This window comes from Brevibacterium picturae (genome assembly GCF_900105045.1).
In the GTDB taxonomy this organism is placed as follows: Bacteria; Actinomycetota; Actinomycetes; order Actinomycetales; family Brevibacteriaceae; genus Brevibacterium; species Brevibacterium picturae.
In genome coordinates, this window is record NZ_LT629739.1 from 3,206,265 (window position 1) to 3,435,635 (window position 229,371).

The window sequence follows — 229,371 nt, forward strand, 5'->3', positions numbered from 1 at the left end:
GCGAGGAACACGAGCGTGGGCACGAACGTCAGGGCCTCCGGCATGGTCGCTCCCACGCGTAGGGTCATTGCCAGCGACGAAGTCAGAAGAAGGGCCGTGGCACCCGCGGTGATCCGCATGAACTCCATCAAGCATTCGAAGAGATAGTCACGCTCGCCACGTTCCAACCAGTAGTCCTTGTGCGGAATGTTGACGAGACTCATCGGAAGCTTCTCCCATATCCAGCGGATTGAGAGCAACAGTGGTACGACGACGCCAACCGGGAGAAGCACAGCCAGAGCCGCCGCCTTCCGAGGTCCAGCTGTCGGGCTGCCCTCGTGCATTGAAATGACCCGGCACCTGGTCGGGAGCCTGAATCCAGAGCCACGTCGCGCTGGAGATGAACACGAGGATCGAAGAGCAGGGCTGTCGATCCTGGCCGTCGGTTCGGGCGCGGTGAAGAAGGAGAGGAAGGCACCCTGGCAGCATAGCGGCCGGATCAGCCCAGCTGCGAGGTCGGTCGCACGAGGGCAGGCGGCGCGTGTTCAGGCGTGGTGGCCCTTGGGCGGGTCGTTATCGATGCCTGTCATCGGACCGAGCGAACCCAGGGCATGGCAACCGCGACGTAGCGTGGTCCACAGGAGTACGTGGTCTACCTCGATCAGGGGAACTCGGTCATGTCGTGGGCAGGCAAATCGTCCCACGAAGAAGACGATCGTTGTGAAACACACACCAATGATGAAAAGTATCAGCAGATCCATGACGGCCCCCTCACACCCGACTCGAATGCTTGATTCCATCTTCTCGCTAAATCGCTGAGAAAGATAGGGGCCACCTCGCAACAAGTGGCCTGCACGGGCGCGCCGCCCTGTGCCGCATATACGTTTGTCAGCGAAATTGTGGCCCGTTGCAAGGAAGCGCGATCAGAATGCTTCGCCGGCACCGCTGGTGAAATCGTCAACCGTGGAGGGTTGATATCTGTGGCGGCGTGACGAATGGGCGGTGTTGAGGATACCTACCGAATTTCGATGAGCAATTAATACGAGAATGAAAGAGTGAGCGAACAAAAATCGAAACTAAGGGTGCAAACGGGCGAAATGCGTGTACAATTAAGGGAAGAGCAACAACGATGTTGGCGAATGGACTTCAGTACCATGACTCTCACCCCCGACCGCACACCACAGAACCCGGAAGAGCGTGACCCACGCCCCGGTTCCCGTGATGCCGCTGCGGCCGGACCGCCCTCCTTGTTCGATCAGCTCAAAGATGCCAACCTCGATCTGACCGGCCACCCGCTCGCGGAGAAATTCGAATCTCTCGCGGCCGTACCGACAGGCGAACCTGATGAACCGAACGAACTCGGTGAGTCGGAGGCCGGCGAGTTCGCGGATGACGATGGCAACGAGGCCAGCGATGGCGACGCGGTCGCCAGTGACGCTCCGGCTGTCGATACTTCAGATGACGACCCACAACCTGCTGGCTCCGCTGACAGCAGTCCTAGCCCCCACCCCTTGCTATCGAATGAAGAGTGGACAGATCTGTCCCGATTCGCTCCCGAAGTCACGAACAGCCTCACAGCGTTGAGTGGACTCAAAGATGGGCTGCGAACCTTCGATCGTCGCATGGGCCCTGATGATGCCATCACACTCATCGACGGACTCGAAGCACTCGGTCGAGTCAACGAGGCCCTATCCACCCTGGCATTGGCAGTATGTGAACGAGTGGGAACACCAACCGACTATGGTGCCAAGACGACGAAGGCACTCATCCAAGACCGGCTCAACATCACCAGTCGCGAAGCGAATCGGCGTACCGATATGGCCAAGGACCTGGGTGGCAGGGTGACCCTGACCGGTCAGCCACAAGCACCCCTGTTCCCGAAGGTCGCCGATGCCTTCAACGACGGCAGACTGTCAGCCGACCAGGCCAGGGTCATCAAAGACTGCTTGAAGAAGTTGCCGACGTGGGTCAGCCCAGACGATCGTGATTATGCCGAAACGACACTCGTCGACAAAGCCCCGAGCGTGAGGGTCCATGACCTGCGCGCCATCTTCGCACGCATCCTCGCCCACATCGACCCGGATGGTACAGAGCCGACTGATTCCATGGATCGGTCCATGTACACAGTCAGTATGCATGCACGAGACAACGGTGACTGGGACATAGTCGGTCTCCTCGATCCTATTACGGGTGGCCAGCTCAATGGGCTGCTGACAGCCAGAACCAAGATCGCGAACAACGCTGACAATGCCACCGAGCCCAACGGTGGGCAGAACTCTGCAGGTTCTGATGACCAGGTCGCGGATGGAACTGACTTCGACACGGACTCTGGTGTCCTCGAAGACGGGACTCTCGTCGACATGACAGGGCAGAGGCTGTCGGCTCAGGAGTGGATCTATGAACGCTTCGCGACTCTCATCGCCAGGATCGATATGACACGGACCGGGCAGGGTGCACAATACGCTTTGGTCGTGACAGCCAAGGCCGAAGACCTTGCCAACGGCACCGGTACCGGCACGACGGGTACTGAGAATCCCGTCCCCATCAGCGAACTTGCCCGTAACGGTCTCAACGGGGCCGTGTTCTTCGAACTCATCTCCGAGAAGGCGAAAACGATGCAGGTGGTCACGGAGAATCGGTTCGCGAATGCGAAACAGATCGCGGTTCTGACCGCCCGTGACAAGGGATGTACTTTTCCTGGCTGTGATGCCCCGCCGGGGTGGTGCGATGCCCACCATATTGTCGAGTGGGCACAGCAAGGTAAGACCGATATCAACAATATGATGCTCAGCTGCTCGGCACATCACCACCTTTTGGACAGGTCGGACTGGGAGACAGTGATGCTGGGAGATGGACGTCCTGCGTGGGTTCCTCCTGCATCGATCGATCCGGCAAGACGACCGATACTGCACGCGAGATTCGTGGCTCAAGAAGTCATCGACACACTCTTCGACGACTGACGAACCCTTCGACCAGTACGGTCGCCACCCGCGTCAGTTACAAATGAAGCACGGGTGCACATTCGCCGGGACCTCGTTCACTGTCTGGAGGATGTTTCTTCGGCAGTCCATTCCTATTCCTTCTGCATCCGATCATTGTCCTGAGGGAAGTCCTCGGGACCGTTGATCCGACGGACCTCTATCTGGGATCCGGAATCCAAGGGAGCGCGTTTGGCCCACTGGACTGCCTCTTCCTGCGAGGAGACATCGACGATCCAGAACCCGTTGAACAGCTCTCTCAGCTCGCCATAGGGTCCATAGGTGGCGACAGGGTCGTCGTCGCTGAAGTCGACGACGGTGCCTTCGGACGGGTCGGACAATCCCGCCGCGTCGGAGAAGACTCCAGCGTTGACTATCGATTCGTTGTAGGCACCCATCGCGGCGATTATCTCGTTGAAATCGGTGTTCTCGGCGGCATCGACTGCGGCCCGGTCGATATCGCGCATAATGAGTATGAACTTAATGATGACTCCTTCATCATCGAGATGTCGGAAGGTCTCGGACAAGCCCCTCTCACTCACCGCGTCGAACCAGCTCAGGTCGGATCGACACCTCGGGGAAGAATTTTCTGCTGATGCCAAATACCGGACCGAGCCGAACCTGCAGCGGCACTCAGGTCAGTCCGGGAAGGATCTCAGGAGTAGCTCAGCACCAGACTGTCGACAGCAGCGGACACGGCCTGCGCCGCTCGGAGTCCATCGTCGGCAGAGATGCCTGACGGAAAAGTGAACCGGACGCTCGTTTTCGCCACGTCGCCATCGATGCCCAAAGCTGTCAGCACATGCGAGGGCTCATCTGATCCGACGGCGCAGGCCGATCCGCTCGAAGCGGTGATGCCCAGGCGCTCGAGCTCGAGCAGCACAGCCTCACCGCTGGTGCCGGAGAAGCAGAACGACGCATGGTTCGGAGTCCGCGACCGTGGACTGCCGGTGAGGAAAGCGCCGGGAACCGATCGCAGCACCTCGGCGATGAACTCATCGCGAATGACCTGCACACGAGCAGCGGCATCAGCCCGCTCCGCCTCGGCGAGTTCCACAGCGGTGGCGAAGGCCACGGCAAGGGCTACGTTCTCCGTGCCGGACCGGCGCCCGGACTCCTGGCCTCCGCCGTGGATCAGCGGTTCGAGGGGTATCCGCGCCCGGATTGCGGCGACTCCGATTCCCTTGGGCGCGCCGACTTTGTGCCCGGCCAGGCTCATGGCGTCGACGCCGAGCCCACTCAGCGGCAGCCAGCCCGCCGCCTGCACCGCATCGGTGTGGAAGAGCGCACCGACATTGTGGGCGGCCTCGGCCAGCGCCGCGATGTCGCTGACCGTTCCGATCTCGTTGTTGGCATATCCCAGGCTGACCAGGCACGTGTCCTCGCGCAGGACCGAGTTGAGCGCATCGACGGTGATCGTGCCGTCGGATTCGACCGCCACCTCAGCGACTTCGAACCCGTGCCTGCGCCGCAGGAAATCCGCCGAGGCGAGAACTGCCTCGTGCTCGAGAGCAGAGATCACGATATGCCGCCGAGGCGCATGTCCAGCAGATCCGCCTCCAGCAGATCCGCCACCAGCGCGACCAGCCGCAGGGGCATCAGCGCCGAGCGCCATCCCGATGATCGCGAGATTGTCGGCTTCGGTGCCGCCGCTGGTGAAGATGATGTCCGTGCTGCGCATGCCGAGCACCTTTGCGACACGGCGCCGAGCGTGTGTCAGAGCTTCGGCCGAGGTGCGACCGACCTCGTGATGGCTCGAGGGGTTGCCGAATGCGCCGGTCAGGTACGGCCACGCTGCTTCGAGGGCCTCCCTGCGGACAGGAGCGGCCGAAGCGGTGTCCAGGTAGAGCGGTGAGCTTGACTCCGGCTGCTGATCGAGCGCCATCTCAGTTCGACTCCAGATTGGGGCCGGAATCCGGATCGAGAGCAGACCCCAGATCGATGTCAGGCTCCGGATCGAGGGCAAATTCCAGATCAAGGTCGGGCTTCAGATCGGTGTCGAGTCCCAGGCCGATGTCGAGTCCCAGATCGACCGCGCGAACACTGTGGGTCAGCGCCCCAGACGAGATGACGTCAACCCCGGTCGCCGCGATGTCCGCGACGGTGTCGAGGCTGACATTGCCGCTGGCCTCGATGACCGCTTGTCCGGCAATGAGTTCGACTCCGGCACGCAGATCAGCCAGGGAGAAGTTGTCGAGCATGATGATATCGGCACCGCCGTCGAGCACCGCTTGGATCTGCTCGAGACGGTCGACTTCGACCTCGATCGTCGTCGTGTGGGACAGCCGAGCCCGAGCCGAGCGGATCGACGCGGCCACATCAGCGTTCTGACCAGCCAAGACAGCAAGATGGTTGTCCTTGACCATCACCGCATCGGAGAGCCCGAACCGGTGATTGTGCCCACCGCCGCAGCCCACCGCATGCTTCTCGAACGCGCGCAGACCCGGGGTCGTCTTGCGGGTGTCGGCAATGCGCACACTCCGACCGGCAGTGTTCGATGCTGCGGCGTCGACGAAGGCTCTGGTCTGCGTCGCGATCCCACTCATCCGTTGGCAGAAGTTGAGCGCGATCCTCTCCGCCCGCAGCACCGCTTGCGCCGAACCCGAGACCATGGCCAGCGTGTCACCGGGGGAGAAGGTATCGCCCTCGGCGGCAGCGAGTTCCACCTGAACACCGGAGTCAATGAGCGTGAAAGCCCTGGCGAAGACCTCACCTCCAGAGAAGACGCCGGCCTCGCGTGCATTGAGCACGGCCCTCGCCGAGGCAGCCCCCGGAACGAATGTGTCACCCGTGATGTCACCCCAGGGAGCGTCCTCGTCGAGTGCGAATCGAAGCGCGGATTCGATCGTCGCGGCAGTCAGCATGAAGCAGCCTCCTGAAACAGGGGAGTGGTGGGAGCAGGGAAGTCCGAGCGCGTGTGCGCCCCACGACTTTCCCTCCTCGTGAGTGCATGAGACGCGATGGACCGGGCAATGAGCGCGAGGTTGGCGGTCTCGACCCGTTCGGAAAGCGTTTGCGGGGTGAGGCCAATGGAGTCATTCGGAAGGGTTCGTGTGCCCGGAACTGTTGGTTGTCTCTCGCCGAGGTGGTGAAGCAGGGATCGCAGTCCCTGATCGTTTCGTTCGACGCCGAGGTGGGCCCAGGCCAGTGCCCGGAGTTCGTCACGCGAGACCGCGCTCCCTGCCCGAGAGTCTGTCCCGACGAGTGCTTCACCCACAGGACTCGCTTCCAGCCTCTCCGCGGAGGCAAGATCCTCGTCGGTTTTGTCTATTCCTGTGTCGATGGCTGCGGCGGCTCGGGCTCCGAAGACGACTCCTTCGAGCAGAGAGTTCGAGGCGAGTCGGTTGGCTCCGTGCACGCCGGTGCAGGCGACCTCGCCGACGGCGAAGAGTCGAGCGATGCTGGTTCGGCCGTCCAAGTCAGTGGAGATGCCGCCCATGAAGTAGTGGGCGGCTGGGGTGACCGGAATGAGGTCGGTGGCCAGGTCGAAACCGTGTGTGGCCAGACCGTGGGCGATGCTGGGGAAATGGGAGGCAACCTCGGGCATGGATCGGGCATCGAGGTAGCAGGGCTGGCCATCCTGTGCAGCCATTCTCCGGTGGATCGCCAGGGCCACGACATCACGGGGTGCCAGTTCACCTCGGCGATCGACCTCGGGCATGAACCGATGACCGCGATCGTCGAGGAGGAGCGCTCCGGCGCCGCGGACGGCCTCGGAGATGAGGAACCCGGACCCGGCCAGGGCAGTGGGATGGAACTGGTAGAACTCCATGTCGGATACGGCGGCACCCGCGCGGATGGCGGCGGCGAGTCCATCTCCGGTGGCGCCATCCGGATTCGTCGTATGTGCATAGAGCTGGCCTGCCCCACCTGTGGCCAGCACGACGGCGTCGGCGGGGAGGAAGTCGTGAGTTCGCTCGCGCAGCAGATTCACGCCGGTGACCTCGCCCGCATCCCCATCCTCACTCGTGGCGAGATCGAGAAGCATCGTGCGCTCGAGCAACGTCACTCGACCAGCGGCGACTTGAGCTCTCAGGGCATTCGTCAGCGCCTCGACGATCGCCCGGCCGGTGGCGTCACCGCCGGCATGGAGGATGCGCGGAATCGAGTGCGCACCCTCGAGGCCACGTGCCCAGTCACCGCTCTCGTCGCGGTCGAAGGCAACACCTGCGGCCGCGAGCTCGAGGATCCTCTCCGGCCCCTCGGTGCACAGGGTCCGCACCGCGGCAGCATCACCGAGCCCGGCGCCGGCTTCCAGGGTGTCGGCGATATGCGATTCGACGGTGTCATCGGCGCCGAGCACTCCGGCGATCCCGCCCTGCGCCAGAGCAGTGTTCGACTCACCGAGGCGCCCTTTCGTCACCACTGCGACCTCGTGCCTGCCGGCTAGCCGCAGGGCCGCGGTCAGTCCTGCGATTCCGGAGCCGATGACGACGATACGGTTCAGGCGACGATCGGAACTCATGAGTCGCTCAGACCCGTGGCTTCGCGGCGAGCATGCGCTCCAGTGACACGCGAGCCGGATCGGCCACCTCGGCGTCGACCGTGATCTGGTTGATCACCGTGGATTCGAGCAGGGACTCGAGGACCCAGGCGATGTAGCCGGGGTGGATGCGATACATCGTCGAGCACGGGCATACGACGGGGTCGAGGCAGAAGATGGTGTGCTCGGGATGTTCGGCCGCCAGCCGCTGGACGAGGTTGATCTCGGTGCCGATCGCGAAGGTAGTCGGTTCGGTCGCCTCGGCGATGGCTTTTGTGATGTACGCGGTGGATCCGGACTCGTCGGCGGCGGCCACGGTCTCCTGCGGGCACTCGGGGTGGACGATGACGCGCACATCGGGGTGATCGATGCGTGCCTTGTCGATCTGAGCGGGAGTGAAGCGTTTGTGCACCGAGCAGAATCCCTGCCACAGGATGACCTTCGAATCCTCGACCGTGTCGGGAGAGTTGTTGCCCAGGGGGCGGGCTGGATTCCACAGCGGCATCGCCTCGAGGTCGATGCCCATGTTCAGTGCGGTGTTGCGGCCCAGATGCTGGTCGGGGAAGAAGAGCACCCGCTGACCGCGCTCGAACGCCCACTCGAGGACCACCTCGGCGTTGGAGGAGGTGCACACGATGCCGCCGTTGCGGCCGCAGAATCCCTTGATCGCGGCCGAGGAATTCATGTAAGTGACCGGGATGACGGGCACCTTTCCCTCAGCATCGGGCTCGCTGCCCAACAGATCGGTCAGCTGTTCCCAGCAGTCCTCGACCTGGTCGATGTCGGCCATGTCCGCCATCGAGCAGCCAGCGGCGAGGTTGGGCAGGATCACCGACTGATCTGGAGTCGAGAGCAGATCGGCGGTCTCGGCCATGAAGTGGACGCCGCAGAAGACGATCGCCTCGGCCTCCGGGTGGTTCTGCGCCGCCTTGGCGAGCATGAAGGAGTCGCCGATGTAGTCGGCATGCTCGACGACCTCGACCCGTTGATAATGATGGCCGAGAATGACGACCCGATCGCCGAGTTCGGCCTTGGCGCGAATGATTCGCTCGTTGAGCTCCTCCGCCGAGGAGTCCCTGTATTCGGCCGGGATCTCACCTTGGCGTGGGGCGGCCTGGGGGATTGGATCGTCCATCGAGGCGCCGGGGCCGTAGCCGGGCCTGATGTCGACATCCCAGGGGGCATCGATGAGGTCTGTCGAGCACATTTCATCGTCCGAGCCGGTCGCGGAGATGTCTTTGAGGGTGAGCTCGATCGAAGCTGTTGTGGTCATCATCGTCCTTCGCAGAGTGGGAGTGCATGCCCCCTGAAAAAGTTTTGCGCAGAGTTGAGCTTAATCACCTTCGTTCGTAATGTAAAACAGCATCGCGCGCTGGGACTCGGGGTGTGAAGTGCCCGAACTCGCGCGGGGAAGTGCCCGAACTCGCGCGGGGAAGTGCTGGAACTCGTGTGGTGAGGTGTCATAGGCAGGGGTGGGCGAGGCCCTGCTCGGGTCGATGATCTAGTCTGGAAACTGGCTCGCAATCCGAGTCGACCCGAACGTGAACCCGCGCGATTCGGCCGGGACCACCGCCTGCCGCCGACTCACGCTCAAGCAGCGCCGACGATGCGCCGCCACCTAGACGAAGGCCGACCGAAGAGGATTCCCATGCCCCACAACCCGACACCCGATAATCTGGCACCTGACCGTCCCGAGAGCTCCGCGCCTGACCAGCCCGAAATGACTCCGCCCTACGGGAGCGGCCCCAGCCGGCCTGCTTCTGCCGACGCGAATGCAACTGCGGCCCCGCCTCGGCGAGTGCGAACCCTGGACCTCATCAAAGCCAAGGCAGAGGGTCGCCGCTGGGCGATGCTGACCAGCTATGACCAGTACACGGCCGCCCTGTTCGAGCAGGCCGGGGTCGAGGCGCTGCTGGTCGGAGACTCCGCTGCGAACAATGTCTACGGCCACGAGACCACTCTGCCCGTCACTGTCGATGAGCTCATTCCCCTGGCACGTGCCGTCTCCAGCGCGACCTCGCGGGCACTTATCGTTGCAGACCTGCCCTTCGGCAGCTACGAGATCTCCGATGAGCAGGCGGTTGCGACGGCCGTGCGCTTCATGAAGGAGGCCGGTGTCCACGCGGTCAAGCTCGAAGGTGGAGTGGCCGTGGCCCCCCGGATCAAGGCGATCACGACCGCCGGCATACCTGTGATGGCTCATATCGGCTTCACGCCCCAGGCCGAGCACAACCTCGGCGGATACAAGGTCCAGGGTCGCGGGGGAGCCGGTGATGCGCTGTTGGCTGATGCCCGTGCCGTCGCCGAGGCGGGGGCGTTCTCCGTGGTCATGGAGATGGTCCCAGCCCGGCTGGCCGCGCAGGTCACGGCCGAGATGGCGATTCCGACTGTCGGCATCGGCGCCGGAGCCGACTGCGATGCCCAGGTGCTCGTGTGGCAGGACATGGCGGGCCTGCGGACCGGCAAGGCCCCGCGGTTCGTCAAACGCTATGCCGATCTGCACTCGGTGCTCTCCGATGCCGTGGGCCGCTATGTCGATGAGGTCAAGAGCGGCGAATTCCCTGAACCGGAGCGGAGCTTCGAGTGATGGAGGTCGGAGGAATCCAGGCTCTGCGTGCCTGGCGGGAACGGCGGTCGGGCTCCGTGTCGCTGGTGCCCACGATGGGTGCTCTGCACTCGGGGCACCAGGCACTGATGGACAGGGCCAGAGCGGCTGGGGATTCGGTCGTGACCAGCATCTTCGTCAATCCTCTGCAGTTCGGTACGGACGAGGACTTCTTCCAATACCCGCGTCCCTTCGAGGCCGACCTGGAAGTCTGCGAGGCCGCCGGCGTGGACTTCGTCTTCGCACCCGCCCTGGGGGAGATGTACCCGGGCGCACCCGAAGTCACCGTATCCTCGGGGCGGATGGGTGCGGTGTACGAAGGGGCTGCACGGCCGGGCCACTTCGACGGCGTCCTGACCGTGGTGGCCAAGCTCTTCACCCTGACGGCTCCGGACTCGGCGGTCTTCGGCCTCAAGGACATCCAACAGTTCTGCCTGGTCAAACGCATGATCACCGATCTCAACTTCGACATCGAGCTGATCGGACTGCCGGTGGTTCGCGACGAAGACGGCCTGGCCATGTCGAGTCGAAACGAATATCTCGCGCCCGCCGATCGAAGCGCTGCGTTGGCGATACCGCGTGCCCTGGACGCCGCAGCCCAGGCTGCGGAAGATGGGGCTCCGATTGGAGTTGAGGCTGCTGCTGAAGCAGTGCTCAGCGTCGCTGCCGGGCGGGGAGACCTCGACCTCGGCTATCTCGGTCTCGTTGATGCGGCGACGTTTCAGCCGTGCTCACTGGACTTCGACGGGCAGGCGCTTCTTCTTGTCTCGGCGAGCGTCGGGGGAACTCATCTCATCGATAACGTGCCTCTCGAATTCCACCGCTCTTCGTGACGTCCACCGTTCTTCATGAATTCCGAAATGACTCATTCGTCGAGGACGGCGTCTATTTGGGCGAGGACGACGCTCATTCATCGGCGCCGGGAATGTCGAATGACCATTATATTACCTGTTTGATGCGCAATTGTGACCTGAATATATAAGAATTGTTAAGGCGCTGAAATACGCGTATGAACGGGTTTGAAAAGACAGCTCCGATTGTTCCATCATTCGATGTCAGACCGCTGTGATCTCTTGTCCTGAGTATCTGTTGTGAATAGACTCAACATCAGTAACTGAGGAATATAGCGAGTTTATTCGCCGTAGTCGAAGGAGATGATGGAAATGCAAATGTCAGACCTGTGGTCAGTTCTCGCGAAAGTGGGACTGGCAATTCTCATACTTCTCGTCACTTGGATAATTGCGTCGATCGTCAAATGGGCGATCGGCAAATTGGTGATGAAGGTGCCGGCATTGCAGCGCGACGGCAATGACGGTCAGCAGATCGGAAAGTCGATCGGACAGATCGGCAGCCTGCTCGTCTGGCTGCTCGGCCTCATCGCTGTTCTGCAGCTGTTCAACCTCGACCAGGTGCTGAGCCCGCTGCAGGGTCTGCTCGACGGAATCTTCGGCTTCCTGCCCAATATCATCGGCGCCGGAGTCATCTTCTTCATCGGCTTCGTCTTCGCGAAGATCGCCAAGCAGCTTGTCCAGACAGCGCTCAACGCTGTGGACCTGACGAAGCTGACATCGAAGTTTCAGTCGCTTGGAGATCGCGCCACCGGCGTCGTCGACTCATCGACGGGAACCGCTCCGCAGCAGAACAACATCAATGCCCAGCAGGCCTCCTATGGCCAGCCCCAGCAGGGCCAGCCCCAGCAGGGCCAGCCAGGCCAGCCCCAGCAGGGCCAGCCAGGTCAGGGCCAGCCGGGGCAGCCGGGGCAGCCGCAGAACCCGAACGCCGAGGCGAATGCCAAGATCTCATCGCTTGCCGGCAACCTCGTCTTCGGAATCATCATCATCGTCGTGGCGATCTCGGCGCTGCAGGTGCTGGGCATCGCGGCTATCTCGCAGCCCGCACAGCAGATGCTGCAGCTCTTCCTCAACGCCATTCCGGCTATCATCGCCGCAGGCATCCTGCTGGCCATCGGCGGGGTCATCGCCAAGTTCCTCGGCAACCTGCTCGAAGAGGTCCTGCGCGGAGTCGGCACGGATCGTGCAGTCGATTCGATCGGAATCGTTCCCGAAGGCACGAGCGCCTCCAGCGTGATCACGAAGATCGTGCAGGTTGCGATCATGATCTTCTTCGCGATCATGGCGACTCGCATGCTCGGGTTCCCTGAGATCACGAACATCCTCAACGAGATCCTCGACCTCGGCGGCAGCGTCCTCTTCGGCGCTGCGATCATCGCCGCAGGCTTCCTCATTGCGGCTCTCATCGGCAAGTTCATCACGAACTCCCTGGCGAGCAAGGTGCTGCGCTACTCGGCCATTGCACTCTTCATTGCGATGGGCCTGCGCTACATGGGGCTGGCCGATTCGATCATCAACCTGGCGTTCGGAGCTGTGGTCATCGGTGGCGCAGCAGCCGCCGCACTGGCCTTCGGCCTGGGCGGCCGCGATGCCGCAGCCAAGATGCTGGGCAAGGTCGACATCGAAGCCGCTGCCAGCAGCGACGTTGAGGGGCGGCACGCGAACACCGCCACCGCCGGAAACAGCAGTGCTGATAACAGCGGTGCCGCAGACAGCGGTCCCCGCGGGCCCGAAGGGCGCGGCCCGGTTCCACCACCGGCCAGCTGACAAGCAGGCAGTTCGCAACGAACAGTCTCCAGCACTGAATGTGCGGGCCGGGCAGCAGCCCGGCCCGCACGTTTGGTGTTGGGGAACCGCGACTATACGGGGAGCGCGATGACGGCGATGCCCATGATCACGAGAACCGTGGCGGAGACGGCTTCGATGTAGAAGTCCGTGCTCCTTCTCTGCAGAGCCTTCGCGGCCATACCGGCGATCAGCGCGAGAACGATTTGGTAGGCCAGCATCAGACCGACCACGACCGAGACCAGCACAACATAGTCGATGCCGGCCGCCGAGGCGGGCACCAATGTCGGCATCACTGCCAGGAAGAACAGTCCGGCCTTCGGGTTGCTCAACGACGAGATCAGACCCCGACGGTAGGAGATGACCGACCGCAGCTGCCCCCATGATCTTTTCGCCCCGGCACCAGCCCCGCCTGGGTCGGCACCAGCCCCGCCTGGGTCGGCACCAGCACCGGCACCGACTGGGCCGGCAGCGGAACCGGCAGCCACCTCGGCGGCGGTGTCCGTCTTCTCACCGTCGATGAGGTCATCGGTGGCCGCCACGATCTCGCTGACCTGCCCGCGAGGAGGCTCACCGCGCAGCTCGGATCGGATGCGCAGTGCCTGGCGGGCGGCCAGGACTCCGAGCAGGCACAGGTAGAGTCCGCCGATGATCTTGAGGATCAGCAGCGCCGACGGGAAGGTTCTCAGCAGTGCCGAGATGCCTGTCAGCGCCGCGATCATCCAGATCGTCATGCCGGTGGCGGAGCCGAGCGAATAGATCAGTCCGGCCTTGCGGCGCAGGGCCGAGAGGCGAACGGTGAGGATCGTCTCGGGGCCGGGCGTGACCGCGAGGACGGTTGCGGCTCCGGCGATGGTGATGAGCTCGGGTCCGGTCATGGTGCTCCTTCGGGGACAGCGATCAGGCGTTGGACCTGGTCGAAGCGGGAAATGCGACGCTGCACGATGACGGCCCGGCAGAAGAACACGAGTCGCAGCGACTCGCACCTGCCGAGCTCTCCCTCAAGTCTGAGGCACGCCGGCGCCACATGACACATCGGGAAAGGCAATCATTTGCTAACAACCATTCGGGGTTGCCGAATCATCATGGGCTACGCTGAGGCCATGTGGGATCTCAACCGACTGCGCATCTGGCGGGCCGTCGTGGCCACCGGTTCCGTAGTCGACGCGGCCAGGAGCCTCAACTACACATCCGCCACGGTCAGCCAGCACATCACGACCCTGCAGAAGGCCGTCGGCGTCCCTCTCTACCGCAGATCCGGGCGCGGCATCGAGATCACGGACTTGGGCAAGCGCCTGGCCGAGGAATCCTCTGACGTCTTCACGGGACTGGGACGACTCGATGATCTCGTCGAGAGCGTGCGCACCGTGAATCGCCCCCGCATGCGCATCGCGGCGTTCACCTCCTTCAACGCGGGCCTGCTGCCGGGGATCATCGAACCGATCGCGGCCGAACACCCGGATATGCGCTTCGACATTCAGCTCAACGAGCCCGCGAAGGTTCGCCGCAGCCATTGCACGATCGAGATCCGCAGCGAGGTCCCGCAGGAGGACGAAGTTCACCTGCCAGGGATGACGCGCACGGTCCTTTTCGATGACGACTACCGAGTCGTGGTCTCGGACAGGCACCGGTTTGCGAGTCTGAAGTCCGTGCCGTTCAAGGACCTCGAGGACCAGCGCTGGGTCGACTACGACCTGTGGGCGGGACCGACGAGCAAGGTCGTCGACCTCGCCTGTGCTGCCGCCGGATTCGAACCGCGAACCTTCGCGGCCTCGGAGGACGAATTCGCCGCGCTGGCCCTGGTCGCCTCGAATCTCGCGATCACGGTCCTGCCGCGCCTGTCATCGGCGCAGCTTCGTCAGGGACTGACCGCCGTCGGCCTCAGCGACCCCACGCCCGTGCGCCGAATCGTCATGCATGTGCGTGAGCGCGAGGCCCACCTGCCGCACGTGCGTTCCTTCGTCACCGCCGCCGAGGCGGTCGTGGCCGATTATCTGGCCCGTTGAGTGATCGTCGGCTTCGACCGATCCGGAGCGACTTTCAGCCGGTTCTGCCAGGGGAGACGCACAGTTCCTCATAGTGGGCTGAGTCCCCGGCATCAGGGCGGTGGGATAGGCTGTTCGGGTGAGTTCTGAAATCGAAATCGGCAAAGGCAAGCGCGGTCGTCGCGGCTATTCCCTCGACGACATCGCCGTCATCCCTGCTCGGCGCACCAGAGATCCCGAAGACGTCTCGCTGGACTGGCAGATCGACGCCTACCAGTTCGGCCTTCCCTTCATCGGCGCCCCCATGGACTCGGCCATGTCCCCGGAGACCGTGATCGCCCTGGGCAAGCACGGCGGCTTGGGTGTGCTCGACCTCGAGGGGCTGTGGACCCGTTACGACGATCCCGCCCCGCTGCTGGCAGAGATCGCCCAGCTGCCTGCGGAGATGGCGACGGCACGGATGCAGGAGCTCTACTCCGCACCGATCCAGGCCGAACTCATCACGGCCAGGCTCGAACAGATCCGCGAAGCAGGAGTCACCGTTGCCGGTGCCCTGACCCCGCAGCGGACCCAGCAGTTCTACAAGACCGTCGTCGATGCCGGAGTCGACATCTTCGTCATCCGCGGCACCACGGTCTCCGCCGAGCATGTGTCCTCGCATGCAGAGCCGCTCAACCTCAAACAGTTCATCTACGAACTCGACGTTCCCGTCATCGTCGGCGGTGCCGCGACCTACACCGCGGCCCTGCACCTCATGCGCACCGGTGCCGCCGGTGTCCTCGTCGGCTTCGGCGGGGGAGCCGCGGCAACGACTCGCCGGACCTTGGGCCTCCATGCTCCGATGGCAACCGCGCTCGCCGACGTCCACGCCGCCCGGCGCGACTACATGGACGAATCCGGCGGCCGCTACGTCCACGTCATCGCCGATGGCGGACTGGGCACCAGCGGCGACATCGTCAAGGCCTTCGGCGTCGGTGCCGATGCCGTCATGCTCGGCACCGCTCTGGCCCGCTCGACCGAGGCTCCCGGCCGCGGAATGCATTGGGGCGCCGAGGCGCACCACCCCGAGCTTCCCCGCGGGCATCGTGTGGAGCTGGGAACCGTGGGCAGCCTCGAGCAGGTTCTGTTCGGTCCCGGACGGACCGCGATCGGCGAACTCAACCTGGCCGGTGCCCTGCGCCGTGCACTCGCGACCACCGGCTATGTGGATCTGAAGGAATTCCAGCGCGTCGACGTCACAGTCTCGCCCTATCAGCCCGGATCGGTGGTTTGATCTGTTCCGCCTGGCGCTGACCCCCAAATGGTTGGGGTCCCTGCTTCTCGTTCTCGTCCTCGTCACGTGCTTCGTCGGTCTGTCCGCATGGCAGGTCGACCGCGCTCAGCACAAGAATGATGCTGTCGACGCGGCCGACGTCGAGGAGATCGAACCGTTCAACGAAGTCATGGAAGCCCAAGCCCCGATGCCCGGCATTCTCGCCGACCAGCGGGTGAGCCTGTCCGGGCACTGGCTTCCGGACAATCAGGTCGTCGTCCCCGGACGCGTTCTGGACGGGGACAAAGGCTACTGGGTCGTGACGATGTTCGCGCCTGACGGCGCCCGCCTCGGCGCTCCGGCCGGTGCCGATGCCGATGACAAGACCATCGCGATTCCGGTTCTGCGCGGCTTCACCACCGATGAGCAGACCGCCATGGAATCCCGCGCGGCTCAGGGCCCGGTCGAGATGAAGGCGCAGATCGGACCCGTTGAGGGCCCGAAGCCCGGCAACTCACTTCCCGAGGGCCAGGTGCGCACCGTCTCGACCTCGCAGCTGATCAACCTGTTCCCCGATCTGCTGACCTATTCGGGCTTCCTCATCCCCGAATCGGCAAGCGGTGAGGCCGCCTCGATCGCGACGGACGGACTGGAATATGTGCCCCCGACGACGACGCGGGAGGAGGGCGGATTCGATCTGCAGTCCGCGGGCTACGCGATCGAATGGCTGATCTTCGCCGTCATGGCCCTGTACATGTGGTGGCAGCTGCTGCGCGATGACTTCGTGCGCCGCCGCCTCGGCAGCGACTCCGATACTCAGGATCCCGCAAGCCCGGTCGAGTATGTTGTCGTCAAGTCTGCGGGCCGGTCCTCGATCGACCCCGAGGTGATGTCGGGGCTGACCGGACTTCCTGCCCACAGGCATGGAGCGAAGAAGCCTCGCAGCCGTCGTGGCCGGTCCGCCGACGGCGCCGATTCGACCAATGCCACCCCGACCGAAGGAAACTGAGCGTGAGCGAAGAACCCGAGTCCCTGGATTCCCGCCCCGACTTCGATGACAGCAATGTGTGGAGCGTCAAACGCTTCACCTCGGCTGGCAACGCCATGAAGTTCTATCGCGTGATGGCCATCATCACCGGAACGATGCTCCTCATCCTCACCGTCGAGATGATCTACAAATACCTCATCGCCGCCGACCCCTCCACGGCCCTGAACTTCGGGGGCTTCAACCTGGCTGCCGCGATCGCGATCTGCCACGGCTGGTGCTACGTCGTCTACCTCATCGGCTGCTTCTGGCTCAACCAGCAGATGCGCTGGACGCTGGGCCGCTATATCGTGTTGGCCCTGGCCGGTGTGGTCCCGGTGATGTCGTTCATCCTCGAGCGTAAGATCCACCGCCAGGTCGAAGCGGAGCTGGAGGCTGCCGTCGTGGTCGCCCCCAAGAGTTGATCCCCACCTGAAGAGCTGCTCCGTGACCTGAAGAGCTGAGCACCACCTGAGGTTGGGGGCTGGGTCCCCGGTGTTTAGACTTGGACCATGACGCAAACCCAGAGCACACAGGTGCCTCCTGTCCTCGTGGTCGATTTCGGTGCGCAGTACGCGCAGCTCATCGCCCGCCGGATCCGCGAGGCCGGACTGTATTCCGAGATCATCGCCCATGACGCACCGGCCGCGGAGTTCGCGGCCAAGAATCCGATCGCCATCGTGCTCTCCGGTGGTCCTTCGAGCGTCAACGACGAGGCAGCCCCCGGATTCGACACCGCCGTCTTCGACCTGGGCGTGCCCACCATGGGCATCTGCTACGGCTTCCAGCTGATGTCGACGACCCTCGGCGGCCGTGTGGCCAAAACCGACAAGCGCGAGTACGGCTCGACCCCGCTCACCGTGGCAAGCACCGGTGCTCTGCTGGAGCAGACCCCGAACAGCTACAAGGTGTGGATGTCCCACGGGGACTCCGTCGCCGAGGCGCCCGCTGACTTCGATGTGCTCGCATCGACCCCGGACACCCCCGTCGCCGCCTTCGAATGCGCGGCACGCAGGTTCGCCGGAGTGCAGTGGCACCCCGAGGTCCTCCACTCCGAGCACGGGCAGCAGATCCTCGAGAACTTCCTCTTCAACGTCGCAGGGCTCGAGGCCGACTGGACGAACGCCTCGGTCATCGACGAACAGATCGACCTCATCCGGCAGCGCGTCGGATCGAAGAATGTCATCTGCGCCCTGTCCGGCGGAGTCGACTCCTCGGTCGCCGCAGCCCTGGTCCACAAGGCCATCGGTGACCAGCTCACCTGCGTGTTCGTCGATCACGGTCTCCTGCGTGAGAACGAGCGCGAACAGGTCGAGACCGACTACGTCAACTCGATCGGCGTTCGTCTGGTCACCATCGACGCGCGAGAGCGCTTCCTGTCCGAACTCTCCGGCGTCGTCGACCCTGAGCTCAAGCGCAAGATCATCGGCCGCGAATTCATCCGGACCTTCGAAGCCGCCGCAGCCGACCTCGTGCTCGAGGCCAAAGACGAAGGCGCCGAAATCGGATTCCTCGTCCAGGGCACCCTCTACCCCGACGTCGTCGAATCCGGCGGCGGATCCGGAACCGCGAACATCAAGAGCCACCACAATGTGGGCGGTCTGCCCGATGACATCACCTTCGAGCTCATCGAGCCCCTGCGCACCCTGTTCAAGGACGAGGTCCGCGCCATCGGCCGTGAGCTCGGTGTTCCGGACGCCATCGTCTCCCGCCAGCCGTTCCCCGGCCCCGGGCTGGGAATCCGCATCATCGGCGAAGTCACGGAGGACCGCCTGTCGATCCTGCGCAGGGCCGACGCCATCGCCCGCGAAGAGCTGACCAAGGCCGGCCTCGACGGTGAGATCTGGCAGTGCCCGGTCGTCCTCCTGGCCGACGTCCGCTCGGTCGGCGTCCAGGGCGACGGACGCACCTACGGCCACCCGGTCGTCCTGCGCCCGGTCTCCAGCGAGGACGCGATGACCGCCGACTGGACTCGCGTTCCCTACGACGTCCTCTCGGTCATCTCGAACCGCATCACGAACGAGGTCGACGACATCAACAGGGTCGTCCTCGACGTCACCTCCAAGCCTCCGGGCACCATCGAATGGGAATGATTCTGGTCCCCGACCACAACTCCTGAACAGTGTTCAGTTAGGGTGGGTGGTGCCCGAGTCAGTCTCGGGTGCCACTCAACCATCGGAGAACCCATGTCACACGCGCACACCGCCAGCCCCGCCTCGGCGACGGTCGGTCGGAGAAACTCAGCTGGCAGAGCCGGCGATATCGCACTGATCGCGGTCTTCGCCGCTCTGCTGGCGGCATTCGCGATCATGCCGCCGATCCCCGTCGGTCCGGCCGGTGTGCCGATCACGCTGCAGACCTTCGCCGTTGCACTCTGCGGCCTGGTGCTGGGCCCGTGGCGCGGCGGGGCCGCCGTCCTGCTCTACGTCGTCCTGGGGCTGCTGGGCCTGCCGATCTTCTCAGGCATGAGCGGCGGCATCGGCGTGCTCGCCGGGCCCAGCGCCGGCTACATCACGTCGTTCACGCTCTACGCGCTGGCCACCGGTTTCGTCGCTCGCTGGGCGATTCGCCGCTTCCGCGGTTCGAAGCTGTGGATCGCCCTGTTCGTCGGTGCTCTGGGCTCGAGTCTGCTGCTCAACCACCCCCTCGGCATCCTCGGGATGTCGATCAACGCCGACCTGCCCCTGGGCGTGGCCGCCGTCGCCGACCTCGTCTACTGGCCCGGCGACATCATCAAGAATATCCTTGCCGTGTCCGTCGCCCTGCTCATCCACCGGGCCTTCCCCGATGTCCTCCGTCGCCGAGGTATGCCGGCGGTGGCACCGAGCGCACAATCCGGGACCGCACAGCCCGGGACCGCGCAGTGATCTTCGGACGACAGGCGGATGCTGGGGCCGGGCCGACGCGACCGGTCGAGCCTGCGGGGGAGCGGGATGCCGCGAGCCCTGCCGAGACCGGCGATATCGGCGAGGCTGCCGACACCGGCACAGCTGCGCAGGAGATCAGCTTCACCGACGTCTCGGTCGGCGTCCTCGATGACACCCCGACAGGCGATGTCTACCGTCCGATCCTCACCGATGTGAACCTCACCCTGACCGAGCCGAGGATCGCGATCGTCGGCGCCAACGGTTCCGGGAAGTCGACGCTGCTGCAGCTGTTCAACGGGCTGGTGACCGCCAACGCCGGACGGGTGCTCATCGACGGTCTCGACCCGCTCGAGCAGGCGAAGCAGGTGCGATCGCGAGTGGGCTTCGTCTTCACCGATCCCGCGGCACAGCTGGTGATGCCGACCCCGCTCGAAGACATCGAACTCTCGCTGCGCAAACGCGTGCCCAAGGCCGAGCGCCGCGCGGCAGCCTTCGCCGTGCTCGAGGAATTGGGCATCGCTGATCTGGCCGAGCGCAGCGTCTACGAACTCTCGGGCGGCCAGCGTCAGCTTGTGGCCCTGGCCGCTGTCCTGGCTGTTGACCCGCAGATCCTCGTCCTCGACGAACCGACGACACTGCTGGACCTGCGCAACAGGGAGAAGCTGAGGAGGCTTCTCGACGACTTGGTCGCCCGTCGTGGGGTGCGTGTGATCTTCTCCACCCACGACCTCGACTTCGCCGGCTTAGCCGACCGTGCTCTCGTTGTCGATTCCGGACGCATCGTTGCCGACTCGGCCCCCGTCGAGGCGACTCGGATGTATCGTGAGCTGATCATGAGCGACTCATCATGAGTCGTCAGACCAGAACCGGAATCAGACCTCGACCGCAGCTGTTCGGGAAGGTCGCACACACCCCCGGCTGGCTGCACCGCACAGCCCCAGGGGTGAAGCTGTCGGTCATCGCTCTGATCGGAATCGTGGCGCTGATCTTCCGCGACCCGATCATCAACTGGTCGATGTTCGTCGTCCTCGTCATCCTCGGCTTCACCGGCCGACTGCGACTGCGCCACTTCCTCAAAACGTGGCTCTACGCGGCGGTGCTGATCCTCATCGTCGTGGCCATGCAGTACTTCTTCGGTTCGCTGCGCGCCGGCCTCACCGTCGGCGGCACGGTCTTCGCCTGTGTGCAGGCAGCGATGCTGCTGACACTGACGACGACCGTGGCGCAGCTGCTCGACACCTTCACCGTCATCGTCTCCCCGCTGCGCTTCCTCGGCGCCAGTCCTGACACCATTGCCCTGGCCGCAAGCCTCATGGTCCGCGCCATCTCCCACATCTCCGGGCTGCTCGGCGAGGCCGATCGTGCTGCGCGTGCTCGCGGCCTCGACTCGAGCATCAAGGCCAGAGTCGTCCCGGCGATCCTCCGTTCGGTCAAATACGCCCAAGACACAGGTCGGGCACTCGACGCCCGCGGGATCGTGGACTGAGCGGCACCGAAGGGCTGAGCCGGACCGCGGAATAAACGGCTCCGACGTTCGCCAGCCGAACGTCTCCGGCGGGCCGACCTGACGAGGAGTATCCTCGGCGGAAGAACGACAGCCGGTCTGCACCTCGACTGTCTCGCAGAACTGCGAAGGAGCCACACCATGTCTGCACCCCACCGTCCCGTCCTGCTCGCCATGGACTTCCAGAACGGCATCGCCGGTGATGAGGCCTTCACCGCAACCGGCGTCCTCGAGCGGGCCCGCGATGCAGTCGCGGCCGCACGGGAGAAGGGCGTCCCCGTGGTCTGGGTGCGCGTTGCTCTGCGTGACGGTCACCCTGAACTTGCCGCGACCGCATCGTTCAAGCAGATTGCGGACCATGGCGATCTCGACGAAGCTCATGCGTCGACGAGCATCCACGACACCCTTGGCCGCCACGAGCATGAGCCGATCGTGACGAAACGGCGCATCAGTGCTTTCGCCGGCAGCGACCTCGATGTCCTCCTGCGCGGCTACGGTGCCGACACGCTCATCCTTGCCGGTGTCGCCACCAGCGGAGTGGTTCTCTCGACCATCCGACAGGCCGCCGACCTCGACTTCCGCGTGACGGTGCTTTCCGACGCCTGCGCCGACCGTGACGAGGAAGTCCACCGGGTGCTGACCCAGAAGATCTTCCCCAAACAGGCCTCCGTACTTACCGTCGCCGACTGGGTCGCGCAGTCCTGAGGCGACGCAGCCTCACCCCGTCTGGACGGTGAAGCCGCGGCCAAGCACCTGCGGGTGCGGATTCTCGATCGCCCGCGAATAATGGCCGATGAGCTGTGAGCACACGCTCTTCCAGCTGCGACGCAGCACCTGCTGGCGACCGGCGACGCCGAAGGCCCGACGCTTCGCCTCATCGCCGAGGAGGTCGGTGACGTGTTCGCGCATCGCCAGCAGATCCTTGGGAGTGTAGAGCCACCCGGTGTGGGAGGAGTCGACGAGGTCGAGCGGGCCACCTCGGGCGGGGGCGATGACAGGAACCTCGGAGGCCATGGCCTCCTGAATCGTCTGGCAGAAGGTCTCGAGCTCGCCCGGGGCGACCATGAGATCGAAGCTCGCAACCGCCTGCGCCAGGGCGTCGCCGCCCAGGAACCCCGCGAAATGTGCGTTCGGCAGGGACCGTTCGAGCTTGGCCCGCCAGGGGCCGTCGCCGACGATGACGAGCTTCGAACCGGGCAGATCGTCCACGACGGCCAGATCTTCCACCTGCTTCTCGGCGGCAAGGCGACCGACGTAGCCGATGATCTTCTCACCGTCGGGAGCCACGGACCGGCGCCAGGCCTCGGACCGGTGACTCGGGTCGAAACGGGAAGAATCGACCCCGCGGGCCCACAGGTCCACCTCGGCGACTCCGAGTCCGGACAGCTGGTCGAGGGTGTAGGACGAGGGGACCAGAGTCAGGGAAGCATGCTGGTGGATGTTGCGCACATGCGACCACAGCATCGCCTCGAGTCCGTGCATCCCATAGCGGGCGGCATAGGCGGGAACCTCAGTCTGATAGATCGCCACGGTCGGCAGGTCGAGGCTCTGCGCAGCCAGGACTCCGCGCCAGCCGAGCACGAAGGGGCTGGCAAGGTGGACGATATCGGGGGCGAAGGACTCCAGCAGTCGCTTGATGCGGCTGACCCCGCCGGGCGCGACCCGAACCCGCCGATACTTCGGCAAGGCGATCGAGGGAACACGGACGATTCGGGCTCCGGCGACTTCTTTGGGACCGTCGCGTCGCGTGCCCGGGGCGATGATGAGCACCTCGTCGCCGCGATCGGCCAGATGGTCGAGGACGCGGAGGAGTGAGTGGGTGACCCCATTCATATTGGGGAGGAAGGACTCTGCAATGATCGCTACTCTCACAGAACTCAGTTCACTCCCTCAGAGTGACACACAGGCAACACTCAGGCGACGTTCCGGCAACGAACGGTGGAAATCACCGCGCCAGCGACCCAGCGAATCATTAGGTCGGCCCGTTCGTGACAGAGCGGCCTTTTTCCAGCAGGGCAGCCTTCCCGCGGGAGGTCGCCCGTTTCTGAGAAGGTGGCCTGTTCGCGACGAGTCTGAACCCCGCGTAAACTTAGGTTTCGGACAAGCGAGCGAGGAGAGGAGGCGACAGTGGTCTGGTTCATCGTCGGAGCGTGCGTGCTCGCCCTCGTCGTCCTCGCTCTGGCCCTGACGTTGCTGCGATTCAATCAGCTGTCGATGGCTCGTTCGCTCTGCGATGAGGCCAAACGGCAGCTGCTCGTCGAACTCCGCGGCCGGCACGCCCTCGTGCCCGCCTACATCGGAACCCTGCAGCAGGTCACCACACACGATCTCAGCTCTGTCGAGCTCGCGCTCGCCTCGGCCGAACGCGCACCGTTCGGTCGTCGCGGTGCCGCCGCGGAGAGGGCGCTGACGCGCGCGATCGACGCAGCTGCGCAGATTCCCGGCCAGATCAGCGGCAGGACCGCCGCCACGGATTCGACCCCGGTGATGCAGACGGATCCCCGTGAAGAACTCGACACCACCATCGCGCTGCTGCATGGTCAGCTGAACGTGCTGACCGAGCGCATCCGGTCCGGGGCCCGCATCTACAACACGAACGTCGATCTCTACCACCGCCAGCGTGAGCGTGCCCTGTCGCGGCTGTTTCAGAACGTGTTCAGAGCCCGCGAGCCCTTCACCGAAGCCTCCGCCGAGGAGTCTCAGGAGCAGCCCGCACCTCAGGAGCAGCCCGCCCCTCAAGAGCAGCCCGGCAGCCCGGAACAGTCCGCAGCCCAGGGGCAGTCAGGAGCCCCGGAACGATCAGGACCGGACAGGTCGTGACGCGGTTCCGCATCGACCTCGGCTATCGCGGCACCGACTTCCACGGTTGGGCGAAGCAGCCCGGTCTGCGCACAGTGCAGTCCTCGCTCGAGGCCGGGCTGACCCGGATCACCCGCGCCGAGGTGGCCACGGTCGTCGCCGGACGCACCGACGCCGGGGTCCACGCCAGACGCCAGGTCGTCCACATCGACCTGCCCACAGCAGGCATCGAAAAGCTCATCGGCAAATCCTCCCGATCCGCCGAGGCAGCACTGCTGTCACGTCTGCGCGGAGTCCTCACCGTCGACGGCACCGACGACATCGTCATCCACGCCGTATCCGAAGTCCCCGAGGACTTCGACGCCCGATTCTCCGCACTGTGGCGGACCTACCAGTACAGACTCGCCGACCGCCGGTCATTCATCGACCCGCTGCTGACTCCCGTCACGCCCCGGCACAAGGGCGAACTCGACGTCGAGGCGATGACCGAAGCCGCACACGAGGCCCAGGGACTCCACGATTTCCTTCCCTTCTGCAAACCGCGAGAGGGTGCGACGACGATCCGCACCCTCCACGAGCTCGACGTCGACCGGGACCAGGAAGCCGTGATCACGATCGATCTGCGCGCCGACGCGTTCTGCCACCACATGGTCCGCGCCCTGGTGGGCGGGCTGATCAAGGTCGGATCTGGCACCTGGCCGGTGACCCGACCTGCGGAGCTCCTCGCCGAGGCGGACGCCGGCATCGACTCCGATGTTCCGATGTTCGTCACGCCCGCACACGGGCTCGTGCTCACCGAGGTGGGCTACCCGGAGGCTGAGTTCTACGCCTCCCGCGCGGCTCAGACAATGGCCCGCCGCACTCAGTACTAGCTCCCGGCTGGCCAGAACTGTTCGCCCGCTCGGCGGTGCACTTGCCGTTTTTGAGAGAATCCCCCTTTTCAGATGTGAGAATCCTGTGTACATTCACATATAGGTAACTCATCGTTCGCTTCGGCACTGCAGAATGAGTGTGCTTGATCCTCTCGGGGGCGCAGGTGCCGGGCAGTGGGTGAAATGACCAAAGGAAATCACATATATGTCGAAACTTGTGACCAAGATGCTGGCAACGGGAGCGGCAGTGTCAATGTTGACGCTGCCGGGTATCGCCCCTGCTGTTGCCGCACCCCTGGGCGGCGACTCCCTGCGGAATGCACCATCTGAGGCACCTGCGGCAGCAGACTCCTCAGGAGTAGCAGACCCCGCTGAGGGACCTGCGGCAGCAGACACGTCCGACCCGGCTGACTCCGCCGCGACCGATGAGGATTCCGCTGCTCAGGACGCATCCGGGCAGGCGGCCGAGGGCACGAAGGTCCAGCTGCTCAACATCACCGACTTCCACGGACGCATCTCCGAAGCCGGAGCCGAGGTCGCCTCCGTGGTCGAGGCGCAGCGCGCTGCCTACGCAGAACAGGACGGCGCAGCCGGGACCGGAGTGCTGTCGGCCGGCGACAACATCGGCGCCTCAACCTACGTCTCCTCCTCACAGGACGACACCCCCACCCTCAATGTGCTCAACGCCTTGGGGCTGCAGGCTTCGGCGGTCGGCAACCATGAATTCGACAAGGGCATCGACGATCTCACCGGCCGAGTCTCCGCGGAGACCGACTTCCCCTACCTCGGGGCCAATGTCTACGACAAGAACACCAGCGACGTCGTCGACGGGCTCGACGAATACACCATGATCGACGTCGGCGACGTCGAAGTCGCCGTCATCGGCGTCGTCACCAAGGACACCTCGTCGCTGGTCTCACCCGAAGGCATCGCCGATCTCGACTTCGGTGACCCCACAGAGGCCGTCAACCGGGTCGTCGGCGAGATCGAGGAACTCCCCGCAGACGAACAGCCGGACATGACGGTCGTCGAGGCCCACCTCGGCGCGTCTGCCACTGACAGTCTGGAGGCGGCCGAAGCATCCAACGCCGAGTTCGAGAAGCTGGTCACCAAGGCCGACGCCTCCGTCGATGTCCTCTTCACCGGTCACACGCACCTGCCCTACTCCTTCGATGCTCCGGTGCCGGGCGAACCCGACCGGACGCGTCCTGTCCTCGAAGCCGGCAGCTACGGCTCGGTCGTCGGACAGGTCCAGCTCGAAGCCGATGCGAACGGCAACTGGACGACGGAGAAGACCGAGCTGCTGCCGACGAAGGACAAGAGCTTCGACTCACCCGTCGTCGACGAGGTCACGTCCATCATCGAGACCGCGGAGGAGAAGGCCAAAGTTCCCGGTTCGGTCGTCGCCGGTGAGATCTCCGAAGACATCAATCGGGCGTTCGTGCTCGACGAGAACGGCAATCCCAAGACGGACGAGAACGGCGATCTCATCGATGATCGCGGCGCCGAAAGCACCCTGGGCAACCTCGTCGCCGACGCTCTCAAGGACGGGGTCGAGGACACGCAGCTCGAGTCCGCGGACTTCGGCATCACCAACCCCGGCGGAGTGCGCACCGACCTCAAGTGCGATGACTTCTACAACAACGAAGACACGTGCGAGGTCACGGCCGCCGAGCTCAGCAACGTGCTGCCCTTCGCCAACGATCATGGGGTCGTGACGATGAAGGGCTCCGATGTTATCGGTCTGTTCGAAGAGCAGTGGCAGCCGGCAGAGGCGTCGCGTCCCTTCCTGCATCTGGGCATCTCCGATGAGCTTGAGGTCGTCTACGACTCCGAGGCGGCCAAAGGAGAGCGTGTGAAGTCGATCGAGGTCGAGGGCAAGACCATCGACCCGAGCAAGGAGTACAGGGTCGCGACCCTGAGCTTCCTCGCCGCCGGGGGAGACAACTTCTCCTCCTTCACCAAGGGGGAGTTCGAGCTCTCCGGGGCCACGGACTTCGAAACCTGGGTGGACTACTTCGAGAAGAACACCCCCGTTTCTCCGGACAAGGACGAACGCCAGGCGGACCTGACCAAGGACGTCATCGACAACGGTGATCTCACGGTCGACCTCAACGCCCCCGACGGTGGCATCGCGCCCGGTGAGAGCAAGGACTTCGTCCTCAGCACCACCGCCGAGGCGGAGATCGCCGGGCCCGTGGATGTGACCGTCGATCTGCCCGCCGGTTACACCGTCAGCCTCCCTGACTCCGCGTCGGCGGGAACGAAGAAGTCCGCGGAGTCGGCCACCGCGAAGGCTCCTGAGGTCACGGTGAGTGCTGCGGCGAAGACGATGACCTTGGATTCGATCCCTGCCGGTGTCAGCGATGTCGCCATCAACGTCACTGCACCCGACGATGCCGCCGGTGAGGTCACCGTCGAGGTGGGTCTGAAAGCCGGGGACGCCGAATGGTGGGATGACAATCCGCTGCCGCTCAGCCACGAGTTCCGGGCCACGGCACGGGTCGCCGACGAGGCGAACGCGGCAGCCGGCGATGACGGCGGCGTCGATGCCTCCGGAACCGATGCGAATGCCGACGGCGGTGACGAGGCAAGCGCCGACGCCTCCGGACCGGATGCCAATGCCGACGGCGCGAACGCGGACGACTCCGGGGCCACCTCGGCGAATGCGGATGGCAGCGAAGCGAACGCCGACGGTTCGAAGGACGGCGGGGATCTGCCCCGCACCGGCTTCGAAGCCTTGAACCTGGTGGCGGCGGCACTCGCGCTCATCGTCGCAGGCAGCATGGCCGTGACCATGGTGCGACGGCGCAGAACCACGGTGTGAGGTCAGGCGGAAGTGGTCAGTTTCGTCTGATCGCCGCTGTCTGCTGATTGCTTCGTCTCGAAGGTTTCGAGGTGGACCAGCACCGGAACGAGGAAGAGGATGCCCACGGCGGGGACGACGATTCCCGAATCGTTGATGACCGTGCCCACGCCCAGCAGGATGGCCAGGCTGATCATGCCCGCCCGCAGAAGCGGAATCCGTTCGTAGGCGGCGGACATGCCGTGCAGCGAGAATCGCTGCGGTGCCAGCGCCAGCCAGAACACGCCGATGATGATGAGCGGCAGGACCAGCGTCATCCACGATTGGGTCAGGATGTCGATGTTCATGCCGATCTTGCGTGCGAACACGCTCAGGGCGTCGCCGCTGATGACGGAGTCGAAGAAGCGGCCGAAGTGCGTGCGCTGATCGGCGGGACGCAGCCAGTCGATGAACAGCACCGCCAGCATGACGATGCCGGCGATCCCGACAGTCACTCCCATGCGTTTGAGGGAGAATCTGACGCTCGCGGCGGCGAGGACGAGATAGGCAACGCCGATGATCAGCGTCGGCACGGAACCGAACTTCGTGCCCAACCCCGGGGCCGCCAGGATCACAGCCGAGACGAGGACCGGGATCGTGACGATGAGGATTCGCATGATTCGGCGGTCTGTCATCGACGCGAATCCGGCGACCGCCAGCAGCAAGGCGCAGCAGTAGAGCGCGAGCGCGGAGTTGCCGATGCCGTAGAATCTCGAGGCGATGAGCAGCGGTTCGCCCAGCAACGTCGACATCTGCAGCCGCGAGCCGGTCATCACGTCGTAGGCGAGGACGAGAACCGTGACGACGCAGACGAAGAGCACCGGCCCGAACTTGTGCCCGCGCCACGGGCCCAGCAGGGCGATGGCACCCAAGACCAGCGACCAGCCGGCCAGGGTTCCCAGCATCGCGATATCCGGGTTGGTGGCCCGTTCCCAGGGCACGGTGTTGACCAGATATGTCGATACCGGCATCGCAGCGAAGACGATGCCCAGGCGGTAGGCGCCCGAATGCACGAGGGCACGGTGGTTCTTGCGCAGGAACCAGGCGAGGGCCAGGAGGCCGACCATGAGCGAGGCGATGACGGGGAAGAACCATGTGGACAGCTCGTGCTGGGTTTTGACCGCCACCTGTCGATCGAGAACCGCCTGGAAGCGTGACTCCCAACTGCTGCCGGTGCTGTCGTGGGTCATCGGGGCTCCGGCCGCATTGTCCATGGGCTCGCCGCCGCTGAGTTCGACGAGCGTCGGCGCGATGTCGGGCACCTGGACCAGGCCCGGCTGCCGCGTTGACGAGGAGGTCAGCAGCCCGGCCTCGCCGGCGGGGTCGAGGGCCATCGCCGCCTGCATCGACGAACCCTTGTTGGCTCCATCCGCGATCGAGGAGAAGATCACCGGGGTCTGGCCTGTTGACAGCCCCTGGGACGGGTCGCCGTCGCTCCACGCCGTGGCTTCGAGGATCGTGCCGACACGTTTGTCGAGGGTTTTGAGGGAGTATCCGTCCAAGGTGGTGTTGCCGAGGTCGATCAGCGACAACTCACCGTCTTCCGAGGCTTGGGTGGCCTTCTGGGCGAGATCCTCGCCGACGGGAGACCACCCGTGAACGTGTCCGTTCGGGGTGGCTGCGGCGATGGCGGCGCCGGGGCCGAAGGCCTGGATCTTCGGCACCGACTCGGAGAGTCCGCCGAGCCCGGCGTCGTAGTTGTCTCCACGCGCCACCTGGGAGTAGACGTCCCAGTCCGCGACCCATCCGTCCAGCGGCGGGGCAGGCTGACGACACTCTTCGCGCGGCTCATCGGCAGCGCGTCGTCCCGACCCCACAGCCAGCCATCCGTCGACCGGACAGCTGGTGGCTCGCACGCTGCGCGGAGTGATGGTGCCGATCTGTGCGGACTTCATCATCTTCCACAGATTCGGAGTGGTACGCGGATCGAGGTCTTCGAAGCTGAAGCCGGAGACCCCGATGAAGATCGGTGCATTCTCCACCGAGGCGGCCGATCCTTCCGTGGTCTCCGCAGCGGAGTAGTCGGTTCCGTTCCCGCTCGTGCTCGCGTTCGTGCTCGCATCCGGGCTGGTGCTTGCGTTCGCGCCCGCCTGGGACGCCGGAGGGAGCCCGAGGATGAGCAGTGCGATGACGAAGATGCCCAGCAGCACCCGCAGCGGAATGGCCGTATTTCTCATGCCCGATCAGTCCTGGTCTCAGCCGAATCCTCGGGGGTCTCAGGCGAATCGTCAGGGGTGTCAGCACCCATCTCGGGGGCCTCAGCCCTCATGAGGATGGTCCGTGTGCTGCCTCGGCGTGATCTGCTGTCCGAGCCTGTCGTGCCGCCCGAGCGTGCGACCTTCTCATGGGCGTGCTCGGCGCTCAGCGCCAGCAGATAGGGCAGCAGCACCATGGCTCCGGTTGAGGGCACGGCGATGCCGGAATCCGTGAGCACCAGCCCCACAGCCATGCCCGTGGCTGCGGCGAGGAAACCGAAGTGGATGTCCTGGTCCTCGAACACCTGCGGCAGACGTCCCCGCCATTTGTTCGTCAAGCGACCGGTGCGAGTCGTGGACGAGATGCTGGGGAAGTGGAGTAGATAGCGGAGGAAGAACAGGATCGCGATGACCGCGAGGGGAGTCACGATCGCCAGCGCAGGGTTGATCTGAATGATGTGGAGATTGGCGCCGAGCTTCCGGCCGATCACCTGCAGGGCCTCACCGGTGACGATCTGGTCGAAGAAGTTCCCGAAGTGCGAGCGTGCCCCCGGTTCGCGCAGCCAGTCGAGGAACGCGATGCCCAGCAGTACTGTCAGTGAGGCGAGGCCTATGAGCACAAGACGGACGATGGTGAGGCGGATGCGGCTGACCAAGGCCAGCAGCACCAGGAGTCCGGCCAGGGTGGCGATCGTGCCGCCGAACTTTGCACCCCAGGACGGGTTTCCGGACACGAACACCGCGAACAGTCCGAGGACGAGGGGAAGGATGACGACCATCCTGCGATGTCCCTTCGACCGCAGCCAGGAGATCGCAAGGCCCAGGAAGATGAACAGGCTGACGATGAAGATCGCCGCTCCCTGATTGCCCAGGCCGTAGTACCTTCCACCGACGATCGGGTTGTAGCCCAGCAGGGAGTTGCCCTGCAGATGCGAACCGGTGATGAGGTCTGCGGAGAGGATGAGGAAGCTGGCCAGCGAGAGTGCGGCCACGCGACCGCGCCAGGTTCGACCCCAGGGCGGGAGCAGCGAGACGACGAAGAGAGCTGCGGCCGAGACTGCGATCGACAGTCCCAAACCGAAGCCGGGCTGGGGCAGCCGGGCCCAGGGGAAGAGTCCGGCCAGGAACGCACTCATCGGCAAGGTTGCCGCGGCGAGTGAGATCCAGGCCAGGAATCGGTGCACGGTGGGGGCGATCGTCGCACCGCCTCGGCGGCCGATGACGGTCCGGGAGAGCAGAAGTCCGCACAGGATGAACAGGACGTAGAAGGTGATGTCGAGGAGCAGGGAGAACGTCGACAGATGCTGGTAGATCGTTGTCGACTTCTGCGATTCGGACACAAGATCATCGATGCGCTTGTCCGGAGCGTCATCGGTGGGCGTGATGTCGAAGGAGATGCCGCTGGGGGAGGAGATGCCGAACTGGTCGAGGATCCCCGGGGCCAGGTCCGTGATCTGCAGGAGGCCGGGGGTGCGTGTGCTGGACGAGGACACACTCCCCGGTTCATAGCCGGGGCCGGAGGCGATGAATGCGCGCAGCTGCGGCAGACTCGAGCTGTCGCCGAGGCCGGCCACAATGATCGTGGGTTCGGCGCTTCCCGGCTTCGCAGAGTCACGGACTTCGTCCAGCTTGGCGCCCAAGCGCTTATCGGCCTCGGCGACGCGCTTCTCGCGGTCGAAGGAGACAGGGACGGTGTAGGAGTATTCGGGGATCGGATCGTAGAGCCACGCCGATGACCCGATCGAACCCAGGTCGACGAGACCGAGCCGGCAGTCGGTGGCGGCCGCATCGTCGGTGTAGTCGGCCACGATGCCGTTCTCGTCGGCGACGGCATAGGCCGCGCCGGGACCCTCGGCGGCGACGCAGGCTTCGAGCTGCGATTCGTCTCCGGCGGAGTCATTGCCTGTTGGGTTAGTCGTCCCCTGTTCGCGGACGAGGCGGGCGAGCATCCCGTAGTCCACCGAGTAGCCGGAGTCGACGTTCGGTTCCTTGATGGACTCGAAGTCACCGATCGCGGCGGTAGTCGTGCCCCGAGCGGAATCCTCGGCGAGATATTCATCACTCGATGCTCCAGCGCCGCTGCCTGATGCCGAGTCCTCCTCCGCATTGTCCACGGCCTTCGCGACGGCTTCGTCGCTGGTCGACGGGGCACTCAACGGGGGGCAGGTGGCCGTGCTGTCGGCTTCGTCCGGATCGGCCGGAGGGCCAGCCTCGGCGCGGGCCCCGGCACCCAGGGACAGCCACCCGGATCCGGGGCAGGTGGCCGACCCGATGGTGCGCACATTGAGGTTGGCGGCCGCACCGTCGGAGAAGAGCGCGTAGAGGTTGGGCGTGCGCACGGGGTCGATATCGTTGATGGTCAGACCCGGTATGCCGTAGACGATGGTCTTCCCATCGGCGGCTTGTGAGGCCTCGGAATCCTGGCCCGATGCTCCGGTGTTCGCCGAATCTGTGGTGCTTGCCGATGCTGCGGTGTCGGCCGCGGATGTCGCGGGCGATTCGGTGCTCGGTGACTCGTCTGCGGCAGTCGCCGGTGACTGTGCGGGGCCGAGCACAAGCACCAAGAGCCCGAGAACTAATCCCAGCACCAGGAGTCTGTATGCGGGAAGGCACTTGGGCAGCAGGGATGTGGGCGGCACATGACAATGGTATCGGCTCAGGTTTCCGCCCGCTCTGGCACTGGCCTGAGCGTTTGCTACGCGGGTGAGAGTGCATGTATATTTGATTGTCGTTGTGTGTGTCCGTCGTGCTCCCTTACATAGCCTCATGCGTTGCAGGCCCGTAGGTGAGGGGACGTCTTCGACGGACAGACCCGATTCAAGACAACGAGTGCCTTGACTCATCAGACTCACGACCCGATGAGCCAACGGCACTACACCAAGAGATACGAAAAGAAGGCTACTTTTGCGTACGTTCACACCCAAGCCCGGCGATATTGAGCGCCAGTGGCACGTCATTGACGCCACTGACCAGGTGCTCGGTCGTCTTGCCTCCCAGGTTGCACGCCTGCTGCGCGGCAAGCACAAGACCACCTATGCTCCTCATATCGACACCGGTGACTTCGTCATCATCATCAATGCCGACAAGGTCGCATTGACCGGTGCGAAGCTCGACCAGAAGCGCGCTTACCACCACTCGGGTTACCCGGGCGGTCTCAAGAGCGTCAACTACGCCGAGCTTCTCGCCACCAATCCCGAGCGCGCAGTCGAAAAGGCTGTCGGCGGTATGGTTCCGAAGACTCGTCTCGGACGTGCCCAGATGCAGAAGCTGAAGGTGTACACGGGTGGAGAGCACCCACACGCCGCTCAGAATCCGCAGTCGTACGAACTCAGCCAGGTCGCGCAGTAAGCGCGCTTGAGCTCTAGACATACCGAGGAGAACCGTGGCTGAAGAAACCACCACTGCGACAGAGACTGTCGAAGAACCAATCGCAACCGAATACACGTCGGAGACCCCCGAATCCGCAGGCCTGGGCGAACAGACCGCCGGCGGACGCGGCCAGTCCCTGACCGCTCCCGGCAACGGAGTCGGCCGCCGCAAGCAGGCAATCGCTCGCGTGCGCCTGATCCCCGGATCCGGTGAATGGACCATCAACGGACGCTCTCTCGAAGAGTACTTCCCGAACAAGCTGCACCAGCAGCTCGTGAACGAGCCCTTCCGCCTCCTGGACCTCGAAGGACGTTTCGACGTCGTCGTGCGCATCTCCGGTGGCGGACCGTCCGGTCAGGCCGGAGCCGTTCGTCTGGGCATCGCCCGTTCGCTCAACCAGATCGACGAAGAGTCGAACCGTGCCGAGCTGAAGAAGGCAGGCTACCTGCGCCGCGACGCACGCGTCCCCGAGCGCAAGAAGGCCGGTCTCAAGAAGGCACGTAAGGCACCTCAGTTCTCGAAGCGCTGATTCTGCTGTCAGGACTGCGCCTGGTCTGCCGCTGAGGCGCAGTCACCGACAGTTCAGCTCGATGAACACCGCAATGCGGCCCCGAACCGGATTCGGGGCCGCATTTCGTGCATTCACTCGCTTCTCGCCCCTCCCTCGCCGCGTCACCGGCGACTCATCTCGCACCGATTTCGGGCGTCGTGCGGTCCGGCACCACCGCCTCGGCGGCGCTATGGACTAATATCGACGAGAAATTGAGGAAAGGACTTTCCATGACACGACTCTTCGGCACCGACGGTGTCCGCGGGCTGGCCAACAGCGATATCTCCGCACGGCTGGCCCTCCAACTCTCCGTTGCAGGTTCGCGAGTACTCACCCGTGGTTGGCCGGAAGGCAAGCGTCCCTTCGCAGTCGTGGGCCGAGACACCCGAGTCTCCGGCGAATTCCTCTCGGCCGCGATCAGCGCGGGCATCGCCTCGGCCGGAGTCGACGTCCTCGACGCGGGAATGCTGCCCACGCCCGGCATCGCCAGCGTCGTCGCGGACACGGGCGCCGCCTTCGGAGTCGTCATCTCCGCTTCCCACAACCCGATGCCGGACAACGGCATCAAATTCTTCGCAGCCGGCGGGACGAAACTCGACGATGCCGTCGAAGATTCGATCCTGGCAGTCCTCGATGAGGATTGGACCCGTCCCACCGGCGCCGAGGTGGGTCGCATCTCCCGGTATCCCGCCGCCGCCGACGAGTACACGGAGAATCTCGTGCGGTCCCTCGACGCGGAGGGCACACGCCCCCTGTCCGGCCTCAAGGTCGTCGTCGACTGCGCTCACGGCGCGGCATCGGTCGTCGGGCCCGCCGCATTGCGCCAGGCCGGGGCCGAAGTGATCGTCTCCGCCGCCGAGCCCGACGGCTTCAACATCAATGACGGTGTCGGTTCCACCCACCTCGAACCGCTCCAGCGTCTCGTCGTCGAGACCCAGTCCGATCTGGGTGTGGCCTTCGACGGCGACGCCGACCGCTGCCTGGCCGTGGATTCACTGGGGCGCGTCATCAACGGTGACCAGCTCATGGGCATCCTGGCGATCGGCCTCAAAGAACTCGGCGAACTCACCGGAAACACCCTCGTCACGACCGTGATGTCGAACCTCGGCCTGCGGCACGCGATGGACAAGTACTCGATCGAGACCGTCCAGACCGCTGTCGGCGACAGGTACGTCCTCGAGCGCATGCTGGCAGACGGCTACGTCCTCGGCGGGGAGCAGTCCGGGCATGTGCTCATGCTCGACCACGGCACCACCGGCGACGGGGTGCAGACGGCTCTGCATCTGATGAAGCGCATGGCCGATTCGAAGCGCACACTGGCTGATCTGGCTGCCGAGATTCCTCAGCTGCCGCAAGCTCTCGTCAACGTCAAGGGCGTGGACAAGTACGGTGTCGACCATCCCCAGGTGGCGGCCGAAGTCAACGCAGTCGAAACCGAGCTCGAGGGGTCGGGCCGCGTTCTGCTGCGGGCCTCGGGCACCGAAGCGCTGATCCGTGTGATGGTCGAAGCCGAGACCGAGGATATCGCCCAGGCGCAGGCCGAGCGTCTGGCCGCCAACGTCAAGGAGCACCTGGCGCTGTAGGCGTCCTTGTACTCAGTCTCCCGGTTCTGAGTGTTCTTCTCGGCAGCAGGTTGTGCGGCGCGGGGCGTGCGTGGCGTGCCGCTGCGCAACGGTGTTCGCTCGATCCACGGTTGGCCCGTTCCACGCTGTTCGCTCGATCCACGGTGGTAGCGAATATGTCGTCGCCGGCGACGACATATTCGGGCCCCGCGTTGATCGAGGGCGGAATTTTCCGCTGGAGCGTAGTTTTTCTGCGCTTGCGTTGATTGGAGTCGGGTATCGCCTCCATGAGACCGCCAGCGTATGGTTCCCGCCGGTGAGAGTTCCAGCAGATCCGATGCGACCTAGCCAGTTGGTGTTACGGCGCGGCAGCTCAACGACCGTGGGTTCAAGGCCTGGTGCCCTCGAGGTCCTGTGCACTCGAGTCACAGTTCGTCCACAGCCTGAATCCTGACTGTTGTCATGACCGCACCGATCGACGATGCTTGCCTCATGTTCGCGTGCCTGACTGCTTCAGAGCTCAAGAACGGTGGAATGACCATTTACCAGATCGCTCTTGCCGAGCGATGCTGCCTACGTCGAGTTCGCCGCGGGGTCTACGTTGTGACACAGATCTGCGCCGAGCCTGCCCACCTCTTCGTAGCGACCATCGCCGAAGCTGGGAGCACCGATCTGCCACGGGAGTCGAAAGGAATGCTCAAGCGCGGAGAAGACCTGCGCATTATGGTGAGGTCGTATGTCGATGACCTTCCGCCAGGTGCCGTCTTTTCGCATCGAAGCGCTCTGATCATTCACGGACTGCCAGTTCCGTACTTCTCCCGGAACGATGCTGCCTACGTGGAAGCAGCGCATCCCAAGTTCGGAGTTCGGCGAACCTCCATTCTCATCCGGAAGAGGGATATCAGCGATGACGACTTGGTGATCGCCAACGGCATTCGCACGACTTCGATAATGCGCACCCTCTTCGACATCTCACGTGACTTACCATTGGCATTCGCCGTGGCCGTCGTCGATGAGGCTGTTCGACAGTCGCTCATAACAGTGCGTGAGTTCGAAAGCTATTGCGCCAGCCACCGGCCGCGAACCAATCAGTCACGGATCGCCTTGGTGCTAGGGAACATCGACCCGCGCCGAGAATCGGTGGCAGAGTCGATCAGCTCCGTGCGCTTCATCGAATACTCCATACCCGGATTTGAACCGCAGGTAGTGATCCGTGATGAGCACGGAAATTTCGTCGCGAGGACGGACTTCGCGAACGAACATGCCGGAGTCATCGCCGAGTTCGACGGTGCCGGAAAGTACTATCTGAATGATGCAGACCCGAAGCGGGCATTCGAACTCGAGAGGCGCAGAGAATATCGCCTCCGCAATCTTGGGTACGTCGTCTTTCGCCTGACGTGGCCGCAGCTCTTCTCCGCCGAGCTGTTCATGCGCCTGAAAGCTGCTGTGGAAGAGGGAATGCGACGACGCGCAATAGGCGAAGCGACGTCAAGGCAACGAAGCGGCCGACGTCCATGATGCACACTGGTTGCTGGCGGTACCTTCAAACGCCTGCTCTCGAAGTCGCGATGCTGCTCGATCAACGCTGGGTCCGAATATGTCGTCGCCGGTGACGACATATTCCGGCTAGGCGTGCATCTCAGCCAGCGTAGCGCATTGATGGTGATCCGGGCGCGACCGAGGGCGTGGGTCGACCTTCGGTCGGGCTCTGACTTGCGGGTGGCGTTAACGGCCTCGGACGGGCTCGGGCGGAGCTGCGATGTGCAGCGTCGGGCATCGCCACACCGTCCCTCAGCTCGCGGCGAACTGTGTTGCGTAGAGTTCCGCGTAGCGACCGCTGTGCGCCAACAGTTCATCATGCGAACCCGATTCGACGATGCGGCCGGCTTCGACCACGAGGATCGTATCCGCCTGGCGGATCGTGGAGAGCCTGTGGGCGATGACCATCGCGGTGCGACCGCTCATGGCCTGTGTCAGCGCCTGCTGGACGGCGGCCTCGTTCGTCGAGTCCAGGGCAGAGGTCGCCTCATCGAGGACGACGACTTCCGGCGCTGCCAGGAGCATGCGAGCGATCGTCAGCCGCTGGCGTTCACCGCCGGAGAGGCGGTAGCCGCGCTCTCCGATGACCGTGTCCAAGCCGTCGGGCAGGGCCGCGATGACGTTGTGGAGCTGAGCCCCGTCGATGGCCTGGTACAGCTCGGCATCGGTGGCCTGCGGTTTGGCGAGGGTCAGGTTCGAGCGGATGGACTCGTGGAAGACATGGCCATCTTGGGTCACCACCCCGACGGACTTCCGCAGTGACTCATACGTCAGTTCGCGGACGTCGACGCCGCCGATGGTGATCGCACCGTTCGTCACGTCATAGAGGCGGGGTAGGAGCGAGGCGATCGTGGATTTGCCGGCGCCTGAGGACCCGACGAGGGCGACGGTGTGGCCGGCAGGAATCGTGAAGTCGAGAGAGTGCAGGACTTCGTCCCCACCGCGAGCATCGAGCACGGAGACGTCTTCGAGGCTGGCGAGGCTGACCTGGTCCGCGCTGGGATAGGCGAAGTCGACGTTCGAAAACTTCACGTCGAGGCCGCCCTTGGGCAGTGCCTTCGGCGTCTCGGGCTCTTTGATCAGAGGCACGAGGTCGAGGACCTCGAACACCCGCTGGAAGCTGACGACGGCGCTCATGATGTCCAGGCGGGCGTTGGCGAGCATGGTCAGGGGAGTGTAGAGCCTGGTCAGAAGCAGCGCCAAGGTGACGACCTGGCCGGCGTTGAGGTTGCCGAGGACGGCCTGGGCGCCGCCGATGCCGTAGACGAGGGCCAGTGCCAGGGCCGACACGAGCGTCAGCGAGGACACGAACGTCGACTGCAGCATGGCGACCTTGACGCCGATGTCACGGACCTGGCCGGCACGATCGGAGAACTCATCGGTCTCGGTCTTCGGGTTGCCGAAGAGCTTGACCAGCGTGGCACCGCCGGCGGAGAACCTCTCGGTCATCCGGGTCGACATGTCCGCACTGTTCTCCGCGGCCTGGAACTGCAGGTCAGCAAGCTTTCCGCTGAGCAGCTTCGTGGGAATGATGAACAGCGGCAGGAGCAGGATCGAGAGGGCAGTGACCTGCCAGGAGATCGTGACCATCACGCCCACGGTCAGCGCCAGCGAGACGAAGTTCGATACGATCCCCGACAAAGTGTTGGAAAAGGCCCGCTGAGCCCCGATGACATCGGTGTTCAGACGCGAGACCAGTGCGCCCGTGCGGGTGCGGTTGAAGAATGCGATCGGCATCTTCTGCACATGGTCATAGACCGCCGTGCGCAGGTCGAAGATGAGACCCTCGCCGATCTGTGAGGACAGGTACCGGTTGAAGATCGTGATCGCGGCGTCGGCGATCGCCAGGGCGCCGATCCCCACGGCCAGCCAGACGACGGTCTCGATGGGTCCGCCGCTGGTGATCGCGTTGACGACGTCACCGGCGAGCACCGGGTTGAGGACGCCGATGACGGCGGTGCCGACGGAGAGTGTGAGGAAGACGACGAGCTTCTTCTTGTGACGGGTCGCGAACGACGCGATCCGGCGGTAGGTGCCCGGCTTGATCGAGGTCTTCGGGGTCTTCTTGCTCGACACGGAGCTGTACATCACCCTGTGTGCTGACTGCAGACTCATATCGGCCTCATTTCCTTGTGGCGTTCCGGCGCGTCTGGGTCGAACGGACGCAATCGGACACAGCTGTTCTCGGGTTCGTAACCTGCTCAGGGCGGAGCTGGGCGAAACAGCGCTTCGCTGGCTCCACCCACGCGCATCACCCACAGGCTGCAAACTATGCACTGAGTGCAACTATCGCAGGCTCGAATCTATTTCCTCATCAGTTCGAAACCGAGTCTCACGTGAGAGGCCTCACGAGTCAAAGCACGTGCCATGGCCTCATCGCACACTCGCCCCAGCATTGCCGGCCACACTCGCCCCAGCATTGCCGACCACACTCGCCCCAGCATTGCCGGCCACAGTTGCTCAGAACTTGCACATCAGAGTTTGCGCATCAGAGCTTGCGCAGCTGGACCTTGCGGATCGTGTGATCGGCCGACTTGTGCAGCACGAGGTCGGCGCGGCCGCGGCTGGGCTGGACATTCTCCCGCAGGTTGGGGAAGTTGATCGAGTCCCAGATCTCCGTCGCCAGGGTGACCGCTTCATCGTCATCGAGCTTCGAATAGCGGTGGAAGTACGAGTCCGTGTCCTGGAAGGCGCCGTGCTTGAGTTTGAGGAACCGGGAGATGTACCACTGTCGGATGTCTTTGGACCGGGCGTCGACGTAGACGGAGAAGTCGAAGTAGTCGCTGATCGACAGGCCCAGGGTCCCGTCGTTGCGGGGCCGGGCGGGTTGGAGGACGTTGAGGCCCTCGACGATGAGGACATCGGGGGAGCGGACAACCACCTCGGCGCCGGGGACGATGTCGTAGGTGTGGTGTGAGTACACGGGCGCACGGACTTCGGGGGAGCCGGACTTCACGGCGGAGATGAACCGCAGCAGCTTGCGCCGGTCGTAGGATTCGGGGAATCCCTTGCGTCCCGACAGGCGCCTGCGCTCGAGCTCGGCGTTGGGGTAGAGGAATCCGTCGGTGGTGATGAGTTCGACGCGGGGAGTGTCGGGCCACCGAGCCAGGAGATCGCGCAGGACACGGGCGGTGGTGGACTTGCCGACGGCAACGGAGCCGGCCACGCCGATGACGAAGGGGGTCCGCTTCGACTCCTGTGGCTCCAGGCCCAACTCATGCAGCGGGGAGAAGAACTCACGTGTCATCTCGTGCTTGGCCCGGCGGGCGGAGACGTAGAGGTTGAGCAGGCGCGACAGGGGCAGGTAGACCTGCGACACCTCGTCGAGGTTGATCCGGTCGCCCAGGCCGCGCATCCGTTCGACGTCGCGCTGCTTCAACGGCAGGGGAGTGGCCTGGGCCAGCGTGCCCCACACCTCACGATCGAACTCCCAGAAGGGTGAAGTCGGTTCGACATCGGGCTTGCGTCCGGTGCTGAGGCCGGCCAGGCGCCGCGCGCGGTCAAGGATGGGATCGACGTGAGACATGGACACAATTGTGTCATGCGTCATGTCCGTGCATATCGCCGAGGTGGGTCTCGAGTACCGCCGAGGTGGGTCTGAGGTACCGCCGAGGTGGCCTGGGCAGCTCGCCGAGGTGGGGCTCGGCTGGGTCGATTCCGCGATTCTTGACTCGACTGCGTAAAATTCCACTCATGTGTGGAATCGTTGGTTATGTATCCAAAGCAGACGTTGACAATGCTGATCACTCGGCGCTCGATGTAGTGCTCAGCGGCCTGAAGAGGCTCGAATATCGGGGATATGACTCTGCCGGAGTCGCCCTTGTCACCCCTGCCCGAGATCTGGAGACCGCGAAGAAGGCCGGCAAGCTCTCGGCGCTGACCGATGAGCTCGAGGCGAACCCGCTTCCCGCTGCGCAGACCGGCATCGGACACACCCGGTGGGCCACCCACGGCGGACCCACCGACCTCAACGCCCACCCGCATGTGGCCGGCGGCGGAAAGCTGGCGCTGATCCACAACGGCATCATCGAGAACTTCGCTCAGCTGAAGAAGGACCTCACCGCCGAAGGCGTGGAGTTCGAGTCCGAGACCGATACCGAGGTCGCGGCCGCTCAGCTGGCCAAAAACTTCCAGGACACCGGCGACTTGACCCAGGCCATGCGCGTGACCGCCACGCAGCTCGAAGGCGCCTTCACCCTCCTGGCCGTCCACGCCGACGCCCCCGGACAGGTCGTCGCCGCCCGCCGCAACTCGCCCCTGGTCATCGGACTGGGTGAGGGAGAGAACTTCCTCGGCTCCGACGTCGCCGCCTTCATCGACTACACCCGCACCGCGGTGGAGATCGGCCAGGACCAGGTCGTGACCATCACTCCAGACTCAGTGCTCATCACGGACAACGACGGCAACGAAGTCGACGGTGTTCAGTACGAGGTCGACTGGGACGCCGCTGCTGCGGAAAAGGGTGGATTCCCCTCGTTCATGGACAAGGAGATCCACGACCAGCCACAGGCCGTTGCGGACACCCTGCTGGGCCGCCTCGACATCGACGGCAAACTCACCCTCGATGAGATGCGCATCGACGAGACGGTGCTCAAGACCATCGACAAGATCATCGTCATCGCCTGCGGCACCGCGGCCTACGCCGGCCAGGTCGCCAAATACGCCATCGAACACTGGTGCCGCGTGCCCGTCGAGGTCGAACTCGCCCATGAGTTCCGCTACCGCGATCCAGTCGTCACCGAGAAGACCCTCGTCGTCGCGATCTCCCAGTCGGGAGAGACCATGGACACGACCATGGCCGTGCGCCACGCACGTCAGCAGGGCGCGAAGGTCATCGCCATCTGCAACACCTTCGGCTCGACCATTCCCCGCGAATCCGATGCTGCCCTGTACACCCATGCGGGACCGGAGATCGCCGTCGCCTCGACGAAGGCCTTCCTCTCACAGGTCGTCGCCTGCTACCTGCTGGGCCTCTACCTGGCCCAGCTGCGCGGCAACAAGTTCCGCGACGAGATCACCACCATCCTCGAAGAGCTCCAGACCATCCCTGAGAAGGTTCAGAGCGTCCTCGACAACGACAAGCAGCAGGTGCTCGACCTCGCTCGTCGCAACCAGGACGTCGGTTCTGTGCTGTTCCTGGGCCGCCACGTGGGCTACCCCGTGGCGATGGAGGGTGCGCTCAAACTCAAGGAGCTCGCCTACATCCACGCCGAGGGCTTCGCTGCCGGTGAACTCAAGCACGGACCGATCGCACTCATCGACGACGGCCAGCTGGTCATCATCGTCGTGCCCAGCAAGCGCGGTCGCGATTCCCTGCATGCCAAGGTCATCTCGAACATCCAGGAAGTCCGGGCCCGCGGCGCCAACACCGTGGTCATCGCCGAAGAAGGCGACGAAGAGGTCCAGGAATTCGCGTCCGAGGTCATCTACGTCCCCCAGACGACGACGCTCATGGCGCCGCTGCTGACGACGGTTCCACTGCAGATCTTCGCGATGGAACTGGCCACGGCCAAGGGCCTCGACGTGGATCAGCCACGCAACCTCGCCAAGTCCGTGACCGTGGAATAAGGGGAGCGAGATGGCGATTCTGGGAATCGGAACCGACATTGCCGATGTGCCGCGCTTCGCCGAGCACATCGAGCGGGTTCCCGAACTCCTCGATCGCCTGCTCACCCCTGCCGAACAGCGGGGGCGCACCGGCAAGCGCCGGACGGATGCCTCCTTGGCGGCGAGATTCTCCGCCAAGGAGGCACTGAAGAAGGCCATCGGCTTCCCCGGATGGCTGCCCTGGCAATCCGCCGAGGTGGTCCCCGCCAGGTCCGGTGCGCCCTCGTTCCGCCTGCGGGGTCTCGTGCTCGAACACTTCCACCGCATCGGCGCCACGAATATCCACCTGTCGATCACCCATGATGCGAACCTCACCATGACCTTCGTCATCGTCGAAGGCGAAGGTCCATCGCTGAGCCCCAGCGTGGAGTGGGACGCGGAGCACTTCGGCTGAATTCCCAGCGGGGGCGTTCAGGCATTTCGGCCCTCGTGTGGCCACCCCGCCATTGTGAGTTCGACCTTCGCAGATCCTTCACCACTGTGTTGTCAGGAGAGTCTCGATCGCGATCGCGGACGCCACCTGTGTGACAAGCAGGGGCCGTTGCCACCGCAGCGGCAACAGTGATGGCAACACCAGGACCCAGATTGTGAATGGCAGCCAGATTCGTTCGACCTCCGCTTTGCTCATCCCCGACAGTGTCGCCACCAGGATCGAAACGAAACCGGCGCAGCCCAGTACAGCGACCACGCGCCGACCCTTGTCGGCCCCCCGCCACGCTTCGACGATGCTGCGAGGAAAAGCCGCCCATACTGCCAGTCCGCTGGTGAACGTCCAGGCTCCCAGGTTCGCCCACACCCAGTAGCCGTATTGCCGTTTGCTCTGGATCCCGTCGTAATAGCGGGTGACCAAGACGGGGAAACCCTCCCACCACCGGAACCCAGCCAGGGTGAATGCCACGGCGACGGATAGCGCACCCCCGAGCGCCCAGAGCAGTGTCGACCATCTGCCGCCGAGAAAGATCACAGCGACGGCGAGGATCCCCAACAGCAAGAGTCCATAGGAAAGATAGACGCACAGGCCGAGCAGCAGTCCTGCTGGAAGCCCGAAGCCGATCAGGCGTGAGCGGCGCTCTGCGGTCGAGGACAGAGCCAGAAGCGCCAATCCCCAGGCGCCTACTGCCGTAAACAGCGCATCAGCCGACACGCCCATCCAGATCGCCGAGGGTGCGGCTATGAGCCAGGGCGCTGCGCGGCGGGCAACTTTCTCCGACGCCAGGGTCTTGACGGTCAGCAGGACTGCGACGACCCCGGTGCAGCCGAGAGTCATGACGATGACGCCGGCCGTGTACGGGTCGGAGATGCCGATCCGGTCGAGCAGTATGAAAAATATTGTGGCGCCTGGGGGATGCCCTGCAATGTGAATGGGCCAGTGGCCTGGCGCGTCCAGCGGCACTCGTTCGATGAAGCCGGACAAGAAGGCGGGAATCGAAGACATTTCTTTGGCATCGACGAAGTATTCGCTGGGGCGGGCAAATACCTTGCTGATGCTTTCCGTGCCGCCGACATGGGCCAATGCGGCCGTCCACAACCAAGAGCCGGCGAACACTGCGGCCAGATAGGGGGCCCATTTCAACGCGGCGCTGATCAGCCGCCAGGTGAGAAATCCCGCCAGTGCGACGAGCACCGGCAGCACCAAGGTGGGGGCCAGGTCAGGTGTCCACCTTGCCTTCATCGGCGGCCAGTAGATGAAGACGTCCGTCCCTGTCGCACGCGGCCAGACGATGGCGGCGGCGACCAATACCGCACCGATCAATGTGCTGACCATCGCTGCGGTCCAGGCCCGGCGGGAAAGTAAGGAAGCTTGCGTGGGCACGATCACATTTTAACACTGATAGTGTCACTCTATGGATGATCGCCTCGTACCTGAGCAGCTTGCCTGCACCGTGGTGATTCCCTGCCGCGACGAGGCGCTGGCGTTGCCCACGGTCTTCAGAACCATCCCCGATGGCATGAACGTGATCGTCGTGGACAACGGTTCGACCGATGGCACGGCCGACGTCGCCCGGAGCCTGGGCGCCGAGGTGGTGTACGAAGATGTCGCCGGTTACGGCGCTGCGGTGCACGCCGGGATCCTCGCGGCCACCGCACCCTTGGTGGCCGTCCTTGATGGCGATGGTTCGATGGACCCTGCCGACCTGCCCGAGCTGGTTTCGGTCGTCAGCAGGAGGACCGCCACGATGGCGATCGGACGCCGACGACCAGAGGGAAAGGGCGTCTGGCCCTGGCATGCACGAGCCGGAACGGCCGTCCTGGCCTGGTGGATCCGACGCAGCAGCGGCTTTGGTGTGCATGATCTGGCTCCGATGCGGGTCTGCCGTCGAGATGATCTTCTTGCCTTGGACATCACCGACCGACGGTTCGGCTATCCGCTTGAGCTGATGATCAAGGCGTCGCGGGCGGGCTGGACTGTGCACGAAAGGGACATCGTGTATCGAAGCCGCGCGCGAGGTACGAAGTCCAAGGTCTCCGGAACACTGCTGGGGACGTGGCGGACCATCGTCGATTTCGCTGGGGTGCTGACATGAGGGGGTGCTGACATGAGCGCATCGCCGACGATATTGGTGGTCGCCAAAGCCCCGGTTGCCGGCCAAGCCAAAACCCGATTGGCGGCAACGGTCGGGGATGAGGCGGCAGCGCGGATCGCCGCCGCTTCGCTGTTGGACACGTTAGAGGTCGTCGAGAGTCTGGGATGGCCTGTGGTCATTGCGCTGACCGGTGACCTCGATGAGGCGGCAAGGGCGGATGAGCTTGCTGCGGCGTGTGGCAGGCACCGGGTCATCGCCCAACGCGGAGAATCTTTCGCGTCCCGACTGACTGCCGCTCACCACGATGCCGATGCCGGTCACGGTGTCGTCCAGATCGGGATGGACACACCCCAAATCACCGTGGAAATCCTGCAGACAGCGGCGGCGGCTCTGGAGTCCCATGACGCCGCGCTGGGCCTGGCTGAGGACGGAGGTTGGTGGGTCCTGGCAGTGCGGAGTCCCGACTGGTCATCCTGCCTGGCCACGGTGACGATGTCGAGGCACGACACCGGCTGTCGGACGAAGGAGGCACTCGTCCGTGGCGGTGCCCGGGTCGCCTCCGTGCCGGTCATGGCCGATGTCGACGTCTGGAAGGACTCACACTCGGTCGCTTCCCTCATTCCGCACAGCCGTTTCGCCGCCGAGGTCGCTCGGGCAGCCGACCATGAAGAGATTGGGTCCCAACCATGACAGAAACTATTGACTTCGCACCCCTGGACGCTTTGAACGCGGCCATGGCAGGTCATGCATGCGACGTGGTCAGGGCCGATGGCACAGCGACCCGATTGAACGTCCAGCAATGGACGAGTGCGCCCGATGCGACCGACCATGCGCTGTTCTTGGACCGCTGCACGGGCCCGACCCTTGATGTCGGCTGCGGTGCAGGACGCCTCGTGGGGGCCCTGACTGCGCGCGGCAAGAAGGCTCTGGGGATCGACATCTCCCTCGTCGCCGTGAAATTGGCCCAGGAACGCGGGGCGGTCGCGGTTCACCGGAGTGTCTTTGGCGATGTGCCCGACGAAGGCTGCTGGCAGGACGCTCTGCTGGCAGACGGAAATGTCGGGATCGGCGGCGATCCCGTCCGGCTGCTGCGGCGGATTCGTCAGCTGGTGCGTCCGGATGGGTCCGTCTTGGTCGAGGTCGATGCCCCCGGGCCGGGCCTGGTGCATGAAAGTGTTCGATTGCGCGTTAAGGGGCAGCTGACCGGCGCGTTCAACTGGTCGCTGGTCGATGCCGAGGCCATTGTCGACGTTGCAGCTGCAGCAGGCTTCCATGGTTGCCGACTGCACCAGCATGAAGGCCGGTACATGGCCGCATTGACGCGTGACGGGCAACCATAGCCGATGCGCTGGCGCAGTCCGATCCGCGGCCCGTGGCTGACCTCCGTGTTCGGTGCGGTGCTGTTGGCCGCGCTGCCGGTGGTCACGTTGACCGGTCTGCTCTCCTACGTGGCATACGCTCCGCAGCTGGGCCAGGCTATCCCGGGGGACGTGGGCTGGCTGAAGCTGCCGACTTTCCAGTGGCTCACCAGTCCTGCCTGGCTCTATCAACTCAATCAGGGGATCCACGTCGTCCTCGGTATGGTCGTCATTCCAGTGGTGCTCGCCAAGCTGTGGTCGGTGACACCGAAGCTGTTCACCTGGCCGCCGGTACGCTCTCCGGCGCATGCCCTGGAACGACTGTCCCTGCTCATCCTCGTCGGCAGCATCCTGTTCGAGCTGGCCACAGGCGTGTTGAACATTCAGTACGACTACATCTTCGGGTTCAGCTTCTACGCAGCGCACTATTTCGGGGCGTGGGTCTTCATCGCGGCCTTCATCGCTCACGTATGCCTCAAGCTGCCGAAGATGATCTCGTCCCTGCGCTCGCGGTCGCTTCTCACCGAGTTGCGCACTCCGCTGGCCGAAACTCGCCCGGAGCCCTCCGACGCCGACGGGCTGGTGTCATCTGACCCGGATCCGCCGACCATGAGCCGCCGCGGTGCCCTGGCCCTGGTCGGTGGAGGTTCCGCACTGGTGCTGCTGCTCAGCGTCGGCCAGACGATAGGCGGAGCACTCCGACCTTTGTCCGTGCTGCTGCCTCGCGGGCGTGTACTGGGCGACGGGCCCAATGACTTTCAGGTCAACCGGACGGCCGCGGCCGCGCGCATCAGTCCCGATGACACGGGCGAGGCCTGGCGACTGACCCTCAGCGGCGGCGACGGCAGCGCTTCCTTGAGCCGGGCACAGCTGCTGGAGATGCCCCAACACACCGCTGACCTGCCGATCGCGTGTGTTGAGGGATGGTCGACAACACAGACGTGGAGCGGCGTCCGGCTGTCCGAACTGGCTGATCTGGCCGGAGTCGGCGAACCAGCCTCGGCGCAGGTCGAATCACTTCAGAGATCCGGCGCATTCAACGATGCCGCTCTGCAGCGCAACCAGGTGCTCGACCCGGACTCGCTGCTGGCTCTGCGCGTCAACGGGGCAGACCTGTCGGCCGATCATGGGTTTCCCGCGCGGATCATCGTCCCGGCCCTGCCCGGTGTGCACAACACCAAATGGGTGCGCTCCATCGAGTTCAGGACCTGATATGCCGACACTCCTCGGATGGTCACAAAGATGGTTCCACACCATCTACGGAGCTCGGCTCCGGCACCTGCTGGTACTGACCGGGTGCTTCCTTCTGGCCGGATACGCTGTGCTGGCGCTGGGCCCGGATCAGGTGTTCGACTCGGACGTGTGGTGGCAATCCCCTGCCGTCTGGTTCCTGGGTGGGGCCATCGTCGTCGACCTCGTGCTGCTTCCGCTCTGTGCCGCGGCGGACCGTGCGCTCAACGGCGTCCTGCGCGCCGCGCGGACAACCCGGAGACGTGTCCCGCGGGTGCCTATCGTGAACTACATTCGGGTTCCGGTGCTGGCCAGCGGACTGCTGTTCCTGCTGTTCTTCCCCGGCATCATCGAGCAGGGCAAGGGCAGCCACCTGGCCGCCACGGGCCACACCCAGGAGCCGTTCCTCGGACGCTGGCTGTGGCTGACGGTCCTGTTGTGCTGCCTCAGTGTCCTGGCATACGCACTCCGTTACGGCGCAAGCCGTCTGAGAACACAACGATCAATCGAAAGAGAGCATGATGACTGAATCGCCCGACATCGCCATCATCGGCGGCTCCGGCTTCTACACCTTCCTCGATGACCCACAGGACATCGACGTCGAAACGCCCTTCGGCTCGCCGTCGGCACCCATCGCGACCGGCACGTTCACTCACGGGGACACCAGCCGCACCGTGGCGTTCCTGCCCCGGCACGGACGGGGGCACGAATTCCCTGCCCACCGTGTGAACTACCGCGCCAATATGTGGGCGCTGCGCAGCCTCGGCGTGCGGCAGATACTGGCACCGTGCGCAGTCGGCGGACTCACAGCGAACCTCGGTCCCGGCTCACTGGTGGTTCCGGACCAGTTGGTCGACCGGACGTACGGCCGGGCGCAGACGTACTTCGACAGGGGTGCCTGCCACGTCTCATTCGCCGACCCGTACTGTCCCAGGCTGCGCACGGCCCTGCTGGACGGGCTTGCCGATGACCACGAGCCGCCGGTCGACGGCGGAACCATGGCGGTGATCGAAGGTCCGAGGTTTTCTACCCGCGCTGAGTCCCAGTGGTACGCGGCACAGGGCTGGGACCTCGTGAACATGACCGGCCAGCCGGAAGCGATCCTGGCGCGTGAACTTGAGCTGTGCTACGCGACTGCAGCTTTGGTCACCGACCTCGACGCGGGCATCGACTCGACGCGCGCCGTCGACCAGTCGGAAGTGTTCCGGGTCTTCGCCGAGCACACCGACAAACTGAAATCGAGCCTGCGAACGGTGATCGCTTCCCTGTCGTCGGAGCGGTCCTGCAGCTGCTCCCAGGCGCTGGCAGAAATGACACTGCCGCTGGAGCTGCCATGAAGGTGCTGCTGACCGGTGCGGCCGGTTTCATCGGGCGACACATCGCCGAGGCGGCAACGGCTGTCGGACACGAAGTCATCGGCGTCGACATGCTGCTGCAACAGGCCCATGGGACGACCGCGGAGTTGCCCACGGGCGTGGTCCACGGCGACATCCGTGATCCGAACCTGCTCGATGACCTGCTGGCCGGTGTCGACGTCGTGTGCCATCAGGCCGCCACGGTGGGCAATGGCGTCGACGCCCAGGATCTGCCCGGTTACGCCGCCCACAATGACCTCGGCACCGCCACCCTGCTGGCAGCGATGGCCCGCACCGGAACGAAGCGACTGGTGCTGGCCTCCTCCATGGTCGTCTACGGTGAGGGACGATACACCTGCCCCGACGACGGGGATGTGCCGCCGGCCCCGCGGCAGGACAATGATCTGCAGCAGGGCCTGTTCGACCCGCGCTGCCCGCGCTGCGGCGGAGAAATCGAACCACGCCTGATCGACGAGGAGGCGGCCTTCGCACCGCGCACGGCCTACGCCGCGTCGAAAATCGCGCAGGAGCACTACGCCGCTGCCTGGTGCACGTTGGAATCGGGCCGCGCAATCGCCTTGCGCTACCACAATGCCTATGGGCCCGGGATGCCGGCGGACACTCCGTACTCCGGTGTCGCAGCCATTTTCCGCTCGGCACTTGAGCGCGGCCAAGCACCCCAGGTGTTCGAGGACGGCAAGCAGCTGCGCGACTTCGTCCACGTGTCCGACCTCGCCCGCGCGAACGTCGCCGCCATCGAAGCGGTCGGGGCGCATCGGCCTGGGCTGAGCGCCTACAACATCAGTTCGGGCAGGGCCTACACGATCGGCGACATGGCCCGAAGGTTGGCAGAGGTGATGGGTGGGCCGGAGCCGGTGGTCAATGGCCAGTACCGAGCCTTCGACGTCCGACACGTTGTGGCCTCGCCACGGGCAGCCCTCGAAGGCTTGGGGTTCGAGGCGGGCATCGGGCCGGATGAGGGCATCGCCGAACTCGCGACGGCGCCGTTGCGCCACAGGTAGAGTGCTCCCACTGGCCAGCGGGGAAGCTCTCTTCCGGATCTCCCTCTGCCGGTGAAGCGCACAGGAATGGCACCACCTCGGCGTGGTCGGGAATAGACTCGGGCCATGAGCACTTCGACCCACACAAACTCCCCGTCGACGCCCGATCCGACGATTCCTGAGCCAGCAGCGACTCTCGACATCCACCTGCCCACCAGCGCCGATGCCGCGGACATCGCGCCCGGTCTCGTGACTCTGCGTCGTGCCCTGCATGAGCACGCCGAGGTCGGACTTGATCTGCCCGTCACACAGAAGCTCGTCCTCGATGCCATCGAGGGTCTCGACGTCGAAGTGACGAAGGGCAACGGGCTCTCTTCCATCGTCGTCGTCCTCCGCGGCGGTCAGCGCGCCGAGGATGCGACCGGTGTCGTGCCTGCCGTGCTCCTGCGCGGAGACATGGACGGCCTGCCCGTGCAGGAGGCGACAGGCTTCGACTTCGCAGCCACGACGGGCCGGATGCATGCCTGCGGCCACGACCTGCACACGACCGGCCTGGTGGGCGCGCTCAAACTCCTTCACCGCGATCGGGACTCGCTGCCCGGCGACGTCGTCTTCATGTTCCAGCCCGGAGAGGAAGGCTATGACGGGGCCGGGAAGATGATCGACGAGGGCGTCCTCGACGCGGCTGGCCCACGGGTGAAGGCGGCCTTCGGCATCCACGTCTCCGCCGACCAGGACCTCGGCGTCGCCTACTGCCGTCGCGGGTCGTACATGGCCGCGTTTTCGAAGATGTCCATCACCGTTCGCGGCAAGGGCACCCATGCGTCCCGCCCGGCGACGGGCCGGGACCCCATCCAGGTCGGTGCGATGCTGGTCGGGCAGCTCCAGGAGTATGTGAGCAGACGCTTCGACATCTTCGACCCCCTCGTCGTCACCGTCGGCCAGTTCAACGGCGGGACCGCCCCGAACGTCATCCCCGACTTCGCCCAACTCGTCGTCAGCGTCCGCTCGTTCTCCGACGAGGCCACCACCCGCGCCGAGGCGGAGCTTCCACAGCTGGTCACCGAACTGGTGGCCGCCCACGGCCTCGAGGCCGATGTCGACTACGAGCGTGTGCTGCCGCCGACGATCAACAATGATGGGGAAGCCGACTTCTTCCTCGAGACCTTCGCCGACCTCTTCGGCGCCGACCGGGCCGTGGAGCGAGCGAACCCGATTCCCGGTTCAGAGGACTTCTCCCGCGTCCTCGAACGGGTCCCCGGCGCGTATGGCCACTTCGGTGCGGCGCTGCCGAATCTGCCCGTCGACGAACGCGAAGCCAACCATTCGCCCCGAGCCCGTCACAGCGACGACGGCCTAGCCGATCAGGCGCTGTTCCTGGCTCATCTGGCCGGGCGGAAGCTCGCCCAGCTGGCACAGAACTGAGGAGACGACGATGTCAGTCTTCGCCTACCCCAGCACGGTCATCCGCGAGGCCGAACGCCCCCTCCTCGAAGCAGGCGTCGACCTCATGGCGCGAGCCGCACGGGCTTTGGCCCAGTTCTCCACCGACGTGCTGCGGGAAAGGCGAGGGCAGATCGTCGGCTCCCGGGTGTGTGTGCTCGCAGGCCCGGGCAACAACGCCGGAGACGCGCTCTTCGCCGCCGCAGCACTGGCCCGGCGCGGGGCTCACATCACCGTCGTGACACTGTTCGAGAGCACCCACGACGAGGGCCTGGCCGCAGTGCGTCGGGCCGGGGCCACCGTCATCGGCTTCCCGAGTCCACACGAGACCGCCGACTCGAGCGCCGAGGCGGCTGCAGGCGGGACGCCCGACGAGGTCAGAGCATGTCTGCGCGCCGATATCCTGCGGGAACTCTCCCGGTCCGATCTCGTCCTCGACGGCATCCTCGGCATCGGAGGCCGTCCCGGTCTGCCCGAGCACATCGCCTCGCTCATCCGCGACTGGCGACACTCAGCCAGTACCAACCGCACCACCAACACCAGCCGCACCACGAGAACGGCGAGCACGCCGACGGTCATCGCCGTCGACGTCCCCTCGGACCTGTCCTCGGACGCAGCAGGTGCCGAGGACAGGATCCACGCCGATCACACCGTGACCTTCGGCGGGCTCAAAACCGAGCTGATCGATCCCCGCGTCACCGCGTTCACCGGCACGGTCCAGCTCGTCGACATCGGACTCGAACTCGACGAGAACCAAGCCACCGCCGAGGTGGTCGACACCGATGACCTCAACGCGGACTTCCCCCGCCCGCAACCGGAGGGACACAAATACTCCCGCGGGGTCGTCGGCATCCTCGCCGGGTCCGAGGAGTACCCGGGTGCGGGTGTGCTGACGACCACCTCGGCGGTCAACTGCGGTGTCGGCATGGTCAGGTCCCTGGGATCCCAGCTGGTCTCCGAATACGTCCTCGGCCTCCACGCCGAGGTGGTCACCGCCTCTGGCCGGATGAATGCCGTGGTCATGGGGCCGGGCAACCCGGAGGACGAATACGTCCACGCCCGCGTCGACGAACTGGCGGACACGAACGTTCCCGTCGTCCTCGACGCCGGGGCACTGGACATGGTCGGTCGCGCAGAGTCGGTCAAGGGCACCTGGCTGGCGGAGAGGCCCGTCGTCCTGACCCCGCACGCCGGTGAGCTGGCGCGGCTGCTCAGCCGCCTCCTCGGCGAGATCATCACCTCGAGTCGGATCAACGCCGACCCCATCGGCTGGGCGCAGCGAGCCGCGCATTCCAGCGGCTGCATCGTCCTGCTCAAGGGCCACCAGACCGTCATCGCCGCCCCTGACGGGTTCTGCGTGCTGCCGGAGGCCGGACCGGCCAGCCTGGCCACGGCAGGGTCCGGGGACGTGCTGGCCGGGATCATCGGTGCCCTGGTCGCGACCGTCCACGCCGGGACCCAGCACGAGGCACCGCTGCCGGAGCGCGAACTGGCCCACACCGTCGGACTCGGTGTGCTGGTGCACAACGCCGCGGGTCGGCGGGCGGTGAACGCCGGAGCGCTGGTCGATGCCGTCGCCGAGGTGGCAGGGGAGCTCATCCTCGGCGGATCACTGATCGAGTGAGCCGATCCCTGATCGAGTCAGCGGGTCCCAGTCGGAATGAACGATGACGGTCCACGGTATTCTTATCCAGTGACATCAACCGATTCCTCAGGGGCACTGGTCAGAGCCGAGATCGACGTGGCCGCTCTGCAGGCCAATGCCGCGGTCCTCGCCGAACGCCTCGGCCCCGCCCGCCTCAAATGCGTCGTCAAGGCCAACGCCTACGGCCACGGCATCGACATCGTCGCCCGCGGGCTCTACGCCGCCGGCTGGCGTGATTTCTGCGTGGCCACGATCGGCGAGGCGCTGCGACTGCGTCAGATCCTGGGGGAGGACGCCGCCATCATGGCGTGGCTCTACGGGCCGGAGACCGACCTCGACGCTGCTGTCGCCGCCGGGATCGAGCTGGGGGTGTCCACCGTCGACAGCCTCGACCGACTGCGAGACGCGGCCCGTCGGGTGAACACCACGGCCCGCATCCATCTCAAGGTCGACACCGGACTCGGCCGCAACGGTCTGGCGCCCGCTGACTGGGCGCGCGCACTGGAGCATCTGCAGGAGCTCGACGCCGAGGCGGGCCCGGTCGCGGCCGATTCGAGCGAGACGGGCCCGGGCCTCGAAATCGTGGGCCTCATGAGCCACTACGCCGTCGCGGACGAACCCGAACGCGTCGAAACCGGGCAGCAGACACAGATCTTCACCTTCGCCCACCGGGAGCTCACGGCGGTGCTCGACGGTGCGCAGGGCCGCCTCGGCGAATCGGCTCGACTCGAGGTCCACATCGCGAACTCACCGGCCGCGCTGACGCTCTCGCCGTTCCCGGGCACAGCCGCCCGGGTCGGCCTGTCACTCTACGGTCTGTCTCCGCTCGAGGATCAGGATGCGCAGGACCTGGGCCTGGTGCCGGTGATGCGGCTGGTCTCCCAGGTCGTCAACCTCAAGGACATCCCCAGCGGCCACGGCGCATCCTATGGACTCACGTTCACGGCCGCGGCCGATACCCGGTTCGCGCTGGTTCCCGGCGGCTACGGGGACGGGATCGCCCGCACGGCATCGAACAGGGCCGAGGTCAGCATCCGCGGAACCCGATATCCTGTGGTCGGCCGGATCGCGATGGATCAGATGATCGTCGAGGTCGGTGCCGGCGAGGTCGCCATCGGCGATGAGGTCGTCATCTTCGGACCCGACGGACCCAGCGCGGCCGAGTGGGGAGCCTGGGCCGACACGATCAACTACGAGATCGTCACGCGCATCAATGACCGCGTCGATCGCGTGGAAGTGCTGCCGCAGTCGACCGACGGGCCGGGTCTGTGATGCAGCTTCAACTGACGTCACTTGATCAGATGCGGGCCTTCGCCGAGGTGCTCGCCGGGCACCTGCGGGCGGGCGATCTCCTCATTCTCAGCGGCAACCTCGGCGCGGGGAAGACGACATTCACACAGTCCCTGGGACGGGCGCTGGGAGTCACCGGGCGCATCACCTCACCCACCTTCGTCATCGCACGCGAGCATCCTTCGCGCGGCGAGGGGCCTGCGCTCGTGCATGTCGACGCCTACCGGCTCTCCGACGCGGAGGAGCTCGGCGACCTCGACCTCGACTCGAAGCTCGAGGAATCGATCACCGTCGTCGAATGGGGCGCCGGACTCGCCGAGCAGCTGAGCACCGATTACCTAGGCCTGACGATCACTCCGATGTTCGACCTCGAAGGCGACACAGACTTCGAGGACGACGGTCGCGAGGGCGCTGACGATGAGGCTGACGAGGACGAACGGCGGATTGTAGAGCTGCACGGCCACGGCAGCACGTGGACTACACGACTGCAGCAGGTGAACGACTCGCTTCGCGCTCTGGGCGGTGCGGTTGAGCTCAGCACATTCGGTGGGTCGCAGGGATCCGTCGACGAGGAGGACAGCCAGTGATCATACTCAGCATCGACACCTCCCAGGCCGCGTCCGTGGCCTTGGTCGACACCGAATCCGGGACCGTGCTGGCGGCTGAACAAGCCGATGACCAGCGTCGGCACGTCGAGTTCATCGGCCCTGCCCTGTCTCGGGTGCTCGCGAATTCTGTCTGGCCGGACCTTGTCGTCACCGGAATCGGTCCGGGCCCATTCACCGGACTGCGCGTGGGGATCGCCGCGGGCATCGCCGTGGGGCAGGCCCGCGGCATCCCGGTCAAGGGACTTCTGTCGCAGGCCGCGCTCGCCGAGGAACTTCGCTGCACCACGACTGAGACGGCGGGCCCGGTGCTCATCGCCGCGGACGCCCGACGCAAGGAAGTCTATTTCAGCGTCTACGAGAGCTCGGACGCTTCACTTCAGGCCGGACCTTTTGTGGCCAAGCCGGCCGAGGTCGCCGACGTCTTGGCCGCTCATGGTCACACGGCAGTCACTGCCCGCCTCGGTCGCGGATTCGTGCTCTACCCGGACGTCCTCGGGGAGTCCAGCGTGCCCACGATCACCGACCCGCGCGCCGAATACCTCGCGTTCGCCGCGGCCCGTCAGCTTGTACACGGCCACGCGCTGGCTGACCCGGTTCCCGAATACCTCCGTGAACCCGACGCCAAGGCGACGCCGGCTCGTGAGAGCACACTGAAATGAGCACAGGGACATGAGCACGGGTTCGGTGCACGATCAGGTGAGCATCAGCGAACTGAGCTGGTGGGATCTCGACGAGATCGCGGACCACGACGCAGCCATCTTCGGGCCCACCGCGTGGACGCTGACCTACTACTGGGCAGTTCGGGCGCAGGCCGGAACGGTCATGTTCGCGGCACGAACGGCCACCTCGGCGCTGGCCGGATGGATCGTCATGTCCACTGCGGGTGGAGAGGCGGACGTAATGACGATCGCCACCACCGAGGCTGGACGAGGCCAGGGCATCGGGCGTCGACTGCTCCAGGCCGGGACCGACTGGGCCCTGAGCCGGGGCGCCGAAGTCGTCCACCTTGAGGTCGATGAGCACAACGAATCGGCGCTGGGTCTCTATCGCTCCTTCGGGTTCTCCGAATGGGGCAGACGCCCCGACTACTACCCGGGTGCCGACGCGATTCTCATGCGCTACCGCCCTTAGCAGCAGCGCACTCGGCTGGAGGCGGGCTGTGCCGTCGGCTGAACGCGGGCCGTGCCGTCGGCCGAATGCGGGCTGTACGGCGTACTGGTTAGGCTCTGGCCTCGGTCGCCAGCCGCACGCCGAGTGCGATCATCACAGCCGCGCTCGTGCGATCGAGCCAGATCTTGACCCGTTCACGGGTGAGAATGCCACGGGCCCGCGTGGCCAGAAGAACGATGGCCGCGTGCCAGGCGGTGCCGATGGTCAGAGCGATGGCGACGAGCAGCACACCCCACCCGGCGGCCGAGGGAACGGTTGGGAGGAACTGAGGCAGGATGCTGATGTAGAAGACGCCGACCTTGGGGTTGAGGAGATTGCTCGTCATCCCGCTGCGGACCGCGCTGCCGGGGCTCTGGACGGGCATTGCCTCGGCCTCGGCGGCCGTCGGCCGATTGCGGGGCAGAGACTTCCAGATCGCCGTGCAGCCCAGCCAGACCAGGTAGCAGGCTCCCGCGATCCGAACGACGTCGTAGGCGATGGTGGAAGCGGCCAGCAGAGCGGTGAGGCCGATGAGGCTGGCAATGGCCCAGACGGCGTGGCCCATCTCGACTCCGACGACTGCGCCGAAACCCGAACGCCTGCCGTGGAGCAGTGTTGAACGCAGCACGATCATCAGATCGATCCCGGGCGTGGCCGCGCCGATCACAGCCACAAGGGCCCAGGCCAACAACTGGTGTGAATCCATGTCAGTCTCTCGAACTGTTCGTCATTGAATGAGGTGTATCGCATCAGCGTACTCTCTCAGCCGGACGCGTACCCGCTCAGCCGGTCTCGTACCCGCTCAGCCGGTCTCGTACTCGCTCAGCTGGTCTCGTACTCGCTCAGCTGGTCTCGTACTCGCTCAGCTGGTTTCGTCTGGTGGCGCTGCCGGACCCTGTCAGATGTTTGCGGTTGTGGCGGCTGTTGCGCCGGTTGTTGCGCCAGTAGTTGTGGCGGCGGGAGCCTCCGCCCCAGAACTGAGTTCGGCAAGGAGCCTGCCGTTGAGGGCGAACGCGGTCAACGTCTCGTCGATGACGAGCTGTTCATCACCACCGTTGGCTCCGATCTCATCGAGACGGCTGCGGTAAGCGTCCTTGTACGGTTTCGTCTTGCCCACCTTCGTGAAGTCCCACATGGTCAGCGCCTCCGCGGGCACAGAATAGTGGCGTCCCATGAGAGCGCCGATGGCCTGGCCGCCGGAGAGGTCGCCGAGGTAGCGCGTGTAGTGGTGGGCGATGAGCTGCTCCGGCCTCGTGAGCCGGTTGAGATGGTCGGCGTAGGTCTCAGCACTGGCCATCACCGTCGATCCGGAGTCCCCGACGACCTGTTGTGCAGCGTTTGGGTGCTGGCGTGCAGCGCTGGTCCCCAACTTCTCCAGGTCGCTGTGGATGCGCTGGGTTCGAAACAGGGCCGAATCGTGGAACGGAGCGACGAGCGGACTGACGGCGAATTCCCGAGTCTTCGACTCAAGGGCAGCATAGATGAGGGCGTACTGCATGAGCAGGAGCGAATAGGCGCGCACGTCGAGTCGGCCCTGCATCAGGTCGACCATGAAACTGGTGTGCTCGACCTCGTCGTGGATTGTGGCTGTGCTGGCCTTGAGTCGAGCTGAGAATGGTTCAGTCATGATGCTTCCTCATTGAGAGATCGGTGATCCGGAAGTGTCTCGATCGTCCGGGCAACTACAGTACTCGTTTTCATCTTAGCCTAGCCTGCCCTTACCTTTAACCCTGCCCTCTGTGACCATTGCCAAAGGGTAGGCTGGAGGCATGGAAAGAGTGCAATTGGCCGACACGAATCTGATGGTCCACCCGCTGCATCTGGGAGGCAATCCCTTCGGCTGGGGTGCAGACAGGGATCAGAGCTTCGCGGTCCTCGACGCCTACGCCGAGGCGGGTGGAAACTTCATCGACACAGCGGATGCCTATTCCGCGTGGGTCGACGGCAACTCCGGTGGCGAATCGGAGACAATCATCGGCGAATGGATGGCCTCGCGCGGCAACCGCGACGACATGGTCATCGCCACCAAGGTCGGAGCGTATCCGAAGCGCAAGGGCCTCGATCCAGCCAATATCCGAAAATGCATCGACGCTTCCCTGCGTCGCCTCGGAACTGATCACGTCGATGTCTACTACGCACACTCCGACGATGAGAGCGTCGATCAGGTGGCGGTGGCGGAGACCTTCGACGCTCTGGTGCGGTCCGGGAAGGTCAGCTACCTCGGCGCTTCGAATTTCACCCTGGATCGTCTGCAATCGGCGATGAAGATCAGCGCGCAGTATTCCCTGGCGTGCTATCGCGTCGTCCAGGACCGTTACAACCTCGTCTCTCGAAGTGCTGTCGATTCCCAGAAGCAGGAATACCTGCGCGCCCAGGGCATCGCTGAACTCCCCTTCCACTCCCTGGCCTCGGGATTTCTCAGCGGAAAGCACACCGGGGGAGACGCCACGGGCAGTGTGCGCGGCTCACGGGTCGCCGATCTCCTCGAGAACCAAGAGGCGCTGCGGGCCCTCGAAATACTTGACGATGTAGCCTCGGCCCACAACGCCAGCATGACCGCGACCACTCTGGCCTGGCAGCTGACACATGATTTCATTCCCTCCACCATCGCCTCGGCGCGGGTGCCGGAGCAGTTGACCGAACTCCTCGCAGGAACCGAACTGCAGCTGGCCGACGACGAGATCACGGCGCTCAACGATGCGTGGGTGGAAGCATGACGGCGACAAGCCCGCGCCTGGTCAACTGGGAGAATGGCACCGATCTGGTTATCGAACTGCCGTTGGCCGTCGACGCTGCCACCGTCTGGGCCAGGCTCATCGACAGTGAGACCGCCGGCTCCTGGTTCGCGTCGTTCACCGTCGACGACGCTGCTGCCGAGGCTGACAGTGTCGAGACGAGCGGCGATGAGGCGACTGACGCGGACGCCGATGAGACGAGCGGCGCTGGCGGGAATTCCAACCCTGCGATCACCTTCGACCTCGGCGAGACCCAACTGCACGGTGAGATCCTCAGCTGCGAGGTCGAAGACCATGTCCTCGTCGAGCTCGAGGACTTCGGTGTGCTGGGGATGCAGCTGCTCGGCCTCGAACTCACGGATGGGGACGCGACCCTCCTGGTCTTCACCCAATCCGCGCCCGATGTTGAGAGCGCACGTCTGAAAGCCGCGGACTTCGGGCCGATGTGGGACACCCACCTGCGCCTGTTCGCTCGAGTGCTCGGACTGGAGGTCGTCGAGGCAGGTGAGTCGGAGCTGCTCGCCCTCTACGCGGACCTCGAACTTGAGGACAGCCAGGACGCCGAGAGCGGGGCGAACGAGGCATGAGCGAACCCCTGGTGCTGGGCATCGAATCCTCGTGCGATGAGACCGGAGTCGGAATCGTCCGGGGCCGAACGCTGCTGACCAACACAGTCTCCTCCTCGATGGATGAACACGTTCGTTTCGGCGGCGTGGTTCCCGAGGTGGCCTCACGGGCACACGTGCAGGCGATCGGACCGGCCATCGCGTCGGCCTGCGATCAGGCAGACATCGCCTTGAGTGACCTTGACGCGATCGCTGTCACTGCAGGCCCCGGGCTCAGTGGTGCATTGATGGTCGGAGTCGGAGCCGCCAAAGGCCTCGCGGCGGCACTCAACCTGCCGCTCTACGGGGTCAACCACCTCGCAGCACATGTGGCCGTGGACCTCATCGCCGACGACATCGACGGAATCACCACACCGACCATCGCGCTCCTCGTCTCCGGCGGGCACACGGAGATCCTGCGCATCGGGGACGTCGTCGACGACATCGAACTCATCGGTGCTACGATCGACGACGCCGCCGGCGAAGCCTTCGACAAGACCGCGCGGTTGCTGGGGCTTGACTATCCCGGCGGACCCAACATCTCCAAAGCCGCACTCGGCCAGCTCGATGGCAGCGAGGTTCCCGGCGATCGCAGCGCGGTGAAGTTCCCGCGCGGCCTGGCGAAGAAACAGGATCTGCGCGACCCGGAACGCCGCTATAACTTCTCATTCTCCGGACTCAAGACCGCGGCACTGCGTGAAGTCACGAAGGCCGAAACCTTGGGCACCGACCTGCGCGTGGCCGACCTCGCGGCCGGATTTGAAGACGCCGTCGTCGACGTCCTCGTCACCAAGACGCTGCTGGCCGCCGCCGACACCGGAATCAACCATGTCGTGCTCGGTGGGGGAGTCGCGGCGAACTCCCACTTGCGGGAGGTGCTCGGCACCAGATGCGCCGAGGCGGGGGTGAGGCTGCGAGTGCCGCCGCTGGGACTGTGCACGGACAACGGTGCCATGGTCGCTGCCCTCGGATCCGAGCTCGTGCGCCGCGGGATCGCGCCGAGCAACCTGTCATTCCCAGCAGTCTCTTCATTGGATGTCGATCATGTCCTCGTCTGACCCGAATGCCGGCGACCAGAACGCCTACACACACGACAGGAGCGGTGCCTCACGCGATGAGACCGCCTACGGACCGAACTCGAAGGATCTGCCTGACTACCTGCCGCCTCGGCGATCAGGCGACGGGTGGACTCTCGGCTCGGACGGGCAGAAACATTGGGGACTCAACGGCGCCGCAGGGCTGATGCTGCTTGATCCCGAGCAGGGAATCCTCATGCAGCACCGCGCCCTGTGGTCGGTCGAAGGAGGAACCTGGGGCTTCCCCGGCGGTGCCCGTGACCTGGGCGAATCCGCCATCGACGCGGCCGTTCGCGAATCCTTTGAGGAAGCAGGCGTTCCCGACAGCACGGCCGAGGGCATCGAAATCCTTGAGACCTACGTCCTCGACCTCGGCGATTGGTCGTACACGACGGTCATCGCTCGGACCCTGCGTCATTTCGAACCGGTCATCAACGACCCGGAGAGCATCGAGCTCGCCTGGGTGCCGATCGACCGGCTCACAGATCTCGAGCTGCACCCCGGGGTCGCTGCGTCGCTGCCTGCGCTGGTGGAACTCCTCCGCCCCCACCTGTGAGTCGCGGCCGCCGACCAGCGACGGCGGACCATGGCGACGGCTTCATCGATAAACGGGTCAAGCGTCGACAAACGTGTTTGCGCGTGCGTATCTCGACGCTTGACCCGTTTATCAGCGGGAGGGTGCGGCGGGGGCGTTCCCCAGGGACCAGTCTTCAGGTGTACGAGGTGCGCAGGTCGCTGATGAGCGAACGTGTCACCTCGGTCAGCGAGTCGCTGTCCTTGTACACGTTCTGCAGCCGTTGGTAGGGCACACCTCGGTCGATGATCGAGGTGATGGAGTTCAGCTCATTCGCACAGCCCAGGCGTTCGGCCACAGGGGTCAGGCGCTCGACCTCATCGGCCAGGCATTCGGTGACCAGACGTTCATCGGCCTCGGCGTTCTCGATGATGATGGCGTCCATACCGTATCGGGCGGCACGCCACTTGTTCTCGTCGTGGAACCAGTCCGGCATCCTCGGCAGTGACTCACCGGCGTCGAGGCGGGCGGAGAAGTCGTCGACGAGGCACTGGATGAGGGCCGTGATCGCCGTGATCTCTTCGAGAGTGGGCAGTCCGTCGCAGACTCTGACCTCGACGGTTCCCCAGTGCGGGGCCGGGCGAATATCCCAGCGGATCTCATTGATGGTGTCGATGATGCCGGTGGTGAGCATGTCGCTGACGTACTTCTCATAGTCCGACCACTGCTCGAACTGGAATGGCAGCCCCGCTGTCGGCAACTGCTGGAACATCATCGCCCGGTTCGAGGCGTAACCGGTGTCGGTCCCGCCCCAGAAGGGTGATGATGCGCTCAGCGCCTGAAGGTGGGGGACATAGGCGAGGAGGGCGTTGACGATCGGCAGCACCTTGTCACGGGAGTCGATGCCGACATGAACGTGCACGCCGAAGATGAGCATGTTCCGACCCCACCACTGGGTGCGGTCGACGAGCTCGAGGTAGCGGTCCTTGGCACGGACCTCCTGAGACTGCCACTGTGCGAACGGGTGCGTCCCGGCAGACATGAGCTCGATTCCACGGTCCTCGGTGAGGGTGCGCAGGGCGCCCATCGACGTGGCCAGGTCCTCGGCGATTCCGGACACCTGTTCGTGGACGCCGGTGACGAGTTCGATCGTGTTCGTGAGCATCTCGCCCACGATCTGATTCTCGAATTCGGGTGCACGTTCGCCGACATCGGCAAGGAGAACCTCGGCGGCGGGAGTCAGATCGAGGCTGTGCCCGTCCAACAATGCCAGTTCCCATTCGACTCCGAGCGTGGAGCGGCGTGAGCGTGCGAAATCGACCATGGATCGATCATAGTATTCCGCGGTCGATTTTCCGGTCTTCGCCCGTATACTGGGCGTCACATTCAGGCAGCTCGCTCGGCTTCGTCGGGCAGTCGCGCACCGGAGTGTGAGTCGAAGAGGTGGAGGCGTGAGAGGTCCGGAACGACGTTGACCGTGTCACCTCTGGATACGCGTGTGCGCCCGTTGACTCTGGCCACGATCGGGATGTCCCCGGTGGCCGTCCTCGCTCGACCGTGCACGTAGGCATCGGCGCCGAGTTCCTCGACCAGGTCCACACTGACTTCCAAGCCTCCGGCCGACTCGACACGGAAGTCCTCGGGACGAATTCCTGTCGTGACTTGAGTGCCGCTCAGCTGCGAGCGTTGGGCGCTGCTGAGCCGGAACTCGGACTCACCGATGCGCAGTGCTCCAGCCTGGAGAGGCAGATCGATGAGGTTCATGGCAGGAGAGCCCATGAAACCGGCCACGAAGAGATTGGCGGGTCGGTCGTAGAGGGCCCGCGGAGTGTCCACCTGCTGCAACTTCCCGTCAGCGAGCACCGCAACACGATCCCCCATCGTCATCGCCTCGACCTGGTCGTGAGTGACGTAGACCGTGGTGACGCCGAGGCGGCGAGTGAGTGAGGCGATCTGTGCACGCGTCTGCACCCGCAGTTTGGCATCGAGGTTGGACAGTGGTTCGTCCATGAGGAAGACTTGCGGAGAGCGCACGATGGCCCGTCCCATGGCCACACGCTGGCGTTGCCCACCGGAGAGGGCCTTCGGCTTGCGGTCGAGGTAGGGTTCGAGGTCGAGCAGCGCCGCCGCCTCACGGACCCGTTCCTTGCGTTCGGCCTTCGCCACTCCGGCGATCTTGAGCGCGAAGGCCATATTCTCACCGACGCTCATGTGTGGGTAGAGCGCATAGTTCTGGAACACCATTGCGATGTCCCGCTCGCGCGGTGAGACCCCGGTGACATCGTTCTCGCCGATTCTGATGTGTCCGGCGTCGACGGGTTCGAGGCCGGCGAGCATTCGCAGAGTCGTGGATTTCCCGCAGCCGGAGGGACCGACGAGGACGAGGAACTCGCCATCGGCGATGTCGAGGCTGATCTCGTTGACTGACGGGGTGAGCGCTTCTGGGTACTGGCGCATTGCCTTGTCGAAAGTGACTGTTGCCATGGTGAATCTCAACCTTCCACGGGTGCGCGGGCACCCGACGATCCGCGGTGATCATTGTCTGAGTTCTCGTGGGCGGGATTGGTGTCGTGGGTGGGCCCGGCATTAGGAGTGGCGCTGGTTTCATCAGTGAGGCTGGTGTGTGCGAATGAGCGATACTGCCTACGGACCTGTGACGGTCGCGGGTGCAGAGTCGCGACGAGTTCGACCTGCCACCTCGGCGAGGAACCGGTCAGTGTCCAGGCCGCCTGCCGGGCAGCCCCGATGGCCACGTATTCGGCCTGTTCGGGTACGTCGATGGGGACGGTGAAGATGTCCCTGGCCACTTCCCGCACTGCCGGATTGCGGGCCGCTCCGCCGATGAGGAGCAGTCGTTCGGCGGTGACACCTTGCCGCAGCACCGCGTCGAGACCGTCCGCCAGCCCGCACAGCATGCCTTCGACGAAGGCGCGAGCGACGTTTTCCGGGGAGGAGTTCGCCAAGGTCATGCCCTCCAACCGGGCAGTCGCATCCGGAAGATTGGGGGTGCGCTCGCCCTCGAAATAGGGGACGAGGGTGAGCCCGTTCGCCCCCGGCTCCGAGGCAAGGGCAAGTGCGGCCACATCGGAATGGCTGGCCCGCAGCAGCGCTGCTGCGGAGTCGAGGACGCGGGCGGCGTTGAGAGTGGCGACGAGCGGAAGCCGCCCACCATCGGCCGAGGCGAAGCCCGCGACCATTCCGGACGGATCGTTGATCTCCAAGCTGGTCGGGCTGAAGACCGTGCCCGAGGTGCCGATCGAGATGACGACATCGCCCGGGACGGCTCCGAGACCCAGCGCAGCAGCCGCGTTGTCCCCGGCACCGGGGCCGACGAGGATGCCCTCGGGGGTGTGTCCGGCACTGTCGTGGGGGCGCAGAACTCGGGGGAGCACAACAGCTTCGTCGCGGGGGCTGACCGCAGTGGGTCTGGTGTCCTCGCGGGTCTGGGAACCAGCTGCTTCCCGTGCTGTGGCGCCGAACGCTGTGCGGAAGAGTTCGAAGTCGTAGCCTCCGGCGACGGCGGAGAAGTACGCGGTGCCGCTGGCATCGGAAGCATCGGTGACGAGCGCCTCCAGGTCTGGCCCCCGTGGGGCCTCTGTGCTGGAGGTCCCATAGCCCAACAGCCGCCAGGTCAGCCAGTCATGGGGCAGAGCCACGGCCGCTACCCGGGAGGCATTGTCCGGTTCGTGGTCGCGCAGCCACCGCAGTTTGGCCCCGGTGAAGGACGCGACCGGAACGACGCCTGCCCGGTCGACGAACTCATCGGCACCGACTTCTGCGATGAGTGCCCGTGCTGCCCCGTCGCTGCGCAGGTCGTTCCACAGCAGGGCGTCGCGGATGACCTCTCCGTCTCTGTCGAGGGCGATGAGTCCATGCTGCTGTCCGCTGATGCTCACGGCGGCGACATCGGCGAACCCGCCTGCATCGCAGATCGCCTGACGCAGTGCCGACCACCAGGCTTCGGGGTCGACTTCTGTGCCGGCGGGGTGCGGGGCCGATCCGGTGCGCAGGACCTCGCCCGTGAAGGGATCGACGATGACGACCTTGCAGCTCTGCGTCGAGGAATCAACACCGGCCACCAGTTCGCGCGGTTCGAGGTCGGTAGTCATCAGGACTCCTCGGTCTGCGAGGCCGACAGTGCTCCGGTCGGTGGTTCCACCGGCAACTCGGCCGGCGAGCTGCCGAGGATTTCCCGGGCCAGCGCCTCGTCGACGATGGCGACGTCGAGGATTCCGGCGGCGCAGGCTGCACGAACAGCCTCGGCGCGCTGCGCTCCACGAGCCACCCCGACGGTCGTCGTCGCATTTCGCAGCTGGTCGAGGGTGACGGCGATGACGCGGTCATCGATGGTGTCGACCTCGATTCCATCGGCGTCGAAGAGGCGCCCGGAGGCTTCGGCCACCGCGCCGTCGGCCAGCCCTGCCGCTCGCTGCTGGGGACTGCACTTCTCCCACACCGAGGACTGTCCCTCGGCCCAGGCGGCGACCGAAATCACGGCGAGGTCGAGATCGTCGGCCGCTGAGAGCGCACTGGAGATTTCGGGCAGGGCACCCAGATCAGCAGCGGTGTCCGCCTCGGTGACCAGCAGAGGAGCCGGCAATCGGACCATGGTCACGGCGGCGTCCTGTCCCAGGCGGGCGAAGATTCCGGCGCTGGGACGATGCGAACCGAGTTGGAGTGCACCGGCGAGCTGAACGACCGTGCACCGGGGGAGTGCAGGGGCGAATTCCGCTGCGGCATCGAGGGTGCGTGACCAGGCCAGACCGATGCGCATCCCCGGACGAGCGCGCCGATCGACGTAGGCCAGCGCGGCCCGACCCATTCGCTGAGCAGCATCGACCTCATGCTCGGCCTCGTGCTCGAATGCGACGATGACCGCCGACTCCAGGCCGAGGGCCGCCGCGAGCCGCTCGGCAGTACCGTCGCCTTCGGCGGCATCGGCTTCGATGGAGATCGTGACGACTCCGCTGTCCACGGCTTCCTGAAGCAGTCGGGCGACTTGGAACCGGCTGAGTCCGTGCGCTTTGCCGAGCTCCACTTTCGAAGCACCCTGAACATAGTGCTCTCTGGCCAGCTGAGCCAGGAACCGGCGGTGTCTGGCGGTGGGTGCTGTGCTCATGACTCTCCCCTCGGAATCGACGGCGGCAAGCTGACCGCTCATTTGTGATCTATTGCACATCTGATTAAATCATGACACAGTATTGCACATGTGAGCACCGATGCTCATATGATTTTCGGCAAGCACACCCGAGGGCGGGCAGCAATCCCGCGAAGATGAGGGAAGGCAATCACGATGAAGCAGAAGATCACGGGCCGGGCTGTCACAGCGGCGGCCATCGGAGTGGTCGGAGCACTCACACTCGCAGGGTGTGGCGGCGCCGGGGGCAGTTCGAGCGGCGGAGGCAACGAAGAAGTCAACGTTCTCATGGTCAACAATCCGCAGATGCAGGACCTGCAGAAGCTCACCGCAGATCATTTCACGAACGACACCGGCATCACGGTCAACTACACGGTTCTACCGGAGAACGAGGTTCGCGCCAAGATCGGCCAGGAGTTCTCAGCACAGGCCGGCAACTATGACGTGGCGTCGATGTCGAACTACGAAGTGCCGACATACGCCGAGAACGGGTGGCTGACCTCGATGAATGACGGGGTCGTCGATGCCGAGGGATTCAATCAGGACGACATCCTCGAGCCGATGGCCGAATCGATGACCTATCAGGATCAGATCTATGGAGAGCCGTTCTACGGAGAGGGGTCCTTCCTGATGTATCGAAAGGACATCTTCGAGAAGGCGGGCGTGACGATGCCGGACAATCCGACCTGGGACGAGGTCGCCGATCTGGCTGAGGAGGTCGACGGCGCTGAGAAGGGCACCAAGGGAATCTGTCTGCGCGGCCTGCCCGGATGGGGTGAAATGTTCGCGCCCCTGACCACCGTGGTCAATACCTTCGGCGGCACCTGGTTCGACGAGAACTGGGATGCTCAGGTTGATTCCAAGGAATTCAAGGAGGCGACGAACTTCTACGTCGACCTCATCAAGGACCACGGCGAATCAGGGGCACCGCAGGCCGGCTATACCGAGTGCCTGACCAATCTGCAGCAGGGCAACGTCGCGATGTGGTACGACTCGACGGCGGCGACCGGAACCCTCGAAGCCGATGACTCGCCGGTCAAAGGCAAGATCGGCTATGTCGCAGCACCGGTGAAGGAAACGAAGTCGAGCTCGTGGCTCTACACCTGGGCCTGGGGCATCCAGGCAGCGGGCAAGAACCAAGACGCCGCCAAGCAGTTCGTGGCCTGGGCCTCGTCACAGGACTATGAGGAGACCGTGGCCGAGGAGCTGGGGTGGCAGCACGTGCCGGCAGGCAAGCGCGCCTCGACCTATGAGAATCCGGAGTACCAGAAGGCTGCGGCACCGTTCTACAAGCAGACCGAGGAGGCCATCGAATCGGCTGATCCGAAGAATCCCGGTGTGCAGCCGCGCCCGACTCTCGGAGTGCAGTTCGTGACCATTCCCGAATTCGCCTCCCTGGCGACGGGCATCTCCGAGGACATCAGCTCGGCGATAGCCGGGCGCACCACGGTGGACAAGGCATTGGAGCAGGGGCAGAAGGAAGCAGAGAAGGTCGGAGACAAGTACAAGGAGTGAATAAGGCGGCTCGGGCGGAGGCATAAACGACTCCGCCCGAGCACCCGCACTCCCCACCGCCATCCATCACCGGAGGTCGTCCATTGTCAGCACCTGCCCAAGACCGCCGAACTCCGGCGGCGCCCACATCGGCTGCATCCGCGGCATCGAGCGCTCGAAAACGGTGGTCCCTGCGAGCCCCGATGCTGCCGGCGCTGATCTTCGTCATCCTCGTCACGCAGATTCCGTTCGCGATCACGATCGTCATCTCGTTCATGAAATGGAACGCCGCCTATCCCGATGACATCAGCTTCGGCACCCTGCGCAACTACATCACCGTCTTCACGGATGCGGACCTGCTGCGTGCAGTGTTCGTGACCGTCGGACTAACCGTCTCGGTCGTCCTGGTCTCGGCAGTGCTGGGCCTGGCCATCGCGCTTCTCCTTGATCGTAAGTTCATCGGACGAGGATTCGTGCGCACGCTGATGATCACGCCGTTCCTGATCGTGCCCGTGGCCGCGGCCCTGCTGTTCAAGCATGCGATCTTCAACCCCTCCTACGGGCTGGTCAATGGGCTGCTGACGACTGTCTTCGGTGAAGCTGCACCGCAACCGGACCTCATGAGCACCTATCCGCTGCTGGGAATCGGCATCGTGCTCGTCTGGCAGTGGACCCCGTTCATGATGCTCATCATGCTGGCAGGTCTGCAGTCGCGCCCCATGGACGTCTACGAGGCAGCCCTAGTTGACGGCGCGGGACCGGGACAGACATTCCGATTCATCACTCTGCCGCACCTGCGCCGCTACATCGAGCTCGCGGCTCTGCTCGGCACGATCTACATCGTGCAGAACTTCGACACGGTCTTCACGATGACCTCCGGCGGACTCGGAACCGCGAACCTTCCGTATGTCATCTACCAGGAGTTCTTCGTGGCTCAAGACTACGGAGTCGCCTCCGCAGTCGGCGTGATCGTCGTCATCGCCTCGCTCATCATCGCGACCTTCGCACTGCGAACCGCATCCACTCTGCTCAAGGAGGAGAACTCATGAGCACCCCAGACACTACGGAGTCCGCTGGCGCTGCCGACCCCGCACGCGCCGACTCCGCAGCCGCCACCGACTCGGCAGTAGCCGCCAACCCTGGAGGCACCGGCCCTGGAGACGCCGATCGGTCCCGACAGAAGGCGAGTGCGCAGCGACGTCCGGGACAGCGCAGAATCGGTAAGGTTCTGCTCGGCCTCCTGGCCTGGCTCACCGGACTCCTCTTCGTGTCCCCGCTGCTGTGGATGCTGTTGACCAGCCTGCATGCCGAGACCGACGCGTCGACGAACCCGCCCAGCTTCTTCGCGCCGTTGACGCTGGAGTCCTATTCCAACTTCTTCGGCGGAAGCAGCGGCGCGAGCCCCTGGCCCTACCTCATCAACTCGGCGGTCGCAGCGATCGTCTCCACCCTCATCGTGCTGGCCCTGTCGACCATGGCTGCGTACTCCCTGGCCATTCGCCGGATCAAACGCTGGTCAGACGTTCTGTTCTTCCTGCTCTCGACCAAGATGCTGCCGATGGTCGCCGGACTGCTGCCCGTCTACCTGGTCGCGCAGATGTTCGGCATCCTCGACACCTGGCTGCTGCTCATCATCATCTACTCGGCGATGAACATGCCCATCGCCGTGTGGATGATGCGATCCTTCCTCGCCGAGGTGCCGATTGAGGTGCTCGAGGCCGCTGAGCTCGACGGTGCCCGGCTTCCCCGTGTCTTCATGAAGATCCTGCTGCCCCTGACCGCGCCCGGTCTGGCAGCCACGGCGCTCATCTGCTTCATCTTCTCGTGGAACGAACTGCTCTTCGCCAACGTGCTGACCTCGACGGCGGCAGCGACGGCACCGGTGTTCCTCACCAGTTTCGTCACGTCCCAGGGACTGTTCCTGTCCCAGGTGTGCGCGGCCTCGCTGATCATCTCGGTGCCGGTGCTCGTTGCCGGCATCGCCGCCCAGGACAAACTCGTCCAGGGCCTGTCGATGGGTGCGGTGAAATGATGGCCGATTCCACGGGTTCTGCGCACGAAGGCCGTGCCCACCGAGACTCTGACATGCTGTCACTGCGAGGATCGAACCTCGACCGGATTGCGGCGCGCGGAGTCAGCGTCCCTGACTACGACCGGAGCGCCGTGACTCCCGGCATCGTGCACTTCGGCGTCGGCGGTTTCCACCGCGCCCATATGGCCATGGTCCTCGATGACCTCATAGCAGCCGGACGAGCCGGGGACTGGGGAATCGTGGGAGCCGGATTACTGCCCCACGATGTGCGGATGCGCGATGCGCTGGCGGGCCAGGATCACCTCTACTCGCTGACGCTCAAACACCCCGACGGAACCCGCGAACGACGGGTGATCGGGTCGATCATCGACTACCGCTACGGACCCGATGACCCGCAGGGACTCATCGACCTCCTCGGCGATCCGAGGATCCGCATCGTCTCGCTCACCGTCACCGAGGGCGGATACAACGTCAACCCGGTGACCGGGGAGTTCATCTCCGAGGAGCCGATGGTCGCAGCCGATGTGGCCGCCCTGGCCGCGGGGGAGCTGCCGAGCACGGTCTTCGGCTATGTGATCGAGGCTCTGCGACGACGCCGAGACGCAGGAGTGCCCCCTTTCACGGTGCAGTCGTGTGACAACATCTCGGAGAACGGCCACGTGGCCAAGAGGATGTTCGGTGCCTTCGCCCGCCTCGTCGACCCCGAACTCGCCGACTGGATCGATGCTCACGTCGCCTTTCCCAACGCCATGGTCGATCGGATCACCCCGGCCACCACCGATGAGGACCGGGCCGAGCTGCGTGAGGACGTCGGGCTGCAGGATGCCTGGCCCGTGGTCGCCGAACCCTTCTTCCAATGGGTGCTCGAAGACATGTTCACCTCGGGCCGGCCCCCGTACGAGCTGGCAGGAGTGCAGGTCGTCGAGGACGTCAGGCCCTACGAACACATGAAGCTGCGCCTGCTCAACTCCGGGCATCAGGGGCTGGCCTATTTCGGCCTCCTCGCCGGGTACACCTACGCTCATGAAGCCATGGAGAATCCCGATATCGTCTCTTACCTGCGCAGATACATGGACGAGGAGGGCACTCCCAGTCTTGAGCCATTGCCGGGCATCGACCTCGACGGGTACAAGGACTCACTCATCGAGCGCTTCAGCAATCCCGAGATCCGCGATACCTTGGCCCGCCTCGGCGCCGAATCGTCCGATCGGATCCCGAAATGGCTGGTCCCCGTCATCGTCGACAATCTCAGCTCTGGTGCACCGGTCGAGGTCGCGGCAGCGATCTGCGCATCCTGGGCCCGCTACGCCGAAGGCAGGGATGAGCAGGGAGCGGCGTTGCACATCGTCGACCGCTACGCCGAGGAACTGCAGCGGGTCGCGCAGTCACAGGCAGCGGATCCTCTGGCCTTCGTTCGACAGGTTCAGTTCTTCGGACCACTCGCCGACGACCCCCGCTTCACGTCGGCCTACCTCGCCGCTCTCGGCTCATTGCACGCACGCGGAGCGAAGGAGACCGTTCGGCGACTCGCCGCTCATGAGGAACTCTGAAGTCACCAACCGGCGGTTCAGCTTCGACGTTTAGCATGAGGCTATGCGACCCAGACTCGCCATCATCGCTGTCACCGTCGTGCTCGCACTGACCGGCTGCTCAGGCGGATCGAGTGACCCGAAACCGGAGACGAGTGGGGGCGCCGATGGTGCATCACGATCGGCGCAGTAGGCCGACCCCGCTGCTCCCGGCCCAGCGGATATCGGCCCCGATGACTTCGCCGATGAGGCGGAGACGATCGTCGACACATTCTCCGACGATGAGCTCGCCGGTTCTCTCATCATCGGCACCTGGTCGGGCACCGACCCCCAGACCGGGGCGAACATGATTGAGGACAACCACCTCGGCGGGGCCATCGTCATGGCCGACAATCTTCCCGAGAACCCGACGCCTGACCAGGTCAAGAACGTCACCGAGGCGGTCAATGGGGCTCGTTCCACGGGGCAGCCGGTGTCAATCGGCGTCGATCAAGAGGGTGGCCCCGTATCGCGACTGAGCACCGGAGCACTGCCGTTTCCACCGCTCATGGCGCTCGGGGCCGCCCAAGACCCTGAACTGACGCAGACCGCCACGCAGGTGCAGGCCCAGAACCTCACCGATCTGGGTTTCACCATCGATTTCGCCCCAACGGCCGATGTCACCACTGGTGAGAAGGACGTGGCCATCAACGTGCGCTCGGCAGGAGATGATCACAAGGACGTCGCCGAGGTGGTCGCTCAGGCTGCGACGGGCTACCACCTCGGCGGTGTCGCCAGTTCCGCGAAGCATTTCCCCGGCCACGGCAGGCTTCACTCCGATTCGCACGAGAGCCTGCCGGTGTCGAAGAAGAGCATCAAGGAGCTCGAGGACACGGAACTGCTGCCGTTCAAGACCGCTGTCAGGGCAGGCGTCCCGATGGTGATGATGGGACACATCGGCCTGCCGGATGCGAAGACGACACCGTCGACGCTGAACAAAGACGCCTACAAGGCACTGCGGGACACGCTCGACTTCGACGGTGTCATCATCACCGACGCCCTCAATATGAAGGCCGTCGACCAGAACCAGAGCGGGGGAGAGACGGTCGGGGCGCTGTCCGCCGGTGCAGATATCGCGGTCATGCCCCCGGATTCCGCCGCCGCACAGCAGGCAGTGGTCAAGGCTATGAAGAACGGTGACCTGAAGAAGGACGCTCTGCAGAAGAAGGCGGAACGTGTGGTGGCGATGCAGCTGGCGACGGCCGAGACCCAGAAGACGATCGCCGGTGGGGGAGCCAGTGCGGAGGACCCGCAGGAGGTCCTCGCCGATGTGGCAGAGACGTCTCTGACGGTCCTCAAAGGTGAGTGCACGTTCGCAGGCACCGACTCGATCTCGATCGTCGGCGGCAGCGAGAAGGAGAAGTCAGCGCTCGCCGATGCGGCGAAGGATGCGGGTCTTGCTGTCGGTTCCGAGGGCACGAGGGTGAGCCTGAGTCCGAACACCTCAGCCGAGGTGGCTGTCGGCACCGCCGCACCGTGGACGATGCGCAATACCTCGGCGAACACGGCAGTCACCGCCTACGACAGCAACCCCGACGCGCTGGGGGCCGTTGCGAAATGGCTCAAGGGCGACCTCACCGCAACCGGCACACTGCCGGTCGAATATGACGGCAGTGCCAAGGCTCCCAGCTGCGGGTGATGCGTGAGGACTGCGGGCACGCAGAAACCCCTCGCCTGGCTGGGGACCATCAAGCCGGGCGAGGGGTTTTTGTGTGTGCAGTGGATCAGAGGACGCGGATGAAGGTGACGTCGCCCATCCAGCTGTAGCTGCGCTTCGAGGTGCCTGAGCCGGGTGAACCGGCGTCGTACATCTGTCCGTCACCGGCGTAGATGCCGATGTGGCCTGGGTGCCAGATGAGGTCACCGGGCTTGGCCTCAGACTGAGAGACGACCTGTCCGGCTGCCTTCTGTGCGCCGGAGGTGCGGGGCAGGTCGACGCCGACCTTGCCGTAGACCCACGAGGTGTAGCCGGAGCAGTCCCAGCCGCTCTGGGAGGTTCCACCGTAGACGTAGGGGGTGCCGACGCCCTTCTCTGCCCAGCCGATGACCTGCTCTGCCTTGGAGCCGTCGATCGAGCCGGCATCATCTGAACCGGAGTCCTTGCTTTCGCCCTTGTCCTTGTCGCCGGAGTCCGAGGAACCGGTGTTTGCGGACTCGGAGGAATCGTCAGACTTGTCCTCGGCGGGCTCAGGGCTCGGAGCAGTCTCTTCGGCGGTCTCGACGGGCTCTGGCTCGGGCTTCGGCTCCGGTTTGGGAGCGGCCTCAGCAGTGACTTTCTCGACTTCTGCGCCGAATGATGCGCCCTGCTTCTTGTCTTTGTCCTTGGAAGAGGAGCCTTCGCCTGCGTTGACGGTCGCCGTCTGGTTCTCGTATTCGACCTGTGTCTGGGCCTCTGACTCGGCGGAGACTGAAGCTTTGTCGTCTGTTCCCTGTCCCGCTGCCGGAAGAACGGCCGCGGTGAGCAGACCACCACTGGCAGCAACAACGGCTGCGCGACGCCCGAAGACGGCGGAGTTGGCACTCATGATGTCGGTCAGTTCGGTCAATGGGGTCTTGACCTTGGCTTCTGCGGCGCGGCGGCCGTGCTGCTTATTTGCCACGTTTTCCTCTCGTCACCTATTGGAGCAATCCCAACCGCCACTTTCGGTCCTTAGGAATTTCACATCGAGCGTGGCGTGCGGTTCTCGCTGTGAAGTCGGCACTCTCGCGACCGACCTTCACAACTGTAACCAATCAGTGACCTGATGTCACGTTTTCGTTACATTGATCGAGAAGTCTTCATCGATGCGTGTAACAGTGCAGGTCAGAAGCCTGAAATGTGCCGAAGATTCTGTAACAGTTGCGCGTTTGCCTGGCGCTGCCCGGTGGTGATATGACCTATCTCTCGTCATCCTCCCTGCCTGTATGTAACGAATCAGCCTATGTAACAAACCAAAAATGACATATTTGCGACGAAGAATGCCCACTCGAGTTGGACGGTATCGACGGAGTTAGTCGTGACGGGTGAGCCTGTGCCGGGGTGTGAATGGCAAACGGTCGGCAAGTGCGTCTCGAAATCCGTGCTGAGTTCGAGACGGACTTGCCGACCGTTGGTGATGGAGCGGCTGTTCGCGGCTGCCGTCTGTGGGTGGAGTGGGTGGGTCCTCAGGCTCCAGTGGCGACCGGGCGGGCGGGATCAGAGGACCAACCGGACCAGCTGGCGGGGTAGAGGCTTGTCTCAACTCCGAGGGCGGCCAGCGCGAGAGCATTGTGGCAGGCGCTGACGCCTGAACCGCAATAGACACCGACGGGCTGATCGAGGGCGCCGAGGTCCGAGAAGCGCTGGCGCAGGGCATCCTCGTCGAGGAATCTGCCGTCGGCGGTGTTCTCGCTGGCCGGCGCGCTCGTGGCGCCGGGTATGTGGCCGGCCTGGGAGTCGAGCGGTTCGGTCTCTCCGCGGAAGCGCTCACCGGCGCGAGCATCGAGCAGGACTCCTGTCCACTTCGACGCAGCATCGGCGTCGATGACGGGCACCGAATCGGGGGAGATGGTCACGGTGCTCGGCTCCACAGAGGCGCTGGCTCCGGTGGTCAATTCTCCGCCGGCAGCGATGAATGCGCTCAGACCACCGTCGAGGACGCGCGCCTTCATGCCCGCCCATTGGAGCAGCCACCATGCCCGGGCAGCGCCCTGTCCCGAGTTGTCGTCATAGACGACGACATCGGTGAGTTGGTCGATGCCCCAGGCCCGGACCTGTTCCTGGAACGCGTCGGCAGATGGCAGCGGGTGGCGTCCCGCAGTGGGGTCGGTCTCGGAGTGTGCGGCGAGTTCCGTGTCGAGGTCGACGTAGATGGCTCCGGGGATGTGCCCGGCGGCGAACTCGTCGCGACCATCGGGCTCCTGCAGTGTCCAGCGGACGTCGAGCAGTCTCGGCGTGGATCCGTCGTCGGCGAGGCGAGCCAGGAGCTCGTCGGCGGTGATGAGAACGTCGGAGCGGTTCATGGGGATTCTCCTAGTGAGATGGGGTGAGGAGCAGTGGGTAGGGAGCGGGGGCCGGTCAGCAGGGTCGATTCAGCAGGGTTGGGTCAGGAGGACGACATGGCGTTCGCCCAGGCGGGTGAACACCAGTGTCGCCTTGTCTCCGGACGGCAGTTTGAGCTGACGTCTGACTTGGTCAGGAACGATATCAGCTCCGCGCTTTTTGATCACGACCGAGCCGATGCCGCGGCTGATGAGGGCCTTGCGCAGGCTCGGGATCTTCGCCGGAAGAACATCGGTGACCTCGTAGGCGCTGACTCCGGCCGAGGCGGGCCCGCTGGGGGCGACGTCCGTGGTCAGGTAGGCGATCTTCGGGTGGACGCGGTGAGCCTGCAACGGTCCGCACAAGGCGGTGACGAGTCCTGCGCGCACGATCGCTCCATCGGGCTCGAGGAGGTATTGACCGAGTTCACCGACGCCGTCCTCATCGTCATCGGGCAGGTCGTCTTCGTGGACGAGGAGCGTGCGGTCACCCATGACGAGGGCGCTGCGCCCGGGGCGCTGCCGGGCGGCACCGAAGTAGAGGCAGACCTCGACCACCTCGCCGAGGTGGGAGACCCATTGCGCCTCTGCCTCGTCGGGGATGAGGCCGTGATCGAGTGCTGGTCCCAGCTTGACTCCGGCGGCCTTTGCCGCGATCGCCTTGTCGATGACCCAGGACAGCGAGGGGGAGAAGTCTTCGGGGTCGACGATGCGTGCGGTCGACCCGTGTTTGGTGCCCTTCCCGACGGTGCGGCGGGCCGGGTCGAACCACAGTGCATCGAAATCGGCGGTGTCGACGTCTTGCGCCCGAGCATGCTCGACGCCGGCGTCGGCCAGATGGCGGAGGTTGAAGCTGGCGATGGCGGCGGTGACCTCGTCCGCGTCGACGGCGGTGACCTGGGCGCCCATCCCGGCGAAGGCGAAGGAGTCGGCGCCGATCCCACAGCCCAGATCCGCGATCGTGGGCGCGGAGGTCGTGGACGCGGTGTCTGGCGAATCATCAGTGGCGTTGTCGCCGCCGGTGTCTTCGCCCTCGCCGAGGAGGCGGCGGGCGTGGTGCGCGGCCACCGGCAGTCGTGTGGCTTGGGCCAGACCGTCGCGAGTGAACAGCATGTCCTCGGCGAAGGGGCCGAGTTTCTTCACGGCATCCTTGCGCAGCTGAGCCTGAGTCAGCAGGGCGGCGGTCACCTCGGCGGAATAGCCTTCTTTGCGCAGCGCCGAGGAGCGGGCGAGCTCGTCCGCAGGCAGGTCCTCGATCCGGTCGAGCCGGTCGAGGACGGAGACGTCGAGGAGTTCGGTGAGTGTCTGCGGATCCATACCGTTCACCCTATCGTCCCGGCGTCAGCCGTCTGTCGCCGATGGCGATTCGAACGCCTGCAATGCTCAGTCGCCTGCCTGACGAGGTTGCAGGACTATAAGGAAATGGCGATGGTGCCGTTCGGTGATTGTGCCTGCCAACGAGTGCTGTAAGTTGTTGGCTGTGACGTTATTGACCGCACGCGACATTCGCGAAATCGCCGCTGACATTGGTCTGCGCCCGACGAAGCAGAAGGGGCAGAACTTCGTCATCGACCCCAATACCGTGCGCTCGATCGTCACGTCCGCGAAGCTTGAAGGCCGCAGCAGCGTCGTTGAGATCGGCCCGGGTCTGGGATCGCTGACCTTGGGACTGTTGGAGGCCGGCCACCATGTCACCGCCGTTGAGATCGACGAAGTCCTGGCCGCCCGCCTGCCTGCCACAGTGGAGAAGTATGGACTGACCGCGGCCGCTGCCGACGAGACGGCACCAGCCGCCGAGTCCTCGAACTTCGAGCTCGTCAATGCCGATGCCCTCAGCCTCACCGAACTGCCGACCGCTCCCGACGCCTTGGTCGCGAACCTGCCCTACAACGTGGCGGTCCCTGTGCTGCTGCATTTCCTCGAGATCTTCCCGAGCCTGAAGTCCGTGCTCGTCATGGTCCAGCTCGAGGTCGCCGAACGCCTCGCCGCCGGGCCGGGATCGCGCACCTACGGTGTGCCCAGCGTCAAGGCCCAGTGGTACGGCGACGTCACCCTGTCCGGACGCATCGGCAAGAACGTGTTCTGGCCGGCCCCGAACATCGATTCCGGGCTCGTCCACATCGACGTGAGCCGCACCCACCGCGACCCGGACGACCGCCGTCGCCTGTTCAGCGTCGTCGACGCGGCCTTCGCCCAACGTCGCAAGACCCTGCGGGCAGCACTGTCGACCTGGGCCGGCAGCCCCCAACGCGCCGAGGAGCTCCTGCGTGCTGCGGGAATCGATCCCAAGGCACGTGGAGAGGCCCTGGGCGTGGCCGACTTCGAACGCCTCGCCGCCGCCAACCAGGAAAGCTCACAGTCATGAGCGCGCAGCTGCACTCACGTCCCCACACCCTGACACCGGTGAAGGTGCAGGCACCGGGCAAAATCAATGTCCACCTCGGCGTGGGAGGTGCCGGCGACGACGGTTACCACTCACTCGCGACCGTCTTCCAGGCACTGAACCTCCATGAAACCCTGACCCTCATCCCCGGCGGCAGCGCCTCGATCGTCGTCGGAGGCCGGTACGCCGATGCGGAGGTGCCCCAGGACGACACGAACTTCGCCCGCAAAGCCGTCAACCTCCTCATCGCAGCCCTCGAAGACGAACGCGACGTCGACGTGCTGCGCGATCTCGACATCGTCATCGACAAACAGGTGCCCGTCGCCGGCGGCATGGGCGGCGGATCGGCCGATGCCGCCGCCGCGCTGTGCGGCGCCGCCCACCTCATCGGGGGAGTCGACGAGTCGATCCTCCACGACTGCGCGGTCGCCGTGGGGGCCGATGTCGCCTTCCTCCTCCGCGGGGGAACGGCCATCGGTCACGGACGCGGGGAGAAACTCAGCCCCGTCCTCACCCGCGGATCATTTCACTGGGTCATGGCCACCTCGGCGAGGCAGCTCTCGACACCGGCCATCTACTCACGATTCGATGAACTCACACCAGATCCCGAACCTGCCGTCGTGCCCGACGAGGTCCTCACGGCGCTCGCCGCCGGTGACCCGGATACATTGGCGACGGCGGCCGCCAACGACCTCACCGATGCCGCGATATCGGCCATGCCCGAACTCGCCGAGGTGATGGAGGCCGGACGCGACGCCGGTGCACTCCTGCCCCTGCTCAGCGGCTCGGGCCCGACGATCGGCTTCCTCGCCCGCGACGCCCACCACGCACTCGACCTCGCGGTCCTGCTGCAGGCCACACGCGGAGTCAAGGAAGCGCTGCGGACCACGGGCCCGGCCCCCGGAGCCCACATCGTCGACCAGCTCTGATGGCTGCCGGCAATCTCCACGAGAGCCTGCTCAACTCGGTAGGCACGGACATCGTCACCGGTGCCCTGGCGGCGGGAACGGTCATCCGGGCCGAGGAGCTGCGCATGCGCTATGAGGTCTCGCTGTCTGTGGTGCGGGAAGCGGTGCGAGTCCTGGAATCCCTGGGGATGGTCAAGCCGATCCGTCGCCTAGGCCTGGTGATTCTGTCCATGGAGGAATGGACCATCCTCGACCCCCTGGTCGTGCGGTGGCGAATGGCCGCAACCCCGGCCCTGCAGCTGCGTTCGCTGACTGAGCTGAGAGTCGCCATCGAACCGCAGGCCGCGTACCTCGCGGCCGTCCATGCCTCAGCCGATGTGGCCGAGGAGATCATGCGATTGGCCGCCAGAATGCGCGCAAGCGGGCGCAAGGGTGATGTCGAGGCGGTGCTGGAGGTCGACATCGCCTACCACCGCGCAGTCCTGAGAGCTGGTGGCAACGAACTCTTGGCCTCCTTCGACACAGCCGTCGCCGAGATCCTGCGCGGGCGCACGCACGCCGGTCTGATGCCGAAGTTCCCTCATCCGGATGCGCTGCAATGGCATTTCGATGTCGCCGATGCCATCGGCAACGGGGACCCCGAGCGCTCCCATGCTGCGATGACGAAGATCATGACGCGCGCATTCACAGAGATGGAAGACGCCTGGGAGGGCCAGCCCCGCCTCAGAACGTACTGACGTTTTCGTGCCCCAGGGCCGAACCTGGTCAGCGTGTACTCGGTCAGAACGTGCTGGCGACTCCGTAGAGGGCGAGGCTGAAGGCGAAGCCGACCAGGCCGAGGATGGTCTGGGCCACGGTCCAGGTCTTCAGCGTGGTCTTGGTGTCCATGCCGAAGAATCTGGAGACCAGCCAGAAGCCCGAATCGTTGACGTGGCTGGCGACCACGGACCCTGCGGCCAGGGACAGCACGATGGCGGCGACCTGCAGGCTTGAGAAATCGGGGTTGCCGACGACGACCGGCTGGACGAGGGCCGCCGCTGTTGTCAGTGCGACCGTTGCAGAGCCTTGGGCGATGCGCACGATCGCTGCGATGACGAATCCGGCCACGATGACCGGCAGGCCCAGGGCCGCGAGGGAGTCGGCGATGGAATCACCGATCCCACTGGCCTGCAGCACCCCGCCGAACATGCCGCCGGCTCCGGTGATGAGGATGATCGAGCAGATCGGGCCCAGGGCTGAGTCGACGATGTACTCGACCATGCCGCGGCCCTTCTTCTTGCGCCATCCCAGCAGCCACATGGCTACCAGCACGGTGATGAGCAGGGCGATCGGGGTTTCACCGAGCATCCGCAAGGAGGTGATCAGGGTGGACTCGGGGTCGACCCAGCCGGCCTCACCGGCGAAGTTGAGGCCGGTGTTGAGGAAGATGAGCACGAGCGGCAGGGTCAGCAGGACGAGGACTGTCGAGAGCTTGGGCGAGGATCTGAAGTCGGCGAACTCCTCGGCCGGGTCGTGGGCCAGGAGCGAGGGGACGGGGACCTCGACTCGTCTGCCGATGAAGAGTCCGAACAGATACCCGCACATGTACCAGGCGGGCACGGCGATGATGAGACCGCAGATGAGGACGAGACCGACGTTCGCGCCCAGGAGGCCGGATGCGGCCACGGGCCCGGGATGCGGCGGGACGAAGATGTGCATTGCCGAGAAGGCGATTGCCGATGGCATGGCGTAGAGCAGCAGCGAGCCGCCGAGGCGCTTGGCCAATGTGAAGATGATCGGCAGCATGACGACCAGGCCGGCGTCGAAGAAGATCGGGAACCCGAACAGCAGCGAAGTCAGGCCCAGTGCCAGGGGTGCCCGCTTCTCTCCGAAGGTCCTGATGAGTGCGTCCGTGAGCACCTGCGCCCCACCGGATAGTTCGAGCATTCGTCCGAGCATGGCGCCGAGTCCCACGAGGAGTGCGACGCTGGCCAGGGTGGAGCCGAAGCCGTCGTACATGACCGGCACGAGGTCGCCGGGGGAGACGCCTGCGGCCAGGGCGGTGAGCACACTGACCACGACGAGTGCGACGAAAGCATGAAGTCTGAAGCGGATGATGAGGATGAGCAGCACGGCGATGGCTGCTGCGGCAATGCCGAGCAGTGCCGGGGTGGACAGCGTCCAGTTGAGTTCGATCTCGGTCACAATTTCCTCTTCCTTGAGGTTCGACGGCGGGCAGGTGGCGATGGTCGGCGGGCAGGTGGCAATGGACAGTGGTCAGGTGGCGTGGCAGAGCGTTCAGTCGGCATGGGGGAGGCGTTCGATGATGTACCGGCTCACCTCATCGGGAGATAAGTCGATGGGTGCGAGGAAATGCGCCTCCTCGACGGTGAGTGGTTCCAGCGTCTCGAGCTGGGAGTCGACAAGCGCAGGCGACATGAACTCGTGCGAACGCCGTTCGAGGTGGTCGACGATGATCTCGCGGTCCCCGGTGAGATGGACGAAGAAGGTTGCCGGTGCCTGCGCCCTCAAATAGTCGCGATAGCTGCGTCGCAGCGCGGAACAGGCGACGACGGGCCGCGGAGCTGCGGACAGCTCGTTGGCCACAGTCGTCAGCCACGGCCAGCGATCCTCGTCGTCGAGGGGGATTCCCGCACGCATCTTCTCCTTGTTGTCCTGACTGTGGAGATCATCGGCATCGACGAACGGGGCTCCGAGTTCTGCAGCCAAGCGACGGCCGATCAGGGTCTTCCCCGTGCCGGACACCCCCATGATGACAAGCGGGGGACGGTCCATTTCAATCGGCCTCTCGTAAAGATATGATGACATTGCTACACTGCACTCATTAAATCAGATTTATAAGAATCTAAGCGAGACGCGTGCAACTGTCAACAGGGGCGAGCGGCCGTCAGCCACGACTAGCAGCCACACGGCTAGCAGCCACGAGGAAGAGGATTGGGTATGACCGCGGAAGTGGGCGTGATCGGCACCGGAGTGATGGGCTCGAATCTCGCGCGGAACCTCGCGCGGAATTTGGCGGGTCGGACGGGAGCGCGAGTTGCCGTCTACGACCGCGACGTCGACCGGGCTTCTGCGCTGGCAGCCGAACATCCCGAAGCGGAGTTCCTCGTCGCCTCATCGCCGGCGGATCTGGCCAGCAAGCTCTCTGGCCCGCGAGTGGCGATCCTCATGGTCAATGCCGGCGCTGCCACGGACTCGGCGATCAACGATCTGGTTCAGGTTTTCGAACCCGGAGACATCATCGTCGACGGCGGGAACTCGCTCTTCACTGACACGATCGCTCGCGGTGGGACCGTGAGCCAGTCCGGCATCGAGTTCGTCGGGGTCGGCATCTCCGGGGGAGAGGTCGGTGCGCTCGAGGGACCGTCGATGATGGTCGGCGGCACGGAATCCGCGTGGTCGAGGCTGCGACCGATCCTCGAACCCAGCGCCGCACGTGCCGAACCCAGCGATGAGAGCGTCGAACCCAGCGCCGCACGAGGCGTGCAGGCCGAACGGGAGTCGTGCATCGCTCATGTGGGCACCGATGGGGCCGGACACTTCGTGAAGATGATCCACAACGGGATCGAATACGCGGACATGCAGCTCATCGCTGAGGCCTTCGCGCTGCTGAGAAGCAGACTCGGGCTCACTCCGCCGGAGATCGCCGAGGTCTTCAGAGAGTGGAACCGAGGAGATCTCGAGTCCTATCTGATCGAGATCACCGCCGAGGTGCTCGACCACACCGATGCGGTCACAGGCCAGCCATTCGTCGATGTCATCGCCGATTCTGCCGGGGCCAAGGGAACGGGCGGCTGGACGGTGAAGACCGGGCTCGACCTGGGCGTGCCAGTCGCCACCATCGCCGAGGCGGTCTCGGCCAGGTCCCTGTCCGCGGCTTCCGTACTGCGTTCCTCCGGGACGGCGTTGGACGGTCCGTCGACTGCCGCCTCGGCGATCGACGAAGCCCGCGCCTCGGCGGATGACGGTGCTCCCGCCTCGGCGATCGATGATCGTGACATGGTCCTCGAGACTGTGCGTCAGGCGCTGTTTACGGGAAAGGTCCTCGCCTATGTGCAGGGATTCCACGAGATCGCCGCAGGTGCGCAGGAGCACGGCTGGAACACGGACCTCGGCGAAGTGGCCAGAATCTGGAGGGCGGGCTGCATCATCCGCGCCAGATTCCTCGACCGGATCACGGAGGCCTACGAGGCGGATCCGGATCTGAGCTCACTGCTGGCCGATCCGCATTTCCAGGATTCGCTCAACGCCGGGCAGCAGGCTCTGCGGGATACGGTCGCCGATGCTGCCGCTCACGGCGTGCCGATTCCGGCCCTGGCCTCGGCGCTGTCGTACTTCGACGGCGTCCGCGCCTCGCGGGCGTCTGCGGCGCTGGTGCAGGGGCAGCGAGACTTCTTCGGCTCCCATACCTACGCGCGCACAGATCGCTCGGGAACCTTCCACACGCTGTGGTCGGGTGATCGCAGCGAAGTGCAGCTGTGAGGGCCGGCGTCTCTGCAGCTGGGCGATAGTGGCCCAAACCTCGCGAACGTGGCAATGTGGGAGACATGACTTTGCCACATGAAGATATCGATCCAGACGGCCTGCTCGAATACTCGGTGGTCTTCACCGACCGATCACTGAACCACATGTCGGGTCGATTCGTCTCCGTCATGCAGGACATCAACCGCGTCCTGCGTGAAGCCTACGACGCCCACAGTGTGGCCATCGTCCCCGGCGGCGGCAGCTACGCCATGGAATCCGTGGCCCGGCAGCTCGCGACCGGCAAGAAGTGCCTGGTGGTCCGCAACGGACTGTTCTCCTTCCGCTGGTCACAGATTCTCGACGCCGGAAACATTGCGAGCGAGACGACCGTGCTCAAGGCATCCCCGAGCAGCGACGAGCACCAGTCGGCCTGGTCGCCGGCCCCCGTCGCCGAGGTGGTCGCCGCCATCGAGGCCGAACGCCCGGCAGTCGTGTTCGCACCCCACATCGAAACCGCCTCCGGGATGCTCCTGCCCGATGACTACATCCGCCAGGTCGCCGACGCCGTGCACAAGGTCGGCGGCGTCTTCGTCCTCGACTGCATCGCCTCGGGTGCAGTGTGGGCCTCGCAGACGGATCTGGGTGTCGACGTGCTCATCAGCGCCCCGCAGAAGGGGTGGAGCGGTTCACCCTGTGCCGGTTATGTCATGCTCAGCGAAGCCGGCCGCGCTGTCGTCCAGGAGTCCACCTCGTCGAGCTTCGCCATGGACCTGAAGAAGTGGCTGTTCATCGCCGACGAATACGAAGAGGGCCGGGCGCCGTATCACGCGACCATGCCGACCGATTCGCTGGCACACAACGCCAAGCTCATGCTCGAGACGCAGGAGCGCGGTTTCGACAAGCTCTCAGCAGCGCAGTTCGAGCTCGGTGATCGGGTTCGCGCGGTCTTCTCCGATCGTGGACTGCCCTCGGTCGCGGCACCCGAATTCGCCTCGCCCAGCGTGGTCGTCGTCCACACGGACAACCCGAAGCTGGCCACCGGTGCGAGCTTCAAGGAAGCCGGCGTCCAGATCGCTGCCGGCGTGCCCCTGCAGTGTGATGAGCCCGAGGACTTCTCGACCTTCCGCATCGGCCTCTTCGGCCTCGACAAGCTCGGCGACATCGACGGCACGATCTCCCGTCTCGAAGCCGCCCTCGACTCGATCGGCGTAACGCCGCAGGCGTGACCGCCACACACCAGGAGCGCCAAAACATCTCGTTGCACAGGGATGTTTTGGCGCTCCTGGTGTGTGTTGATCGCCGATTCCATCGTCGACAGGCCGACAACTCTGGCAGAGCACAGTTCGCCCAAATACACTGTGGCAATGACTCAGAGAGAGCAACGTCAGCGGCTAGGGACGAATGACTTCGACCTTGAAGACGAACTGGTTGATGAGGCCACCGCAACCGTGGTCACGGGAGCAAAGCGTCTGAATCGGAAGTGGCCGGAACTCCTCGTCACCGGATTCTTCGGCGGTGTCGATGTGGGCCTGGGCATTCTGGCGATGGTGCTGGTCAAGCAGACAACGGGCTCTGATGTGCTGGCAGGTCTTGCCTTCGGCATCGGTCTGTTGGCGCTGAAGCTTGCCCACTCAGAGTTGTTCACCGAAGAGTTTCTGCTGCCTATCAACGCCGTGATCGCAGGCCAGGCCAATGTGCTTCAGGTGGTCCGCCTGTGGGCGGTGACCCTGGTGACCAACCTGGTCGGAGGCCTGGCCTTTGCCGGACTGATGGTTCTGGCGCTGCCTGATTACCATTCGACGATGATTGAAACGGCCGTGAAGTACATGGACCAACCGTCCTTGGTGGTGATGATCGCGCTGTCGCTCCTGGCCGGTGCCACCGTCACCTTGTCGACTCGGATGTCACAGGGAACCTCGAACGACGTCGTCCTCGCCATCGTCAGCATGGCATCGGGTCTGCTGCTCATCGGTCTCGGCATGCTCCACGGTGCCCTCAACGCGATCGTCATCTTCGCCGCCATGTTGGCCGGGGCGGATATCTCGATGCTGGATCTGCTGAAATGGTTTGCGATCGTCATCCCATTCAACATGCTCGGCGGGCTGCTCCTCATCACCCTGCCCCGGGTGGTCCGGACGTATCGTGTGCTTCGTGCAGTGCGCAAGGGCACGGTCTCGTTGGAAGACCTCGAGACACAGTCGAAGTAGGCGATAGCTGACGGTGGCCGTAAGTCTACGCGGCGGCCGCAACTCCACCCCGTAGCCGCAACTCCCACCGGAAGTTGCTGCTGGCACCGGTAGCCCTGCTGCAAACACTCAGTGCCATAACCTCCCCTTGCGGCGAGAGGTTATGGCACTGGTGGTGCGCGGTGTTGCTGACTGCTTCGTGCTGGCGGTGCTGCCGAATGCTGTGCTCAGGCGGTGGAGCCGAGCGCGACGACGTTGTCGGCGAGGCGTTCGTTGTCGCCGTACATGAAGTGGTTCTTCATGTTCTCCGAGAACCGGCTGGCATCGGTGGTCAGCCCGACAGCCTCGGCGACCTCACGAATGTGCATCGGGGTCGCGCCACAGCACACGCCGATGTAGTTCACGCCCAGGTCATAGGCTTCCTTCGCGAACGCGCCGATCTCATAGCGGTTGGTCTGCAGCGGGTCGAGGGCGGTGGGGAAGGTGCGACCGTGCGGGGAAGCCACCTCGGCGCGGGGGTCGGAGAGGTTGAAGAAGGTGGGCTCATCCTGGGTCGTGCGGTAGGGGATGGGCAGGGCGCCGACGTGACAGGACACTGCCGCACGGATCTCCTTCAGCCACGGCAGCATTGTGGAGGGTCCGCGGAAGCAGTTGAGTCCGACGACGTCGACGCCCAGCTGTTCGAGCTTCTGCGCTGTTTCGACGATGCTGACGCCATCGGCCATCTCCTGGAAGGCCATGGGGGCCAGGGTGAGGACGACGGGCAGGCCGCTGGCCCTGGCGATCTCGGCAGCAGCGATGGCCTCGCCGGCGAAGTAGAAGGTCTCGCCGACGATGAGGTCGGCGCCTTCGTCCACGGCCCATCCCACCATCTCGGTGAACATGGAACGGACCTCGGCCTGCCGGTCCGGATTCTCGGGATCCCAGATGTTCGAGTTGGAGATGTTTCCGGCCATGAAGTTTCCGGGTTTGGCGTCGGCAACGCTGCGGGCGATCTGCAGGGCGGAGCGGTTGAGAGGTTCGAGCAGATCCTCTTTGCCGATGACCCGCATCTTCTCGCGGTGGCCGTTGTAGGTGAAGGCTTCGACGATGTCCGAGCCGGCGCGCTGGAAGTCCACGTGCAGTGAGCGCAGAGCATCGGGGAATTCGAGCGCGACCTCGGGCACGAATTCTCCGGCGGACAGGTAGCCGCGCTTCTCGAGTTCGAACAGGAAGCCTTCGGCACAGATCACAGGTCCGGCGTCGAGGCGTTGGGTCAGAGCGTTGGCGGTCATGAGTGCTCTCCGTACAGCAAGTAGAGGACAGGAGGTTGAACTCGTTCAGGCTGAAGACCTGAACTTAGGCATATAACCATTTTCGCCGACGTTGTCGACGTCACATCGACATAATGAGCTCAGACTGACACATTCAGTCACACGCCGACGCATCACGAGTCCTTGCAGCGAGTCACCGGGTGGGTGAATCGGGCTTCTGGGCGGTGGTCGTCTCCGCATGCCCACCGGACTTCGAACGCAATGGCGCAAACGGGGCGAGCAGCAGCCGGGTCACGGTTGACGAGTACCAGCGCAGGGCCCGCTCGAAGGGTGCCCACGACAGCACGTACGTGGCGAGCAGCGCCAGGGCGAGACAGATGACGAAGATCAGTGGGGAGCCGAGCACTTCGTCGATGTCATCGAGGAGGGGCTCGAGACCGCGGACGACGAATCCGTGGATGACATAGACCGCCAGGCTGTGGCGACCGATCTTGGCGATGAGGTTGTCCTTCTCGCCCACCCACATGAGCAGCATCAGAGTCATGAGCAGAGCCCCGATGTCGACGATGAGCCGAAGGCCGACGCCCTCGGGGATGCTGACACCGAAATGAGCGAAGTTGAGGCTGCCGTACAACCAGTGGTGGTCGACCTCGTCGAGGTAGAAATAGCCGATCGTGCCCAGCGCAGCAGCCGTGAAGAACAACTTCTGCCAGATGCGCAGGCTGCCCGCCCAGTTGAGGATCTGCTTGCCGTAAAGCTTGCCGACGACGAAGAAGGGCCAGAAGATCATCGACCGTGACGCCGAGAGCTCAGTATCGAGCAGCGGCAGAATACCGCCGAAGAGCCCCACCACCACCGAGGTGACGAGGATCGTTCGTGGGAACCGTTCGATGAACGGCACGGTGATGATCCAGCACGCCATCGACAGCAGGAACCACGAGTACCAGAACGGAGTCAGGAAGCTGTAGTCGGGATCGAGGCCGACGAGCCACATCCAGCCCCACAGCAGGGGCAGCACAGTGAACAGCAGAACAAGGAAGGTCAGGACGCGTTCGGGCAGCCTCGTCGACTTCGCTGTGACTCCGGCCAGGAAGACGAAGGCCGGCATGTGGAACGAGTAGATGAGGTACATCGGCGCACTCAGCACTTCGTCATCCCACGGTCCCGTCCGGGCCAGCAGGTGGCCGAGGACGACTGTGAAGATGAGGATGCCTTTGGCGCGGTCCAGGCGGTGATCTCGTGTGGGCACCACGCCACGATAGCGCGTCGACTGCACAAAGCAGAAAGTTTTCATCACGCTGTGAGGCGGAGGTCAGGTGCTGTTCAGGCTGAAAGTGGCTGCCTGCTCAGCGGGCGCAGGCGACGCAGGTCGGCGCGTAGGGTCGGATCTCCAGCCGCACGTCCGGGATGGGGTTTGCGCAGTTGGTGCAGATTCCGAACGTGCCGCTCTCAAGTCTCGCCAGCGCCTCGGCGATGTCGATCAGGCGCTCCTGGCACTGGCGCAGCAGAGTGTCTGCCTGCGAGCGTTCGAAGGCAAGGGTCGCCCCTTCAGGGTCGTGCTCGTCGTCGCTGTTGTCACCCTCGCGTGCGGCCGCGAGATCATCGATGTCCGAGGACAGGGCGCTGATGAGCCTCCTGGTTTCGGAGTCTTCGGCGTGCAGCAGCTCTCGCATCCGATTCGAATCGACCATCAGCACTCCTCCCCGTTCGCCCTCAGTCGTCCAAAGCCTCGGTGGTTTCGAGCCAGCGCTCTTCCAGCTCGCTCATTTCGTCGTTGAGCTCCTGCAGGGATGAGGTGAGCTTCTGGAGTCCCTCGAAGTCGGTTTGGTCGTGGTCGGCCATCTCGTCGTGGGCGCGAGCGATCCGCTTGCTCAGCTTGTCCATGCGGCGTTCGATCGAGGAAGCCTCCTTCTTCGCCGCCCGGGCTTGGGCGCCGGAGAGCGTGTCCTCTCCTGCACCGCCGGAGCCAGAGCCAGTCGACTCCCCGGATGCGGTCGAACCGACGGATTTGTTCGAGCCGCCGGATGTGACCGAACCGACGGACTTGGCCGATCCTCCGGACTTGGCGCTTTCGGCGCGCAGCTTCAGATATTCGTCGACGCCTCCGGGAACATGGCGCAGACCCTTGTCGAGGATCGCGTACTGCTGATCGGTGACCCGCTCGAGCAGGTACCTGTCGTGAGAGACGACGATCAGCGTGCCGGGCCAGGAATCGAGGAGGTCCTCCATCGCCGCCAACATATCGGAGTCGACGTCATTGGTCGGCTCATCGAGGATGATGACATTGGGTTCGGACATGAGCAGCAGCAACAGCTGCAACCGCCGCTTCTGTCCGCCGGAGAGCTCCTTGACCCGAGCCGAGAGGTGTTCCTTGGCGAAACCGAGGCGCTCCAACAGCTGCGCCGGGGTAAAATCCTTGCCCTCGATGGTGAAGTTCGTCTTCGATTCCGACAGAACCTCACGCACTCTCTGACCACCGATCGCGGCCAGATCCTTGAACTGCTGATCGAGGACCCCGACCTTCACGGTCTTCCCGCGCTTGACTCTGCCCTCGTCCGGTTCGAGCTCACCCGCAATCAGACTGAGCAGAGTCGACTTGCCGGCGCCGTTGGGACCCAGGATCCCTGTGCGTTCACCTGGACCGATGCGCCAGGTGACATTGTCCAGTATCTGCTGGTCACCGAAACTCAGAGACACGTCGAGGAGGTCGACGACGTCCTTGCCCAGACGTGCGGTCGCCATCTTCTTCAGTTCGATCGGGTTGCGCACCTCCGGTACATCGGCGATGAGCTGGTTTGCCGCTTCGATCCGGAACTTCGGCTTCGAGGTTCGGGCGGGCGCACCTCGGCGCAGCCATGCCAGTTCCTTACGCATGAGGTTCTGGCGCTTCTGCTCCGTCGCTGCTGCGATCCGATCGCGTTCGACGCGTTGGAGGACGTAGGCGGCGTATCCGCCTTCGAAGGGTTCGACGATCTGGTCGTGGACCTCCCAGGTCTTGGTGCAGACCTCATCGAGGAACCACCGGTCGTGGGTCACGAGCAGCAGGGCACCGGAGTTCTTCGCCCATCTGTTCTTGATGTGCTTGGCCAGCCATGAGATGCCGTCGACGTCGAGGTGGTTGGTCGGCTCATCGAGGATGAGCAGGTCCCAGTCCTCGATGAGCAGTGCTGCCAGAGCCACGCGTCGGCGCTGGCCGCCGGAGAGGCTGCCGATGGTGGCATTCCAGTCGAGGTCGGCGATGAGGCCTGCAATGATGTCGCGGGCACCAGCGTCTCGGGCCCACTCGTGGTCGTCCATGTCGCCGACGACGGAATGGCCGACGGTGGCATCGGAATCCATGGTGTCGCGTTGGCTGAGCATGCCCAGGCGCATTCCGCCGCGGTAGGTCACGCGGCCGGAATCGGGTTCGATGGTGCCGGCGAGCATGCCCAGCAGGCTCGACTTTCCATCGCCGTTGCGGCCGACGATGCCGATCATGTCCCCGGCGTCGACGCCGAGCGTGACGGAGTCGAAGACGATGCGGGTGGGGTATTCGAGGTGCAGGGCTTCAGCCCCGAGAAGATGTGCCATAACGCCCTCCAGCCTAGAGCACGAGTGGTCCGGGACCAGCATGCGCCGGCAGCCGGCAGGCAGTCAGGGGGTCGGAACCGCAGCCGCCGTCCGGGACGGTCGATCCCGGTGCCGAGGGACGCCCTGCGGGGTGGCCGAATCCGGAGCCGGGACAGGGCGAACATGAAGTTATGTTGCGTTTTCATATCGGTGTCGAGGATTCAGATGCTATCGGCCCCCGATAGGGCCTCCAGTGGCATTAGACTGACGGAAAATTCATTGAAATATGACTGATCATCCAGTGATTTCACAAACTCGGCGGAGGACTCTGTGCCTCGATCGACGCCGTTGTTGGTCGTGAGAAACGTGAGAAAAGAGAAATCGTGAAGAAGCTCGTATCTGCGGTGTCGATTGCCGCCGCATCTGCCCTCGTGCTCTCCGCCTGTGGATCAGGCGGCAGCGGCGACACCGAGGCCGAGGACTTCCTCGGCTGCATGGTGTCGGACTCCGGTGGCTGGGATGACCAGTCGTTCAACCAGTCGGGTCGTGAGGGGCTGCAGGCAGCGGTGGACAACCTCGGCATCGAGGAGTCACTGGCCGAGTCGCAGGGCGACGCGGACTTCAAGCCCAACGTCGACAACATGATCCAGCAGGGCTGCAACCTCACGTTCGGCGTCGGGTTCCTGCTCGAGGATGCGATCCAAGAGGCGGCAGAGGCCAACACGGATCTCAACTTCGCCCTCATCGACTCCACCTTCTCCGATCCCGACGGTAACCCCGTGACCCTCGACAACGCCAAGCCCCTGGTCTTCAACACAGCCGAGGCCGCCTACCTCGCCGGTTATGTGGCTGCGGCGTCGTCGGAGTCCGGCAAGGTCGGAACCTTCGGCGGCATCCAGATCCCCTCGGTGACGATCTTCATGGACGGGTTCGCCGATGGCGTCAAGAAGTTCAACGAAGAGAACAAGGAAGACGTCAAGCTCCTGGGCTGGGACAAGGAGAAGCAGGACGGATCGTTTTCCGGTGACTTCGAGAACCAGGGCCAGGGGCAGGCGCTGACCAAGCAGCTCATCTCCCAGGGCGCCGACGTCATCATGCCCGTCGCTGGTCCTGTGGGATTGGGCGCAGCCGCTGCTGCCAAGGAAGCCAAGGACGTCAAACTCGTCTGGGTCGACTCCGACGGATACGAGTCCACCGAATACGGAGACATCATCCTCACCTCGGTGGTCAAGGAGATCGCCAACGCCGTCGAGGACACCGTCGCCGAGGCTCAGAAGGGCGAGTTCACCTCCGAACCCTATGTCGGCACCCTCGAGAACGAAGGCGTCGGACTTGCTCCCTACCACGACTTCGAGGACAAGGTTCCCGAGGACGTGAAGAAGAAGGTCGAAGAGCTTGAGAAGAAGATCATCGACGGTTCGCTGACCGTGGATTCCGAGAGCACGCCCAAATAGGCGAATAGGTTAAACTGCAGGGCCGAGTCCTTTCGGCCCTGCAGTTTTCGAATTTATGAGGAGTACCGGAAGCAGTGAAACTCGAGCTTCGCGGGATGACGAAGGTGTTCGGATCGTTCGTGGCCAACGACCACATCGATCTCACCATCGAGCCGGGCGAGATCCACGCCCTGCTGGGTGAGAACGGCGCCGGAAAATCCACCATGATGAACGTCCTCTACGGACTCTACGACGCCGACGGGGGAGACATCCTCCTCGACGACAAGCCTGTGACCTTCGCCGGTCCGGGCGACGCCGTGGCCGCCGGCATCGGCATGGTCCACCAGCACTTCATGCTCGTGCCCGTGTTCACCGTCGCCGAATCGGTGGCACTCGGCTACGAACCGACGAAGTCCGTGGGGCTCATCGACCTCGCCGAGGCGCGGAAGAAGGTCAGGGAGATCTCGTCGAGATTCAACTTCCATCTCGACCCCGACGCTCGCATCGAGGACCTGCCGGTCGGTGCTCAGCAGCGCGTTGAGATCATCAAGGCCCTGTCCCGCGATGCGAAGATCCTCATCCTCGACGAGCCCACTGCCGTGCTCACCCCGCAGGAGACCGATGAGCTCATCTCGATCATGCGCCAGCTCAAGGAGCAGGGCACCTCGATCGTGTTCATCACCCACAAACTGCGTGAGGTCCGAGCGATCGCGGACTCCATCACGGTCATCCGCCGCGGCAAGATCGTCGGCGAGGCCTCCCCAGAATCCACCGAGGCGGAGCTGGCCAGCCAGATGGTCGGCCGTGCCGTATCCCTGACGACGGAGAAGGACGAGGCCGACCCCGGAGACGCCACCTTCCAGGTACGGGGCCTCACCGTGGTCGACAAGGCCGAGAACGTCGTCGTCGATGATGTCAGCTTCGACGTCCGTCGCGGCGAGATCCTCGCCGTCGCCGGCGTGCAGGGCAACGGTCAGACGGAGTTGGCCGAAACCATCATCGGGTTGACCCAACCACGACTGGGCTCGATCACCCTCGACGGGAAGAACATCGTCGGCCAGTCCGTCAAAGACCGTCTGGGTTCGGGCATCGGCTTCGTCCCCGAAGACCGATCCACCGACGGCATCATCGCCGAGTTCACGATCCGCGAGAACATGATCCTCGACGTCTACGACCGTCCTCCGTATGCCAAGGGCCTCAACCTCAAACCCGCGGTCATCAACGACGAGGCGAAGAAGAAGGTCGAGGAGTTCGACATCCGCCTCGGCAGCGTCGTCGACCCGATCGCGACACTGTCGGGAGGCAACCAGCAGAAGGTTGTCCTCTCCCGTGAGCTCGGTCGCGACCTGCGCCTGTTCATCGCCAGCCAGCCCACCCGCGGCCTCGACGTCGGATCGATCGAGTTCGTCCACAAACGCGTCATCGCCGAGCGCGATGCCGGCACTCCCTGCCTCATCGTCTCGACAGAGCTCGACGAGGTCTACGGAATCGCCGATCGGATCGCCGTCATGTACTCGGGCCGCATCGTCGGCGTCGTCGGCGCCGACACCTCACGTGAGGCCCTGGGCCTGATGATGGCCGGCGTCCCTGCCGACGAAGCACTCGCCGCCACCGCGGCACCTGATGAGAACGATGCCGCCACCGCGGCACCCGAGACGAACTCAGCCACCACCTCGGCGGAGGAAGCCAAATGACAACTGACATCTCCCCGGCGCCACCGTCGCCGGCTCCACCGCCGAGCGCCGAGGCGGAAGAGGGCAAGGAACCGAATCTGCTCCGGGAGATCCTGTCCGGGTCATGGCTGGTGTCGGTGTTGGCCATCGTGGTCGCGCTTCTCCTCGGCGGTGTGCTCATCGCCGTGTCCAACGCTGAGGTCGTCGAGGCGGCGAAGCACATCTTCGCGGCCCCAGGCTCCTTCTTCTCGACCCTGTTCTCCACCGTCGGCGACGCGTACTCGGCGCTGTTCCGCGGCGCCGTCTTCGACTGGAATGCCCGCACCACCGAACGCGCGATCCGACCCCTGACCGAATCCCTGGTCAGCGGCACCCCACTCATCCTCACAGGACTCGGCATCGCTTTGGCGTTCCGTTCGGGACTGTTCAACATCGGCGGTCAGGGCCAGGTCATCCTCGGCGCCACGATCGCCGGTTTCCTCGGCTATGCACTCGATCTGCCACCCGTCGTGCACATGCTCATCGCAGCCATCGGCGGCATCATCGGCGGCGCGATCTGGGCCGGCATCGCCGGTGTGCTCAAGGCACGAACCGGAGCCAACGAGGTGATCGTGACGATCATGCTCAACTCCATCGCCGGCTACCTGTTGGGTTACCTGCTCAAGCAGGGCTGGTTCACGCACACCACCTCGGCGAATCCGCAGTCACGGGTACTCGATGACTCCTCGCAGATGTTCCTGCTGCTGCCGTCACCGTTCCGGCTGCACTTCGGCTTCATCATCGCCATCCTCGCCACGATCTTCGTGTGGTGGCTGCTCGAACGCTCGACGATCGGCTTCGAGTTCAAGGCCGTCGGCGCCAACCCGCACGCGGCCCGGACCGCCGGCATTTCCGTGTCGAAGGTGACGATCCTCGTGATGATCGTCGCCGGAGCACTCGCCGGACTCGGCGGAGCGGCTCAAGTGCTCGGCACGGAATTCAAACTCACCGGCGGAATCAGCGGTTCGATCGGCTTCGACGCCATCACCGTGGCACTGCTGGGACGATCCAAACCCCTGGGAACGTTCCTCGCGGGTCTGCTGTTCGGTGCGTTCAAGGCCGGCGGCTACCTGATGCAGTCGCAGACCGGCACCCCGATCGACATCGTCCTCGTGGTCCAATCCGTCATCGTCCTGCTCATCGCGGCCCCACCACTCGTGAGGTCGATCTTCCGGTTGCCCACACCGGCGCTCAAGCGGAAGGAGGCCTGACATGACTGCTCAGAACACGACTGCTGCGACACCGGCGGCGAAGACCTCGGCACAGTCCAAGGCGCTGACCCCGATCGCGTGGAAGTTCCCGATCACCTACACGATCCTGGCCCTCGTCTCGCTCATCTTCTTCGGCCTCATCGGCCGTGACGGAGAGACGACGTTCCGGATCGCAACCAGCGGAGACCTCTTCGCCATTCCCGACGTCGTGGTCTCCTCCACCGTCGCCGGTCTGATCCTGTCCCTCATCCTCGTGGTCATGGCCGCAACTTCGGTCTACCTCGCGCTGAAGCGGATCACCCTGGCCGCCTGGTTCCCGATGGTCTTCGGCATCCTCTTCGTCGTCTCGTTCCTCGCCTGGGCCGGTGGCGGCAGCGGCGGAGTGATCCCGCTGACCACACTGCTGGCCGGTGCCTTGGCACTGTCCGTGCCGCTGATCTTCGGCGCCATGTGCGGCCTCGTCGGCGAACGTTCCGGCATCATCAACATCGCCATCGAAGGTCAGCTCCTGGCTGGTGCCTTCCTCGCCGCAGTCGTCGCCTCCGTGGTTAAGAACCCCTACGCGGGACTGCTGGCGGCACCGATCGCCGGTGCGCTGGTGGCCGTGATCCTCACGTTCTTCGCAGTGAAGTACTGGGTCAACCAGATCATCATCGGCGTCGTCCTCAACGTGCTCGTCGTCGGCGTCACCAGCTTCCTCTACTCGACGGTGCTGACGGAGGACCCCGAGCTGTGGAACGCCAGGCAGAAGCTTCCCGATCTGCCGATTCCGCTGCTGTCGGACATCCCCATCCTGGGCCGGGTGCTCTTCGACCAGAACATCCTCGTCTACATCATGTACGTCGTCGTCATCGCCCTCCAGATCTTCGTGTTCCGCTCGAAGTGGGGCCTGCGGATGCGGGCAGTGGGCGAACACCCGAAGGCCGCCGACACCGTGGGCATCAAGGTCAACTTCACCCGCGTGCGCAACACACTTCTGGCCGGTGCCATCGCGGGCCTCGGCGGTGCCTTCTTCACCGTCGGATCGGGTCTGGCGTTCGGCAAGGAGATGTCTGCCGGCCAGGGGTACATCGCGCTGGCGGCGATGATCCTGGGCAAGTGGAACCCGAAGGGTGCCCTGCTGGCTGCCCTGCTGTTCGGCTTCTCCAAGAGTTTGGGCAACACTCTGCAGTCCATCGGCACCCCGGTGGCCAACGAGCTGCTGCTCATGCTTCCCTATATCGTCACGGTTCTCGCCGTCGCCGGTTTCGTCGGCCGGGTCCGCCCACCGGCGTCCTCGGGCGTGCCGTACGTGAAATAGTTCAAACCCCAAGAGAGAGGTATCCCCTATGACTTCCACAGATGTCGAAGCCTCTGAACACGAGTGGATCGTGGAACCCATCCCTGCCACGGTCGACGACCTGAGCGAGGAAACCTGGTCGCTGCTGCGCGATGAGGCGATGCGGGCAATGCAGTATGCCTACGTTCCGTATTCGTCCTATCCGGTCGGTGCGGCCGCACTCGTCGATGACGGACGAATCGTCAGCGGCGCCAATATCGAGAACGCCTCGTTCGGGGTCACACTGTGTGCCGAATGCTCGCTCGTCTCCGACCTGTTCATGTCCGGCGGCGGCCGACTCGTGGCATTCGACTGCGTCGATGGTGCGGGAGCGACCCTGGTCCCGTGCGGACGATGCCGCCAACTTCTGTTCGAGCACGGCGGCAACGACCTCATGCTCAATATGCCCAGCGGGCGGGAACCCATGTCGGTGGTGCTGCCCGAAGCCTTCGGCCCCGATCACCTGCGCCCCGCTGCGCCGGGCGCAGGCTCCGCCAAGCACTGAACCCGATGTCGCCGAGGTGGCCCCGCAGTTCCAGCGCCACCTCGGCGATCAGCTGTGACCGGCTGTGACCAGCTGTGACCACGAGAACGGCCACAGCACGAGAACGGCACACCCCGGGAACTACCGCATCCTGCGAACGGCACCACCCCGAGAACGAAGGACTGAGATCGTGACTGTAGAGGCATTCGATGCCGTCGACGTCATCGCAGCCAAACGCGATGGCCGCACCCTGCGCAAAGAGCAGATCGACTGGGTGATCGATGCCTACACCCGTGGTGTCGTCGCCGATGAGCAGATGGCGGCCCTGGCCATGGCGATCTTCATCAACGACATGGAACCGGGCGAGATCGCGGACTGGACGCAGGCGATGATCGCCTCGGGCGAGCGGATGGACTTCTCGTCCCTGTCCCGGCCGACCTCGGACAAGCATTCGACCGGGGGAGTCGGGGACAAGATCACCCTGCCCCTGGCCCCGCTCGTCGCGGTCTTCGACGTCGCCGTCCCGCAGCTTTCGGGTCGCGGCCTGGGCCACACCGGCGGGACCCTGGACAAGCTCGAGTCCATTCCCGGGTGGCAGGCGGGCCTGAGCAATAAGGCGATCCTCGACCAGCTCGAGGACCTCGGCGCGGTCATCTGCGCCGCGGGGTCCGGCCTGGCACCGGCGGATAAGAAGCTCTACGCACTGCGCGATACGACCTCGACGGTCGACTGCATTCCGCTCATCGCCTCGTCGATCATGTCGAAGAAGATCGCGGAGGGCACCCAGGGGCTCGTCCTCGACGTCAAGGTCGGGTCCGGGGCCTTCATGAAGGACCTGTCCAAGGCCCAGAAGCTGGCACGGACCATGGTCGATCTGGGCAAAGCGGCTGGGGTCAAGACCTCGGCGCTGCTCACGGACATGTCCACCCCGCTGGGGCTTACGGTCGGCAATGCCCTCGAGGTCCGTGAGTCCGTGGAGGTCCTGGCCGGCGGCGGCCCCTCAGACGTCGTGGATCTGACCGTGGCTTTGGCCGAGGAGATGTTGCGTCTGGCCGGTAAGACCGACGTCGATGTGCGCGCGGCGCTGTCCGACGGTCGGGCGATGGACGTCTGGAAGCGGATGATCCGGGCCCAGAACGGTGATCCCGAGGCCGCGCTGCCCGTCGCCGAGCACACTGAGGTCGTCACCGCACCCGAGTCCGGAGTGCTCAGCAGGCTCGATGCGCTGTCCGTGGGAGTCGCCTCCTGGCGTCTGGGTGCCGGACGGGCACGGAAGGAAGATCCGGTCCAGGACGTCGCCGGCATCGAGCTCCATGCCAAGCCCGGCGAGGCCGTGACCGCTGGCCAACCGCTCATGACCCTGCACACAGCCACCCCGGAGCGCTTCGCCCGGGCGATCGAATCTCTTGCAGATGCCGTCGAGATCGGAGGCGATCTCAGCTCGGTCTCCGAGTCGATCGTGCTTGAGAAGATCACCTGAACCGCCGATCACGTTCGGCACATCACGGTACGTCTTCGCACACCACGAACCACCGCACCACGAATCACACTGGAGGACAACCATGACCAGCAGAACCGAAGTCGCAGCGATCATCGATCACACACTGCTCAAGCCCGAAGCCACCCCTGCCGATGTTGAGGCACTCGTGTCCGAAGCGAAGGACCTCGGCGTGCTCGCGATCTGCGTCTCCCCGTCGTTGCTTCCCGTCACCGATCCCGGCGAGCTGGTCGTCGCCACCGTCGTCGGATTCCCCAGCGGTCAGGTCAAGCCAGAGATCAAGGCCGCCGAGGCTGCCCAAGCCGTTTCCGACGGTGCAGATGAAGTCGACATGGTCATCAACATCGGACAGGCCATCGCCAGTGACTTCGACGCTGTCGAGGCTGATATCCGCGGCGTCGTCGACGCCAGCGGCAGCGCCCTGGTCAAGGTCATCGTCGAATCTGCAGCGCTCAGCGACGACCAGATCGTTCAGGCCTGCCGCCGCGCCGAGGCCGCCGGGGCAGGCTTCGTCAAGACCTCGACCGGTTTCCACCCGGCAGGCGGCGCCAGCGCACACGCTGTGGCCCTCATGCGCGAAACCGTGGGCAACCGCCTCGGCGTCAAGGCTTCCGGTGGAATCCGCAGCGTCGAAGCCGCAGAGGAAATGATTGAGGCGGGAGCCTCGCGTCTCGGACTGTCCGGGTCCGCGGGGATCCTTGGAGGACTCAGCGACTGAGCGTTTCTAAGGAGACTCCTCCTGGGGAGCAGTTAAGATTCCTCCCCACGCGCTTCTGCAGTCGAAGTCAGACTGAGTTGGTTGCAGCCAGCTCTGTCTGACTTCGACTGTATGTTTCCGGGCCGCGGCTGCCCGGCACCGAACCTCAGACCCGAAGAAGTCCTTGAGCTAGGTGCTGATGGTTATCAGCCGCTCCTTGAGTGCGGGCTGGAGCGCCGCACTCGCCGAGGCGGTCGTGACTCTCAACACGTCTCGGGAGGTCGCCCACTCCGAGCTGTCGGGCCATCAGGCGGATGAAGACTCTCCCCACCGGAAGGTGAGCCGAGTGGCACTTTGCCCACCTAGGTGCCGGGTCGAGCGCTGCCGCGCAGCCAGGGGCTGAAAGAGTACGACGAGTCCGTCGGAGCCCCCAAGTGTCATTGTGAGCCGACGTTCCGGCCATTGATCATCCCGAAGGCGGAGGACCTCTGACGGCGGCGGATGCGGCTCGGATGCGGCCGCGTCTGGGGAGGATGATTTTGCCCACTCCTGAACAGTGTTCAATAATTGGGTTATGGTTAACTACTTCTCACTGGCCGAGCGTGTGCTCTCCGGTACCTCAGCCACCGCCTCCGATGCCCGCGCGATCCTGTCGTCCCCGAATGAGGATCTGCTCGATCTCGTCGCAGCCGCAGCCCGACTGCGGCGCGAGCACTTCGGTAAGCGCATCAAGATCAACTACCTCGTCAACCTCAAGTCCGGGCTGTGCCCGGAGGACTGCAGCTACTGTTCGCAGCGCCTAGGCTCCGAAGCGGAGATCCTCAAGTATTCCTGGCTGCCCAAGGAGGAGGCTAAGCGCCAGGCGGATTTCGGTCTGGCCGGAGGTGCCTCGCGCGTCTGTCTCGTCGCCTCCGGCCGCGGTCCGTCGAATCGGGATGTTGATCGCGTCTCGGGAATGGTCGAGGAGATCAAGTCTGCCACTCCCGGCGTCGAGGTCTGCGCCTGCCTCGGATTCCTCAAGGAGGGTCAAGCACATCGCCTCAAGGAGGCCGGGGTCGATGCTTACAACCACAACCTCAACACCGCTGAGTCCCTCTACGCCGACATCTGCTCGACACACACCTTTGCCGACCGGGTCGACACCGTCGACAAGGCTCGCGGCGCCGGACTCTCCCCGTGCTCGGGACTCCTCGTCGGCGTGGGCGAGACGAACGACCAGATCATCGAGGCGATCGAATCGCTCAGAGCCGTCGACTCCGACTCGATCCCGGTCAACTTCCTCATCCCCTTCGACGGCACCCCATTGGAGGGCACCAACACTCTGACCCCGCAGCACTGCGTGAGGATTCTGTGCGCTGTGCGCTTCCTGTGCCCGGATCGCGAACTGCGCATTGCCGGCGGCCGTGAAATGCACCTGCGTTCGCTGCAGTCGCTGTCGCTGAATGTGGCCAATTCGCTGTTCCTCGGCGACTACCTCACTTCGGAGGGGCAGGCCGCCGAAGAGGATCTCGACATGATCGTCGATGGCGGGTTCGAGATCGTCGGCGCGGAGAGTGCCCAGCAGCTGCGCGACGAGCTCAAGGCCCACAGGGCAGCCCATCAGGCTGCCTTCGACGGCGAAGCACCCGGCCCCGCGAACGGCGACGGTGCGTCCGCTGCCAGCACTGGCGCATCGAGCGAGACTGCACCAACACCAGTCGCAGGTGGCGCACTGCCGTGTGGCAAACCGCTGCCCGCTGTCGGTCACGAGGCAGGCAACTCGGGCGTGACGATTCCGACGATCCGCCGCCGCGGTGCCGGCACAGAGATCTCTCCCAATGCCTGAGCCGGCACGTTCGAGTCCCCAGAGCACGCTGGACAGGGATGCCGGTCTTCTCTGGCACCCCTATGGTCCCCTCGATGCTGGGGCGCACTTTTCGGTCACCGGTGCAGCCGGTGCCTATGTGGAACTGTGTGATACTTCTGGCTCGCCACATCGGCTCCTGGACGGGATGAGCTCGTGGTGGGCGGTTGTCCACGGCTACCGACACCCGGTCATGGACGCGGCACTGACTCACCAGATCCGCTCGTTCTCGCATGTCATGTTCGGCGGTCTGACCCACGGCCCGGCCGTCGACCTGGCCGAGCACCTCGTCGCGGTCACACCGGCCGGCCTCGACCATGTCTACCTGGCCGACTCAGGCTCGGTCTCGGTCGAGGTCGCGCTCAAGCTCGCCACCCAGTACCAACAGGCTCGCGGACGCGACCGCAGTCGCTTCCTCGCCCTCGAAGGCGCCTATCACGGTGACACGACCGGTGCGATGAGCGTGTGCGACCCGGTCGGGGGAATGCACGCCGACTTCGCCGGACTGCTGTCCCCACAGCTCTTCCTACCGCGTCCTCCGCTGCCGGAGGCTTCCACCGTCGAGGTCGATGCCTGGGTGGTCCGGGCGGAGAACCTCGTCGACATGCATGGGTCCGAACTCGCCGGCATCATCGTCGAGCCTCTCTTCCAGGGCGCTGGCGGTATGCGGCCCTATCACCCGGCGGCCCTGCGGGCGCTGCGGCGGCTGGCCACCGAGATCGACGCCGTGTTCATCGCCGATGAGATCGCCACCGGCTTCGGCCGCACCGGTGCTGACTTCGCCTGCCGCTCGGCCGGCATCACCCCGGATGTCATGTGCCTGGGCAAGGCTCTGACCGGCGGTTATCTGACGTTGGCGGCACTCATGTGCAGTGGGCCGATAGCCGAGGTCATCACCGCTTCCTCCCACCGGGCGCTCATGCACGGACCGACCTTCATGGCCAATCCGCTGGCCTGCGCAGCAGCCACAGCCTCGGTCGGGCTGCTCTTCACCGATGACACGAGCGGCTGGGAGCCGGCCATTGCCCGCATCTCTCCCGCACTCACAGCCGGTCTCGCGCCGGCTCGAGAGATGGCGCACGTCGCCGAGGTGCGTGTCACCGGTGGCATCGGCGTCATCGAACTCGAACGTCCGGTCGATGTCGGACTCACCACGCGCATCGCCGCCGAGCACGGCGTGTGGCTGCGGCCCTTCCGGCGACACATCTACACCATGCCGCCCTACATTTCGACACCGGAGACGATGGCGACGATCACGGCAGCAATGGTCGCTGCCGCCGCGGCCCACTCCGAAGGAGATCTGCAGTGAACGCCATCGCCTCCCGCATGACCGTGGCAGCCGAACGCCGCAGGGCCGCCGATATGGACCGCAATGATCCGGTGCTCAACGGACTCGACCTCGCCTCCAACGACTACCTCGGTCTCTCGCAGCATCCGGTTGTGCGTGCGGCGGCGATCGAAGCGATCGAAGACTATGGCACCTCAGCTAGGGCCTCGCGCCTCGTCACCGGAACCACCCGCGCCCATCACCTGCTCGAAGCCGCGCTTACCGAACGGCTGCGGCACCCGGCGTGCGTGACGTTCTCCAGCGGTTATCTGGCCAATATCGCCGCCGTCACGACCTTGGCTGGGCCAGATACCCTCATCGTCTCCGACGCCCACAATCACGCCTCACTCATTGACGCCTGTCGTCTGACGAAGGCCTCGATCACCGTCGTTGCCCACAATGATCCGAGCGCCGTCGAAACGGCCTTGGCCGACCGGGCGCAGGCCGAGGCGCTCGTGATCGTCGAATCGGTCTACTCCGTCCTCGGCGACGCAGCCGATCTGCCGCGACTGCTACAACTCTGTGAGCGCTACGATGCTATCCTCCTTGCCGACGAGGCCCACGGGATCGGTGTGGCCGGTATCGACGAACACTGCGGAATGGGTGCAGCCGCGGGCCTGAGCGAACACCGCGAGCGGCTCGTCGTCACCGCGACCCTGTCTAAGACGCTCGGCTCCCAAGGAGGAGCGCTGCTGGGCTCCGAGCTCATCCGCGATGCCGCCGTCAACACTGCTCGCTCCTTCATCTTCGACACCGGGCTCGCCCCGGCCAACGCGGCAGCCGCCCATGCGGCGCTTGGCCTCATCACTTCCGACAGGGTGGCATCCATGGCAGGCGCGCGGAACGCGCTCGCAACAGCGCTTGAGGTGCCGATTCCTGCCGGCGCTGTGCTCTCGGTGCCGATGCCGACCCCCGAATCCGGGGTGCGAGCACGGGCTCTGCTGCGTCAGGAGGGGATCCTAGTCGGCTGCTTCCGCCCGCCCTCGGTTCCTGATGGCATCACGCGGGTGCGGCCGACCGCGCGTGCTGGTCTGAGCCCCGATGAGCTGGCCCATGCCTGTGAGCGGATCCGGGCGATCACCGATGCCTGCGTTGCGGAGGCAGGGTGATTCCGCGGTTCCTGCTCGTCACGGGAACGGACACCGGCGTCGGCAAGACGATTGCGACCGCGGCGCTGGCCGTGGCGCTGACAGCCGCCGGGCGGCGGGTCATCATGTGCAAACCGGTCCAGACGGGGCACATCAGCCCCGACGATCCACAGCGCGAGCAGCTTGAAGCCGACTACAGCGATGTCGTCACCGAATCCGACGCCCAGATCGTCGCTCGGCTGACCGGAATCCATACGTTCACGAATATCACGCTGCGTCTGCCGATGGCTCCGCTTCCGGCGGCGCGCGAGGAGTCGACTGGATCCGTGTCGCCGACTGCCCGAGCGGCCTCGACCCTGCCCGGCGCAACCGAGCATGCAGAGCTCATCCACACGGCTGCCGAACGCACCGGTGCTGACCATGTCCTCATCGAAGGCGCAGGGGGAGTGCTCGTCGACTTCGGAGGCCACACTGCTGCCGACATCGTCGCCTGCCTTTCGCCCAATCCAGACTCCGTCGGTGCCGTCATCGTCTCCCGCTCGCGCCTGGGCACACTGAACCACACTGCTCTGACGGCCGAAGCCCTGGGGAATCGGCACATATCGGTCACCGGCATCATTTTGGGCTCGTGGCCCGAGCCTGCGCCGCCGGTCGACCGTGACAATCGCTGCGCGCTGTCGGCTATTGCCCCCATCCTCGGTGCGGTTCCCGCCGGAGCCGGCCACCGCCTCGGGCGCGGCGAGTTCACAGCACAAGCACCCGGTTGGCTCCATCTGCCCTGCTGACTCAGCAGCGTCGGCGGCCCCCGTCGGATCCCCGGCCCGCAACTTCATCATGCACTGAACGAAGCTGTGGCCGGGGGAGACCGGATGGGCTAATACGGCGTCTGTCGCCTCAGAGACCGAAGAAGGTCTTGAGTTCGGTGTTGATGGAGGCCAGGCGCTCGGTCAAGGCCGGTTTAAGGGAGGAGCTCGCCGAGTCGGCTGACACCCGCACACCCGCACTGGCCGCGGCTCGGGTGTCGGCTTCGGCCGAGGCCTCCAGCTCGGAGGGGTCGGCGACGACCTCGAGGTAGCACTTGAGTTTTGGCTCCGTACCCGAAGGGCGCACGATCACTCGAGAGTTCGCCTCGGAAAGCAGCAGGATGCCATCGGTGGGAGGCAAGCCGTCGTAACCCAGTGAAAGGTCATGGACTTCGGCGACCGGGGAGCCTGCCAGAGTCGTTGGTGGGTTCTCCCGCAACTTCGCCATGGCTGCGGCGATGAGGGAGACATCGTCGAAGCGGAAGCTCAGCGGCGCGGTGGCAAAGTATCCGTCGCGATTGCGAATCCGGTCGAGCTCGGTCTCGATGCTTGAACCCGACTCCTTGAGTCGTGAGGCCAAAGCTGCGAAGGTCACGGCAGCGGAGATTCCGTCCTTGTCCCGGACAGCTGTGGGGTCGACGCAGTACCCCAAAGCCTCTTCGTAGCCGAAGACCAGGTCGGGAACACGGGAGATCCACTTGAAACCCGTGAGTGTGTTCTTCGCAGTGAAACCGTGGCTTTCGGCAGCGGCAGCCAGGCCCCGGGAAGAGACGATCGAGTTCGCGAACACCGGCGACGCTGAGTCAGACGCCTCGCCAGCCCCTGCTGGTCCCGCGCCTCCCGCCGATCCTTCGACTCCAACGGCGTCCGCGGCCACCTGCCGCTTCGAATGATGGGCGCCCTGTGCCATGCGGGTCGCGATGTCCTCACCGAGGAGGAGACCCACCTCGTCGCCGGACAGCTGCCGGTAACCGGCTGCCAGGGAGACATCCGGGATGGCTGCGGAGAACCTGTCAGCGTCCGGGTCATTGGCGATGATCAGGTCGGCGTTGACCTCCTTGGCTAAGGCGTACGACTCATCGAGGGCACCGGCCTCTTCTGGGTTCGGGAACGCCACTGTCGGGAAATCCGGCTCCGGTGTCTGCTGGGACGGCACCGGATGCACGTTGGAGAAACCCGTGCGGGCCAGTGCCGCCTCGGCGACGGAAGCTCCGACCCCGTGCAGGGAGGTGTGCACGATGGTCAGATCGGCGTTCGAGCGCACATCCAGGGCATCGATGCGAGCCAGGTAGGTTTCGACGATCGACTCATCGAGATGCTCCCAGGCGGATTCGGCACGAGGCACCGAGGCCACGGATGACACGGCCGCGATCTGCTCGGCGATGAGGGCATCGGCTGGGCTGACGATCTGAGCACCGGCACCAGCCTCGGCAGCACCAGGGTCGGATTCGATCGCGAGCAGCGGACGCTGACCGAGATAGACCTTATAGCCGTTGTCCGCAGGCGGGTTGTGGCTGGCGGTGACCATGACTCCGGCATCGGCCTTCAAATGAGACAGTGCGAACGCCAACAACGGGGTCGGCAGCTGATCGGGCAGCTGGATGGCCGTACCGCCGGCCGCCGTGACGACAGCGGCGGTGTCGGCTGCGAAGTCTGAGGACTTGTAGCGGGCATCGCAGCCGATGACGACCGTGAAACCCTCACCCACCGTGTTCAGAAGGAAACGGGAGAGTCCGGCTGCGGCGCGGATGACGACGGCACGGTTCATCCGGTTGGGTCCGGCCGCGATCTCTCCGCGCAGACCCGCGGTGCCAAACTCCAGGGGACCGGCGAAACGATCCTCGAGGTCTGCGAGGGCAGCCTCATCACCGGTCTTCGCCGCGGCCAGGATGCTGCTCAACGTGGTCGCGGTCTGCGGATCGGGGTCATCGGCGATCCACGCCTCGACGATTTCGGCGTCGAACCCGGCGGTGAAGCGATCGGCTACTTCGGTCATATCTGTCCTTGTCCAGTGCTGTTGGAACGGGTGAGCTCCCGTTGGGGAGGGAAGTGCTGGAAATGCTGGCGCGTTCAGAGCTTCGAGACGATATCGGCGAGCAGCTGCGAGATGCGCGGGGCGGCGGCGACCCCGGCCTCGATGACCTCGGCGTGGGAGAGCGGAGTCTCCTGGATGCCGGCGGCCAGGTTCGTCACCAGGGAGATGCCCATGAGTTCCAGACCTGCCTGACGTGCGGCGATTGCCTCCAACGAGGTGGACATTCCGACGAGGTCGGCGCCGAGGACTCCGGCCATGCGCACCTCGGCGGGAGTTTCGTAGTGAGGTCCGCGGAACTGTGCGTAGACGCCCTCGTCGAGGCTGGGGTCGATCTCCTTGGCGATGGCACGCATGCGCGGGGAGTACAGATCGGTGAGGTCGACGAAGTTCGCACCTTCGATGGGGGAGGTGCCGGTGAGGTTGAGGTGGTCGGAGATGAGGACCGGGGTGCCGGCGGCCCAATTGCGATTGAGCCCTCCGCAGCCGTTGGTGAGCACCAGGTTCTCGCAGCCGGCGGCAGCGGCGGTGCGGACCCCGTGGGCGACGGCGCGCACGCCCTTGCCCTCGTAGTAGTGGGTGCGGGAACCGAGGACGAGAGCGTGCTTGCCGCTGGCTTCGATTCGGATCGTGCGCAGGGTGGCGCCGTGGCCTTCGACGGCGGGCGCGTGGAAGCCGGGGACGTCCGCGGCCGAGATCTCGCTGATCGTCTCGCCGAGGAGCTCGGCTGCTCCGCCCCACCCGGAGCCGAGAACGAGAGCAATGTCATGGGCCTCGATGCCGGCTTTGGAGTTGATGGTCGTGGCCGCGGCGCGGGCGGCGGCGGTAGGATCGCTTAAGTCAGTCATGACGCCAAGATTATCAAGTTCTCGACCCGTTCAAGGAGCGCACACAATGCCGATCAGAGACCTGACCGATGGTGACGACCTGCGGTTGAACGAGGTGTTCGCCGACGCCGATACGCCGGCCGCTCATATGGCCAGGTCCCTGTTCCGCCCGACCTCGGATTCGCCTCTGCTGCGATCCGTCATCGCTGAGGTGGTGCCCGAGGTTCCCGTCGGTGCCGCAGCGATCGCCGAATCCCCGCTTCACCCCTACCGGGCGTGGGCCCACGTCGAGGTGGCGGCCGAAGAACAGGGGCATGGTCAGGGACGGGAACTGTTCGAAGCCGTGTGTGCCGAGACCGTGGGGACTGCCGTGGAGGGACTTGACCTGCGAACTCGGGTCCAGTCCGGCAGTTCGGGTGCCGGGTTCGCTCAGGCTCTCGGTTTCACTCCGCTGACGACGACGCGGGTGATCAAGGTCGCTGCCGGTGCGCTTCCGCCCAGCGGTGGCGGACGTGCCGAGGACCTCGAGATCGTGGCCACCGGTTCGGTGAAGCTGACGAAGGCATTCCTCGCCTGGTACACGGCCGTGAACAAGGACGATGCAGTCGGTCCGCTGACCATCGGTCAGGTCAACAATGCGTTCCTGTCCGAAGCCGTCGGTGCCCATGGTGCCGCACTGCTCGACGGGGATGCCGGTGCGGCCGAGGACGCAGGGCTGAGCGCCTTCGCCGTCTCCTACGCCAGGGAAGCCGAGCAGACGGGCGTCGAGATCACTGATGCGATGCCGGCAGCGGCTGATGATGACGAGGCACCCACCGAGCTCATCCTCGGCTCGATGTTCGAAACCCGTGAGGAGGCCGTCGACACCACCAGCGAGCTGTTCAACGCTGCCATTGCCGATGCGGAGCTCCTCCTTGCCCGCCTCTCCGTCGATGCCGACGTGGTCCTCGAAGTCACGAGCGGCATGCCCGTGGTCTCGGCACTGGCCGACCGACTCCTGGAAGCGGGACAGGCGAGTGAACTCTACCGTTACGAAACACTCACGGGACCCCCTGCGGAGATGAATTGAGAGTCTCGGCTGAGTAGAGCCTCACCGCCTGAGCCCTCTGTTCGGTGATGTACCAGGCGGTCCCTGGTTCCCCATCCAGAGGCGGCAGTCTGAGCAGGCCCAGATTGCTGAGATCCTGACGACTGTGAGTGCCGATGATCAGCATCGGCCCCAACACTTGAGCTTTGGACAAAGGGGAGCCGTAGCCGGGAGTGAACCGCACTGGAGTCGTCACCACATGCAGACCACCGTCGAGCAGGTCGAAGGCATCCCAATTCGCCTCCAGGTGCGCATCATCATGGACTGCGAGTCCGCGGCTGATGTCCGTCGCGGACCCGCACATGTTCTGCAGCGCAGTTGCAGTCTCGGTCTTGCCGCTCTGCGGTGAACCGCGAACATTGAGCACCGACCCATCGCGGGGCGGATCCCACACCACGAGTTCGCCGAAGGGGTCACGTCCCAACGGCATCGACGTGCTCGTCGGATCCGGTTGCGCCGGGTGTGAGGGACCTTTGAGGCCGCACCATTCTGGTGGGAAACCGCGACGCCTGTCGGCGGCTCCGTCCGAACCGTCGCCGTCCGAACCAGCGCCGTCCGCACCGGCGCCGCGCTGCCGCTGCGGCACCAACTGCACGTCGGCACCGTCACCGCCGGCCTCGTGAGCACCGGGGCCGACCAGCACCGCCCGGTATTCCGGCCAGGTCCCGACGAACCGCTGTCTCGACAATCCGACGCTGAGCCCATCTCCTCCCGCACTGGGCGGGAAGATCACCTGCGTCGTGAAGGCGGCGCTCGTGCTCGTGGCCGATCGGCACCCGGCCAGCAGAAACGTCAGCCCCAGTCCGGAGGCATGTTTGAGGAGTCGCTCAGTCTCAGCCGCCATCTGGTGGTCCATCGAGTCGATGAACTCGTTCCAGTTGCTGCACACGACGATCGTGGGCGGCAGGCTCTGCGCGACATGCCCTCGATTCAGATGGTCGAGGATCGTATGGAACCGCCACCCGATGTCCATTCCGCAGGTGATCTCGGCCCATTTCAGGGACTCGGCGATGCGTCCCAGTGCCACGACCCGGTGAGTCTGGGCGGCGCTGGCCGCCATTCGCCTCAGCATCGATGCGACGATGTCCGGGTCGGTGCCGATGATGATGGCTGACCCGTCGACAGCGGGGGAGTACGACCATTCGCTCTGACTCTGATGACTGGGAATGTCGACAATCCCAGTCACTGCTGGGCGACCGTCGCCCGCGGATGAATACAGCCGTGCAGTGATCTCTTCGGAGTCGGGAAGAGGCGGGAGAACCACAGAGCGGAGCGGATCAGGTGACAGCCGTGTCCGGTCATGGGCCTCAGCATCCGCCCGGCAGAGATTGTGGACGCGGATTCCGTTGACGCTGTGCTGGATGGGGAGGCCTCGGCCAGGATCCCACGGCCGGAGACGAGGCCGATGACTGACCTCGACGGAGGCGGAATCGGCCGTGGGGACGGCGACGCGGAATTCCACGATCGACGAACCCGAATCCAGGCACGCTGCTCCTGGTCTGCCCGGCGGCAAATGCGCGGCAGCGTTGACGCCGATGACGTCGAAGGAATCCGCATCATCGCGCACGCGCAGACACACGCGGATATTGATGTTGGCCTTCATCTGTCCGGTGACGACTCCGAGCGGACGCTGAGTGGCCAGAATCAGATGCACGCCCAGAGATCGGCCCAGCGCTGTCAGGTGCTCCAGCAGATCAGCAGCCTTCGGGTGGGTCGCCATGAGGGCGTGGAATTCGTCGATGACGACGACCAGCCTCGGCGGGGGATCGTCGAGTTCGAGGACATCGGAGCATCCGTGGTCGGCCAGGAGCCGCTCGCGTCGGGTGATTTCGGCCCGGACCGAAACCAATGCCCGGAATGCTGCGGCCGAATCGAAATCGTCGAGGATGCTGTCCGTGTGCGGCAGATCCTCCAAGGGAGCGAACGTCGCCCCGCCCTTGAAATCAATGAGGACGAAAGTCAGCCGCCGAGGTGGGTGTTCCAATGCCATTGCGAGCAGCCAGGTCTGGAGGAGAATGGATTTTCCGCTCCCAGTCGTCCCAGCCACGAGCGCGTGGGGCCCGTCCTCGAAGAGGTCGATGGCGATGTCGCCGCGACTCCCTCGCCCGATCGTCACCGGACCCGGAGCAGTCCGTGACCAGCGGTGACGAATGGCATCTGGTTCGTCATCGTAGAGATCGCCGAGGCCGTGGTTCGGCAGGCGTTCGGCCCAGGCCCGGCTCGTCTGCCTGTGTGCGAGGGTGAGGAATCGGCCTGGCGGCATGAGCGCGGCAATGAGGCCTCTGCCGGGCACCGGACCGTCGTCGGCCGATGAGTCCTCGGTGCGGGCCTGGGCGAGGCTGCCGAGCGACAGCGAAATTGCAGCAGTGGGTGCGGGTGCGTCAACATGCAGCGTCGACGTCGAACTGTGGCCGGACAGGCGCAACCCGATCATCGAATCGGCTGAGCTTCCGTGAGGCAGACGAGGCGCTTGTGATGAAGCGGCGGCGGATTCAGTGGTGGAGGCTGAAGTCGGTGCGTATCCGTGGTCGAAGCGGCTTCCCTGCAGTTCGGGAAGCCGGAGCAGCTCCGGGCACGGGCGCCAGTCGTAGGAGGGGTCGGCTAGCCACGACAGGGCCATGCGGCGCAGCTGTTCGTGATCGCCGGTGACCGTCACCGATGTTGTGCGCGGTTCGATGCGAAGTGGCACATCGTCGATGATGACCGAGCCGTCGAGGTGATCGGTGTCGTCGTAGAGTTCGTCGGCGATGGTGATGGGGCTGCGAGCAGAGCCGAAGCCGAGGCACAGACCCGAACCGGTCTGCAGTCGACGTCTGTGTTCGGTGATCAGAGTGGTCAGTCCTTGCCGTGCCGTTTCCAGAGCGGTTCGTCGGTCGATGTCACATTGGACGCAATCGCGAGCGTAGCGACGTTTCTCCATGACATAGGCGACATAACCGGAGATAGGTGCGGACACGCTGAACAGGAGGAACCACCACATTCCGGTGACGACGGCGAGTACCCCGCCGATGGCGATGGGAATGAGGAATGCCCACCATTGGGGAGGTTTGGCCGGGCGGGGATCGTCAATCGGCACGGGTGCCACATGGGTCGGTTCACGTCCGAGGCGCGCAGGCCCCCGTGCCAGGGAAGCGACTGAAGCGGTGTCAGGGGGCGGGGCCGCCGCGGGGGCGGTCGGTGAGAAGATCGTGGTGCCCAAGGAGGAGAACTCCTGCTCTCTGGTCGGCCCCAGCTGCAGACGTGTCGGTCGGCGTGACATGCACGGGTCGATGATGTTCAGACAGTCGGGGTGGCTGATGCGGCTGAGCAGAGGAGCACGGGGGTCGATGCCGATTGTGAACCCCGAATCAGGTCCCGCGAGCACCGAGATCGATGCAGATCCGGTTCCGCGATTCAGACAGGAGACCCCGAGGACTGTGACAGGGTTCAGTGACTGCCACCGCCCCCAGGCCATGGATTTCACCGTATGCTCCGGGGTGCCGGAGCTCTCCGGCAGACGGTTTCCAGCGACCAGGTCGGCCCAGGTCAGGATGGGGCCGAAGACGGCCAGGAAGACTTCGAGGACGAGCTGTTCGGAGTCTGCCTCGATCACATCGGTGCGGATGCTCGCGTTGGCGTCGATGCGGTGGATGAGGCCGAGCGTCTTCATCTTCCCAGAGTCACGAGGTTAGCCGGAAGCGGCAAGCTCTCCTTGCATCCCTGTTGACAGTGAATCTGTGCCCACAAGTATTTCGAGCAGAAGTGGCGGAGCGATCAACAGGAGAACACGTCAGAGTCAGCTTTTCCGGATGCACGACATCGTTGGCTCCCTCCTCACTTCCGCCTCACGAAATGCCTCATACCCGCCGTACGAGATGCTTCGCGAAATGCCTCAGGAAATGCGCAGCGATCCGCGAGCGTACGCGGTGGCCTGCAGCTCGATGAGATCGGGGACGAACGGTGACAGCAACGCGGGGGAGTAGTCTGCGCGCAGTCGGATGACGACCGAATGCTGCCCGTCCGCATCGGCGCTGAGCGTGACATTGTGCAGCCCCTGCGGGGTCGGTACCGCGGCAACATAGCGGCTGGCGGCCCGTTTCGCTGCGGCTGGTGAGAACACGAGTCCAGGCTCTCCGCCCGGCGCCGGTTCGAACGAGTCGGATGCGGCCAGCGCCGCGGAATCCGCCACACTCTGCAGCTCACGTCTGGTCATGTGCAGGTCCGTCAGTGCTGCGATGAGGAAGGCGAGGAGCAGGGCGATGACGACGAAGCCGATGGCCAGTGGGGTGATCGACCCGTCATCGGCGGGGACCCGCTGCTGTTGTCGTGTCATCTCAGCCCCCACCTGCGGTGGCGACGACGTCCGTGTGGTTGGCACGCAGAGTGATGTGCGGGGAATGCTTGGTGCCGAAGAGGAGCGGGAACCCGGGGAGGGACACCTTCGTCTCGACTCGGGCGGTGATGAGGGAACCTGCTTGTCCACAGGGACCGGAGCATGAGTAGTCGATGGTGATGGGAACGTCGGTGAGACCGAAGTCGGTGAAATGCATGTCTGCGACCTGGTGGGCTCGGGCTTCGGAGGGGGTGGCATCGCGGGCCGCGATCCGTGAGGCGGAGATCGCCGTCGACGTGGTGGCATAGCTGGCGGCCTGCAGCTGGGAGATCGCGAGCATGAGATAGACCACCGGGATGAGCAGGACGATCGAGGCGAAGATGAATTCGATGACGGCCGTGCCCGAATCGCAGCGTTCCCCCGGACCCGAATCCCGGCGTTCCTGCGACACCTCAGCTTCAGATTCAGTCACGGTCGACGTCCTCAACGATGGATCGTCCGCTCAGCTCCCACACCTCGGCGGGGCCCCACAGGCCGAGGACGGGCAGCGGCGTCCGCACCCGAACCTCGACGACTTCGACCTGGCCGTGCCGCGCCTCGGTGACGGTGATCGACTGGGCATAGCGCTCGCCCACGGACACTGTGATGAGCTCGGAGGCGAGGCGTTGTCCGTCCGCCGTTGACTGATCGGCGAGGCTGGCCTGGCGGGCACCGGCAATGGCCGAATCGATGACGGTGTTGCGGACGTGGATGACCAGGCCGATCTGCAGAGTGCCGGCCAGAACGAGGGCCAGGAGCGAGCCGATGAGGGCGAACTCAGCGATCGCGGAACCGGAATCAGCCCGAGCTTCGCATTCCCCGTCGCGGATCTCGCACTCGGGTTCCAATGCGCTTCCGCACCCCGATTCCTGGTCAGCACCGCACTTCCGGTGACTCACCCGGCTCCCCGGACCTTGTTCATCGCATCCTGGAACATCGAGGTGAAGGCCTCTCCGGCCAATGCCCACAGAGCGACGACCAGCCCCGCTGTCATCAAGGTGATGAGGACCCATCCGGGAACATCGCCGCGGTCTGGTCGGTTACCTCGGCGCTCGCCTCGGCGATCGGGATCGTCGATCGTAAGACCGATGACGAACCCGGCGAATCGGTTCAGCAGGTGGTGGAACATGGTGTCTCCTTCTTCCAGGGCGGTCGGTTGGCGGGGCGATCAGGTGGGGCGTGGGCGGGGCGACTGTGCGCGTCAGACTGGGTCATGGGCTCAGATCGAGGACGGTGAGCGAGGGGAAGACGGCGAAGATGACGGTCACCGGGAGCACAAAGACAACGACCGGTACCAGCATTCCGATCTCCTTCTTTCCCGACAGCTCGAGCAGGCGACGACGCGACTGCTCTCGCACATCGGCGGCCTGAGCGCGGAGGACCTCTGCCAGCGGGGTTCCGCGGGTCATCGACACGGCCAAACCGTCGACGAACTGCACGATCTCCGGAATGGCAATCCTGGTGGCCATCGAATCGAGCGCATCGACGAGCGGCGTCCCGGTCCTGGTCGCAGCCAGGGCGGTGCGCAGCTCATCGACAAGGTCTCCCGAGCACGTGCGACATACCCGCTCGAGTGCTTCAACGATTCCCTCGCCGGCGGTGATGGACAGTGCGAGAAGTTCGGCGACGGTGGGGAACTCTGCGAGCACGCGGGACTCGTGGCGGGCGATGGCTTGGCTCAGGCGCCAGTCGTTGGTGATGTGTCCGGCGATGCCGCCGCTGATGATGAGGACGAGGGTGACCACAGGGGAGAAACCCCGTTGGGCCGAAAGCAGCCCGGCCACGCATCCGGCGGCGATCATGCCCGCCAGGATGTTCAGAATCTGGTTGATCCGGAAGCGTTCCAGAGACGCACCCCCGCCGAGGCGGTTGATCCGCAGGTTCAATGTGGCGTCCGTGGTGATCCGGGACGTCACCCACATGGTGGCGCCGAACGTGACGGACTTGAGCAGTCCCACCAGCCCCTCCGCGCGGGGAGTCGGCGGAGCGTAGATGTCGACCAACGATTCCTGATCACGCAGATACGGGGCGATGCGAGACGACAGCGAGGGTCGCCGCAACGGCGGCAAGGAGAGGACGAAGACGCACAATGCCAACCCATTGAACGTTCCCAGGGCAAGGATCGTGAGCGGATCGGTCAGCATGCTCACCAAGCGTCACTGCCCTCGGCCGAACGGTGGAACGACGAGGACGACAGTGATGATCCTTCGATGACGCGCGGCTCCTGCGGGAGTCTGCCGATCCGCTTCATCGCCTGATACGCCAACAGTGAGACGACGAACCCGGAGGCGAGGAGGAGCAGCCCGGTCTGGGAATTGTAGGCGACGGCAGTCTCGGGCCGGGTCGAGAGGAACGCAAGCACCACCCAGGGAGCTGCCACCGCCAGGCGAGCACCATTGACCGTCCACTGCTGCCGGGCGGAGAGCTCGTTGCGGGTGCGGGCATCGTCGCGAACGAACTGGGCGAGTGCTCTCAGCATCGTGCCGAGATCACTTCCGCCGACCTGCCTGGTCACGCTGAGGGCGACGACGATCCGGTCCGCCACCGGGTCGGCACTGACCTGGCGGAAGCGTTCGAGGGCGATGGCGAAGGAACCGCTGGCCCGGTACTCCTCGGCGAAGACTTCGAACAGAGGACGCAGCGGCTCGGGCCCGCGGTGGGACAGCGAACTCAGTGCTTCAGGCAGTGACAGGCCGGCACGAACGCCGGAATTGAGGTGGTCGAGGGTCTCGGGCCACAGCTCACGACGCATGACCTGCTTGCTCCGCGCCCGATGCTGGAGCAGTCGGTGCGGCAACCAGGAGGCGAAGAGGCCGAAGCACAGGGCGATGGCCCACGAGCCGGTGAGGACGGTGGCGACGAGGCTGACGACGATGAAGACGGCCATCGACATGAGGATCAGGTGGCTCGGGTGCATCCGCGGAAACCCGGCTCCGGTGAGCATGTCATCGAGCTCACGAATCCATCGTTTCTGCACTCGTTTGCCTGCCGGCTTCTGCCACAGTGACATCCACAGCAGGAACAGGCCCGCACCCAGACACGCACCGATAAGAAGACTGTATTGGGAGTAGCTCATGCGGTTTCCAGAATGGAATGGAGATCCTTGCCGATGCTGGCGAAACGCTCGCCGAGGTGGCCGAACCCCTGACTGCGAATCAGCTGTCCCTGCGGCGAATGGAAGATCGTGTCGAGTTCGACGACGTCACCCTCGACACCGCCGGGCACAGCACAGATCTCGCTGACGAGACGGGTCCCGTTCTGATCACGTCGCAGGTGGACGACGACGTCGATGCTCACCGCCACTGTGGGGACAACGAAGGACGAAGAGATGTTGGCCCCGGCCAAAAGCGGCAAGGTGCAGATCTTCGTGATCGCGGCGCGGGCGGAGTTCGCGTGAATCGTTCCTGCTCCAGGCAGCCCCGAATTCAAGGCCACGAGCAGGTCGAGGCTCTCGGCCTCTCGAACTTCGCCGACGATTATGCGCGTCGGGCGCATGCGCAGGGCTTCCTTGACCAGGGAACGCAGGGTGACCTCGCCCGTGCCTTCGAGCGAGGGCTGGCGACATTGCATCGGCACCCAGTCGCGGCTGGGCAGATTGAGCTCGAACACCTCTTCGCAGGAGATGATTCGCTCGCGGGCGGGAATGGAGCCGGCCAGGGCATTGAGCATGGTGGTCTTGCCGGCCTGAGTTGCACCGGAGACCAAGATGTTCGCGCCGCTGGCCACGGCTGCGTCGAGGAACCGGGCAGCGACCGGCGTCAGCGACCCCTGGGCGACCAGACCGGCCAGATTCCGCGGCCGTTGTATGAACTTGCGAATGTTGACCGCAGGATAGGAGCGGGTGATGTCGGGCAGGACAACATGGAGCCGAGAACCGTCGGGGAGCATGGCATCGACGAAGGGCTGGGACAAATCGACTCGTCGGCCTGAGGTGCGCAGCATTCTCTCGATGAGATCGTCGAGTTCACCGGCAGTGAGTTTCGTCGTCGTCAGCTGGTGGAGGCCGTCGATGGCGATGAAGATCTCGCTGGGGGAGTTGACCCAGATCTCCTCGACCCGGGGATCATCGAAATAGTCCTGCAGGGCGCCGAATCCGGAGAGCTGATTGTCGATGGTCCGGAATGTTGCTTCCTTGTCATCCAGGGGCGGCAGATCCGCGACGAGGCTGCGTTCGTCGTATTCGGAGATGACCGTGCGAATGACCTCGCGTGAGCGTTGCATATCGGCGCGAGGGTCCACATCAAGGTCTCTGATCCTCTTGTGGACTTCGCTCTTGATGACCTCGGTGGCTTCCACGTTGAACCCCTGGAGTACAGAATGCGAATCATATTTCCAACAGCTGGATTTGTTTTTAACCTATCTGTAGTCGAAAGAAGAATCCAGTGGTTTTCCGAATCTGTGGATAACTTCATGCGCTTAGGGCGAATGGCATAGGAGTAGTTTCACGCACGGGATTTGCGAACTTGTGGTCATTGCGGATTCCTGAGATTGGGTATAGATTCTCATCACTGTTGCAGTGGTGTTCCGCTGAGGCCCCGCGCTCAGGGTCGCACTTCTCCACCACGGTCCGCGTCACCGGCGGGATGACTTGATCTCCCGCCGGTGGCGCTAAATTCTGTCGGCCATCCTCGCAGCGCCGAACCCAACCCAGCCCAACCCAATCCAACCCAATCCAGCGCCGAGGTGGCACGACTGTTCGTGTCACCTCGGCGATGGTGGTCGGCGGGGTTTCCCGGTGCTTTTCGGCAGTGAGTGCGGGTCGCGGATTCAAGCCTGAGGGCCGCGATGCACTAGGATTGCATCATTATGCCCACTGATTATTCTGCTGAAATCGCCAACCTCCGTCAGACCTACAAAGCGATCCTGGACGTGTCCGACCTGGACAACCTTCGCTCCGAGGTCGCCGAAATGACGGAGCAGGCATCGGCGCCGTCCTTCTGGGACGATCCGGACTCGGCCCAGAAGATCTCGGCCACGCTCTCGCACAAGCAGGGAACCCTGGAGAAGCTCGAGAAGTTCGGTGAGCGCATCGACGATGCCGAGCTTCTCATCGAGATGTCCGAGGACGAAGGCGATGAGGATTCGAAGGTCGAAGCCGAACGCGACCTCAAGAAGCTCCACGACCAGTTGGCCGAGCTCGAGATCTCGACCCTGCTCAACCACGAATACGATGAGCGTTCGGCCGTGGTGACTGTGCGCTCCGGAGCCGGCGGCGACGATGCCACCGACTGGGCGCAGATGCTCATCCGCATGTACATCCGCTGGGGCGAGAACCGCGGGTACAACGTGCAGCAGCTCGACACCTCCTACGCTGAAGGCGCGGGCATCAAGTCCGCAACGATCCAGGTCAACGCCCCCTACGCCTACGGAACCTTGTCCGTCGAGGCAGGCACACACCGTCTCGTGCGCATCAGCCCCTTCGACAACCAGGGACGTCGTCAGACCTCCTTCGCCGCCGTCGAGGTCGTCCCGCTCATCGAGTCCACCGACCACGTCGAGATCGATGAGAACGATCTACGCATCGACGTCTACCGGTCCTCGGGCCCCGGTGGTCAGTCTGTGAACACGACGGACTCGGCCGTGCGCATCACACACGAGCCCACCGGCGTCGTCGTGAGCATGCAGAACGAGAAATCGCAGATCCAGAACCGCGAAGCCGCAATGCGCGTGCTGCAGTCACGACTCCTCGACCTCAAGCGTCAGGAAGAAGCGGCGGAGAAGAAGGAGTTGGCCGGCGACATCAAGGCCAGCTGGGGCGACCAGATGCGCTCCTACGTCACCCACCCGTACCAGATGGTCAAGGACCTGCGCTCGGGCTACGAGGTCAACAACCCCTCAAACGTCTTCGACGGAGACATCGACGGGCTCATCGAAGCCGGCATCCGGTGGCGCAAGGAACAGGAGATGGCCGAAGAGACATCCTGATCTGCAGCTGCGCCGCGAATCCGCCGAACGCCGACCGGAAAATTAGCCAAGCTCGAAATTCGCGTAGACAGAAGGTCGATTTTCGGCGCCTGCATCACACCTCTCTCCACGCGAAATACCGGGCCAGGCCGGGGCTCCGACGGACTCGACCCCGACGCTCGCCGTTCGCCTCCCGCCGCTCGCCGGTCCTGGGCGCTGGCAGCCACTGACACGTGGCAACCACCTCGGCCGCATGCGGCTGTGAACTTCCTCCAATGCGCAACACACGCCCGGGAGCCTCCCGGATCATCATGGAGCTGTTACGTACAGTGGAAGCGGCCGAGCCATCCGCGACATGATTGAAGACCCCCTTGATCAAATTCGACTCAGTTTCGAAGTCCTACGACGCACGCTCCCGCAGAGCACTCGACGACATCTCGTTCGAAGCAGATCGCGGAGAGTTCGTGTTCCTCGTCGGCGCTTCGGGCTCGGGTAAGTCCACGGTCATCCGCCTCATTCTGCGCGAAGAGGTGCCCAGCACGGGCCGGATCCACATCGCGGGAAAATCGGTCGTGAAGATGCCCAGCTGGAAGGTGCCCTACCTGCGTCGGGGGATCGGCACAGTGTTCCAGGACTTCCGTCTGCTGCCGAACAAGACTGTCTTCGCCAACGTCGCCTTCGCACTCCAGGTCATCGGCAAATCCCGGGCGGCCATGTCGACATTGGTCCCCGATGTGCTCGAGACCGTGGGACTGGACGGCAAGGAGAAGCGCTACCCCAACGAACTCTCCGGCGGTGAGCAGCAGCGCGTGGCCATTGCCCGTGCCGTCGTGAACAAGCCGGGGATCCTGCTGGCCGATGAGCCGACAGGCAACCTCGACCCGAACACCAGCGCCGACATCATGTCGGTGCTCGAGAAGATCAACCGCAACGGAACCACGGTGCTCATGGCCACTCACGACGGAGAGATCGTCAACCGGATGCGCAAACGAGTCATCGAGCTCTCCGAGGGAACAATCGTCCGTGACGTCGAAGAGGGCACCTACGGAGTCGCCTCATGAGGGCCGGATTCATCCTTTCCGAGGTCTGGTCAGGACTGCGCAAGAACGTTTCGATGGTCCTGTCCGTGGTGCTCGTGACCTTCGTGTCTCTGCTCTTCGTGGGTGCGGCAATCCTGCTGCAGATGCAGGTCGGGCAGATGAAGGACTACTGGTACGACCGCGTCCAGGTCTCCATCTTCCTGTGCCCGCCGGACTCCGAAGCCACCAACTGCGTCGAGGGCGAGGCCACCGATACGCAGAAGAAGAACATCGAAGACCAATTGAACAGCTCGGAGCTCGCCCCCTACGTCGACGAGGTCTACTTCGAGGACAAGGCCGAGGCTTTCGATCACTTCCAGGACCAGTTCAAAGGCACCAGCCTCGAAGGCACCGTTCCCGAAGATGAGATGAACGAGTCGTTCAGGGTCAAGCTCAAGGACGCCGAGAAGTACGAGATCATTAAGGAATCGTTCTCCTCCACCCAGGGCGTCGAGGAGGTCGTTGACCAGAATCAGCTCCTCGACCGCCTGTTCGGCGTTCTCAACATCGCCACCGTCATCGCAGTCGCGATTGCAGGCATCATGCTGCTGTGTGCGATGCTCCTCATCGCCACGACCATCCGGCTCTCCGCGTTCTCGAGACGCCGAGAAACGGGGATCATGCGCCTGGTGGGTGCGTCGAACACATTCATCCAACTCCCGTTCCTGCTCGAGGGCGTCATCGCCTCGGCAATCGGGGCGACTCTGTCCGCTGGCACCCTGGGACTGCTCGTCCACTTCGGCGTCAGCGGATGGCTGCAGGGACAGGCGACGGGCTTCAGCCTGATCTCCGGAGTCAATGTCCTCATCGTGGCCCCAATCCTCATCGCCATCGGTGTGATCATGGCCGGGGCGTCGTCCCTGATCACCCTGAACAAGTACACGAAGGTCTGAGATGAAACGCAGACTCGGTTTAGTGATCACGGCGGCAGTGCTCACCGTCATCCTGCCTGTCACCTCGGCGGGGGCCAATCCCAGGGATGACAAGAGCAAGGTCGACGACCGAGTCAAGGAACTCCAGCAGGAGTTCGAAGGCCTCGACGAGGACCTTGCCCGAGTCATCGCCGAACGAGACGCAGCAGAGGAGAAGCTGCCCGACGCCGAGGCCGCCTCAGACAAGGCCGATGATGCGCTGGCAGAGGCCATAGAGAAGGACGATGCCATGGCCGCTCGCCTCACCTCGGCCCAGAATGCGCAGAAGGAACTCAAAACGTCGATCAAGGACGGCGCGGAGGAGATCGAGAAGCACAAGACCTCGGCCGCACGCATCGGGCGGCAGGCGTATCAGAACTCCGGGATCACCTCCGACCTGGCGATGCTGCTGCAGATGGCCGAAGGCACCAGCGCCGATGGAGGGATTGGGCGTGTCGACTCTGCCGTGCGGTCGCAGCAGCGCACGATCGACAACCTGTCCGAGCAGCGGGCCGTGAACGAGAACAACGAAGAGCGCCTCTCCGGTGTCACCGATGAGATCTCCGACCTCAAAGACGAAGCCGCCGAGGCTGTGCTGGCCAAGGAGGCCGCGCAGGTCGACGCGAAGAAGAAGGCCGACAAACTCAACGACATCATCACTGCGAAGGATGATGCGGAAGAGACGATCTCGGACAACAAGGCCGAGACCGAGGCGCAGCTGCAGAAGGAGAAAGAGGAGCAGGACAGGCTGGCGAAGAAGGTCCGCGAGTGGGAGAAGGAGCAGGAGAAGAAGGGCAAGTTCGTCTATGGCGACGGCGAGTTGGCCAATCCTGCCAAGGGATACCCCACCACCTCACCCTTCGGTTATCGCATCCACCCGATCACCGGTGCGAAGAAACTCCATTCGGGCACCGACTTCGGCGTGCCCTGCGGAACCCCGATCCACGCCGCCGGTGATGGCGTGGTCGTCGGTGCTGGCTGGACTGGCGGCTACGGCAACAGAGTGGTCGTCTCCCACGGCAAGATCGAGGGCGATTCGATCGCCTCGACCTACAACCACAATACGAAGGTCAAGGTGCACGCGGGGCAGAAGGTGAAGAAGGGCGATGTCATCTCGATCTCGGGCACGACCGGTGCATCCACCGGCTGCCACCTGCACTTCGAGATCATGAAGAATGGTGGCTACGTCGATCCGATGCCCTACATCTCCTGACCGCTACTTGACCTCGCCGAGGCGGCCCCTCAGCCGCCGTTATCGTAGTCTTCCGTACGCGATATCATTGAGCTAAACTTGTGGGTCTGCGTGTCTACGCGATCAAGCAGTCCTCCAGGGCTGACTGTCACTGGACGGGCGCGCTGAGTCAAGATACAGAAAGGAGGCCGGGCATGCCGAAGGAAACTGGCAAGAACGTCATTGCGAGGAACCGCAAGGCACAACACGACTATCACATCTTGGATACGTGGGAGGCCGGCCTCGTGCTGACCGGAACAGAGGTGAAGTCACTGCGAGAGGGCAGGGCATCGCTGAGGGACGGATTCGCGCTGATCTTCCAAGGTGAGGCGTGGCTTGAAGGCGTCTATATTCCCGAATACACGCAGGGAACGTGGACGAACCACACCGCCAGGCGGCGTCGGAAGCTGCTCCTGCACCGTGATGAGATCCTCAAGATCTCGCAGAAGGTGAAGGAGTCGGGACGGACCTTGGTTCCGCTCGAACTGTACTTTGATGGATCCCGCGCCAAGGTCGAGCTCGCACTGGCCAAGGGCAAGCGCGAATGGGACAAGCGTCAGACGTTGCGCGAGGCGCAGGACAAGCGTGAGGCCGAGCGTGCGATCAAGGCCAAGCAGTTCCTCTGAAGCTGCCCTTTTGAGCTCATTGTTGCGGCTGAATTTCCGGTCTCGGGAATGCAATTGGGTCGTCTGGTGTTGAGGGAGTATGCTGGTTATTCTGATCGGTGAATGACCCTGTTCGTACAGGTGAACGCGCTGATCGGATTTGGTAAAAGAATATGGGGATGATCGGTTTCGACGTTGGACACTGCGTCGGGAGAAGCGGGCCGAGAAAGTAGAGTCATCTCGTTAATGTCCTCTGCAAAACAATAGGTGCTAAGTCTAATAACCGCACCGATTTCGCCCTCGCTGCCTGATAAGGCCGAGCTGCGAATCCGTCAGTCTAGAGTTGCTTCCGCTCTAGTTCCTGGCGTCGCTTAGGGAGCCACTGCTTCAGATATTCGTTGAGGGTATCTGAGGGACTTTTACTCAACTCCGTTCGTTGATCCACGTGTTCGTGCGAGGATCAGAACCTAAGAAACTATTTCACGAACTGCGCCCGGAGAAGTCCTGACAATCTGCCGACGGACGCGGGTTCGATTCCCGCCATCTCCACTCCAAGGCCCCGGGTTCACTGCGAACTCGGGGCCTTTCTGTTTGCCTATTGCGTGTTCTAAGATTCAGCACAAGAGCAATTCGAATCTCGAGAGCACGACGAGAGCTGTAAGGACCGGAAGAACGAATGAACAACTTGGACGAAATCAGGGCGGCGCGCCTCAGTAATATGGATGAGTCCACTCGTGCTGATTACGAGGCCGGGTATGAGGAAAATGACGAAGGCATCCGCATTTCACAAATCTTCTATGACGTGCGTAAGAGTCTCGGTCTGACCCAGTCTGGTCAGCGCCTGTTCATTACTTGACACGTGACTTGGGGCTTCATCGCCCCAACCCGTAAGCTCCTTGTCATCGGCATCGTCGTCTGAAGTCACACCGTGTCAGCGAGTCGAGCGTGTTCTGCGCCGACAACTCCCAATATTGCGAGCAATATTGTCTCAATGTTGTATCGTTCGCGCGGGCTTAAACGTTCCCGGACTGCGCTTCCGATTCCGGACGATAACATCACTGACATAGGTAGTGTCTGGTATTGCTTATGCGGCGATCGACTACCTCGCCTTGTGGCCATATTGACCAGACGGCAGGCGACCGAGAAGTTCAGTTTGTATGAGTCGATCTAGATGTATGGATGCTGTTTCGGTTTCTCCACGGTGGAGACGTACTTTTAGTCTGACTTGTGCGGGCTGACGTTTGAGTATGAAGGAATCGAATCTTGACGGATATAGCAGATCAACTGAAGGTATTGGCCACCTAGCTGGAGCGGACGCGAAGTGACCTCAGTACTGAGGAAGCAACAAAAACAACCTTGATCATGCCGTTCATCCAGAGCGTATTGGGATTTGATGTTTTTGATGGAACCGAGGTCATCCCAGAGTTCGTGGCCGATGTGGGAATGAAGAAGGGTGAGAAGGTTGACTTCGCAATCGTCAATGATGACGAGATAGCGATTCTCATCGAATGCAAGAAGGTTGGTGAGTCACTCAGTCTCGAGAATGCCGCGCAGCTTTTTCGCTATTTCACAGTTACGACTGCTCGTATTGCCATACTTACGAACGGCAATGAATACCGGTTCTATACGGATCTCGATGCGCCCAATAAGATGGACTCCCAGCCCTTCCTGGAACTCCGAATGGATGATCTCGATAGCAGTCTGTTCCCTGAAATCGAGAAACTTCGCAAGTCCAATTTCGACCTTGAGTCAGTCCTTTCGGCTGCGGAAGAACTGTGAGCTTCAGCGATGAATGGCGGTTGTTTTACAGACTGAGATGGCGGCTCAAGTCGAGAAGGATTAATAGGCGAGTCTCTTCCGGTCCATATCGTGGTCGTCGAGACTACCTAGAGCGGTGACGACTCATCGCGTTGAGGATCACACGAGAGTGGACCAGTAGTCCCAGAAGCGGTTGGCGATCAAAACGATGATGAGGAGGAACCAGCCAGTCAGGATCGCTCCACGGTATTCGTGGAGCAGGTTGATCCACTTTTGTCCCTTGCTCAGTGATCTGAGGTTTCGGGTAGAGGTGTACCAAAAGATGGGGATCGTCACTGCCCACACTGCCATGCAGTAGGGACATAGTGCCCCGATGACGTAGAGGCTCTGATAGATCAACCAGTGCACGAAGATGACCGCGAACGTGACACCGATCTGAATGGTGCCCAGTACCAGGCGGTGTATCGCCCTCCAGCGAAAAGACCTACGCCGATAGCCGCGACGATGGCGAAACCTGCGACGCCGATGATCGGGTTGGGAACACCAAATGCCGCGGCTTGCGGAGTCGCCATTACCGAGCCACAGGAGAGAACTGGGTTGACGTTGCAGCTGGGGATATAGTCCGGATTGGCGGCCAGTGTCATCTTCTCCACCAGCAACACCACAGCCGCTATCAACCCGATGAGCCCGCCTACGACGAATAACGCTGCCAGGCCACGGGACGACGTGACCGGGGTTTCTTGTGTCTCCGTCTCGTTGCCGGTCTCAGTCTTGGAGGGCAGCATCGAAAGCTTCCTCCAGGTCAGTGACGCTTTCGGGTTGGAGCTTCTCGCCGTCGAGGAAGAACGTTGGCGTGCCGGTGACTCCGAGGGCCTGCCCGTCCTTCTGGCTCTGCTCAACGCGCTCGAGAGTGGCCGGATCATCATAGGCTGCGGTGAACTGGTCCATGTCCAGGCCGAGTTCCTTAGCGTAACCAGAGAACTTCTCGCGTTGTGATGTCTCCTGGTGGCCCCATTCGTCTACCGTTTCGAACAAACGTTGATACATCGCCTCGAACTCGCCCTGTTCAGCAGCCGCCTCGGCGGCCAGGGCTGCGTTGACGGAGTTGTTATGTAAGGGCATATGACGCACGACGAATGTGACACGGTCCCCGTATTCCTTTCGCAGGTCCTCGATGACCGGGTAAAGAGACAGGCAGCCTTCGCACTCGAAATCAAGGAACTCCACGAACACGGCTTCGCCACCCTTAGACAAGCGGGGGCTGTCATCGCGGACCAGTAAGTCGGCGGTGTCTGCACTGGTGGGTGCGGTGTCCGATTGTGGTTCGTTGCTGTCGTCATTGAACACCAGCAGACCGGCGAGGACGAGGGCGGCGACGCCGATCATTGCTAGGGAGATTTTCACGCTGCGGCTCAACGGTCGCTCACTTTCACGTAGGTCTTCGAGGATGGCATCATGCTGGCATCACTCACATCGGATGGGTGGAAAAACTGCGGTTCGTGTAAACGGATCTGCGCTCAATGACAATGACAACCGCCCTTGCAATCTCATGCACCAGTCTGGAAGCCACAATATTGAGAACAGCGATGGAGAACGGAAGGCATCATGATGCTATCCAGAACCCAAAAGACATATCCAGTCACTACTGGTCGCCCAGTCTTGGCTGGATCCAGGCTTAGGGCATCGTTCTCACGATTGTGATTGTAAATTCGACCGCGGCTGACTTCACTGTAAATGCTGATCCGCCTGCCGGAACTCTCGATGCTCAGTTGCTCGCGTTGGTGCGCACGTACAGTGCTTCGGCGATCCTGCGGTCGAGCACCTCCCAGTACGAGCGGCCGTCGAGATACTGCAGCCTGATCTCGATTGGTCATCATTTCAATTCTGGTCGTCGCGGATCATGAAGAGCGTTCCTGCAACCGCTACTATGACGATCACGATGTCAGCGATGTTGCCGATGAACCAGTTGCCGTAGGCGAGGAAGTCCACGACGTGCCCCTGCGCGAATCCTGGTTGGCGGAAGAGTCTGTCTCCGGCGTGCGAGGCGGCGGCCCCGCCGAGCGCACCGATCCCCACCGCCCACCCGGGCCGTCGGACACGAAACGCGAAGACAAGCGCGGCAATGGCGACGGCCACGGCCACCAGAGCAAACACCCAGGTGAACCCCTCGCCGAAGGAGAACGCCGCGCCGGGATTGTAGGCGAGCTGCAAGCCCAGCAGGTCACCGACCAGCGGGATTCGCTCACCCTCGATGAGCGTGGCCTGGGCCCACGCTTTCGTTCCCTGATCGATTAGGACGACGACCAGGGCCAGCAGGAGCGACGCTGCGGTGAGCCGCCAGCGCCCCCTCTGCGGCGGTTCTACCGACGCCGGCTCAATGTCGGAGGTCGCGTCCGGGGTCATGCGAGGGCCTCGATGAGGCGGATGATGACGCCGGACTCGACCAGGATGAACAGGCCCAGTCCGATGAACACGACCGGGACGAGCCAGTGCTCGACGCGTTCGAGCGTTTCGGTGACGGCCTTGTGAGTTCCGATTAGGCGTCCGGCCGCGCACCACACGGCGACGAGTATCAGAAATACGACGATCATGATCGTGACGTCGCCGGGCGAGCTGGTGCGGAAAATGGGCGTGTAGAGCGAGATATTGTCGGCCCCGTTGGCGATCGTGATCCCGGCGACGCCCCACAGCCCGACCGCGGCGATCTTGTCATCGTCATCGCCGTTGCGGCGCAAGCCGCGCACGAGGGCCCAGATACCGATGCCGAGCGGGATCAAGCCGAGGAATCCCACCCACTCATCCGGGATGATCGTGAGACCGAGCGCAGCGACCACGCTGATCACGACGAGGGTGATGAACCCGAGGTACTGGCCCACGACGATCTGCCATGGACGAAGCTGGCCTCGGCGAGAGGCGAGGAACAGCACTGTGAGCACGACGATGTCGTCAATGTTGGTCGCAGCGAACAGTCCGATCGCTGATCCGATGGTCGTGAGCATCAGCTCTCCAATCGTGATCTGCGGGTGCGGGCAGCACGCAGACCATTGAGGATCACGACGACCTCCGCGACCTCATGGACCAGGACGACAGTGGCGAGCCCCAGGACCCCAAACAGGGCCAGAGGGAGCAGTACGGCGATAATCAGCAGCGACAGAATGATGTTCTGATTAATGATCCGCCGACCACGGCGGGCGTGATCGAACGCACGCGGGATCAGGCGGAGGTCGTGGCCGGTGAAGGCGACGTCGGCGGACTCGATCGCTGCGTCGGAGCCGGTAGCTCCCATCGCGATGCCAATATCCGCGGCCGCGAGAGCCGGGGCGTCGTTGATGCCGTCTCCGGTCATCGCGACTGACCCCACCTTCGACAGATCACCGATCGCAGCAGACTTGTCCTCGGGACGCAGCTCCGCGCGCACGTCATTGATGCCCGCCTGGCCAGCCAGCGCACCAGCGGTCCGGGCGTTGTCTCCGGTGAGCATCGTCATCCCAATGCCCTGATCCGCGAGCGTGCCGACGACCTCGGAGACTTCAGGGCGCAGCTCATCACGGACACCAACCGCCGCGGCCGGGAAGCCGTCGCGGTGGACGATCACGACGGTCATGCCTTGCTCTTCCAGGGTTGAGACCTGGCCACCGAGCTCGCCGGCGTCGAGCCAGCGGGGGCTGCCGACGGTGATACGAGCGCCGTCGACAATGCCTTCGACGCCGTATCCGGTCTGCTCGGTCACGTTCGCAGCTGCGGGCACACCGGGTGCAGATGCCGTGATCGCTGCCGCGAGGGGATGCGTGCTGTGCTGCTCCAGCGCCGCCGCCCAGGCCAGCGCCTGCGTCTCAGCAACGCCGTCCACGGTCAGGACGGCGGTGACCGCGGGCTCGTTGCGGGTCAGGGTGCCGGTCTTGTCGACGGCGACGTGCCGGATCGTGCCGAAGCGCTCGAAGACGGCACCGGACTTGATGATCACGCCGAACTTGCTCGCCGCACCGATCGCGGCGACGACCGTCAACGGCACCGAGATCGCCAACGCACATGGAGAGGCGGCGACCAGCACGACGAGCGCACGCGTGATCCACACATCCGGGTCACTCAACAGCGACCCAAGGATCGCGACCACCGCAGCGAGGATCAGAACGCCGGGCACCAGTGGACGGGCGATCCTGTCCGCGAGACGAGCACGCTCGCCCTTCTCCGTCTGTGCCTGCTTCACCAGCTCGACGATCGTGGTCAGCGAGTTATCGGTGCCCGCCGCAGTCGTCTCGACCTCCAGCGCGCCCGAGCTGTTGATCGCGCCCGCCGACACCTCATCACCCGGATCGACCTCGACCGGAATCGACTCCCCAGTGATCGCCGACGTATCCAGGCTGGAGCGCCCCGAGCGGACGATCCCATCGGTCGCGATCCGCTCGCCTGGGCGGACGAGCAAGATTTGCCCGGCAACCAGCTCCTTCGCGGGGACCTCGACGGAGACGCCGTCGCGCAACACGATCGCCGTCTCCGGCACGAGCTTCAGCAACGCCCGCAACCCGCCCCGGGCGCGGTCCATCGCCTTATCCTCCAGCGCCTCAGCGATCGAATACAGGAACGCCAGAGCCGCAGCCTCCTCGACATACCCGAGGATGACAGCGCCGATCGCACTGATCGACATCAACAGCCCGATACCGAGCTTGCCCTTGAAAAGCTTCCGGATCGCTCCCGGAGTGAACGTCGACGCGCCCAGCAACAGACCGATCCAGAACAGCACAAGCCCCAGGATCTCGAGGGCGGACCAATCGAAGATCAGCCCGGTCAGGAACGCAACGCCGGAGAACACCGGCACCATGATTCCGCGATCCTTCCACCAGGGCCTCTCTACTTCTTCGATTTCCTCTCCCGCCGTGGCAGCAGGCTCGTGCTCGCAGCCGCACGCCGCGCTCACGCGTCGGCCCCCGCTCCGCAGCACCCCGGCACTATGCACGCCGAATCCACGCACGGCGCGTGCTCATCCACGGCCAGCGTCACGTCCACCAGCGCGACGAGCGCAGCAGCGAGGTGCGGATCGGCGATCTCGTATCGCGTCTGTCGGCCCTCCGGCTCAGCGACCACGATCCCGCAATCGCGCAGGCAGGTCAGATGGTTCGACACGTTCGAACGCGTCAATTCCAACTCTCGAGAGAGCACAGCCGGGTAACTCGGAGCGTCGAGCAGCGTCATCAGAATCTTGGAGCGCGTCGGATCCGCCATAGCCCGGCCGAGCCGGTTCATGACGTCGAGGCGTGAAGCAATAGTCAGCATGTACTGAACTATACAGTGCCAGCTGACCTATGTGTAATCTAGAGTCGCATGCTTGATCACCGATACCGTGAAGCCGTTTTTGACCCACAGTGGTACACAAAGAGGCTCAACGGTAAGCGCTGCGGCGCGGAAGCGGATATGCCCAATAAGGAATGGCCATCACCCTCCTGCCTGCTCGGCGGTGAGCTTAGACAGCTGTGATCCATATCCCCGCTGGCAGGCCATGTGATTCGAGTCTGAATTCTACGAATTGTAGAATTATCTTAAGAATTCATACTGCCCAAGGAGCCAACGTGCAAAACACCTATGCGCAGCGATCGCGACTTCGATCCTTTTCCCGCCTGGCCTACGGGAGCGCTTTGCTCGCGGTCACGCTGGGTGCGATCACCGGATGCGCTCCCGCCGACAAAGGCGTCGAGGACACTTCCGGATCAAATGATCAGGGGTACGTGGCGGGCACGGGAGTGATCACGCAGATTCCCGAATCGCAACGCTCAACACCCGTGCAGCTGGCCGGAAACACGACGAACGGGGATGCCTTCGACCTACAAGAATGGCAGGGTAGCCCAGTGGTATTGAACTTGTGGTACGCAGCGTGCCCACCGTGTCGAGAAGAGGCACCAGACCTTCAGGAAAGCTACGAATCGTTTAGCGAGGAGGGAGTGGCCTTCCTGGGAATCAATGTCCGAGATGAAGCTGCTGCGGCAAACGCATTTGCTCGACAATTCGGCATCACCTACCCCTCCATGCTCGACAAAGAAGGGCGGGCAGTGGCGGCCTTGAGCGGTCTTCTTCCACCGCAGGCCGTACCGTCGACGGTGATTCTCGATTCCAAGGGCCGTCCTGCTGCTCGTGTCGTCGGGATCGTCGATCGCTCGACTCTTGATGGCCTCATCACTGACGTACTTGCCAAAGACACGTGATCGCTGTGGCAACGATCGGTGAACAGTTCTCACAGATAGCAAGCTCGGGCCCGATGCTGCTGGCAATCCCGATTGCTGTGATCGCCGGGATCATCTCGTTCCTGTCGCCATGCGTGTTACCACTGGTGCCTGGCTATCTTGGCTATGTCACTGGACTTGCCGGGAAGTCACTCGAAGATCAGAAGACATTCCGCGTGGTCATTGGTGTGTTCTTGTTCATGCTCGGCTTTTCGGCAGTCTTCGTCTCAATTGGACTCGTCTTTTCTCTCACAGGGATACTTCTCAGCGCCTGGGCGGACGTGATCAATCGCATCATGGGTGCGATCGTCATCGTGGCAGGGATCATCTTCATGGGCGGATTGAGTCTCCTCCAGCGGGAGTGGCGTATCAAGAGCCGCCCTCAGGCGGGATTGTGGGGAGCACCGCTTCTCGGCGGAACGTTCGCGTTCAGCTGGGCCCCGTGCATGGGGCCGACATTAGCGGCAGTACTTGCTTTGACGGCCAGTTTCGGGCCGACAGGATCCGGTGCCTTGCTTCGCGGGACCATATTGACCCTCAGTTATTGCCTGGGTCTTGGCATTCCCTTCCTGCTTGTCTCTTTGCTACTCATCAGAGGCGGCGGTCGCATGAGGTGGGTCAAAGATCATCATGCAGCAATTACCCGTGCGGGAGGGGCCGTTCTCATCGGAATCGGAATACTGCTGATCACTGGAGTATGGACTCAATGGGTCAACGGACTGCAGGGGCTTATCGGTGGATTTTCCACCGTGGTCTGAAATGACCGTTCACTGACACATGGATTCAAGTCTGAAGAGTGAGCGCAGATATCTCTCGAAAACCTTTAATTTTATAAGACGGTCGAATCGAAGGACCGGCACCATCATGAAGGCTCGAAATTGCGGTCTTGGAATTGTCTCGACAACTCGTCTCGCAGAAAACTGTCTCATAGTCGCGACACCTCGGGCTTTGTAAGTCATTCTGGGATACACGCGAGTTAGTGCCGCATTGTTGCCTTAGGTCGGAAGTAGGGTGGGCCCATGACGAGTCGAGTTGGGGACCTCGTTGTCAAGGCCCAAGACCCAGATCGGCTGAGCCGATTCTGGTGCGAAGCGCTCGGATACGAGGTTTCAGCCAAGGACGAAACTGGAGTCGCGATCTCCGGAGCGTCGAATGCCCCGGCGATTCTCTTCGAGCGCTCGGACGATACTTTCGCGGATGGAACTTTGCATCTCGATCTGTGTCCTACCGACCGGAGTCAAGAAGACGAGCTCGAGAGGCTCTTGTCTCTAGGTGCGAAGCCAACTGACGTAGTGCCGTCAGGTAGCTGGTACGTCCTCGCGGATCCGGAAGGCAATAAATTCTGTCTCATGGCCAGGCGCATCCCAAGGGAGCCTGAAGACTTTCACGATTGATGCGGGCTAGTCGCGCAGCGCGGGAGGGAGCTCGACATTCAATTCTTGTCGGGTAGTCCATAAAAGAATGCGGAAATCGTGAACTCAGTACCGCCACGAAGTGTTGACAGAACACCGCCAATTATCGCTGAAGCTCACACGGAAGAACTTAAATACGTCTCGGCGGCGAAGCGGGAGTTCGCGTCGGAGGCCCGCGAGCTTTCGTATGACATGGCTAGTGTATTTCTCCCCAGGATCTACAGCGGTCGGTTGACTGCGAAGGTTCGGGAGCAACTGACACCACTCGTCGCGAAAGGTTATGCGCAATTCATCTCGGACCAGGTCAACTATCGTCTGCAGACTGCCCTAGGCGGATCTCAACGATTTGAGACTTCTCCGGCCAAGGAAGAAGCCGGAGGAGAATCGTTGGCAGAGGAAAAGGTGGACAGCGATATCGTGACAACTGTCGACGAAATCCAAGGTCACTTGATCGTCCAGGCCATCCTTAGCCGCGACCTTGATCCGACTCGTGTGACGTTGCGAGACACAAAGTCCTACTGCGGAATCTTGATGGATGACAATAACCGCAAACCGATCTGCCGATTCTATTTTCATAACCCTGACAACCTGCGGATCGGGCTATTGGATGAAGACAAAAACGTGACACTTCACCAACTCAACGGATTGCCGGAGATCTACCAGCACACGGATGCTCTGCTTGAGGCGGCATCGCGGTACGCGTGAGTCTTGTCTAAAACGAAACCGCCCGGCAGCTCAGTTTGTTGAGTTGCCGGGTCTTATTCTTGTGCAAGCTGTGTTACGTGCTCAATGAGCTTGAACACCACAAAAATTGAATCGTAGAGGAGAGACCGGCCACGACTGCGAAACGACAGACCGAGCTGTATTCGCCTCTACGAGTTCACGCGGATGACTTCCTCCTGATACGGCGCAATAACCGATCCCGAGATCCGCAGGTCGAGCACCAGGAACTTCCGTTCGTCGACCGGAGTCGCCTTCCACTCGTTGACGACCTCGAGGTCGGCCAGCGAGCGAACCGCTACACCCTGTCCACCGGCAGCACTGCCCAGGGCCGCGAAGTCGATCTCGTCGATGAGCATCGGCGACTTATCCAGCCCTTTGAGGCCATACAGGTTGACCTCGGCACCATAGGCAGCGTCGTTGAACACAACGGCCATGCCTCGCCCACCTGCTGAACGAATTGCCGTGTCGAGATCCGACAGGGCCATGGCTCCGCCGCCGTCGCCGGTGGTGAGCACGATCGTCGAATCCTGATTCGCGCGGGTGGCTCCGGCAACGCTGTGCCAGCCGAGGCCGATCGATTGGAACGCTGTGCCGACCATCGCCAGACGGTCAGGGGCACTGGGCTCCCAGAACATATTCGCCCAGGCGATGAAGTGCCCACCGTCGGAGACGACGACTCGGTCCTCCGGCAGGATTTCGCCCAGTCGTGCCGCAGCAGCACGCGGATCCAGCCGACCATTCTCGGCGAATTCCGATCCCATCGCGTAGACCCGGTCGGCAGTGGTATCCACGGTCTCGCGCCAGCCGCTCGCACACGCATTGCGTGCCTTCAGCCGAGAAACCAGTTCGCCTGCCGCCAGGCGAACGTCTGCGCGGACGAACCCACCGACGCGGGCGTTCGTTGCCCGATCATCCGTGTCGATCTGCCAGACGGTAGTCGAAGGGTGGAACAGGTCCCCGAAGCGCATGGTGAACTGGTTGAGCGAGGCCCCGAAGACCACAGCGACATCGGCCTCGCGGATACGCTCCATCGCCTCCGGAGCACCGAATCCTCCGGCCACGCCGAGGTCGTACTCGGAGTCCGGGAAGACGTTGCGGCCCAGCGCCGTGGTCGCCGTCAACGCTCCGGTGGTCTCTGCCAGGGCGCCGAGCTCTTCCTCTGCGCCAGCCAACCACGCACCACGGCCGGCCAGCAGGACCGGACGCTTCGCCTCGGCGAGGGCAATCGACAGACGGGCGAGCGAGGTCTGCGCGAACTCGGATGACGGAGCCAGGGGAGTGGAGTGCCCGGGTCCCGGAACCGAGGGAATCTCGCCGATGTCGAGGGTAGCGACATCGTAGGGGATCGCCAGAACGACGGGCACCCGGTAGGTCAGCGCGTGTTCGATGGCGGTGACTGTCGCCGCGGCCGCATCGACGCGGCCCACGGTATAGGTGCGCACTCCCACTGCCGAGGCCATAGCGATCTGATCGACGTCCCAGGGTCGCGGGCCGGACGTCGGTTCGTCACCGACGACGAGGACGAGTGGAACCTTGGCCTGGGCCGCCTCGGCGAGGGCTGTGAGCGTGTTCGTGAACCCGGCACCGTAGGTCGTGGTGGCCGCTGCGATCCGTCCGGAGGTGCGGAAGTGCGCATCGGCGGCGACGACGGCGCCTGCTTCGTGTCGGACGGCGGTGTAGGTCGCCGAGGTGGAGGTGAGCAGGGCATCGAGGAAGTAGGCGTTTCCGTTGCCCATGAGTCCGAAGATTTCGCCGATGTGGTGGGCCAGAGTGTGTGCGACGTGCGCCGATGTGTGAGCCATGTGGGACCTTTCGCGGATGAGATCGGATATGGAAAAGGGGATCCATATATGTCTCACTCGCGGTGTTCGCGGCTTCGCGCTCCTTTTTCGAGCGCCGGCTTTTCGGCAGCAACCGGATTCGACGTTGGCACTGGCCTGACAACATTGAATATAGGCGATGGTGGGCCCTGAACCAAGTCTAGTCTGTGACGACGAGCGGATACATGTGCTGGTCAACGAGCGATGCACAGGTTGAACGTCGAGAAACGCACGCGCACAGAGGAGTCTCTGCGCTGCGTGCGTTACTCGACGTTGGCCCGGCCAGCGGCCGACACCTGGTGCGGGTTCAGCGCGCTGACGGCAGTGGTTTATCGGTTCAGGCGTTCCTTCCAGGCGGCCAGGATCGCCGGGTCGGTCGGCTTCGACACCAGCGAACCGATGACATAGCCGAGCAGCGAGGCGATGAGCCCCAGGTAGATGGCCTCGCTCGCGTAGATGTCGATCGTGATCATGATGATGATCGTGGTGAGAGCACCGAGGATCATGCCGGCCATGACGCCGACGATGGTGCCGCGTTTGAAGATCAGCCCGCCGAGGATGGGAATGAACAGTCCGGCCACCAGCAGGTTGTACGCGACCGTCAGCGCTTCGACGACGCTGGGCATGATCATCGCGAGGACGAGGGTGACGACACCGAGGCCGATGAGGTAAATGCGGGAATCGCGGATCTCATCGCCGGTCTCCCGGACCAGAGACCTCACCAAAGTCGACTTCGTGCCACCAGCCGAACTATGCGTGGAGTCGCCGTCCTGTGCGGACGCCGAGCCGTTCTGCATCGATTCGTCCTGTGCAGAGCTGGCACGGGAGGCCGATCCGTCCTGCACCGACCCGGTCGAATCGGTGGTGACCGGAACGATGTCCTTGCGGGCCAACAGGGGCTCGACGATGTCCTGACGGCACACGGTCGCAGCAGCCATCAGCGATCCCGAGGCAGTCGACATCATCGCGGCCAGTGCTGCGGCGAGCACGAGCCCACCCATCACAGGCGACATGGCTGCGTCGACGACGGCGACGAACACATCGTCCTGGACCTCGATGCCGGGCACGATCTTGGTCGCGGCCATGCCGATGAGCGCACCGGCCACAGCATAGAGGAGGCAGTAGACGCCTGCGGAGAGTCCGCCCCACCTGGCCACGCCCGGACTGCGGGCAGTGAACACGCGCTGCCAGATGTCCTGGCCGATGAGTAGCCCCAGTGTGTAGATGAGGATGTAGCCCAGTATCGCCTCCCACCCGATGCCCACCGGACTGGTCTGCTCGGCAGGCAGCGACGCGAAGAGTTCGGTGATGCCACCGGACTTGCTCAGCACGATCGGCAGCATGATGAGGAAGATGCCGATGGTCTGGATGAAGAACTGCACGAAGTCGGTCAGCGTGATCGACCACATTCCGCCGAGCATCGAGTAGAGAATGACGATGCTGCCGCCGATGAGCACCGACCAGACTTTGTTGAGGTCGAAGAGTGCATGGAAGATCGTCGCATAGGCGACAGTCGATGTCGTCGAGATCATCAGACCATAGGCGGTCATGATCGCGCCCGACACCAGCCGGGAGCCCTTCCCATACCGCAGCTCCAGCATCTGCGAGACCGTGTAGATTTCCAGCTTCTGGATCTTCGGGGCGAAGAACAGCGAGAGCAGGATGATGCCCAGACCGATGCTGAAGACCAGCCACATTCCCGACAGACCCGAGGTGTAGCCGAGGCCGACACCGCCGATCGTCGAAGCCCCGCCGAGGACGACCGCGGACATCGTGCCCGTGTACAGCCACCCGCCCAGGCGGCGGCCCGCGACGAGGAAATCGTCCTGGTTATTCGCCTTGTACCGGCCCCAGATTCCGAATCCCACCATGGCGGCGAGATAGATGATGACGACTAGAGAGTCCACGTCGACCCTTTCCTGATTGACTGCATGAGCAATCTGCTAAGCGGGTGCCTCAGCACCCGACGGTAATGTGAATGGTGGTGGGGAGGTCCCGATCGAGCGCCTCGGCGACGGCTGCCGGCAGCATCTCGTCGATGTCGGACTCCGCGATCGTGACTCCGGCCCCGCCCATGGACTGGCCCAGAGCCGCGAAGTCGGGACGAGCGAGCTTGACCGCGAAGGGCTCCATGCTCCGATCGACCATCTGAGCCTCGATTTCGGCATATCCGCCGTTGTCGACGATGACGAAGGGAATCCCCAGTCCCAGTTCGCCGGCGGTCATCAGCTCCTGGATCGAGAACATGGCCGCACCGTCGCCGAGGATGCAGGCCACAGGGCGAGCATTGTCAGCCAGTTTCGCCCCGATGGCCGCAGGAATCCCGTAGCCCAAGGTCGCGAAGCCCGGCATGTAGAGCAGCTGATCGGGTGTGCTCGCCGTCAGCGCATGCACCGATCCGTCGTAGGTGACCTTGGACGAATCCCCGGCAACCACCACGGATGGCCCGGCGCCCTGTTCGACCAAGCGGGTGACACGAGCGCCGATGGAGTCGAAGTCGAAGTCCGCACCCCAGGACTCCCGGATCGCCGCGACCCTGTCGGCTCCGCTTCGTGTGCTGCTCGTCCCCGTCGCCGAGGTGGGCGTCCCTGTCACGTCGACCGAACCCGCCGAGGTGGCCGTGGACTCGTCCATGCCCAGCTCGGTCATCAGCGCGGTGAGGAATTCGCCAGTGTCGGCGCAGGCGAGGATGTCCCCGCCGAGGTTCTTGCCCAGTTGGTCCGGGTCGATGTCGCAGCGGATGACAAGCTGCTCGGAATTCTCATCGCGTACACCTGGCGCGGTCTGGGCACCGATGAGGCCGCCCCACAGGTCGGAGTCGGCGAGTTCGGAGCCGAGCACGATGAGCACGTCGGCGGCAGCAGACTCGGCCTGGACGCTGGGAAAGCGAACGTTGGACCCCATGGACAGATGGTGGTCCTCAGAGACGATGCCTTTGCCGTTGGCTGTCGTGGCCACCGGCGCATCGAGGAGCTCGGCGAAGGCCACGACCTGTGCATGTGCCTTTCGAGCCCCGCCACCTGCGACGATGAACGGGCGAACGGCACCGCGCACCGCCTCGGCGGCACGGGAGACGACATGCGAATCAAGCCCCGGGCGTCGACCCGTGAACGGGGTCGGCACACTGCCGTTCCAGGCGCCCTCGAGCACGTCGAGTGGAACCTCGATGTGCACGGGACCCGGGCGGGACGAGGAGAACATGGCGAACGCCTCGGCGACGGCCTGGGCGGCACCCTCGGCCGTGCGGGTGCGCTGGGAGGAGACCAGCAGGCGGTTCAGTGCTCCGGAGGAGTCTTTCGTCTCGTGCAGCATTCCGACATCGGCGCGCTCCAGTCCGGTGGGAACGCCGGGGGAGAGGATGAGCATCGGACGCGACTCCGCATACGCGGTCGCCGCGGCCGTGATGACATTCGTCAAGCCTGGACCCGAGGTGGTGATGATGACACCGGGCTTGCCCGAGACGAGGTAATAGCCGTCGGCACCATAGCCTGCGCCCTGCTCGTGGCGAGGCGTGACCGCGCGGATGCCGAACTCGTTCAGGTGCCGGTAGAACTCGAGGTTGTGGGTACCGGGGATCCCGAAGATGGTGTCGACGCCGTGTGCGGCCAGGGTCGCGATGACGGCCCGACCGCCATTGCGGAACTCAGCACCGGAACTGGCGCCGGCACCGCTACTGGTTGCGTCTGTGATTTCTTCTGCCATGGTCAGGCTCCGAGTGCTTCGCCGCTGGGGCCTGAGGGGCCGGTGAGGCCGTTGCGCGCGGCGGCCCACAGGGAGAGCATCTCGTAGCCTACGTGGGCGGCGGCGAGTCCCGTGATCTCCGCATGGTCGTAGGCAGGTGCGACCTCGACGATCTCGGCGCCGACGACGTTGAGTCCCTGCAGCCCGCGGATGGAGTTGAGGAGTTCGCGACTCGTCATGCCGCCGGCCTCGGGGGTACCGGTGCCGGGTGCGGCCGCGGGATCGAGGACGTCGATGTCGACGGACAGATAGACCGGTGCATCGCCGAGGCGTTTGCGCATCCGGGCCACCACCTCCTGGACGGAGGTGAACTGGTAGTCGTCGCTGCGGATGATCTGGAAGCCGAGCACTGCATCGTCTTCGAGATCCTTCTGGCCGTAGAGCGGTCCGCGAATGCCCACATGCATGCACGATTCGAGGTCGAGCAGCCCTTCTTCGCTGGCGCGTCGGAACGGAGTGCCATGAGTGTACGGGGCCCCGAAGTAGGTGTCCCAGGTGTCGAGGTGGGCATCGAAGTGCAGGACCGCGATTTTGCCGTGCGTCTTGTGCAGGGAGCGCAGGTTCGGCAGAGCCAGAGTGTGGTCGCCGCCGAGGGTGAGGAGTTTCGCCCCATCGTTGCGCATCTCATCGGCGCTGCGTTCGACCTCACCGATGGCCTCTTCGATGTCGAAGGGATTGACGCCCAGGTCGCCACAGTCGGCGACCTGCTGCCAGGTGAAGGCGTGGACGTTCGTCGCCTGGTTGTAGGGGCGCAGCAGCTTCGAGGACTGGCGGATGTGGCCGGGTCCGAATCGGGCGCCCGGACGATAGCTGACGCCGGCATCGAAGGGGACGCCGAGGATCTTGACATCGATCTTCTCACCGGGTCGCGCTGCTTCGACCTCATCGATGCGCGGCAGCAGACCGAATGTCGGTGGTCCCGCGAAACGCGGTGTCTGGCTGTAGTCGGCTGGTCCCAGGGGTTGAGACGACATTGGCTCTCCTTCGCAGTGATGCTTGCTCGTGGTGGTGTGTGTTGTCATCAGCCTAGGACGTGGCTCACACAACACAGATATCCATAGTGGAGTAATTGGTGAACTCAGTGTCCATTGCGGATAGTGTGGTTCTCATGGTCACTTTGGGTCAGCTGTGGGCACATCCGGAACTCGCTCTCGAGGTCGTCGTCGATTCGCCGAGGGCCGGGCAGGAGGATGTCACGATCGTCCACTCCTCGGAGTTGCCCGAGGTCGACGAATGGTTGGCAGGGGGAGAGGTCCTGCTCACGATCGGCGTCGGTCAGGATCTCAGTGGTGCCGGTGTGGCCGACTATGTGGGCCGGCTCAAGCGTGTGGGAGTCCATGCACTTGGCATCGGCCTCGGTTCGGCCCTGCCGTGGCAGGCGATCCCCGCTGCGCTGCTTGCACAGGCCAAGGCTCAGGGACTGGCACTGTTCGGGGTTCCCGAGCCGGTTCCGTTCGTGGCGGTCGTCGATGCCTTCACACGCATGCGTGAGGAGGAGACGACCCGAGAGCTCACCCGGGCCAGCAGTGCGGGACGGCGATTCGCGACCGACCTCGCACACCAGGGCCCCGCCGCGCTGGTCGAGGATCTGGCCAACACGCTGGGCACGGACGTGCGATTCGTTTCACCCACGGGCAGGGGCCTGACCGGCGATGATGCGAAGGATCTGGTTCGGCACGAGCTGATCGCCGAGGCTCTCAAACCGTCCATGGCACCGCGTCTGCTGCGCACCGAGTCGGGCATCGTGGAGGCCGTTCCGGTGGGCGATGAGCAGGTCCGCGGATGGATCCTCACCCCCGCCGAGGTGGCTGGCAATTCCCGCACCCGTGCCCTCCTGCTCTCCACCGCAGCGGCTCTGTTGAGTCTGAGCGTCACCGAGGAGTCGCCTCGGCGATCAGTCTCTCGGCTTTTCGTCACGTCCTTGGGCACCGATGAAGCGCGTGCCGAATGGCGGCAGCAGACCGGACTGGCTCCTGTTTCGCGAGTGAAGTTCACGGTCTTCGGCAACGTGCGCGGTGAGGTCCCCGAAGCGCTGTTGAGCGACCTGGGGACAGGGATTCTCCTGGTCCGTGCGGGGTCGATGATCGGTGTCATCGAACCCGGCACCCGGAATGCCGACCTGAGCCATCCCGATGGTGCCGAATCGGCAACGCATCAGGCGAGCCTGGTCGACAGGGTCGCGGAGGTCGCCGGACTCGAACGGCTGTTTGCGAAGATGATCCCACTGACCCAGGCCCACCACACATGGTCGGTGTGGCGAACGCAGCACGAAGGTGCGACCTCGGATGTGCGGGCACTGCTGTCGTCGATCGATGAATCGGCGGCGCAGAGATTCGTCGACCGAGTCCTGGGTGCGCTCCTCGTCTCCCGGGACGGGCAGGATCTGCTGCTGACCCTGCGGTCGTTCATCGCCGCTGGGGGAGTCAAGGACGCGATCGCGGCTGAACTCGGCATCCACCGGCACACGGTGCGCGCGCGAATGGCGAAGATCGAGACGCTGTTGGGCCGGGACCTCACACGGGCGGAATCGGTTCAGGCCGTGGCGCTGGCTCTTGAGCTCGCGGAACTGTGAGCCGCGCGGCCTGCTCAGCTGGTACAGCCGACTCAGCCGATTCAGTCGGTGCGGTCAACTCAGGCGAAATGTTCGGAGCGGAACGCTGAGGCAAGCGCGAGAACCCGGTCGAGTCCCTCCCGCTGACCGATGCTGATACGCACCCCATCGCCGAGGTTGCGCACGGCGACAGCCTGCTCGACGCAGGCATCCTCAAAGGCTGAGGACAGCTCGCCGAGCGGCAGCCATACGAAGTTCCCCTGCGCCTCAGGCACATCCCAGCCCTGATCACGCAGTGCGTGGGCAAAGTCATCGCGAACGGACGCGATCTCCTTCGCCCGGACGTCGACCTCATCACTGTGGCGCAGCGATTCCAGGGCAGCAGCCTGGCTCATGTCGGTGACTCCGAAGGGGATGACGGCCTTGAACAGCCCCTGGATCACAGCTTCGTGAGCGAGCGCATATCCCACCCGCAGGCCCGCCAGAGCGTGGGCCTTGGAGAAGGTCCTGACCAGGACCACATTGGGATGGTCAGCCACCAGCTCGACGCCACCCACAACTCCCTCGGCGGTGGCGAATTCCCAATAGGCTTCGTCGAGGGCGACGAGCACATGGTCGGGCACCTGCATGAGGAACCGACGCACCTCATCGTCGCGCAGAGCCGGTCCCGTCGGATTGTTCGGCGAGCAGAGAATGATGAGACTGGTGTTGTCGGTGATCGCGGCGGCCATTGCGTCCAGGTCGTGTCGACCGTCATCGCGCACCGGCACCTCGACCCGCTTCGCCCCGGCCAATCCCGTGGTCTGGGGATACATCTCGAATGAGGGCCAGGGATAGATCGCTTCCGTGGTGGCATCCGAGGTGATCTGGGTCAGGGCCACGAGCAGCTCGCTGGCACCCGTGGTCACGATGAGTTCGTCGATGCTCACGCCGAGGCGCGCGGCCAGTTCCGTGCGCAGAGCCAGTGCCGCATCATCGGGGTACAGGGCGGGGTCTTTCGCGTGTGCTGCCATGGCGTCGATGACCGCCGGCAGCGGCTCGAGGTAGTTCTCGTTCGAGGACAGTTTGAATGGGGTGAGCCCGTCGATGCGTTTGGGTTCCTTTCCCGGAACATACGGCGGGAATGTTTCCAGCGAGGCTCGCAGTCGTGGGGTCGAAGGGGTGCCAACTGAGTTGTCCGGGGAGGTCATGGACTCATGATTTCACAGTCGCCTCACCACGGTTTGTCCGGGGCAGAACGACCTCCGTCGCCGCCGGGGCCCTGCTGTTGCTGCTCACGTTCGGAATCTTCTGCTCGCTTCTTCAGCTCTTCGCGCTTCTTCTCCTGCTCCGACTTCTCCCCGGAACCGTCCGACTTCTCATCGCCCTCGCCGGAGCCCTGGTCCTTCTTCGAGTCATCTCCCGATTCCCCGTTCTGCTGCTCGTCGCCCTCGGAGCCATCGGAGTCGCCGCTGTCCGAGCCCTCGTTCTTGGCTTGTTGTCCCTTTTTCTTGTCCTCGACGCGTTCCTTCGCTTCGTTGCTCTTCTGCTTCTCTTCGCTCTTCTTCGGCTGGCATTCCTCGGGCGCGTCCTCCAAGGTCTTCAACGAGCGGTCGTAGAGCTCGTCCGACTGATCAGGATCCTGGTCGGCGACTTCGTCGGCGAGCTTCTCATACACGTATGACAGATTGATCCGCACCGCACACTCATCACGGACAGGGGTGATCTCGAGGGCGGACTCGAGGTCGCCCTGTGCCGCTTCGAAGTCGCCGACGGCCGCCTCAGCGGTGCCGCGATTGTAGTACCCGATATGGCGTTGGATCGGACTGAGTGTGAGGAACGCGGTCGACGCCTTCTTCGCTCCCGGGAAGTCGTTCGACGAATAGCGGACCTGAGACGCGGCCCCGAAGTAGGCGGTCACCGCCACATAGCCGAAGACGAGCAGAAGCGCGAAGCCGATGATGAGATTGATGCGTGTCAGGCGGCGCATCTTCGACCAGGTGGCCGTGATCCGGTTCATGGCTGACCTCCTCGTCTTCGGTGGTCGACTCTGCGGCTCGGTTGGATGGTGCGCAGGCGCAGCAGCTCGCGCACACCGAACACCATTTCGACTGCGATCCATGCGAACACGAGGATCAGAGGCACCCAGAAGTATTCGTCGACGGTGACCCGGCCATCCTTCTTGACCAGCGTCTGGTCGTATTTCGGCGCCGTGTAGACGCTCGACATCGAGGCCCCACCGTCACGGTGGTGGTATTTCACACCGAGGTCGGTCGCGATCTGTCTGAGGTTCGTCTCGTCGATCTTCGAGATCCCGGGGTTGCCCTGCCCGTCGCGAATATACTCCTCGTTCGTCCCGCCGGACCCACCGGTTCCATCGGCCTCATCGGGATCGCCGAGACCGGGCTCGCCTCCCTGGCCTGACCCGTTGCCGAAGGGCCGGGGTTCCTTCATCTTCCCGCCCTCAGGTGTGCCGTATCCGAACACTGCACCGCTGTCGATGCGGGAGGCGAAGGACGACCAGGAGTCGATGGGGGACTGGGCGGTCTGCTCACCGTCGCCGAAGTAGAAGACGAGGCTCTTGTTCTCTGGGCGTTCCTCCTGATTGGACGCCATCCGTTTGTCCAGCTCAGCGCCCGCCTCGGTGATGGACGAGCCGTTCGAGTTCAAGGACATCTCCGGACTGAGGACATCGACGGCGGAGGCGAACGCCGCATGATCGGTCGTCAGCGGCATGACCGTGGCTGCGGTCGAGGCGAAGGTGATGATGCTCAGCCTGGTGCCGGGGAACTGCTCTGCCAGTTCCAGCATGTCTTCCTTCACCCCTTCCAGGCGGGTCTTGTCACCGTCGTAGTCCTCGGCGGCCATCGACGTCGTCGTATCGACGAGGAAATAGACGTCGGCGGCCGCCTCGTATTCCTCGGTCGAGGACTTGATGGGAATGCCCGGTCGGGCCAGGGCCAGTGCGAGCACGGCGACGATGCCCATGCGTGCGAACCATTTCCAGCGAGGTCCATCCCCGCGCACAGCAGGGATGATGCACACGGTCAGCAGGGCGAGGACGAGGAATCCCCACCCGAACCACGTGAAGACGGGATCGAAGATCATGATTTCGTCCTCCACGCCAGAACGAAGACACCAGCGAGGCCGAAGACCGCGATCCCGAGGGGAACGGCGGGCATGTCATGGACGACGGTGTAGGAGCGGCCCGGAGTGTTCTCTGCCTCCTGGCTCTGGATCTCTGCGACGATGCGATCGATCGTCGAGGCCGAGCCCATGTCGAACTGCTTGCCTCCGGTGCGATCGGAGACCGACTCCAGTTCCTTGGTCTGCGTGGTCGTGAGCACGGACGGGGGAGAGAGGCTGTAGACCCTGACATCGGAGTCCACGGCGATGTCTGCGGCCTCGTCGAGTTCGAACAGAGGGTCACCGGCGAGCATGTTGTCGGTGGCGAAGACGATCGAACGAGAGCGCTTCTCGTCCTGACGGTCGAAGTTGTCCACGCAGGACACGAGCCCGTCACCGATGAGGGAGGAACCGCCGATGTTGGGCGGTGAGGTCGACCAGGAGTAGTCAGTGCCTTCCGAGCCCCAGGTGCGGAATCCCTCCTCCGCTTCCTCGAGATAGCTCTGGACCATGTCGTAGTCATCGGTGAGCGGGAACGCGGAGACCGCAGTGGAATTGAACACGGTCATCCCGATGCGTTCACCGTCGAACCGGTCCACGAGCTCCTGGTAGGCCTCGAGGAGGTCGGCGTCATAACCGAGCATCGAACCGGACACGTCGAGGCAGAGCATGACGTCACGCAGCTTCTTCTCCGGATTGACGGTCTCGACCCAGGCGGGTCTGGAGATTCCGGCGAGTGTGGAGATGCCGGTGAGGGCGATGACGGCGAGGAAGGCGACCGTCGTGATCAAACGGGTGCGCATGGCCCTGCGGAAACTCGGCAGGCTCGTCATGCGTCCGCTGTGAGCCACGGCCAGTGATGACGCGGTTGCCTTGGGCCTGCGGAAGAAGAAGACCGCGGCGGCGGCAAGAACGAGGAGGATGAGGGCCAGCCACCAGAACATCAGGACCATCGCGTCACCAGCTTCCTGGCGCCGGCGATCTGAGGTCCCAGATCGTTGGCATCGTCCTCAGCGAATTCCGCTGCGTAGAGACTCGACAGGGATTCTGCGAGGTCGTCGAGGCCGGCCACAGCCGCGTCACGGTAGGTGAGGTGTTCGGCCCTGACGCCCCATGCGTCACGAGCGAACTCGCGCACGATCTTCGCCAGATCACGAGCCGAATCACGCACATCGGTCTCTCCTGCACCCAGCTTCGACTCCACTTGGGCGATCCGAGACATGTAGGTGCTGCGGACAGGAATGGGAATCCGCGGCCGGGACTTCATGCCCGATCCCGCAGCCGCGCGCAGCAGCGGGGCGAACAGATTGAGAAGGGAAGCCAGCAGAACGACTCCGGCGGCGACATACCACCAGACCGAGATCTGCAGGGGCCCGACGAGCTCATCGGGGCCCACGGCGATGCCTCAGCAGAAGAGTGTGGAGAGCGCCCAGAGCCTGATCCGGGTGGGCGATTTCGGTGTGTGAGATTCCGAGTTTCGAAAGCAGATCGATCCGGTGCTGCCTGCGGTCGGCCTCGGCGGCCAGGAATTCGGTGCGCACCTTCGGGTTGGTCATCACTGATGTGGGCAAGCCGACGTCCGGTCGGGACACGTCGAACGGCGCCGAGGCGGTCGGCAGCCCAGCAAGGTCCGCATCGGTGATCGTGATCCACAGGATCTCATGCTGTGCCCGCAGGCGTTTGATCGTCGCCTCCTCCTTCGCCCCGAGCGGGCCCTGGTCGGAGATGACGACGACGAGCATCCGGTGGTTGACGTGAGAGGCGATCCACTGCAGCTGCGCATCGATCGAGCCGTCATCGTCGGTGCCCGCCTCGGCGAGGATCTGTTGCAGGAGGTTCTCCAAATGGGCTTCGCTGCCCTTGCGCGGGGAAGCGGTGGAGCGCTGGGCGCTGCCGTGGACGAGCATGACATCGTCACCATGGCGTACGGCGAGATAACCGGTCATCCCGGCCATGAGGATCGCCAGCTGGCGCTTGTGGACCCCGGCCGAAGACACGGCGTCGAAGTTCCGCGACGAGTCGACGACGAGCGCGAGGATGTGCCTGCGGTGGGCCACATAGCGTTTGACCAGCGGATTCGAATGTCTGGCCGTGGCTTTCCAGTCGATATCGCGGATCTCATCGCCGGGAATGTAGTCACGCAGATCATCGAAGTCGAGGCTGTGTCCGTGGAAGACGGACGAGTAGTCCCCGTCGAGGAGCCGTCGGGTCCGGCGATGCGCGTGGATGGTCATTCGCGCTTTGATCCGATTGAGCAGAGCAGTCATCGATCCATCCGATCAGGGAGTGGGGACGGCCATGAGGAGGGCATCGACGACCTGTGCGCTCGTGATGTTCTCCGTGGCGGCTTCGAAGTTGAGTTGGATGCGGTGCGCGAGGACACGGTGGGCGAGATCCTTGATGTCCTCGGGGATGACGTAGTTGCGTCCGCGGATCATCGCCAGGGCACGTCCCGCGTTGGTGAAGGCGATCGAAGCACGCGGACTGGCACCCCATTCGATGAAGGGGGCCAGACGGCCCAGGTACTTCGCGGTATTCCTGGTCGCGTGGACGAGCTCGACGAGGTACCGGCTGATCGCGGGGTCGACGTAGATGGTGCGTGCATAGCTCTGCAGCGTCTCCACATCGTCGAGGTCGCACGACGGCTTCGGCGCGGAGTCACGGTCGAAGACACCCGAATCGAGGCGGGAGAGGATCTCCATCTCCTCATTGGGATTCGGGTGGGTGAGGAGGTCTTTGATCATGAACCGGTCGAGCTGCGCCTCCGGAAGCTGATAGGTTCCCTCCTGTTCGATCGGGTTCTGCGTGGCCATGACGAGGAATGGGCGGGGGAGCTCGAACCGCTGACCGCCGATCGTCGTCTGCTTCTCCTGCATGGCCTCGAGCATGGCACTCTGCGTCTTCGCCGAGGAGCGGTTGATCTCGTCGAGGAGGACGATGTTGGCGTGGACCGGGCCCAGGACAGTGTTGAAGGAGCCTTCTTGGGCGTTGTAGATCTGTGAGCCGATGATGTCGGAGGGAAGCAGATCGGGAGTGCACTGGATGCGGGAGAACTGTCCGTCCACAGCATTGGCCAGGGCTGCCGCCGCAGTTGTCTTGGCCAGGCCGGGAACACTCTCAAGGAGAAGATGACCGCTGGAGAGAAGGCCGATGAGCAGGCTCTCGCGCAGGCGCTGCTGCCCGACGACGAAGTGGTCCAGATAGGATTCCAGACCGCCGAGGATCGATTGTGCGTGTGCGATCTCTTCGGTGTTGGCGGGTGCCGTTGCCGTCATGGTGGGGCCTCTCGAATCTCAACTGGCTGACAGAACAAGCATATGGGCTGACCCTGACACGCGTCTGGACACTGTCGTGTCAGTACCGACACATAGGCTTCGATGACAGGACGAAGTTGACGACAGGATGTCATCGACGACAGGTCGGGCAGGCGCAGGGAAGGGAGGTGAGGACGACCCTGGAATCGGCCGTGAGGACACCGGAAACGGAGTCGAATGTGACACGCCGACGACGCGCCCACAACCGAAATTTTTATCTGTGGACAAGTGTTGAAAACAGTGTCATCCGAAAGAGGCGAACGCGGCATTTCTGCTCCGAATCCCCGTGTCCTCGCAGGTGATCGAACTACATCAGTGTCATTCATGACCTGTGGATGACTGTGGACGGTTTGAACACAGGGTGTGGATGGTCGAAACAACACTGGTGTAACACTGGATATAGGGGTAGAGTCGAACCCGAACACAACATCTAGTGGTCACACTCGGGGCTGGTCTGCGTGATATTCGTCATTGCGGAGGTCGTGAATCCGGTGTGGGCACGCCGTGAAATCTAAGCCAGAGTGCAGAATTGAGGAGTCGCAATGATCACCGTGTACACCAAGCCAGCTTGCGTCCAGTGCAATGCCACCTACCGTGCGCTCGATGCCAAAGGTCTGAAGTACAAATCGGTCGATCTCAGTGTCGATGAGAACGCCCTCGACGTCGTCAAGGCCATGGGCTACATGCAGGCTCCCGTCGTTGTCACCGACAACGACCACTGGTCAGGTTTCCGTCCGGACAAGATCGCCACCCTGGCCGGAGAGCAGACTTCGGTTTCCGTCGTGGCCTGACATGCTTCTGGTCTATTACTCGGCCAGTTCCGAGTACACCGACCGCTTCGTCGGCAAGCTGGCGCACCCGTCCCGACGGCTGCCGCTGCTGACAAAGGATGAGACGTTGATGATCGATGAACCGTTCGTCCTTGTGACTCCCACCTACGGGGCCGGCCCCAACCGAGGCGCAGTGCCCAAGCAGGTGATCAAGTTCCTGAATATCGAATCGAACCGCCGCCACCTCGTCGGCGTCATCGGCGCCGGAAATACGAACTTCGGTGAAGAATACTGTCGCGCGGCACACAAGGTGGCCGCGAAATGCAATGTACCCGTGCTGTATCGCGTCGAACTCCTCGGAACCCCAGAGGACGTCGAGGCAGTGAATTTAGGATTGGACAAACTGTGCGCGAGCTCGCTGAAGACCGCAATGTAGAAGACATCATCCGCGAAGAGACGGATCTTGACTACCATGCGCTCAACGCCATGCTGAACCTGTACGACCAGGACGGTCGCATCCAGTTCGAGCGTGACAAACAGGCTGCCAGGCAGTATTTCCTGCAGCATGTCAACAACAACACCGTCTTCTTCCACGACCTCAAGGAGAAGCTCGACTACCTCGTCGAGAAGGAATACTACGAGCCCGAAGTCCTCGATCAGTACTCCTTCGACTTCATCGAAGAGCTCTCGAAGCGTGCCTATGGTCAGAAGTTCCGGTTCCAGACCTTCCTCGGCGCTTTCAAGTTCTACACCTCCTACACGCTGAAGACCTTCGATGGGAAGCGCTACCTCGAACGCTTCGAGGACCGCGTCGTCATGGTCGCGCTGTTCCTGGCTCGCGGCGACGAGACGCTGGCCACCCAGCTCGTCGACGAAATCATCACCGGTCGTTTCCAGCCGGCCACGCCTACCTTCCTCAACGCCGGCAAGAAGCAGCGCGGCGAGCTCGTCTCCTGCTTCCTGCTGCGCATCGAAGACAATATGGAGTCGATCGGCCGCTCCATCAACTCCGCACTGCAGCTGTCCAAGCGCGGCGGCGGTGTGGCGTTCGCTCTGACCAACATCCGCGAGTCCGGTGCTCCGATCAAGAAGATCGAGAACCAGTCCTCGGGCGTCATCCCGGTGATGAAGCTGCTCGAAGACTCCTTCTCCTACGCAAACCAGTTGGGAGCACGTCAGGGTGCCGGTGCCGTCTACCTTCACGCTCACCACCCCGACATCTACAAGTTCCTCGATACCAAGCGTGAGAACGCCGATGAGAAGATCAGGATCAAGACCCTGTCGCTGGGCGTCGTCATCCCGGACATCACCTTCGAATTGGCCAAGCGCAATGAGGACATGTATCTTTTCAGTCCCTACGACGTCGAACGCGTCTACGGTGTGCCCTTCTCCGACATCGACGTCTCGGACAAGTACGAAGAGATGGTCGACAATGCCGCCATCAAGAAGAACAAGATCAACGCTCGCGAGTTCTTCCAGACCTTGGCAGAGATCCAGTTCGAGTCCGGCTACCCGTACGTCATGTTCGAAGACACGGTCAACAAGGCCAACCCGATCGACGGCAAGATCATCATGTCGAACCTGTGCTCGGAGATCCTCCAGGTCTCCGAGCCCAGCAAATACGACTCCGATCTCGGATACGACGTCGTCGGCAAGGACATCTCCTGCAACCTCGGTTCGCTCAACATCGCTCTGACGATGGACTCGGAGAACTTCGGGCAGACTATCGAGACCGCGATCCGCGGGCTGACGGCCGTCGCAGAGACCTCGGACATCCAGTCGGTTCCCTCGATCGCCCGCGGCAACGACATGTCGCACGCCATCGGTCTGGGCCAGATGAACCTCCACGGCTACCTCGCCCGGGAGCATGTCTACTACGGATCCGATGAGGGCCTCGACTTCACGAACATGTACTTCTACACCGTCGCCTACCACTGTGTGCGGGCGTCGATGGAGATCGCGAAGGAACGCAAGACCGCCTTCGCCGGATTCGAGAGGTCGAAGTACGCGAGCGGTGAATACTTCGACAAGTACACCGACGAGGTGTGGGAACCGCGCACGCAGCGTGTGGCGGGCATGTTCGCCGAGGCGGGCGTGCAGATTCCGACGCAGGACGATTGGCGCGAGCTCAAGGCCGCGGTGGCCGAGCACGGCATCTACAACCAGAACCTGCAGGCTGTTCCGCCCACCGGATCGATCTCCTACATCAACAACTCGACCTCGTCGATCCATCCGGTGGCCTCGAAGATCGAGATCCGCAAGGAAGGCAAGATCGGGCGCGTGTACTACCCGGCTCCCTTCATGGACAACGACAATCTCGAGTACTACCAGGACGCGTACGAGATCGGCTACGAGAAGATCATCGACACCTATGCCGAGGCCACGAAGCATGTGGACCAGGGCCTGTCGCTGACCTTGTTCTTCATGGACACCGCGACGACTCGTGACATCAACAAGGCGCAGATCTACGCATGGCGCAAGGGCATCAAGACCATCTACTACATCCGGTTGCGTCAGCTCGCGCTGGAAGGCACCGAGGTCGATGGCTGCGTATCCTGCATGCTGTGACCGATGAGTTCAGCGGACCGGTGAGAACTGGTCCGCTGAACGCGTGGCTCGGGGTCTGCGCGCGATGCGGACCCGGGGCAGAAGACATTCTTCGTCTGCTGGGCAGACCACATGTACGTGCGACGTACCCGTAACTGAGAAGAGAGATGGAAACGTTGGAGAACCTGACTTTGGCCTCGCATGTCGACGCCATCAACTGGAACCGTGTCGTCGACCCCATCGACGATGACGTCTGGGACCGCCTGACCGGAAACTTCTGGCTGCCGGAGAAGGTGCCGTTGAGCAATGACGTCCAGTCATGGGCAACGCTGACCGAAGAGGAGAAGACGCTGACGATGCGCGTCTTCACCGGTCTGACTCTGCTCGATACGATTCAGGGAACCGTCGGTGCGATCTCCCTGATTCCGGATGCGGTGACTCCGCACGAGGAAGCCGTGCTGACCAACATCGCGTTCATGGAGAGCGTGCACGCGAAGTCGTATTCCTCGATCTTCTCGACACTGTGCTCGACGAAGGAGATCGACGAGGCGTTCCGCTGGTCGCGTGAGAACACCTACCTGCAGGCCAAGGCCGACATCATCCTCAGCTACTACCGAGGCGATGACCCGCTCAAACGCAAGGTCGCCTCCACGCTGTTGGAGTCATTCCTCTTCTACTCGGGCTTCTACCTGCCCATGTACTGGTCGGCACACGCGAAGCTGACGAATACGGCTGACCTCATCCGCCTCATCATCCGCGACGAGGCCGTGCACGGCTACTACATCGGCTACAAGTACCAGAAGGGCTTGGAGTCGCAGTCCGAAGAGCGCAAGCAAGAGCTCAAGGACTACACCATGAATCTCATGTTCGAGCTCTACGAGAACGAGGTCGCCTACACCCATGACCTCTACGACTCAGTGGGTCTGGCGGAGGACTGCAAGATGTTCCTCCACTACAACGCCAACAAGGCCCTGATGAACCTCGGGTACGAAGCGATGTTCCCGAAGGAGGTCACGGAGGTCAACCCGGCGATCCTCGCGGCTCTCTCGCCCAACAGCGACGAGAACCACGACTTCTTCTCCGGCTCCGGTTCCTCCTACGTCATCGGCAAGGCCGAGAACACGGAAGACGACGACTGGGACTTCTGATCCGAGGACCGGGACGTCATCCGTCTCGAATCTGACCTGCCCTGAATAACGAAAGAGCGACCTGTCCAAACCATCTGGCGGCGACAGGCCGCTCTTTCGCATTGCCGCGCCCGGCAGGCGGCCCACTCTGATCCGGAGTGAAACACACCCCGCCCCACCCCGCAGCGTCTTGTCTCGTCGTTGCGGCCGGGCCGGTTTCGCCGGACTTCGACTCTGCTCTCAGCCGGCCTCGCGCGCCTCCCGGGCTGAGGCGACGTCGTCGACGATTGCGGCGATGTGCTGCATGCTCGCGATCAGCGAACCGTAAAGGGGCCAGGAGCGCTCGGGGAGACCATCATCGTCGGCCATGTTCACCGACAGCTGTTCGAGCCGCCTGAAGATCGGTTCGACCTCCGCATCGGGGTCGACAATCGCCCGACCGGCATCCCGGCCGATGGAAGTCCATTGTTCGCGGAAGCGGGTATCCCATTCGCCGTCTTCATATGATCCCTCGCGCAGAGTCCGAGTCAGATGGCGCAGATGGGAGATGCCCTCATCCACCCGCTGCAGAATGTTCTCGTAGCTGGCATCCTCTGGCGATGTCTGCGATTCCAGAGCTTCGCCCGATGGGTAGCGCTTTCGGCGCAGTCGGTTACGCGGATTCGCTCGCTGGCTTTCACGAGCAAACTTGACCGTCTGCCACGCCGAGTTCAATTCTTCGCTCATTGATTCGGTCTCTGAGAACCAGTTATCGGCATTGGCTGTGTCCCAATCCTGGTCGAGCTCATCGGCCATGTCGATCAGCATGTCACCCATGCGCCGATTGATGCTGTCGACGTACCGTGCTGCCTGCTGATCCCGCAGCGGCGGAATCACAAGGAGGTTCACGACGATGCCGACGGCAATGCCCAGGCAGAGTTCTAAGATGCGTTCCCCGAGCAGCGGCTGCTGGCTGTCGAAGCCGCTGCCGAGGATGAAGATTCCGGTCGTCGCAATCGCCACGCCTTCATCACGGATCCAGGGAAGACGTGCAGCGGCGAGTCCGACCAGGAGCGCGAGAGCAAATGTCCAGATGCTCACTCCCAGGTAGTTGCCGATGACGAAGGACAAGGCCACACCGAGAGTTGAGGCGATCGTCGACTGAGCTCCGCGAGACAGTGAGCGGTGGACAGTCGCATGCACTGTCAGCAGTGCCGCCCACGGTGCCAGGAATGGCATCTGCGAGTTCAGAACATTATCCGACAGCCACCAAGCTCCGGTTGCCGCGATGACGGTCTTGACGATCTGGAGAAGGTCGGTGACGACTTCGGGCCGCTTGGCCAATGGTGAAAATTGTTGCCGTGAGTTCTGCTGCAATGGTCGTCCCTTCGAACAGAAGTGCATGGAGTTGTCACCCTACAGGGAACGCTCGGCAGGCGACCTGACCTGCACGAGCGAGCTGCCGAAGCAGACAATGAAAATGCCCGACATTCCTGCAGGTGAAACCTGCGAAATGTCGGGCAGAGGTCAGACTGTCGTCGATCTTGCGCTGCTTAAAACCCAGCAGTGCGAAGAACAAACTGACAGTCGGTGTCGCTCAGGCTGCAGCCAGTGGCGTGATCTCACGCAGCGACGAGCCGGTGAACAGCACGACGCGGCCGGTGGAGTCACTGATCGTGATCTTTCCGTTGCGTGTGCTGATCGTTGGATCGATCAGTCCTGCATGCTCAACAGCACGCTGGACCCATTGTGGGAACTGAGTCATCGTTCCCTCCTTTCTTAACTACTTCGTCGAAGGGCATGCATCAACGCACGCCGATCTCATTGCTTTTCTGATGGTGACGGGGCAGTCACCGGGGTGCAGGCAGCCAACCGATAGCATCGGATGGTGGCCGGCCGAGATGTCACCGTGGTGTGGGTCAATCCTTCACGGCGGGGGATCTGCAATTCGAAGTGAGACAGTGTCCGTGGCGAATCATTTGCAATGTCGAACCTGAATCTGGTCTGCCATCATGAGCGACGTGTCATCGTGCTCAGTGGATCAGATGGTTCAATGAAGCCGGACAACTTCGAACGCAAGTCAACAGCTTAACTGCATCCGGAACGTGAAGTCAAAACAGCGGTGCCGACTGTCGAAACGACGTGCAGGGAATCGCCGGCAGGAGAGCGCCGTGCGAGGAACACGACATGCAGGAGAGCTCCGGCAGGGGAGCGGAGGAGACTGCGTCACCGGAGCGGAGCGTGTGACCGGGCGGATCAGCGGGAGGACTTGCCCCAGCGCAACCTCAGCAAGATGATCAGCGCGGTGACCAGAAGCGCTGCCGCAACAGCCAGCATGCCGACAGGGAGCAGCTTCTCTATCGAGACGCCGAGAGTCGTTGCCGAAGACTTGGACTCAGATGCCTCTGCACCATCACTCGAATCCATCTCGGTGCCGACGGATGCGCGGCCATCAGCGCCGGCACCCCCGGCATCGCTGCCCGACGCGTTCGGATCGGCACTCGGTGTCACGGTGTCTCCGACCGGAATTGTCTGGAGGGACTTGGGATCCTTCTGCGCGAAGTCCCATTCGAGCAGGTCGATCGCGGCTTGGCGGGAGTTGTTGTCGATGCCGAGCATCGTCGCCACCACGCGGTGGCCGTCACGTTCGGCAACGGCGATGTAGGCGCCTTTGGCCTGTCGAGTGAAACCGTTCTTCAGGCCGAGCCCACCTTCGACCTGCCCGACGATCTTCGTGTGATTCTGGATCGGATAGCCTTCGAACTTCTCCTTGGTGTCCGGGTTCGTGCCACCGGGAAACTGGTATGTTTCGGTGCCGATGACGCTCATCAGGTATTCGTCTTCGCACACAGCCCACGCCAGTTTCATCATGTCCGCGGCCGTCGTGTATTGGTCCTCGTCATCGAGACCCGAGGTGTTGGCCGCGTGAGTGTTCGTCATACCCAGCTCTTCGGCCTTCTCATTCATCAGAGCCACAGCCTTTTCCTGCCCTCCGGCAGCCCGTCCGAGTGCGTTCGCGGCATCATTGGCGCTCGACATCAACATCGCATGGAAGAGGAGATCTACCGTGTATTCGTTCTTCTGCATGAGACCGACCTTGGTGCCATCGATCTCCATGTCCTCGAATTTCGCCTCCACCTTCTGCTTGGGATCGTCGAGCACCTCGACGAGAGCCAATGCTGTCAGCAGTTTGATCGTCGACGCCGGAGCATGCTTCTTGTCGATGTCATGTGCGGCCTGAAGTTCTCCAGTGTCGAGGTCTCCCACCAGCCACGCTGTTCCCACCGGTTGCGGTGGCTTCGCTCCATTGCCGAGGTCGGCGGGAGTTTCGTAGACCTTCTCCTGCTTCTCGTCTGGTGTGGTGTCAGCGTGTGTCACCGAGGGGGAAAGCGTCAGCTGGGCGCCGACGAGCAGAAGCGCGAGAGCGGCGGCGGCGATGAGACGCACCCCTGCTCCGAACGAATGCGGAAGCGCTGCTGCCGTCACAGAAGCAGAGGAAGGGTGGGTAGAACGCATGCGGCCCAGTCTACGACGGAGTAGAAACCGACGTGTTCAGGAAAACGCATGCGATTGAGCACAGCAATTCCACAGTCCAAGTCAGGCTGAGCTGGTTCAAACCTGTCCACCGTGACGTGAATTGCAGACAGCGCTGCCGAAAACGGAAACTCTCGAACACGAAAACCCCCGAACAAGCGCGACGCCGCGGGGAACGCAAACGGCGGCAGCGCACGAAAGGCGGCGCCACACGAAAAACGGCCGCGCACGAAAAGTGCACGGCCGCCTCGGCGATATGGATGTTCAGATCAGAATGCGCGCTGCAGAACCGCCTGCTTCACCTCGGCGATGGCCTTAGTGATTTCGATGCCACGAGGGCAGGCCTCGGTGCAGTTGAAGGTGGTGCGGCAGCGCCACACACCTTCCTTGTCGTTGAGGATCTCCAGGCGCATGTCTCCGCCTTCGTCACGCGAATCGAAGATGAAACGATGCGCGTTGACGATGGCCGCCGGTCCGAAGTACTGGCCGTCGGTCCAGAACACGGGGCAGGACGAGGTGCACGCGGCGCAGAGGATGCACTTGGTGGTGTCGTCGAAGGCCTCACGCTCTTCGGCCGACTGCAGACGCTCACGCGTCGGCTCGTGGCCGGAGGTGATGAGGAACGGCATGACCTCACGGTAGGACTGGAAGAACGGCTCCATGTCGACGATGAGGTCCTTCTCCAGAGGCAGACCCTTGATCGCTTCGATGGTGATCGTCTTGTTCGTGTCAAGATCCTTCAGCAGGGTCTTGCAGGCCAGACGGTTGCGGCCGTTGATGCGCATGGCATCGGAGCCGCACACGCCGTGGGCACAGGAGCGGCGGAAGGACAGCGAACCGTCGGTCTCCCACTTGATCTTGTGCAGGGCGTCCAGCACACGGTCGGTGCCGTACATCGTGACCTTGTACTCCTCCCAGTGCGCCTCTTCGTCCTGTTCGGGATCGAAGCGTGCGATCTGGAAGGTGCAGTCGAACGACGGGATCGAACCGCTGTCACCGGCCACGTGGTCGGGCAGGTCGATCTTCGAGGCGGGTTCCGGGGTTTCGGTTGAGGTATCTGTGCTCATCAGTACTTACGCTCCATCGGCTGGTAACGGGTGACGATGACGGGCTTCGTCTCCAGACGCATGCCCTTGATGCCGTCGGTCTCGGAATCAGGATCGAGGTACGTCATCGTGTGATGCATGAATCCGTCGTCGTCACGATCCGGGAAGTCCTCTCGGAAGTGGCCACCGCGTGATTCCTTGCGGTGGATGGCGGCGACGGAGATGACCTCGGCAAGTTCGAGCAGGAAGTTCAGCTCGACAGCCTCGAGGAGGTCGAGGTTGAAGCGCTTGCCACGATCCTGAATGCCGACGTTGTTGTAACGTTCACGCAGTTTCGCGATCTCGTCGAGCGCTTCGCGCAGTGTTTCGTCAGTGCGGAAGACCTGGACGTTGGCGTCCATGAGTTCCTGCAGATCCTTGCGGATGGCACCGATGCGTTCGGTACCATCCGAGGTCCGCATCTTCTCCAGCAGTGCGACGGTGTCGTTCTCGGCACCCTCCGGCAGCTCGACGAAGTCAGCGGTCTGCGAGTACTCCGCGGCGGCGATGCCGGCGCGCTTGCCGAAGACGTTGATGTCGAGCAGTGAGTTCGTGCCCAGGCGGTTCGAGCCGTGGACGGACACGCAGGCAACCTCACCGGCGGCATAGAGGCCGGGGATGACGTTGTCGTTGTCCGCCAGCACCTCGGCGCCGATGTTGGTCGGGATGCCGCCCATGGCATAGTGCGCGGTCGGGAAGACCGGCACCGGCTCCGTGTAGGGCTCCACGCCGAGGTAGGTGCGAGCGAACTCGGTGATGTCGGGCAGCTTCGCATCGATGTGCGCGGGCTCGAGGTGGGTGAGGTCGAGCAGGACGTAGTCCTTGTTCGGTCCGCAGCCGCGGCCTTCGCGCACCTCGTTGGCCATGGATCGGGCCACGATGTCACGAGGCGCGAGGTCCTTGATCGTCGGGGCGTAGCGTTCCATGAAGCGCTCACCGTCGGAGTTGCGCAGAATCGCGCCTTCACCGCGGGCGGCCTCGGAGAGCAGGATGCCCAGACCGGCCAGACCGGTCGGGTGGAACTGGAAGAACTCCATGTCCTCGAGCGGGATGCCCCGGTTGTAGGCCACGGCCATGCCGTCACCGGTCAGGGTGTGTGCGTTCGAGGTGGTCTTGAAGACCTTGCCCACACCGCCGGTGGCGAAGACGACCGACTTGGCCTGGAACAGGTGGATCTCGCCGGTGGCCAGTTCGTAGGCGACGACGCCGGCCGGACGGCGGACCCCGTCGACCTCGGTCATGGCCAGGTCGAGGACGTAGAACTCGTTGTAGAACTCCACGCCGTGCTTGACGCAGTTCTGGTACAGAGTCTGGAGGATCATGTGACCGGTGCGGTCGGCCGCATAGCAGGAGCGGCGAACCGGGGACTTGCCGTGGTCACGGGTGTGACCACCGAAGCGACGCTGGTCGATCCGGCCTTCGGGGGTCCTGTTGAAGGGAAGACCCATCTTCTCGAGGTCGAGAACGGCGTCGATTGCTTCCTTTGCCATCACCTCGGCGGCATCCTGGTCGACTAGGTAGTCACCGCCCTTGACGGTGTCGAAGGTGTGCCATTCCCAGTTGTCCTCTTCCACGTTCGCCAGTGCGGCGCACATGCCGCCCTGGGCCGCACCGGTGTGCGAACGGGTGGGGTAGAGCTTGGTCAGGACTGCGGTTCGGGCGCGCTGGCCCGATTCGATCGCTGCGCGCATCCCGGCGCCACCGGCGCCGACGATGATGACGTCGTGTTGGTGTACCTGCATGTTTCTCCTTTTAGGCCTGGCAGAACGACGCCAGCAGTGCGGGGTCGGCTCCGGCCGGGCAGGGATCGAATGTGAAGATGACCAGCGTGCCGAGCACGATGACGATGGCCGAGGCGATGTAGAGGATCACCTGGAGAGCCATTCGGGTGCTGGGCTTCTCGGCATAGTCCATGATGATGGTGCGCAGGCCGTTGGTGCCGTGCAGCATTGCCAGCCACAGCATCAGCAGATCCCAGATCTGCCAGAACGGGCTGGCCCATTTGCCGGCCACGAACCCGAAGTCGATGGCCTGGACGCCCTCGCCTGCCCACAGGTTCACGAACAGGTGACCGAAGATGAGGATGACGAGGATGACGCCCGAGACGCGCATGAACAGCCACGCGAACATCTCGAACTTCGAACGTGTTGATTTGTGCCGCGAGTAACCGGTGCGCGGAGCCGGGATCGATGTTGTGCTCATGTCATCCTCCGAACGTGTGCATCAGCTGGCGGGGGATGAAGGCGATCATGATGATGAGCCATACGACGATGACTCCCCAGAACAGCTTCTTCTGATTCTTCGGTCCACTCTTCGAGAAGTCGACGAGAATGACGCGAAGGCCGTTGAACGCATGGAATGCGATCGCGGCAACGAGTGCGATCTCGCCGAATGCCATGACCGGAGTCTTGTAGGTTCCGATCACAGCGTTGTAGGCCTCGGGCGAGACGCGGACGAGTGCAGTATCGAGCACGTGGACCAGCAGGAAGAAGAAGATTCCGACGCCTGTGACGCGATGCGCGACCCAGGACCACATTCCTTCGTTTCCTCGGTACAGAGTGCCCGTAGACGCTTTGGCCACGGAGCATCCTCCATCTTGGATTAATCGACTGTGTACATCAAGAAACTACGCCGAACGCCGCCTGGTTGCCAGTCGAGCCTCACCTGAGCGTGGTGGATCACATTAAGTTCCTGGCAGTTCCCTCATAGTCGTCGATCTCGGATACGACGAAATTCAATTACATCACAAGCATATGCGCTAACTATTCTGACCGTAGGGCTGACCTGGACAGTCGGGACCGTCGCCGAGGTGGGGCCGGGCTCAATGACGATCCGGGTGGACTGAGGATGACCGGGAGAACAATTCCGGTTCTCCTCACCCCGACACGGCGGACAGCATCGGTCAGTCGGTGCCCGAACTTTGAGACACTGAAGAAGTGAACACACACTTCCACGCCATCATCCCCGCCGGCGGATCCGGAACCCGACTCTGGCCGCTGTCGCGCAAGGCATCGCCGAAGTTCCTCCACGACGTGCTGGGTACGGGCCGGAGCCTGATCCAATCCACCTGGGACCGCGTCGCACCGCTCGTGGGACCCGGGAAAGTGTGGGTGGTGACCGGGGAGAGCCACCTCGACCAGGTCGCCGAGCAGCTGCCCGAGATGTCCGTGCGCAAAATCCTCGCCGAACCGTCCCCGAAGGACTCGGCCGCCGCGATCGGGCTCGCGACCATGCTCATTGCGAAGGAAGACCCCGACGCGATCGTCGGCTCGTTCTCCGCCGACCACTCGATCACCAACGTCGACGAGTTCCGGCTGGTCATCGACCAGGCCTGCGCCGCCGCCGAGACCGGCGACATCGTCACCGTCGGCATCATGCCCCGCAACCCGGCCACCGCCTACGGCTACATCGAAACCGGCGAGCTGCTGGGCCTCGACCGTGCACCGACCGCCAGGCGCGCTATGGCCTTCGCCGAGAAGCCCGCCGCGAGCACCGCCCGCGAGTACGTCACCTCCGGCCGCTACCGCTGGAACGCCGGCATGTTCATCGCGAAGGCAAGCGCATTGCTGGAGGTCCTCGAGACCGAGGATCCGACCCTGCACGCAGGCCTGTCTCAGATCGCCGAGGCGTGGGGGACCGATGCCCAGGCAGAGGTGCTCGCCGAGGTGTGGCCCGGCCTGGAGAAGCGCGCCATCGATTACGTCGTGGCCGAGCCTGCTGCCGCGGCCGGCCGCGTCATCGTCATTCCCGGCGATTTCGGCTGGGACGATGTCGGTGACTTCGACTCGGTCGCCCGCCTGCGGCAGCCGGTGCCCGGCGAGCCGAGCGGTGTCATCTCGATCGGCGGCAACTGCGAACTCCTCGAGATCGACGCCTCCGGAGTCGTCTTCTCCGAATCCGAGCAGCCGCGCACGGTCGCGATCGTCGGCCTCGACGACCTCGTCGTCGTCGACACCGAGGACGTCCTGCTCATCACCTCCCGCTCCCACGCGCAGGATGTGAAGAAGGCAGTCTCCGCAGCAGGGGAGCGCGGGCTCGACGATCTGCTGTAGGCAGGTGGCGGGGCACAGAGTGTGTCGAAATTGGTCGCATTGCGCCCAAATGTGACGCGAAGTGCTTAGCATTGCAGTCAATGTCTCAGATATCCCAACCGCGCCCCGACGGCGTCGCGCTCCCAGAAGGACCAGACGTGATCAGCTCTGCAATCGCTGAGATCGGTGCAGAGCTCATCGATTTCCGCCGCGACATCCATGCGCACCCGGAACTGTCCTTCCAGGAGTTCGACACCACGGACAAGATCGTCCGTCGGCTGCAGGCCGCCGGTCTGGAACCTCGGCGGCTCGAGGGCACAGGCGTCGTCTGCGACGTCGGCGAGGGACTGATCGCCGTTGGCCTGCGTGCCGACATCGACGCTCTACCCATCGACGACCTCATCGATGAGGACTTCGCCTCCACCGTGCCCGGCGTCGCCCACGCCTGCGGCCACGACGTGCACCTGACCGGCCTCGTCGGCGCCGCCATCGCCTTGCAGCGACTCCACGAATCCACCCTCGGCGGACTCGGCGGACGTGTGCGGCTCATCTTCCAGCCCGGCGAGGAAGTCACCCCGGGCGGTGCCCTGCGCATCATCTCCCAGGGCGTCCTCGACGATGTCCCCGAGGTCTACGCCCTCCACTGCGACCCCAACGTCGACGTCGGCAAAATCGGTTCGCGCATCGGGGCCATCACCGCGGCCGGCGACACCGTCATCATCCGCCTCTCCGGTCACGGCGGACACACCTCACGACCCCACCTGACCGAGGACCTCGTCTACGCCTTGGGCAAACTCGCCACCGACCTGCCCTCGACGCTGGGCCGACTCATCGACCCGCGCCACGCAATCTCCCTCGTGTGGGGCGAGATCAGCGCCGGCCACGCGGCCAATGTCGTCCCCAGCGAAGGGATCCTGCGTGGGACCCTGCGCTGCCTCGACGTCGACGGCTGGAACCAGGTCGCCGAGGTGCTCCCCGAGCTGGTCGAGAGGATCGCCGGCCCGTACGGGGTCGACGTCGACCTCGACCATCGCCGAGGTGTCCCGCCGGTGGTCAACACAGAAGACCAGGTCGCGCTCATCGAATCCGCAGTCCGCGGCGAACTCGGCGAGAACTCCGTCCAACTGACCCCGCAGTCCATGGGCGGAGAGGACTTCGCCTGGTACCTCACGCACTGTCCCGGAGCGCTGGTGCGCATGGGCACCCGCACCCCCGGGGGCACGACCTACGACATCCACCAGGGCGATCTGCTCATCGATGAGGGCAGCGTTGAGATCGCCGCCCGCATCTTCACCGCGACCGCGCTGAAGGTCCTGCAGAGGAACTGAGGCTGCATCCGGAACTGTCACTCCACTGGGAACCGACACTCCATCGGGGACTCAGACTGAACCGATAATCTTGGAGACATGAGAGTGAAGGTCATGAGCACGGTGCTGGGCGCCGGCTTCAGCGCATTGAGTCTGGTGGCCCTGAGCGCCTGCTCGATCACGGCTCCCGAACCCCTCGAAGACGCCACACTCGGATGCATGATCTCGGCTCCTGCGGGATTCGACGATCACTCGGCCGGGGCTCTGACCCTGGCGGAGACGGAGCTGGCACGTTCGGCGGGACTGTTCTCCGCGACCTCGAGTCAGCGGGTCTCGAACTCAGCGACCACCTCGGCGGCTCTGAAGCGGATGAGCGATCAGGACTGCGCACTGACGACGGTGCTCGGACCGGGCGGGGCCGACGAACTCGGTGCCCACGCCAGAAGCAACCCCGACGACATCTTCCTGGGGGTCGCCAGTGGGCACAAGGACTTCCCGGACAATGTGCTCAGCATCGATTTCGACCTCGTGCCGCCGGCCTTCATCGCCGGATACATCGCCGCGACCGCAAGCGAAACCGGGGAAGTCGGGGCGCTCGTGTCCCAGGGGTTCCCGCAGGCCGAGGAGATCCTCTCCGCATTCGACGCCGGAGTCGACCTCTACAACGACGAAGCCGACGACGACGTTGACGGGGTGAAGTCCCACCGCGAGTCCGCGGTCGATGGACGGACCGTGGCAGACACCCGCGACGAGGGACGGGCATTCTTCGAATCGGCCCATGACTCGGACGTCGATGTGCTTGTGCCCTTCGGATCGGCGGCAGCGATGGGCGTGGTCACTGCCGCGACGGACACGCTGCAGTCGCTGCGCATCCAAGAGCCTGAAGAAGACGGCGACGAGGAGAGGATCCTGCCGAAGATCATCTGGTACGGAGCCTCCGGTGCTTTCAGCGACACGATCATTGCCACGATCGAGCCGAACATCCGTCGGGGCCTGCGCAGCATGTTTGCCGAATGGCCGCAGAGCAAGAATCCCGATGAAGTTCCCGAGGCGTCGAAGAAGGACCCCGTCGATATGGGCGGGTTCCTCGTCACCGACCGTCACTACAAGGGCACGATCGACAACGGCGGGGTGGGGATCGCCGCCGAGGACGGTTTCCTCAGCCGAGTCTCCGATGCGGGCCGCAGCATCACCGATCTGCGGGAGAGGATCAAGAGCGGGGACATCGATCCGGACAAATCCTGAGCGGACCGCGACATCGCCGGTGTCCGCCGGTTCTTCCATCGTTCTCGCACACTGATCCGATAAGCTGAGCGGGTGTTGAATAACCCCGCCGGAGTCGCAGCAGACGACCCGATCCTGCAGTTGCCCAAAGTCGCCCTCCACGATCACCTCGACGGTGGCCTGCGCCCCGCCACGATGATCGAACTGGCCGCATCGATCGGCCATGAACTGCCCGCCACCGAACCGGAGGCGCTGGCGAAGTGGTATCACGATTCCGCGAGTTCCGGTGATCTGGTTCGCTACCTCGAGACGTTCTCCCACACGGTTGCCGTGATGCAGAGTCGTGAGGGCCTGATGCGGGTGGCCAAGGAATGGGTGCTCGACCAGGTGGCCGACGGCGTGTTCTATGCAGAGGCCCGTTGGGCTCCGGAACAGCACCTGGAAGGCGGGCTTGAACTCGACGAGGTCGTCGAAGCCGTCCAGGAAGGACTCGAAGCCGGAGTCATCGAAGCCTCGGCCGACGGCAAGTTCATCCGTGTCGGTCAGATCATCACAGCTATGCGCCAGGCGGATAACTCCCTGGCCATTGCGGAATTGGCGATCAGGCACAGGGAGAAGGGATCTGAATCCGGAGTCGTCGGCTTCGACATCGCCGGTCCGGAGAACGGATTCCCGCCCTCGGCGCATCTGTCGGCGTTCAACGCACTCCACCAGGCCTATGTGCCCGTCACGATTCACGCCGGAGAAGCCGCCGGCAAGCAATCGATCCACGAAGCACTGACCATCTGCCATGCCCAGCGCATCGGCCACGGTGCTCGCATCGTCGAGGACATGGACATCGTCGAAGGCGAGGGACAGCTGGGCAGCCTGGCCGCTTGGGTCCTCGATCAGCAGATTCCACTCGAGCTGTGCCCCAGTTCCAATCTGCAGACCGACATCGGCGGCACCATCGCCTCCCACCCCATTACGGGGCTCAAGGATCTGGGTTTCGCCGTCACCATCAACCCGGACAACCGGCTGATGTCGGCGACGTCGGTCACGCGTGAGATGCGCCTGCTCGTCGATGAGGCCGGCTGGACCCAGACCGACCTCGAATGGGCCACCGTCAACGCGGTCACCGCAGCGTTCCTGCCCCTCGACGTGCGTGAACGCATGCTCGACGAGATCCTCATTCCAGGGTTCTCCCGGGTGAACATTTGAGTTCACAGGACGAGCACGGCGTTGTCACTCCACGAGCGATGCTGCTGGTCGTCGTCGTTCTCGGGATCCAGGTGCTGGCCCTCCTCGGGTCGGCCCTGTCGTTCATCATCACCGCCTTCAGCGCGGGCTCCCTCGCCGGATCTCTGCTGGGCCTGGCCGTCATGTTCCTCATCTTCGCCGCCGGTGTGGCCGCTGCTGCACGGGGATCGTGGAAACTGCATCGTTGGGCACGGCCCGCAGCGATCGCCTTCGAACTGCTCGTCATCGTCTTTGCCTTCAGCGTCATCGCCGGGTCCCTGTGGCTCGGTCTGGCGTGCCTGGTCACAGCGATTGCGGTGCTGCTGGGGTACTTTCTGCCCCCGGTCGTCGACGCCTACAATCGGGCGCTCGAGGGCTGAAGCGGCTCGCGGCTGATGTTGCCGTCAGGCCTCAGGCGGCTCCCACCTCTGCACGCTGGCGGCCTGGGCGGCCGTGAACCTCGATGGCACGGCGGTGAAGACCGCATCGCGGAGTCCAGAGAGCAGCGGGGACCGCATCTGGAAGACGGCGCCGAGTGCGCGTGACTTCGCCGCGATCGACTGACTGCGCTTCTTCCGCAGATGGTCGTAGCGGCGCAGCTGAGAGTCGACCTCAGCCGCGGTGCCCGTGTCCGCTGCGTCCGCGGAATCCGTGAAGTTCGTCGAGGTCTCGATCACCGGTTTCAGGAGCGCAGACAGTGTTGCGGCGTCCTCGAGTGCCTGTCCGCCGCCCTGCCCCAGGTTGGGAGTCATCGCATGCGCGGCGTCGCCGAGGAGGACGATCCGTCCGCGATGAAAGGTCGACAGGGGTGTGGCCAGGTCTGAGATCGCGGTGCGTCTGATGCCTGCCGCAGGTGTGGCCGCTATCAGTTCGGTGATCGGTGCGTGCCAGGTGGAGAACAGGTCGCGCACCGTGGCCTTCTCATCGGCGAAACTCGCATCCTCGGGCATGTTCGCCACTGCGAACCAGTACACGCGCCCGTCCATGAGCGGGGCGATGCCGAAGCGCAGGCCTCGTCCCACGGTCTCACCAGCGGCACCAGCGAGGTCGACCGAGCGCTCGGTGATCCCGCGCCAAGCTGAATAGCCCGAGTAGCGTGGTCCGACTCCGGGTTCGACGGTTTCCCTCACCCGGCTGTTGAGTCCGTCGGCGCCGATCACAAGATCGAACCGCTCCAGAGATTCCGGCTGAGATCCCACCGACGCCTGAGACGAGTCCGCTTCGACTCCAGTCCGGATCGTCACCGTTCCGTCGATGCTCGCCGAGGTGACCTCCGCGGAGGTGCGCACCGTCGTCTCCTCGAGGGCGTCGAGCAGAACGCGATGCAGATCGGTTCGGTCGACGATGCGCAGCTCGCCGACGCTGTAGCTGGGAATCTGCGCAATCCAGCGTCCATCGGGTCGTCGCTGGCCCGCGCCGAAGGACTCGGCCTGCTTGTCCGTGATCGCCGCGAACTGAGGTCCGAGTCCCAATGATTCGAGGGCCCTGAGCCCATTGGCGAAGACGGACAGACCCGAACCGCCAGCACGCACCTCGGCGGCCCTTTCGAACACAGTGACCTCTGCCCCGACGCGCTGGAGACCGACGGCGATTGACAGTCCGCCGATACCGGCTCCGACGATCGCGATTCTCATGGGGTTCGGTCCTCCCTCGCGAGATTCGAGGTGTGTGGTCTACTGCTGAAGGTACTCGCCGCAGGCCTCGGTGAGGAAGTCACCGGCGACTCCGCCCTCTTTGTTGAGGCTGATCGCGGTCTTCTGAATGCCCCACCAGACCTGGGGCGAACCGCCCCACTGCTGCCGGAAGTCTTCGCGTTTGTCCGGGTCGTCTGCCAGGTCCTGCGCAGCCAGCGAGATCCGTTCCTGAGCATCATCGGCCGTGCACCGGGCTTCGTCATCGGGGCCCTTCGGATCGAGCTCCGGAATCTCATCGGAGTTCTTCGTCGTCAGAGTGTATGCGGACCCGCCGACTTCTTCGACGGTGAAGGTTCCCTGGATGAGCAGGAAGGGCGACTTCTCGGCGTCGACGTTCTCGGCGTCGACGGTGACACTGACACTGTCCGGGGTATCGGCGGTGACGGTGGCGTCGCCGGAATCGGGGACGTCGGGATTGGCTGTGTGGACATAGACCTTGAGGTAGGCCTCGGACTTGTTCTGGGCCGCCTCGGCGAGGCCCTGCCACAGGGGATCGGCATCCTTCGCGCCGCCGGGGGAGGAGTCGACGACGGAGATCTCCGGCGCGTCATCCGGGGTCTCGATCGGAGTGACCTCCTCCTTGCTCACGGAGGGGCGTTCTTCGGGGCGCGTCTCCTCCGAGGTGGGAACACATGCTGTCATCGTGGCCAGCACTGCGGCGGTGGTCAGGAGGGCAAGTGAGCGAATTCGCATGGTTCCTCGAGGGGTGGTCGACTTGGCGGTGTGCGGGCCTGGGACCCGATCTCGCCTTCTAGCCTAATCCGAGAGACTGCGGTGGACTCGGTGGACGCGCTGATCCGGGCCCGATTGCTCGGTTCGCGTGTGACTACTCGACGCGGGTCGGCATGAGCTCGCTCAGGCTGGACTTCTGCGCTCCGGATTCGTCGAAGTTGCCCTCGTCGAGCCACTGCACATAGGTCGCGCGTAGGCTGGGCCATTCGCTGTCGATGATTGAGAACCATGCGGTGTCGCGATTGCGACCCTTGACCACGAGGTGCTGCCTGAAGAGGCCCTCGAATGTGAAGCCGAAGCGGGTCGCTGCCTTCTTCGACGGGAGGTTCTCGTTGTCGCACTTCCATTCGAAGCGCCTGTAGCCGCTGGCGAAGGCAAGGTCGGCGAAGAGGAAGAGTGCTTCGGTGGCTCCGCGAGTGCGTGACAGCGCCGGGCCCCACAGGATGTTGCCGATCTCGATGACCCCGTTGACCGCGTCGATGCGCATGAGCGCCTGTCGGCCCTCGGCTCGTCCGGTGCTGCGATCGACCACGGCGAAGTACAGGGGATCGGGTGACTCGGATGCCGTGGTCATCCACGCATCGAAGTCATCGCGTTCGGTCTGCGGAGTCTGCGGCAGGTACCGGAAACGCTTGCCCGATCCCTCCGCTGAGGCTGCTGTGAAGAGCGAATCGGAGTGCCGCCTGGCATCGAGCGGTTCGAGGTCGACATAGCGACCGTGGATCGTCTCCCGCCGAGGTGGCGCCACCCCGGCCCAATCGGTGAGGTTCGCGTCGGTCATGGCTTCTCCTTCTCGTTCTTCGTCGAACTCTTCCTGCAGTCGGTCTGCGCCTGCCCGGGTTCGCCTCGTGACTGGGGCTCAGTTCTCGTCGGCGTCGAATCCGGTCGAGAGCTGGCGCAGCAGGGATGCGAGCTTGCGGCGTCCTGCCGGAGTCAGGTCGCCGAGGATTTCGCGCTCCTTGACCAGCAGATCGGCCAGCGCCGAGTCGACCGTGGCGCGACCGTCGGCGGTCAAACGCACGAGCACACCTCGGCGATCACCGGGGTCGGGCAGTCGCTCGACCCATCCGGCGGTGACGAGCCGGTCGATGCGGTTGGTCATCGTGCCGCTGGTGACCAGTGTCTCCTGCAGCAGAGTGGAGGGAGAGAGCTGATAGGGCTCACCTGAACGGCGCAGCGCAGAGAGCACGTCGAATGCCCAGCCTTCGATGCCGTATTCGCTGAAGCTCGACTTCCGCGCCAGATCCAATTGGCGAGCCAGTCGGGAGACGCGGGAGAGTACTTCCATCGGAGAGACATCGAGGTCCGGGCGCTCGTGGCGCCACGCCGCGACAATCCGATCAACCTCGTCCATGATCCGATTTTACGTCCAGATCAAGATTCTTTGGCACAAAGATACTTTTTCTCGAGATATTTCTTACTCATCGGCTGATTTGGCCTGCACGTTTGGATGGACGGGGTCGATTGGGAATAAAGTGGTCATGGTTGTTGCATCCGTCAACGCACCTGCTGGGCCAAAAGACCCGGCAGTAGAAACGAAGGAATACACGTGGATCTTTTCGAGTATCAAGCACGTGACCTGTTCGAGAAGCACGGAGTACCCGTGCTCAAGGCTCAGGTCGCGACGACGCCAGAAGAAGCGAAGAAGGCAGCCGAAGAGCTCGGCGGCGGAGTAGTCGTCGTCAAGTCTCAGGTCAAGATGGGTGGCCGCGGCAAGGCCGGCGGCGTCAAGGTTGCGAAGAACCCAGAAGAAGCCGAAGCTCGCGCCAAGGACATCCTGGGTCTTGACATCAAGGGCCACATCACCGAAAAGGTGATGATCGCCGAAGGCGCAGACATCGCCGAAGAGTACTACTTCTCGGTTCTCCTCGACCGATCCAACCGCACCTACTTGGCCATGTGCTCCAAGGAAGGCGGAGTGGAGATCGAGCAGCTCGCCGAGGAACGTCCGGAAGCGCTCGCCAAGATCCCAGTCTCCGCCCTCGACGGAATCAACGCAGCGAAGGCCGAGGAGATCGCCAAGGAAGCCGGATTCGACGCGGAGACCGCCGCCAAGGTGGCTCCGGTGCTGACCTCCCTGTGGACCGTCTTCGAGAAGGAAGACGCCTCCCTCGTCGAGGTCAACCCACTGGTCAAGACCGGTGCTGGTGACATCATTGCACTCGACGGCAAGGTGTCACTCGATGAGAACGCCGACTTCCGTCACAAGGACCACGAGGAACTGCGCGATGACAGTGCAGAGAACCCCCTCGAAATCAAGGCCAAGAAGCTCGACCTCAACTACGTCAAGCTCGACGGACAGGTCGGAATCATCGGAAACGGTGCCGGACTCGTCATGTCGACCCTCGACGTCGTCGCCTACGCAGGTGAGAAGCACAGCAACGTCAAGCCTGCCAACTTCCTCGACATCGGAGGCGGTGCCTCCGCAGAGGTGATGGCCAACGGGCTCGATGTCATCCTCGGCGACGAGCAGGTCAAGTCCGTCTTCGTCAACGTCTTCGGCGGAATCACCGCCTGTGACGCAGTGGCAGACGGCATCGTCAAGGCTCTCGAGATCCTCGGCGACCAGGCGACAAAGCCGCTCGTCGTCCGCCTCGACGGAAACAACGTCGAAGAGGGACGGGCGATCCTCAAGGAAGCCGCGAACCCACTCGTCACTCTGACCGACACCATGGACGGTGGAGCCGACAAGGCCGCCGAACTGGCTGCTGCCAAGTAAGGAAAGGTCTTTACACATATGTCTATCTTCCTGAATTCCGATTCGAAGATCATCGTCCAGGGCATCACCGGCGGCGAAGGAACCAAGCACACTGCGCGCATGCTCGCAGCGGGATCCAACGTTGTCGGCGGCGTCAACGCCAGCAAGGCCGGCACCACTGTCACGCACACCGGCAAGGACGGCAACGAGGTTGAGCTGCCCGTCTTCGGGTCGGTCTCCGAAGCGATGGAAGCCACCGGTGCCGATGTCTCCGTGGCCTTCGTGCCGCCCGCATTCTCCAAGGATGCGGCAATCGAGGCCATCGACGCCAAGATCGGCCTGCTCGTCATCATCACCGAGGGCATCCCGGTCCAGGACGCTGCCGAAGTCTGGGCACGTGCGCAGGCTGGCGACAATGCGACCCGCATCATAGGGCCCAACTGCCCGGGCATCATCTCGCCGGAGGCTTCGCTGGCAGGCATCATCCCTGCCAACATCACCAAGAAGGGCAAGCTCGGACTGGTCTCCAAGTCCGGCACGCTGACCTACCAGATGATGTACGAGCTGCGTGACCTCGGGTTCTCCACCGCCATCGGAATCGGTGGCGACCCGGTCATCGGCACCACGCACATCGATGCGCTCGAGGCTTTCGAGAATGATCCCGAGACCGAAGCCATCGTCATGATCGGCGAGATCGGCGGAGACGCTGAAGAGCGTGCCGCTGCCTACATCAAGGACAACGTGTCGAAGCCGGTCGTCGGCTACGTTGCAGGCTTCACCGCTCCCGAGGGCAAGACCATGGGCCACGCCGGCGCCATCGTCTCCGGCTCCTCAGGAACCGCTGCGGCCAAGAAGGAAGCCCTCGAGGCTGCAGGCGTGAAGGTCGGCAAGACCCCGACCGAGACTGCTGACCTCATGCGCGACCTCCTCGCCTGAGTCTTCCTCACATAGCAACTGCGCGGTCGAAGTGCGCACGTTCAGCATAAATGCTGGGCGCCTGCACTTTGACCGCGCTGTTGTGTGTCTGCAGGCAGTTCGCCGCGCCGGCAATATGCCGCAGCCCCGCAGCCCCGCAGCCCCGCAGCCCCCGGCAGCACTCCAGCACTTCGGCGCCGCAGCCACGCAGCAAGCGAGCCCCATGAGGCGTCACGTGCGCTCGCCGAAGCATCAAGTACCCGAAGCATCACGCACCGGGAGCACTGATTCGCACCCGGACCCGCTTTCCCTCCAGTGCGTTCAGCAACTCTTCCCGGCAGCAGCAAAACACCCCTGTGCAACGGGTGGTTTTGGAACGGACTGTGCGGGGTCGCCGCGGGAGGCTAACCTGAACCTGTGAATGACCAGACACCGCTGTCCCAGAACCCACCGCCAGTCGACACCTCGGAGTCGGCCCATCCGCGCAACTTCGGCTCCGACAATTGGGCCGGCGCCCACCCCGAAGTCATCGCCGCCATCGCCGAAGCCAATGTCGGACACACTCCCGGCTACGGAGGAGACCCCTGGACCGCACGCTTCGGCGAGGTCATGAAGGGCCACTTCGGTTCGTCCGCCCTAGCGTTTCCGGTCTTCAACGGCACCGGTGCCAATGTTCTCGCGCTGCAGTCGGCGCTGCCCCGCTGGGCGGCTGTCATCACTGCTGCCTCGGCCCACATCAATTACGACGAAACAGGTGCCCCGGAGAAGGTCGGCGGACTCAAGGTCATCGGTGCCCCGACTCCGGACGGAAAACTGACGCCCGAAATCATCAAGGGCGCCGTCATCGGCCGTGGCAGCGAGCACAATGCCCAGCCTCTGGCCGTGAGCATCTCCCAGTCGACCGAATGGGGAACGACCTACACAGCCGATGAGATCCGAGCGATCGCCGCGACCGCGCACAGCCTCGACATGATCCTCCACGTTGACGGCTCCCGACTGGGCAATGCTGCCGCCTATCTCGACACCGACCTCGGCACGCTCACCACCGACGCTGGCGTCGACATCATCAGCCTGGGCGGGACGAAGAACGGGCTCCTCGGCGCCGAAGCGATCGTCGTCCTCAACCCCGAGATCGGGCAGGGGATGAAGTTCCTGCGGAAGATGAACCTGCAGCTGTCATCGAAGATGCGCTTCCTCTCCGCCCAGCTCAATTCCCTCTATGAGGGTGAGCTGTGGCGCACCTCGGCGAACCATGCCAACATGATGGCCCAGCGGCTGGCAGATGGCCTCACCGAGGCGGTCGCCAGTGGCCGCGCTCCCGAGATCTCGCTCGTGGCGCCAGTCGAATCCAACGTCGTCTTCGTCCACATGCCGACGGACGTCGCGGCCCGAGCGCGACAGAAGTTCGCCTTCGCCGACTGGCCCATGGCCGAGAACGTCGTACGCCTCATGTGTGCCTTCGACACCACTGCCGAGGATGTCGATGCACTCATTGCTGCCATCATCGGTGAGTGAGAACCTCCGTCGGCGACCCTGCGGCGCACCAATCACCGTTGTGCGCCACTCACGCTGCGGTGAAGTCCACGCGACGGAGGTGGTAACGTCAACGCTCGGTAAGTCCTGGTCGAAAAAATCGACTTTGTCGACCAGGACTTACCGAGCGTTGAGTGTGTTCAGCGCCTTTGAGTGCTGAGTGCGCGTCGGCTGCGTTTCACGCGCGGTGCCTGAGTTGCGAGCGGTGTCTACTTCGTCCTATCGGCCTTGACGGAAACGACCGGAACGTCGGAGTCGAGGATGATGCGCTGCGCGGTCGAGCCCATGATGAGTTTGCCGACGGGGGAGCGGCGACGCGATCCGATCACGATCATGCGGGTGTCCTCGGTCGCCTCGGCGAGGGCGAGGAGTTCCTCAACGGGATCGTTTCCGCGCAGGAACTGCAGGATCTCATGGGAGACCTCGGAGGAGCGCAGCGCCTCTTTCAGTTCGTCCATGTCCTGATTCGTCGCAACACCACGTTCGTCGGGAGTTTCTCCGATGCCGGCATTGAGCACGATCACGGTGTCACCGAAGGCCTTCGCCTGATCGATGCCGAACGTAACGGCAGCCTTGCCTTCGGGTGAGGGGGAATAACCGACGAGAATTGTCATTGTCTCTCCTGATACGACACTGGACGAAGCACCCTCAATTAGTAGCACATCTGCAACCCGGTACGCTCCCGCGTCTGCCTCGACTCGAGCGATGCCTCGGTCTCCATAAGCGGGAAGAGCCTGCCCCCGCCCGTGTGATCAATGATGATGCAGCTGATCCGTTGACGCTCTGGGCAAGGGGGAATCGTTACCTCGGCAGTAACTGGATTTGTTGTAAGAAAGAAGACTCGTCAGCGGCAGCGAATAGGTGTGGGAATGCCTGTTCCCGTTTCCGTCTCGTGCGGCGATCTAGGAGTGCAGCGCTCGTTAAGCATGTTGGAATGGTTGGTAAAATGGCGAAAGGTGATTGACGTCTCGAAGAAGGCAACATAAGATCAATCAAATCAACATAGAAGCAACTGAAATGTGGCCGGGGTCTTGCTGGCCGGATGGCCTCGCAAATAAAGCAGTTTGAACAGGCTTCGGAGCGACGAGACATCTGCGCCACTTGCAAATCAAGATGAGCAAGAACTGCGGAGTATCGAACGACGGGGATCGAGCGCATCGATCAGATACACGCGGCGATCCGATCATGAAGTCGGGATGACTGCGAAGAGGGAAGGGCCTGAACGTGTTCGCTGAAGAACGCCAACGACGAATCGCAGACCTGGTCAGCGACACCGGCCGGGTGAATGTGACCGATCTGGCTCATGATTTTCAGATCACGACAGAGACGGTGCGGCGGGACCTCGCGGCTCTCGAGAGAGCCGGGGCGCTGCAGCGCGTGCACGGCGGAGCCGTTGCTCCACGATCCCACAGCCTGGAAGAACCCGCCTTCGATGATCGCGAGGTCCACAACCTCGGTCAGAAGACGGCCATCGCCCATGCCGCGCTGGGACTGTTGAGGGAGACCATGAGCATCTCCCTGGACGGTGGGACTACCTGTGCCGCACTTTCCCTGGCGATCGCGCAGGAGTCCCAGGAGCGCCGGTCGTCCGAGGTTCCGCCGCGGGAACTGCGCGTGGTCACCAACTCCCTGTCGGTGATCGACAATCTCGCCAATGTGCCGGGAGTGGAGATCTTTGTACTGCCCGGCCGCTTCCGCCCGATCACCCGAGCCGTGGTCGGCCCGCAGACGATCGCGTCAATCGGCGAGCATCATGTCGACCTGGCCCTGGTGGGTACGAACGGCTTGAGCCCGGATGGCTTCTCCACCCCTGACCACGATGAGGCGGCGACCAAGTCCGCCTTCGTCCAGGCCGGGCGGGAGGTCGCCGTGCTGGCCGATTCCGCAAAGTTCGGCGCCGTCTCGCTGGTACGTTTCGCTCCCGTAGACCGCGTCGACTATCTGATCACCGACGCTCAGCCGCGTCCGCCGCTGTCCGACCACCTGCAGAACGCGAAAGTCGAGGTCATCACCTCATGATTCTTACTTTGACGGCCAATCCCAGCCTCGACCGGACCATCGAACTTGACGGCCCGGTGCTCCGTGGGCAGGTGCAGAGAGCCAAATGGGCAGGCCAGCAGCCTGGAGGGAAAGGTGTCAATGTCTCCCGTGCCATCGCCAACGCGGGCCGGCGCACTCGGGCGATCCTCCCCGGGGAGGCGGACGATCCCGTGCTCACGGGTCTCGACGTGATCGGCGTGGATCACGACTCCGTCCCCATCGGAATCCCGGTACGGTCAAATATCACCGTGACGGAACCGGACGGGACGACGACGAAGATCAACGAACCCGGGTCTTCCCTGAACGAATCGACGCAGTCGGCCCTGCTCGAGCTGTTGGCGTCGCACGCTGCCGGAGCCAGCGGGGTGGTGCTGGCCGGATCGTTGCCCCCAGGCGTGGGGAACGACTTCTATGCCCGCGCAATCGAGCGCATCCGTGAGTTGCCGGACCCGCCGCTGATCGCCGTGGACACTTCCGGGCCGCCACTCGCAGAAGCACTGATGCAGTCCCCGGACCTGATCAAGCCGAACGCAGAGGAACTCGCAGAGCTCCTGCAAGCCGCCGACCTCCTGCAGGCAGCCGGGCTCCGGCCGGAGGCCGGGCCGATGGGTGGGCACGAACTGCGCAAACTCGAGCTCCAGCTGGAGTCCTCCCCAGAACTCACGGCGCGGGCCGCTCACGCGCTGTTGCACGCACCAAGTCCTCGCCCTCGGGCGATTCTGGCCACATTGGGTGCAGGCGGTGCAGTACTGGCTTCCTCGGGTGAGACCTGGCACGCCATACACCCACCCATGCATGCCGTGAGCACTGTGGGTGCGGGCGATTCGACGCTGGCCGGTTTCCTGCTGGCTCGCTTGGACGGCGAGGAACCCCGGCAGGCCCTGGTGCGGGCGGTGGCATATGGAGCCGCGGCCGCCCGACTGCGAGGCACGGGCGTGCCGACTCCCGCCGATGCCCAGCTCGGGGCAGTCACCGTGCGGTCGCTGACCGCGACACAACGGCAGCCAAGCGGACTCCTGAATACGAATATCGATCACCAGAAACAGCTGCAGACGGGTCCAGCGCCCGAAGCCGAGGAGGCATGATGGCATCGCTCATCACAACAGAACTGGTGGCCCTCGACGTTGGCCTCGGGACGAAGACGTCCGAGGTCATCCACGCCCTGGCAGCCACAATAGCCGAGCAGCGCCGGGCAAGTTCCGCCGAGGATCTGGCGACTGCGGCCATCGCCCGTGAGGAGAAGACACCGACCGGGGTGCCCGGTGGTATCGCCATTCCTCATGCCCGCACCGATGCAGTCTCTGTCCCCAGCCTGGCGATGGCCCGATTGGAACCACCGGTCGACTTCGGTGCCAAGGACGGCCCAGCCGACCTTGTGTTCATGATCGCCGCACCGGAGGGCGCCGACAAGGAGCATCTGGCGTTGTTGTCGAAGCTCGCCCGATCCCTGGTGAAGAAGGACTTCGTCGCCTCCTTGCGCGCCGCCGCCGACCATCAGGAGGTCGTCGGTCTGGTCGAGACCGCCCTCGGACTGCGGGAAGTCGAGGGCGAAGCGGCCCCCGTCTCAGGGCAGACCGACAGCGAGAATCGCCGGGCAGATGCCGCAGACCATTCGCGCAGAGTCGTCGCCGTGACCGCCTGCCCGACCGGGATCGCACATACGTATATGGCCGCGGATGGGCTGGCCCAAGCCGGTTCCGATATGGGTGTCGAGGTGACCACCGAGACCCAGGGCTCCAGCGGGACCACCCCGATCGACCCGGCCGTCATCAAACGGGCCGATGCTGTGATCTTCGCCGTTGACGTGGATGTGCGCGATAAGGCCCGCTTCGGCGGCAAGCCCTATGTTCAGGTCCCGGTCAAGGCCGGAATCGACGACCCCCAGGGACTCATCACCCGGGCCTTGGCCGAGGCCGACGATCCGGATGGCCGCAGACTGGCTGCCGGCCAAGCCGATGATGAGGCCTCTACTCGCTCACACGGCGAGAGCCGGGAAGGCGTGGGCGCGCACCTCAAACGCGTGCTGCTCACCGGAGTCAGCTATATGATTCCCTTCGTCGCCGCAGGCGGCCTGCTGATGGCATTGGGCTTCCTGCTGGGCGGATTCGACATCCCGGACTATGCGGAGGACATCGTCCTGGGCAACTCCCTGTGGAATCTGCCCACAGAGTTCGGCGATCTGGCACTCGGACCGCTGGGAGCATATCTGGGCGCAGTGTCCTTCCAGATCGGGACGCTTTCCATGGGCTTCCTGGTCGCCGCTTTGGCCGGGTACATCGCCTTCGCCATCGCTGACCGGCCCGGTCTCGCCCCCGGATTCACTGTGGGCGCAGTCGCCGCCTTCATGGACGCCGGATTCATCGGCGGCATCATCGGCGGTCTGCTTGCCGGCTATATCGCGCAGTGGATCGGCTCCCGTCCCGCACCGCGCTGGCTGCAGGGCCTGATGCCCGTGGTGATCATCCCGCTGTTGGCCTCGCTCATCTCTTCAGGACTCATGTTCATGGTCCTCGGCGGGCCGATCAGCGCCCTGACACAGGGGCTCAACGCCTGGCTGAGTTCGATGACCGGAGCCGCCGCGATCTTCCTGGGACTCATCCTGGGCGTCATGATGGCCATCGACCTGGGTGGCCCTGTCAACAAGGTGGCATACTCCTTCGCAGTCGCCGGTCTGGCGAGCGGCACCGCGGAGAACCCTGTGCCGTGGGAGATCATGGCCACGGTGATGGCCGCAGGCATGGTCCCGCCCCTGGCTATGGCACTGGCCACAGCGCTGCGCCCACGCATCTTCTCTCCGGCGGAGAAGGAGAATGGAAAAGCAGCCTGGCTGCTGGGCGCGGCCTTCATCTCCGAGGGCGCGATCCCCTTCGCTGCGTCGGACCCCCTGCGCGTGATCCCGGCATCCATGGTCGGCGCAGGTGTCACGGGCGGAATGACCATGGCCTTCTCGGTGACCAGCCAGGCTCCGCACGGAGGCGTGTTCGTGTTCTTCGCGATCGACAGCTTCCTCCTCTTCGTGCTCTCGGTTGCGGTCGGTACGGTGATCAGCGCGTTGCTCGTGCTCGCACTGAAGATCTTCGTCCGCAAGGACGGTTACGCCAGCGGAGAGCAGGGCGATCCGGTCTCCTCCGGCGAACAGCATGCGCAGACAGCCCCGCAGGCTGGCCCAGCGCGCTCAAACGATGACGAATCGGTGTCCTGACAGAGTTGATCGGGAACGAAGGAGTGAAAATGTCCGCAGAATACACTGGGATCGGAGTTGTCCCGGGCCGCGTCGTGGCGCCGGCGAAGATCATGCCCCCGCCCATCGCAGCGCCCGCGGAGAGACCTGCCCCGCAGGACGCCCAGTCCGAAGCCACTCGGATCCGGGAGGCCTCGGCGGCGGTACACGCAGAACTCCTGGAGCGCGCCGAAGCCGTCACCGGCGATGCCCGTGATGTGCTCAAGACGACGGCACAGATGGCCAAGGACCCAGCGATCGTCAAGGCTGCGATCAAGCGGCTGGACCGGACCGATGCCGAAACTGCGGTATGGACGGTGGCCGGTGAGACCGCGGTACAGTTGGAGAAGCTGGGCGGATACATGGCCCAGCGGGTCACCGATGTGTTCGACGTGCGGGCCCGAATCGTCGCCAGATTGCGCGGGGTGCCCGCCCCCGGAATCCCACACTCCGCGGAACCCTTCGTGCTCATCGCCACGGACCTGGCCCCGGCCGACACCGCGACCTTGGACCCGGAGACCGTCATTGCCCTGGTGTGCGCAGAGGGTGGGCCGCAGAGTCACACTGCGATCCTCGCCCGCTCCCTGGGTCTGCCCGCCGTCGTGGCCGCCGGGGTGTGTTGGAGGTTTCCGAAGACGCACCGGTCTACGTCGACGGGGCGAGCGGGATACTGCGGATTGAGCCGGGTCGGACCGAGGACGACCTCGTCGCCGCCTGGCGGGCCAGTTCGCGCAGGCTCCAGTCCTTCTCAGGGCCGTGCCTGCTGAGCGATGGTCATCGAATCCCGTTGCGGGCCAACGTCGGCGATGGCGCCCAGGCACGGGCCGCCGCTGCTGCCGGAGCTGAGGGCGTGGGCCTGCTGCGCACGGAGTTCTGCTTCCTGGACCGAGACACTGAGCCCAGCGTGGAAGAGCAGACAGAGGCCTACGGAGAAGTGTTTGCGGTTTTCGATGATCACAAGGTCGTCGTCCGCACCCTGGACGCCGGAGCGGACAAGCCGCTGCCTTTCCTGACCGACAGCCAGGAGCCGAATCCGGCGCTGGGCGTGCGCGGCTTCCGAACCAGCCGCTGGGCGATGGGCGTGCTGCAGCGCCAGCTGGAAGCGATCGCCGCAGCCGCCGAGAAGCACCCGGCCACTGTGCATGTCATGGCCCCGATGATCGCCACAGCCGACGAGGCTCGGCAATTCGCGGATCTCGTGTCCGCCGCGGGTCTTTCGACCTCTGGCGTGATGGTCGAGGTGCCGTCGGCAGCGCTGCGGGCCGGCTCGATCGTGGAGGAGGTCGATTTCGCCTCCATCGGCACCAACGATCTGACTCAGTACGCCATGGCGGCCGATCGCATGCTGGGCGGCCTGGCCGAACTCAGCGACTCCTGGCAGCCGGCAGTCCTGCAGCTGGTCGGGATGACGGCGGAGCAGGGAGCTGTCGCTGAGAAATCCGTGGGCGTGTGCGGCGAAGCGGCGGGAGACCCAGCGCTGGCCGTCGTCCTCGTCGGCCTCGGGGTGACTAGTCTGTCCATGGCTCCGCGGGCATTGCCCGCGGTCGCCGAGGTCCTGCGCAGTGTGTCGCTTCAACAGGCCCGCCAGATCGCAGTGGCAGTCCTGGCGGCCCGAGACTCGCAGGAGGCCAAGACTGTCGCCAGAGCTCAACTGCCGGTACTGAACGACCTCGGACTGTGAATTCTGATGTGGACACAGGAACAGCGGTCGCGACCTGAACCGGGTACGACACTCGATACAAGAACCGAACTAACCGAACACACCATGAGTTGACCGGCGCCATAATGCCGGTGAAAGAGGAAGGACAAGACATGGCAGAAATCATCGCGACCGTAGGGAGCACGGTGGGCCTCCACGCGCGCCCGGCAGCACTGCTGGCCGAGGCGGCGGGGGAGCACGAACTCGAGATCACGATCGCACTGGAAGGAGAGCCCGCTGAGGACGCACTCGATGCCTCGAGCATGCTGTCTCTCATGGGCCTGGGCGCGGAGTACGGCCAGAAGGTCGTGCTGCGCTCCGAGGGGCCCGGGGCCGAAGAGGCTCTGTCCAGTCTTAAAGAACTCATCGAGACCAATCACGACTCGGAGGGCTGAGCAACGAGCGGTGGAAGAGGCAGGCATCCGGCCAGTCGGTCTAGACTGATCGAATGGCCGTCTCCCTGCTTGCCGCCGAATCCACCGCCGCTGACGCCAGGAGCGGCATTTTGGCGCGTTTCCCCGATCTCGCTCACGCTCCCGGCCTCCCACAGGCGCGCATGCTCGTTGACTTCGTTCTCGGATATCGCAGCGGAGAGCTCGACGTCTCCGGTCGTCCTACCGCGGGCACATTCGTCTCCGCCGAAGCAGTGGCAGGGCTTCCCAAGCGGGTCATCCTCGTCGATGACGCCCATGGAACTCAGGCAAGACTGCTGACCGAGCTCGCTCTCGTCCACGCATTCAACGACCGGATCGATCAGTCCCGCATCGTAGCCGCAGCAGCACCGACCGCCGAGGTGGTGGAACAGCTGGCCGCGCACGTCGATCCGCCTATGACGGATATCATTGCAGAAACAGTGCCGGACTCGTCGAAGAACCCGACGGATCCTGCACGGACCTGGGCTATCGTGAACGCGCCGAAGGCCGTCGACGACCTTTCTGAGACCATCGCAGCGCTTCAGCCACAGGTCTCGACTGTCATCGTCATCGGTCGCAGCGACTCGATGAGCCGCGCCGTGAACAAGGAGCTGGCGCGTGGATTCGCCCGCGTCGACGTGTCGCCGGGCGTCGGTAAGCACCGCATGATCATCGGCAGCCGTGCACTGTCATCACCCAGCATGCCGAGCTTCCCCAAGCATGGCATCATCGACCACTCGGCCACAGGTCCCTTTCAGGTCAGAGCCCATGGTGCCTGCTTCTCCGGGGTCAAGAGCGATGAGGGCTCGGCCGCGCTGCTCGAAGTCGTGGCCGCCGAGGTGGGGTCCGGCAGCCCTGAATCCGTGCTCGATCTCGGCTGTGGGAACGGGTGGCTGCTGTCCGCCGCGATGCGGGTGACAGCGGCGGTGAAGGGGACCGGCGTGGACGTGTCCAAGGCGGCGGTCGCCTCGGCGAAGGAGACTGCGGAGGCGAACGGGCTCGAGGTTGAGACCGTCCTCGCCGATGCCACGGACGCCGAGGCTGTGACCGAGCCCGGTTCTGGACTAGTCGTCGGCGGCTACGACCTGATCCTGCTCAATCCGCCCTTCCACCAGGGCACGGCCATCGAAACCGACACCGCCGCCGGACTCATGCGCACCGCATCGCTGCTCCTGGCGCCCGGAGGGCAGGTCGTCACCGTCTTCAACTCGCATCTGCGCTACCGCGATTCCTTGGAGCGCCTCATCGGTCCCAGCGAGCAGGCGGCCCGGACCAGCAAGTTCACGGTCATCCGCAGCCGCGGCTGACGGCGACCGTTGACTGTCCCCGTCAGCGCGGGACGGCCGCAGTCAGTCGGAGACCGCGATCAGGGCTGCGTGACCGGGCGTGACCAGGCCCGATTCGTAGGCGAGGACGACCAGCTGTGAGCGATCGCGTGCCCCGAGCTTGCCGAGCAGGCGACTGGCGTATGTGCGCGCGGTCTCCGGGCTGAGGAACAGGCTCGCGCCCACTTCCCGGTTCGATTCCCCGCGGCCGATTTGCGTGAGCACTTCACGTTCGCGCACTGTGAGGCCCTCGAGGATCTCGGGTCGCGGGGTCGCTCGGTTCTGGGCACTGAGTCTGCGCAGAACGGTGTTGATCACGCCCGGTGATAGCAGCGCATCACCGCCGGCGACCGTGCGGATGGCTGAGCGCAGGTCCGCCGGCCGAATGTCCTTGAGCAGATAGCCGCTGGCACCGGCGTCGATCGCGGCCACGATGTCCTCGTCATCGTCGAAGGTCGTGAGCATGACGACTCTGGTGCTGTCGAGGTTCGGGTCGGAGACGATGTGCTCGGTAGCCGTGATGCCATCCATGACCGGCATGCGAATGTCCATGAGCACGACATCGGGGTGTCGTTCACGTACATGACTGAGGCCGGCACGACCGTCTGCGGCTTCCGCGACGACCTCGATGTCCCCATCGCTGACCGCAAGCTGTCGCAGCCCCGTTCGGACGAGCTCCTGATCGTCGATGAGTGCGACTGTGATCATTCCGGCAGCCTCCTCGGCAGTGTGGCGCGAAGTTCGAAGCCCTCGCTGGGCCTGGCCTGCGTGCTCAGGTCTCCGCCGAGGCGCCTGACTCGTTCGCTCATGCCCTGCAGTCCGTGCCCGCCTTCAGGAGCCGCGGCGCCGAGCCCGTCGTCGACGACGGAGACCACGACGTCCTCGTCGTCGAGCCCCACGGTGACACTCACTGCGGCGGCAGAGGAATGCCGGAGCACATCCGTGATGCCTTCCTGGACGACGCGGAAGACGACCGATTCCACCGGTGACGGCAGAGCCCCCGGGGAGAGTGAGATGCTCGACTCGACGGACATCCCTGCCTCGCGGGCCCGGTCGAGCAGAGTCTCGATCCCGTCGACGCCGAGGCCGGTGCGGGTCGACTCGTCACCGGTCCGCAGCACCCGGACCATGGATCTCAGGTCCGACAGCGACCCGGCGGCTTCGTCGTGGGCCCGTTCGAGCGCCTCGGCGACGGCGCTGTCTTCCGAGTCCGAAGCTGAGCAGGGCCCTCTGCGGTCGAGGGCCTCGAGTCCGACATTCGAATGCAGCGACATGACGGAGAGCTTGTGGCCGAGGGTGTCGTGGAGATCGCGGGAGAGCTGGAGCCGCTCATTCTGCACGCGCTGGTCGGCCTCCTCCTTCAGACGTTCGTCCTGGAGCCGAAGCAGCTGTTCCTGTTGGGAAGCGAACCGGCGATGGGTCGCCATAGCAAAGCCGAGGGTGATCGCCGCGGCGATGAGGGCGAGCGTCGAGATCGACTCCGCGCCCAGCAGACGGCCCAGCGGCAGGGAGTCGTCGCGGATCCGAAAGGCCGTGGACACCAGGAAGACCACGGACCCTGCGCCGACGGAGAAGCGGGTCAGACCCACCTCCGCGGCGGAATAGAGCGCGGCCATCACGGGCAGGGCGACGCCGATCGGGGTCAGCTCGAGGCTGAAGTAGGCGAAGGTGCCGAGCACGCTGAGGACGACCACGGTCTTCGGCAGCGCGCGCCGCAGAAGGAGTACCGCACCGAAGCCGAAGGCGAAGAGATAGGACAGCGGCCGCAGCGGTGCCTCGGTGTCGGTCTGAGCCAGGACGATGATGATCGCCAGCGACGCCATCACCGCGCCTGCGAGAATGGCTTCAGTTCTCCGCGCTCCCATCCCACCAGCATAGGGAACCTCGGCGCCGATGGGCACCGCTCACCGTGCACCGCGATATCGCTTCTCGACGTACCGAGACCGGCGCAGAAGTCGATGCAGCGGCCGCTTTCGACGCGGTGTGCTCAGGTGCCGCCCATTCCTTATCTGGATGGCATGAACTCAGTTCGAGAACTCAATTGGCCGCTGCTCGGCGGAATCGTCGCCGGGCTCGTGTACGCGCTCGCCGGAGTCCTTGGGCACATCGTGCGCCGGATCCGCTGGGGAACGTGGACGATGGGTCGTGTGTGGCCATGACAGAGGACCGATCCCGCCGAGGCGGCCGGAGGTGTGCTCGTATCGTGGGCTCAGCGGTGCTGGGCTGTATCGGGGGAGTGCTGGCCATGGTCGTCCTCAATGACCTGGTGGCGGGCATCTGGCCCGAGGCGGTGATGGTCATTGCCCCGCTGAGCCTGCCCGTGGGTGCCCTGGCCGGTGCGGGCACGGCCGGAGTCCTTCGCCTACCGGAGTTCCACCGGCGATCGCTGACGGCTGCGCCACCCGGCAGTCAACGACTTCGCCCGGCAGTCAGCGTCCTCATTCGACAGTCAGAGGTCGCACAGTCAGCCCCTTGACCGGTCGTCAAGGGCGGCCGAATCGCGCCGACAGGACCTCGGCCGTGGCACCGACACCGGCCGCGGCAACCTCGCGCGGTCGCCCTTCGGCGACGATCCGACCACCGTCCGGGCCAGGACCGGGTCCCATGTCGATGAGCCAGTCGGAGCCGGCAGCCAACTCCATGTTGTGATCGGCGATGAGGATCGTATCCCCCTCGTCGACGATCTGGCGGAAGAGCCTGCCGAGGACCCGGGCATCGCTGGGGTGAAGGCCGTTGGCCGGCTCGTCGAGAATGAACAGTGAACGCTCCCGTCGCTTCCTGGCCCGCATCACCGCTGCCAGACGCAGGCGTTGCGCCTCACCGCCGGACAGCGTCGCCGAGGACTGCCCGAGCAGCAGACCACCCAGACCGACCCTCTGCAGAACCTCGAAGTGGGCCACGAGCCCGAGCCGTTCGGCGAACACGCTCGCGGCGGCATCGATGGACAGATCGAGGACATCTGCGATGGTCAGTCCGTTCACCGTGACCTCCAGGGTCTCGGCGGTGAATCGGCGGCCCTCGCACTCCGGGCAGGTGCCGCTGGATGCCGGGAGGTGGACGAGGTCGATCGTGATGATGCCCAGCCCCTCACAGCGCGGACATCGTCCCCGTGCGGTGTTGAAGGAGAACTGCGAGGCGGTGAATCCGCGATCGCGGGCCAGCTCGGTCTTCGCGAAGAGGCTGCGGATCTTGTCGAAGATGCCCAGGTAGGTGCCGATGACCGAACGCGATGAGCGTCCGATGGTGGACTGATCGAAGCTGACGACCCGGGTGAAGACCTCGAGTCCCGTGGCGCTCGCCGCCGCCAGTTCTCCTCGCCCAGCCTCACCGGCCACAATCTGCGCCTCCTCGTGCCCGTCGAAGCCGGAGGCCCCCGCGTACCGGGCCAGTGCGGCCACCGAACGCAGAGCCGAGCTCTTGCCAGCCCCGGAGACTCCGGTCAGGGTCGTGAGACCGCCGATCGGAAAGGCCAGAGCGAGATCGCCGAGGTTGTTCGCCGACAGTCCCGCGCACCGTGCCCAGGCCTCGAAGCCCTCTGAGTGCCGCCATGGTCGGCTGGGTGCCTCATTGCGCAGCCGCACGGCGGTCGAACCCTCACCCTCGAGCGCCTCGGCGACCGGGCCGGAGAACATCAGCTGCCCACCGCGGGCACCACCGCCGGGACCGAGTTCGATCACCCAGTCGCAGCGTCGCACGAGCTCCATATCGTGTTCGACGAGGATGACCGTGTTGCCCGCATCCCGCAGGGCCTCGATGTGGGTGAAGAGATGACCGGTGTCCTTCGGGTGCAGCCCGGTGGACAGCTCATCGAAGACGTAGACCATGCCGTGCAGTCCGCTGTGCAGATGGGCCGCCAAGCGCAGGCGCTGCAGTTCACCGGGCGACAGCGTTGCCGCCGACCGGTGGGGTGGAAGATAGCCGACGCCGAGGCGCTCGATCACGTCAGTGCGTTTGTCGAGTTCGTCGAGGAGGACGTGGGCGGCCTCATCGGTGGCGGCGGAGAACCGCTTCGATGTGCTGGGACCGTGCTCATGATCGGCGGTGATGGCGGCGTTGATCGTCACTGCCAGGTCCGTGAGACTGCGCGTGGCCACCTCGGCGATATTCGATCCGCCGATCGTCACAGACAGCGCCGCCGGGTTGATGCGGCTGCCCCGACAGTCGGGGCAGAGGTCGTTGCTGAGGAACGATTCTGTGCGCTCCCGGACCGAGGCGCTGCCTGTTGTGACCATCGTGTCGAGCAGGTACCGGCGGGCGCTGCGGAACTTGCCCGTGTATTCGCGGGCGACATGGTCGGCCACGTCCGCCGGCCTGACGGTGACCGAAGGGGTGTCTTCAGTGGTCAGCACCCATGAGCGAGTGTCAGCGGGCAGTCGGAACCAGGGGAGGTCGACGTCGATGCCCATCGCCTCGACGAGGTGCTTGAAGTTTCGTCCCAGCCATCCGCCCGGCCACGCGGCGATGGCACCCTCGCGGATGGTCAGGGACCTGTCAGGCACTGCGGCCTCGAGGTCGATGTCATGGATGCTGCCCTTCGCAGCACACGTGGGACAGGCACCCTCGACGGTGTTGGGGGAGAAGGCCGAGGCAAGCAGGCGTCCCTGGTCCGCGGGGTAGTCGCCGAAGCGAGAGAAGAGTACCCGCAGCAGGTCAGAGACCTGCGACAGGGTTCCCACGCTCGAATTCTCCGGCGGTGTGGTCACGAGCTGTTTGACCGCGATCGCTGCGGGAAGTCCCGTGATCCGATCGACCTGGGGAGGGGGGACCGCGCCGAGGAGGTGCCGGGTGAAGGGAGAGACCGATTCGAGGTAGCGCCGCTGTGCCTCTGCGTAGATGGTGTCGAAGGCCAGAGACGATTTGCCGGAGCCGGAGACTCCGCAGATCCCGATGAGCTGCCGATGCGGCAGGGAGACGGAGAAGTCGGACAGATTGTGCTCCCGGGCGCCGACGATACCGATCTGTTCGCTCATGGTGGGGCCTCTTCCTTTCGTCCGGGTGCAGCGGTGAGGCTGCACCCGGACCAGAGTACGCGGTCAGCGGTTCGCACGGTGAGCACGCCACGTGCTGATCTGATCCCAGATGACGATGAACCAGATCGCGATGACGGTGATGACCTGCTGCACCTCGGCGCTCGAGGCACTCGTCAGGTCCGGGTGGAGGACCGGCTGTGTCAGCAGTGCGATGGTGAGGAAGACGGCCATGGCGACATCGAGGACCACGCCGGTGATGAGCAGCCCGGCGCTCGCCGAGGAGCGGACCAGCTTGATGACTTCGATGACCGCCATGAGGGTGAGGAAGCCCCAGTAGCCCAGCAGCCATCCCGCTCCCAGATCGGGATTGATGAACGTCTCGCCGTTGTTGAGGTGTCCCACGTAGACCAACGAGGTCGGGATGAGCGGGATCAGTGCCAGAAGAACGATGAAGATCAGGTTCAGGACCGCCTCGGCGCGGATCTGCGCACCTTTGGTGTCCTTGCGACGAAGGTCATCGACGTTCCAGGCCTTCGACCGTGGTCCGGGCAGCTGCTGTGTGGTGCCCCCGTCGAGACCTCGATCGCCGAGCCCGATGAGGATCGTGATGACGGCGAACGCGATCAGCAGTGCTGTGACGGTGCTGCCGATGGTCTGCCCCAGCAGCGCGCCGAGGCGGACCTGCGGCGTCGTCGCGATGTGCACGATGACATTGGTGAGCACGGACAGCACGGCGATCGTCGGAAGCACCCACCGCAGCGACCAGATGTAGAGCGGGTAGGAGGCGGGGCCGATGAAGTGCTGTGGTGAGTTCGTGTATTCCCGTGAGAGCAGGATCGGATCGCCGAGCTCTTCGAGCACCTCCCGTTCGGCGGCCGCGCTCTGGTCCTCGGCCGGGTGATCGAACTCGCCGAGGCGGTCCTCGACCATGTCATTGATCGTCGCCCTGATCTCTGCGGCGATGTCCTCGCGTGACTTCTCGGGCAGATGGCCGATCACGTTGTCGACGTATATGTCGGTGAGCGCACTCATGGTGTGCCTTCCTTCCAGAGTTTCGTGATGCTGGAGTCGAGTTCCAGCCATCGAGAATGGAGTGCCGCGGCGACTTCGGCGCCGCTGGTGGTGACCGTGTAGTACTTGCGCGGACGAGCCTGCTCCGTGTTCCATTCGGCGGTGAGCAGTCCCTGCTTTTCGAGTCTTCGCAACAGTGGGTAAAGAGTGTTCGCCTCTGTCGCGATGCCCGCCTCGGTGAGGGTGGTCAGCAGTGAGTACCCGTACTGCGGACGGCGACAGGCGACGAGGCTGGCAAAGACGACGGTGCCTCGTCTCAGCTCCTGTTCGTGTGTTGCCAGTGCCTGTTCCTCATCCTCGTTCATAACTGACACAATAGTGTGTGACACACACTATTGCAATAGGCGGTATATAGTGTGCGGCCGGATAGAGATTGTAAGCGACTCGCGGCGACCATGGACTGGCATGGAGTCTCTGTCCGTCAAAGAAGATGAGAACGTCTCTTTTCGCGGCGTTTATCCTCGCCGTACAGTGGGGTGATGACTCTTCATCACGTCCGGAGAGGGGAAGGAAGCCCCCTGCTGTTGGTGCACGGCCTTGGCGCGGGTCTGCGCTCCTGGGATCCGATTATCGACGCACTGGCCGTGCACCGTGAGGTCATCGCGGTTGACCTGCCCGGATTCGGCCAGACGGCACCGCTGCCTGGCGAGGTGTCGATCGCCACGCTGGCCGATTCGGTCGCACAATTCATCGGCGAACAGGGCCTGGACGGCGTTGCCACTGCCGGGCAGTCGCTGGGTGGACGGATCGTGCTTGAACTCGCCAGACGCGGGATCGGTGGTGACACCGTATCGCTGGACCCCGGTGGCTTCTGGAGCGAGCGTGAACTGGCGGTCTTCAGCTATACGCTTCGGCTCTCGATCGCCCTTGTCCGTGCTTTGCGCGGTGCCCTGCCGGCGCTTTTGGGCAATCCCGTGAGTCGGACGGCGCTGCTCGCGCAGCTGTCGGCTCGCCCGTGGGCGCTGACGCAGCAGACCGTGCTGCCCGACCTGCTCGGATTGGCCGATGCCGCAGCGACGGATAAGGCGATGGATGCACTCACGAAGGGACCCAAACAGCAGGGAGCTGCGCCCGGGGCGGTTCCCGGTCGAGTCACCATCGGCTGGGGGCGGCGAGACCTCGTCACCGTTGCGCGGCAAGCCCGTCGAGCCGTCGCGGCGTTCCCCGACGCAACGCTGCATTGGTTCCCCAAATGTGGACACTTCCCGCAATGGGATGCGCCGCACGAAGCGGTGGAGCTCATCCTGTCCGGTACCGACTGACGCGTGCTCGGATCCGCTGCACTCGTCAAGGGGGACGAGGCCATCGGCACTTCTGTCTTGCTGATGCCGATGGCGAGACAGGCCCCGGGGTCGGCCGGTAGGAACCGAAGCCGATCGGGACGGAGGTGCCAGGACCGCAACAACGGTCGCCGCGGCTGAGATGCGAGGACTGGCAGACTGGGATCATGCAGTCCCCGAGACACCGGCAGTCGGCGCCGCCCCGGCCGCGAGCAGCGGCGCACCCGCCGCGGTCGATCACTGCGGACAGTCGGCAGCGGCAGAATCGCAGAGGCCGGAAGGGCAAGCGGCTCCTGTCACGCTGGCTGACGTCATCAAGGCCGCCGCGCACGCTGGCGGCTGATATCCGCCGGATAGTCATCGGCGGCATAGTCGCCGTCGCGGCCACCACGCTCATGATGTGGGGCTGGGCCGAGCAAGTGATCGGGGCCGGCCGACCCAGCCGTCCGCTCGACGCCGAAGGCACCGGAATATACGGGACCCTCGTGATCGGGTTCGTCGCTCTGCTCTTCCCTCTGCTCCTGGTCTCCCCGCGCCGTGTCGATCTCGGATACCGGCACCGGGGCCTGCTGTCACTGTTTCTCCTCGGGTCGATGCTCGTGGCTGGACTCATGGCGCTGTCGACCCTCCTGTGGCCGATCTTCGTTGGGCCGTTCGCACCCACGAAGCTGTACTTCGCGTGGGGTACGAGCGCGCTCATGGTGGCCATCGCATTCGTTCTGTCGTGGACGCTGTCACTGCTGTGCATCAACTTCATTTATCCGCTCATACGGTGGAGCGAGTCGAAATGGAACAATCGGCTCACTGGCGGTCTCCTCGCGTTGGTCGTGGTGATGCTCATGCTTCTGACACTTCCGCTGCTGGACATGCCGGTCGCCCAGGCGCCGCTGGCCCTGCTTATCCTGATAGCGGGATGGGCGGCGTTCGTCGGTCTCACGGCCCTGATCGTCGGGATTGGTCAGGCGACCCGGAAATCTCCAGCAGGAGCGCCGTGCTGATCGGAGGTGTGCTCATGAACCATATGGGTGTCGGTCGCGCTGCCCATGCCATACCTACGGTGGGTGTCGTCTTGGAAGATTCGGGGAGCGATGAGTCCTTCGGAGCGTCGAAGTGGGTACTATTCCTGCTTGGAAGGACCGTAGGACAGTCAGTCGAAGATGAGCACGCTTTCGCTGATCCGGCCGTCGTGGATGGTGAAGAACTCGGCTGCGCACGCAGGTGAAGTCGTTCCACGGGTTGCCGACTTAGGTGGCTACTCCGCCAAATCGAGCATCGGGGTGGGGCGGCGGAACCCGCGGGTGACGACGGCGAGATAACCGATGCCGAGGGCCAGCCAGATCGCACCGAAGAGCAGCGTCCGCGGTGACAGGCTCGTCCACAGCCACAGCGTGAGGCAGAAGCCGATGCCGGGCAGCACGATGAAGCTCAGCACAGCGCGTGCCCCGCGTCGTTTCCCGTCGATGACGAAATGCTTGATGACCGAGAGGTTGACTGCCGAGAACGCGATGAGCGCGCCGAAGCTGACCATCTCGGAGATGAAGCTGAGGTCGACGGCGATGGCGAGCAGCGACACGACCCCGACCGAGAGTGTCGCCAGAATCGGCGTGTGGAATCGAGGTGAGAGGCGCCCGAAGAAACGCGTCGGCAATACACCGTCGCGGCCCATTGCGAAGAGGATGCGCGAGACCGAGGCCTGAGAGGTCAGCGCCGAACCGCAGGCGCCGGCGACATACGCGGCGGTGAAGAAGATCGTGAGGAACTCACCGCCCGCGGCAGCCATGACATCGAGGGCGCCCGAGTCGACGTCGGCGAAGTCGTTCGAGGGGTAGACGAGTTGAGCGAGGAACGAGAGCACGATATAGATGAGTCCGCCCGTGACTGTGGCGATGACGATCGCGCGAGGCACGGTGCGCTTGGCGTCTTTGGCCTCCTCGGACAGGGTCGAGACCGCATCGAAGCCGAGGAATGACAGGCACAGGATCGCCGCACCGGCCATGACGTTGCCGAAGCCGGGTGCGCTGCCGTCCCCGGTGAACGGTGCCGCAAGATCAACCGTCCCGGTGCCGGACATCGACGCGATGCCCAAGCAGGCGAAGGTGATGATGAAGATCGCCTGGGCGGCGATGATGACGATGTTGGCCCGTGCCACGGAGACGATGCCGATGACGTTGAGGAAGGTGACGAGAGCGATCGCCGTGAGCACGAACACCCAGGCCGGGATCATCGGGAACGCGGCGGACAGGTAGATGCCGATCACGAGGTAGTTGATCATCGGCAGGAACAGGTAGTCCAGCAGCAGCGCCCAACCGGCAACGAAGCCGATGCCTGCGCCGAAGCTCTTCTGCGTGTAGGTGTAGGCAGATCCGGCGAAGGGCAGTTCGTGGGCCATCTTCGCGTACGACCTGGCGGTGAAGACCATTGCGAGGAGGGTGATCACGTAGGCCAGCGGCACCCGGCCGCCGCTGACCTGGGTGACGATGCCGTAGGTGGTGAAGACCGTGAGCGGCACCATGTAGACGAGGCCGAAGAACACCAGAGAGGGGACACCGAGGGCGCGGCGCAGCTGTCCTTCGCCGCCACCGCGGGGTCGCTCGCCACCGTGAGTTGTGGTGTCGTGTGAGTGGGACATGGCAGTCCTTTCGCTCAGGTCGATGAATGCACGGCAATGCCGCCGAGGTAGGTGGTGTGAACAGCGGTCACCGCGAGTTCCCGCGGTGTCAGTTCCCGAAGGTCGCGGTCGAATCTGATGAGGTCGGCGCTCGCCCCGGGGCAAATCTCGCCCCAGACCGCGGGTGAGTCATCGGCGAAGGCCTGGTGTGCCACTGCAGTCGAATAGGCGTCGAGGGCGCGGTCGATGTCGACGATCTCCTCCGGCGTCCACCCGTCGGCCGGTTCGCCCTCATCGTTCTGTCGGCTCGTGCCGATCGCCAGACCTTCGACGGGTGCGCCCGAGGTGCACGGCCAGTCCGAACCGAACGACAGACGTCCGCCGCGCTCAAGCATGCTGCGCATCCGGTACTGCTCCAGGGCCCGATCCTCGCCGAGGCGGGGGATCGTGAGCACGGTCATGAGGTCATCGAGCTGTGCCCACAGAGGCTGCATGTTCGCGATGACCCCGAGGTTCGCGAACCGGTCAAGATCCGCGGTGTCGACGAGCTGCGCATGGGCGATGACCGGCCGGCGGTCACGGTGCCCGTTCGTCGTGATGGCCGATTCGATGGCGTCGAGTCCCTGCCGGACGGCGGCATCGCCGATGGCATGGATGTGGACCTGAAAGCCTGCGGCGTCGACGGCTCGAACCGCCTCGGCCAGTGTTTCACCTTCCCAGACCCGCAGGCCGTGGTTGTGCAGGGATGAGCAGTATGGTTCGAGCAGGGACCCGGTCTCGTTCTCGACGACGCCGTCGGCGAAGAACTTCACGGTCTTCGCGCCGAGCATCGGATCGGCGAGTTCTTCCACGCGTCTTCTGGCCTCGACCATGGCCGGCAGCTGCTCGGCGAAGCGGCGCGGGTCGGCATAGAGGGCCAGATTGAACCGAAGCTTCAGCCGCCCCTGGGTCGAGGCGGCGAGGTAGGTCTCGACATCGGCCGGTTCGACCCAGGCATCCTGGACCCAGGTCACCCCGCGTTCGAGATAGTAGTCCGCCGCGCGTTCCAGGGCGCGCAGACGCATGGCTTCGTCCAGCGGCGGGCGCACGGCGTCGACGAGATCGACCGCGCCCCACTCCCGCAGTGTTCCCAGGGGCGAATCGTCATCTCGGCGGGGGATCTCACCCAGCTCCGGCTGGGGTGTCCCCGCAGTGATCTCGGCGAGTTCGAGGGCCCGGGAATTGCACCACACCGTGTGATAGTCCCAGGCACGCAGAACCACCGGACGATCCGACACAGCTTCGTCGAGCCAGCGAGCGTCGAAGAGCCCACCGTCGATGAGGCTGCCGTCGTAGGAGGCGCCGGTGATCCACTCGATGTCGGGATGGGCAGTCGCGAAGCGCCGGACCTCGGTGATGATCTCATCGACGCTGGTGCACGCCCGCACCTGCGGCCCCTCCGCCTCGAGGCCGCCGAAGATCGGGTGGGCATGACCATCGCCGAAGGAAGGCATGAGAAACCCGCCGTCGAGGTCGACGACCTCGACCGATTCCTCCGACGACTGCGACGACGATGACGGGGACGCCGACGACGGAGAGACTGCCAGCTTCCGCTCCACCTCGGCGGTGCCGATCGCGACGATGACACCGTCGCTCACGAGCAGGGACTCTGCGGGCTCATTCGCGGCCCCGAGCCAGATCGTGCCGTTGTGGAAATGCGTCATTGCCAATTCGGTTCGTCCCCCGCTGCGCTGCGTACGATCACTGACCCGCCACCGGATACGAACACTGTTCGTATAAGTGACTGAGAACACGATACACTCCGAGTGGAACCAGGGGAAGAGGAGGTGAGATCGACGTGAGGCTCAATCGGGAACGGCTCGTCGACGCCGCGCTCGCCCTCGTCGATGCTGACGGGTCAGAGGCGCTGTCGATGCGCACCCTCGCGGCTCGCGTCGACCGTCAGGTGTCCTCTCTGTACAATCATGTGTCGGGCCGAACCGACCTCATCGAACTCATGCGCGCCCGCATCGTCGCCGACATCGATGTGAGCGCGTTCGCCTCGGCGGCATCAACTGCTCACGAGGTTCCGTGGGATGCGGCCCTCGAATCCTGGGCGCGGTCCTATCTGCAGGCCTTCGCGGCCCACCCCAATCTCATCCGTCTGCTGGCGACGACGGAGATCCGGGAACTGTCGACGTATCAGATGTACGACGCGGTCATCGCCGGCCTGCGCCGAGGTGGCTGGCCGGAGTCGCGGACCGTGGCGGTCATGCGCACGGTTGAGGCCCATGTCCTCGGTTCCGCGCTCGACATCATCGCCCCGGGCGATCTCATCACCCAGGATTCAGCCGATGCCCGGTTCTCCGAGATCCGCGCGGCACTCGACCCGCGATTCTCTCAGACGTCCACGGCTAGGGCTGCATTCGACCTCGGGCTCACCGCCCTCATCGATGGGCTGCGGCTGCAGTTGAAGGCGGAAGCGTCGTGAACGATGCGTCAGTTGGGCAATTCTGGGGCCTGGCGCGGAGGGCGCGGCCAGAGCTTCCCGTCGAGGTGCCGGAGGCGTGGGCGTTCGGTGCGACGCCCGAGCAGGCCGACGAACTTCTCGCACTGGTCCTCGACGGGGCGAAGACTGGCACCGCCTCGTCGCTGTGGGATGTTGAGGCCGAGAGCGAAGAAGTGCCCGAGGTCGGTGAGATGAGCATCATCCTCGATGGTCGCGACCGGCCACGCGCAGTCATCGAGACCACTGCCGTCGAGACCGTCCCCTTCGACGAAGTGACCGCCGAGCATGCCTGGGCCGAAGGGGAGGGCGATCGTTCCCTGGCTGCCTGGCGAGACATCCACGAACGATTCTGGCGCGGGCACGGGCTGGGCCCGCGCGGTTTCTCACGAGGTATGCCGGTCGTCTGCGAGCGGTTCGCGCTCGTTTTCGTGTCGTAGTCTCCGCGGTGGGCCAGTGGGCGGATCAGCTCATTTCGACCGAATCGACGGCCAGGTCAGAGGGCTGCTTCCGGAATCCCTTGGTGGTGAACGCGAGGATGATCGCTCCGATGACCAGCCAGATCGAGCCGAGGACGACGGCGTGGATGTCGAGCTGGGTGAGCAGGAATCCGATGACGAGGACACCGATGATCGGACAGACGAGGTAGAGCATCACGCCGAGGTGGTTCCCGCCTCGGCGCTGCTGTGCCCAATAGACGATGACGGAGACGTTGACCATGATGAAGGCGAGGAAGGCACCGAAGTTGATGAAAGACGTCGACGTCGAGACATCCATGACGATCGCGACGAGTCCGATCACCGCGATGGCCAGGATCGAGAGCACCGGGGTGTGGAACCGTGCGCTGAGCTTGCCGAAGAAGCGGCGCGGCAGCACACCGTCGCGGCCCATGGCGAAGAGCAGTCGGCTACCGGCGGCTTGGGCAGCGATGCCCGAGGTGAACTGTGCGATGACGAGGGCGGCCAGGAAGATCGCGCCGAAGAGGTGTCCGCCGATCCGGCGCGCGATTTCGAAGGCTGCGGCATCGGAGTTCTCGAACACACCACCCGGGTGGACGAGCTGCACGGCATAGGCGACGACGACGAAGATGCCGCCGCCGATGAGAGCAATGAGCATGATCGCCTTCGGCACAGTGCGTCGCGGGTCGATGGTCTCCTCGGTGAAGGTGGTCACCGCATCGAAGCCGAGGAACGAATACGCGGCGACGGCGGCGCCACCTCCGATCGCGATGAGGTTCGCGTCGACACCGGTGAACGGGGTCGCACTGACCAGGCCGGCCGCGCCGCCAGTGGAGAAGACATCGGACAGTGACAGGACGACGAAGAAAGCGATGACGAGGATCTGGAAGGACATGAGGATGAGGTTCACGCGATCGGCGACCTTGATTCCGACGATGTTGAGCACGGTCGTGAGCACGATGAATCCGATGATCCACACGGCTATCGGCACCGCAGGGAACTGTGCCTGCAGGTAGGAGCCGCCGATGAGCCAGATGACCATCGGCAGGAAGAGGTAGTCGAGCATGGTGGCCCAGCCGACGAGGAATCCCACGCGACCGTCGATGGTTTTGCGTACATAGGTGTAGGCAGACCCTGCGACAGGGAATGCCGCGGCCATGCGCCCGTAGCTGTTGGCGGTGAAGAGCATCGCGATGAGCGCGAGCAGGTACGCGCTGGCGCTGGCTCCGGAGGTCTGGGAGGCGATGACGCCGAAGATGCCGAGCACGATGAGCGGCGTGAGGTAGGCGAGGCCGAATATCACCAACGACGGCAGTCGCAGGGTTCGGGAGAGCGTGACGGTGTCGGACATGGGAAACTCCATTGTTCACAGTGATATCAGTGGGGCGAGTGGGCAGGATTCTCAGTGGCGGTGCGGTCGCTGTACTCAGTCGCGGTGCCGGTGATGAGGTGACCAGCGAACCGGGTCGAGAGTTCCGTCGTAGAGGGGGAGAGGGATCGGCGCGTCGTCGGATCGGAACTGGGACCAGACCCGGTTGGTTCCGGCGGTGCCCACCTCTCGCACGCGCCGAACTCTGGCCGGGTCCATCCGGACGACGATGGTGTCCTCACCGAGGCCCGCCTCGCCGAGGAGGAGACCCTCCGGGTCGACAGCGATGCTGCGGCCGCGACCATAAGGTGCTGCGCAGTTGACGCTGAGCATGTACACCTGATTGACGATCGCGTTCGCGCGTGCCAGAACGAGTTCCTGTTCGCGATCCTGGCTGGTGGTCTTGACGATATTGACGATAGCGTCAGCCCCCATCCATGCGAGGTGGCGGGAGTGTTCGGGGAACCAGGCGTCGTAGCAGTTGGACAGTCCGAGCACGCCGCAGCCATCCAGTGGGGCGATGACGAATTCGGTTCCCGGCCGGTGGGGTTCAAAGGGTCTCCAGGGGAACATCTTGCGGTAGCTCGCGGCGAGTTTCCCATCGGGGGAGAAGACCAGCTGAGTGTTGTAATACTCGAGGGTCTCGGACTCGGGCACGCTCTCGCTCGCATCGGGCTTCTCGCCGATGCTGCCGGGGCACAGCCACAGTCCGAATTCCGCGGCGATCGCGCCGATTCTCTCGACATAGGGATCGTCGAGTGTCACGGCCAGTGAAGCGAGCGCCTCGGCCTGCTCACCGAGTGGAAGTTGATCCACGCCCTGGAGGTGCAGCTCCGGGTAGACGAGCATGGTGACCTCGGGGAAGTGGGCGCAGGTAGCCGCGACGTCGGCCCGAAAGCTCTCGAGGGCATCGGGGCCGGAGAGAGGCGACCGCTGAGCAAGGCCCACAACCAATTCGCGTTCCGTCACGACGGGTCCCTTCGCTTCGTCTTTAAAGTGATCATTTTGATCACTATAAGCTCACCTCCGGATAGACTGCAAGATATGGCGAGTAGGAAATCAACGCAGAGCGCCGACGGGGACGTTCCCGGTGTCGATCAGACGATCTTCGCTGCCCCTGGGGCAGCGGCTGTGACCAGGCTCTCTGCCGTCGACACTGTTCGAGCGCGCGTTCTTCTCTCGATCGAGCACGCTCTTCTGTCTCCCGGCAGCAAACTCCCGCGCACGGAACTTCTCGCCTCGGGGCTTGAGGTCAGTGTCATCACTGCCCGGCGTGCCCTCGAGAGTCTTGTCGATGACGGAGTCCTCGAACGCAGGCGAGGGCGCGGCGGCGGGACCTTCGTGACTGCGGATCCTCCATCTCTCAATGACTCATCGGTGACCGCCTATCGTGCCGACGCGGATGCCATCCTCAGGCTCATCGACCAGCGCAGCCTGATGGAGAGCGCCATTGTCGCCGAGGCGGCACGCAGGGCCACGCCCGAACAGTGCGATGAGCTCGATGGGCTGATCCGAGCATCGCGTGAGGCCGCCGACTGGCACGAGCACCATGGCCCCGACACGCGTTTCCATCGTCTGTGCGCCGAGATCAGCGGACTGCCTGAGGTCGATACCTACCTGGCGTACTACTCGGCGCTGACGAGGTACTTCGTTCCCTACCCGCAGGAACAGCTGGAAGAGGGGCGAGAGCACCATGAGCGTCTCGTGGCAGCATTCCGCGAACACGACTCGATTGCCGCCATCGAAGTCACTCGCATTCATGTTGACGCTCTGCGCCGCGAGATGTTCGTCGGGCTGGAACGATGAGCAGGCGAGAGGGGGCGCCGGATGAATGCCGCTGAATACTGGGTGATGATCCACGCCGAACGTAGTCGCTTGGCCGAGCACCTCGGCGGTCTGGATGGTGTTCGATGGAATGAGCCGACGCTATGTGCCGACTGGTCGGTCGAACAGGTCGTCGCCCACCTGAGTGCGGCAGCGAACACGGGCAGGTGGGCGTGGATCCGCAAATCTTCCGCAACGCTGTTCCAGCCACGGTCGCACCAACGAAGGACTATCCGGCCTTCCTCGGCGAGGTCATCGTCCACGGCCAGGACATTGCTCGCCCTCTGGGGGTGGATCTGGATCCCGACGCCGAAGCGGTTCTCGAGGTGGCGCGCTTCTTTGCGGCGAAGGACTTCGCCGTCAACAGCCGAACCCTGGTCAAGGGGTTGAGCCTCAACGCTGATGATGCCGACTTCTCGGTCGGTGACGGGCCGACCGTGAGTGGGGAGCTGATCGATCTCGTGATGGCGATGGCTGGCCGAAGCGACGCGTGCGACATGCTCACGGGCGATGGCGTCGACGAGCTGCGACAACGGATGTCCCGTAGCTGAGCGCGCTGACTGTGGGGCCCGTTTGGTCACCGCGACTACGCGCTGGTGACCATGCCGATCGTGACGAGAATAAAGCCGACGAGCTGAAGTGAGGCCCGCACGATCTGAAAGGCATCCCAGCGGCGACGCATGGCGATGAACCCATTCGGCGCTGTCGCCTCGGTGATGCGACCGGTCCGGAGGTTGATCGGAACATTGCCGATGATCGTGACGATGAGCCCAACGCTGAGGCTCACGGCTGCCGCGATGAGCCACCCCGAAGGGTCGTTGATCGCGACGATGATGCCGAGGGCGGTGGCCGCGGTCATTCCGATGGGCATGACGCGCCCGAATGTTCTGAGCAGCCCCTGTTCGAAGACGAGCTGGTCCTCTGGCTTCAGCTTGCGAATGACCGGGTGGACGAGGGTCGCTGAGCCGAATTCCGCCGAACCGACGAATCCAGTGACGATGATGGCTGCGATGTCGATGATGTCCACGATATCTCCTAATGGGTAGTGGAACTATCTATAATAGATAGTAGTAGTATCTGTATTGGAAGCGCAATACCCCGAAGGAGATTCTTATGGCGGAAGCGACCGAGATGCGCATGGCTGAGCTGGCCCGACGTTCTGAGCTGAGCGTGCCCACGATCAAGTACTACCTGAGGGAGGGTCTGCTGCAGCAGGGCCGACGCACAAGTGTGAACCAGGCGGTCTATGACGATGCCCATCTGGAAAGACTTCGCTTGATCCGTGCGCTGACGAGCGTGGCTGGACTGCCGCTGTCAAAGGTTCGCGAGGTGGTGGAAGCAGTGAGCGCAGAGCCAACGGTCATCGACGCCATGGCCGTGGCTCAGGACGTTCTCCTCGGCGACGGTGCACAAGCGGAAACCACAGGGACAGACGTCAAGACCTCAGACGTGCTCGATCGCGTGATTGCCGAACGAGGATGGCGCTGCGAACGGACCTCGCCGGCCTATCATGCAGCGGTGAATGCCGTGGACGAGTTGGACCAAGAAGGGCTCACTGTCATCCTCGATCGCCTCGGTGACTACGCAGAGTCAGCGGAACAGGTGGGCCGAATCGACCTCGACACCGTTGAGACGGTCGAAGGATTGGAAGTGAAGGTCCGCGGTGTGGTTCTGGGCAGCGTGCTTCGACGACCGCTGCTCGAGGCGCTGGTGCTCCTGGCCCAGCAGCATTTCGCTCAGGAGCATTTCGCCCAGGACTTCACAGGCCCTGGGGCTTCGCGTCGTAGGTGAGCCAGTTGGTCTTCGTCGCTATCCGGTCGTAGAGCACCTGCGCTTGGGCATTGTCATCCGCAGTGATCCACCGGACGACCGAGCGTCCCTCGTCCGCGGCGATCTCCTGCAGTCGGGTGATCAGCGCTCGCCCAGAGCCTGCTCCGCGAGACTGAGGATCGGTGAAGAGATCGTCGAGCCAGATGCCGACAGTGCCGGTCGACGGACGCGAGAATCTGCGGAAGTCGGCGATTGCGACGATACGGCCATCCGCCTCGGCGATCAGGCCCTGGCACTCGTGTGCGGAGTCCATGAGCCAGCCCCACACTCGGGAGACGATCTCCTCGGATTCCGGCAGGTGATAGAACTCGCGGTAGCCGCGGAAGAGCTCACGCCAGCGGGGCTCGTCTGTCGGTTCGACAGGGCGAACGGAAGTGGTCGACGAATCTGTCATAGCTGTCCGGGCCTTTCCTCATATTGCTGCAGGGCTCCATGTGAGCACTGCAGGGAGCCCTGTGACTACCGCAGTGCGACATGTACTGCAAGAGTATGTGAAAAAGCCCCTGGCCGGGAGAATATTTCCCGAACCAGGGGCCGATTTCGATCTGTACGCGAGGGGGGACTTGAACCCCCACGTCCGCAGACACTGGAACCTAAATCCAGCGCGTCTACCAATTCCGCCACTCGCGCGCGACGTCATCAAGATTAGCAGGGCGAGGGCGAGTTGCTGAAAACGATCAGATAACGCAGGAGGTCAGGCTGCGTCGATGCCCAGCGCCTTGCGCACACGAGCAACGTGGCCGGTGGCCTTGACGTTGTACTGTGCCAGTTCCACGGCACCGTCGGCATCGATGACGAGCGTCGAGCGGATGACACCCTGGACGACCTTGCCGTAGTTCTTCTTCTCGCCGAAGGCGCCCCAGGCTTCCATCATGGATTTGTCGGGGTCGGAGAGGAGATCGAAGTTCAGGCTCTCCTTCTCAGCGAACTTCTTGAGCTTCTCCGGCTTGTCGGGTGAGATGCCCAGGACGACGAGACCGGCAGCCGAGAGTGCCGAGAGCGAATCGCGGAAGTCGCAGGCCTCGGTCGTGCAGCCGGGGGTCATGGCAGCTGGGTAGAAGTAGACGACGACCCGCTGTCCCTTGAACTCGCTGAGGGTCACGGACTTCTCATCCTGGTTGGTCAGGGTGAAGTCCGGGGCTGTGTCGCCGACTGACAGACGTGGCATAGTGTCTCCTCTTCTCGTGCGGAACTTATCGGAAGTTCTCAGTTCACAGCTCACTCTATTCGAGCGATGACTTCGCCGACAGCCACCATGGCTCCGACGCTCGTCACCTGTGTCAGCGTCCCGGACGCGGGTGCCTGGACGCGCGTCTCCATCTTCATCGCGGACAAGACGGCGACATCGTCTCCCTCGGCCACTTCGGCGCCGTCGGCGACGAGATAGTCGACGAGGTTGCCGGGCACCGGAGCGCTCACCGCTCCCTTGGCCGCGGCGCCGCCTTCAGACCCCGCCGAACCGGTCGAGCCACCAGAACCACCGGTATCGTCAGGACCGCCGCCAGCAGTGCCGAAGGCTGCCCACAGTGCGGCCGGCAGGCCGAGTCGCCTCAGCTTTCCGTCGATCTCGATGTCCATCCGTGTCAGCGAGGACTCGGCGCTCGGCGCTGGACGCGGCTGCGTCGTCAGTCGGGGGAGGAGCTGTGTTTCGATCCACTGTGTGTGGATGCCGAGCTCCTCGGCGGTGAACGCCGGATCGGTGAGGATTTCCAGGGAACAGGGGAGGACTGTGGCCGGTCCCTCAACGTGCAGTTCCTTGGCTGCAGTGACCGTGCGCGCGATCGCAGAATCACGGTCGGGTCCGTGGACGATGAGTTTGGCGAACAGTGAGTCGAAGGCCGGTTGTACAGTGTCACCGGCGCGGACCCCGGCATCCCAGCGCACTCCGGGCCCACCCGGAGCAGTCAGAGAATCGATGCGGCCCGGCGTGGGCAGGAAACCTCGGCCGGGATCTTCGGCGTTGATGCGCAGCTCGATCGCATGTCCGTGTGGCTCGGGCGTCGAGGACAGGGACAGCCCTTTGTCGAAGGCGATGCGGAACTGTTCGGCGACGAGGTCGACCCCGGACACCGCCTCGGTGACGGGGTGCTCGACCTGCAGGCGAGTGTTAACCTCGAGGAAGGTCATCGTATCGTCTGCGGCGAGGAGGAACTCGACGGTGCCCGCGCCCCGATAGGCCACCTCGGCGCAGATGGCTTCGGCCGAACGGTGGAGACGCTCACGCTGATCGGCGCTGAGCCCGGGAGCCGGCGCCTCCTCGATGAGCTTCTGATTGCGGCGCTGGGCCGAACAGTCACGATCGCCGACTGCCACGACGCGGCCCTGACCGTCGCCGACGATCTGGACCTCGACGTGGCGGGGGCGTTCGAGGAATTTCTCGACGAAGCATTCTGAGCGCCCGAACGCTTCGACGGCCTCACGGGTGGCTGATTCGAAGGCATCGGCCACCTCGGCGAGGTCGTGGACGATCTTCATTCCGCGCCCGCCTCCGCCATGGGCGGCCTTGATGATGATCGGCAGACCGTGTTCGGCGGCGAACTCCTCGACCTCGGCGGCATCCTTCAGCGGTCGGTCGATGCCCGGAGCCAGCGGGGCGCCGACCTTCTGCGCCAGTTGGCGGGCGGTGACCTTGTCACCGAGTGCCGTGATCGTGTCCGCGGTGGGGCCGATCCAGATGAGTCCGGCATCCTCGACCGCGGCAGCGAAGTCGGCGTTCTCGGACAGGAATCCGTACCCGGGGTGGACGGCCTCGGCTCCCGATTTCTGCGCGGCTGCGATGATCGCGTCGATGTTGAGATAGGTCTCGGCGGCGCTGGTCCCCGGCAGGGAATAGGCTTCGTCGGCCAACTGGGTGTGCATGGCCTCGAGGTCCTGGTCCGCGTAGATCGCGACCGAGGTGTGCCCGTGATGCGAGCAGGCGCGGATGATGCGGACGGCGATTTCGCCGCGGTTGGCGATGAGGATCTTCGGCATGATTCAGTGTCCGTTCTCCGGTGAATGGTGGGTGTGGTCTGTGGTGGTGGCACCGTCGACAGCTACCGGCGAGGCGTCGGTGACGAAGCGGATCCTGACCCCGGGTGCCAACTGCGCGGCGAGGTCCGTGTCATCGACGCTGGCGATGATCGGATAGCCGCCGGTCAGCGGATGGTCGGGGCCGAACATCACCGGCTGTCCGTTGGGTGGGACCTGCAGCGCCCCGGTGACGGCCCCCTCGCTGGGCAGTTCTCCGGTGCGGGCTCGTTCGAGTGCGACCTCGCCGCTCAGTCTGAGGCCGACGCGATCGGATTCGTGCGTGACCGTCCATTCCTGGCTCAGCAGAGTCGTGACTCCCGCGTCGGTGAACCAGTCTTCGCGCGGTCCCAGGGTCACCGACAGTTTGATCGTCTCCCCAGGTGCGGGCAGGTGTCGCTCGTGGCCCGAGCCGTGGATCGCATCGACGAGATGAGGTGCCGACTCCGGTCGGTCCAGAGCGACCGTCGTGTCCGGCTCGAGGTGTGCCGGCCCGAGATGAGCCAGCGTGTCGCTCGAGGCGCTGCCCAGAGCAGTCTCCGAATCGATCCCACCCCGGAAGGCGACATAGATCCGGGTTCCGCGTTCGGCGGCGCCGAGTTCGAGTTCGTCCCCGTCTTCGAGTGAGAAGGCCTCGCCGAGGTGGTGCCGGTACGCGGTTCCACCGGCAGAGGTGACGGTGATCGTGGAGTGCGCCCCGGTCACAGCGGCCACACCGTGACCGCCGATGGCCAGTTTCGTGCCACCCCCGAAGCTCTCCAGCCCGGCCGCGGTCTCGGCGTTGCCGACCAGACGGTTGCCGGTGCGCAGCGCCTCGCGGTCGGCTGCTCCGGCGCTCGAGACTCCCATGGCCGCGAAGCCGGGACGTCCGAGATCCTGGATGAGCAGCTGCAGTCCGGGTCGGATGACCGTGATGGAATGCGCCGAGGCGGCGTCAGGCTGCGAGGCAGGCGCGGCCGATTGCGAGGATGAGCCAACCGTCACCGATTCCCGTTCGGCCTTGCGGAACTTCACCGTCGTCCCGGGCACGAACAGCGCCGGTGGTTCCCGGTCGAGGTCCCACAGCGTGGCGTCGGTGCGGCCGATGAGCTGCCAGCCGCCGGGGGAGGCCCGAGGATAGACCCCGGTGAATTCCCCTGCCAGGGCCACGGCTCCGACTGGAACCCGGGTGCGTGGTGAGGAGCGGCGGGGGACGTTGAAGATCGGATCGTCACCGGCCAGATATCCGAATCCGGGGGCGAACCCGGAGAATGCGACCTGCCAGGTCGCACGCTGATGCCGAGCGACCACCTCGGCGGTCGACAGCGACAGAAGTTCAGCCACCTCGGCGAGGTCCTCCCCGTCGTAGCGGACGTCGATCGTGACCTCACGGGACTCGGTCGAGCCCGCCCCGGTGTGCTCGAGCCTGCGGATCCGGTCAGTGAGCACCGACGCCGAGGTGCGGGCCGGGTTGAAGCGGATGAGCACCGTCCGTGCGGCCGGGATCAGCTCCTCGACGCCGTCGAGTTCGGCCGCCTGAAGGGCTTGATGCAGGTGCATTGTGGCGACAAGATCGGGGCATTCGACGAGGAGATGACGGCGGGAGGCGGTGTGGAAGTCAAGGTTGTCGATCATTGGCGAAAGGTGCCTTCCGGCGCGTCGGTGATGAACATCCGGCCCGGTGAGTGCGTGATCGCGAACGGTGGGGCCGAGGCTTGGATGGCGACCTGAGGAGTGACTCCGCAGGCCCAGAACACGGGAATGTCGCCGTCCTCGATCACCGGCGCGTCGCCGAAGTCGGGGGAGTCGAGGTCGGTGATGCCGATCTGCTCGGGTTCTCCGATGTGGACGGGACCACCGTGGACGGCGGGGAAGCGGTCGGTGATGGCCACCGCCTCGGCGACCTGTCGGGCGGGGATGGGGCGCATGGACACGACCATGTTCCCGTGGACCCGACCGGCGGGTCGGCAGGCGATCGAGGTGGAGTACATCGGCACGTTGCGGCCGGCTTCCTGGTGGCGGATCGGGATGCCCGCATCCAACAGACCGGTCTCGAAGGTGAAGCTGCATCCGATGAGGAAGGACACGAGGTCAGGATGCCGGGACCAGGCCTCGGTGGCGTCCGCGACTTCGTCGACGAGGGCACCGTTCTCCCACAGCCGGTAGCCGGGGATGTCGGTGCGCAGGTCACTGCCCGGCGCCAGCGCGGATTCGACCTGTCCGGGTTCGAGGACGTCGATGACCGGGCACGGTTTCGGGTTGCGTTGGGCGAAGAGCAGCATGTCGAAGGCCCAATCGGCAGGGACGGCGATGAGGTTGGCCTGGACCAGGCCAGGCGCCAGACCAGAGGTGGGTTCCGCGGAACCGGCCCGGATACGCTCACGGGCCTGCGCCCCAACCGAGGCCTCAGCCGATCCTTGCGCCCCGGCCGCAGTGCGGACCTCGTTCATCGACCGGCACCGGCGAAGGCAGCGATCCTCACGCCCGAGGACTCGAGGAGTTCGCGCGCGGCACGGGCCATGTCGATCGAGCCCTGGCTGTCGCCGTGGAAACAGATCGACTGGGCGTCGACGTCGACGAGGCTGCCGTCGATGGCCTCGACCTGTCCTGTCTGGACGAGTTTCAGGACGCGGGCAGCCACGGCCTCGGGGTCGTGGAGGACAGCGTTGGGCTCGGTGCGGGAGACTAAAGAGCCGTCGGGGTTGTAGGAGCGGTCGGCGAAGGCCTCGGCCGCAACCTTCAGCCCAGCCTCGGCGGCAACACGATTGGCCACGCTGCCGGCCAGGCCGAGGAACACAAGGCTGTCATCGACGGCCTTGACCGCATCGACGACGACCTTGGCCTGTGCCTCGTCACGGACGATCGCGTTGTAGAGGCCTCCGTGGGGTTTGACGTAGGCGACCGAGCCGCCGACAGCGGAGGTCAGGCCCAGAAGGGCACCAATCTGATACTCGACCTGGGCCTGCAGGGTCGCTGGCGGTACGTCGAGTGGGCGTCGACCGAAGCCTTCGTAGTCGTCGTAGCCAGGGTGGGCGCCGATGACGACTCCGCCTTTCGTTGCCGCAGCCAGGGTCTCTCGGATTCCCTCGGGGCTGCCGGCGTGGAAGCCGCACGAGACGTTGGCGCTGGTGACCAGACCCAGCATGGCCGAATCGTCGCTGACGACGCGGTCGGGAACGTTCTCCCCGAGGTCCGAATTGAGGTCGATGGTCACCGCGTCTGCGGCGTTCGTATCTGTGGCGTTCATTGTCACCCTCCGATTCCGATCATTGCGAAGATGGGCCCGACCGACTCAACGGCCGTGTACCACATCACCAGTGTTGCCGTGGTGCCGATGATCAGCAACCACTTGGGGTACTTGTCGACGCGCAGCAGCTGTGGTCTGAACCAGCCGATATACATGAAGATCGTCAGGCCAATCGGCAGGATGAGGCCGTTGAATCCGCCGACGAAGACGAGCAGGGTCGCCGGTGCTGTTCCGATGCTCAGGTAGACGATCAGCGACACGGCGATGAAGGCGACCGTGGCCAGCTGCAGTGGCCAGCCCTTGTCGAGGCGTTTGGAGAACGCGGACAGGAAGGTCGCCGAGGTGTAGGCCGCCCCGATCACCGAGCTCAGTGCCGCGGCCCAGAAGATGGCACCGAAGATGCGCATGCCCGCATCGCCGAGGACGGCGGCGAAGGCCTGGCCGGCAGGGTTGGCGACATCGCCGGACAGGTCGAGGGCGACGCCCGAGGCAACAACGCCGAGGATGGCCAGGAACAGAATATAGCGCATGACGCCGGTGACGAGGATGCCGGAGAGTGCCGAGCGCATCACCGAGGGGACGTGCTCCGGTCCGGTCTTGCCCGAGTCGAGATAGCGGTGGGCGCCTGAGTAGGTGATATAGCCGCCGACGCTTCCTCCGACGATGGTCGTGATGGTGGCGAAGTTGATCGTGTCGGGCAGGAAGCTCTGTTTGATCGCCTCGCCGACCGGTGGGTCGGAGACGATCGCGACGATGACGGTGAGGATGATCATTCCAACGCCGAGGACCATGACCACGGTGTCGACGACCTTGCCTGCGCGTTTGAACAGAAAGATGCCGATGGCCAGCACGCCGGTGAGCAGACCGCCGAGCTTCGGGTCGACGCCGAGGAGCGCGTTGAGGCCGAGGCCGCCGCCGGCGATGTTGCCGATGTTGAAGGCGAGTCCGCCGATGACGATGAGGATTGACAGGAGGATGCCCGTGCCCGGGATTGCGCTGGAGGCGAGCTGTGCGGCGCGTTTGCCCGAGGACGTGATCATACGCCAGACGTTGAGCTGGATGGCGATGTCGATGAGGATCGAAATGAAGATGGCGAAGGCGAAAGCTGCGCCCATCTGAGCGGTGAACGTCGCCGTCTGGGTGATGAACCCGGGGCCGATCGCCGAGGTGGCCATGAGGAAGATGGCGCCCAGGATTGCGCTGCGACTGACCTTCACTGGTTGTTTCGTGTCTTGATCTTGCGGCTGTGACATGGGATCTCCAAGTTGCCTGGTGTCTGGTCTGCTTCTCTGCGCGACACGGGACCAGCCACGGTGGTGGCCCCCATCACTTTCGGTGAAACGTTAGACAATCTAGCATGGATTGTTCAACAAGAATAGACTTGCATCACATCTCAGTTCAGGAATTGTCCTCACGATTCTGGGCTATTTGTTGCCCCGATCACTAGGATGGAACCGTGAACCACGAATCGTCCCTGGTCAATCAGCTCACCGGCCGCCTCATCGCCGGCGAGCTGCGTCCTGGCGCCCGCCTGTCCGAAGCTGCACTGGCGAAAGAGTTCGACGTCTCCCGAAACACGCTGCGGGAGGCCTTCCGCGTGCTGGGGGAGCAGGGGCTGGTCAATCACATCCCGCACCGTGGGGTCTCAGTGGCCTCGCCGAACACCTCCGACGTCATCGACATCTACCGGGTGCGTCGCCATATCGAATGCTCGGTGCTCGAGAACGCGCCGAACAACCACCCCGGCGCTGAGCAGATGCGCAGAGCAGTTGAGACCGCACACAGTGCCGCTGCCGCCGATGACTGGCTGCAAGTGGGAACGCTGAATATGTCGTTCCACAATGCCGTGGTCTCACTTTCGGACAGCTCCCGGCTGATGCGCTCGTTCGGAAACGTCCTCGCCGAGTTGCGCCTGGCCTTTCTCAAGGTCGAGGTTCTCGACTTCCTCCACGCGCCGTTCGTCGAACGCAACCAAGAGGTTCTCGACGCCTACCTGAATGAGAGCCCGAGGGAGGCGGCCGCGAAACTCGGTGCCTACCTCGGCGACTCCGAACGGCAGGTGCTCGGCGCCTATGCCCGGGCTGGCCAGGACTGAGGGATTCGGCCGCGATCGGCGCCTCAGGAGTCAGGGCCCAGCCTCGAAAATACACGCAGGGCCCGTTGATTCCCACCTGCTAAGCTCGAAGAGACGTGTTTGTGCAAATTGCATACGCCCATGCTGGCCCGGGGCCTGCATGTCTAACGGCAGATCAGACAGTGGTCGATCTGCAAGGAGTGCGCAATGAAATATGCACCATATCTCTGTCCCGACTGCTACGGCCGTCTCATTGACACCGCAGCTGTGACGGAACCCGGTGACGAAGCGAATCTGAGTCCCATGCTTGAGTGTGCAGACGGCTGCGGCGTGTCAGAAAGAGCGCTCAAGCCCTATAGAACGCGGATGAACGGCCGAGCCCGTTCCGCAGGCAAGGCACCGGTCCGATCCGCGACCAGGACGCCGGCTCGACGCCAGCAATAGCCGTCAGTCGTCTGCCAAGCGCAGACGGAAAAACAAACAAGAAACCGCCGTTCGGATCATCCGAACGGCGGTTTCTCAACTCTGTGCACCCCCGGGACTTGAACCCGGAACCCACTGATTAAGAGTCAGTTGCTCTACCAATTGAGCTAGAGGTGCGTGCCGCGCTTTCCGCGCAACGAGAATTAATATTACTCAGGTTCCCAGCCTTCATGCAAACTGAGAGCGGGTCATTTGAGGTTTTGTGAGGTAGCTCGCATACCTCCAGGTCAGAGGTACATCCCGGACCTCGGCTGCTCGGCAGGTTCCGAGATCGCGTGGACGTCACGCTCCCGCAGGAACACGTACGCCTGGCACTCAAGCTCCACCTCGGCGAGCTCCTCAGGGTCGTAGAGGACGGTATCGCCGAGGTTGGCCTGCCTCACCCGGATCCAGCAGCATCCGGTCGTGCAGCATTCGGATGGGAAGTGCGGCTTCAGCCACGCTTGCTGCGGCCGGAGACGCCGACGATCAGTGCCGCCACGCCGAGGACGGCGCTGACGCCGAGTGCAATCGCCTCGGGCTTGACCGAGCCTGACTCTTCGTCGATGACGGTCGACTTCGCCTTGTCGGCGGCGCGAGTGGCAAGGACCTTCGGGTGGACGCGGCCCACAAGTTCATCGATGTTGTCCGCGATGCGCTCTTCGCGCAGGCGAATCGATTCCGCCAGCTGCGTCGGTGACGCTGAGTCGACGGTCACATCTGAGGTGTAGACATTGTCAGTCATCGGGGCATGTCCTCCGGGTCGAGAATACATTCATGCACGTGACGGGATGCCACTGTGCCTCGTGTCAAGCTTAACCGCTTGATTCTCTCAGTGTCAGATATTGGATGCGGAGAGCCGGAAAGTCACGACGTCGACTTCTGCGTCCTCGGACATCGACGGATAGTGATTGTGCAGATTGGACACATATCCGTCGACGCTCGAGCCCTGCTTCAGCTGCAGGATCTGCGGCGTCAGCTCATCTATCCGGAATGTCTCCACAGAGGTGATGTCGACCGGCAGCGGCCCGTGGTCGGTGTGTTCGAAATAGGCCAGGGCAGGACCCGGAGAGTGGGACTCTTTCCACCTCACCGTCAAAGTCTTCTTCGCCGAGGCGGTGGCGTCGTAATACCGGGCGTGGAACCTCAAGAGGCGTTGCGGTGCCGAATCTGGGTGACGGTAGTAATAGGGGAGGAGGACGGAGATCGAAGCGGTCTGGGCAGACGCCGCAGGGTCCGGTCCGGGGAAGACGACGAGCGCGTCGGGGTGAAGGTCGAGAATGACCTGACGGCAGCGCCCGCACGGTGAAAGCAGGCCCCGATCGCCAGCCCCAGCGGCTGCGATCGTCACCAATGGCCCCGCTCCGGCGGCAGCCGCGTTGCCGATGACGACGAGTTCTGCACAGGGGCCGCCGTTGAAGTGGTGGACGTTGACGCCGGTGTGGATGTGACCGTGTGTGTCCATCGCGGCAGCGGCCACAGTGTGGTTCTCGTTCGTGCCCAGGGTGGCAGCCAGCGACTCTGCGGCAGCGACGACCTGCAGTTCTGACTCGTAGAGGTTCATGCTGCGATCTTAAGGCAGCGAACCGGCTCAGCTCTGTTTGTTGCGACGTCCGACGAGCCAGATGATGAAGCCGACGGCGGCCATGCCGAAGGCGGCGAGGATGAAGATCGGCCACGAACTCGAAATGGTCGACACGATCGACTCCCCGAATGAGGTCGACGGCGGTTTGTCGCTGCGAGGCTCCGGCGTGTTGCCTCCGGTGATGAGGTCCGTGTCATCGTCGGGCACAGGAGTGTCAGGATTCTGCGGGACCGGATCTGAGTAGTCAGGAGGAGGGGAGGAGTCGTTTCCGGGCATCCAGTCGTTGCCGACATCACCTGGAATCTCATCACGTGTATCGGATGAACCATTTCCGGTCGCCGGGTCTGGTGTGGTCTGATCCCCGTCTGGCCCGTCATCGCCCGACGTTGATCCGGAACCGTCCTTGTCGGCCGAGTCCTTGTCGTCCTTGTCCGAGTCGCCTTTGTCGTCCGAGCTGCCGGAATCGGAGCCGTCTGATGTCGACGAGGAATCGGAATCCGCGGTCTGCTTGGCCGAATCTGCATCGGCTGACGACGACGAGTCGGCGTCCTTCTCATCAGCCTCTGCTGAGTCTGAGGAATCGGAGTCTGACGATGATTCGCTCGTCGAGTCCGACGAGGTGTTGGAATCCGAAGTGTCGCCGGCAGAGGCGTCGGCTTCTGTGCCGTCTGCATCCGATTCGGAATCGGTGGAAGCAGTCAGGTCTGCGTCATTGGACGAATCCTTGTTGGCACCGTCATCGGTGCTGTCGGCGTTGTCTGTGCCGCTCTTGTCAGCCGTACCATCGTCGCCAGCAGTTTGATCCGAGTTCGCGCCGGCCGTGGACCCGCCGTCGCTGTCGTCCGTGTATGGGTCACCGTCGACTATGATTTTGTCGCCGTCGGAGGTGAAGGTCCACTGCGGGTCGTCTTCGAAGTGTTCGAAGACCATCGGCTCGTCGGGGTTGTCGGGGTTGTCGGGATCGACGACCTCACCGTCCTCATTGAGCATGAACGTGGTGGGCACGTCTTCATCGGCCGCCGGTGGCACTGGGTTTCCGCTGTCATCGGTTTCGCCTTCTGCCTCGGCGCCGTCAGCAGATGCTGATGAGTCAGACGTCGACGCGGAACTGGATGAACTCTGCGGCGGCACTACACCGCGATAGTCGGGCCCGGGCCCTTCGAAGGGTACGCCGATCCAGCTGTCGGGCAGGTCTTCCGATGCTGAAATCCGAATGGTGTGTTTAGAGGCGTTCCATGTCGTGTCGAGCGGATCCTCGACAGCGCACGGCTTGTCCTCGTCGGCGTCGGCATCTGCCTCGGTTGCGTCGTCTTCAGGGTCGCAGGCGGGATCCGTCTCGTCGTCGTCTTTTCCGTCGTCGGGGTTCTCATTCGCCCCGGCGTTGTCATCCGCGTCGGCGGTGTCCGTGGAGCCGGCCCCGGCATCGTCGGTTTCACCGGAGTCGTCGGCGGTCGCCACTTCGCCACCTTCGGGGGACCCGTCGGGATCAGCCGTACTCGATGCCTCGGCTTCAGCAGGTGGAGTGGGCAAGAGGCCCGCATGAGCGGGAGCGATTGTGCCTGTGATCGGCAGGAACACGAGGGCAAGAGCAGTACCGAGGGCGGCCGCTGTGCGGCTGAGCTCGTGTGTGACTGGCACTGTGTTCCTTCGCGGTGGGGGCTCCGGCATCAAACATACAAGGGGACATGACGGTCGGGCACGTCGCAGTCCATCCTAATGGCTACGCCAATGGTGAGAAAGTCACGGGCTATTTATCGCTCGTTTCGGACTTCTTGTCGTAGGCCCGGATCGTCGAATCGGTGCCGTCGACGATGGCGGTGTTGCCGTCATCGGTCAGTGCCAGCAGATTGGTGTCCGTGCGGTAGGCGTGCTTGCCGGCCAGGAGGCAGGAGTCGTCGTTGTCGACGGTGCAGGGGACAATCGTGCCACGCGGTTCAGACAGGTGAATGTCCTTGCTGGAGGTGTCCATGAGCAGCAGCCCGGACTCCAGGTCGAAGAGGTACGGGCCGATGTAGGCCCGCTTTCCGCCCTGGCCGCGCACCCATGACATCTCGCCGACGATGTCGGTCGTGGTAGTCACTGTCGACAGGATGGAACCGTCCTCCAGGGAATGGACGACGAGCTGGATGCGGTGCCCGGAATTCGTTGAGGCCCCCTGCTCGCCCCACAGTGTGATCGCCTTGCCATGGCCGGCGGAGACCCATTTGATGATTTGGAGTTCATCGGCTGGGGCTTCGAGTTTGATGGACCGTTCATCGCCGGTCTCGATGTTCTTCGCCTTGACCGGACCGTTCCAGTCCGAGCTGAAGAGCTCGTCGTTCTCGATCGCCATCGGGGTTGACCCTGATGCTGGCGTCGGAACGTCGACGAGACCGTCGGTGCCGAACGTGGACAGCTTGTTGCCCGACTTGACGAGGACGCTGGTGCCGGCTGATGTGATGCGAGCCTTCTCCGGCAGCTCGTAGCTCTGGGGCTCGTCCTCCCCGTCGATGAGGGCCTTGGCCGTGTCACCGGCCTGCCACAGCAGTGCGGGCTTGCCGTCGATGATCGTGTCGACGGCGAACGTGGGGGCTTCGCTGGTCTTTCCCGAGTATCGAGTCTTGCCCGTGTCGGAGTCGAGGACCTGGAGCTTGTCCCCGTCGACGACGAGCACGCCGCGATCCGAGGCTGTCACCGAGGCGTCCTGGGGGATTTTCGTCTCCCACCGAGGCGAGTTGTCGAAGCCAGGGACGACATCGTCGGTCTTCTCGACCGAGAGCTCGGAGGCCGGGTTGATCTGCTCCTCCGATTCGATCGTCTGCGGTGAGTCCCGGGAACCGGCGGGGACGATATTCGGGATGACGAACGCCCCGATCATCAGGATCACGATGCCGATGAGCACGAGGCCGGGAACGGTGATCTTCTTGAGTTGTTGGGGTCGGGTCTGCGCGGAGCGCTTGTGCACCTGGGACCTTTTCACCTGAGTCCGCTTCACCGTCGGAGCCGAGGGTGCGGCCGGTCCGGAGAACCGGGTTCCTAGGGGATATTCCTCCCCGGCCCCCGCCTCGGCGTCGTCCTTCTGCGGTGAGTTCTGCGGCTGTGACGGATCAGCGGATTCAGCGCCCATCGCCGAGGCGGTCGTGGCCCCATCCGCCGACGTGTCCTCGTTCGGCGCTGCAGCTGCAGCCGACGAGGTGGATTCCTCAGGGGGAGCGGTGGGTTCCTCGGGGGAGTGGGAGGAGCAGAAGATGCCGAAGCGGCGGGGGCGATCTTGCCGGTCTCGTCGAGGACAACCTCGACTTCCTGTTTGCCGTCGTCGATGGTCACGGGCACTTGGGTCGCAGTCTCCCTGGCATAGTCGCCAAGGTAGGTCATGGCCTGTCCGGTGTCGGAGTAGCGACTCGTCGCCCCATTGAGGGTGAGGTAGGTGAACCCGTCTTCAGAGACGGAGATCAGCGCACGAGCCATGTACAGGGTTCCTTGAGCAGTATCGACGATGGGGCCGAGACAATACTATTGAATATGATCAGGTGCTCCTACCGTTTTACCGAAACCGTTATACATCGCTACTGAATCGTTGCACGTCAGGAGATCTGTGTCTCATTGTGCACCATAAGCGCTGAGAGTTTGCCCGGGTGCCTGAGTGAGGTTAGGATGTATCTTGCTGTCTGCACCTGGTGCAGCGCATGTGGTGGGTATAGCTCAGTTGGTAGAGCGCCGCGTTGTGGTCGCGGATGTCGCGGGTTCAAGTCCCGTTACTCACCCCGCACCGAGAAGCCCCGGAGTCCTCGAGCAGTCAAGGATTCCGGGGCTCTTCTCATTCCTGTTCCTCTTTCAGCTGATCACAGGGCCATTCCCTGGACTTCTGTCGGCGAAGTGACAATACTCGGTCTCAGGTTCCTTCTTCGTGAAGGACCCGATCTGTGAATCATGATTCGACGAACAGGAGACGGTTTATGAATACCCCAGAGAGCATTGCCTACACCGCAAAGGCCGAGATCACCGGAGGCCGTGACGGTCACGGAGCTACCGATGACAAGGCAGTCGACGTCGACCTGCGCACACCCAAGGAGATGGGCGGACCCGGTGGAGGAGCGAATCCGGAACAGCTCTTCGCCGTCGGCTACGGAGCCTGCTTCCAGGGCGCGATGGGCCTGGCCGGCAAGGAGCTCGGGGTCGACACCTCGAAGTCCGTTGTCAACTCCGAAGTCGGAATCGGCAAGGAGGGGGAGAGCTTCGGTATCAGCGTCAAGCTCACCGTGACCATCCCCGGCGTCGACCAGGACACCGCTCAGAAGGTCGTCGACCGCACCCACGAACTGTGCCCCTACTCGAAGGCCACTCGCGGAAACATTCCGGTCGAGCTCGTCGTCAACGGCTCCTGACCATCAGCTTCTGACCATGTCGGCACCCGAGGAATGCATCCCGGGTGCCGACATGCGTTATGGACGAACACATGAGCATTGATCTCGATCTCACCGTCGTCGGCAGCATCAACGCCGATATCACCGCGCTCACGCACCGCCTGCCCGCAGCAGGTGAGACGGTCGGCGGTGGACGGCTCGTCCACAGCCCGGGCGGCAAGGGCGCCAACCAGGCAGCGGCCGCTGCGCGATTGGGTGCGCGAACCAGAATGGTCGGCGCCGTCGGCTCCGATGCCTCGGGCACGGTGATGAGACAGGCCCTGCAGAGCGCCGACGTCGGGACCGATGACGTTGCCATCGTCGGTTCAGAGACTGGGACAGCCCTCATCATGGTTGATGCCGACGGAGAGAATCAGATCGCGGTCTGCGAGGGCGCGAACGCGCATGTGAGCATCGCCGACTGCGAATTCCAGGCACACGAGACAGTGCTCACTCAGCTCGAAGTTTCCCTCGATTTGATCACAGAACTGTCACATACCGTCCACGGTCGTTTCGTCATCAACGCCGCACCCGCACTGACTCTGCCCGCCGAGGTGGTCGATCGGGCCGATCTCATCATCGTCAACGAAGCCGAATACGATCTGCTCCCGCAGCTGCACGAGGCGAAGCTCGTGGCGATCACCTACGGCTCGAAAGGGTCGGCCCTGTACGAGCACGGTCGGCAGGTGGCCTTCGCGAAGGCTCTGCCGCGCCGACCGGTCAGCACCGTCGGTGCAGGCGACGCATTCTGTGCGGGCCTGACGATCGCTCTGGCGTCGGGATGTTCCCGGCAACGATCACTGGCAGTGGCCAATGCCGTGGGGGCCGACGCAGTGATGGACCCCGCCGCCCAACCCGAATACCCCACACTCGAGCACTACCTGCGCTCGACAGCTAACACAGAGAATGAGACATGACACACCCGACTAGCCCTTTCCGCGCATTGTTCACCGGCCTGAGTGCGTTCCCGCTGACCCCGATCCGTGACGAAGAGGTCGACGAGGCTGCGTATGCGGGCTTGATCGAGCGTCTCGTCGCAGCCGGTGTCGATTCGATCACCGCATTGGGGTCGACAGGATCATATGTTTACCTCAGCACGGGCGAACGAGCCCGAGTCGCGCAGCTGACTGTCGATCATGCTGCAGGAACTCCCGTGTTCGTCGGGGTCGGCGCCCTGCGTACGCGGGAGGTGCTGGCCAACGTGCGTGCGGCTGAAGCTGCGGGTGCTCAGGGGCTCCTGCTCGCACCAGTGAGCTACCACCCGCTGACCGAGGACGATGTGTTCGAACTCTTCCGCACGGTCACCTCGGCAACCGATCTTCCCATCGTCGTCTACGACAATCCTGGCACCACGCATTTCACCTTCACCACCGATCTCTACGCCCGCCTGGCAGAGCTCGACGGTGTGGCCTCGATCAAGATCCCCGGACTCCCTCTGTCGCCGCGGGAATTTGCTGCGCACGTCGAGGCCATCCGCGCCGCCACTGGCAACCAGGTGAGCATCGGGATCTCCGGCGACGCGTTGGGGGCGGCGGGACTCAACGCCGGCTGCGACGCCTGGTACACGGCAGTCGGCGGCACGCTCCCAGCCCCGATGCTCGCGATCACCCGGGCCGCCGTCAACGGTGAGGCCGAGCGAGCCTCAGAACTCTCCGCCGATCTCCAACCGCTGTGGGATCTCTTCGCCGAATTCGGCGGCAGCCTTCGAGTCACCGCCGCGATCGCAGAACACCTCGAACTCGTCGCCGCGCCATCGCTGCCTCTGCCGATCCTCGGCCTCACCGACTCCCAGAAGCGACGAGTCGCCGAGGTGGTCGAAACCCTCAACCTTCACTGACCGAGAGCACGCGAGGCGGCGTCAGTCGATTTTGCCGATGGGTTCGCGCTTCTCGGCCTGGAACTGGTCCTCGGCCCGACCGCGTGCCCAATAGGCAGAGATCGACAGCGACTCACGTGGCACCTCGTGTTCCTTGAGGATCGGTCGGATCGTCTTGATCGTCCCCCGCTCACCGTGGGCGAAGACCTGTGGGGTCCCCTCGGGCCAGTCGAGCCCGCGGACAGCGGCGATGAGCTCGTCGTCGCTGTCGACCCAGACCACGGTGACGCCGGCCGGTGGTGTCGGCAGCTGTCGGTCCGCTTCATCCTCAACGGCGGCGATGACGATGCCCCTCGCCTCGGCGTCCATCGCCTCGAGCGCCGTGCTCACGGCCGGGATCGCGGTATGGTCGGCGATGAGCAGGTGCCACGGGGCATCGGGATCGGGCTGGTATTTGCCTCCGGCTCCGACCATGACCACGGTGTCGCCGGGCTGTGCCGTCGTGGCCCAGGGGCCGGCGACACCGTCGGCGCCGTGGATGATGAAGTCCAGGGACAGCCATTTCTCGTCCTCGTTGATCTCGCGCACGGTGTAGGTGCGATTGCGCGGGAGCTTCTCAGGGCTCTTCTCCCGCAGCTCCGTCAGGTCATAGGGCGGGGTCAGGCCGTGAGCAGGATCGGCGAACATGAGTTTGACGTATTTGTCCGTGGCCGCATTGCTCGAAATCGCGTCGAAGCCATCACCACCGGCCCTGATCCGAATCAGGTTCGGGGTGATCTCCGTGACCTCCTGCACGGTCAGGACGGCCTGCGGCCGTGGCGGTCGGGCAGAGGTGTTCCGGGGTGTCGTCGGGGTCGTCATATGGCGCCTTCCTGAGGAAACGTCGGCGCCGAGGAGATCGTGAATCACCTCGGCGCACTGGGGATAGTTAGCCTCACCTTAGCAAGCGATATCAAGCGCTCAGATCAGACGGCCCTCTGGGACCAGTCCTCACGCAGCCGCCGCAGACCCTTGAGCGCCTTGGGGGAGTCGACGTATTCGACGTCGGGCAGGGAAGAACTCGGACTCTGGCACAGCAGCATGTCCTCGGGGTCCATGAGCGCGATGCGCTTCCCTTCCTCCTCGAGCCGACTCATCGCCTCGGTGAGCATGCGCCTGGCCACCCCGTTGATCTCATTGACCCGGCGCAGATCGAGGACGAAGGCCTCGACATTGGATTCGGGTGCGTCCATGGTCCGGATGACATTCTCGGCACCGCTCCACTGGATGAGGCCCTGGAGGCTGCAGATGCGGACCATGACTCCCTGCGAATCGACGAAGCGACGGTCACGACGGATGATCGAGCGCGCCGGTTCGGGTGCGTCCATGATGTGCAGACTCAGCTCGCGTGAGAGGGTTCGGAAGATATTGGCACCGCGAACACTCGTCCCGTGTTTGTCCAGACGAGGAGAGAATGTCGCGATGCCCACCTGACCGGGCAGGACCCCGAATACTCCACCGGAGACACCGGACTTCGCCGGCACTCCGACCTCTGTCATCCAGTCGCCGGCAGCATCGTACATGCCGCAGGTCATCATGACGCCGAGCACCTGCCGATTCACGCGAGGCGAGAGCACCTGCTTGCCGGAGATGGGGTTGACTCCGCCTGCCGCCAGGGTGGCCGCCATGATGCCCAGATCTCGGGTGGTGATGAGGATCGAACATTGGGCGATATAGCCTTGGACCACCGCGTCGGGCTGGTCGGTGTAGACGCCGTAGGAGCGGAGCATATTGGCGATCGCAACATTGCGGTAGGCCTCGCCCCATTCGCCTTCGGCCACCGAATCGTCGACACGCAGCTGACGACCGGCGAACTCGGACAGGCCCGCACGGACGATCTCGATCCGTTCGGCCAACGACGTTCCCGGCTCGCCCAGGAGTGAATGGATGACCATGGCTCCGGCGTTGATCATCGGATTGAGCGGTTTGCCGGACATCTTGTCCAGCGAGAGTTCGTTGAATGCCTCCCCGCTGGGTTCGACACCGACCATGTCGAGGACCGCAGCCATGCCTTCCTGCTCGAGCACCATGCCGTAGATGAACGGCTTCGACATCGACTGGATCGAGAACTCGAACTCCGAGTCACCGGAAGTGTATTCGACCCCGTCGAGGGTGGAGATGCAGATGCCCAGCTTCTCCGGATCGGCCGCGGCCAGATCCGGAATGTAGTCCGCGTTCGCACCGGACCGGTCTGACCTGTGACGATCGAGCGTCTCGTCCAAGAAATCAGGGATAGGCGATCGCATTGCACCTCCTGCAGTGTGAAGAAATTCGGTTGTTCGTGGGACGGGGCGGCGATAGCCCGAGTGCTATTCTCACACACAACAGTGCAGGTGGGGAGACCAACGCAGCCGCCGACTCCGGACCAGACTGAGTGTGTGGCAGAACTGGCACTCGATCATCACATGTCCAGGTCTCGTCGGAACATACGGTGTGAAGATGCCCAAGCCCATTAAAGTCGTCATCGCCAGCGTGGCCAGCATTGCCGGGGTCGCGATGATTGTCCTCGTTGTCATCGTCGTGTCCTCGGCGATCACAGACATCACCGATATGCCTCCCGACAAGCGGCGGCTTCCCCAGCAGGCGCTGACGCCCGAAGAGATCACGCTGTCCGTGGCGCCGCAGACCGACGGCAGCCTGCACATCTCCGAGCGTCTGATCTTCGACGCGACCGCGAACGAGGACCGCCCGATCAAGTGGTACATCAGCGGCGAAACGATCGGGTCGGAACGTGACGGTCCACGGTATTTCGTGGTGCCGACGGTCTCGGATGTCACGGCGGTGCAGCTGAGCACCGCAGAGGAATCGACGAAGGACGATCCCGTCGAGGTGGGCGACCTCACCGTGACTCGAGATGATTCCGAGGTCGAGGATCCATTCTTCGACTCCGTCATCTATGAGTTCACGAACTCGAATCCGCCCAATGAGGATTCACAGTGGACCCCGGGGCGCCATATCATCGACATCTCCTATGTCCTCGACGACGTCTACCTCGAGGTTGAGGGCCGGGAGTTCTTCGCACTGCCCCTGAGCTTTCCCAACGGGTCGCATGAAGCGACGAGCATCCGCACGATCTCTCTGGCCTCCGGAGGGAAGATCCGGTGTCTTCCGAACAATCGCAGCTTCACTCCAGATGACGATTGCAGCGGTTTGCGCGAACGCAGCCTTGGTCAGGACGGAACCCGACTGACCTGGAGGCGGGCCGTGACCGACAATATTGACGCGATCGGCTTCGACGCCCCGGACAACATGCAGGCCGAGCCGAGCGCCGCACCTGAGAAATGGAGCTGATCATGAGCAGCCGACTGCACCGGATCGATTCGCACTGGGGTAGAGCCGCCGGAGCCGGAGCATGCGTCCTGGCCGTTGTCGCGGGGGCCCTCTTCATCGAGTCGATCGTTGCTGATGATGTCAGCGCCGTGCCCAACCCCTATATGGGTCGGGAAGCCACGCACACCGTCTCGATCGAGTCGGACGGCAGTTATGACGTGCACATCGACCAGACCATGGAGCTGGCCCGTGGCTTCGAGTTCTCCTTCGGCGGCATGGTCCACGACGGCTTCCGACTGCCGGACACCGAGTCCGTGCTGCCGCCCTATCTGCGGGCGCAGTACTCGGATCCGGCCATCACCATGGACGGTCAGTCCGCCGAGGTGAGCGTTGAGCACACGGTGCACGCCGTCGACATCTCGGCCCGGCACGATTTCACCGAAGGAGAGCATGAAGGCACTGTCGACTACCGGGTCACGGGCGCAGCCGTGGGTGCAGAGCACGGGCCCACCGCCGCCGAGGAGGACGGAGTCACCGTCTATCTGCGACCGTTGGTTCCCGGTGATGTGATCGTGACATCGGCGGAACCGATCATGATGGTCGAATGCGAGAAATGGGCACCGGACGCCGAACCGTGCGGACACAAATCCGGCGATGCCTGGCTCATCGGCAACGACGAGCTCGAGGGCGACGCGGTCGTGCGGATCACACTCGACGCGGACGAGGCCGAGCTCATCGAACCGGAGATCGATTCGACGAAGTGACGGCTCTCAGGGGCGTGGTCCGCCCTCGCCATCGCGCCGATTCTCATAGCGGTTGCCCTCGCCGGGGCCGCTGTCTTCGGGGCGCTCACCCTGAGACGGCTCGCCGGCAGACTGTCCGCCAGTCTGGTCGCCCTGCGCCCGTTCGTCCTCGGGTTGCTGGTTCTCCGAGTTCCCATCGGTGCCGATGGCGCGGTCGGCGGCATCTCTAGCCTTCTGGATCTTCTCGGTGTGCTTGCCGTTGGTCAGCGATTCGGCAACACCTGCGGCCTTGTCGAGGATCGAGTCGCTGGCCTTCTCCGCTTTCTCGGAGTTGAGCTTTTCGCGGACCTTCGGGTCATTGGCCAGTTTCTTGGCTTTGTTGATGTACTTGTCGAATGACATGATGCGGCCCTTCTCAGATGGAGGTCGTGTCACCGGAAACCCTAGTCACTCCGGCTGTGTCCCGCCTGACCGTGTGCTCAACCCGGCTGTGTGGACCCGTCGAGGCGCAGCACGGTCTCGAGCAGGACCTCGATTCCGGGCAGGATGTCATCGAGTTCGGTGAATTCCTCGGGACAGTGGCTGCGGCCATCATGTGAGGGAACGAAGATCATGCCCACCTGCGTCTTGGCGGCGATGATTCCCGCGTCGTGGCCGGCACCGGAGAACATTGTGGCCCTGGAATGACCAAGATCATCGGCCACCTCGGCGATGGTCGACGTGATCGGTTCGTGCAGGGGCACGGGCGCATCGTCCGTCGTCCACTCCATCTCCACACGCACGCCGCGCTTGTCAGCATTCTCCCCGGCAGCATCGGTGAGCCTGCGCTGTGCCTCATGCAGCCAAGAACCGTCAGGGCCGCGGAACTCGCCCTCGAGACTGGCATTGGCCGAGACGACGTTCACGGCTTCCGGAGTGAATTGGATCTGACCACTCGTGCCGCGAGTGTTCGTCCCTGACTCGGCGATCGATTCGACGGCGAGCACCGTGCCGGCAGCGGCACACCCTGCATCGGCACGGACATCCATCGGGGTCGTGCCTGCATGGTCCTGACGGCCGGTGAAGAGCGCCTTGAAGTGGTTGATGCCGGTGATCGTCTCGACGACGCCGATCTGTTTGCCGATCCGCTCCAGCTCGGGTCCCTGCTCGATGTGGAGTTCGAGGAAGGCGGTGACCTTCGAGAAGTCGTAGCGTGCGTCCAGAAAAGCCTCGGGGTCGATGCCGGAGTCCGGCAGAGCAGCGGCGAGGCTGCGGCCGGTGGTGTCGGTGGCGGCCAGGGTGGTGCGGTCGACGAGTCCGGTCATCGCCCGGGAGCCGACGCAGAAGAAGCCGAAGTCGTTGGGCTCTTCGTTGAAGAAGACCACGATCACGAGGTCATGGTCGAGTCGAATGTTGTTCTCCCGCAGCAGCCGCACGACCTCGATGGCACCGAGGACACCGGTGATCCCGTCGAAACGGCCCCCGCCGTCAACGGTGTCGGTATGGGACCCGAGCATGATCTCCTGCCCGCCGAGGCGACCGGGCAGCACCCCGATGACGTTTCCTGCCCCGTCGACTCGGGTCGCCAGCCCTGCCTGCTTCATCAGGGTGCGGGCATAGTCGCGTCCGGCGACATCGAACTCGCTCAGAGCCCGCCTCGTCCAGCCCGGACGTTCGGAATCGACGAGGGTTGCGAGTTCGGCGAGTTCGGAGCCGAAACGTTCGCCTACGGGCGTGATCGTGCTCATCGTTGAGCCTTTCTGGTGGTGCCGTCAGTGGTGGTGTGCGGTTCTCAGAGGTGGTCCACATCCAGGGTAGCGCCCTCAGCCGTGCGGTACCGAGAGTTCCTGCTGCCCAAGACCAGCGTGGCCAACAGGGCGGCGATGACCGAGGCGCTGAGGATTGCGACCTTCGCATAATCGTGTTCAGGGGCGCCGGGGATGAAGCTGAGTTCGGCGACGAGGAGGGAGACCGTGAACCCGATTCCGGCGAGCAGACCGACACCGGCCAGATCCGGCCACTTCAGACTCGGGTCCAAGCCCGCCGAGGTGAATCTGGTGACCAGCCACGTCGACGCCAGGATCCCCAACGGTTTGCCGACGACCAGGGCCGCGATGATCGCAAAGGTCAACGGCTGGGAGAACGCGGTGGCCAGACCGTCGAGTCCGCCCACGGCCACACCTGCGGCGAAGAATGCGAATACGGGCACCGCGAATCCCGCGGACAGGGGCCGCAGGCGGTGTTCGAGCACCTCGGCGAGGTTCGGGCGGTCATCGTCATCTGCCTGACGATCCTGACCTCTGCGCCGGCGGCTGGCCAGGGCGGGGATCGTGAACCCGAGCAGCACACCGGCAATCGTCGCATGGACACCTGAGGCGTGCATGAGTGCCCAGGCGATGAGCCCGAGGGGCAGCAGAATCACCCACGCGGCCCAGGCTCGTTCGACGAAGAACGTTTGGAAGCGGGCGGCGATGAGACCGTAGACGACGATGACCGCGACTGCTGTCAGGAGTGGAACGAGAGAGATGGTCTCGGTGTAGAAGACGGCGATGATGCCGATCGCCAGCAGGTCATCGACGGCGGCGAGGGTGAGGAGGAAGATGCGCAGAGCCTTGGGCAGGTGGGAGCCGATGATCGCGAGGATCGCGACAGCGAATGCGATGTCCGTGGCCGTGGGAATCGCCCATCCGCGCAGCGTCTCCGGGTAGGAGGTCAGGAGAGCTGTGTAGATGATGGCGGGGACGATGACGCCGCCGGCTGCGGCGGTGATCGGGACGATGGCCGTGCGGAATCTGCGCAGATCTCCGTGGGTGAATTCGGTCTTCAGCTCCACCCCGACGAGGAAGAAGAAGATCGCGAGCAGGCCGTCGGCAGCCCAGGTTCCCAGGCTCAGCTGCAGATGCCAGGCTGCGTTTCCGAATTCGGCGTCCCTGATCGCGAAGTAGGAATCGGCGAGGGGAGAGTTCGCCCACACGAGGGCCGTGAGGGCGGCGATGAGGAGGAGTCCGCCGCCGACGGTGTCCTTGCGCAGAAAGGAGAGAAGGCCGGGGGTGGCGGGGTTGGTCACAGATGGTGCAGTCACGATGGTTCCATTTCGTTGCCGGATGATGTGTCTGTCCGGCCCGAAACGCGTGCGGGTGCTCAGTCTGAGCAGTCAGTGATCGATCGCCGAGGCGGTCGCGCTCATGACGGTGTGCTCAGAGGGTGGGCCGGAGTCGTCCTTCGGCGAGAAGCGGTGCTGTCCCAGACAGCATCCTGCCCCAGGAGGTGATGTAGCCATTGGTGCCCGGGTGCTCGAGAACCCACACCTTCGGTGTGAATACTGCGTGGGGCACTGAGGAAGTCATCGCGACCAGTCTACCTGACATCGGACTGTTCCAGCGAGCACAGGACACTGATCCAGTGGGCGCAGGGCTGTGAGTTTCAGCGATAGTCGGCGGTCTCCTCGCATCGTTCGTTGACGGCCCTGCGCCCATGACCTATCTGGTTTAGTTATGGCCTGCGCGGAGTCTTGCATGCTATGGGTTCTGCGGCACATAGGTTATAAGACAGCAAGGCTTCGAGACGCGTGACGCCTTGCTTCATACACCGAACCTAGGAGCCCTGCCAGGCTGTCGACTGGGTTGGCTGGAAGATTCCGTCGAGAACGAACCCGGTACGTCGGTCGTAATCCGCTCTGGAAGGCTGAACTCCGTACTTGAGGGCAAGTGAGTTGTCGATGGCCATCGCCTGAAAATCATCCGGCGTGACCTCTTCGGCCAGAGCGTCGGCCGCATGACCGTCCTCCACCAGTTCCTCATGGAAGCCTCCCCCGACGCGGCAGAGATCCATCAGTGGTTCCGAGTCGGGAAACGCCTGCAGGAGAACGTCATTGACAGCCGGCAGTCGGTATTGAAGATCTCGGATGGCACCGACGTAGAATCGTATCCGCTCGCTGATACCGGGCACTGAACGGGCGTCATCAATGACGGCCCTCAGCGCAGTCGCGACGACCTCGTCGATGACGGCATCGATCAGTCCGATCCGCCCGCCGAACCTGTTGAAGATCGTCGCCTTGCTCACTTGAGCGGCACCGGCAACGTTCTCCAGCGGTGCCGAAAGCCCTTCGGTGCGAAACACATCGATTGCGGCTGAGCGGATCCGCTCGACGTTCCGGCGGGCATCCATGCGCAACGTCGACGCGGAATTCCTACCGGCCATCCTCAGCCCCTCTCTGAACTTTCCATAACTTGACTCCTTGTGTCACTTTACCGCAGTGTGGATGTCGGAACTAAGTTGACTGTAATGGTCAACTTAAAAGAAGTGCCGTCCGTCATCGCCGGCCATCGGACCGGGATTCAGTGAAAGGTCGTCATCATGATCATCGTGACCGGAGCAACAGGTGCTCTCAACGGGTTGACTGTGGAATATCTCCTCAAGCGGCTTCCGCCGAGTGACATCGGTGTCAGCGTCCGCAATCCTGACCGCGCACAGCATTTGGCTAACCGGGGAGTCCGCGTCCGACAAGGAGGCTACGACGAGCCGGTCGCGCTCCGCGATTCGTTCGCCGATGCCGAGCAGGTGCTGCTGGTCTCATCGAGCGACGTCACTGCGGATGTCAACGCTCAGCACAGGACCGCCATTGACGCCGCAGTCGAGGCCGGGGCCAAACGAATCCTCTACACCAGCACTCACGGAACGGACTTCAACACGCCCTATCCTCCGCTGGCTATCAACGCTGCAGCAGAGCAGTACCTCGCCGAGTCTGGCGTGGCATGGACGGCCCTGCGCAACGGCTTCTATGGTCACCTCGGACAGCTCCTCGGGCCATGGCAGGCAACGGGCACGATCGCCAAGCCGGCCGATGGTCCCTTCGCATGGGTCGACCGGCGCGATGCCGGGGAAGCGGCCGCGACTATACTGACCAGCGCTGAGGCGTTCGCTGGCCCAGTCAATCTCGCACCGGCGTCACCGGTGACTCTCGCTGACTTCGCCGCACAGGCTTCCCAACTGTCGGGTCGATCTGTTGAACGCATTGTTGTCGATGACGAGGAATGGGTTGCTGGAGAAACGGCTGCCGGGGTGCCTGAGACGGCAGCACGCTTCACTCTGGCGATGTTCCAAGCAACGCGAAGCGGCCACTTCTCTCAGCCCGACCACACACTGTCCCGTCTTCTCGGACGGGAGCCACGCAGCATCGCTGATCAGCTCACAGAACAAATCGCCGGTTGATGCATGGGGACAATCTGATTGTTTCGAAATCCATGAGATTCGAGACAGTTAGGTTACGAGACACTCCGCTGTCGGCTTGGAGTCAGATTAGTTGTCCCTCGATTCTGCATCAGTCCCTTCTCCCGTACGAGCGGCCGCCATTGAACACTGACAAAACACCGCCGTTTATCGTTAAAGCTCACTGCGCAGGGCACACCCCCGGCAGGCGCAGGGCACTGACTACTCAGTTCAAGGAGACGCCGGTGCCGTGGAGGCTGATCGCCAGTCCCGTGTCTGTGGCTTCGATGTCTGTGAGTTCGAGTCCGGCGGGCAGGAAGTCGAGGTCGATGACGATGTCTGAGATGGACGAGGTCAGAAACGAGGGGAGCGAGTCGATGTCGACCTCGGCGGATCCGAGTTGGATCGTCGTGGCGCCCACGACGACCCGCCGCGAGTCTGCCTTCGGTTCGATGCCGATGAGCAGCTCCTGCCCGAGCAGGGATCCCTTGAGGAAGAGCTCGTCGTCGATCGTGGTGAATGACATGCCGTTGGGCAGGGATGAGTGTTCGGTGGCGAGCGAATCGATCGTCGACAGCGGAATCACCGCGCCCGCCTCGACCGTGCCGATCGGCCGCGAGGTGTCGACGGGCACATCGAAGAGCTTGGCATCGACGTCGATGAAGTCGACGTCGGCATACCGTGCCCGATCAGCGGTGACATGAACCGTGTCGAGCCTTCCACCGGCCATCTGGGTGAGTACGGGGAAGCCTTCGACGTTCACATCGGCTTCGCCGTAGGGTTCGAGGCCCTCGGCGATTCTCTGCTCGGTGGTGAAGTCGACCACCCGGTCGACGGCGATGATGCCGAGGACGAGAGTGAACACGACGATGACCGCGGTGACGATGAACGTCGACCGGCGCGAACTCCGCCGAGGCGGTTCCTGCGGGTACTGCACAGTGCGGGGTGTCGTCATGGACACCATTGTCGCGTACTGCCGATGCTCGCTCCGCTGCGGCCCTCGACCACGAGCATGGGCGCGAATCTCTCACGAGGCATCATCGACGATGACGACGTCGAGAGTCCGGGGACCGTGGACGCCCTCGACGCGTTTGAGTTCGATGTCGCTCGTCGCCGAGGGCCCGGAGATGAACGTCAGCGCCGCCGTCCGGGTCAGACGCGCGATTCCCTCGGGAACGATGTCGACGATGTCGCTCACACGCACGACGCAGACGTGATGATCGGGGACGAGCGTGATCGCTCTCCTGCCGCACTCCGGTGACCCATCGAGGACGATGGTTCCCGTCTGCGCGATCGCCACCGCCGAGGCGGTCACCACTGCCGCCTGTGCGTCGAGTTCGGGGATGGACAGCTCCTGACCGGGAGCATCGACCGAGACTTCACCGGAGAATTCCTGCAGCCAGGAATCGTCGAGCCCGCGGGGCACGACGATCGTCGCCCCTGGCTCGAGGAGACCTGCGATGGTCGTAGCAGGGTCACCGCTGACACGGTGGACGTTGGCCTTGTAGTCTTCGAGGCGGTCGATGAGCAGTTCGATGAGGTCTTCGCCCTCATGCGTGCCCGTGCGGAGATAGTCCGCGCTCTGGTTGACCATGCCTCCGCCGGCAGCCGGGATGGTCGATTCCGCGGCCTCGGTACCCGCCTCCGCGCTCGTCGAGTGTGTGGTCCCGGAGCCCGCAGCGTCTGTGGGTGAACCGGTCGGCACGGCCCCGGTAGCGGATGAGACGTACTCGCCCCCACCTCGGCGGCCAAGCGCCTGATTGATGCGGCCGAGGATCTCTTCACGTGCGGTGTCCGTCATTTCTCGTCGTCCTCGCCCTCGGTCTCACCCTTGGATTCGCCGTCGGTTTTGCCTTCTGACTCGGTCCACAGCTGCCGGAAGCTCTTCTCCGGCAGTGCGGGGATGTCACGGCTCGAGGTCCATGCTCCGGCGATGCCGGGCAGCGAATTGATCTGCTCGCCGCCGGTGACCGCGTGAGCGATGGGCAGACCGGATTCGGCCGCGGCCATCCGTTTTCCATCGCCCATCATCCACGAGGCTCCGGTGAGTGCGGCGTCGAGCTGAGAGGAGACGGGGGAGTGATTGGCCTCAACGTCCTCACCGCGCAGATGGACGAGGATCTCGGGAATGTTGATCTTGACCGGGCACACGTCGTAGCAGGCTCCGCACAGGCTCGAGGCGTAGGGCAGGGAGCCGTTCTCCTCGGCTTCGACGCCGGTCATCAGGGGTGAGAGGATCGCGCCGATCGGGCCCGGGTACGTCGACCCGTAGGCGTGGCCGCCGGTGCGTTCGTAGACGGGGCAGACGTTCATGCAGGCCGAGCAGCGGATGCAGTTGAGCGCCGTGCGTCCGTGCTCATCGGCCAGGGCGCGTGTGCGTCCGTTGTCGAGGAGGACGAGATGGACGTTCTGCGGCCCGTCGCCGGGAGTCGTGCCCGTCCAGAACGAGGTATAAGGATTCATCCGCTCGCCGGTCGAGGACCGTGGCAGCAACTGCAGGAACACCTCGAGATCGTCGAAGCTGGGCAGCAGCTTCTCGATGCCCATCACCGTGATCAGCGTCTCCGGCAGGGTCAGGCACATGCGGCCATTGCCCTCCGACTCGACGACCCCGAGTGTGCCCGAGTCCGCGATGCCGAAGTTCGCTCCGGAGACCGCGACCTTCGTGGTCAGGAACTTGTGGCGCAGATGCTTCCGGGCCGCCTCGGCGAGGACGGCGGGATCATTCGTCAGCTCCCCGGCATCGGGCATCTTCTCCCTGAAGATGTCGCGGATCTCGTCGCGGTTGCGGTGGATGGCGGGCACGAGGATGTGGCTGGGCTTATCATCGCCGAGCTGGACGATGAGTTCGGCCAGATCGGTTTCGAAGGCGTCGATGTCCTGAGTCTCGAGGTGTTCGTTGAGTCCGATCTCCTGGGTTGCCATCGATTTGACCTTGATCACCTCACGGCGCCCGTTCTCAAGCACGGGGGCGTTGGCCTCGACGAGTTCGGTGACGATGGCATTGGCCTCATCGGCATCCCGGGCCCAGTGGATGACCCCGCCGGCAGCGGTGAAGTTCTCCTCGAACTGCGCCAGATACTCGGGCAGGTTCTCCATCACGTGGTTCTTCGCCCGCGAGCCCGCCTCCCGCAGGGCCTCCCAGTCGTCGAGTTCGGCGACGACCTCGGAGCGTTTGTCGCGGATCGTCGCGGTCGCGTGTCCGATGTTGTTGCGCAGCTGTTGGTTCGACAGGTGCTGATGCGAGACCTTCGCGAAGGACTCGTCTTCGACGATGTTGCCCTGTCCGCCCGGGATATCGTCGTAGCGTGTGGACCGCAGCGGCGGCATTCCCAGAAAAGTCATCGCAGGCTCCCTCCGCTCACTGTTGCTCCTTCGCTCTGGACACGCAGCGGATCCTGCCTGGTCGAGGCGAGGATGCGCGCCAGGTGGACCGTCGACTGGCCGACTCTCAGGCCCGACTGGACTCGACTCGGTTCCGCCGGGCTGGTTTCGTTCTCGTTGGAGCGCAGATGATCGTCGTCACCGGCTCCGACGACGGCTGTGAGGTGATCGGCGTTGTCATCGCGGGGTTCGGTCGAACTCGTCTGCTTCACATGCACGGCGGTGACGTCGGGGGTGCCCTCGAAGTTCCCGGTGCGTTGGAAGCGAGACATCCCGCCGCCCATGTGCAGCAGGCAGGACGCGTCTCCGCCGGTGCACACCTCGGCGCCGGTCGAATGGACGGTCCGGACCTTGTCGGCGAGCATCGCGGAGGAGACCTCGGGGTTCTTCACCGAAAACGTCCCGCCGAATCCGCAGCAGGCATCGGCGAGGGGCAGTTCGACGTAGTCGATCCCCTCGACCGACCGCAGCAGCCCGGACTGCCGGTCGCCGAGGCGCAGCAGCCGCATCCCGTGACACGACGGGTGGTAGGTCACCCGGTGGGGGAAGTAGGACCCCAGGTCCGCTTCCGCGTCGGTGATGCCGAGGACGTCGGTGAGCAGCTGCGAGAGTTCGAAGGTGCGTGAGGCGATGTCGGCGGCCTCCGTGGCCAGGGCCTCGTTGCCCATCCGCCTGGCGACCATCGGCTGCTGGTGTCCCAGAGAGGCCACACAGGACGCCGAGGGTGAGACCGCGACGTCCCATTCGGTGCTCGAGAAAGCTCGGGCATGGGCGGCGATCACCGGCTCTGCCTGGGCGAGCTTCCCCGAATTGATGTGCATCTGGCCACAGCAGGTCTGCCCGCTGGGGAAGGTGACCTCGTGGCCCAACCTGCGCAGAATGGACACGGTCGCCTGCGCGACCTCCGGATACATGGCATCGACGATGCACGTGGCGAACAGTGCAATCTTCATCTGACCTCCAGGCCGAGTTGCCAGCAGTGCCAAGAATCGGATCCGGGCCACGATCCCTGAGTCAGGGCCGATCGAATGCGACGGGAGTGGTTCTTGTCACAAATGTGGTCAGACCATAACATAGGGGGATGCTCCCGTACAGAACTCGACGCCGATGTGTGTGATGAGCGTGCAGATACCGGGAGTGGTGCCGACATCGCAGACTCGAAGAGGCAATTACGATGAACAAGGCTTATGAAATAGTCCTTGCCGGAATCGAGCGCGCATTCCTCGACGGCAGCCTCACCCTCGGTGATCGCCTGCCGGGGGAGCGGAGCCTGGCCGAGCGATTCGACGTCTCCCGGTCGAGTGTGCGCGAGGCCATTCGCATCCTCGACGCAGTCGGTCTCATCCGATCCAATGTCGGATCGGGGCCAGGCGCCGGGTCGGTCATCGTCTCCGAGCCTGCCGTGGGGTTGTCCCGGGCGTTGAAGCTTCACGTTTCGGCCCGGCACATCGCTGCCGCGGATGTGCTCACCACCCGAGTCGTCCTCGAGTCCGAGGCTGTCGCCACCGCCGCCGAGGCTGTCGCAGCCGAGTCGGTGCAGCGACATGGCCGAGGCTCCAGCGTCCAGTCGCCTGGGCCGGGCGACGTCCATCTCCGGGGCGCGGGCGATCTCCTGACTGCGATGCGCGACCCCGACATCGCCAAGGAAGACTTCCATAACCTCGACGCGAGGTTTCATCGCGAACTGTGCGCCGCTGCGGGAAATCCGGTCACCGACATCATTTTGGCCTCACTGTCCAGCAGCATCCTCGACTATGTCTCAGCAGCGGCCGCCGCCACCGATGATTGGCCATGGGTGCAGGCCGAGCTCACGAAACAACACGCCGGTCTCCTCGAGAGCATTCTCGCCGGTGACGCCGACCGGGCTCGGCAAGAATGCGCGGCCCACATCCATTGGTTCGCCACGACCACCGGCATTCGACCATAGGATTGGCACCATGAACTCGCAGCGCACGCAGAACATCAGGACCGTCTCCTCCCGCCTCAACTCATTCCACTCGGCGATGTACTTCTCCGAGACCGTGGGCCAGGAATATGCCAAGCACGGGCTCGAACCCGGGGTCGAAGGGAACCTGGCGGCGCGGTCGGCCCCGCTGGGTCGCGTGAACGCTGGGGTCGTCAGCGCCGTCTACTGCAACTACTCACATTCCTTCATCGCCTCGCAGATCCCGAAGCTGTGGGACACGGTCTCACCGGAGACCATGGTGCAGGCGCGCTTCGACGCGGTGGCTGCCTTCATGGCCGAGCTCTTCGACTCTCGCGAGGACATCGCCCTGCTCACGGAGGCGGCCACCGAGTTGGCCACAGCCATGCAGCCGGTCCTGGCGAACATGGACTTCTCCGGGCGACCGCTCGCTCTGGCCACCGCCGACGCACTCGCCGGCCATGAACCCAACACCGCCTTCGAGCAGCTGTGGGCCGTAGCCACCATCGTCAGAGAATTCCGCGGAGACGGCCATGTGGCCTCGCTCGTGACGGCCGGTGTTCCGGGCATCGACGCCCTCATGCTCGACGTCGCTACGGGTGCCTCGTTTCGGCCCCGAGCCGCGCAGAAGACCCGCGGCCACACCGACGAGGAGTGGAAGAGCGCTCAGACGCGCCTGGCCGAAGCCGGCCTCATCACCGTCGGCGCCGACGAGCGCGGCTTCGACCTGCCTGAAATCACCGATGCCGGACGCGATCTCAAGGAGCAGGTCGAGCAGCTTACCGACGGCACTGTGGCCGCGGCCTGGTCGGCGCTGACCGATGAAGAGATCGAGGCGCTCGTGTCTCCGAGCCGCACCCTGATCAAGGTCCTGGCCCAGTCCGGGGCCTTCCCCTCGTCGATATTCGCCCAGCCGGCGAAGAAGACCAACTGAACCACTGAAGCCGGCCCGGCGGGCAAGTCGGCCCCGGGCCAGAGCACAAGTCGGCTCAGCGGGAGCCGGTCGATGCCCGCTCCACGTGTGAGCGGGCATGCTCGATCGCGCTGGG

The 229,371-nt window shown here is 64.0% G+C and carries 213 protein-coding genes, 3 tRNA genes, 1 other RNA gene and 3 pseudogenes (2 of these 220 running past the window's edge); 114 read left to right on the plus strand and 106 right to left on the minus strand.

The window, feature by feature from the left end; translation table 11 throughout:
- Together BLT92_RS20935 and BLT92_RS21140 are read right to left on the minus strand one after the other, a co-directional pair.
- Positions 1-203, minus strand: the 5' portion of a protein-coding gene (locus BLT92_RS20935; protein ID WP_231938857.1) for a hypothetical protein. Its footprint begins 55 nt before the window's first position; 203 of the gene's 258 nt are visible here — the first part of the coding sequence; its start codon is at positions 201-203; its stop codon lies off the left edge, out of view.
- A complete protein-coding gene (locus tag BLT92_RS21140; protein WP_331712207.1) occupies positions 148-468 on the minus strand; it encodes a DUF1648 domain-containing protein in 321 nt (106 codons plus the stop codon). Before BLT92_RS21140 ends, BLT92_RS20935 begins: the two co-directional genes overlap by 56 nt.
- A gap of 650 nt (positions 469-1,118) precedes the next feature.
- Here BLT92_RS21140 and BLT92_RS14635 point away from each other — a divergent pair.
- A complete protein-coding gene (locus tag BLT92_RS14635) occupies positions 1,119-2,939 on the plus strand; it encodes an HNH endonuclease signature motif containing protein (protein WP_092106714.1) in 1,821 nt (606 codons plus the stop codon).
- Between the two features lie 113 nt (positions 2,940-3,052).
- Here the strand turns inward: BLT92_RS14635 and BLT92_RS14640 are convergent, their stop codons facing one another.
- The 5 genes from BLT92_RS14640 to nadA form a co-directional block, all read right to left on the minus strand.
- Entirely contained in the window at positions 3,053-3,442 is a 390-nt protein-coding gene (locus BLT92_RS14640; protein WP_092109418.1) for a YciI family protein, read from the minus strand.
- Between the two features lie 170 nt (positions 3,443-3,612).
- Entirely contained in the window at positions 3,613-4,842 is a 1,230-nt protein-coding gene (locus BLT92_RS14645; RefSeq protein WP_092106716.1) for a cysteine desulfurase family protein, read from the minus strand.
- Between the two features lies 1 nt (position 4,843).
- Positions 4,844-5,821 carry a carboxylating nicotinate-nucleotide diphosphorylase gene (gene nadC, locus BLT92_RS14650; protein WP_092106718.1) on the minus strand — a complete coding sequence of 326 codons (978 nt, stop codon included), beginning with the start codon at positions 5,819-5,821 and terminating at the stop codon, positions 4,844-4,846.
- Positions 5,815-7,422, minus strand: a complete 1,608-nt coding sequence (nadB, locus tag BLT92_RS14655) for an L-aspartate oxidase (protein WP_231938859.1) — start codon at positions 7,420-7,422, stop codon at positions 5,815-5,817. The genes nadC and nadB overlap by 7 nt, the downstream gene beginning before the upstream one ends.
- Before the next feature lie 7 nt (positions 7,423-7,429).
- Positions 7,430-8,713 (minus strand): quinolinate synthase NadA, encoded by a 1,284-nt coding sequence (gene nadA / locus BLT92_RS14660; protein WP_092106720.1) that lies wholly within the window; start codon positions 8,711-8,713, stop codon positions 7,430-7,432.
- 447 nt (positions 8,714-9,160) lie between these two features.
- On the opposite strand from nadA, the gene panB reads away from it, so the two are divergent.
- The 3 genes from panB (at position 9,161) to BLT92_RS14675 (ending at position 12,663) form a co-directional block, all read left to right on the plus strand.
- Positions 9,161-10,027, plus strand: a complete 867-nt coding sequence (gene panB / locus BLT92_RS14665; protein ID WP_172802680.1) for a 3-methyl-2-oxobutanoate hydroxymethyltransferase — start codon at positions 9,161-9,163, stop codon at positions 10,025-10,027.
- Positions 10,027-10,878 (plus strand): pantoate--beta-alanine ligase, encoded by an 852-nt coding sequence (panC, locus tag BLT92_RS14670; protein WP_092106722.1) that lies wholly within the window; start codon positions 10,027-10,029, stop codon positions 10,876-10,878. The genes panB and panC overlap by 1 nt, the downstream gene beginning before the upstream one ends.
- 336 nt (positions 10,879-11,214) lie before the next feature.
- Positions 11,215-12,663: a mechanosensitive ion channel gene (locus BLT92_RS14675; protein ID WP_231938860.1), complete on the plus strand. Its 1,449-nt coding sequence runs from the start codon at positions 11,215-11,217 to the stop codon at positions 12,661-12,663.
- Positions 12,664-12,755: 92 nt separating this feature from the next.
- Here the strand turns inward: BLT92_RS14675 and BLT92_RS14680 are convergent, their stop codons facing one another.
- Entirely contained in the window at positions 12,756-13,559 is an 804-nt protein-coding gene (locus BLT92_RS14680; protein WP_092106724.1) for a LysE family translocator, read from the minus strand.
- Between the two features lie 225 nt (positions 13,560-13,784).
- Here BLT92_RS14680 and BLT92_RS14685 point away from each other — a divergent pair, with 225 nt between their 5' ends.
- The 9 genes from BLT92_RS14685 (at position 13,785) to BLT92_RS14725 (ending at position 22,018) form a co-directional block, all read left to right on the plus strand.
- Positions 13,785-14,687 (plus strand): LysR family transcriptional regulator, encoded by a 903-nt coding sequence (locus tag BLT92_RS14685; RefSeq protein ID WP_092109426.1) that lies wholly within the window; start codon positions 13,785-13,787, stop codon positions 14,685-14,687.
- Positions 14,688-14,805: 118 nt separating this feature from the next.
- Positions 14,806-15,939: a GuaB3 family IMP dehydrogenase-related protein gene (locus BLT92_RS14690; RefSeq protein ID WP_092106726.1), complete on the plus strand. Its 1,134-nt coding sequence runs from the start codon at positions 14,806-14,808 to the stop codon at positions 15,937-15,939.
- 31 nt (positions 15,940-15,970) lie between these two features.
- Positions 15,971-16,927 (plus strand): SURF1 family protein, encoded by a 957-nt coding sequence (locus BLT92_RS14695; protein ID WP_092106728.1) that lies wholly within the window; start codon positions 15,971-15,973, stop codon positions 16,925-16,927.
- A gap of 2 nt (positions 16,928-16,929) precedes the next feature.
- Positions 16,930-17,367 carry a DUF3817 domain-containing protein gene (locus BLT92_RS14700; RefSeq protein ID WP_092106730.1) on the plus strand — a complete coding sequence of 146 codons (438 nt, stop codon included), beginning with the start codon at positions 16,930-16,932 and terminating at the stop codon, positions 17,365-17,367.
- Between the two features lie 87 nt (positions 17,368-17,454).
- Positions 17,455-19,035: a glutamine-hydrolyzing GMP synthase gene (gene guaA, locus BLT92_RS14705; protein WP_092106732.1), complete on the plus strand. Its 1,581-nt coding sequence runs from the start codon at positions 17,455-17,457 to the stop codon at positions 19,033-19,035.
- 93 nt (positions 19,036-19,128) lie between these two features.
- A complete protein-coding gene (locus BLT92_RS14710; RefSeq protein WP_092106734.1) occupies positions 19,129-19,809 on the plus strand; it encodes a biotin transporter BioY in 681 nt (226 codons plus the stop codon).
- A gap of 134 nt (positions 19,810-19,943) precedes the next feature.
- Positions 19,944-20,660, plus strand: coding sequence for an energy-coupling factor ABC transporter ATP-binding protein (locus tag BLT92_RS14715; RefSeq protein WP_231939163.1), 717 nt, complete (start codon positions 19,944-19,946; stop codon positions 20,658-20,660).
- Positions 20,657-21,295: an energy-coupling factor transporter transmembrane component T family protein gene (locus tag BLT92_RS14720; RefSeq protein WP_231938861.1), complete on the plus strand. Its 639-nt coding sequence runs from the start codon at positions 20,657-20,659 to the stop codon at positions 21,293-21,295. Before BLT92_RS14715 ends, BLT92_RS14720 begins: the two co-directional genes overlap by 4 nt.
- Positions 21,296-21,454: 159 nt before the next feature.
- Positions 21,455-22,018, plus strand: coding sequence for a cysteine hydrolase family protein (locus BLT92_RS14725; RefSeq protein ID WP_092106736.1), 564 nt, complete (start codon positions 21,455-21,457; stop codon positions 22,016-22,018).
- A gap of 12 nt (positions 22,019-22,030) precedes the next feature.
- Here the strand turns inward: BLT92_RS14725 and BLT92_RS14730 are convergent, their stop codons facing one another.
- Positions 22,031-23,185 carry a glycosyltransferase family 4 protein gene (locus tag BLT92_RS14730; RefSeq protein ID WP_231938862.1) on the minus strand — a complete coding sequence of 385 codons (1,155 nt, stop codon included), beginning with the start codon at positions 23,183-23,185 and terminating at the stop codon, positions 22,031-22,033.
- Positions 23,186-23,440: 255 nt separating this feature from the next.
- On the opposite strand from BLT92_RS14730, the gene BLT92_RS14735 reads away from it, so the two are divergent.
- The 3 genes from BLT92_RS14735 (at position 23,441) to BLT92_RS14745 (ending at position 27,811) form a co-directional block, all read left to right on the plus strand.
- The gene (locus BLT92_RS14735) at positions 23,441-24,133 is read left to right on the plus strand and encodes a LemA family protein (RefSeq protein WP_092106738.1); all 693 of its coding nucleotides are present in this window, start codon (positions 23,441-23,443) and stop codon (positions 24,131-24,133) included.
- Positions 24,130-24,984 (plus strand): tRNA pseudouridine(38-40) synthase TruA, encoded by an 855-nt coding sequence (truA, locus tag BLT92_RS14740; protein WP_092106740.1) that lies wholly within the window; start codon positions 24,130-24,132, stop codon positions 24,982-24,984. Before BLT92_RS14735 ends, truA begins: the two co-directional genes overlap by 4 nt.
- A gap of 205 nt (positions 24,985-25,189) precedes the next feature.
- Positions 25,190-27,811, plus strand: coding sequence for a 5'-nucleotidase C-terminal domain-containing protein (locus BLT92_RS14745; protein ID WP_172802607.1), 2,622 nt, complete (start codon positions 25,190-25,192; stop codon positions 27,809-27,811).
- 2 nt (positions 27,812-27,813) lie between these two features.
- Here BLT92_RS14745 and BLT92_RS14750 read toward each other — a convergent pair whose 3' ends face one another.
- Together BLT92_RS14750 and BLT92_RS14755 are read right to left on the minus strand one after the other, a co-directional pair.
- The gene (locus BLT92_RS14750) at positions 27,814-30,006 is read right to left on the minus strand and encodes a hypothetical protein (protein WP_092106742.1); all 2,193 of its coding nucleotides are present in this window, start codon (positions 30,004-30,006) and stop codon (positions 27,814-27,816) included.
- On the minus strand, positions 30,003-32,663 hold the full coding sequence (locus BLT92_RS14755; protein WP_197679625.1) for an alkaline phosphatase family protein: 2,661 nt from the start codon (positions 32,661-32,663) through the stop codon (positions 30,003-30,005). Before BLT92_RS14755 ends, BLT92_RS14750 begins: the two co-directional genes overlap by 4 nt.
- Positions 32,664-32,928: 265 nt before the next feature.
- On the opposite strand from BLT92_RS14755, the gene rplM reads away from it, so the two are divergent.
- The 4 genes from rplM (at position 32,929) to BLT92_RS14775 (ending at position 37,023) form a co-directional block, all read left to right on the plus strand.
- Positions 32,929-33,372, plus strand: a complete 444-nt coding sequence (gene rplM / locus BLT92_RS14760) for a 50S ribosomal protein L13 (RefSeq protein ID WP_092106744.1) — start codon at positions 32,929-32,931, stop codon at positions 33,370-33,372.
- A 34-nt stretch (positions 33,373-33,406) separates the two neighbouring features.
- Entirely contained in the window at positions 33,407-33,922 is a 516-nt protein-coding gene (rpsI, locus tag BLT92_RS14765; RefSeq protein WP_092106746.1) for a 30S ribosomal protein S9, read from the plus strand.
- A gap of 251 nt (positions 33,923-34,173) precedes the next feature.
- Positions 34,174-35,526 carry a phosphoglucosamine mutase gene (gene glmM, locus BLT92_RS14770; protein ID WP_092106748.1) on the plus strand — a complete coding sequence of 451 codons (1,353 nt, stop codon included), beginning with the start codon at positions 34,174-34,176 and terminating at the stop codon, positions 35,524-35,526.
- 441 nt (positions 35,527-35,967) lie between these two features.
- On the plus strand, positions 35,968-37,023 hold the full coding sequence (locus BLT92_RS14775; protein ID WP_092106750.1) for a hypothetical protein: 1,056 nt from the start codon (positions 35,968-35,970) through the stop codon (positions 37,021-37,023).
- Positions 37,024-37,296: 273 nt separating this feature from the next.
- On the opposite strand, the gene BLT92_RS14780 is transcribed toward BLT92_RS14775, so the two are convergent.
- The 3 genes from BLT92_RS14780 to BLT92_RS20490 all read right to left on the minus strand — a co-directional run bounded on the left by BLT92_RS14780 (position 37,297) and on the right by BLT92_RS20490 (position 40,739).
- On the minus strand, positions 37,297-39,159 hold the full coding sequence (locus tag BLT92_RS14780) for an ABC transporter ATP-binding protein (RefSeq protein WP_092106752.1): 1,863 nt from the start codon (positions 39,157-39,159) through the stop codon (positions 37,297-37,299).
- A 373-nt stretch (positions 39,160-39,532) separates the two neighbouring features.
- Positions 39,533-40,570: a type I pantothenate kinase gene (gene coaA / locus BLT92_RS14785; RefSeq protein ID WP_092106754.1), complete on the minus strand. Its 1,038-nt coding sequence runs from the start codon at positions 40,568-40,570 to the stop codon at positions 39,533-39,535.
- Between the two features lie 13 nt (positions 40,571-40,583).
- A complete protein-coding gene (locus BLT92_RS20490; protein WP_157691463.1) occupies positions 40,584-40,739 on the minus strand; it encodes a hypothetical protein in 156 nt (51 codons plus the stop codon).
- Between BLT92_RS20490 and glmS the strand changes: the two genes are divergently transcribed.
- On the plus strand, positions 40,738-42,612 hold the full coding sequence (gene glmS / locus BLT92_RS14790) for a glutamine--fructose-6-phosphate transaminase (isomerizing) (protein WP_092106756.1): 1,875 nt from the start codon (positions 40,738-40,740) through the stop codon (positions 42,610-42,612). The genes BLT92_RS20490 and glmS overlap by 2 nt on opposite strands.
- A gap of 10 nt (positions 42,613-42,622) precedes the next feature.
- Positions 42,623-43,045, plus strand: coding sequence for a holo-ACP synthase (locus tag BLT92_RS14795; protein WP_092106758.1), 423 nt, complete (start codon positions 42,623-42,625; stop codon positions 43,043-43,045).
- Between the two features lie 78 nt (positions 43,046-43,123).
- Here BLT92_RS14795 and BLT92_RS14800 read toward each other — a convergent pair whose 3' ends face one another.
- On the minus strand, positions 43,124-44,464 hold the full coding sequence (locus tag BLT92_RS14800) for a hypothetical protein (protein WP_231938863.1): 1,341 nt from the start codon (positions 44,462-44,464) through the stop codon (positions 43,124-43,126).
- 31 nt (positions 44,465-44,495) lie between these two features.
- Here BLT92_RS14800 and BLT92_RS14805 point away from each other — a divergent pair, with 31 nt between their 5' ends.
- From BLT92_RS14805 to BLT92_RS14865, 13 genes are all read left to right on the plus strand, one after another.
- Positions 44,496-45,176 (plus strand): glycosyltransferase family 2 protein, encoded by a 681-nt coding sequence (locus tag BLT92_RS14805; protein ID WP_092106762.1) that lies wholly within the window; start codon positions 44,496-44,498, stop codon positions 45,174-45,176.
- Between the two features lie 12 nt (positions 45,177-45,188).
- Complete coding sequence (locus tag BLT92_RS14810; protein WP_092106764.1) at positions 45,189-45,866, plus strand: TIGR04282 family arsenosugar biosynthesis glycosyltransferase; 678 nt, start codon at positions 45,189-45,191, stop codon at positions 45,864-45,866.
- Positions 45,863-46,516 carry a class I SAM-dependent methyltransferase gene (locus BLT92_RS14815; protein ID WP_092106766.1) on the plus strand — a complete coding sequence of 218 codons (654 nt, stop codon included), beginning with the start codon at positions 45,863-45,865 and terminating at the stop codon, positions 46,514-46,516. The genes BLT92_RS14810 and BLT92_RS14815 overlap by 4 nt, the downstream gene beginning before the upstream one ends.
- A gap of 3 nt (positions 46,517-46,519) precedes the next feature.
- Positions 46,520-47,746: a molybdopterin-dependent oxidoreductase gene (locus BLT92_RS14820; RefSeq protein ID WP_092106768.1), complete on the plus strand. Its 1,227-nt coding sequence runs from the start codon at positions 46,520-46,522 to the stop codon at positions 47,744-47,746.
- Between the two features lies 1 nt (position 47,747).
- Positions 47,748-48,293 carry a hypothetical protein gene (locus BLT92_RS14825; protein WP_092106769.1) on the plus strand — a complete coding sequence of 182 codons (546 nt, stop codon included), beginning with the start codon at positions 47,748-47,750 and terminating at the stop codon, positions 48,291-48,293.
- On the plus strand, positions 48,283-49,101 hold the full coding sequence (locus BLT92_RS14830) for an S-methyl-5'-thioadenosine phosphorylase (protein WP_231938864.1): 819 nt from the start codon (positions 48,283-48,285) through the stop codon (positions 49,099-49,101). Before BLT92_RS14825 ends, BLT92_RS14830 begins: the two co-directional genes overlap by 11 nt.
- The gene (locus BLT92_RS14835) at positions 49,098-50,141 is read left to right on the plus strand and encodes an NAD-dependent epimerase/dehydratase family protein (protein WP_092106771.1); all 1,044 of its coding nucleotides are present in this window, start codon (positions 49,098-49,100) and stop codon (positions 50,139-50,141) included. Before BLT92_RS14830 ends, BLT92_RS14835 begins: the two co-directional genes overlap by 4 nt.
- 105 nt (positions 50,142-50,246) lie before the next feature.
- Complete coding sequence (locus tag BLT92_RS14840; protein ID WP_092106773.1) at positions 50,247-51,545, plus strand: M20 metallopeptidase family protein; 1,299 nt, start codon at positions 50,247-50,249, stop codon at positions 51,543-51,545.
- 10 nt (positions 51,546-51,555) lie between these two features.
- Positions 51,556-53,187 carry an NAD(P)H-hydrate dehydratase gene (locus BLT92_RS14845; RefSeq protein WP_092106775.1) on the plus strand — a complete coding sequence of 544 codons (1,632 nt, stop codon included), beginning with the start codon at positions 51,556-51,558 and terminating at the stop codon, positions 53,185-53,187.
- A 69-nt stretch (positions 53,188-53,256) separates the two neighbouring features.
- Positions 53,257-54,480 (plus strand): alanine racemase, encoded by a 1,224-nt coding sequence (alr, locus tag BLT92_RS14850; protein ID WP_092106777.1) that lies wholly within the window; start codon positions 53,257-53,259, stop codon positions 54,478-54,480.
- Entirely contained in the window at positions 54,480-55,085 is a 606-nt protein-coding gene (gene tsaE / locus BLT92_RS14855; RefSeq protein ID WP_092109443.1) for a tRNA (adenosine(37)-N6)-threonylcarbamoyltransferase complex ATPase subunit type 1 TsaE, read from the plus strand. Before alr ends, tsaE begins: the two co-directional genes overlap by 1 nt.
- Positions 55,082-55,765, plus strand: a complete 684-nt coding sequence (gene tsaB / locus BLT92_RS14860) for a tRNA (adenosine(37)-N6)-threonylcarbamoyltransferase complex dimerization subunit type 1 TsaB (RefSeq protein WP_092106779.1) — start codon at positions 55,082-55,084, stop codon at positions 55,763-55,765. Before tsaE ends, tsaB begins: the two co-directional genes overlap by 4 nt.
- Before the next feature lie 10 nt (positions 55,766-55,775).
- Positions 55,776-56,237, plus strand: coding sequence for a GNAT family N-acetyltransferase (locus tag BLT92_RS14865; protein ID WP_092106781.1), 462 nt, complete (start codon positions 55,776-55,778; stop codon positions 56,235-56,237).
- An 88-nt stretch (positions 56,238-56,325) separates the two neighbouring features.
- On the opposite strand, the gene BLT92_RS14870 is transcribed toward BLT92_RS14865, so the two are convergent.
- Both BLT92_RS14870 and BLT92_RS14875 read right to left on the minus strand, forming a co-directional pair.
- The gene (locus tag BLT92_RS14870; protein WP_092106783.1) at positions 56,326-56,961 is read right to left on the minus strand and encodes a LysE family translocator; all 636 of its coding nucleotides are present in this window, start codon (positions 56,959-56,961) and stop codon (positions 56,326-56,328) included.
- A 192-nt stretch (positions 56,962-57,153) separates the two neighbouring features.
- A complete protein-coding gene (locus BLT92_RS14875; protein ID WP_092106785.1) occupies positions 57,154-57,882 on the minus strand; it encodes a biliverdin-producing heme oxygenase in 729 nt (242 codons plus the stop codon).
- 142 nt (positions 57,883-58,024) lie between these two features.
- Between BLT92_RS14875 and BLT92_RS14880 the strand changes: the two genes are divergently transcribed.
- The 4 genes from BLT92_RS14880 to BLT92_RS14895 are packed head-to-tail and all read left to right on the plus strand — an operon-like array spanning position 58,025 to position 61,227.
- Positions 58,025-58,972 (plus strand): aldo/keto reductase, encoded by a 948-nt coding sequence (locus BLT92_RS14880; RefSeq protein ID WP_231938865.1) that lies wholly within the window; start codon positions 58,025-58,027, stop codon positions 58,970-58,972.
- A complete protein-coding gene (locus BLT92_RS14885; RefSeq protein ID WP_092106787.1) occupies positions 58,969-59,577 on the plus strand; it encodes an SRPBCC family protein in 609 nt (202 codons plus the stop codon). Before BLT92_RS14880 ends, BLT92_RS14885 begins: the two co-directional genes overlap by 4 nt.
- A complete protein-coding gene (tsaD, locus tag BLT92_RS14890; RefSeq protein ID WP_092106789.1) occupies positions 59,574-60,653 on the plus strand; it encodes a tRNA (adenosine(37)-N6)-threonylcarbamoyltransferase complex transferase subunit TsaD in 1,080 nt (359 codons plus the stop codon). Before BLT92_RS14885 ends, tsaD begins: the two co-directional genes overlap by 4 nt.
- Positions 60,640-61,227 carry an NUDIX domain-containing protein gene (locus tag BLT92_RS14895; protein WP_092106791.1) on the plus strand — a complete coding sequence of 196 codons (588 nt, stop codon included), beginning with the start codon at positions 60,640-60,642 and terminating at the stop codon, positions 61,225-61,227. Before tsaD ends, BLT92_RS14895 begins: the two co-directional genes overlap by 14 nt.
- Before the next feature lie 154 nt (positions 61,228-61,381).
- Here BLT92_RS14895 and BLT92_RS14900 read toward each other — a convergent pair whose 3' ends face one another.
- The 4 genes from BLT92_RS14900 to BLT92_RS14915 form a co-directional block, all read right to left on the minus strand.
- Positions 61,382-62,509: a glutamate--cysteine ligase gene (locus tag BLT92_RS14900; protein ID WP_092106793.1), complete on the minus strand. Its 1,128-nt coding sequence runs from the start codon at positions 62,507-62,509 to the stop codon at positions 61,382-61,384.
- 62 nt (positions 62,510-62,571) lie between these two features.
- The gene (locus tag BLT92_RS14905) at positions 62,572-63,669 is read right to left on the minus strand and encodes an ABC transporter ATP-binding protein (RefSeq protein WP_092106795.1); all 1,098 of its coding nucleotides are present in this window, start codon (positions 63,667-63,669) and stop codon (positions 62,572-62,574) included.
- 8 nt (positions 63,670-63,677) lie between these two features.
- Positions 63,678-65,294: a xylulokinase gene (locus BLT92_RS14910; RefSeq protein WP_092106797.1), complete on the minus strand. Its 1,617-nt coding sequence runs from the start codon at positions 65,292-65,294 to the stop codon at positions 63,678-63,680.
- Positions 65,294-66,304, minus strand: coding sequence for a sugar-binding transcriptional regulator (locus BLT92_RS14915; protein ID WP_157691466.1), 1,011 nt, complete (start codon positions 66,302-66,304; stop codon positions 65,294-65,296). The genes BLT92_RS14910 and BLT92_RS14915 overlap by 1 nt, the downstream gene beginning before the upstream one ends.
- 174 nt (positions 66,305-66,478) lie before the next feature.
- Here BLT92_RS14915 and BLT92_RS14920 point away from each other — a divergent pair, with 174 nt between their 5' ends.
- The 6 genes from BLT92_RS14920 to BLT92_RS14940 all read left to right on the plus strand — a co-directional run bounded on the left by BLT92_RS14920 (position 66,479) and on the right by BLT92_RS14940 (position 73,055).
- A complete protein-coding gene (locus BLT92_RS14920) occupies positions 66,479-67,837 on the plus strand; it encodes an ABC transporter substrate-binding protein (protein WP_092106801.1) in 1,359 nt (452 codons plus the stop codon).
- A gap of 83 nt (positions 67,838-67,920) precedes the next feature.
- Positions 67,921-68,865, plus strand: a complete 945-nt coding sequence (locus tag BLT92_RS14925) for a carbohydrate ABC transporter permease (RefSeq protein WP_407922861.1) — start codon at positions 67,921-67,923, stop codon at positions 68,863-68,865.
- A complete protein-coding gene (locus BLT92_RS14930; protein WP_092106804.1) occupies positions 68,862-69,848 on the plus strand; it encodes a carbohydrate ABC transporter permease in 987 nt (328 codons plus the stop codon). Before BLT92_RS14925 ends, BLT92_RS14930 begins: the two co-directional genes overlap by 4 nt.
- 53 nt (positions 69,849-69,901) lie before the next feature.
- Complete coding sequence (locus tag BLT92_RS14935) at positions 69,902-71,398, plus strand: mannitol dehydrogenase family protein (RefSeq protein WP_092109449.1); 1,497 nt, start codon at positions 69,902-69,904, stop codon at positions 71,396-71,398.
- A gap of 43 nt (positions 71,399-71,441) precedes the next feature.
- A complete protein-coding gene (locus tag BLT92_RS21060; protein ID WP_269457371.1) occupies positions 71,442-71,570 on the plus strand; it encodes a hypothetical protein in 129 nt (42 codons plus the stop codon).
- A gap of 111 nt (positions 71,571-71,681) precedes the next feature.
- Positions 71,682-73,055 carry a glycoside hydrolase family 3 N-terminal domain-containing protein gene (locus BLT92_RS14940; protein ID WP_269457396.1) on the plus strand — a complete coding sequence of 458 codons (1,374 nt, stop codon included), beginning with the start codon at positions 71,682-71,684 and terminating at the stop codon, positions 73,053-73,055.
- An 85-nt stretch (positions 73,056-73,140) separates the two neighbouring features.
- Here BLT92_RS14940 and BLT92_RS14945 read toward each other — a convergent pair whose 3' ends face one another.
- From BLT92_RS14945 to BLT92_RS14955, 3 genes are all read right to left on the minus strand, one after another.
- Positions 73,141-74,016, minus strand: coding sequence for a C40 family peptidase (locus BLT92_RS14945; RefSeq protein ID WP_092106808.1), 876 nt, complete (start codon positions 74,014-74,016; stop codon positions 73,141-73,143).
- 544 nt (positions 74,017-74,560) lie between these two features.
- Complete coding sequence (locus BLT92_RS14950; protein WP_092106810.1) at positions 74,561-75,397, minus strand: sulfurtransferase; 837 nt, start codon at positions 75,395-75,397, stop codon at positions 74,561-74,563.
- 69 nt (positions 75,398-75,466) lie between these two features.
- Complete coding sequence (locus tag BLT92_RS14955; RefSeq protein ID WP_092106812.1) at positions 75,467-76,732, minus strand: class I SAM-dependent methyltransferase; 1,266 nt, start codon at positions 76,730-76,732, stop codon at positions 75,467-75,469.
- Between the two features lie 163 nt (positions 76,733-76,895).
- Here BLT92_RS14955 and rsmA point away from each other — a divergent pair, with 163 nt between their 5' ends.
- Genes rsmA through BLT92_RS14970 form a run of 3 tightly spaced genes read left to right on the plus strand, consistent with a single transcriptional unit; the run spans position 76,896 to position 79,443 of the window.
- Positions 76,896-77,780, plus strand: a complete 885-nt coding sequence (rsmA, locus tag BLT92_RS14960) for a 16S rRNA (adenine(1518)-N(6)/adenine(1519)-N(6))-dimethyltransferase RsmA (protein ID WP_092106814.1) — start codon at positions 76,896-76,898, stop codon at positions 77,778-77,780.
- Positions 77,777-78,727, plus strand: coding sequence for a 4-(cytidine 5'-diphospho)-2-C-methyl-D-erythritol kinase (locus tag BLT92_RS14965; protein WP_092106816.1), 951 nt, complete (start codon positions 77,777-77,779; stop codon positions 78,725-78,727). Before rsmA ends, BLT92_RS14965 begins: the two co-directional genes overlap by 4 nt.
- Positions 78,727-79,443, plus strand: coding sequence for a FadR/GntR family transcriptional regulator (locus BLT92_RS14970; protein WP_092106818.1), 717 nt, complete (start codon positions 78,727-78,729; stop codon positions 79,441-79,443). Before BLT92_RS14965 ends, BLT92_RS14970 begins: the two co-directional genes overlap by 1 nt.
- Positions 79,444-79,486: 43 nt before the next feature.
- Here the strand turns inward: BLT92_RS14970 and BLT92_RS14975 are convergent, their stop codons facing one another.
- Both BLT92_RS14975 and BLT92_RS14980 read right to left on the minus strand, forming a co-directional pair.
- Positions 79,487-80,890, minus strand: coding sequence for a GntP family permease (locus BLT92_RS14975; protein WP_172802608.1), 1,404 nt, complete (start codon positions 80,888-80,890; stop codon positions 79,487-79,489).
- Positions 80,891-80,983: 93 nt separating this feature from the next.
- Entirely contained in the window at positions 80,984-81,514 is a 531-nt protein-coding gene (locus BLT92_RS14980) for a gluconokinase (protein ID WP_231938867.1), read from the minus strand.
- 132 nt (positions 81,515-81,646) lie between these two features.
- Between BLT92_RS14980 and gndA the strand changes: the two genes are divergently transcribed.
- From gndA to BLT92_RS14995, 3 genes are all read left to right on the plus strand, one after another.
- Positions 81,647-83,188, plus strand: a complete 1,542-nt coding sequence (gndA, locus tag BLT92_RS14985) for an NADP-dependent phosphogluconate dehydrogenase (RefSeq protein ID WP_092106824.1) — start codon at positions 81,647-81,649, stop codon at positions 83,186-83,188.
- Positions 83,189-83,253: 65 nt separating this feature from the next.
- Positions 83,254-84,396 carry a pyridoxal-phosphate-dependent aminotransferase family protein gene (locus BLT92_RS14990; RefSeq protein WP_092106826.1) on the plus strand — a complete coding sequence of 381 codons (1,143 nt, stop codon included), beginning with the start codon at positions 83,254-83,256 and terminating at the stop codon, positions 84,394-84,396.
- Between the two features lie 138 nt (positions 84,397-84,534).
- Positions 84,535-85,377, plus strand: coding sequence for a formate/nitrite transporter family protein (locus tag BLT92_RS14995; protein WP_092109452.1), 843 nt, complete (start codon positions 84,535-84,537; stop codon positions 85,375-85,377).
- A gap of 206 nt (positions 85,378-85,583) precedes the next feature.
- Here the strand turns inward: BLT92_RS14995 and BLT92_RS15000 are convergent, their stop codons facing one another.
- The 4 genes from BLT92_RS15000 to BLT92_RS15015 form a co-directional block, all read right to left on the minus strand.
- Positions 85,584-86,630 carry a homocysteine S-methyltransferase family protein gene (locus tag BLT92_RS15000; RefSeq protein WP_092106828.1) on the minus strand — a complete coding sequence of 349 codons (1,047 nt, stop codon included), beginning with the start codon at positions 86,628-86,630 and terminating at the stop codon, positions 85,584-85,586.
- A 172-nt stretch (positions 86,631-86,802) separates the two neighbouring features.
- Positions 86,803-87,858, minus strand: coding sequence for an acyltransferase family protein (locus BLT92_RS15005; protein ID WP_092109455.1), 1,056 nt, complete (start codon positions 87,856-87,858; stop codon positions 86,803-86,805).
- Between the two features lie 97 nt (positions 87,859-87,955).
- Positions 87,956-88,300: a TraR/DksA family transcriptional regulator gene (locus BLT92_RS15010; protein WP_092106830.1), complete on the minus strand. Its 345-nt coding sequence runs from the start codon at positions 88,298-88,300 to the stop codon at positions 87,956-87,958.
- Between the two features lie 22 nt (positions 88,301-88,322).
- On the minus strand, positions 88,323-90,179 hold the full coding sequence (locus BLT92_RS15015; protein WP_092106832.1) for an ABC-F family ATP-binding cassette domain-containing protein: 1,857 nt from the start codon (positions 90,177-90,179) through the stop codon (positions 88,323-88,325).
- Between the two features lie 362 nt (positions 90,180-90,541).
- Here BLT92_RS15015 and BLT92_RS15020 point away from each other — a divergent pair, with 362 nt between their 5' ends.
- The 11 genes from BLT92_RS15020 (at position 90,542) to bioD (ending at position 103,554) form a co-directional block, all read left to right on the plus strand.
- Positions 90,542-91,612 carry a BMP family lipoprotein gene (locus tag BLT92_RS15020; RefSeq protein WP_157691467.1) on the plus strand — a complete coding sequence of 357 codons (1,071 nt, stop codon included), beginning with the start codon at positions 90,542-90,544 and terminating at the stop codon, positions 91,610-91,612.
- 74 nt (positions 91,613-91,686) lie between these two features.
- On the plus strand, positions 91,687-93,285 hold the full coding sequence (locus BLT92_RS15025; RefSeq protein WP_092106834.1) for an ABC transporter ATP-binding protein: 1,599 nt from the start codon (positions 91,687-91,689) through the stop codon (positions 93,283-93,285).
- Entirely contained in the window at positions 93,282-94,514 is a 1,233-nt protein-coding gene (locus BLT92_RS15030; RefSeq protein WP_092106836.1) for an ABC transporter permease, read from the plus strand. Before BLT92_RS15025 ends, BLT92_RS15030 begins: the two co-directional genes overlap by 4 nt.
- Position 94,515: 1 nt before the next feature.
- Entirely contained in the window at positions 94,516-95,814 is a 1,299-nt protein-coding gene (locus tag BLT92_RS15035) for an ABC transporter permease (protein ID WP_092106838.1), read from the plus strand.
- Between the two features lie 28 nt (positions 95,815-95,842).
- Positions 95,843-96,337: a cytidine deaminase gene (locus tag BLT92_RS15040; protein WP_092106840.1), complete on the plus strand. Its 495-nt coding sequence runs from the start codon at positions 95,843-95,845 to the stop codon at positions 96,335-96,337.
- Between the two features lie 169 nt (positions 96,338-96,506).
- Entirely contained in the window at positions 96,507-97,796 is a 1,290-nt protein-coding gene (locus tag BLT92_RS15045) for a thymidine phosphorylase (RefSeq protein ID WP_092106842.1), read from the plus strand.
- Positions 97,797-97,878: 82 nt separating this feature from the next.
- Complete coding sequence (gene deoC / locus BLT92_RS15050) at positions 97,879-98,532, plus strand: deoxyribose-phosphate aldolase (RefSeq protein ID WP_092106844.1); 654 nt, start codon at positions 97,879-97,881, stop codon at positions 98,530-98,532.
- A gap of 553 nt (positions 98,533-99,085) precedes the next feature.
- Positions 99,086-100,336 carry a biotin synthase BioB gene (gene bioB, locus BLT92_RS15055; RefSeq protein ID WP_092106846.1) on the plus strand — a complete coding sequence of 417 codons (1,251 nt, stop codon included), beginning with the start codon at positions 99,086-99,088 and terminating at the stop codon, positions 100,334-100,336.
- On the plus strand, positions 100,329-101,663 hold the full coding sequence (gene bioA, locus BLT92_RS15060; protein WP_092106848.1) for an adenosylmethionine--8-amino-7-oxononanoate transaminase: 1,335 nt from the start codon (positions 100,329-100,331) through the stop codon (positions 101,661-101,663). The genes bioB and bioA overlap by 8 nt, the downstream gene beginning before the upstream one ends.
- On the plus strand, positions 101,660-102,790 hold the full coding sequence (locus tag BLT92_RS15065; protein WP_092106850.1) for an aminotransferase class I/II-fold pyridoxal phosphate-dependent enzyme: 1,131 nt from the start codon (positions 101,660-101,662) through the stop codon (positions 102,788-102,790). The genes bioA and BLT92_RS15065 overlap by 4 nt, the downstream gene beginning before the upstream one ends.
- Positions 102,787-103,554, plus strand: a complete 768-nt coding sequence (gene bioD, locus BLT92_RS15070) for a dethiobiotin synthase (protein ID WP_231938868.1) — start codon at positions 102,787-102,789, stop codon at positions 103,552-103,554. The genes BLT92_RS15065 and bioD overlap by 4 nt, the downstream gene beginning before the upstream one ends.
- 109 nt (positions 103,555-103,663) lie before the next feature.
- Here bioD and BLT92_RS15075 read toward each other — a convergent pair whose 3' ends face one another.
- Positions 103,664-105,568 carry a phospho-sugar mutase gene (locus tag BLT92_RS15075; protein ID WP_092106852.1) on the minus strand — a complete coding sequence of 635 codons (1,905 nt, stop codon included), beginning with the start codon at positions 105,566-105,568 and terminating at the stop codon, positions 103,664-103,666.
- Positions 105,569-105,642: 74 nt separating this feature from the next.
- On the minus strand, positions 105,643-106,452 hold the full coding sequence (locus tag BLT92_RS15080; RefSeq protein ID WP_092106854.1) for a purine-nucleoside phosphorylase: 810 nt from the start codon (positions 106,450-106,452) through the stop codon (positions 105,643-105,645).
- A 46-nt stretch (positions 106,453-106,498) separates the two neighbouring features.
- Here BLT92_RS15080 and BLT92_RS15085 point away from each other — a divergent pair, with 46 nt between their 5' ends.
- Positions 106,499-107,500 carry a GNAT family N-acetyltransferase gene (locus tag BLT92_RS15085; protein ID WP_092106855.1) on the plus strand — a complete coding sequence of 334 codons (1,002 nt, stop codon included), beginning with the start codon at positions 106,499-106,501 and terminating at the stop codon, positions 107,498-107,500.
- On the opposite strand, the gene BLT92_RS15090 is transcribed toward BLT92_RS15085, so the two are convergent.
- The 8 genes from BLT92_RS15090 to BLT92_RS15125 all read right to left on the minus strand — a co-directional run bounded on the left by BLT92_RS15090 (position 107,472) and on the right by BLT92_RS15125 (position 116,165).
- A complete protein-coding gene (locus BLT92_RS15090; protein WP_092106856.1) occupies positions 107,472-111,167 on the minus strand; it encodes an FtsK/SpoIIIE domain-containing protein in 3,696 nt (1,231 codons plus the stop codon). The genes BLT92_RS15085 and BLT92_RS15090 overlap by 29 nt on opposite strands.
- 222 nt (positions 111,168-111,389) lie before the next feature.
- The gene (locus BLT92_RS15095) at positions 111,390-111,830 is read right to left on the minus strand and encodes a pilus assembly protein TadG-related protein (RefSeq protein ID WP_092106857.1); all 441 of its coding nucleotides are present in this window, start codon (positions 111,828-111,830) and stop codon (positions 111,390-111,392) included.
- A gap of 1 nt (position 111,831) precedes the next feature.
- On the minus strand, positions 111,832-112,302 hold the full coding sequence (locus BLT92_RS15100) for a hypothetical protein (RefSeq protein WP_231938869.1): 471 nt from the start codon (positions 112,300-112,302) through the stop codon (positions 111,832-111,834).
- Positions 112,295-112,768: a TadE/TadG family type IV pilus assembly protein gene (locus BLT92_RS15105; RefSeq protein ID WP_172802530.1), complete on the minus strand. Its 474-nt coding sequence runs from the start codon at positions 112,766-112,768 to the stop codon at positions 112,295-112,297. Before BLT92_RS15105 ends, BLT92_RS15100 begins: the two co-directional genes overlap by 8 nt.
- Positions 112,765-112,998, minus strand: coding sequence for a hypothetical protein (locus tag BLT92_RS15110; RefSeq protein ID WP_231938870.1), 234 nt, complete (start codon positions 112,996-112,998; stop codon positions 112,765-112,767). Before BLT92_RS15110 ends, BLT92_RS15105 begins: the two co-directional genes overlap by 4 nt.
- Before the next feature lie 82 nt (positions 112,999-113,080).
- A complete protein-coding gene (locus BLT92_RS15115) occupies positions 113,081-114,013 on the minus strand; it encodes a type II secretion system F family protein (protein ID WP_231939165.1) in 933 nt (310 codons plus the stop codon).
- Between the two features lie 2 nt (positions 114,014-114,015).
- Entirely contained in the window at positions 114,016-114,945 is a 930-nt protein-coding gene (locus BLT92_RS15120) for a type II secretion system F family protein (RefSeq protein WP_092106860.1), read from the minus strand.
- Positions 114,942-116,165 (minus strand): TadA family conjugal transfer-associated ATPase, encoded by a 1,224-nt coding sequence (locus BLT92_RS15125; protein ID WP_092106862.1) that lies wholly within the window; start codon positions 116,163-116,165, stop codon positions 114,942-114,944. The genes BLT92_RS15120 and BLT92_RS15125 overlap by 4 nt, the downstream gene beginning before the upstream one ends.
- A gap of 510 nt (positions 116,166-116,675) precedes the next feature.
- Between BLT92_RS15125 and prfB the strand changes: the two genes are divergently transcribed.
- The 8 genes from prfB (at position 116,676) to BLT92_RS15165 (ending at position 123,378) form a co-directional block, all read left to right on the plus strand.
- A complete protein-coding gene (gene prfB / locus BLT92_RS15130) occupies positions 116,676-117,794 on the plus strand; it encodes a peptide chain release factor 2 (RefSeq protein WP_092106864.1) in 1,119 nt (372 codons plus the stop codon).
- A 350-nt stretch (positions 117,795-118,144) separates the two neighbouring features.
- Positions 118,145-118,834 (plus strand): cell division ATP-binding protein FtsE, encoded by a 690-nt coding sequence (gene ftsE / locus BLT92_RS15135; protein ID WP_092106865.1) that lies wholly within the window; start codon positions 118,145-118,147, stop codon positions 118,832-118,834.
- Positions 118,831-119,745, plus strand: a complete 915-nt coding sequence (gene ftsX, locus BLT92_RS15140; RefSeq protein WP_092106866.1) for a permease-like cell division protein FtsX — start codon at positions 118,831-118,833, stop codon at positions 119,743-119,745. The genes ftsE and ftsX overlap by 4 nt, the downstream gene beginning before the upstream one ends.
- Position 119,746: 1 nt before the next feature.
- The gene (locus BLT92_RS15145) at positions 119,747-120,976 is read left to right on the plus strand and encodes a M23 family metallopeptidase (protein WP_092106868.1); all 1,230 of its coding nucleotides are present in this window, start codon (positions 119,747-119,749) and stop codon (positions 120,974-120,976) included.
- Between the two features lie 173 nt (positions 120,977-121,149).
- Entirely contained in the window at positions 121,150-121,620 is a 471-nt protein-coding gene (smpB, locus tag BLT92_RS15150) for an SsrA-binding protein SmpB (RefSeq protein WP_092106870.1), read from the plus strand.
- A gap of 154 nt (positions 121,621-121,774) precedes the next feature.
- Positions 121,775-122,151: a transfer-messenger RNA gene (ssrA, locus tag BLT92_RS15155) on the plus strand.
- 124 nt (positions 122,152-122,275) lie between these two features.
- Entirely contained in the window at positions 122,276-122,455 is a 180-nt protein-coding gene (locus BLT92_RS15160; protein ID WP_092106872.1) for a hypothetical protein, read from the plus strand.
- A gap of 506 nt (positions 122,456-122,961) precedes the next feature.
- On the plus strand, positions 122,962-123,378 hold the full coding sequence (locus BLT92_RS15165; protein ID WP_092106874.1) for a type I restriction endonuclease: 417 nt from the start codon (positions 122,962-122,964) through the stop codon (positions 123,376-123,378).
- A gap of 138 nt (positions 123,379-123,516) precedes the next feature.
- Here BLT92_RS15165 and BLT92_RS21285 read toward each other — a convergent pair.
- From BLT92_RS21285 to cmtR, 6 genes and pseudogenes are all read right to left on the minus strand, one after another.
- Positions 123,517-124,142 (minus strand): annotated as a pseudogene (locus BLT92_RS21285) (vitamin K epoxide reductase family protein).
- Positions 124,123-124,743, minus strand: coding sequence for a DsbA family protein (locus BLT92_RS15175; protein ID WP_092106876.1), 621 nt, complete (start codon positions 124,741-124,743; stop codon positions 124,123-124,125). Before BLT92_RS15175 ends, BLT92_RS21285 begins: the two are co-directional and overlap by 20 nt.
- A gap of 492 nt (positions 124,744-125,235) precedes the next feature.
- Complete coding sequence (locus BLT92_RS15180) at positions 125,236-125,760, minus strand: signal peptidase II (protein ID WP_009885364.1); 525 nt, start codon at positions 125,758-125,760, stop codon at positions 125,236-125,238.
- Positions 125,757-126,356 carry a cadmium resistance transporter gene (locus tag BLT92_RS15185; protein WP_009885365.1) on the minus strand — a complete coding sequence of 200 codons (600 nt, stop codon included), beginning with the start codon at positions 126,354-126,356 and terminating at the stop codon, positions 125,757-125,759. The genes BLT92_RS15180 and BLT92_RS15185 overlap by 4 nt, the downstream gene beginning before the upstream one ends.
- Positions 126,356-128,272: a heavy metal translocating P-type ATPase gene (locus BLT92_RS15190; protein WP_092106878.1), complete on the minus strand. Its 1,917-nt coding sequence runs from the start codon at positions 128,270-128,272 to the stop codon at positions 126,356-126,358. Before BLT92_RS15190 ends, BLT92_RS15185 begins: the two co-directional genes overlap by 1 nt.
- Positions 128,269-128,628 (minus strand): Cd(II)/Pb(II)-sensing metalloregulatory transcriptional regulator CmtR, encoded by a 360-nt coding sequence (gene cmtR / locus BLT92_RS15195; RefSeq protein WP_009885367.1) that lies wholly within the window; start codon positions 128,626-128,628, stop codon positions 128,269-128,271. Before cmtR ends, BLT92_RS15190 begins: the two co-directional genes overlap by 4 nt.
- Before the next feature lie 293 nt (positions 128,629-128,921).
- Between cmtR and BLT92_RS15200 the strand changes: the two genes are divergently transcribed.
- The 4 genes from BLT92_RS15200 to BLT92_RS15215 all read left to right on the plus strand — a co-directional run bounded on the left by BLT92_RS15200 (position 128,922) and on the right by BLT92_RS15215 (position 131,686).
- Positions 128,922-129,551 (plus strand): TlpA family protein disulfide reductase, encoded by a 630-nt coding sequence (locus BLT92_RS15200; RefSeq protein WP_092106880.1) that lies wholly within the window; start codon positions 128,922-128,924, stop codon positions 129,549-129,551.
- The gene (locus BLT92_RS15205) at positions 129,548-130,327 is read left to right on the plus strand and encodes a cytochrome c biogenesis CcdA family protein (protein WP_092106882.1); all 780 of its coding nucleotides are present in this window, start codon (positions 129,548-129,550) and stop codon (positions 130,325-130,327) included. The genes BLT92_RS15200 and BLT92_RS15205 overlap by 4 nt, the downstream gene beginning before the upstream one ends.
- Before the next feature lie 261 nt (positions 130,328-130,588).
- Complete coding sequence (locus tag BLT92_RS20650; protein WP_092106884.1) at positions 130,589-130,963, plus strand: VOC family protein; 375 nt, start codon at positions 130,589-130,591, stop codon at positions 130,961-130,963.
- A 78-nt stretch (positions 130,964-131,041) separates the two neighbouring features.
- Positions 131,042-131,686: a hypothetical protein gene (locus BLT92_RS15215; protein ID WP_092106886.1), complete on the plus strand. Its 645-nt coding sequence runs from the start codon at positions 131,042-131,044 to the stop codon at positions 131,684-131,686.
- 167 nt (positions 131,687-131,853) lie between these two features.
- Here BLT92_RS15215 and BLT92_RS15220 read toward each other — a convergent pair whose 3' ends face one another.
- The 4 genes from BLT92_RS15220 to speB all read right to left on the minus strand — a co-directional run bounded on the left by BLT92_RS15220 (position 131,854) and on the right by speB (position 138,239).
- Entirely contained in the window at positions 131,854-133,506 is a 1,653-nt protein-coding gene (locus tag BLT92_RS15220) for a thiamine pyrophosphate-binding protein (protein WP_092106888.1), read from the minus strand.
- A gap of 347 nt (positions 133,507-133,853) precedes the next feature.
- Positions 133,854-135,431 carry a sodium:solute symporter family protein gene (locus BLT92_RS15225; RefSeq protein WP_092106890.1) on the minus strand — a complete coding sequence of 526 codons (1,578 nt, stop codon included), beginning with the start codon at positions 135,429-135,431 and terminating at the stop codon, positions 133,854-133,856.
- A gap of 49 nt (positions 135,432-135,480) precedes the next feature.
- A complete protein-coding gene (locus BLT92_RS15230; protein ID WP_092106892.1) occupies positions 135,481-137,226 on the minus strand; it encodes a thiamine pyrophosphate-binding protein in 1,746 nt (581 codons plus the stop codon).
- Between the two features lie 2 nt (positions 137,227-137,228).
- Positions 137,229-138,239 carry an agmatinase gene (speB, locus tag BLT92_RS15235; protein ID WP_092106894.1) on the minus strand — a complete coding sequence of 337 codons (1,011 nt, stop codon included), beginning with the start codon at positions 138,237-138,239 and terminating at the stop codon, positions 137,229-137,231.
- Between the two features lie 134 nt (positions 138,240-138,373).
- Here speB and BLT92_RS15240 point away from each other — a divergent pair, with 134 nt between their 5' ends.
- A complete protein-coding gene (locus tag BLT92_RS15240) occupies positions 138,374-139,837 on the plus strand; it encodes a helix-turn-helix domain-containing protein (protein ID WP_092109472.1) in 1,464 nt (487 codons plus the stop codon).
- 59 nt (positions 139,838-139,896) lie between these two features.
- On the opposite strand, the gene BLT92_RS15245 is transcribed toward BLT92_RS15240, so the two are convergent.
- From BLT92_RS15245 to BLT92_RS15275, 7 genes are read right to left on the minus strand one after another with little or no spacing between them, the layout of a single operon-like run.
- Entirely contained in the window at positions 139,897-141,006 is a 1,110-nt protein-coding gene (locus tag BLT92_RS15245) for a histidinol-phosphate transaminase (protein ID WP_092106896.1), read from the minus strand.
- 23 nt (positions 141,007-141,029) lie between these two features.
- A complete protein-coding gene (locus BLT92_RS15250) occupies positions 141,030-141,815 on the minus strand; it encodes a tetratricopeptide repeat protein (RefSeq protein WP_092106898.1) in 786 nt (261 codons plus the stop codon).
- Positions 141,812-142,903 carry a vWA domain-containing protein gene (locus BLT92_RS15255; protein ID WP_092106900.1) on the minus strand — a complete coding sequence of 364 codons (1,092 nt, stop codon included), beginning with the start codon at positions 142,901-142,903 and terminating at the stop codon, positions 141,812-141,814. The genes BLT92_RS15250 and BLT92_RS15255 overlap by 4 nt, the downstream gene beginning before the upstream one ends.
- A complete protein-coding gene (locus BLT92_RS15260) occupies positions 142,900-143,874 on the minus strand; it encodes a vWA domain-containing protein (RefSeq protein ID WP_092106902.1) in 975 nt (324 codons plus the stop codon). Before BLT92_RS15260 ends, BLT92_RS15255 begins: the two co-directional genes overlap by 4 nt.
- Positions 143,865-144,317 carry a hypothetical protein gene (locus tag BLT92_RS15265; protein ID WP_092106904.1) on the minus strand — a complete coding sequence of 151 codons (453 nt, stop codon included), beginning with the start codon at positions 144,315-144,317 and terminating at the stop codon, positions 143,865-143,867. The genes BLT92_RS15260 and BLT92_RS15265 overlap by 10 nt, the downstream gene beginning before the upstream one ends.
- Positions 144,304-145,188: a DUF58 domain-containing protein gene (locus BLT92_RS15270; protein WP_092106906.1), complete on the minus strand. Its 885-nt coding sequence runs from the start codon at positions 145,186-145,188 to the stop codon at positions 144,304-144,306. The genes BLT92_RS15265 and BLT92_RS15270 overlap by 14 nt, the downstream gene beginning before the upstream one ends.
- 12 nt (positions 145,189-145,200) lie before the next feature.
- Positions 145,201-146,196 (minus strand): AAA family ATPase, encoded by a 996-nt coding sequence (locus tag BLT92_RS15275; protein ID WP_092106908.1) that lies wholly within the window; start codon positions 146,194-146,196, stop codon positions 145,201-145,203.
- A 581-nt stretch (positions 146,197-146,777) separates the two neighbouring features.
- Between BLT92_RS15275 and nrdH the strand changes: the two genes are divergently transcribed.
- From nrdH to nrdF, 4 genes are all read left to right on the plus strand, one after another.
- Positions 146,778-147,026: a glutaredoxin-like protein NrdH gene (nrdH, locus tag BLT92_RS15280; protein ID WP_092106910.1), complete on the plus strand. Its 249-nt coding sequence runs from the start codon at positions 146,778-146,780 to the stop codon at positions 147,024-147,026.
- A 1-nt stretch (position 147,027) separates the two neighbouring features.
- The gene (nrdI, locus tag BLT92_RS15285; RefSeq protein WP_092106912.1) at positions 147,028-147,441 is read left to right on the plus strand and encodes a class Ib ribonucleoside-diphosphate reductase assembly flavoprotein NrdI; all 414 of its coding nucleotides are present in this window, start codon (positions 147,028-147,030) and stop codon (positions 147,439-147,441) included.
- A gap of 5 nt (positions 147,442-147,446) precedes the next feature.
- Complete coding sequence (gene nrdE / locus BLT92_RS15290) at positions 147,447-149,573, plus strand: class 1b ribonucleoside-diphosphate reductase subunit alpha (RefSeq protein ID WP_092109475.1); 2,127 nt, start codon at positions 147,447-147,449, stop codon at positions 149,571-149,573.
- 146 nt (positions 149,574-149,719) lie between these two features.
- Complete coding sequence (gene nrdF / locus BLT92_RS15295) at positions 149,720-150,700, plus strand: class 1b ribonucleoside-diphosphate reductase subunit beta (protein WP_092106914.1); 981 nt, start codon at positions 149,720-149,722, stop codon at positions 150,698-150,700.
- A 219-nt stretch (positions 150,701-150,919) separates the two neighbouring features.
- Here nrdF and BLT92_RS15300 read toward each other — a convergent pair whose 3' ends face one another.
- The 7 genes from BLT92_RS15300 to sdhC form a co-directional block, all read right to left on the minus strand.
- Positions 150,920-152,002, minus strand: coding sequence for an FUSC family protein (locus BLT92_RS15300; RefSeq protein WP_231938871.1), 1,083 nt, complete (start codon positions 152,000-152,002; stop codon positions 150,920-150,922).
- Between the two features lie 253 nt (positions 152,003-152,255).
- Positions 152,256-152,423: a hypothetical protein gene (locus BLT92_RS20500; RefSeq protein ID WP_157691470.1), complete on the minus strand. Its 168-nt coding sequence runs from the start codon at positions 152,421-152,423 to the stop codon at positions 152,256-152,258.
- Positions 152,424-152,914: 491 nt separating this feature from the next.
- Positions 152,915-154,174, minus strand: coding sequence for a D-alanyl-D-alanine carboxypeptidase family protein (locus BLT92_RS15305; RefSeq protein WP_092106918.1), 1,260 nt, complete (start codon positions 154,172-154,174; stop codon positions 152,915-152,917).
- A gap of 287 nt (positions 154,175-154,461) precedes the next feature.
- On the minus strand, positions 154,462-155,259 hold the full coding sequence (locus BLT92_RS15310; protein WP_092106920.1) for a succinate dehydrogenase iron-sulfur subunit: 798 nt from the start codon (positions 155,257-155,259) through the stop codon (positions 154,462-154,464).
- A complete protein-coding gene (sdhA, locus tag BLT92_RS15315) occupies positions 155,259-157,019 on the minus strand; it encodes a succinate dehydrogenase flavoprotein subunit (protein ID WP_092106922.1) in 1,761 nt (586 codons plus the stop codon). Before sdhA ends, BLT92_RS15310 begins: the two co-directional genes overlap by 1 nt.
- Before the next feature lie 10 nt (positions 157,020-157,029).
- Entirely contained in the window at positions 157,030-157,479 is a 450-nt protein-coding gene (locus tag BLT92_RS15320; protein ID WP_092106924.1) for a succinate dehydrogenase hydrophobic membrane anchor subunit, read from the minus strand.
- Between the two features lies 1 nt (position 157,480).
- Complete coding sequence (gene sdhC / locus BLT92_RS15325; RefSeq protein ID WP_092106926.1) at positions 157,481-157,858, minus strand: succinate dehydrogenase, cytochrome b556 subunit; 378 nt, start codon at positions 157,856-157,858, stop codon at positions 157,481-157,483.
- A 355-nt stretch (positions 157,859-158,213) separates the two neighbouring features.
- Between sdhC and BLT92_RS15330 the strand changes: the two genes are divergently transcribed.
- The 5 genes from BLT92_RS15330 (at position 158,214) to BLT92_RS15350 (ending at position 163,437) form a co-directional block, all read left to right on the plus strand.
- Positions 158,214-159,329 (plus strand): mannose-1-phosphate guanylyltransferase, encoded by a 1,116-nt coding sequence (locus tag BLT92_RS15330; RefSeq protein ID WP_092106928.1) that lies wholly within the window; start codon positions 158,214-158,216, stop codon positions 159,327-159,329.
- 137 nt (positions 159,330-159,466) lie between these two features.
- Complete coding sequence (locus tag BLT92_RS15335; protein ID WP_092106930.1) at positions 159,467-160,636, plus strand: amidohydrolase; 1,170 nt, start codon at positions 159,467-159,469, stop codon at positions 160,634-160,636.
- Positions 160,637-160,729: 93 nt separating this feature from the next.
- Positions 160,730-161,860 (plus strand): BMP family ABC transporter substrate-binding protein, encoded by a 1,131-nt coding sequence (locus BLT92_RS15340; RefSeq protein ID WP_092109479.1) that lies wholly within the window; start codon positions 160,730-160,732, stop codon positions 161,858-161,860.
- Positions 161,861-161,932: 72 nt separating this feature from the next.
- Positions 161,933-163,039 (plus strand): adenosine deaminase, encoded by a 1,107-nt coding sequence (locus BLT92_RS15345; protein WP_092106932.1) that lies wholly within the window; start codon positions 161,933-161,935, stop codon positions 163,037-163,039.
- A complete protein-coding gene (locus BLT92_RS15350; protein WP_231938872.1) occupies positions 163,036-163,437 on the plus strand; it encodes a hypothetical protein in 402 nt (133 codons plus the stop codon). Before BLT92_RS15345 ends, BLT92_RS15350 begins: the two co-directional genes overlap by 4 nt.
- Positions 163,438-163,461: 24 nt before the next feature.
- Here BLT92_RS15350 and BLT92_RS15355 read toward each other — a convergent pair whose 3' ends face one another.
- The 4 genes from BLT92_RS15355 to BLT92_RS15370 all read right to left on the minus strand — a co-directional run bounded on the left by BLT92_RS15355 (position 163,462) and on the right by BLT92_RS15370 (position 166,837).
- Positions 163,462-164,691 carry an FAD-dependent monooxygenase gene (locus tag BLT92_RS15355; RefSeq protein ID WP_092106936.1) on the minus strand — a complete coding sequence of 410 codons (1,230 nt, stop codon included), beginning with the start codon at positions 164,689-164,691 and terminating at the stop codon, positions 163,462-163,464.
- A gap of 39 nt (positions 164,692-164,730) precedes the next feature.
- On the minus strand, positions 164,731-165,444 hold the full coding sequence (locus BLT92_RS15360; RefSeq protein WP_092106938.1) for a hypothetical protein: 714 nt from the start codon (positions 165,442-165,444) through the stop codon (positions 164,731-164,733).
- A gap of 133 nt (positions 165,445-165,577) precedes the next feature.
- Complete coding sequence (locus tag BLT92_RS15365) at positions 165,578-166,264, minus strand: GNAT family N-acetyltransferase (protein WP_092106940.1); 687 nt, start codon at positions 166,262-166,264, stop codon at positions 165,578-165,580.
- Positions 166,265-166,342: 78 nt separating this feature from the next.
- Positions 166,343-166,837, minus strand: coding sequence for a MarR family winged helix-turn-helix transcriptional regulator (locus tag BLT92_RS15370; protein WP_092106942.1), 495 nt, complete (start codon positions 166,835-166,837; stop codon positions 166,343-166,345).
- Positions 166,838-167,032: 195 nt separating this feature from the next.
- Between BLT92_RS15370 and sucC the strand changes: the two genes are divergently transcribed.
- From sucC to BLT92_RS15385, 3 genes are all read left to right on the plus strand, one after another.
- Positions 167,033-168,202, plus strand: coding sequence for an ADP-forming succinate--CoA ligase subunit beta (sucC, locus tag BLT92_RS15375; RefSeq protein WP_092106944.1), 1,170 nt, complete (start codon positions 167,033-167,035; stop codon positions 168,200-168,202).
- Between the two features lie 18 nt (positions 168,203-168,220).
- Positions 168,221-169,117, plus strand: coding sequence for a succinate--CoA ligase subunit alpha (gene sucD / locus BLT92_RS15380; RefSeq protein WP_092106946.1), 897 nt, complete (start codon positions 168,221-168,223; stop codon positions 169,115-169,117).
- A 396-nt stretch (positions 169,118-169,513) separates the two neighbouring features.
- Positions 169,514-170,611, plus strand: a complete 1,098-nt coding sequence (locus tag BLT92_RS15385; RefSeq protein WP_092106947.1) for a threonine aldolase family protein — start codon at positions 169,514-169,516, stop codon at positions 170,609-170,611.
- A gap of 227 nt (positions 170,612-170,838) precedes the next feature.
- On the opposite strand, the gene BLT92_RS15390 is transcribed toward BLT92_RS15385, so the two are convergent.
- Complete coding sequence (locus BLT92_RS15390; protein WP_092106949.1) at positions 170,839-171,243, minus strand: universal stress protein; 405 nt, start codon at positions 171,241-171,243, stop codon at positions 170,839-170,841.
- 610 nt (positions 171,244-171,853) lie between these two features.
- Between BLT92_RS15390 and BLT92_RS15395 the strand changes: the two genes are divergently transcribed.
- The 6 genes and pseudogenes from BLT92_RS15395 to BLT92_RS15420 all read left to right on the plus strand — a co-directional run bounded on the left by BLT92_RS15395 (position 171,854) and on the right by BLT92_RS15420 (position 179,308).
- Complete coding sequence (locus tag BLT92_RS15395) at positions 171,854-172,648, plus strand: DeoR/GlpR family DNA-binding transcription regulator (protein ID WP_092106951.1); 795 nt, start codon at positions 171,854-171,856, stop codon at positions 172,646-172,648.
- Positions 172,645-173,754 carry a 1-phosphofructokinase family hexose kinase gene (locus BLT92_RS15400; RefSeq protein ID WP_092106953.1) on the plus strand — a complete coding sequence of 370 codons (1,110 nt, stop codon included), beginning with the start codon at positions 172,645-172,647 and terminating at the stop codon, positions 173,752-173,754. The genes BLT92_RS15395 and BLT92_RS15400 overlap by 4 nt, the downstream gene beginning before the upstream one ends.
- Positions 173,754-175,871, plus strand: a complete 2,118-nt coding sequence (locus tag BLT92_RS15405; RefSeq protein ID WP_092106955.1) for a PTS fructose transporter subunit IIABC — start codon at positions 173,754-173,756, stop codon at positions 175,869-175,871. Before BLT92_RS15400 ends, BLT92_RS15405 begins: the two co-directional genes overlap by 1 nt.
- Before the next feature lie 29 nt (positions 175,872-175,900).
- A pseudogene (gene ptsP / locus BLT92_RS15410) lies at positions 175,901-177,570 on the plus strand (phosphoenolpyruvate--protein phosphotransferase).
- A 131-nt stretch (positions 177,571-177,701) separates the two neighbouring features.
- Positions 177,702-177,983 carry an HPr family phosphocarrier protein gene (locus tag BLT92_RS15415; RefSeq protein ID WP_092106957.1) on the plus strand — a complete coding sequence of 94 codons (282 nt, stop codon included), beginning with the start codon at positions 177,702-177,704 and terminating at the stop codon, positions 177,981-177,983.
- 53 nt (positions 177,984-178,036) lie between these two features.
- On the plus strand, positions 178,037-179,308 hold the full coding sequence (locus BLT92_RS15420; protein WP_092106959.1) for a class I SAM-dependent methyltransferase: 1,272 nt from the start codon (positions 178,037-178,039) through the stop codon (positions 179,306-179,308).
- 42 nt (positions 179,309-179,350) lie between these two features.
- Here the strand turns inward: BLT92_RS15420 and BLT92_RS15425 are convergent, their stop codons facing one another.
- Both BLT92_RS15425 and BLT92_RS15430 read right to left on the minus strand, forming a co-directional pair.
- Positions 179,351-180,034, minus strand: a complete 684-nt coding sequence (locus tag BLT92_RS15425) for a response regulator (protein WP_092106961.1) — start codon at positions 180,032-180,034, stop codon at positions 179,351-179,353.
- The gene (locus BLT92_RS15430) at positions 180,031-181,191 is read right to left on the minus strand and encodes a sensor histidine kinase (protein ID WP_157691471.1); all 1,161 of its coding nucleotides are present in this window, start codon (positions 181,189-181,191) and stop codon (positions 180,031-180,033) included. Before BLT92_RS15430 ends, BLT92_RS15425 begins: the two co-directional genes overlap by 4 nt.
- 153 nt (positions 181,192-181,344) lie before the next feature.
- Here BLT92_RS15430 and BLT92_RS20505 point away from each other — a divergent pair, with 153 nt between their 5' ends.
- Both BLT92_RS20505 and BLT92_RS15435 read left to right on the plus strand, forming a co-directional pair.
- A complete protein-coding gene (locus tag BLT92_RS20505; RefSeq protein WP_157691472.1) occupies positions 181,345-181,485 on the plus strand; it encodes a hypothetical protein in 141 nt (46 codons plus the stop codon).
- The gene (locus BLT92_RS15435) at positions 181,482-181,802 is read left to right on the plus strand and encodes a hypothetical protein (protein ID WP_157691473.1); all 321 of its coding nucleotides are present in this window, start codon (positions 181,482-181,484) and stop codon (positions 181,800-181,802) included. Before BLT92_RS20505 ends, BLT92_RS15435 begins: the two co-directional genes overlap by 4 nt.
- A 7-nt stretch (positions 181,803-181,809) precedes the next feature.
- Here the strand turns inward: BLT92_RS15435 and BLT92_RS15440 are convergent, their stop codons facing one another.
- The 3 genes from BLT92_RS15440 to BLT92_RS15450 all read right to left on the minus strand — a co-directional run bounded on the left by BLT92_RS15440 (position 181,810) and on the right by BLT92_RS15450 (position 185,672).
- Positions 181,810-184,296 carry an excinuclease ABC subunit UvrA gene (locus tag BLT92_RS15440; RefSeq protein WP_092106967.1) on the minus strand — a complete coding sequence of 829 codons (2,487 nt, stop codon included), beginning with the start codon at positions 184,294-184,296 and terminating at the stop codon, positions 181,810-181,812.
- 63 nt (positions 184,297-184,359) lie between these two features.
- Positions 184,360-185,328: an HAAS signaling domain-containing protein gene (locus BLT92_RS15445; protein ID WP_092106969.1), complete on the minus strand. Its 969-nt coding sequence runs from the start codon at positions 185,326-185,328 to the stop codon at positions 184,360-184,362.
- Positions 185,325-185,672 carry a PadR family transcriptional regulator gene (locus BLT92_RS15450; protein WP_092106971.1) on the minus strand — a complete coding sequence of 116 codons (348 nt, stop codon included), beginning with the start codon at positions 185,670-185,672 and terminating at the stop codon, positions 185,325-185,327. The genes BLT92_RS15445 and BLT92_RS15450 overlap by 4 nt, the downstream gene beginning before the upstream one ends.
- Before the next feature lie 174 nt (positions 185,673-185,846).
- Here BLT92_RS15450 and BLT92_RS15455 point away from each other — a divergent pair, with 174 nt between their 5' ends.
- Positions 185,847-186,629, plus strand: a complete 783-nt coding sequence (locus BLT92_RS15455) for an alpha/beta fold hydrolase (protein WP_092106973.1) — start codon at positions 185,847-185,849, stop codon at positions 186,627-186,629.
- A gap of 185 nt (positions 186,630-186,814) precedes the next feature.
- The gene (locus tag BLT92_RS15465; protein WP_157691474.1) at positions 186,815-187,645 is read left to right on the plus strand and encodes a hypothetical protein; all 831 of its coding nucleotides are present in this window, start codon (positions 186,815-186,817) and stop codon (positions 187,643-187,645) included.
- 254 nt (positions 187,646-187,899) lie between these two features.
- Here the strand turns inward: BLT92_RS15465 and BLT92_RS15475 are convergent, their stop codons facing one another.
- Complete coding sequence (locus BLT92_RS15475; RefSeq protein WP_092106981.1) at positions 187,900-189,276, minus strand: APC family permease; 1,377 nt, start codon at positions 189,274-189,276, stop codon at positions 187,900-187,902.
- A 14-nt stretch (positions 189,277-189,290) separates the two neighbouring features.
- Entirely contained in the window at positions 189,291-190,958 is a 1,668-nt protein-coding gene (locus tag BLT92_RS15480) for an amidohydrolase (RefSeq protein WP_231938873.1), read from the minus strand.
- A 134-nt stretch (positions 190,959-191,092) separates the two neighbouring features.
- Here BLT92_RS15480 and BLT92_RS15485 point away from each other — a divergent pair, with 134 nt between their 5' ends.
- A complete protein-coding gene (locus tag BLT92_RS15485) occupies positions 191,093-191,725 on the plus strand; it encodes a TetR/AcrR family transcriptional regulator C-terminal domain-containing protein (RefSeq protein WP_092106985.1) in 633 nt (210 codons plus the stop codon).
- Positions 191,722-192,180, plus strand: coding sequence for an ASCH domain-containing protein (locus tag BLT92_RS15490; protein ID WP_092106987.1), 459 nt, complete (start codon positions 191,722-191,724; stop codon positions 192,178-192,180). Before BLT92_RS15485 ends, BLT92_RS15490 begins: the two co-directional genes overlap by 4 nt.
- A 25-nt stretch (positions 192,181-192,205) precedes the next feature.
- On the opposite strand, the gene BLT92_RS15495 is transcribed toward BLT92_RS15490, so the two are convergent.
- A complete protein-coding gene (locus BLT92_RS15495; RefSeq protein ID WP_092106989.1) occupies positions 192,206-193,549 on the minus strand; it encodes an APC family permease in 1,344 nt (447 codons plus the stop codon).
- 75 nt (positions 193,550-193,624) lie between these two features.
- Positions 193,625-194,536 (minus strand): carbon-nitrogen hydrolase family protein, encoded by a 912-nt coding sequence (locus tag BLT92_RS15500; RefSeq protein ID WP_197679627.1) that lies wholly within the window; start codon positions 194,534-194,536, stop codon positions 193,625-193,627.
- 75 nt (positions 194,537-194,611) lie between these two features.
- Between BLT92_RS15500 and BLT92_RS15505 the strand changes: the two genes are divergently transcribed.
- From BLT92_RS15505 to BLT92_RS21295, 3 genes are read left to right on the plus strand one after another with little or no spacing between them, the layout of a single operon-like run.
- Positions 194,612-195,373 carry a FadR/GntR family transcriptional regulator gene (locus tag BLT92_RS15505; RefSeq protein ID WP_092106991.1) on the plus strand — a complete coding sequence of 254 codons (762 nt, stop codon included), beginning with the start codon at positions 194,612-194,614 and terminating at the stop codon, positions 195,371-195,373.
- A 45-nt stretch (positions 195,374-195,418) separates the two neighbouring features.
- A complete protein-coding gene (locus BLT92_RS21290; RefSeq protein ID WP_407922890.1) occupies positions 195,419-195,781 on the plus strand; it encodes a maleylpyruvate isomerase N-terminal domain-containing protein in 363 nt (120 codons plus the stop codon).
- Positions 195,778-195,942, plus strand: coding sequence for a hypothetical protein (locus BLT92_RS21295; RefSeq protein ID WP_407922862.1), 165 nt, complete (start codon positions 195,778-195,780; stop codon positions 195,940-195,942). The genes BLT92_RS21290 and BLT92_RS21295 overlap by 4 nt, the downstream gene beginning before the upstream one ends.
- Before the next feature lie 35 nt (positions 195,943-195,977).
- Here BLT92_RS21295 and BLT92_RS15515 read toward each other — a convergent pair whose 3' ends face one another.
- Positions 195,978-196,418 (minus strand): anthrone oxygenase family protein, encoded by a 441-nt coding sequence (locus tag BLT92_RS15515; protein WP_092106993.1) that lies wholly within the window; start codon positions 196,416-196,418, stop codon positions 195,978-195,980.
- Between the two features lie 86 nt (positions 196,419-196,504).
- On the opposite strand from BLT92_RS15515, the gene BLT92_RS15520 reads away from it, so the two are divergent.
- Positions 196,505-197,182 carry a MerR family transcriptional regulator gene (locus tag BLT92_RS15520; RefSeq protein ID WP_197679628.1) on the plus strand — a complete coding sequence of 226 codons (678 nt, stop codon included), beginning with the start codon at positions 196,505-196,507 and terminating at the stop codon, positions 197,180-197,182.
- Here the strand turns inward: BLT92_RS15520 and BLT92_RS15525 are convergent.
- The 8 genes from BLT92_RS15525 to BLT92_RS15560 all read right to left on the minus strand — a co-directional run bounded on the left by BLT92_RS15525 (position 197,151) and on the right by BLT92_RS15560 (position 204,709).
- Complete coding sequence (locus tag BLT92_RS15525; RefSeq protein ID WP_092106995.1) at positions 197,151-197,615, minus strand: GNAT family N-acetyltransferase; 465 nt, start codon at positions 197,613-197,615, stop codon at positions 197,151-197,153. The two genes, BLT92_RS15520 and BLT92_RS15525, sit on opposite strands and share 32 nt — an antisense overlap.
- 154 nt (positions 197,616-197,769) lie before the next feature.
- Positions 197,770-197,851: transfer RNA gene (locus tag BLT92_RS15530), tRNA-Leu, on the minus strand.
- 64 nt (positions 197,852-197,915) lie between these two features.
- Positions 197,916-198,389, minus strand: coding sequence for a thioredoxin-dependent thiol peroxidase (gene bcp, locus BLT92_RS15535; RefSeq protein WP_092106996.1), 474 nt, complete (start codon positions 198,387-198,389; stop codon positions 197,916-197,918).
- Positions 198,390-198,439: 50 nt separating this feature from the next.
- Positions 198,440-200,194, minus strand: a complete 1,755-nt coding sequence (locus tag BLT92_RS15540) for an acetyl/propionyl/methylcrotonyl-CoA carboxylase subunit alpha (protein ID WP_092106998.1) — start codon at positions 200,192-200,194, stop codon at positions 198,440-198,442.
- Positions 200,195-200,197: 3 nt separating this feature from the next.
- Complete coding sequence (locus BLT92_RS15545) at positions 200,198-201,844, minus strand: 5-oxoprolinase subunit B/C family protein (RefSeq protein ID WP_092107000.1); 1,647 nt, start codon at positions 201,842-201,844, stop codon at positions 200,198-200,200.
- Complete coding sequence (locus BLT92_RS15550) at positions 201,841-202,659, minus strand: putative hydro-lyase (protein WP_092107002.1); 819 nt, start codon at positions 202,657-202,659, stop codon at positions 201,841-201,843. The genes BLT92_RS15545 and BLT92_RS15550 overlap by 4 nt, the downstream gene beginning before the upstream one ends.
- Positions 202,656-203,456: a LamB/YcsF family protein gene (locus tag BLT92_RS15555; RefSeq protein ID WP_092107004.1), complete on the minus strand. Its 801-nt coding sequence runs from the start codon at positions 203,454-203,456 to the stop codon at positions 202,656-202,658. The genes BLT92_RS15550 and BLT92_RS15555 overlap by 4 nt, the downstream gene beginning before the upstream one ends.
- A 2-nt stretch (positions 203,457-203,458) precedes the next feature.
- On the minus strand, positions 203,459-204,709 hold the full coding sequence (locus tag BLT92_RS15560; protein WP_172802609.1) for an NRAMP family divalent metal transporter: 1,251 nt from the start codon (positions 204,707-204,709) through the stop codon (positions 203,459-203,461).
- A gap of 203 nt (positions 204,710-204,912) precedes the next feature.
- Between BLT92_RS15560 and BLT92_RS15565 the strand changes: the two genes are divergently transcribed.
- Positions 204,913-205,551, plus strand: a complete 639-nt coding sequence (locus BLT92_RS15565) for a GntR family transcriptional regulator (protein ID WP_092107008.1) — start codon at positions 204,913-204,915, stop codon at positions 205,549-205,551.
- 507 nt (positions 205,552-206,058) lie between these two features.
- Here the strand turns inward: BLT92_RS15565 and BLT92_RS15570 are convergent.
- The 7 genes from BLT92_RS15570 to BLT92_RS20945 form a co-directional block, all read right to left on the minus strand.
- Positions 206,059-206,130, minus strand: a tRNA-Lys gene (locus BLT92_RS15570).
- Positions 206,131-206,240: 110 nt separating this feature from the next.
- Positions 206,241-206,396 carry a hypothetical protein gene (locus BLT92_RS15575; protein ID WP_331712210.1) on the minus strand — a complete coding sequence of 52 codons (156 nt, stop codon included), beginning with the start codon at positions 206,394-206,396 and terminating at the stop codon, positions 206,241-206,243.
- Positions 206,397-206,446: 50 nt separating this feature from the next.
- Positions 206,447-206,737 (minus strand): DUF3618 domain-containing protein, encoded by a 291-nt coding sequence (locus tag BLT92_RS15580; protein ID WP_092107010.1) that lies wholly within the window; start codon positions 206,735-206,737, stop codon positions 206,447-206,449.
- Positions 206,738-206,830: 93 nt separating this feature from the next.
- Complete coding sequence (locus BLT92_RS15585) at positions 206,831-207,556, minus strand: ASCH domain-containing protein (RefSeq protein ID WP_092107012.1); 726 nt, start codon at positions 207,554-207,556, stop codon at positions 206,831-206,833.
- A 27-nt stretch (positions 207,557-207,583) separates the two neighbouring features.
- Complete coding sequence (locus tag BLT92_RS15590; protein WP_092107014.1) at positions 207,584-209,215, minus strand: hypothetical protein; 1,632 nt, start codon at positions 209,213-209,215, stop codon at positions 207,584-207,586.
- A gap of 109 nt (positions 209,216-209,324) precedes the next feature.
- A complete protein-coding gene (locus BLT92_RS15595) occupies positions 209,325-210,683 on the minus strand; it encodes a hypothetical protein (protein ID WP_231938874.1) in 1,359 nt (452 codons plus the stop codon).
- Positions 210,593-211,024 (minus strand): hypothetical protein, encoded by a 432-nt coding sequence (locus BLT92_RS20945; RefSeq protein WP_231938875.1) that lies wholly within the window; start codon positions 211,022-211,024, stop codon positions 210,593-210,595. The genes BLT92_RS15595 and BLT92_RS20945 overlap by 91 nt, the downstream gene beginning before the upstream one ends.
- Before the next feature lie 223 nt (positions 211,025-211,247).
- Here BLT92_RS20945 and BLT92_RS15600 point away from each other — a divergent pair.
- From BLT92_RS15600 to BLT92_RS15615, 4 genes are all read left to right on the plus strand, one after another.
- A tRNA-His gene (locus tag BLT92_RS15600) sits at positions 211,248-211,320 on the plus strand.
- Between the two features lie 192 nt (positions 211,321-211,512).
- Entirely contained in the window at positions 211,513-211,941 is a 429-nt protein-coding gene (locus BLT92_RS15605; RefSeq protein ID WP_092107016.1) for an organic hydroperoxide resistance protein, read from the plus strand.
- Between the two features lie 71 nt (positions 211,942-212,012).
- Entirely contained in the window at positions 212,013-212,876 is an 864-nt protein-coding gene (locus BLT92_RS15610) for a ribokinase (RefSeq protein WP_092109488.1), read from the plus strand.
- A complete protein-coding gene (locus BLT92_RS15615; protein WP_092107018.1) occupies positions 212,873-213,796 on the plus strand; it encodes a dihydrodipicolinate synthase family protein in 924 nt (307 codons plus the stop codon). The genes BLT92_RS15610 and BLT92_RS15615 overlap by 4 nt, the downstream gene beginning before the upstream one ends.
- Before the next feature lie 21 nt (positions 213,797-213,817).
- Here the strand turns inward: BLT92_RS15615 and BLT92_RS15620 are convergent, their stop codons facing one another.
- Both BLT92_RS15620 and BLT92_RS15625 read right to left on the minus strand, forming a co-directional pair.
- Positions 213,818-214,636 (minus strand): siderophore-interacting protein, encoded by an 819-nt coding sequence (locus tag BLT92_RS15620; RefSeq protein WP_092107020.1) that lies wholly within the window; start codon positions 214,634-214,636, stop codon positions 213,818-213,820.
- Positions 214,637-214,740: 104 nt separating this feature from the next.
- On the minus strand, positions 214,741-216,060 hold the full coding sequence (locus BLT92_RS15625; RefSeq protein ID WP_092107022.1) for a glutaminase: 1,320 nt from the start codon (positions 216,058-216,060) through the stop codon (positions 214,741-214,743).
- A 193-nt stretch (positions 216,061-216,253) separates the two neighbouring features.
- On the opposite strand from BLT92_RS15625, the gene BLT92_RS15630 reads away from it, so the two are divergent.
- Positions 216,254-217,105 (plus strand): hypothetical protein, encoded by an 852-nt coding sequence (locus BLT92_RS15630; protein WP_157691475.1) that lies wholly within the window; start codon positions 216,254-216,256, stop codon positions 217,103-217,105.
- A 2-nt stretch (positions 217,106-217,107) separates the two neighbouring features.
- The gene (locus BLT92_RS15635) at positions 217,108-217,848 is read left to right on the plus strand and encodes a hypothetical protein (protein WP_092107026.1); all 741 of its coding nucleotides are present in this window, start codon (positions 217,108-217,110) and stop codon (positions 217,846-217,848) included.
- A gap of 6 nt (positions 217,849-217,854) precedes the next feature.
- On the opposite strand, the gene BLT92_RS15640 is transcribed toward BLT92_RS15635, so the two are convergent.
- The 5 genes from BLT92_RS15640 to BLT92_RS15655 form a co-directional block, all read right to left on the minus strand.
- Positions 217,855-218,229, minus strand: coding sequence for an antitoxin (locus BLT92_RS15640; RefSeq protein ID WP_092107028.1), 375 nt, complete (start codon positions 218,227-218,229; stop codon positions 217,855-217,857).
- A 77-nt stretch (positions 218,230-218,306) separates the two neighbouring features.
- Positions 218,307-219,554, minus strand: a complete 1,248-nt coding sequence (locus BLT92_RS15645) for a M20 family metallo-hydrolase (RefSeq protein WP_092107030.1) — start codon at positions 219,552-219,554, stop codon at positions 218,307-218,309.
- A gap of 44 nt (positions 219,555-219,598) precedes the next feature.
- Positions 219,599-220,888, minus strand: coding sequence for a Na+/H+ antiporter NhaA (nhaA, locus tag BLT92_RS15650; RefSeq protein WP_092107032.1), 1,290 nt, complete (start codon positions 220,886-220,888; stop codon positions 219,599-219,601).
- A gap of 115 nt (positions 220,889-221,003) precedes the next feature.
- Entirely contained in the window at positions 221,004-221,153 is a 150-nt protein-coding gene (locus BLT92_RS20510; protein ID WP_157691476.1) for a hypothetical protein, read from the minus strand.
- A gap of 247 nt (positions 221,154-221,400) precedes the next feature.
- The gene (locus tag BLT92_RS15655) at positions 221,401-222,006 is read right to left on the minus strand and encodes a TetR/AcrR family transcriptional regulator (RefSeq protein WP_092107034.1); all 606 of its coding nucleotides are present in this window, start codon (positions 222,004-222,006) and stop codon (positions 221,401-221,403) included.
- Positions 222,007-222,162: 156 nt separating this feature from the next.
- Here BLT92_RS15655 and BLT92_RS15660 point away from each other — a divergent pair, with 156 nt between their 5' ends.
- Positions 222,163-223,017: an NAD(P)H-binding protein gene (locus BLT92_RS15660; protein WP_092107036.1), complete on the plus strand. Its 855-nt coding sequence runs from the start codon at positions 222,163-222,165 to the stop codon at positions 223,015-223,017.
- A 223-nt stretch (positions 223,018-223,240) separates the two neighbouring features.
- On the opposite strand, the gene BLT92_RS15665 is transcribed toward BLT92_RS15660, so the two are convergent.
- From BLT92_RS15665 to BLT92_RS15680, 4 genes and pseudogenes are all read right to left on the minus strand, one after another.
- A complete protein-coding gene (locus BLT92_RS15665; RefSeq protein ID WP_092109491.1) occupies positions 223,241-223,969 on the minus strand; it encodes an LmeA family phospholipid-binding protein in 729 nt (242 codons plus the stop codon).
- 72 nt (positions 223,970-224,041) lie between these two features.
- Positions 224,042-224,815 carry a LutC/YkgG family protein gene (locus BLT92_RS15670; protein ID WP_231938876.1) on the minus strand — a complete coding sequence of 258 codons (774 nt, stop codon included), beginning with the start codon at positions 224,813-224,815 and terminating at the stop codon, positions 224,042-224,044.
- Entirely contained in the window at positions 224,812-226,359 is a 1,548-nt protein-coding gene (locus BLT92_RS15675; protein WP_231938877.1) for a lactate utilization protein B, read from the minus strand. The genes BLT92_RS15670 and BLT92_RS15675 overlap by 4 nt, the downstream gene beginning before the upstream one ends.
- A gap of 302 nt (positions 226,360-226,661) precedes the next feature.
- Positions 226,662-227,351, minus strand: a pseudogene (locus BLT92_RS15680) ((Fe-S)-binding protein); the annotation flags it as partial.
- 221 nt (positions 227,352-227,572) lie between these two features.
- Between BLT92_RS15680 and BLT92_RS15685 the strand changes: the two are divergent.
- Both BLT92_RS15685 and BLT92_RS15690 read left to right on the plus strand, forming a co-directional pair.
- Positions 227,573-228,325, plus strand: a complete 753-nt coding sequence (locus tag BLT92_RS15685) for a FadR/GntR family transcriptional regulator (protein WP_092107040.1) — start codon at positions 227,573-227,575, stop codon at positions 228,323-228,325.
- A 10-nt stretch (positions 228,326-228,335) separates the two neighbouring features.
- Positions 228,336-229,256, plus strand: coding sequence for an SCO6745 family protein (locus tag BLT92_RS15690; RefSeq protein WP_092107042.1), 921 nt, complete (start codon positions 228,336-228,338; stop codon positions 229,254-229,256).
- Positions 229,257-229,311: 55 nt separating this feature from the next.
- Here the strand turns inward: BLT92_RS15690 and BLT92_RS15695 are convergent, their stop codons facing one another.
- Positions 229,312-229,371, minus strand: partial view of a SulP family inorganic anion transporter gene (locus BLT92_RS15695; RefSeq protein ID WP_092107044.1) — the end only. Its footprint extends 1,635 nt past the window's final position; 60 of the gene's 1,695 nt are visible here — the last part of the coding sequence; its start codon lies off the right edge, out of view — the gene reads right to left on this strand; the stop codon is at positions 229,312-229,314.

Excerpts from the sequence above, each read along its gene's own strand:
- BLT92_RS21140 (WP_331712207.1), bottom strand. The coding sequence starts at position 468 with ATGCTGCCAGGGTGCCTTCCTCTCCTTCTTCACCGCGCCCGAACCGAC.
- BLT92_RS14635 (WP_092106714.1), top strand. The coding sequence starts at position 1,119 with ATGGACTTCAGTACCATGACTCTCACCCCCGACCGCACACCACAGAAC.
- BLT92_RS14645 (WP_092106716.1), bottom strand. The coding sequence starts at position 4,842 with ATGGCGCTCGATCAGCAGCCGGAGTCAAGCTCACCGCTCTACCTGGAC.
- nadC (WP_092106718.1), bottom strand. The coding sequence starts at position 5,821 with ATGCTGACTGCCGCGACGATCGAATCCGCGCTTCGATTCGCACTCGAC.
- nadB (WP_231938859.1), bottom strand. The coding sequence starts at position 7,422 with ATGAGTTCCGATCGTCGCCTGAACCGTATCGTCGTCATCGGCTCCGGA.
- nadA (WP_092106720.1), bottom strand. The coding sequence starts at position 8,713 with ATGACCACAACAGCTTCGATCGAGCTCACCCTCAAAGACATCTCCGCG.
- panB (WP_172802680.1), top strand. The coding sequence starts at position 9,161 with ATGACTCCGCCCTACGGGAGCGGCCCCAGCCGGCCTGCTTCTGCCGAC.
- panC (WP_092106722.1), top strand. The coding sequence starts at position 10,027 with ATGGAGGTCGGAGGAATCCAGGCTCTGCGTGCCTGGCGGGAACGGCGG.
- BLT92_RS14675 (WP_231938860.1), top strand. The coding sequence starts at position 11,215 with ATGTCAGACCTGTGGTCAGTTCTCGCGAAAGTGGGACTGGCAATTCTC.
- BLT92_RS14680 (WP_092106724.1), bottom strand. The coding sequence starts at position 13,559 with ATGACCGGACCCGAGCTCATCACCATCGCCGGAGCCGCAACCGTCCTC.
- BLT92_RS14685 (WP_092109426.1), top strand. The coding sequence starts at position 13,785 with ATGTGGGATCTCAACCGACTGCGCATCTGGCGGGCCGTCGTGGCCACC.
- guaA (WP_092106732.1), top strand. The coding sequence starts at position 17,455 with ATGACGCAAACCCAGAGCACACAGGTGCCTCCTGTCCTCGTGGTCGAT.
- BLT92_RS14710 (WP_092106734.1), top strand. The coding sequence starts at position 19,129 with ATGTCACACGCGCACACCGCCAGCCCCGCCTCGGCGACGGTCGGTCGG.
- BLT92_RS14720 (WP_231938861.1), top strand. The coding sequence starts at position 20,657 with ATGAGTCGTCAGACCAGAACCGGAATCAGACCTCGACCGCAGCTGTTC.
- BLT92_RS14725 (WP_092106736.1), top strand. The coding sequence starts at position 21,455 with ATGTCTGCACCCCACCGTCCCGTCCTGCTCGCCATGGACTTCCAGAAC.
- BLT92_RS14745 (WP_172802607.1), top strand. The coding sequence starts at position 25,190 with ATGTCGAAACTTGTGACCAAGATGCTGGCAACGGGAGCGGCAGTGTCA.
- BLT92_RS14750 (WP_092106742.1), bottom strand. The coding sequence starts at position 30,006 with ATGAGAAATACGGCCATTCCGCTGCGGGTGCTGCTGGGCATCTTCGTC.
- glmM (WP_092106748.1), top strand. The coding sequence starts at position 34,174 with ATGACACGACTCTTCGGCACCGACGGTGTCCGCGGGCTGGCCAACAGC.
- BLT92_RS14775 (WP_092106750.1), top strand. The coding sequence starts at position 35,968 with ATGACCGCACCGATCGACGATGCTTGCCTCATGTTCGCGTGCCTGACT.
- BLT92_RS14780 (WP_092106752.1), bottom strand. The coding sequence starts at position 39,159 with ATGAGTCTGCAGTCAGCACACAGGGTGATGTACAGCTCCGTGTCGAGC.
- coaA (WP_092106754.1), bottom strand. The coding sequence starts at position 40,570 with ATGTCTCACGTCGATCCCATCCTTGACCGCGCGCGGCGCCTGGCCGGC.
- glmS (WP_092106756.1), top strand. The coding sequence starts at position 40,738 with ATGTGTGGAATCGTTGGTTATGTATCCAAAGCAGACGTTGACAATGCT.
- BLT92_RS20490 (WP_157691463.1), bottom strand. The coding sequence starts at position 40,739 with ATGAGTGGAATTTTACGCAGTCGAGTCAAGAATCGCGGAATCGACCCA.
- BLT92_RS14795 (WP_092106758.1), top strand. The coding sequence starts at position 42,623 with ATGGCGATTCTGGGAATCGGAACCGACATTGCCGATGTGCCGCGCTTC.
- BLT92_RS14805 (WP_092106762.1), top strand. The coding sequence starts at position 44,496 with ATGGATGATCGCCTCGTACCTGAGCAGCTTGCCTGCACCGTGGTGATT.
- BLT92_RS14810 (WP_092106764.1), top strand. The coding sequence starts at position 45,189 with ATGAGCGCATCGCCGACGATATTGGTGGTCGCCAAAGCCCCGGTTGCC.
- BLT92_RS14815 (WP_092106766.1), top strand. The coding sequence starts at position 45,863 with ATGACAGAAACTATTGACTTCGCACCCCTGGACGCTTTGAACGCGGCC.
- BLT92_RS14820 (WP_092106768.1), top strand. The coding sequence starts at position 46,520 with ATGCGCTGGCGCAGTCCGATCCGCGGCCCGTGGCTGACCTCCGTGTTC.
- BLT92_RS14825 (WP_092106769.1), top strand. The coding sequence starts at position 47,748 with ATGCCGACACTCCTCGGATGGTCACAAAGATGGTTCCACACCATCTAC.
- BLT92_RS14830 (WP_231938864.1), top strand. The coding sequence starts at position 48,283 with ATGATGACTGAATCGCCCGACATCGCCATCATCGGCGGCTCCGGCTTC.
- BLT92_RS14835 (WP_092106771.1), top strand. The coding sequence starts at position 49,098 with ATGAAGGTGCTGCTGACCGGTGCGGCCGGTTTCATCGGGCGACACATC.
- BLT92_RS14840 (WP_092106773.1), top strand. The coding sequence starts at position 50,247 with ATGAGCACTTCGACCCACACAAACTCCCCGTCGACGCCCGATCCGACG.
- BLT92_RS14845 (WP_092106775.1), top strand. The coding sequence starts at position 51,556 with ATGTCAGTCTTCGCCTACCCCAGCACGGTCATCCGCGAGGCCGAACGC.
- tsaE (WP_092109443.1), top strand. The coding sequence starts at position 54,480 with ATGCAGCTTCAACTGACGTCACTTGATCAGATGCGGGCCTTCGCCGAG.
- BLT92_RS14865 (WP_092106781.1), top strand. The coding sequence starts at position 55,776 with ATGAGCACGGGTTCGGTGCACGATCAGGTGAGCATCAGCGAACTGAGC.
- BLT92_RS14870 (WP_092106783.1), bottom strand. The coding sequence starts at position 56,961 with ATGGATTCACACCAGTTGTTGGCCTGGGCCCTTGTGGCTGTGATCGGC.
- BLT92_RS14875 (WP_092106785.1), bottom strand. The coding sequence starts at position 57,882 with ATGACTGAACCATTCTCAGCTCGACTCAAGGCCAGCACAGCCACAATC.
- BLT92_RS14880 (WP_231938865.1), top strand. The coding sequence starts at position 58,025 with ATGGAAAGAGTGCAATTGGCCGACACGAATCTGATGGTCCACCCGCTG.
- BLT92_RS14885 (WP_092106787.1), top strand. The coding sequence starts at position 58,969 with ATGACGGCGACAAGCCCGCGCCTGGTCAACTGGGAGAATGGCACCGAT.
- tsaD (WP_092106789.1), top strand. The coding sequence starts at position 59,574 with ATGAGCGAACCCCTGGTGCTGGGCATCGAATCCTCGTGCGATGAGACC.
- BLT92_RS14895 (WP_092106791.1), top strand. The coding sequence starts at position 60,640 with ATGTCCTCGTCTGACCCGAATGCCGGCGACCAGAACGCCTACACACAC.
- BLT92_RS14900 (WP_092106793.1), bottom strand. The coding sequence starts at position 62,509 with ATGGTCGATTTCGCACGCTCACGCCGCTCCACGCTCGGAGTCGAATGG.
- BLT92_RS14905 (WP_092106795.1), bottom strand. The coding sequence starts at position 63,669 with ATGGCAACAGTCACTTTCGACAAGGCAATGCGCCAGTACCCAGAAGCG.
- BLT92_RS14910 (WP_092106797.1), bottom strand. The coding sequence starts at position 65,294 with ATGACTACCGACCTCGAACCGCGCGAACTGGTGGCCGGTGTTGATTCC.
- BLT92_RS14915 (WP_157691466.1), bottom strand. The coding sequence starts at position 66,304 with ATGAGCACAGCACCCACCGCCAGACACCGCCGGTTCCTGGCTCAGCTG.
- BLT92_RS14920 (WP_092106801.1), top strand. The coding sequence starts at position 66,479 with ATGAAGCAGAAGATCACGGGCCGGGCTGTCACAGCGGCGGCCATCGGA.
- BLT92_RS14930 (WP_092106804.1), top strand. The coding sequence starts at position 68,862 with ATGAGCACCCCAGACACTACGGAGTCCGCTGGCGCTGCCGACCCCGCA.
- BLT92_RS14935 (WP_092109449.1), top strand. The coding sequence starts at position 69,902 with ATGCTGTCACTGCGAGGATCGAACCTCGACCGGATTGCGGCGCGCGGA.
- BLT92_RS21060 (WP_269457371.1), top strand. The coding sequence starts at position 71,442 with ATGCGACCCAGACTCGCCATCATCGCTGTCACCGTCGTGCTCGCACTG.
- BLT92_RS14950 (WP_092106810.1), bottom strand. The coding sequence starts at position 75,397 with ATGAACCGCTCCGACGTTCTCATCACCGCCGACGAGCTCCTGGCTCGC.
- BLT92_RS14955 (WP_092106812.1), bottom strand. The coding sequence starts at position 76,732 with ATGGATCCGCAGACACTCACCGAACTCCTCGACGTCTCCGTCCTCGAC.
- BLT92_RS14965 (WP_092106816.1), top strand. The coding sequence starts at position 77,777 with ATGAGCGCGCAGCTGCACTCACGTCCCCACACCCTGACACCGGTGAAG.
- BLT92_RS14970 (WP_092106818.1), top strand. The coding sequence starts at position 78,727 with ATGGCTGCCGGCAATCTCCACGAGAGCCTGCTCAACTCGGTAGGCACG.
- BLT92_RS14980 (WP_231938867.1), bottom strand. The coding sequence starts at position 81,514 with ATGTCATCATATCTTTACGAGAGGCCGATTGAAATGGACCGTCCCCCG.
- gndA (WP_092106824.1), top strand. The coding sequence starts at position 81,647 with ATGACCGCGGAAGTGGGCGTGATCGGCACCGGAGTGATGGGCTCGAAT.
- BLT92_RS14990 (WP_092106826.1), top strand. The coding sequence starts at position 83,254 with ATGACTTTGCCACATGAAGATATCGATCCAGACGGCCTGCTCGAATAC.
- BLT92_RS14995 (WP_092109452.1), top strand. The coding sequence starts at position 84,535 with ATGACTCAGAGAGAGCAACGTCAGCGGCTAGGGACGAATGACTTCGAC.
- BLT92_RS15000 (WP_092106828.1), bottom strand. The coding sequence starts at position 86,630 with ATGACCGCCAACGCTCTGACCCAACGCCTCGACGCCGGACCTGTGATC.
- BLT92_RS15010 (WP_092106830.1), bottom strand. The coding sequence starts at position 88,300 with ATGGTCGATTCGAATCGGATGCGAGAGCTGCTGCACGCCGAAGACTCC.
- BLT92_RS15015 (WP_092106832.1), bottom strand. The coding sequence starts at position 90,179 with ATGGCACATCTTCTCGGGGCTGAAGCCCTGCACCTCGAATACCCCACC.
- BLT92_RS15030 (WP_092106836.1), top strand. The coding sequence starts at position 93,282 with ATGACAACTGACATCTCCCCGGCGCCACCGTCGCCGGCTCCACCGCCG.
- BLT92_RS15035 (WP_092106838.1), top strand. The coding sequence starts at position 94,516 with ATGACTGCTCAGAACACGACTGCTGCGACACCGGCGGCGAAGACCTCG.
- BLT92_RS15040 (WP_092106840.1), top strand. The coding sequence starts at position 95,843 with ATGACTTCCACAGATGTCGAAGCCTCTGAACACGAGTGGATCGTGGAA.
- deoC (WP_092106844.1), top strand. The coding sequence starts at position 97,879 with ATGACCAGCAGAACCGAAGTCGCAGCGATCATCGATCACACACTGCTC.
- bioB (WP_092106846.1), top strand. The coding sequence starts at position 99,086 with ATGGTTAACTACTTCTCACTGGCCGAGCGTGTGCTCTCCGGTACCTCA.
- bioA (WP_092106848.1), top strand. The coding sequence starts at position 100,329 with ATGCCTGAGCCGGCACGTTCGAGTCCCCAGAGCACGCTGGACAGGGAT.
- BLT92_RS15075 (WP_092106852.1), bottom strand. The coding sequence starts at position 105,568 with ATGACCGAAGTAGCCGATCGCTTCACCGCCGGGTTCGACGCCGAAATC.
- BLT92_RS15080 (WP_092106854.1), bottom strand. The coding sequence starts at position 106,452 with ATGACTGACTTAAGCGATCCTACCGCCGCCGCCCGCGCCGCGGCCACG.
- BLT92_RS15085 (WP_092106855.1), top strand. The coding sequence starts at position 106,499 with ATGCCGATCAGAGACCTGACCGATGGTGACGACCTGCGGTTGAACGAG.
- BLT92_RS15090 (WP_092106856.1), bottom strand. The coding sequence starts at position 111,167 with ATGAAGACGCTCGGCCTCATCCACCGCATCGACGCCAACGCGAGCATC.
- BLT92_RS15095 (WP_092106857.1), bottom strand. The coding sequence starts at position 111,830 with ATGACACGACAACAGCAGCGGGTCCCCGCCGATGACGGGTCGATCACC.
- BLT92_RS15110 (WP_231938870.1), bottom strand. The coding sequence starts at position 112,998 with ATGTTCCACCACCTGCTGAACCGATTCGCCGGGTTCGTCATCGGTCTT.
- BLT92_RS15115 (WP_231939165.1), bottom strand. The coding sequence starts at position 114,013 with ATGCTGACCGATCCGCTCACGATCCTTGCCCTGGGAACGTTCAATGGG.
- BLT92_RS15120 (WP_092106860.1), bottom strand. The coding sequence starts at position 114,945 with ATGAGCTACTCCCAATACAGTCTTCTTATCGGTGCGTGTCTGGGTGCG.
- prfB (WP_092106864.1), top strand. The coding sequence starts at position 116,676 with ATGCCCACTGATTATTCTGCTGAAATCGCCAACCTCCGTCAGACCTAC.
- ftsX (WP_092106866.1), top strand. The coding sequence starts at position 118,831 with ATGAGGGCCGGATTCATCCTTTCCGAGGTCTGGTCAGGACTGCGCAAG.
- BLT92_RS15145 (WP_092106868.1), top strand. The coding sequence starts at position 119,747 with ATGAAACGCAGACTCGGTTTAGTGATCACGGCGGCAGTGCTCACCGTC.
- smpB (WP_092106870.1), top strand. The coding sequence starts at position 121,150 with ATGCCGAAGGAAACTGGCAAGAACGTCATTGCGAGGAACCGCAAGGCA.
- BLT92_RS15160 (WP_092106872.1), top strand. The coding sequence starts at position 122,276 with ATGAACAACTTGGACGAAATCAGGGCGGCGCGCCTCAGTAATATGGAT.
- BLT92_RS15165 (WP_092106874.1), top strand. The coding sequence starts at position 122,962 with ATGCCGTTCATCCAGAGCGTATTGGGATTTGATGTTTTTGATGGAACC.
- BLT92_RS15175 (WP_092106876.1), bottom strand. The coding sequence starts at position 124,743 with ATGATCGGCGTCGCCGCCCTCGTCCTCGCCGGTCTGCTGGTGTTCAAT.
- BLT92_RS15180 (WP_009885364.1), bottom strand. The coding sequence starts at position 125,760 with ATGACCCCGGACGCGACCTCCGACATTGAGCCGGCGTCGGTAGAACCG.
- BLT92_RS15185 (WP_009885365.1), bottom strand. The coding sequence starts at position 126,356 with ATGCTCACGACCATCGGATCAGCGATCGGACTGTTCGCTGCGACCAAC.
- cmtR (WP_009885367.1), bottom strand. The coding sequence starts at position 128,628 with ATGCTGACTATTGCTTCACGCCTCGACGTCATGAACCGGCTCGGCCGG.
- BLT92_RS20650 (WP_092106884.1), top strand. The coding sequence starts at position 130,589 with ATGACGAGTCGAGTTGGGGACCTCGTTGTCAAGGCCCAAGACCCAGAT.
- BLT92_RS15220 (WP_092106888.1), bottom strand. The coding sequence starts at position 133,506 with ATGGCTCACACATCGGCGCACGTCGCACACACTCTGGCCCACCACATC.
- BLT92_RS15230 (WP_092106892.1), bottom strand. The coding sequence starts at position 137,226 with ATGGCAGAAGAAATCACAGACGCAACCAGTAGCGGTGCCGGCGCCAGT.
- speB (WP_092106894.1), bottom strand. The coding sequence starts at position 138,239 with ATGTCGTCTCAACCCCTGGGACCAGCCGACTACAGCCAGACACCGCGT.
- BLT92_RS15240 (WP_092109472.1), top strand. The coding sequence starts at position 138,374 with ATGGTCACTTTGGGTCAGCTGTGGGCACATCCGGAACTCGCTCTCGAG.
- BLT92_RS15245 (WP_092106896.1), bottom strand. The coding sequence starts at position 141,006 with ATGACCTCCCCGGACAACTCAGTTGGCACCCCTTCGACCCCACGACTG.
- BLT92_RS15250 (WP_092106898.1), bottom strand. The coding sequence starts at position 141,815 with ATGAACCGGATCACGGCCACCTGGTCGAAGATGCGCCGCCTGACACGC.
- BLT92_RS15255 (WP_092106900.1), bottom strand. The coding sequence starts at position 142,903 with ATGATCTTCGATCCCGTCTTCACGTGGTTCGGGTGGGGATTCCTCGTC.
- BLT92_RS15260 (WP_092106902.1), bottom strand. The coding sequence starts at position 143,874 with ATGGTCCTGATGTTCTGGTGGCTGGCCCTCATCCTCCTCGTTCTTGCC.
- BLT92_RS15270 (WP_092106906.1), bottom strand. The coding sequence starts at position 145,188 with ATGACTGCTCTGCTCAATCGGATCAAAGCGCGAATGACCATCCACGCG.
- BLT92_RS15275 (WP_092106908.1), bottom strand. The coding sequence starts at position 146,196 with ATGACGGCAACGGCACCCGCCAACACCGAAGAGATCGCACACGCACAA.
- nrdH (WP_092106910.1), top strand. The coding sequence starts at position 146,778 with ATGATCACCGTGTACACCAAGCCAGCTTGCGTCCAGTGCAATGCCACC.
- nrdI (WP_092106912.1), top strand. The coding sequence starts at position 147,028 with ATGCTTCTGGTCTATTACTCGGCCAGTTCCGAGTACACCGACCGCTTC.
- nrdF (WP_092106914.1), top strand. The coding sequence starts at position 149,720 with ATGGAAACGTTGGAGAACCTGACTTTGGCCTCGCATGTCGACGCCATC.
- BLT92_RS20500 (WP_157691470.1), bottom strand. The coding sequence starts at position 152,423 with ATGACTCAGTTCCCACAATGGGTCCAGCGTGCTGTTGAGCATGCAGGA.
- BLT92_RS15305 (WP_092106918.1), bottom strand. The coding sequence starts at position 154,174 with ATGCGTTCTACCCACCCTTCCTCTGCTTCTGTGACGGCAGCAGCGCTT.
- BLT92_RS15310 (WP_092106920.1), bottom strand. The coding sequence starts at position 155,259 with ATGAGCACAGATACCTCAACCGAAACCCCGGAACCCGCCTCGAAGATC.
- sdhA (WP_092106922.1), bottom strand. The coding sequence starts at position 157,019 with ATGCAGGTACACCAACACGACGTCATCATCGTCGGCGCCGGTGGCGCC.
- BLT92_RS15320 (WP_092106924.1), bottom strand. The coding sequence starts at position 157,479 with ATGAGCACAACATCGATCCCGGCTCCGCGCACCGGTTACTCGCGGCAC.
- BLT92_RS15340 (WP_092109479.1), top strand. The coding sequence starts at position 160,730 with ATGAGCACGGTGCTGGGCGCCGGCTTCAGCGCATTGAGTCTGGTGGCC.
- BLT92_RS15355 (WP_092106936.1), bottom strand. The coding sequence starts at position 164,691 with ATGAGAATCGCGATCGTCGGAGCCGGTATCGGCGGACTGTCAATCGCC.
- BLT92_RS15360 (WP_092106938.1), bottom strand. The coding sequence starts at position 165,444 with ATGCGAATTCGCTCACTTGCCCTCCTGACCACCGCCGCAGTGCTGGCC.
- BLT92_RS15365 (WP_092106940.1), bottom strand. The coding sequence starts at position 166,264 with ATGACCGACGCGAACCTCACCGATTGGGCCGGGGTGGCGCCACCTCGG.
- BLT92_RS15370 (WP_092106942.1), bottom strand. The coding sequence starts at position 166,837 with ATGGACGAGGTTGATCGGATTGTCGCGGCGTGGCGCCACGAGCGCCCG.
- sucD (WP_092106946.1), top strand. The coding sequence starts at position 168,221 with ATGTCTATCTTCCTGAATTCCGATTCGAAGATCATCGTCCAGGGCATC.
- BLT92_RS15390 (WP_092106949.1), bottom strand. The coding sequence starts at position 171,243 with ATGACAATTCTCGTCGGTTATTCCCCCTCACCCGAAGGCAAGGCTGCC.
- BLT92_RS15400 (WP_092106953.1), top strand. The coding sequence starts at position 172,645 with ATGATTCTTACTTTGACGGCCAATCCCAGCCTCGACCGGACCATCGAA.
- BLT92_RS15405 (WP_092106955.1), top strand. The coding sequence starts at position 173,754 with ATGGCATCGCTCATCACAACAGAACTGGTGGCCCTCGACGTTGGCCTC.
- BLT92_RS15415 (WP_092106957.1), top strand. The coding sequence starts at position 177,702 with ATGGCAGAAATCATCGCGACCGTAGGGAGCACGGTGGGCCTCCACGCG.
- BLT92_RS15420 (WP_092106959.1), top strand. The coding sequence starts at position 178,037 with ATGGCCGTCTCCCTGCTTGCCGCCGAATCCACCGCCGCTGACGCCAGG.
- BLT92_RS15425 (WP_092106961.1), bottom strand. The coding sequence starts at position 180,034 with ATGATCACAGTCGCACTCATCGACGATCAGGAGCTCGTCCGAACGGGG.
- BLT92_RS15430 (WP_157691471.1), bottom strand. The coding sequence starts at position 181,191 with ATGGGAGCGCGGAGAACTGAAGCCATTCTCGCAGGCGCGGTGATGGCG.
- BLT92_RS20505 (WP_157691472.1), top strand. The coding sequence starts at position 181,345 with ATGAACTCAGTTCGAGAACTCAATTGGCCGCTGCTCGGCGGAATCGTC.
- BLT92_RS15435 (WP_157691473.1), top strand. The coding sequence starts at position 181,482 with ATGACAGAGGACCGATCCCGCCGAGGCGGCCGGAGGTGTGCTCGTATC.
- BLT92_RS15440 (WP_092106967.1), bottom strand. The coding sequence starts at position 184,296 with ATGAGCGAACAGATCGGTATCGTCGGCGCCCGGGAGCACAATCTGTCC.
- BLT92_RS15445 (WP_092106969.1), bottom strand. The coding sequence starts at position 185,328 with ATGAGTGCGCTCACCGACATATACGTCGACAACGTGATCGGCCATCTG.
- BLT92_RS15450 (WP_092106971.1), bottom strand. The coding sequence starts at position 185,672 with ATGAACGAGGATGAGGAACAGGCACTGGCAACACACGAACAGGAGCTG.
- BLT92_RS15455 (WP_092106973.1), top strand. The coding sequence starts at position 185,847 with ATGACTCTTCATCACGTCCGGAGAGGGGAAGGAAGCCCCCTGCTGTTG.
- BLT92_RS15465 (WP_157691474.1), top strand. The coding sequence starts at position 186,815 with ATGCAGTCCCCGAGACACCGGCAGTCGGCGCCGCCCCGGCCGCGAGCA.
- BLT92_RS15475 (WP_092106981.1), bottom strand. The coding sequence starts at position 189,276 with ATGTCCCACTCACACGACACCACAACTCACGGTGGCGAGCGACCCCGC.
- BLT92_RS15480 (WP_231938873.1), bottom strand. The coding sequence starts at position 190,958 with ATGACGCATTTCCACAACGGCACGATCTGGCTCGGGGCCGCGAATGAG.
- BLT92_RS15495 (WP_092106989.1), bottom strand. The coding sequence starts at position 193,549 with ATGTCCGACACCGTCACGCTCTCCCGAACCCTGCGACTGCCGTCGTTG.
- BLT92_RS15505 (WP_092106991.1), top strand. The coding sequence starts at position 194,612 with ATGGCGAGTAGGAAATCAACGCAGAGCGCCGACGGGGACGTTCCCGGT.
- BLT92_RS21290 (WP_407922890.1), top strand. The coding sequence starts at position 195,419 with ATGATCCACGCCGAACGTAGTCGCTTGGCCGAGCACCTCGGCGGTCTG.
- BLT92_RS15520 (WP_197679628.1), top strand. The coding sequence starts at position 196,505 with ATGGCGGAAGCGACCGAGATGCGCATGGCTGAGCTGGCCCGACGTTCT.
- BLT92_RS15525 (WP_092106995.1), bottom strand. The coding sequence starts at position 197,615 with ATGACAGATTCGTCGACCACTTCCGTTCGCCCTGTCGAACCGACAGAC.
- bcp (WP_092106996.1), bottom strand. The coding sequence starts at position 198,389 with ATGCCACGTCTGTCAGTCGGCGACACAGCCCCGGACTTCACCCTGACC.
- BLT92_RS15540 (WP_092106998.1), bottom strand. The coding sequence starts at position 200,194 with ATGCCGAAGATCCTCATCGCCAACCGCGGCGAAATCGCCGTCCGCATC.
- BLT92_RS15545 (WP_092107000.1), bottom strand. The coding sequence starts at position 201,844 with ATGATCGACAACCTTGACTTCCACACCGCCTCCCGCCGTCATCTCCTC.
- BLT92_RS15550 (WP_092107002.1), bottom strand. The coding sequence starts at position 202,659 with ATGAACGAGGTCCGCACTGCGGCCGGGGCGCAAGGATCGGCTGAGGCC.
- BLT92_RS15555 (WP_092107004.1), bottom strand. The coding sequence starts at position 203,456 with ATGAACGCCACAGATACGAACGCCGCAGACGCGGTGACCATCGACCTC.
- BLT92_RS15560 (WP_172802609.1), bottom strand. The coding sequence starts at position 204,709 with ATGTCACAGCCGCAAGATCAAGACACGAAACAACCAGTGAAGGTCAGT.
- BLT92_RS15580 (WP_092107010.1), bottom strand. The coding sequence starts at position 206,737 with ATGACTGACAATGTCTACACCTCAGATGTGACCGTCGACTCAGCGTCA.
- BLT92_RS15585 (WP_092107012.1), bottom strand. The coding sequence starts at position 207,556 with ATGAACCTCTACGAGTCAGAACTGCAGGTCGTCGCTGCCGCAGAGTCG.
- BLT92_RS15595 (WP_231938874.1), bottom strand. The coding sequence starts at position 210,683 with ATGGGCGCTGAATCCGCTGATCCGTCACAGCCGCAGAACTCACCGCAG.
- BLT92_RS20945 (WP_231938875.1), bottom strand. The coding sequence starts at position 211,024 with ATGGCTCGTGCGCTGATCTCCGTCTCTGAAGACGGGTTCACCTACCTC.
- BLT92_RS15605 (WP_092107016.1), top strand. The coding sequence starts at position 211,513 with ATGAATACCCCAGAGAGCATTGCCTACACCGCAAAGGCCGAGATCACC.
- BLT92_RS15610 (WP_092109488.1), top strand. The coding sequence starts at position 212,013 with ATGAGCATTGATCTCGATCTCACCGTCGTCGGCAGCATCAACGCCGAT.
- BLT92_RS15615 (WP_092107018.1), top strand. The coding sequence starts at position 212,873 with ATGACACACCCGACTAGCCCTTTCCGCGCATTGTTCACCGGCCTGAGT.
- BLT92_RS15620 (WP_092107020.1), bottom strand. The coding sequence starts at position 214,636 with ATGACGACCCCGACGACACCCCGGAACACCTCTGCCCGACCGCCACGG.
- BLT92_RS15625 (WP_092107022.1), bottom strand. The coding sequence starts at position 216,060 with ATGCGATCGCCTATCCCTGATTTCTTGGACGAGACGCTCGATCGTCAC.
- BLT92_RS15630 (WP_157691475.1), top strand. The coding sequence starts at position 216,254 with ATGCCCAAGCCCATTAAAGTCGTCATCGCCAGCGTGGCCAGCATTGCC.
- BLT92_RS15635 (WP_092107026.1), top strand. The coding sequence starts at position 217,108 with ATGAGCAGCCGACTGCACCGGATCGATTCGCACTGGGGTAGAGCCGCC.
- BLT92_RS15640 (WP_092107028.1), bottom strand. The coding sequence starts at position 218,229 with ATGTCATTCGACAAGTACATCAACAAAGCCAAGAAACTGGCCAATGAC.
- BLT92_RS15645 (WP_092107030.1), bottom strand. The coding sequence starts at position 219,554 with ATGAGCACGATCACGCCCGTAGGCGAACGTTTCGGCTCCGAACTCGCC.
- BLT92_RS20510 (WP_157691476.1), bottom strand. The coding sequence starts at position 221,153 with ATGACTTCCTCAGTGCCCCACGCAGTATTCACACCGAAGGTGTGGGTT.
- BLT92_RS15655 (WP_092107034.1), bottom strand. The coding sequence starts at position 222,006 with ATGGCCGGTAGGAATTCCGCGTCGACGTTGCGCATGGATGCCCGCCGG.
- BLT92_RS15660 (WP_092107036.1), top strand. The coding sequence starts at position 222,163 with ATGATCATCGTGACCGGAGCAACAGGTGCTCTCAACGGGTTGACTGTG.
- BLT92_RS15665 (WP_092109491.1), bottom strand. The coding sequence starts at position 223,969 with ATGACGACACCCCGCACTGTGCAGTACCCGCAGGAACCGCCTCGGCGG.
- BLT92_RS15670 (WP_231938876.1), bottom strand. The coding sequence starts at position 224,815 with ATGACGGACACCGCACGTGAAGAGATCCTCGGCCGCATCAATCAGGCG.
- BLT92_RS15675 (WP_231938877.1), bottom strand. The coding sequence starts at position 226,359 with ATGACTTTTCTGGGAATGCCGCCGCTGCGGTCCACACGCTACGACGAT.
- BLT92_RS15685 (WP_092107040.1), top strand. The coding sequence starts at position 227,573 with ATGAACAAGGCTTATGAAATAGTCCTTGCCGGAATCGAGCGCGCATTC.
- BLT92_RS15690 (WP_092107042.1), top strand. The coding sequence starts at position 228,336 with ATGAACTCGCAGCGCACGCAGAACATCAGGACCGTCTCCTCCCGCCTC.